The organism is Salinarimonas ramus (assembly GCF_014645695.1).
Lineage (GTDB): Bacteria > Pseudomonadota > Alphaproteobacteria > Rhizobiales > Beijerinckiaceae > Salinarimonas > Salinarimonas ramus.
Genome location: NZ_BMMF01000012.1, coordinates 1 through 217,461 on the forward strand (window position 1 = coordinate 1; position 217,461 = coordinate 217,461).

At 69.2% G+C, this 217,461-nt stretch carries 181 protein-coding genes and 12 pseudogenes; 109 read left to right on the forward strand and 84 right to left on the reverse strand.

Features of this window, described 5'->3' with window-relative positions; genetic code table 11:
- Both IEX89_RS24480 and IEX89_RS18270 read left to right on the forward strand, forming a co-directional pair.
- Positions 1–149, forward strand: a 149-nt coding sequence (locus tag IEX89_RS24480) for an ATP-binding protein (RefSeq protein WP_244645578.1), incomplete at its 5' end; no start/stop codon positions are given.
- 206 nt (positions 150–355) lie between these two features.
- Positions 356–1,513: a DNA N-6-adenine-methyltransferase gene (locus tag IEX89_RS18270; RefSeq protein ID WP_188914703.1), complete on the forward strand. Its 1,158-nt coding sequence runs from the start codon at positions 356–358 to the stop codon at positions 1,511–1,513.
- Here the strand turns inward: IEX89_RS18270 and IEX89_RS18275 are convergent.
- Together IEX89_RS18275 and IEX89_RS18280 are read right to left on the reverse strand one after the other, a co-directional pair.
- Entirely contained in the window at positions 1,459–1,959 is a 501-nt protein-coding gene (locus tag IEX89_RS18275) for a hypothetical protein (RefSeq protein ID WP_188914704.1), read from the reverse strand. The two genes, IEX89_RS18270 and IEX89_RS18275, sit on opposite strands and share 55 nt — an antisense overlap.
- Positions 1,956–3,074, reverse strand: a complete 1,119-nt coding sequence (locus IEX89_RS18280; protein WP_188914705.1) for a hypothetical protein — start codon at positions 3,072–3,074, stop codon at positions 1,956–1,958. Before IEX89_RS18280 ends, IEX89_RS18275 begins: the two co-directional genes overlap by 4 nt.
- A gap of 141 nt (positions 3,075–3,215) precedes the next feature.
- Here IEX89_RS18280 and IEX89_RS18285 point away from each other — a divergent pair, with 141 nt between their 5' ends.
- On the forward strand, positions 3,216–4,130 hold the full coding sequence (locus IEX89_RS18285) for a restriction endonuclease (RefSeq protein ID WP_188914706.1): 915 nt from the start codon (positions 3,216–3,218) through the stop codon (positions 4,128–4,130).
- 4 nt (positions 4,131–4,134) lie between these two features.
- Here IEX89_RS18285 and IEX89_RS18290 read toward each other — a convergent pair whose 3' ends face one another.
- The 5 genes from IEX89_RS18290 to IEX89_RS18310 all read right to left on the reverse strand — a co-directional run bounded on the left by IEX89_RS18290 (position 4,135) and on the right by IEX89_RS18310 (position 8,299).
- Positions 4,135–5,493 carry a site-specific integrase gene (locus tag IEX89_RS18290; protein ID WP_188914707.1) on the reverse strand — a complete coding sequence of 453 codons (1,359 nt, stop codon included), beginning with the start codon at positions 5,491–5,493 and terminating at the stop codon, positions 4,135–4,137.
- Between the two features lie 165 nt (positions 5,494–5,658).
- Positions 5,659–6,027 (reverse strand): hypothetical protein, encoded by a 369-nt coding sequence (locus IEX89_RS18295; protein ID WP_188914708.1) that lies wholly within the window; start codon positions 6,025–6,027, stop codon positions 5,659–5,661.
- A gap of 154 nt (positions 6,028–6,181) precedes the next feature.
- A complete protein-coding gene (locus IEX89_RS18300) occupies positions 6,182–6,646 on the reverse strand; it encodes a MarR family winged helix-turn-helix transcriptional regulator (RefSeq protein WP_188914709.1) in 465 nt (154 codons plus the stop codon).
- A complete protein-coding gene (locus tag IEX89_RS18305) occupies positions 6,643–7,794 on the reverse strand; it encodes an Acg family FMN-binding oxidoreductase (protein ID WP_188914710.1) in 1,152 nt (383 codons plus the stop codon). The genes IEX89_RS18300 and IEX89_RS18305 overlap by 4 nt, the downstream gene beginning before the upstream one ends.
- Positions 7,795–7,891: 97 nt before the next feature.
- Complete coding sequence (locus IEX89_RS18310; RefSeq protein ID WP_188914711.1) at positions 7,892–8,299, reverse strand: UCP034077 family protein; 408 nt, start codon at positions 8,297–8,299, stop codon at positions 7,892–7,894.
- 142 nt (positions 8,300–8,441) lie between these two features.
- On the opposite strand from IEX89_RS18310, the gene IEX89_RS18315 reads away from it, so the two are divergent.
- From IEX89_RS18315 to IEX89_RS18325, 3 genes are all read left to right on the forward strand, one after another.
- Positions 8,442–11,213: a [protein-PII] uridylyltransferase gene (locus IEX89_RS18315; RefSeq protein ID WP_188914712.1), complete on the forward strand. Its 2,772-nt coding sequence runs from the start codon at positions 8,442–8,444 to the stop codon at positions 11,211–11,213.
- 69 nt (positions 11,214–11,282) lie between these two features.
- Positions 11,283–11,927 carry a nucleotide exchange factor GrpE gene (grpE, locus tag IEX89_RS18320; RefSeq protein WP_188914713.1) on the forward strand — a complete coding sequence of 215 codons (645 nt, stop codon included), beginning with the start codon at positions 11,283–11,285 and terminating at the stop codon, positions 11,925–11,927.
- A 73-nt stretch (positions 11,928–12,000) separates the two neighbouring features.
- Complete coding sequence (locus IEX89_RS18325) at positions 12,001–12,360, forward strand: tRNA-binding protein (RefSeq protein WP_188914714.1); 360 nt, start codon at positions 12,001–12,003, stop codon at positions 12,358–12,360.
- A 198-nt stretch (positions 12,361–12,558) separates the two neighbouring features.
- Here the strand turns inward: IEX89_RS18325 and IEX89_RS18330 are convergent, their stop codons facing one another.
- Together IEX89_RS18330 and IEX89_RS18335 are read right to left on the reverse strand one after the other, a co-directional pair.
- Complete coding sequence (locus tag IEX89_RS18330; protein ID WP_188914715.1) at positions 12,559–13,182, reverse strand: ATP-dependent Clp protease proteolytic subunit; 624 nt, start codon at positions 13,180–13,182, stop codon at positions 12,559–12,561.
- Between the two features lie 69 nt (positions 13,183–13,251).
- On the reverse strand, positions 13,252–13,929 hold the full coding sequence (locus tag IEX89_RS18335; protein WP_188914716.1) for a hypothetical protein: 678 nt from the start codon (positions 13,927–13,929) through the stop codon (positions 13,252–13,254).
- A gap of 156 nt (positions 13,930–14,085) precedes the next feature.
- On the opposite strand from IEX89_RS18335, the gene IEX89_RS18340 reads away from it, so the two are divergent.
- On the forward strand, positions 14,086–14,424 hold the full coding sequence (locus IEX89_RS18340; RefSeq protein ID WP_188914717.1) for a DUF6949 family protein: 339 nt from the start codon (positions 14,086–14,088) through the stop codon (positions 14,422–14,424).
- 30 nt (positions 14,425–14,454) lie between these two features.
- Here IEX89_RS18340 and IEX89_RS18345 read toward each other — a convergent pair whose 3' ends face one another.
- Complete coding sequence (locus IEX89_RS18345) at positions 14,455–14,991, reverse strand: thioesterase family protein (protein ID WP_373290609.1); 537 nt, start codon at positions 14,989–14,991, stop codon at positions 14,455–14,457.
- A 197-nt stretch (positions 14,992–15,188) separates the two neighbouring features.
- Between IEX89_RS18345 and IEX89_RS18350 the strand changes: the two genes are divergently transcribed.
- Both IEX89_RS18350 and IEX89_RS18355 read left to right on the forward strand, forming a co-directional pair.
- Positions 15,189–16,604: an FAD-binding oxidoreductase gene (locus IEX89_RS18350; protein ID WP_188914718.1), complete on the forward strand. Its 1,416-nt coding sequence runs from the start codon at positions 15,189–15,191 to the stop codon at positions 16,602–16,604.
- A gap of 33 nt (positions 16,605–16,637) precedes the next feature.
- The gene (locus IEX89_RS18355; RefSeq protein WP_188914719.1) at positions 16,638–20,525 is read left to right on the forward strand and encodes an AsmA family protein; all 3,888 of its coding nucleotides are present in this window, start codon (positions 16,638–16,640) and stop codon (positions 20,523–20,525) included.
- 3 nt (positions 20,526–20,528) lie between these two features.
- Here the strand turns inward: IEX89_RS18355 and IEX89_RS18360 are convergent, their stop codons facing one another.
- The gene (locus IEX89_RS18360) at positions 20,529–21,233 is read right to left on the reverse strand and encodes a glutathione S-transferase N-terminal domain-containing protein (RefSeq protein ID WP_188914872.1); all 705 of its coding nucleotides are present in this window, start codon (positions 21,231–21,233) and stop codon (positions 20,529–20,531) included.
- 329 nt (positions 21,234–21,562) lie between these two features.
- Here IEX89_RS18360 and glyA point away from each other — a divergent pair, with 329 nt between their 5' ends.
- Genes glyA through IEX89_RS18385 form a run of 5 tightly spaced genes read left to right on the forward strand, consistent with a single transcriptional unit; the run spans position 21,563 to position 25,495 of the window.
- On the forward strand, positions 21,563–22,867 hold the full coding sequence (gene glyA / locus IEX89_RS18365; RefSeq protein WP_188914720.1) for a serine hydroxymethyltransferase: 1,305 nt from the start codon (positions 21,563–21,565) through the stop codon (positions 22,865–22,867).
- Positions 22,868–22,884: 17 nt separating this feature from the next.
- Positions 22,885–23,415: a transcriptional regulator NrdR gene (gene nrdR / locus IEX89_RS18370; RefSeq protein ID WP_188914721.1), complete on the forward strand. Its 531-nt coding sequence runs from the start codon at positions 22,885–22,887 to the stop codon at positions 23,413–23,415.
- Entirely contained in the window at positions 23,412–24,581 is a 1,170-nt protein-coding gene (gene ribD, locus IEX89_RS18375; protein ID WP_308423844.1) for a bifunctional diaminohydroxyphosphoribosylaminopyrimidine deaminase/5-amino-6-(5-phosphoribosylamino)uracil reductase RibD, read from the forward strand. Before nrdR ends, ribD begins: the two co-directional genes overlap by 4 nt.
- Before the next feature lie 3 nt (positions 24,582–24,584).
- Positions 24,585–25,208 (forward strand): riboflavin synthase, encoded by a 624-nt coding sequence (locus IEX89_RS18380; RefSeq protein ID WP_188914722.1) that lies wholly within the window; start codon positions 24,585–24,587, stop codon positions 25,206–25,208.
- The gene (locus IEX89_RS18385; RefSeq protein ID WP_188914723.1) at positions 25,205–25,495 is read left to right on the forward strand and encodes a ribbon-helix-helix domain-containing protein; all 291 of its coding nucleotides are present in this window, start codon (positions 25,205–25,207) and stop codon (positions 25,493–25,495) included. The genes IEX89_RS18380 and IEX89_RS18385 overlap by 4 nt, the downstream gene beginning before the upstream one ends.
- Positions 25,496–25,546: 51 nt before the next feature.
- On the opposite strand, the gene IEX89_RS18390 is transcribed toward IEX89_RS18385, so the two are convergent.
- The 5 genes from IEX89_RS18390 to IEX89_RS18410 form a co-directional block, all read right to left on the reverse strand.
- The gene (locus IEX89_RS18390) at positions 25,547–26,425 is read right to left on the reverse strand and encodes a tetratricopeptide repeat protein (RefSeq protein WP_188914724.1); all 879 of its coding nucleotides are present in this window, start codon (positions 26,423–26,425) and stop codon (positions 25,547–25,549) included.
- 171 nt (positions 26,426–26,596) lie between these two features.
- Positions 26,597–26,824 (reverse strand): 30S ribosomal protein S21, encoded by a 228-nt coding sequence (gene rpsU, locus IEX89_RS18395; protein ID WP_188914725.1) that lies wholly within the window; start codon positions 26,822–26,824, stop codon positions 26,597–26,599.
- Positions 26,825–26,996: 172 nt separating this feature from the next.
- On the reverse strand, positions 26,997–28,082 hold the full coding sequence (locus IEX89_RS18400; protein ID WP_188914726.1) for a 5-(carboxyamino)imidazole ribonucleotide synthase: 1,086 nt from the start codon (positions 28,080–28,082) through the stop codon (positions 26,997–26,999).
- Positions 28,079–28,633 (reverse strand): 5-(carboxyamino)imidazole ribonucleotide mutase, encoded by a 555-nt coding sequence (gene purE / locus IEX89_RS18405; RefSeq protein ID WP_188914727.1) that lies wholly within the window; start codon positions 28,631–28,633, stop codon positions 28,079–28,081. Before purE ends, IEX89_RS18400 begins: the two co-directional genes overlap by 4 nt.
- 30 nt (positions 28,634–28,663) lie before the next feature.
- A complete protein-coding gene (locus IEX89_RS18410) occupies positions 28,664–28,873 on the reverse strand; it encodes a YdcH family protein (RefSeq protein ID WP_188914728.1) in 210 nt (69 codons plus the stop codon).
- Between the two features lie 204 nt (positions 28,874–29,077).
- Between IEX89_RS18410 and IEX89_RS18415 the strand changes: the two genes are divergently transcribed.
- Positions 29,078–29,269 carry a YdcH family protein gene (locus tag IEX89_RS18415; RefSeq protein ID WP_188914729.1) on the forward strand — a complete coding sequence of 64 codons (192 nt, stop codon included), beginning with the start codon at positions 29,078–29,080 and terminating at the stop codon, positions 29,267–29,269.
- Positions 29,270–29,376: 107 nt separating this feature from the next.
- Here the strand turns inward: IEX89_RS18415 and IEX89_RS18420 are convergent, their stop codons facing one another.
- Positions 29,377–29,811 (reverse strand): BLUF domain-containing protein, encoded by a 435-nt coding sequence (locus IEX89_RS18420; protein ID WP_188914730.1) that lies wholly within the window; start codon positions 29,809–29,811, stop codon positions 29,377–29,379.
- A 246-nt stretch (positions 29,812–30,057) separates the two neighbouring features.
- Positions 30,058–30,792, reverse strand: a complete 735-nt coding sequence (locus tag IEX89_RS18425) for a Crp/Fnr family transcriptional regulator (protein WP_188914731.1) — start codon at positions 30,790–30,792, stop codon at positions 30,058–30,060.
- Positions 30,793–31,156: 364 nt separating this feature from the next.
- On the opposite strand from IEX89_RS18425, the gene IEX89_RS18430 reads away from it, so the two are divergent.
- From IEX89_RS18430 to IEX89_RS18440, 3 genes are all read left to right on the forward strand, one after another.
- On the forward strand, positions 31,157–32,449 hold the full coding sequence (locus IEX89_RS18430; RefSeq protein WP_210317673.1) for a Coenzyme F420 hydrogenase/dehydrogenase, beta subunit C-terminal domain: 1,293 nt from the start codon (positions 31,157–31,159) through the stop codon (positions 32,447–32,449).
- A 323-nt stretch (positions 32,450–32,772) separates the two neighbouring features.
- Positions 32,773–33,198, forward strand: a complete 426-nt coding sequence (locus IEX89_RS18435; protein ID WP_188914732.1) for a Ros/MucR family transcriptional regulator — start codon at positions 32,773–32,775, stop codon at positions 33,196–33,198.
- A gap of 336 nt (positions 33,199–33,534) precedes the next feature.
- Entirely contained in the window at positions 33,535–34,383 is an 849-nt protein-coding gene (locus IEX89_RS18440; protein WP_188914733.1) for a DUF6456 domain-containing protein, read from the forward strand.
- A gap of 38 nt (positions 34,384–34,421) precedes the next feature.
- On the opposite strand, the gene IEX89_RS18445 is transcribed toward IEX89_RS18440, so the two are convergent.
- Complete coding sequence (locus tag IEX89_RS18445) at positions 34,422–35,933, reverse strand: FAD-dependent oxidoreductase (protein WP_188914734.1); 1,512 nt, start codon at positions 35,931–35,933, stop codon at positions 34,422–34,424.
- A 178-nt stretch (positions 35,934–36,111) separates the two neighbouring features.
- Between IEX89_RS18445 and IEX89_RS18450 the strand changes: the two genes are divergently transcribed.
- From IEX89_RS18450 to IEX89_RS18495, 10 genes are all read left to right on the forward strand, one after another.
- Positions 36,112–36,579 (forward strand): YbjN domain-containing protein, encoded by a 468-nt coding sequence (locus tag IEX89_RS18450; protein ID WP_188914735.1) that lies wholly within the window; start codon positions 36,112–36,114, stop codon positions 36,577–36,579.
- A gap of 56 nt (positions 36,580–36,635) precedes the next feature.
- Positions 36,636–37,283, forward strand: a complete 648-nt coding sequence (locus tag IEX89_RS18455) for an NAD(P)-dependent oxidoreductase (protein WP_188914736.1) — start codon at positions 36,636–36,638, stop codon at positions 37,281–37,283.
- Entirely contained in the window at positions 37,280–37,768 is a 489-nt protein-coding gene (locus IEX89_RS18460; RefSeq protein WP_188914737.1) for a GNAT family N-acetyltransferase, read from the forward strand. The genes IEX89_RS18455 and IEX89_RS18460 overlap by 4 nt, the downstream gene beginning before the upstream one ends.
- On the forward strand, positions 37,765–38,289 hold the full coding sequence (locus IEX89_RS18465) for a dihydrofolate reductase (protein ID WP_244645566.1): 525 nt from the start codon (positions 37,765–37,767) through the stop codon (positions 38,287–38,289). The genes IEX89_RS18460 and IEX89_RS18465 overlap by 4 nt, the downstream gene beginning before the upstream one ends.
- Before the next feature lie 147 nt (positions 38,290–38,436).
- Positions 38,437–39,582 (forward strand): FtsH protease activity modulator HflK, encoded by a 1,146-nt coding sequence (gene hflK, locus IEX89_RS18470; protein ID WP_188914739.1) that lies wholly within the window; start codon positions 38,437–38,439, stop codon positions 39,580–39,582.
- On the forward strand, positions 39,579–40,715 hold the full coding sequence (gene hflC, locus IEX89_RS18475; RefSeq protein ID WP_188914740.1) for a protease modulator HflC: 1,137 nt from the start codon (positions 39,579–39,581) through the stop codon (positions 40,713–40,715). The genes hflK and hflC overlap by 4 nt, the downstream gene beginning before the upstream one ends.
- A 35-nt stretch (positions 40,716–40,750) precedes the next feature.
- Positions 40,751–40,936 carry a DUF2065 domain-containing protein gene (locus IEX89_RS18480; RefSeq protein ID WP_188914741.1) on the forward strand — a complete coding sequence of 62 codons (186 nt, stop codon included), beginning with the start codon at positions 40,751–40,753 and terminating at the stop codon, positions 40,934–40,936.
- Positions 40,937–41,089: 153 nt separating this feature from the next.
- Entirely contained in the window at positions 41,090–42,664 is a 1,575-nt protein-coding gene (locus IEX89_RS18485) for a DegQ family serine endoprotease (protein ID WP_188914742.1), read from the forward strand.
- A 112-nt stretch (positions 42,665–42,776) separates the two neighbouring features.
- Positions 42,777–44,759, forward strand: coding sequence for a heavy metal translocating P-type ATPase (locus tag IEX89_RS18490; protein ID WP_188914743.1), 1,983 nt, complete (start codon positions 42,777–42,779; stop codon positions 44,757–44,759).
- A gap of 17 nt (positions 44,760–44,776) precedes the next feature.
- Positions 44,777–45,850, forward strand: a complete 1,074-nt coding sequence (locus IEX89_RS18495) for a phosphotransferase family protein (RefSeq protein ID WP_244645567.1) — start codon at positions 44,777–44,779, stop codon at positions 45,848–45,850.
- A 15-nt stretch (positions 45,851–45,865) separates the two neighbouring features.
- Here the strand turns inward: IEX89_RS18495 and IEX89_RS18500 are convergent, their stop codons facing one another.
- On the reverse strand, positions 45,866–46,141 hold the full coding sequence (locus tag IEX89_RS18500) for a hypothetical protein (protein ID WP_188914744.1): 276 nt from the start codon (positions 46,139–46,141) through the stop codon (positions 45,866–45,868).
- 273 nt (positions 46,142–46,414) lie between these two features.
- Here IEX89_RS18500 and glgA point away from each other — a divergent pair, with 273 nt between their 5' ends.
- From glgA to IEX89_RS18545, 9 genes are all read left to right on the forward strand, one after another.
- Positions 46,415–47,947 carry a glycogen synthase GlgA gene (glgA, locus tag IEX89_RS18505; RefSeq protein ID WP_280513926.1) on the forward strand — a complete coding sequence of 511 codons (1,533 nt, stop codon included), beginning with the start codon at positions 46,415–46,417 and terminating at the stop codon, positions 47,945–47,947.
- Positions 47,948–48,154: 207 nt separating this feature from the next.
- Positions 48,155–48,859 carry a glutathione binding-like protein gene (locus tag IEX89_RS18510; RefSeq protein ID WP_188914745.1) on the forward strand — a complete coding sequence of 235 codons (705 nt, stop codon included), beginning with the start codon at positions 48,155–48,157 and terminating at the stop codon, positions 48,857–48,859.
- 29 nt (positions 48,860–48,888) lie between these two features.
- Positions 48,889–49,584: a glutathione S-transferase family protein gene (locus IEX89_RS18515; protein ID WP_188914746.1), complete on the forward strand. Its 696-nt coding sequence runs from the start codon at positions 48,889–48,891 to the stop codon at positions 49,582–49,584.
- 519 nt (positions 49,585–50,103) lie between these two features.
- On the forward strand, positions 50,104–52,548 hold the full coding sequence (locus IEX89_RS18520) for a glycogen/starch/alpha-glucan phosphorylase (protein ID WP_188914877.1): 2,445 nt from the start codon (positions 50,104–50,106) through the stop codon (positions 52,546–52,548).
- Between the two features lie 90 nt (positions 52,549–52,638).
- Positions 52,639–53,979, forward strand: a complete 1,341-nt coding sequence (locus IEX89_RS18525) for a VWA domain-containing protein (RefSeq protein ID WP_188914747.1) — start codon at positions 52,639–52,641, stop codon at positions 53,977–53,979.
- 52 nt (positions 53,980–54,031) lie between these two features.
- Complete coding sequence (locus tag IEX89_RS18530; protein ID WP_188914748.1) at positions 54,032–55,207, forward strand: sensor histidine kinase; 1,176 nt, start codon at positions 54,032–54,034, stop codon at positions 55,205–55,207.
- On the forward strand, positions 55,204–55,563 hold the full coding sequence (locus IEX89_RS18535) for a response regulator (protein ID WP_188914749.1): 360 nt from the start codon (positions 55,204–55,206) through the stop codon (positions 55,561–55,563). Before IEX89_RS18530 ends, IEX89_RS18535 begins: the two co-directional genes overlap by 4 nt.
- Positions 55,564–55,607: 44 nt before the next feature.
- Positions 55,608–56,090 carry an NUDIX domain-containing protein gene (locus IEX89_RS18540; RefSeq protein WP_188914750.1) on the forward strand — a complete coding sequence of 161 codons (483 nt, stop codon included), beginning with the start codon at positions 55,608–55,610 and terminating at the stop codon, positions 56,088–56,090.
- Between the two features lie 244 nt (positions 56,091–56,334).
- The gene (locus tag IEX89_RS18545; protein ID WP_188914751.1) at positions 56,335–56,838 is read left to right on the forward strand and encodes a GNAT family N-acetyltransferase; all 504 of its coding nucleotides are present in this window, start codon (positions 56,335–56,337) and stop codon (positions 56,836–56,838) included.
- Positions 56,839–56,848: 10 nt separating this feature from the next.
- Here the strand turns inward: IEX89_RS18545 and IEX89_RS18550 are convergent, their stop codons facing one another.
- The 3 genes from IEX89_RS18550 to IEX89_RS18560 form a co-directional block, all read right to left on the reverse strand.
- Positions 56,849–57,121, reverse strand: coding sequence for a hypothetical protein (locus IEX89_RS18550; RefSeq protein WP_188914752.1), 273 nt, complete (start codon positions 57,119–57,121; stop codon positions 56,849–56,851).
- A gap of 102 nt (positions 57,122–57,223) precedes the next feature.
- Positions 57,224–57,694 (reverse strand): methyltransferase family protein, encoded by a 471-nt coding sequence (locus IEX89_RS18555; RefSeq protein ID WP_188914753.1) that lies wholly within the window; start codon positions 57,692–57,694, stop codon positions 57,224–57,226.
- Between the two features lie 113 nt (positions 57,695–57,807).
- A complete protein-coding gene (locus tag IEX89_RS18560; protein ID WP_188914878.1) occupies positions 57,808–58,476 on the reverse strand; it encodes a PhoH family protein in 669 nt (222 codons plus the stop codon).
- A gap of 601 nt (positions 58,477–59,077) precedes the next feature.
- On the opposite strand from IEX89_RS18560, the gene IEX89_RS18565 reads away from it, so the two are divergent.
- A complete protein-coding gene (locus tag IEX89_RS18565) occupies positions 59,078–59,314 on the forward strand; it encodes a hypothetical protein (protein ID WP_188914754.1) in 237 nt (78 codons plus the stop codon).
- Positions 59,315–59,318: 4 nt separating this feature from the next.
- Here the strand turns inward: IEX89_RS18565 and IEX89_RS18570 are convergent, their stop codons facing one another.
- On the reverse strand, positions 59,319–60,293 hold the full coding sequence (locus tag IEX89_RS18570) for a carotenoid 1,2-hydratase family protein (RefSeq protein ID WP_210317678.1): 975 nt from the start codon (positions 60,291–60,293) through the stop codon (positions 59,319–59,321).
- Entirely contained in the window at positions 60,203–61,798 is a 1,596-nt protein-coding gene (gene crtD / locus IEX89_RS18575) for a 1-hydroxycarotenoid 3,4-desaturase CrtD (RefSeq protein ID WP_188914755.1), read from the reverse strand. Before crtD ends, IEX89_RS18570 begins: the two co-directional genes overlap by 91 nt.
- 112 nt (positions 61,799–61,910) lie before the next feature.
- Between crtD and IEX89_RS18580 the strand changes: the two genes are divergently transcribed.
- From IEX89_RS18580 to IEX89_RS18655, 16 genes are all read left to right on the forward strand, one after another.
- On the forward strand, positions 61,911–62,780 hold the full coding sequence (locus IEX89_RS18580) for a polyprenyl synthetase family protein (protein WP_188914756.1): 870 nt from the start codon (positions 61,911–61,913) through the stop codon (positions 62,778–62,780).
- A 16-nt stretch (positions 62,781–62,796) separates the two neighbouring features.
- Entirely contained in the window at positions 62,797–63,906 is a 1,110-nt protein-coding gene (locus tag IEX89_RS18585; protein WP_188914757.1) for a methyltransferase, read from the forward strand.
- Between the two features lie 116 nt (positions 63,907–64,022).
- The gene (gene bchC, locus IEX89_RS18590; RefSeq protein ID WP_188914758.1) at positions 64,023–64,979 is read left to right on the forward strand and encodes a chlorophyll synthesis pathway protein BchC; all 957 of its coding nucleotides are present in this window, start codon (positions 64,023–64,025) and stop codon (positions 64,977–64,979) included.
- Positions 64,976–65,917: a chlorophyllide a reductase iron protein subunit X gene (locus IEX89_RS18595; RefSeq protein ID WP_188914759.1), complete on the forward strand. Its 942-nt coding sequence runs from the start codon at positions 64,976–64,978 to the stop codon at positions 65,915–65,917. The genes bchC and IEX89_RS18595 overlap by 4 nt, the downstream gene beginning before the upstream one ends.
- Before the next feature lie 10 nt (positions 65,918–65,927).
- Positions 65,928–67,514: a chlorophyllide a reductase subunit Y gene (bchY, locus tag IEX89_RS18600; RefSeq protein WP_188914760.1), complete on the forward strand. Its 1,587-nt coding sequence runs from the start codon at positions 65,928–65,930 to the stop codon at positions 67,512–67,514.
- Positions 67,514–68,965, forward strand: a complete 1,452-nt coding sequence (bchZ, locus tag IEX89_RS18605) for a chlorophyllide a reductase subunit Z (protein ID WP_188914761.1) — start codon at positions 67,514–67,516, stop codon at positions 68,963–68,965. The genes bchY and bchZ overlap by 1 nt, the downstream gene beginning before the upstream one ends.
- Positions 68,962–69,225 (forward strand): hypothetical protein, encoded by a 264-nt coding sequence (locus IEX89_RS18610; protein WP_244645569.1) that lies wholly within the window; start codon positions 68,962–68,964, stop codon positions 69,223–69,225. The genes bchZ and IEX89_RS18610 overlap by 4 nt, the downstream gene beginning before the upstream one ends.
- A gap of 228 nt (positions 69,226–69,453) precedes the next feature.
- Positions 69,454–69,684: a light-harvesting antenna LH1, beta subunit gene (gene pufB / locus IEX89_RS18615; protein ID WP_188914762.1), complete on the forward strand. Its 231-nt coding sequence runs from the start codon at positions 69,454–69,456 to the stop codon at positions 69,682–69,684.
- 10 nt (positions 69,685–69,694) lie between these two features.
- Positions 69,695–69,877 carry a light-harvesting antenna LH1, alpha subunit gene (gene pufA, locus IEX89_RS18620; protein ID WP_188914763.1) on the forward strand — a complete coding sequence of 61 codons (183 nt, stop codon included), beginning with the start codon at positions 69,695–69,697 and terminating at the stop codon, positions 69,875–69,877.
- A gap of 139 nt (positions 69,878–70,016) precedes the next feature.
- Complete coding sequence (gene pufL, locus IEX89_RS18625) at positions 70,017–70,844, forward strand: photosynthetic reaction center subunit L (RefSeq protein ID WP_188914764.1); 828 nt, start codon at positions 70,017–70,019, stop codon at positions 70,842–70,844.
- Between the two features lie 13 nt (positions 70,845–70,857).
- On the forward strand, positions 70,858–71,832 hold the full coding sequence (pufM, locus tag IEX89_RS18630; protein WP_188914765.1) for a photosynthetic reaction center subunit M: 975 nt from the start codon (positions 70,858–70,860) through the stop codon (positions 71,830–71,832).
- Entirely contained in the window at positions 71,829–72,923 is a 1,095-nt protein-coding gene (gene pufC / locus IEX89_RS18635) for a photosynthetic reaction center cytochrome PufC (RefSeq protein ID WP_188914766.1), read from the forward strand. Before pufM ends, pufC begins: the two co-directional genes overlap by 4 nt.
- Before the next feature lie 175 nt (positions 72,924–73,098).
- Positions 73,099–73,848 (forward strand): helix-hairpin-helix domain-containing protein, encoded by a 750-nt coding sequence (locus tag IEX89_RS24695; protein ID WP_188914767.1) that lies wholly within the window; start codon positions 73,099–73,101, stop codon positions 73,846–73,848.
- A gap of 275 nt (positions 73,849–74,123) precedes the next feature.
- On the forward strand, positions 74,124–75,323 hold the full coding sequence (locus IEX89_RS18645; RefSeq protein WP_244645570.1) for a cell wall hydrolase: 1,200 nt from the start codon (positions 74,124–74,126) through the stop codon (positions 75,321–75,323).
- 175 nt (positions 75,324–75,498) lie between these two features.
- A complete protein-coding gene (locus IEX89_RS18650; protein WP_188914768.1) occupies positions 75,499–76,266 on the forward strand; it encodes a DUF8692 domain-containing protein in 768 nt (255 codons plus the stop codon).
- Between the two features lie 140 nt (positions 76,267–76,406).
- Positions 76,407–77,591 carry a pyridoxal phosphate-dependent aminotransferase gene (locus IEX89_RS18655; protein ID WP_188914769.1) on the forward strand — a complete coding sequence of 395 codons (1,185 nt, stop codon included), beginning with the start codon at positions 76,407–76,409 and terminating at the stop codon, positions 77,589–77,591.
- Here IEX89_RS18655 and IEX89_RS18660 read toward each other — a convergent pair.
- Complete coding sequence (locus tag IEX89_RS18660; RefSeq protein ID WP_188914770.1) at positions 77,588–78,382, reverse strand: ceramidase domain-containing protein; 795 nt, start codon at positions 78,380–78,382, stop codon at positions 77,588–77,590. The two genes, IEX89_RS18655 and IEX89_RS18660, sit on opposite strands and share 4 nt — an antisense overlap.
- Before the next feature lie 210 nt (positions 78,383–78,592).
- Here IEX89_RS18660 and xth point away from each other — a divergent pair, with 210 nt between their 5' ends.
- The gene (xth, locus tag IEX89_RS18665; RefSeq protein ID WP_188914771.1) at positions 78,593–79,375 is read left to right on the forward strand and encodes an exodeoxyribonuclease III; all 783 of its coding nucleotides are present in this window, start codon (positions 78,593–78,595) and stop codon (positions 79,373–79,375) included.
- Here xth and IEX89_RS18670 read toward each other — a convergent pair.
- From IEX89_RS18670 to IEX89_RS18680, 3 genes are all read right to left on the reverse strand, one after another.
- The gene (locus tag IEX89_RS18670) at positions 79,365–79,742 is read right to left on the reverse strand and encodes a TfoX/Sxy family protein (RefSeq protein WP_188914772.1); all 378 of its coding nucleotides are present in this window, start codon (positions 79,740–79,742) and stop codon (positions 79,365–79,367) included. The two genes, xth and IEX89_RS18670, sit on opposite strands and share 11 nt — an antisense overlap.
- An 18-nt stretch (positions 79,743–79,760) precedes the next feature.
- Positions 79,761–80,171, reverse strand: coding sequence for a Fe-S cluster assembly scaffold SufA (gene sufA / locus IEX89_RS18675; protein WP_188914773.1), 411 nt, complete (start codon positions 80,169–80,171; stop codon positions 79,761–79,763).
- A gap of 117 nt (positions 80,172–80,288) precedes the next feature.
- Positions 80,289–81,473 carry a M24 family metallopeptidase gene (locus IEX89_RS18680; RefSeq protein ID WP_188914774.1) on the reverse strand — a complete coding sequence of 395 codons (1,185 nt, stop codon included), beginning with the start codon at positions 81,471–81,473 and terminating at the stop codon, positions 80,289–80,291.
- A gap of 442 nt (positions 81,474–81,915) precedes the next feature.
- Between IEX89_RS18680 and IEX89_RS18685 the strand changes: the two genes are divergently transcribed.
- The 7 genes from IEX89_RS18685 to IEX89_RS18715 are packed head-to-tail and all read left to right on the forward strand — an operon-like array spanning position 81,916 to position 88,755.
- Positions 81,916–83,127, forward strand: a complete 1,212-nt coding sequence (locus tag IEX89_RS18685; protein ID WP_188914775.1) for an ABC transporter substrate-binding protein — start codon at positions 81,916–81,918, stop codon at positions 83,125–83,127.
- 23 nt (positions 83,128–83,150) lie between these two features.
- Positions 83,151–84,278, forward strand: coding sequence for an ABC transporter ATP-binding protein (locus IEX89_RS18690; RefSeq protein ID WP_188914776.1), 1,128 nt, complete (start codon positions 83,151–83,153; stop codon positions 84,276–84,278).
- Between the two features lie 4 nt (positions 84,279–84,282).
- Positions 84,283–85,137, forward strand: coding sequence for an ABC transporter permease (locus IEX89_RS18695; protein WP_188914777.1), 855 nt, complete (start codon positions 84,283–84,285; stop codon positions 85,135–85,137).
- Positions 85,134–85,994, forward strand: coding sequence for an ABC transporter permease (locus IEX89_RS18700; RefSeq protein ID WP_188914778.1), 861 nt, complete (start codon positions 85,134–85,136; stop codon positions 85,992–85,994). The genes IEX89_RS18695 and IEX89_RS18700 overlap by 4 nt, the downstream gene beginning before the upstream one ends.
- The gene (locus IEX89_RS18705) at positions 85,991–86,644 is read left to right on the forward strand and encodes a cysteine hydrolase family protein (protein ID WP_188914779.1); all 654 of its coding nucleotides are present in this window, start codon (positions 85,991–85,993) and stop codon (positions 86,642–86,644) included. The genes IEX89_RS18700 and IEX89_RS18705 overlap by 4 nt, the downstream gene beginning before the upstream one ends.
- Positions 86,637–87,983 carry a type I glutamate--ammonia ligase gene (locus tag IEX89_RS18710; RefSeq protein WP_244645571.1) on the forward strand — a complete coding sequence of 449 codons (1,347 nt, stop codon included), beginning with the start codon at positions 86,637–86,639 and terminating at the stop codon, positions 87,981–87,983. Before IEX89_RS18705 ends, IEX89_RS18710 begins: the two co-directional genes overlap by 8 nt.
- A gap of 25 nt (positions 87,984–88,008) precedes the next feature.
- Positions 88,009–88,755 (forward strand): N-formylglutamate amidohydrolase, encoded by a 747-nt coding sequence (locus IEX89_RS18715; RefSeq protein WP_188914780.1) that lies wholly within the window; start codon positions 88,009–88,011, stop codon positions 88,753–88,755.
- 102 nt (positions 88,756–88,857) lie between these two features.
- On the opposite strand, the gene IEX89_RS18720 is transcribed toward IEX89_RS18715, so the two are convergent.
- Entirely contained in the window at positions 88,858–89,193 is a 336-nt protein-coding gene (locus IEX89_RS18720) for a hypothetical protein (RefSeq protein WP_188914781.1), read from the reverse strand.
- A 262-nt stretch (positions 89,194–89,455) separates the two neighbouring features.
- Between IEX89_RS18720 and IEX89_RS18725 the strand changes: the two genes are divergently transcribed.
- Both IEX89_RS18725 and IEX89_RS18730 read left to right on the forward strand, forming a co-directional pair.
- On the forward strand, positions 89,456–91,888 hold the full coding sequence (locus IEX89_RS18725; protein ID WP_188914782.1) for a bifunctional diguanylate cyclase/phosphodiesterase: 2,433 nt from the start codon (positions 89,456–89,458) through the stop codon (positions 91,886–91,888).
- Between the two features lie 184 nt (positions 91,889–92,072).
- Complete coding sequence (locus IEX89_RS18730) at positions 92,073–93,548, forward strand: DUF4214 domain-containing protein (protein WP_188914783.1); 1,476 nt, start codon at positions 92,073–92,075, stop codon at positions 93,546–93,548.
- A 13-nt stretch (positions 93,549–93,561) separates the two neighbouring features.
- Here IEX89_RS18730 and IEX89_RS18735 read toward each other — a convergent pair whose 3' ends face one another.
- From IEX89_RS18735 to IEX89_RS18790, 12 genes are all read right to left on the reverse strand, one after another.
- Positions 93,562–94,701 carry a glycosyltransferase gene (locus IEX89_RS18735; RefSeq protein WP_188914784.1) on the reverse strand — a complete coding sequence of 380 codons (1,140 nt, stop codon included), beginning with the start codon at positions 94,699–94,701 and terminating at the stop codon, positions 93,562–93,564.
- Positions 94,702–94,723: 22 nt separating this feature from the next.
- Entirely contained in the window at positions 94,724–95,632 is a 909-nt protein-coding gene (locus IEX89_RS18740) for an NAD-dependent epimerase/dehydratase family protein (RefSeq protein ID WP_188914785.1), read from the reverse strand.
- Positions 95,632–96,663 (reverse strand): GDP-mannose 4,6-dehydratase, encoded by a 1,032-nt coding sequence (gene gmd / locus IEX89_RS18745; RefSeq protein ID WP_188914786.1) that lies wholly within the window; start codon positions 96,661–96,663, stop codon positions 95,632–95,634. The genes IEX89_RS18740 and gmd overlap by 1 nt, the downstream gene beginning before the upstream one ends.
- 68 nt (positions 96,664–96,731) lie before the next feature.
- Positions 96,732–98,141 (reverse strand): HlyD family type I secretion periplasmic adaptor subunit, encoded by a 1,410-nt coding sequence (locus IEX89_RS18750; RefSeq protein ID WP_188914787.1) that lies wholly within the window; start codon positions 98,139–98,141, stop codon positions 96,732–96,734.
- Positions 98,142–98,223: 82 nt separating this feature from the next.
- Positions 98,224–99,951 (reverse strand): type I secretion system permease/ATPase, encoded by a 1,728-nt coding sequence (locus tag IEX89_RS18755; protein WP_244645572.1) that lies wholly within the window; start codon positions 99,949–99,951, stop codon positions 98,224–98,226.
- 97 nt (positions 99,952–100,048) lie between these two features.
- The gene (locus IEX89_RS18760; protein WP_188914789.1) at positions 100,049–101,698 is read right to left on the reverse strand and encodes a hypothetical protein; all 1,650 of its coding nucleotides are present in this window, start codon (positions 101,696–101,698) and stop codon (positions 100,049–100,051) included.
- 114 nt (positions 101,699–101,812) lie between these two features.
- A complete protein-coding gene (locus IEX89_RS18765) occupies positions 101,813–102,580 on the reverse strand; it encodes a SapC family protein (RefSeq protein WP_188914790.1) in 768 nt (255 codons plus the stop codon).
- Positions 102,581–102,678: 98 nt separating this feature from the next.
- Positions 102,679–104,178 (reverse strand): phosphomannomutase/phosphoglucomutase, encoded by a 1,500-nt coding sequence (locus tag IEX89_RS18770; protein WP_188914791.1) that lies wholly within the window; start codon positions 104,176–104,178, stop codon positions 102,679–102,681.
- A 22-nt stretch (positions 104,179–104,200) separates the two neighbouring features.
- Positions 104,201–105,622 carry a mannose-1-phosphate guanylyltransferase/mannose-6-phosphate isomerase gene (locus IEX89_RS18775; protein WP_188914792.1) on the reverse strand — a complete coding sequence of 474 codons (1,422 nt, stop codon included), beginning with the start codon at positions 105,620–105,622 and terminating at the stop codon, positions 104,201–104,203.
- Between the two features lie 230 nt (positions 105,623–105,852).
- Positions 105,853–106,149: a helix-turn-helix domain-containing protein gene (locus IEX89_RS18780; RefSeq protein WP_188914793.1), complete on the reverse strand. Its 297-nt coding sequence runs from the start codon at positions 106,147–106,149 to the stop codon at positions 105,853–105,855.
- Between the two features lie 123 nt (positions 106,150–106,272).
- Positions 106,273–108,033: a family 16 glycosylhydrolase gene (locus IEX89_RS18785; protein WP_188914794.1), complete on the reverse strand. Its 1,761-nt coding sequence runs from the start codon at positions 108,031–108,033 to the stop codon at positions 106,273–106,275.
- A gap of 266 nt (positions 108,034–108,299) precedes the next feature.
- A complete protein-coding gene (locus IEX89_RS18790; RefSeq protein WP_188914795.1) occupies positions 108,300–109,373 on the reverse strand; it encodes a DUF4214 domain-containing protein in 1,074 nt (357 codons plus the stop codon).
- 217 nt (positions 109,374–109,590) lie between these two features.
- Between IEX89_RS18790 and IEX89_RS18795 the strand changes: the two genes are divergently transcribed.
- The gene (locus tag IEX89_RS18795; RefSeq protein ID WP_188914796.1) at positions 109,591–109,923 is read left to right on the forward strand and encodes a hypothetical protein; all 333 of its coding nucleotides are present in this window, start codon (positions 109,591–109,593) and stop codon (positions 109,921–109,923) included.
- Positions 109,924–110,034: 111 nt separating this feature from the next.
- Here the strand turns inward: IEX89_RS18795 and IEX89_RS18800 are convergent, their stop codons facing one another.
- Genes IEX89_RS18800 through IEX89_RS18810 form a run of 3 tightly spaced genes read right to left on the reverse strand, consistent with a single transcriptional unit; the run spans position 110,035 to position 113,184 of the window.
- The gene (locus tag IEX89_RS18800; protein ID WP_280513928.1) at positions 110,035–110,781 is read right to left on the reverse strand and encodes a class I SAM-dependent methyltransferase; all 747 of its coding nucleotides are present in this window, start codon (positions 110,779–110,781) and stop codon (positions 110,035–110,037) included.
- On the reverse strand, positions 110,778–112,034 hold the full coding sequence (locus tag IEX89_RS18805) for a lipopolysaccharide biosynthesis protein (protein WP_188914798.1): 1,257 nt from the start codon (positions 112,032–112,034) through the stop codon (positions 110,778–110,780). Before IEX89_RS18805 ends, IEX89_RS18800 begins: the two co-directional genes overlap by 4 nt.
- A 7-nt stretch (positions 112,035–112,041) precedes the next feature.
- A complete protein-coding gene (locus IEX89_RS18810) occupies positions 112,042–113,184 on the reverse strand; it encodes an FkbM family methyltransferase (protein ID WP_244645573.1) in 1,143 nt (380 codons plus the stop codon).
- Between IEX89_RS18810 and asnB the strand changes: the two genes are divergently transcribed.
- The 6 genes from asnB to IEX89_RS18840 all read left to right on the forward strand — a co-directional run bounded on the left by asnB (position 113,068) and on the right by IEX89_RS18840 (position 120,274).
- Positions 113,068–114,930, forward strand: a complete 1,863-nt coding sequence (asnB, locus tag IEX89_RS18815) for an asparagine synthase (glutamine-hydrolyzing) (protein WP_244645580.1) — start codon at positions 113,068–113,070, stop codon at positions 114,928–114,930. The genes IEX89_RS18810 and asnB overlap by 117 nt on opposite strands.
- Positions 114,931–114,995: 65 nt before the next feature.
- Positions 114,996–116,084 carry a glycosyltransferase gene (locus tag IEX89_RS18820; RefSeq protein ID WP_188914801.1) on the forward strand — a complete coding sequence of 363 codons (1,089 nt, stop codon included), beginning with the start codon at positions 114,996–114,998 and terminating at the stop codon, positions 116,082–116,084.
- Positions 116,081–117,046, forward strand: coding sequence for a glycosyltransferase family 2 protein (locus IEX89_RS18825; RefSeq protein ID WP_188914802.1), 966 nt, complete (start codon positions 116,081–116,083; stop codon positions 117,044–117,046). The genes IEX89_RS18820 and IEX89_RS18825 overlap by 4 nt, the downstream gene beginning before the upstream one ends.
- A complete protein-coding gene (locus IEX89_RS18830) occupies positions 117,043–118,005 on the forward strand; it encodes a glycosyltransferase family 2 protein (protein ID WP_188914803.1) in 963 nt (320 codons plus the stop codon). The genes IEX89_RS18825 and IEX89_RS18830 overlap by 4 nt, the downstream gene beginning before the upstream one ends.
- Positions 118,002–119,129, forward strand: coding sequence for a glycosyltransferase (locus IEX89_RS18835; RefSeq protein WP_188914804.1), 1,128 nt, complete (start codon positions 118,002–118,004; stop codon positions 119,127–119,129). The genes IEX89_RS18830 and IEX89_RS18835 overlap by 4 nt, the downstream gene beginning before the upstream one ends.
- Positions 119,126–120,274, forward strand: coding sequence for a glycosyltransferase (locus tag IEX89_RS18840; protein WP_188914805.1), 1,149 nt, complete (start codon positions 119,126–119,128; stop codon positions 120,272–120,274). The genes IEX89_RS18835 and IEX89_RS18840 overlap by 4 nt, the downstream gene beginning before the upstream one ends.
- Here IEX89_RS18840 and IEX89_RS18845 read toward each other — a convergent pair.
- The 3 genes from IEX89_RS18845 to IEX89_RS18855 all read right to left on the reverse strand — a co-directional run bounded on the left by IEX89_RS18845 (position 120,253) and on the right by IEX89_RS18855 (position 125,573).
- Positions 120,253–121,416, reverse strand: coding sequence for a glycosyltransferase family 4 protein (locus tag IEX89_RS18845; protein WP_188914806.1), 1,164 nt, complete (start codon positions 121,414–121,416; stop codon positions 120,253–120,255). The genes IEX89_RS18840 and IEX89_RS18845 overlap by 22 nt on opposite strands.
- Before the next feature lie 295 nt (positions 121,417–121,711).
- A complete protein-coding gene (locus IEX89_RS18850; protein ID WP_188914807.1) occupies positions 121,712–123,871 on the reverse strand; it encodes an FG-GAP-like repeat-containing protein in 2,160 nt (719 codons plus the stop codon).
- 133 nt (positions 123,872–124,004) lie between these two features.
- On the reverse strand, positions 124,005–125,573 hold the full coding sequence (locus tag IEX89_RS18855; protein ID WP_188914808.1) for a glycosyltransferase family 4 protein: 1,569 nt from the start codon (positions 125,571–125,573) through the stop codon (positions 124,005–124,007).
- Between the two features lie 197 nt (positions 125,574–125,770).
- Between IEX89_RS18855 and IEX89_RS18860 the strand changes: the two genes are divergently transcribed.
- From IEX89_RS18860 to IEX89_RS18885, 6 genes are all read left to right on the forward strand, one after another.
- Positions 125,771–127,156 carry a glycosyltransferase family 4 protein gene (locus tag IEX89_RS18860; RefSeq protein ID WP_188914809.1) on the forward strand — a complete coding sequence of 462 codons (1,386 nt, stop codon included), beginning with the start codon at positions 125,771–125,773 and terminating at the stop codon, positions 127,154–127,156.
- A gap of 58 nt (positions 127,157–127,214) precedes the next feature.
- Positions 127,215–128,435, forward strand: a complete 1,221-nt coding sequence (locus IEX89_RS18865; RefSeq protein WP_188914810.1) for an ABC transporter ATP-binding protein — start codon at positions 127,215–127,217, stop codon at positions 128,433–128,435.
- 110 nt (positions 128,436–128,545) lie between these two features.
- Positions 128,546–130,228 carry a methyltransferase domain-containing protein gene (locus tag IEX89_RS18870; protein ID WP_188914811.1) on the forward strand — a complete coding sequence of 561 codons (1,683 nt, stop codon included), beginning with the start codon at positions 128,546–128,548 and terminating at the stop codon, positions 130,226–130,228.
- 17 nt (positions 130,229–130,245) lie between these two features.
- Positions 130,246–131,298 carry a glycosyltransferase family 4 protein gene (locus IEX89_RS18875; RefSeq protein WP_188914812.1) on the forward strand — a complete coding sequence of 351 codons (1,053 nt, stop codon included), beginning with the start codon at positions 130,246–130,248 and terminating at the stop codon, positions 131,296–131,298.
- On the forward strand, positions 131,295–133,676 hold the full coding sequence (locus IEX89_RS18880) for a glycosyltransferase family 4 protein (RefSeq protein WP_188914813.1): 2,382 nt from the start codon (positions 131,295–131,297) through the stop codon (positions 133,674–133,676). The genes IEX89_RS18875 and IEX89_RS18880 overlap by 4 nt, the downstream gene beginning before the upstream one ends.
- A 114-nt stretch (positions 133,677–133,790) precedes the next feature.
- Positions 133,791–134,585: an ABC transporter permease gene (locus IEX89_RS18885; RefSeq protein WP_188914814.1), complete on the forward strand. Its 795-nt coding sequence runs from the start codon at positions 133,791–133,793 to the stop codon at positions 134,583–134,585.
- Positions 134,586–134,634: 49 nt separating this feature from the next.
- On the opposite strand, the gene IEX89_RS18890 is transcribed toward IEX89_RS18885, so the two are convergent.
- The gene (locus tag IEX89_RS18890; protein ID WP_188914815.1) at positions 134,635–135,561 is read right to left on the reverse strand and encodes a hypothetical protein; all 927 of its coding nucleotides are present in this window, start codon (positions 135,559–135,561) and stop codon (positions 134,635–134,637) included.
- Between the two features lie 691 nt (positions 135,562–136,252).
- Here IEX89_RS18890 and IEX89_RS18895 point away from each other — a divergent pair.
- From IEX89_RS18895 to IEX89_RS24275, 4 genes are all read left to right on the forward strand, one after another.
- On the forward strand, positions 136,253–138,685 hold the full coding sequence (locus IEX89_RS18895) for a DUF4214 domain-containing protein (RefSeq protein ID WP_188914816.1): 2,433 nt from the start codon (positions 136,253–136,255) through the stop codon (positions 138,683–138,685).
- 161 nt (positions 138,686–138,846) lie between these two features.
- A complete protein-coding gene (locus IEX89_RS18900; protein ID WP_188914817.1) occupies positions 138,847–140,373 on the forward strand; it encodes a class I SAM-dependent methyltransferase in 1,527 nt (508 codons plus the stop codon).
- Positions 140,373–140,762, forward strand: coding sequence for a hypothetical protein (locus tag IEX89_RS18905; RefSeq protein WP_188914818.1), 390 nt, complete (start codon positions 140,373–140,375; stop codon positions 140,760–140,762). The genes IEX89_RS18900 and IEX89_RS18905 overlap by 1 nt, the downstream gene beginning before the upstream one ends.
- Before the next feature lie 25 nt (positions 140,763–140,787).
- Positions 140,788–141,930, forward strand: coding sequence for a DUF6447 family protein (locus tag IEX89_RS24275; protein ID WP_210317674.1), 1,143 nt, complete (start codon positions 140,788–140,790; stop codon positions 141,928–141,930).
- Positions 141,931–142,033: 103 nt separating this feature from the next.
- Here the strand turns inward: IEX89_RS24275 and IEX89_RS18915 are convergent, their stop codons facing one another.
- From IEX89_RS18915 to IEX89_RS18930, 4 genes and pseudogenes are all read right to left on the reverse strand, one after another.
- Positions 142,034–144,790, reverse strand: a complete 2,757-nt coding sequence (locus tag IEX89_RS18915) for a DUF4214 domain-containing protein (RefSeq protein WP_188914819.1) — start codon at positions 144,788–144,790, stop codon at positions 142,034–142,036.
- Between the two features lie 214 nt (positions 144,791–145,004).
- Complete coding sequence (locus IEX89_RS24850) at positions 145,005–145,838, reverse strand: IS66 family transposase (RefSeq protein ID WP_444544460.1); 834 nt, start codon at positions 145,836–145,838, stop codon at positions 145,005–145,007.
- Positions 145,828–146,316 (reverse strand): annotated as a pseudogene (locus IEX89_RS24855) (IS66 family transposase); the annotation flags it as partial. The gene IEX89_RS24850 and the pseudogene IEX89_RS24855, both read right to left, overlap by 11 nt.
- Positions 146,317–146,567: 251 nt before the next feature.
- Positions 146,568–147,008, reverse strand: coding sequence for a transposase (locus IEX89_RS18930; RefSeq protein WP_188914822.1), 441 nt, complete (start codon positions 147,006–147,008; stop codon positions 146,568–146,570).
- Between the two features lie 467 nt (positions 147,009–147,475).
- Between IEX89_RS18930 and IEX89_RS18935 the strand changes: the two genes are divergently transcribed.
- Positions 147,476–148,198: a hypothetical protein gene (locus IEX89_RS18935; RefSeq protein WP_188914823.1), complete on the forward strand. Its 723-nt coding sequence runs from the start codon at positions 147,476–147,478 to the stop codon at positions 148,196–148,198.
- A gap of 34 nt (positions 148,199–148,232) precedes the next feature.
- Here the strand turns inward: IEX89_RS18935 and IEX89_RS18940 are convergent, their stop codons facing one another.
- Positions 148,233–149,003 (reverse strand): transposase, encoded by a 771-nt coding sequence (locus tag IEX89_RS18940; RefSeq protein WP_188914824.1) that lies wholly within the window; start codon positions 149,001–149,003, stop codon positions 148,233–148,235.
- A 174-nt stretch (positions 149,004–149,177) separates the two neighbouring features.
- Here IEX89_RS18940 and IEX89_RS18945 point away from each other — a divergent pair, with 174 nt between their 5' ends.
- The gene (locus IEX89_RS18945) at positions 149,178–149,912 is read left to right on the forward strand and encodes a hypothetical protein (RefSeq protein WP_188914825.1); all 735 of its coding nucleotides are present in this window, start codon (positions 149,178–149,180) and stop codon (positions 149,910–149,912) included.
- A gap of 109 nt (positions 149,913–150,021) precedes the next feature.
- Here IEX89_RS18945 and galE read toward each other — a convergent pair.
- A pseudogene (gene galE / locus IEX89_RS18950) lies at positions 150,022–151,043 on the reverse strand (UDP-glucose 4-epimerase GalE).
- 181 nt (positions 151,044–151,224) lie between these two features.
- Here galE and IEX89_RS18955 point away from each other — a divergent pair.
- A complete protein-coding gene (locus IEX89_RS18955) occupies positions 151,225–152,688 on the forward strand; it encodes a DUF4214 domain-containing protein (protein WP_188914826.1) in 1,464 nt (487 codons plus the stop codon).
- A 283-nt stretch (positions 152,689–152,971) separates the two neighbouring features.
- Here IEX89_RS18955 and IEX89_RS18960 read toward each other — a convergent pair whose 3' ends face one another.
- Positions 152,972–153,862 carry an aldose 1-epimerase family protein gene (locus tag IEX89_RS18960; RefSeq protein WP_188914827.1) on the reverse strand — a complete coding sequence of 297 codons (891 nt, stop codon included), beginning with the start codon at positions 153,860–153,862 and terminating at the stop codon, positions 152,972–152,974.
- Between the two features lie 203 nt (positions 153,863–154,065).
- Entirely contained in the window at positions 154,066–155,190 is a 1,125-nt protein-coding gene (locus IEX89_RS18965; protein ID WP_188914828.1) for a DUF4214 domain-containing protein, read from the reverse strand.
- 754 nt (positions 155,191–155,944) lie between these two features.
- Between IEX89_RS18965 and IEX89_RS18970 the strand changes: the two genes are divergently transcribed.
- Positions 155,945–156,739 carry a polysaccharide lyase family 20 protein gene (locus IEX89_RS18970; RefSeq protein WP_188914829.1) on the forward strand — a complete coding sequence of 265 codons (795 nt, stop codon included), beginning with the start codon at positions 155,945–155,947 and terminating at the stop codon, positions 156,737–156,739.
- Between the two features lie 621 nt (positions 156,740–157,360).
- Here IEX89_RS18970 and IEX89_RS18975 read toward each other — a convergent pair.
- On the reverse strand, positions 157,361–157,783 hold the full coding sequence (locus IEX89_RS18975) for a type II toxin-antitoxin system VapC family toxin (RefSeq protein ID WP_188914830.1): 423 nt from the start codon (positions 157,781–157,783) through the stop codon (positions 157,361–157,363).
- Positions 157,783–158,025: a type II toxin-antitoxin system Phd/YefM family antitoxin gene (locus IEX89_RS18980; RefSeq protein ID WP_188914831.1), complete on the reverse strand. Its 243-nt coding sequence runs from the start codon at positions 158,023–158,025 to the stop codon at positions 157,783–157,785. The genes IEX89_RS18975 and IEX89_RS18980 overlap by 1 nt, the downstream gene beginning before the upstream one ends.
- 798 nt (positions 158,026–158,823) lie before the next feature.
- Between IEX89_RS18980 and IEX89_RS18985 the strand changes: the two genes are divergently transcribed.
- Positions 158,824–163,287, forward strand: a complete 4,464-nt coding sequence (locus IEX89_RS18985) for a DUF4214 domain-containing protein (protein WP_188914832.1) — start codon at positions 158,824–158,826, stop codon at positions 163,285–163,287.
- A 114-nt stretch (positions 163,288–163,401) separates the two neighbouring features.
- Here IEX89_RS18985 and IEX89_RS24640 read toward each other — a convergent pair whose 3' ends face one another.
- Both IEX89_RS24640 and IEX89_RS18995 read right to left on the reverse strand, forming a co-directional pair.
- Positions 163,402–165,351 carry an FG-GAP-like repeat-containing protein gene (locus tag IEX89_RS24640; RefSeq protein WP_188914833.1) on the reverse strand — a complete coding sequence of 650 codons (1,950 nt, stop codon included), beginning with the start codon at positions 165,349–165,351 and terminating at the stop codon, positions 163,402–163,404.
- 471 nt (positions 165,352–165,822) lie between these two features.
- Positions 165,823–167,619, reverse strand: coding sequence for a hypothetical protein (locus tag IEX89_RS18995; protein ID WP_188914834.1), 1,797 nt, complete (start codon positions 167,617–167,619; stop codon positions 165,823–165,825).
- A 615-nt stretch (positions 167,620–168,234) separates the two neighbouring features.
- Here IEX89_RS18995 and IEX89_RS19000 point away from each other — a divergent pair.
- Both IEX89_RS19000 and IEX89_RS19005 read left to right on the forward strand, forming a co-directional pair.
- Positions 168,235–169,767, forward strand: coding sequence for a hypothetical protein (locus IEX89_RS19000; RefSeq protein WP_188914835.1), 1,533 nt, complete (start codon positions 168,235–168,237; stop codon positions 169,765–169,767).
- A gap of 192 nt (positions 169,768–169,959) precedes the next feature.
- A pseudogene (locus IEX89_RS19005) lies at positions 169,960–170,419 on the forward strand (transposase); the annotation flags it as partial.
- 102 nt (positions 170,420–170,521) lie between these two features.
- Here IEX89_RS19005 and IEX89_RS19010 read toward each other — a convergent pair.
- A complete protein-coding gene (locus IEX89_RS19010; RefSeq protein WP_188914836.1) occupies positions 170,522–173,908 on the reverse strand; it encodes a DUF4214 domain-containing protein in 3,387 nt (1,128 codons plus the stop codon).
- On the opposite strand from IEX89_RS19010, the gene IEX89_RS19015 reads away from it, so the two are divergent.
- Positions 173,898–174,101: a hypothetical protein gene (locus IEX89_RS19015; RefSeq protein ID WP_188914837.1), complete on the forward strand. Its 204-nt coding sequence runs from the start codon at positions 173,898–173,900 to the stop codon at positions 174,099–174,101. The genes IEX89_RS19010 and IEX89_RS19015 overlap by 11 nt on opposite strands.
- Positions 174,102–174,163: 62 nt before the next feature.
- Here the strand turns inward: IEX89_RS19015 and IEX89_RS19020 are convergent, their stop codons facing one another.
- Together IEX89_RS19020 and IEX89_RS19025 are read right to left on the reverse strand one after the other, a co-directional pair.
- A complete protein-coding gene (locus tag IEX89_RS19020) occupies positions 174,164–175,828 on the reverse strand; it encodes an Ig-like domain-containing protein (RefSeq protein WP_188914838.1) in 1,665 nt (554 codons plus the stop codon).
- Positions 175,819–176,895 carry a DUF4347 domain-containing protein gene (locus tag IEX89_RS19025; RefSeq protein ID WP_188914884.1) on the reverse strand — a complete coding sequence of 359 codons (1,077 nt, stop codon included), beginning with the start codon at positions 176,893–176,895 and terminating at the stop codon, positions 175,819–175,821. The genes IEX89_RS19020 and IEX89_RS19025 overlap by 10 nt, the downstream gene beginning before the upstream one ends.
- Before the next feature lie 327 nt (positions 176,896–177,222).
- Between IEX89_RS19025 and IEX89_RS19030 the strand changes: the two are divergent.
- A pseudogene (locus IEX89_RS19030) lies at positions 177,223–177,638 on the forward strand (sugar nucleotidyltransferase); the annotation flags it as partial.
- Between the two features lie 116 nt (positions 177,639–177,754).
- On the opposite strand, the pseudogene IEX89_RS19035 reads toward IEX89_RS19030, so the two are convergent.
- The 3 genes and pseudogenes from IEX89_RS19035 to IEX89_RS19045 all read right to left on the reverse strand — a co-directional run bounded on the left by IEX89_RS19035 (position 177,755) and on the right by IEX89_RS19045 (position 180,571).
- Positions 177,755–178,683, reverse strand: a pseudogene (locus IEX89_RS19035) (flagellin N-terminal helical domain-containing protein).
- 519 nt (positions 178,684–179,202) lie between these two features.
- Positions 179,203–179,490 (reverse strand): hypothetical protein, encoded by a 288-nt coding sequence (locus tag IEX89_RS19040; protein WP_188914839.1) that lies wholly within the window; start codon positions 179,488–179,490, stop codon positions 179,203–179,205.
- Between the two features lie 88 nt (positions 179,491–179,578).
- Positions 179,579–180,571, reverse strand: a complete 993-nt coding sequence (locus tag IEX89_RS19045) for an IS481 family transposase (protein ID WP_188914840.1) — start codon at positions 180,569–180,571, stop codon at positions 179,579–179,581.
- A 577-nt stretch (positions 180,572–181,148) separates the two neighbouring features.
- On the opposite strand from IEX89_RS19045, the gene IEX89_RS19050 reads away from it, so the two are divergent.
- From IEX89_RS19050 to IEX89_RS24800, 3 genes and pseudogenes are all read left to right on the forward strand, one after another.
- Positions 181,149–182,876, forward strand: coding sequence for a DUF4214 domain-containing protein (locus IEX89_RS19050; protein WP_188914841.1), 1,728 nt, complete (start codon positions 181,149–181,151; stop codon positions 182,874–182,876).
- A gap of 663 nt (positions 182,877–183,539) precedes the next feature.
- Positions 183,540–183,896, forward strand: a pseudogene (locus IEX89_RS24795) (sugar nucleotide-binding protein); the annotation flags it as partial.
- A gap of 24 nt (positions 183,897–183,920) precedes the next feature.
- Positions 183,921–184,340 (forward strand): annotated as a pseudogene (locus IEX89_RS24800) (sugar nucleotidyltransferase); the annotation flags it as partial.
- Between the two features lie 19 nt (positions 184,341–184,359).
- Here IEX89_RS24800 and IEX89_RS19060 read toward each other — a convergent pair.
- The 9 genes and pseudogenes from IEX89_RS19060 to IEX89_RS24875 all read right to left on the reverse strand — a co-directional run.
- Entirely contained in the window at positions 184,360–185,274 is a 915-nt protein-coding gene (locus IEX89_RS19060) for a tyrosine-type recombinase/integrase (RefSeq protein ID WP_188914843.1), read from the reverse strand.
- Positions 185,275–185,336: 62 nt separating this feature from the next.
- Positions 185,337–185,759 carry a hypothetical protein gene (locus tag IEX89_RS19065; protein ID WP_188914844.1) on the reverse strand — a complete coding sequence of 141 codons (423 nt, stop codon included), beginning with the start codon at positions 185,757–185,759 and terminating at the stop codon, positions 185,337–185,339.
- Between the two features lie 1,257 nt (positions 185,760–187,016).
- Positions 187,017–187,358: pseudogene (locus tag IEX89_RS24805) on the reverse strand (type II toxin-antitoxin system VapC family toxin); the annotation flags it as partial.
- 151 nt (positions 187,359–187,509) lie between these two features.
- Positions 187,510–187,806, reverse strand: a complete 297-nt coding sequence (locus IEX89_RS19075) for a CcdB family protein (RefSeq protein ID WP_188914846.1) — start codon at positions 187,804–187,806, stop codon at positions 187,510–187,512.
- A complete protein-coding gene (locus IEX89_RS19080) occupies positions 187,806–188,051 on the reverse strand; it encodes a type II toxin-antitoxin system CcdA family antitoxin (protein ID WP_188914847.1) in 246 nt (81 codons plus the stop codon). Before IEX89_RS19080 ends, IEX89_RS19075 begins: the two co-directional genes overlap by 1 nt.
- Before the next feature lie 959 nt (positions 188,052–189,010).
- A complete protein-coding gene (gene istB / locus IEX89_RS19085; RefSeq protein WP_188914848.1) occupies positions 189,011–189,826 on the reverse strand; it encodes an IS21-like element helper ATPase IstB in 816 nt (271 codons plus the stop codon).
- A pseudogene (gene istA, locus IEX89_RS19090) lies at positions 189,826–191,137 on the reverse strand (IS21 family transposase). The gene istB and the pseudogene istA overlap by 1 nt, the downstream one beginning before the upstream one ends.
- Before the next feature lie 55 nt (positions 191,138–191,192).
- The gene (locus IEX89_RS24515) at positions 191,193–191,792 is read right to left on the reverse strand and encodes a hypothetical protein (protein WP_244645576.1); all 600 of its coding nucleotides are present in this window, start codon (positions 191,790–191,792) and stop codon (positions 191,193–191,195) included.
- A 49-nt stretch (positions 191,793–191,841) separates the two neighbouring features.
- A pseudogene (locus IEX89_RS24875) lies at positions 191,842–191,997 on the reverse strand (hypothetical protein); the annotation flags it as partial.
- 135 nt (positions 191,998–192,132) lie between these two features.
- On the opposite strand from IEX89_RS24875, the pseudogene IEX89_RS19100 reads away from it, so the two are divergent.
- Positions 192,133–192,762, forward strand: a pseudogene (locus tag IEX89_RS19100) (IS1634 family transposase); the annotation flags it as partial.
- 889 nt (positions 192,763–193,651) lie between these two features.
- Here IEX89_RS19100 and IEX89_RS19105 read toward each other — a convergent pair.
- The 3 genes from IEX89_RS19105 to IEX89_RS19115 all read right to left on the reverse strand — a co-directional run bounded on the left by IEX89_RS19105 (position 193,652) and on the right by IEX89_RS19115 (position 195,682).
- Complete coding sequence (locus IEX89_RS19105) at positions 193,652–194,413, reverse strand: transposase (protein ID WP_188914851.1); 762 nt, start codon at positions 194,411–194,413, stop codon at positions 193,652–193,654.
- Positions 194,414–195,086: 673 nt separating this feature from the next.
- A complete protein-coding gene (locus IEX89_RS19110) occupies positions 195,087–195,473 on the reverse strand; it encodes a type II toxin-antitoxin system VapC family toxin (RefSeq protein ID WP_188914852.1) in 387 nt (128 codons plus the stop codon).
- Positions 195,470–195,682 (reverse strand): AbrB/MazE/SpoVT family DNA-binding domain-containing protein, encoded by a 213-nt coding sequence (locus IEX89_RS19115; protein WP_188914853.1) that lies wholly within the window; start codon positions 195,680–195,682, stop codon positions 195,470–195,472. The genes IEX89_RS19110 and IEX89_RS19115 overlap by 4 nt, the downstream gene beginning before the upstream one ends.
- A gap of 519 nt (positions 195,683–196,201) precedes the next feature.
- Here IEX89_RS19115 and IEX89_RS19120 point away from each other — a divergent pair.
- The 13 genes from IEX89_RS19120 (at position 196,202) to IEX89_RS19180 (ending at position 210,098) form a co-directional block, all read left to right on the forward strand.
- On the forward strand, positions 196,202–197,209 hold the full coding sequence (locus IEX89_RS19120; protein WP_210317677.1) for a LysR family transcriptional regulator: 1,008 nt from the start codon (positions 196,202–196,204) through the stop codon (positions 197,207–197,209).
- Positions 197,210–197,503: 294 nt separating this feature from the next.
- Positions 197,504–197,881 carry an oxalurate catabolism protein HpxZ gene (gene hpxZ, locus IEX89_RS19125; protein WP_188914854.1) on the forward strand — a complete coding sequence of 126 codons (378 nt, stop codon included), beginning with the start codon at positions 197,504–197,506 and terminating at the stop codon, positions 197,879–197,881.
- On the forward strand, positions 197,881–199,116 hold the full coding sequence (locus IEX89_RS19130) for an amidase (RefSeq protein ID WP_188914855.1): 1,236 nt from the start codon (positions 197,881–197,883) through the stop codon (positions 199,114–199,116). The genes hpxZ and IEX89_RS19130 overlap by 1 nt, the downstream gene beginning before the upstream one ends.
- A 16-nt stretch (positions 199,117–199,132) precedes the next feature.
- Entirely contained in the window at positions 199,133–199,570 is a 438-nt protein-coding gene (locus tag IEX89_RS19135; RefSeq protein ID WP_188914856.1) for a cupin domain-containing protein, read from the forward strand.
- Entirely contained in the window at positions 199,570–200,574 is a 1,005-nt protein-coding gene (locus IEX89_RS19140; RefSeq protein ID WP_188914857.1) for an acetamidase/formamidase family protein, read from the forward strand. The genes IEX89_RS19135 and IEX89_RS19140 overlap by 1 nt, the downstream gene beginning before the upstream one ends.
- A gap of 194 nt (positions 200,575–200,768) precedes the next feature.
- A complete protein-coding gene (locus IEX89_RS19145; protein ID WP_188914858.1) occupies positions 200,769–202,322 on the forward strand; it encodes a CocE/NonD family hydrolase in 1,554 nt (517 codons plus the stop codon).
- Positions 202,319–203,170 carry a creatininase family protein gene (locus IEX89_RS19150; protein WP_244645577.1) on the forward strand — a complete coding sequence of 284 codons (852 nt, stop codon included), beginning with the start codon at positions 202,319–202,321 and terminating at the stop codon, positions 203,168–203,170. Before IEX89_RS19145 ends, IEX89_RS19150 begins: the two co-directional genes overlap by 4 nt.
- Positions 203,167–204,222: an ABC transporter ATP-binding protein gene (locus tag IEX89_RS19155; RefSeq protein ID WP_188914859.1), complete on the forward strand. Its 1,056-nt coding sequence runs from the start codon at positions 203,167–203,169 to the stop codon at positions 204,220–204,222. The genes IEX89_RS19150 and IEX89_RS19155 overlap by 4 nt, the downstream gene beginning before the upstream one ends.
- Positions 204,223–204,279: 57 nt before the next feature.
- Positions 204,280–205,347 (forward strand): extracellular solute-binding protein, encoded by a 1,068-nt coding sequence (locus IEX89_RS19160; protein ID WP_188914860.1) that lies wholly within the window; start codon positions 204,280–204,282, stop codon positions 205,345–205,347.
- Positions 205,344–207,107, forward strand: coding sequence for an ABC transporter permease subunit (locus tag IEX89_RS19165; RefSeq protein ID WP_188914861.1), 1,764 nt, complete (start codon positions 205,344–205,346; stop codon positions 207,105–207,107). Before IEX89_RS19160 ends, IEX89_RS19165 begins: the two co-directional genes overlap by 4 nt.
- A gap of 1,051 nt (positions 207,108–208,158) precedes the next feature.
- A complete protein-coding gene (locus tag IEX89_RS19170; protein ID WP_188914862.1) occupies positions 208,159–208,401 on the forward strand; it encodes a FitA-like ribbon-helix-helix domain-containing protein in 243 nt (80 codons plus the stop codon).
- Between the two features lie 30 nt (positions 208,402–208,431).
- On the forward strand, positions 208,432–208,863 hold the full coding sequence (locus IEX89_RS19175) for a PIN domain-containing protein (RefSeq protein ID WP_188914863.1): 432 nt from the start codon (positions 208,432–208,434) through the stop codon (positions 208,861–208,863).
- Between the two features lie 683 nt (positions 208,864–209,546).
- Positions 209,547–210,098: a hypothetical protein gene (locus IEX89_RS19180; protein ID WP_188914864.1), complete on the forward strand. Its 552-nt coding sequence runs from the start codon at positions 209,547–209,549 to the stop codon at positions 210,096–210,098.
- Positions 210,099–210,128: 30 nt separating this feature from the next.
- Here the strand turns inward: IEX89_RS19180 and IEX89_RS19185 are convergent, their stop codons facing one another.
- From IEX89_RS19185 to IEX89_RS19200, 4 genes are all read right to left on the reverse strand, one after another.
- Entirely contained in the window at positions 210,129–210,902 is a 774-nt protein-coding gene (locus tag IEX89_RS19185; RefSeq protein WP_188914865.1) for a transposase, read from the reverse strand.
- Between the two features lie 431 nt (positions 210,903–211,333).
- Positions 211,334–212,113 (reverse strand): hypothetical protein, encoded by a 780-nt coding sequence (locus tag IEX89_RS19190; protein WP_188914866.1) that lies wholly within the window; start codon positions 212,111–212,113, stop codon positions 211,334–211,336.
- A 110-nt stretch (positions 212,114–212,223) separates the two neighbouring features.
- Positions 212,224–214,152, reverse strand: coding sequence for an AAA family ATPase (locus IEX89_RS19195; RefSeq protein WP_188914867.1), 1,929 nt, complete (start codon positions 214,150–214,152; stop codon positions 212,224–212,226).
- Positions 214,153–214,414: 262 nt separating this feature from the next.
- On the reverse strand, positions 214,415–214,738 hold the full coding sequence (locus IEX89_RS19200) for a hypothetical protein (protein WP_188914868.1): 324 nt from the start codon (positions 214,736–214,738) through the stop codon (positions 214,415–214,417).
- Between the two features lie 407 nt (positions 214,739–215,145).
- On the opposite strand from IEX89_RS19200, the pseudogene IEX89_RS19205 reads away from it, so the two are divergent.
- Both IEX89_RS19205 and IEX89_RS19210 read left to right on the forward strand, forming a co-directional pair.
- Positions 215,146–215,379, forward strand: a pseudogene (locus IEX89_RS19205) (transposase); the annotation flags it as partial.
- Positions 215,380–215,512: 133 nt separating this feature from the next.
- The gene (locus IEX89_RS19210; protein ID WP_188914869.1) at positions 215,513–216,550 is read left to right on the forward strand and encodes an IS110 family RNA-guided transposase; all 1,038 of its coding nucleotides are present in this window, start codon (positions 215,513–215,515) and stop codon (positions 216,548–216,550) included.
- A 301-nt stretch (positions 216,551–216,851) separates the two neighbouring features.
- Here IEX89_RS19210 and IEX89_RS19215 read toward each other — a convergent pair.
- On the reverse strand, positions 216,852–217,461 hold a 610-nt coding region (locus IEX89_RS19215), incomplete at its 5' end, for a DUF4214 domain-containing protein (RefSeq protein WP_188914870.1).

The window sequence follows — 217,461 nt, forward strand, 5'->3', positions numbered from 1 at the left end:
TCGACCGCCTCCTCCACCACAGCCACGTCATCACCATCCGCGGTGAGAGCTACCGGCTGCGCGAAAAGCGCCGGAGCGGCCTTCTGCAGAAGGCCGCTCCGGCGCACCACGTCCCAACATCAACCGGCGAGGGGGTCAGTTCCTCGTGACGCAAGGGGGGCAGTTCCGGCTGTCGCTTGACAGCTCTGCGCTTCGCTACGTCGGCACCTCCCCGGACCAGAGCTTCTCGGTGGCTCCCATGCCGGTCCTCTTCTGACGAGCGAAACGCACCGTCGCCCCGAACCCGCCTCTTGACCCGGCGTGCGCGGCGTGGTTCGAGCCATTCCCTCTGTCAGGAGAAAATGATCCAAAACGAATGGACTTCGCGAGCATCGTTCGGGAGGAGCGGACCTCCAAGGGGCTGACGCAAGGCGAACTGGCCGAGCGAGCGGGTCTCAGTCTTCACGCCGTGTGGGAGGCAGAGCGAGGCAACGGCAGCGTCGCCGTTCTCGCCGCTCTCGTATCGGCTCTCGACATCCGCTTCGCTGCTGCTGGAACCGGCGAGACGTGGGGCGCAAGGGTGCGGGCTCTCCGAACGAAGCGCGGGTGGAGCCAAGAGAAGCTCGCCGCTCGTGCTGGCGTGTCTCCCATGGCGATCAACCGGCTGGAAAACGGCAACGCCCGGATCGCGACGCTCTCAGCGGCGCTACGCGTGCTCGCGCCTCGGGCGCGCGCACGTAAACCTCAGATTGCAAACTGGGGTGATGGGTCTAGAGATGAGAGGTTTACCCCCCAAGATGTGGTTCGACGGATCGAGTCTGTCCTCAACGGGATCGAACTCGACCCTTGCGGTCACCCGAAGAGCCCCGTCCGTGCCGAGCGCTACATACAGAAGGAGGAGGACGGGCTGAAGCAACCATGGAACGCGCGCACTGTATTCGTTAATCCTCCTTACTCTGAGACCGGCGAGTTCGTGCGCAAAGCGGCACAGGAATGGAAGTCTCGTAGAGCAGGTAGCATTTTGCTTCTTCTTCCGGTGAAGACAGGCTTTAAATGGTTTCAAGATGACATAATGGGAACAGCAGATGTTTTCTTCCTCCGAGGACGGATCGCGTTCGAGCGCCTCGGTATGCCCGCAACGCTCGCCCCGTTCCCGATCATGCTGGTCCTTTACGGCGGCACCGATGTGATGATCACCCGGATCATGGCGCTGTTTGAGTGCGGCCACATGCCGACGAGCATAGTGGTGAGCCGGGCGCGTATCGCGGGTTGGGCGAAGGCTAGTGCTGCGGAGGCTTCAGTCGTCGCGCCGCTCGCTTTCCCGGTTCCACCCCTGAACGAAACCGGCGATGAAGGCGAATACGAGGTCGAGGCTCAGCGCCAAGACGCGGGACGCAATTCGCACCGCGAGAATTGTAACGGTCACGACGAGCCAAACCGCGAACACGACCATGCCGAACATGCTGACGGCGAGGCCCGTCATGACAGGCCCCGCAGTCGGAGGAGCCGCTCGAAGATGGCGTCGATCCGCTGAAACTCGCGGGTCGCTGCGGCGCGCTCGGCGGGCGGGCGAAGGTCCGGGTGCCACGCCTTTCGGAACGCGGTGCGCGCGGCCTTGACGAGGCAGTCCGGGGCGCTGCTCGCCAGCCCCACGGTGGTCCACAGATCGTCGTCAGCGGCCTTCCGGGCACGCTCGGCACGAAGGGCAGCTTCGAGGTCGCGGATACGCTTCTCGGCGGTGGACAGGAGAGCCGTGAGCGTTCCGATGCGGGCGGCGTACTCGGCGGTTCTGTCGCCGCCGAGCGGCGAGGCTGGCGGGCTCTCCTCCAACCTCGTCTCTGGATAGTAGAATCGCACGCGATTTCGCGCTTCGGTTGCCGTTAAGCCCTGCTCCCGATGATATTTGAAACAGCTACTCGCGTCGCTCCAAGGGCATCCGTCCGTCCATTGGCGGCGAGGCATGTCGAAGATGCGCGTCATGCCGTCTCCGTCGTGGCGGCGGGCGTCAGGTCCAGTTCCGGCTCCTCCGTCATTCCGTCGAACGGATCGACATCGAGCGCATCCAACTCGTCCAGTTCGTCTTCAAGGCTAGCGAGACCGCAGACGAGGCGCTCCACGGCATCCCACGCCGAGGGCGGCTCGTGGTCCCACGCATAGATGCCAGCGCTGCTCGCGAAATCGCGCCCAACCTCGTCCCTGATCGACTGCTTAACGAGCCCGTTCTTGGGGCCGTGCACCCCCGCGAGGATGTAGACCGACTTCTTCCCGACCACGCGGACCTCAGCGATCAGCGACCGCGAGCGATCCTCGAAGTAGAGCTTCCGACGCTGAAGGACGGGAAAGAGAGCCTGCGGCTCCGACAGGCAGACTCGATTGCGGGTGCCCGCCGAGTACAAGGCTGAACCACTGTTCAGGGGCTTCCAGCAGGTCGGCAGGGCAAAGGCGAAATCGGGAACGGGGACGACGGCTCGCCGCAACCAGCGTAGAACCCACCGGCTCGGCCCGTTGATGCTCGCCTGCACCGACGCCCGGAGGTCGCTCTCGGTGACGCCGGGGACGTTTGCCTTGAACAGGCGCAGTGCCGTGTTCAAATCCTCGGCGTGGTTTCGGCAGCGGACCTTGAGCGCGAAACGCGGGCAGAGGAAAACTGGATCGAGCGTCAGCAGCGCATCGAGCCGGTGGTGATCGAGCCAGTCCGCCTGCCGGATCACTTTCGCGACTTCCTCACTTGCCGGATCGGAGAGGGCGCGGTGAAGCCGGGCGTAGTAGGCGCTTCCCTGCGGCCCACGTTTCGTTTTCGCCAGCGCCCCGACAAAGCCGTCAGGACACGATCCGAGATGCTTCTCGATCAGGTCGCGCGGGTGTAGGCGACGCACATCTGCTGCGAATGGCAGTACGCTCGTGAGGTGATCGAGGCTCGGCTTCCGCTCGCGGATCGGCGGCAGATGGCGCGACAGGACCGCAAACGCGGCCTGCTGCCTCCCGTTCGAGAGCCGCAGCACGAAGCCGAGGAAGCCTGCATCCAGACCGTCGATGGCTACGATTAGATCGTGGAGACGCCCTGCCGGAAGAGGGTGGTGTTGGTGAAAGGGCATGGGCGGTTCTCCTCGACGCGACTGCCGTCGAGGGAAACACGGGATGCGAAGTCCGCAACTAATTCCATGCCGGGCGCATGCTGGCTTAACGTCGAGCGACTTGGCGGTTAGGGTTCATGATTCAAGAAGCTGAGACGCGCGATGACCATCCCCGACTTTCAGACGCTCATGCTCCCCGTCCTGCGCCAGTCGGCGGCGGGAGAGGTCCGCATTGGGGATGTGGTGGACCGGCTCGCGGCGGAGTTCAACCTCAGTGACGAGGAGCGCGCCCAGCTACTCCCATCGGGACGCCAGACGACCTTCGCCAATCGGGTGCATTGGGCCAAGAGCTATCTCGGCAAGGCCGGTCTGGTCGAGATTACCCGGCGTGCGCACTTCAGGATCACCGATCCGGGGCGGCGCGTCCTCGAAACGCCTCCCCCACGCATCGACATCCGCTTCCTGTCGCAATTCGAGCCTTTCGCGGAGTTCCGGCGGCAAAGCGGGGAAGAGCCTGCCTCGGAGCAATCCGAGACCTTGGTCACATCCACTCTCACTCCCGACGAGGTGATGCGAGCCGCGAGCAACCGGCTTGAGGCCGATCTCGCGAGTGAGCTTCTTCAGCGGGTGCGATCCGGCACACCCGCCTTCTTCGAGAGCCTCGTAGTCCGGCTCCTGATCGCCATGGGCTACGGTGGCTCGATGATGGATGTTGACAAGGCACTTGTCGGGAAATCCGGCGACGGCGGGGTGGACGGCGTGATCGACCAAGACCCGCTTGGGCTTGACCGCATCTACGTGCAGGCGAAGCGCTACGCGGACGGCAACAGCGTCGGTGCGGGCGCGATTCGAGACTTCTTCGGGAGCTTGGACCGCTTCAAGGCCAGCAAGGGCCTGTTCGTGACCACATCCACCTTCTCGCCTGCCGCACGAGAGACCGCCGACATGCTGAGCAAGCGGATCGTCCTGATCGACGGTGAGCAGCTTGCCCGTTTGATGATCCGCCACGGCGTCGGATGTCGGGTCGAGGAGGTGCTCACGATCAAGAAGCTCGATGAGGAGTTCTTCGAAGGATAGGCGCTTAGAGTGTCTCGGCGTCGTACTGACCCATCTTCTCCACCCACGGCTTGAGCACGGTCATCGGGTAGCCGAGCCCATACGAGCGAGCGACCGTGATTCTCTCGTGCCCGAAAATCTCAAGGCTCAGTTCCTCCCGGCATCCTTCTGCGCGCAGCCGGTCCTTGGCCCGGTGCCGGAACGAGTGCAGCGTGATCGCCTCGTTGGTGATCCCGAAGCGACGGATCGCTCGGTTGAAGTTCTTGCCGACGTTGATCGGGCTATCGGTGAAGAGCGGCCCGTCGATCACGGGCGGCACGAACGGCACCAGCGCATCGGGGAGGGGGATGCGCCGCACCGACTGCTTGTTCTTGGAGCCGAACCAGATCACCCGCAGGCCCTTCTCGCGGGTCTCCTCCACCTGCCACGCCTCACTACGGCGACAGCCGGTATGGCGGGCGAACAGGTAGAGCAGGCGCTCGTTGGGACCGAGGCGATGCAGGTTGGCGTCGATGATGGCGAGTTCTCGGTCCATGAAGGGTCTCTTCCTGAGCGCGTCCCCAAGCTCGCGCCCGGCACGACTGAACGGGTTGAACGAGACGCGCTTGTTCTTGCGGCGCATCTCGGCATTGATGGGTGCGCTCAGGAAATTGAGTTTTTTGTCAGCGGTCTTCGACTTGAGCCCCTTCTCGATGTAGGAATTCCACAGCTTGCGACCATCGGGCGTATCGGCGTCGGTGAAGCGCTTGCCGACGAGCGACTGCCAATCGCTGTAGACCTGCTCGGCTTCGCGCCGCCACGCCTCGCTCTTGCCCTCCGCCTCGATGTAGCTCTCGATCACGTCCCAATCGGTGTCGCCCGGCTCCTTGACGCCGAGGCGCACGGCCCGCCGCTCCGTGGCTACCGCTGATTCGGCCTCGTCCTTGGTGAGGACGGACACTGGAACCTTGACGGTCCAATCGTTGGGCTTCGTCTCGGCCACCTTGCCGTCAGCGCCAATCGTGAACACCTCCGTTTCGGTGGCGAAGGTGCGAGTACCGTCATTGTTGTCCTTCATGCCGGGCATATGCAGGAAGTCCTTGCGCACGCCATTGCGCAAAAGCTCCACCACAGCGGCACGCATGTACTCCTCCTCATCGCCGCCGCCGACCTTTTTGTAAGGGGCGATGCGTTTAACGAGGTTGTACATGTACAGGGTTTGCTTGTGCTCTCGGATATGAGGCAGCGCGATAATTTCGGCCTCTCTCGGGTCGGAAGTGCCGAGCGAGATTTCCCTGAACTTCTTCCCGTCGAACATGTCCCGCACGTGCGGCGGGTACGTGAAGTAGGCGTAGAGATTCTTCGTGCCCTTGCGGCGCTTGATGTAGGGAGGGAGCTTACTCACGGCCTGTTCCTCGGGGCTTCGAGAGACAGGCATGAGTCCAAGTTTCAGAGATGTCAAGGGCGTCCGGGGACTATGGGCAGAAATTACGGGCAGTGATTATGGGCAGGATTATGGGCAGTCAAAATCGTTGCTGCGTAAGGGTTTGAGGCCGTCATTACCCCATTGTTACCGCATCCCTCTTGCGGCACCACTTTCCACCTGCTCGGCAAGCGCATGGCGGAACGACCCCGTTCCCGAGACATGGGTGACGGCGTCGCGGCCGGCCTCGGCTTGCGCTGAAACCCTCACTCCCGAACGGGCGCCAACGTCGCCACGTGCCGGTCGATTGCCGTGACGGCGTCGCGCGACAACGGCAGGTGCGCCTTCTCCGCCGGCCAGATCTCGTGGAACGCCGCCGAGACCCAGCGTGGGCCGCTCCGGATCCTCGACATAGGCACGGTCGAAGGCCAACAGGGTGCGGTCGCCAGGAAGCCGCGTCAGCGTCCCGACCCGCGCCCCGTGCAGCAGTACCTCGAGGACGTCCGCCTCACTCATCGTCTTCGTCGTCCAGCGTGTAGGCGCGCTCGGAGAGCGGGGTGGGGCTGATGATCGCCTCGACGGCGGGGACGAGGCGGCGGGGGACGAGCATGGGCTCGAGCTCCAGCACGCGCGCCAGCTCGACGAGGCTGGAGAGGCGTGGCTCGCCGGCTCACCCCCGGCGGACGTCTAACGCCCGGCGCATCTCTTCCATCAGCGGAAGCGCCGCGCGTACGCGCGCTGGGGGGACGGCGCCGGCGAGCCAGGCGAGCTCGGGGCCGAGGGCGTCGATCGCGGCGGCGTGCGCCTCCCGCCCCGCTCCCGTGAGGTCGACGCGCTTCGAGCGCCTGTCCACGTCGTCGGGGCGAACCGCGATCCAGCCGGCGCGCTCCAGATGGCCGAGCGTGTTCGTCATCGCGCCCTTGGAGACCTGGAGCGCGTTGGCGATGCGCAGCGGCGTGCGTCCGTCGCCGAGGCGCACGAGATGATTGAGCACGATGAATTGCGGCAGCGTCATCGTACCCGGCATGACCTTCTCGAACGCGTTTCCCGAGAGCTGGGCGACGATGGCGACCTCGTTGAGGAACCTGAACAAGGTCGCGGTGTCGCTCTCGCCCGTCGGGGTGTCTTCGCTCATGCGGCGGCGATCCTGGTCTCGTAGGGCCAGCGCGGCCCGGCCTTCACCGCCGGACCATAGCCGAGGCGCGCGAACATTTGCAGCGTCTCGCCCGGTGCGATGCCGAGCGCCTCGCGCATCGCCTGCGCGTGCGGACGCATGGCGGGAAATTCCTGCAGCGCCTGGCTGAACGGGTGCATGGCGATGCCGAGCCTCGTCGCCGCGAGGTTCATGCGCAGGTAGTCGCGCCCCGTCGCGATCTGGTCCGCACGCGTATTGCCGGGCGTCGCGAGCCACATGAACGCCATGGCCGTTTCGAAGGGCGGCTTCAGGATCTCGAGCTGCTGCGCGAAGGCGGGAGTAGCGGGGTCGAGCATGTCCTCCAGGCGAAAGAGGCCGACGCCCGCCAACGCTTCGACGAAGGGGCCGGGAATGTCGATCCCGTCCGGGTTGGCCTCGATCTCGGCGCGCCCGATGCGCAGGAGATCGACGCTCTCCTTCATCGTCTCGTAGGTGCGAAGCTCCGTCTCCATCGCCGCCCAGGCGAGCGTCCGCAGGGCCTCCACCCGCGACGGATCGTCGGTCCAGACCGGCGAGCCGTCCCGAACCGCGCCGGCGATCTCCGCGAGGCTCTCGTTCGGGACCGGGCGAGCGGTGTCGTAGGGCTCCTTGTTGGAGCGCCGCTCCAGCACGTGGGCGAAGAGCGGGTCGCGCGCGATGCTCGCATCGGGAACGAGGCGCACCCGCGCCACGGGGCGGGCATCGAGGCGCGGCTGCGGCTCGCCGTCGGGGAAGAGCGTCACCTCCGCGCGATGGTCGTCCTGCGCCGCCGCCAGCGTGAGGAGCTCGAGAAAGCAGCCGAGCCCGATGGTGATCTGGCGGTCGAACGGGTCCGTCTCCGGCAGGCGCCGGTCGAGGTCGCACAGGAGGGCGATCTCGCCCTCGGTCGAGAGGTCCGCGATCCAGGGCTGACGATTGTGCGGGTTCGGCGCGAGCACCGCATAGGAGAGCGCCCGGTGCCGCGGGTCGCGCAGCGCGGCGTCGCCGGCGGCGAGCCAGGGCTCGCGAGCGCGGACGGGATCGCGGGTCGTGGCCCACAGGGTCGTGCCGCCGGCCGCCAGCACGACGCCGCCGCCGAGGAGGGTGAGGAACTTGCGCCTGGTCGTCATGATCCGCTCCACCAATGTAGTTCGATGTCGAACAATATAGTTCAACGTCGAACTATCTGTCAAGCGGACGAGCGCGAACCCGGCAGGGCCGGGAGGATCAGGTGCGGATCTCGGGTGCCCGGCCGGAGACGAAGCGCAGCGTGAAGGGCCGCCCGGCGATCGCGCCGCCGAGCCCGTCGGTGATCGGCGCGGGAAGGCAGCGGGCGAGGGCGGCGAGCACGGAGGCGACGAAGAGGCGGCCGGTGGCGGCGTCGCCGGGAAGCTCGGAATGGGTGATCCGAGGCTCGCCGTTCAGCGAGCCGTCGCGCTTGAGGCTCAGACGTACGGTGACCGCGTGCCCCTGCGTTCCCGCAGGCGCGTCCCAGCAGCGCGTCAGCGCGGGCACGAGCCCGTGCAGCGTATCGATCGGTCCGTCGCTCTGCGCCCGCGCGGCGGGCGAACCGACGAGGGCGGCGAGGAGGAGGGCGAGGCCGATGGCGGCCCGGATGATCGTTCGTCCACGCATGCGCCTCGCCTCCTCGCCTCCTGGCCTCTCGCCTGGACGACGCAGAGATCGCCCGCGTGCGCGCCCCGTGCCGCAGCCTCTTCGGCAACCACGATCCGTGGCGCCCGTTCCCCCCGGCATTGACGCGTGCTAACACGGCTTCATGCCGCAGCCAGCCCTGCCCGAGCCGCTCCTGTCTCTCCTCGCGGACCTCGCGGAGGACCCGCCCACCTCGTCGACCGTCCTGCGCGCGCGCCTCGTGCCGCGCCTGCGCGCGGCCATCGACGACGCGCTCGCGGCCGAGGATGCGCGCCTGTGCGCCGAACGCAACGGGCTCGCCTGCGCCGGGCGCATCTGCGCGCTGATGGACGCCGTGGTGCGCACCGCCTTCGAGGCGGTGACGCGCCACCTCTACCCGCTCGAGAACCCCTCGCGCGCCGAGCGCCTCGCCATCGTCGCCACCGGCGGCTACGGCCGCGGCACGTTGGCGCCCGGCTCGGACGTCGATCTCCTCTTCCTCCTGCCATACAAGCAGACCGCCTGGGGCGAGAGCATCGTGGAAGCCATGCTCTACGTCCTCTGGGACCTGAAGCTGAAGGTCGGCCACGCCACGCGTTCCGTCGACGAGTGCATCCGCGAGGCGCGGGCGGACATGACGATCCGCACGGCTCTGCTCGAGACGCGGTTGATCCTGGGCGAGGAGCCGCTCTACGAGGAGCTGACCCGCCGTTTCGACGCCGAGGTGATCGACGGCACGGCGGCGGATTTCGTCGAGGCGAAGCTCAAGGAGCGCGACCGGCGCACGGGGCGCACCGGCGCCTCGCGCTATCTCGTCGAACCCAACGTCAAGGACGGCAAGGGCGGGCTGCGCGACCTCAACACGCTCTTCTGGATCGGCAAGTACGTCTACCGCGTACGCGACCCCAAGGAGCTCGTCGCCGCCGGCCTGTTCTCCGCGGAGGAGTTCCGGCTGTTCGCACGCTGTGAGGAATTCCTGTGGCGGGTGCGCTGCCACATGCATTTCGTCACCGGCCGCGCCGAGGAGCGGCTGACCTTCGACCTCCAGCCCAAGATCGCCGCGCGCATCGACTATTCGAACCGCGTCGGCCTCTCGCAGGTCGAGCGCTTCATGAAGGCCTACTTCCTGCGCGCCAAGGACGTGGGCGACCTCACCGCTATCGTCTGCGCGGCTCTGGAGGCGCGCCACGCCAAGCCCAAGCCCATGCTCGACCGGGTGATCGGCTCCTTCCGCCGCGCGAAGGCGCAGCGGCTGCAATCGGGCGATTTCGTCATCGAGAACGAGCGGCTGACCGTCAAGGACGCGAGCGTCTTCACCCGCGACCCCGTCAACCTCGTCGCGCTCTACTGGCACGCCGACCGCAACGACGTCGCGATCCACCCCGACGCGAGCCGCCACGCCACGCGCGCGCTCAAGCTGATCGGCGCGGAGGTGCGCAAGGACCCGCGGGCGAACAAGCTCTTTCTCGAGATCCTCACCTCGAAGAACGCGCCGGAGAGCGTGCTGCGACGGATGAACGAGGCGGGCGTGCTCGGCCGCTTCGTGCCCGATTTCGGCCGCATCGTGGCGATGATGCAGTTCAACATGTACCACCATTACACGGTGGACGAGCACCTCATCCGCTCCATCGGCCGGCTGGCGGACCTCGAATCCGGGCGGCTCGACGCGGATCACCCGCTGTCCCACAAGATCATCCACACGGTCCAGCATCGGCGCGCGCTCTACGTGGCGCTCTTCCTGCACGACGTCGCCAAGGGGCGGGAGGAGGACCATTCCGTCGCCGGCGCGCGCATCGCCCGCAAGCTCGGCCCGCGGCTGGGGCTGACGCCGGCGGAGGTGGAGACGGTCGCCTGGCTCGTGGAGCACCACCTCCTGATGTCCACGGTGGCGCAGAGCCGCGACCTCTCGGATCCGCGCACCATCCAGGACTTCGCGGGCGTGGTGCAGACGATGGAGCGGCTCAAGCTGCTCCTGCTGCTCACCGTCTGCGACATCGGCGCGGTGGGGCCCGGCGTGTGGACCGGCTGGAAGGGCGAGCTCCTGCGCACGCTCTACTACGAGACCGAGATGGTGCTCGGCGGCGGCGCCTCCGAGATGGAGCGCCCCCAGCGCATCCGCATGGCGCAGGAGCGGCTGCGCGCCGAGCTGCCGGATTGGTCGGAGGAGGCCTTCGACGCCTATGCCGCGCGGCACTATCCGTCGTACTGGCTCAAGGTCGACCTGCGCTACCGCATCAAGCACGCCGAATTCATCCGTGCCGCGCAGGCACGCGGCGAGACCGTCACCGTGTCCTACGAGACCGACGCCTTCCGGGGTGTGACGGAGTTCACCGTGCTCTCGCCCGACCACCCGCGGCTCCTCGCGATCCTCACGGGCGCCTGCGCCGCGGCGGGGGGCAACATCGTGGACGCGGCGATCTTCACCACCGCCGACGGCATGGCGCTCGACACGATCTTCGTCTCGCGCGCTTTCGAGCACGACGAGGACGAGCTGCGCCGCGCCGAGCGCGTGGCCCGCTCCATCGAGCGTGCGCTCAAGGGCGAGGTGAAGATCTCCGATCTCGTCGACGGCCGCCGTCAATCCCGCGAGCGGGTGCGCGTCTTCGACGTGGTGCCGGAGGTGATCATCGACAATTCGCTCTCCTCGCGCCAGACCGTGCTGGAGGTGACGGGCCTCGACCGGCCGGGGCTCCTCTACGACCTGACGACGGCGCTGGGTAAGCTCAACCTCAACATCGCCTCCGCCCACATCGCGACCTTCGGCGAGAAGGCCGTCGACGTGTTCTACGTCACCGATCTCACCGGGGGGAAGGTCGTGCAGGCCGCGCGCCAGAGCGCCATCCGCAAGGCGGTGATGGAGGTGCTCGCCCGCGACCGCGCCGGCAAGGCGAAGGAGCCGGCGCTCGCGCGCGCTTGATTCATGGCGCGCACGGCCTGATATGAGGGTCGATTGCGCCCGACGGTTCACCAAGCACGCATGGATCCGATGACCAACGATCACACCAACGACCCGACCCGTCCTGCCGCCGAGGGCCACGAGGGCCCCGCCGACGAGAACGCCCGCGTCGACGCGACCGCCGCCGCGGCCCATCCCCTCGACGCCGCCGCCGCCGCGCATGCGGTGGAGGGCGGCCCCGATGCCCGCATCGCGGAGCTCGAGGCCGAGCGCGACGCGCTCAAGGACAAGCTCCTGCGCGCGCTCGCGGACGTGGAGAACGTGCGCCGCCGCGCGGAGCGCGAGGTGTCGGACGCGCGGACCTACGCCAAGACGAACTTCGCCCGCGACATGCTCAACGTCGCCGACAACGTGCGCCGTGCGCTGGAGAGCGTCGGCGACGCGCGCGACGGCATGGAGGGCGCGGCGAAGACGCTGGTGGAGGGCATCGAGCTCACCGAGCGCGATCTCCTCAACACCCTCGAGCGGCACGGGGTGAAGAAGCTCGACCCCGTCGGCGAGAAGTTCGACCCGAACCTGCATCAGGCCATGTTCGAGGTGCCGAATCCGGACGTTCCCAATGGCACCGTCGTCCAGGTGGTGCAGACGGGCTACGTCATCGGCGAGCGCTGCCTGCGCCCGGCCATGGTCGGCGTCTCGAAGGGTGGACCCAAGGCGGCGAACGGCGAGGGGTGATGCGCACCCGCGGGGGTGACGGCGCGCGAGCGCTGCTGTAACGCGGGAGGTACCGCCTCGCAGGAGCCTCCCGATGAACCCGGACGCCGCCGCCACGCCGCAGATCGTCTTCGACGATTTCCTGAAGGTCGACATCCGCGTCGGCCGCATCCTCGCGGCCGAGCCGTTCCCGGAGGCGCGCAAGCCGGCCTACAAGCTCACCATCGATTTCGGGAAGGCGATCGGCACCCGCCGTTCGTCGGCGCAGATCACGAAGAACTATACGCTCGACGAGCTGGAGGGCCGGCTCGTCCTGGCGGTGGTGAACTTCCCGCCCCGCCAGATCGGCAAGTTCATGTCTCAGGTGCTTACGCTGGGCGTACCCGACGCCGACGGCGAGGTCGTTCTGATCGAGCCGTCTCAGGACGTGCCCGTGGGCGGGCGGCTGTATTGAGCTGACGCTGTCATCCCGGACGGCGAAGCCGATCCGGGACCCAGAACACGTGACGGTGGGTTCAGGGCGCGCGGGAGCGCGTCCGTCCACCGAGAGATATGCAGGCCGTTCGTGGCCGCGCGCGCTGTCGCGCACGCTATGGCGGGCACCTGTGTTCATGGGTCCCGGGTCGCCGTTCGGCGCCCGGGATGACAAAACTTACGATCCCACGATCGCGTCGAGATCGGCCTGGGTGCGGATCACCGTGCCGAGGATGCCGTATTCCTGCGCCTCGGCGGTGCCGAGCCAGAAATCGCGGCGGGTGTCCTCGGCGATGCGCTCCGGGGTCTGGCCGGTGGCCTCGGCGAACAGGATCTCGAAGCGGCGCTTCATGATCTCGATCTGCTTGGCCTGGATCTGCACGTCCGCCGTCACGCCGCCGATGCCGCCGCTGGGTTGATGCAGCAGGAAGCGGGTGTTCGGCAGGCAGAAGCGGCGCTCCTTGGGCACCGAGATGAAGATCAGCGCGCCGGCGCTCGCCACCCAGCCCGATCCGATGATCCGCACCTCCGGCTTGATGAAGCGGATGATGTCGTGGATCATGTCGCCGGATTCGACGTGCCCGCCCGGAGACGAGATGAAGACGTTGATCGGATCGTCGCTCATCGCGGCGAGCGCGAGAAGACGTTCCGTGGTCGCCTTGGCGATGCGATCGTTGATCTGACCAGTAATCAGCACGTGACGCTTCTGGAAGAGCTTCTCCTCGATGTACCGAGTCGGCTCCTGAGGCTTCTCGTTGGCCTCCTTCTCGTCTTCGTCGTCGAGGCGAAATTCGAGGTTCATCTTGATCTGTCCCGTGCTCGCGGTGGCTCGCCCCTATATATGGGTCCGCACCTTCACGAGCAAGCCGGCTCAAGGCGTCGGGCTGCCGGCGAGGCGCTCCACGGCGGCGACGATGCGGCTCCATTCGCGCAGCGCCTCGCGCGGCAGGCGGACCTGCGCATCGAGGCCGCCACGGCGGATCTCGGCGAGGCAGGGCAGGCGCACCCCCGCCGCGGCCTCGCCCTCCAGGCAGCGCGCGGCGAAGACGCGCCCCTGCGGCGGCGCGAGGTGCAGCGTCTCGCCCTCGTAGGGCGTGCCGGGCGCGAAGCGGCGCACGATGAGCCCGTCCGGCGTCGTCGCCGCGCTCGGCTCCAGGAAGCGGTTGTAGAGCTGCGCCGGCCGTACCGCGGGGGGAGGGGCGTCGTCGGCGGGAACGAGGGTGACGCCGATCATCGCGCCGGCCACCGGCCCGTTCACGTCGGCGAGGGCGCCGAGCGGTGCCTCGAGGGCGATGCGCTCGGCGCGCTCCTGCTCCGGCGTGCCGATGAGCCAGCTCTCGGCCAGCGTCACCTCTCGGCCGGCGAGGGCGATCGTCACCAGCGGGTCGATCTGGGCCGTCTCGCGAGACAAGAGCGTGCGCGACCAGATGGCGAGCGCGAGCAGGGTCGCGGCGAGCGCGAGCGCGAGGCAGGCGGCGGGCAGGCCGATGCCGCGCCAGCGGACGGCGACCGGGGCGGGAACGGCGAGGGCGGCGGCGGGACGGCGCATCGGCGGATCTCCTTCGGGCCCGATCGGCACCCTCCCGGCGATGCACGCGCGACGGGTACCACGTTAACCCTTTTCGCCATTCGTGCTTAACGAGCGGTAAAGGCTCGGGCAGGATCGTCGTGCCGGTCCGGGAGGGGCCGTGCGACGGAGACCCTCATGAGCCTCGATCCGAGCCTCGACCCGTGGACCGTGTCCAGCCTGCAGGCGCTCGTCGTCGGCTTCGCCTTCGCGGGCCTGATCGCGAGCGCGTTCGAGCTGATGACCCCCCACAGGGCGAGCTTCTCGCTGCTCGAGCGTGGCGGTGTCGTGGCCATCGCGAGCCTGCCGTTGCTCGCCTTCTCCGCGCCCTTCATCATCCTGCGCAACACCTTGCGCGGGCGCCGCTTCGAGCGCCGCCCCATTCCCTTCGTGATGATCGCGACCTGCATCGCGGGCTTCTGGAGCCTCGCGGCCGGGAGGCTGCTGCTCGGCGGGATCGGCTACGTCGTCGGCTGAGGCGAGACCGAGAGGCCCACCGACAGCGGCTCAGTGCCGCGTGCCGGTGGCGCGCTCCGGCTCGGAGCTGGGGATGGCGATGACGCGGCCGACGGCAGCGGGACGAGGCAGGCGGGCGTGGGCGGCGCGCATGACGTCGAGGTTGTCCCGGATCTCCTCGGGGAAGGGTGTCACCTTCTTGGTGCGCATGCACACGTGCAGCGAGAGCATCTCGCAGGTCGCCGCCGTCCAGCCCTCGCGGGCGTGGCGCGCCTCGAGATAGACGTGGAAGCGCTTCTCGTCGCTGTCGAGCAATTGCAGCGTCACGCGCACCGGATCGCCGGAGCGCAGCTCCCGCCGGTAGAGCACGTGCGCCTCCGCCGCGAAGTAGGAGGCGTTTCGCTCGGCCACGTAATCCGGGCCGAGGCCGACGACGCCGAAGGCCTCGTCCAAGGTGCGGTCGAACAGGACATGGTAGAAGGCGAGGTTCATGTGACCGTTGTAGTCGATCCACGTCTCCTCGACGCGCATCGTCGAGGAGACGAAAGGCGCGAAGAAGAAGATCGGGGTCGGCGCGGTCTCGGTCACGCGGTGCCTCCCTCATCGGACACCGTCCAAGGTGCCCGTTCCGCGGGCGATCGTCCAGTGCGTCGGCAGTCTCAAATCGGTTTAGGTCGCACGCCGACCGGCCTTTTCCCGGTGCGCACCGGATGTCGCCGGGCGCCCTCGTCTGGTAACTTGGGATTAACCCTTAGCTCCCGCGCGCCCCTCGCGCCGAGGTTCTCATGAACGCACCTCTCCGCCAGCCCCGCACCCGTCCGAGCCCGCAGACGCTCGACTCGGTGCTCGCGCAGCTCGCCGCGCGCTTCGGCGAGCGCTTCTCGACGGCGCCCGCCCTGCGCGAGCAGCACGCCTCGACGCTGACCTGGGCCGCCAACGAGCCGCCGGACGCCGTCGTCTTCCCGCAGGACGCGGAGGAGGTCGCGGCGATCGTACGCGCCTGCGCCGCGCATCGCGTGCCGGTCATCCCCTTCGGCGCCGGCTCCTCGCTCGAAGGCCACGTCAACGCGCCGTTCGGCGGTGTGTGCGTCGACACGAGCCGCATGAACGCCGTGCGCGCGGTCCATGCGGAGGATCTCGACTGCGTCGTCGAGCCGGGCGTGACGCGCAAGCAGCTCGACGCGCACCTGCGCGACCAGGGCCTGTTCTTCCCCATCGACCCCGGCGCCGACGCGACGCTGGGCGGCATGGTCGCGACCCGCGCCTCCGGCACGAACGCCGTGCGCTACGGCACGATGCGCGACAACGTCGTGGCGCTCGAGGCCGTGATGCCGACGGGCGAGATCGTCCGCACCGCGCGGCGCGCCCGCAAGTCGAGCGCCGGCTACGACCTGACGCGTCTCCTCGTCGGCTCGGAGGGCACGCTGGGCATCGTCACCGAGATCACGCTGCGGCTCCACGGCATCCCGGAGGCCATCTCCGGGGGCGTGTGCGCCTTCCCCTCCGTGCGCGCCGCCTGCGAGGCGACGATCCTGACGATCCAGTCCGGCATCCCCGTGGCCCGCATCGAGCTCCTCGACGCCGCGCAGATCCGCGCCTGCAACGCCTATTCGAAGCTCGACCTCGCCGAGGCGCCGACGCTCTTCGTCGAGTTCCACGGCACGCGGGCCGGGGTGCGCGAGGAGGCGGAGCGCTTCGGAGAGATCGCCCGCGAGTGCGGCGGCGGCGCCTTCGCCTGGGCGACGGAAGCCGAGGCGCGCGGGCGGCTCTGGCAGGCGCGCCACGACGCCTACTGGGCGGCGATGAGCCTGTGCCCAGGCGCCAAGGGCATCTCCACGGACGTGTGCGTGCCGATCTCGCGTCTCGCCGAATGCGTCGAGGCGACGGAGGCGGACCTCGCGCGCAGCCGCATCGTCGGCACCATCGTCGGCCACGTGGGCGACGGCAACTTCCACGTCCTGCCGCTTGTCGACGATTCGGACCCCGACGAGGTCGCGCGCGTTCGCGCCTTCATCGACCGGCTCGTGGAGCGCGCCCTCGACATGGAGGGCACCTGCACCGGCGAGCACGGGGTGGGGCAGAAGAAGATGCGCTTCCTCGAGGCCGAGCACGGCCCGGGCGCGCTGGAATTGATGCGCACGATCAAACGTGCCATCGATCCGCACGACATCATGAACCCAGGCAAGGTCCTCCTCCCGTGAGGGAGAGGTGCGGCGATCGAGGGTCTATTCGTCTTGCGTGACATCCTGACCGCGCTCGCGGGTCTCGTCATCCTCCTGCTCACGGCGGCGCTCGTCGCGCCGCCGCTGATCGATTGGGACCAGCGCCGGGACGAGCTGGAGCGGGCGCTCACGCGCGCCGCCGGCGCGCCCATCGCGACCGAGGGGCCGCTCGACCTGCGGCTCCTGCCGTCGCCGCGGCTGAGCGTGGGTGGGATCGTCATCGGCGGCAGCGATGCGGACGCCGCCTCCCTCGTGGCGCGGGACGTCGTCGCCGAGATTGCGCTCGCGCCGCTCCTGCGCGGCGAGGTGCGCTTCACCGCGGGCCGCGCGGTGGCGGCGGAGATCCGCGTGCCCACCCGCGGCGGCGAGGGGCTGCGCCTGCCCGCCGCGCTCGCTCCAGGTGCCGAGACGGCGGCGCGATTCGCCTTCGACGACCTGCGCGCGGACGATCTCGCCATCGTCGCCGTCTCCCCCGAGCTCGGCGCGCGCACCATGCTCGACATCGACGACGTGCGCCTCTCGGCGGACGCGCTCGGCGGGCCTTACCGGATCGACGGCGTCGCCGAGGGGCTCTCCTTCCGGCTCGTGACGGGACTCTTCGACGCCGAGCGGGTGATGCCGCTGCGCTTCCTCGCCGGCGAGGACGGGCCGCTGCGCTTCGACGCGCAGGGTACCCTCGCGCTGGAGCCGACGGGGGAGGGTTACTTCGCAGCCTCGCTCTCGGGCGAGGGGCGGATGATCGTCGCGCCCGCGGCGCCGGCCGGGACGCCCGACGGGACGGCTCCCGACGCGGCGCCCCTCGTGGTCGAGACCGCCTTCGAGACCGCGCGAAACGGCGTCGCGCTCTCCGAGCTCTCCATCGAGACCGGCGATCCCGGTGCCGGCTCGCGGCTCGAGGGCGAGGGCTTCGTGCGCCTCGACGATCCGCGCCTGTCGCTCACCCTCGCCACGCGCCGCCTCGTCGCAGAGCGGCTGATCGAGAGCCCCCTCGGGACCGCGCTGGCCGCGGCCTCGCAGGGCGATCTCGGCCTGCCGGTGGCGCTCTCGCTCACGGCGGACAGCGTCTCCGTTCTCGACGAGGAGATCGCCGAGGTCTCCGTCGATCTCGTCGCGGAGGACGCGCGCCTCGAGGTCCGCGCGGCGCAGGCGCTCCTGCCCGGCGATGCGCGGGCGACCTTCGCAGGCGAGATCGGGCTCGACGCATTACCCGACGCTTGGCCCGACGCCGACGGGCGCGTGACGCTCGTCGCCCGCGACGGCGCGCGTCTCGCCCGGTTCCTGCGCCGGGCCGGCGCGGACGGCGCGCTCCTCGACCTCCTCGACGGCCAGGCAGTCGACGTCGCCGCCGACGTCGTCTGGCGGGAGGATCTCGTCGCGCTGTCATCGCTGCGCTTCGCCGCCGGCGAGACGGCGCTCACGGGGGCCGTGCGCTTCGATCCCGGGACGGCGGGCACGCGTCCGACGCTGTCGGCACAGATCGTGGCCGACGGCCTCGACGTCGCGCGCCTGCCGCAGCTCTCCGCGCTCTCTGCGCTGCCGGGCAGCGTCGACGTCTCGCTCGTGCTCGAGGCGCAGGACGTGCGCTACGAGGGGGCGGAGGGTGCCGGGCGCATCCTCGCGCAGCTCCAGTCGGAAGGAGCGGGCCTCTCCATCGAGACGCTCGAGATCTCCGATCTCGCCGGCGCGGACGTCTCCGTCTCCGGGCGCATCGCACCGGACGGAACGGGGCGGATCGAAGGATCGCTCCAGGCGATCGAGGCGGAGCCGCTGATCGCGCTGCTCGGCCGCGTCGCCTTCGGTGATGCCGTGGCCGCGATCCCCGCCTTCATCCGCGATGGCGCGCTCGACGTCTCGCTCACGGTCGAGCGCCTCGCCGACGGGCAGGGTGCGACGGCGGGCGGGCTGCGCACGGCCATCGAGGGCACGGCCGCCGGCGGCCCGATCTCGGCGCAATGGCTGACCATCGAAGGGCGCACCGAGCGGCTCGAGGTGGAGCTCTCCACCGACAGCGCCGCGCGCTGGCTCGCGGTGGAGGGTACGCCCGTCGCGGACGAGCCCGCCCTCGTCGCGCTCACGCTCGGCCGCAGCGGGCCCGACCGCTTCGTCGCCCGCACCACCGCCGACGTCGCGGGGCTGCGCCTCGACACGACGCGCCCGCTCGTCCTCGACGCCATCGACTTCGCGCCGATCTCCGGCGAGATCGACCTCGTCGCCGAGGACGTGCGCCCCGCCCTCGCGCTGCTGGGCGGCACCATCGTCGCGGAGGCGCCCGTGCCCGCCACCTTGCGCGCCTCGATCCGCCGCGAGGGGCTCGACACGCTGATCGAGGCCGGCGGCAACGTCGCGCGCGAGAGCGTGAGCGTGCGCGCCACGCTCACGCTGGAGGGCGAGCCCGTAGCCGAGATCCGCACCGGCGCGCTCTCCCTGCCCTGGCTCGCGGAAGCCTTCGCGCTCGGCGACGTGCTGGAGGCGGGCGACGACGCGACCTGGTCGCGCGAGGCCTTCTCCGCCTTCGCCCGCCCGCTGGAGACGGGCAGCGCCAGCATCGTCACGCCGCGGCTCGATCTCGGCGGCGGCTTCGTCGCGCGCGACGCGCGCCTCGACGTCGCCCTCGTGCGCGACGGCATCGCCATCACCGGCCTCGAAGGCGCCCTCGCGGACGGCCGCATCGCCGCCGACCTGACGCTGCGCCGCCCCACCGCCGAGCAGGGCTCCGTCGTCGGCGAGGCCTCGCTCGCGGACCTCTCGCTCGCAGATCTCGCTCCCGATCTCGGCGTGACGGGGCGGCTCACCGGCACCTTCGACTTCGGCGGCGTCGGCGGCAGCATCGCCGAGATCGTCGGCGCGCTCGCGGGGGAGGGGCGTGTCACGATCGCCGATCTAGTGGTGCCAGGCGCCGACCCGTCGGCGATCCTCGGCGGGCTCGAGCGCGCTCTGGCCGAGGACGATCCCCTCGGCGGGCGACGCGTCGAGACCTATGTCGGCGAGGCGCTCGACGCCGGGCCGCTGCGCGCCGAAACGGTGGAGGCGCCGGCGACGCTGGTCTCGGGTGTGCTCGGGCTCTCGCCGATCCGCGTCGCGGCGCCGGGGGATGCGGGTGGCGGCTTCGAGGGCGTCGCCTCCCTCGACCTGCGGGCGCTGACCCTCGACGTCGAGGGCTTCCTCACCGCGGACGCCGCGCCGCAGGGCTGGGAAGGGCCCGCGCCGATGATCGGCCTCGGCTTCGCCGGCCCGCTCGACGGGCTGGAGCGCACGATCGACGTCGGCCCCCTCACCAACGGCATCGCCGCGATCGTCCTCCAGCGCGAGCTCGCCCGCATCGAGGCCTTCGAGCGCGAGGCGAGCGAGCGCCAGCGCCGCATCGACGAGGCGCGCCTCATCGACATCCGCCGCGAGCGCGCGGAGGAATGGCGCGTGGAGGCCGAGCGCCGCCGCCAGGAGGAGCTGCGCCGCCGCGGCGCCGAGGAGGAGGCTCGCCGCGACGCCGAGCGCGTGTCCGCCGAGGCGCTGGCCGAGGAACGCGCCCGGCAGGCGGCGGAGGAAGAGGCGCGACGTCGGGCCGAGGAGGAAGCTCGTCGAGCCGCGGAGGAAGAGGCGCGACGTCGGGCGGAGGAGGCTCGACGGATCGCGGAGGAAGAGGAAGCGCGGCGCCGGGCGGAGGAAGAGGCTCGGCAGGCGGCGGAGGAAGAAGAGGCACGGCTGCGGGCGGACGAGGAAGCCGAGCGTGCCGCCCAGGAGGCGGCCGCGGCCGCTGAAGCGGCATCCGAGAGCGAGGCTGCCAGCCCCGTGCAGGACGTCTTCGACGCCGAGGCGCTGCGGCGCTTCCTCCAGGAGCAGAGCCTCGCGCCGCCGGCCGAAGCCGCCCCGTCTGCGCCGGCGTCCGAGACGCCGGCGCAGTGAGGCTCAAGGCCGCGCGGGCACGGTCAGGCCGCGCTGCACGGCGGGGCGGGCGAGGCCGCGCTCGAGCCAGGCGGGGGTGCGGGAGAGGGCGTCCCAACCGACGATCGGACCGGCCTCGTAGAAGCCCACCACCGTGCGCACCCAGCCCAGCAGCGCGATGTCGGCGATGGTGTACTCGTCGCCCATGATCCAATCGCGCCCTTCGAGCCGCGTCTCGATCACCTCGAGCAGCCGCTCGGTCTCGGCGCGGTAGCGCTCCTTGGGGCGCGGATCCTCGATCTCGCGACCCTTGAACTTGTGGAAGAAGCCGAGCTGGCCGAAGAGCGGCCCGGCGCCGCCCATCTGCCACATCACCCATTGCAGGGTCTCGTAGCGCCGGGCCGGATCGGCCGGCAGGAGCTGCCCCGTCTTCTCGGCGAGGTAGATCAGGATCGCGCCCGATTCGAACAGCGCCAGCGGCTTGCCGCCCGGCCCGTCGGGATCGATGATCGCGGGAATCTTGCCGTTGGGATTGAGCGCCAGGAATTCCGGCGTCCAGGTCTCGTTGTCGCCGATGGCGACGAAATGCGGCTCGTAGGCGAGCCCGGTCTCCTCGAGCATGATCGACACCTTCACGCCGTTGGGCGTTGGCGTCGAGTAGAGCTGCAGGCGCTCCGGGTGCTTGGGCGGGTACTTCGTCGCGATCGGGTGCGTGGTGAGGTCGGTCATCTGGGGCATGCCTTTCGTTCGAGCTGCGCCGTATCGTCGCCGCCCAAGATGGCGATGCTCCGTGACGACGCAACGACCCGAGGCGAAAGCGCGGGTTGGCAGCGGTGCAAGTAACGAAACGGCCCCGGCGGGCACGCGTGGACGACGCAGCACCCATGTCGCTGCAACACGGCCTCCATGTCGCATCCATTCACGATTTGCCGGCCCTGGCCCCCCATGATAGAGGCCCCATCTGAGACGGAACGGGCGCAGCGAGGCGCCCGCCCGCGCGCGCGACGCCGGCCCCGGCGGGCGCGGGACGACGCGAGGCCGACGAGAGCGAGGCGACCATGAGCGCGAGCGAAGCGACCGGGACCCACCTGTCCAACTCCTTCTTCTCGGCGGGCCTCGCGGACGTCGATCCGGAGATCAACGCCGCCATCGAGGCCGAGCTCGGCCGCCAGAAGATGGAGATCGAGCTGATCGCCTCCGAGAACATCGTCTCCCAGGCGGTGCTCGAGGCGCAGGGCTCGGTGATGACCAACAAGTACGCCGAGGGCTATCCCGGCCGGCGCTACTACGGCGGCTGCCAGTTCGTCGACATCGCCGAGAAGCTCGCCCAGGAGCGCGCCTGCCGCCTGTTCGATTGCGGCTTCGCCAACGTGCAGCCCAATTCCGGCAGCCAGGCGAACCAGGCGGTGTTCATGGCGCTGATGAAGCCCGGCGACACGTTCATGGGCCTCGACCTCGCCGCCGGCGGCCACCTGACGCACGGCGCGCCCGTCAACGTGTCGGGCAAGTGGTTCAACGTCGTGAGCTACAACGTGCGGCCCGACGACAACCTCGTCGACATGGACGAGGTCGCCCGCCTCGCACGCGAGCACCAGCCGAAGGTGATCATCGCCGGCGGCTCGGCCTATTCCCGCCATTGGGACTTCGCCCGTTTCCGCGAGATCGCGGACGAGATCGGCGCGTACTTCATGGTGGACATGGCGCATTTCGCCGGCCTCGTCGCAGGCGGCGCGCATCCTTCGCCGTTCCCGCACGCCCACGTCGCCACCACGACGACGCACAAGACGCTGCGCGGCCCGCGCGGCGGCATGATCCTGACGAACGACGAGGATCTGGCGAAGAAGTTCAACTCCGCCGTCTTCCCGGGCATGCAGGGCGGCCCGCTCATGCACGTCATCGCCGCCAAGGCGGTGGCCTTCGGCGAGGCGCTGCGGCCGGAATTCAAGATCTACGCCCGGGCGGTCGTCGACAACGCCCGCGCCATGGCGGACACGATCGAGTCCGGCGGCTACGACATCGTGTCGGGCGGCACCGACAACCACCTCATGCTGGTCGACCTGCGCCCGAAGACGCTCACCGGCAAGGCCGCCGAGCAGGCGCTCGGGCGCGCGCACATCACCTGCAACAAGAACGGCGTGCCCTTCGACCCGCAGAAGCCGATGGTGACCTCGGGCATCCGCCTGGGCACGCCGGCGGGAACGACGCGCGGCTTCGGCATCGCCGAGTTCCGGCAGGTGGGCGAGCTCATCGTCGAGACGCTCGACGGGCTGGCGGCCAACGGCGACACCGGCAACGAGGCCGTGGAGGCCTCGGTGAAGGAGCGCGTCCACGCCCTCACGGGTCGCTTCCCGATCTACGGCTGAGGAGACGCACGCGCGCCATGCGCTGCCCCTATTGCGGAAGCCTCGACACGCAGGTGAAGGACTCGCGGCCGGCGGAGGACTCGGCCTCGATCCGTCGGCGGCGCGTGTGCCCTGATTGCGGCGGTCGGTTCACGACGTTCGAGCGCGTGCAGCTGCGCGAGCTCTTCATCGTGAAGCGCTCGGGCAAGCGCGTGCCCTTCGATCGCGACAAGCTCCAGCGCTCGATCGACGTCGCCCTGCGCAAGCGCGAGGTCGATGCCGAACGCGTGGAGCGCATGGTCAACGGTATCGTGCGCCAGCTCGAATCCTCCGGCGAGACGGAGGTCTCCTCCGAGCAGGTGGGCGATCTCGTCATGGAGGGGCTCAAGAACCTCGACGACGTCGCCTACGTGCGCTTCGCCTCGGTCTACAAGAGCTTCCGCGAGCCCAAGGATTTCGAGGAGCTGCTCATCGGGCTCGGCCGCGCGGCCGGGGCGAAGCCCGCGCCGTCGCGCCAGGCGGACGCGGCCGGCGATCCCGCGGCCATCGTCGAAAGCGGCACGCGATGAGCGTCGCCGTCGAGCGCGCGGCCTCACCCGCCGCCGGCGAGCCGCAGGCGGCGCGCGACGTCCTCTACATGCGCAACGCTCTCGCCATCGGCCGGCGCAATCTCGGCCTCACCTGGCCCAATCCGAGCGTCGGCGCCGTGCTCGTCTCGTATACGTCGGGCGAGCCCGTCATCGTCGCGCGAGGCGTCACCCAGCCCGGCGGTCGCCCGCACGCGGAGCGCATGGCGCTCGACGTCGCCGGCCCGGCCGCGAAGGGCGCGACGCTCTACGTGACGCTCGAGCCGTGCTCGCACCACGGCAAGACGCCGCCCTGCGCCGAGGCCGTGATCCACGCGGGCGTCGCGCGGGTGGTCTACGCGCTGGCCGATCCCGATCCGCGGGTGAGCGGGCGGGGCGCCGCTCTGCTGCGGCAGGCCGGCCTCGCCGTCACCGGCGGCGTCGAGGAGCGGGAGGCGGCGCGCGGCCATATCGGCCACGTCACCCGCGTGACCAAGGGTCGGCCCGCCGTCCTGCTCAAGCTCGCCCGCACCGCGGACGGCTATGCGGCGGCGGCGTCGAACGAGCGGCTCCTGATCACGGGTCCCCTCGCCAATGCCCGCGTCCACCTCATGCGCGCCCACGCGGACGCGATCATGGTCGGGCTCAATACCGTCGTCGCCGACGATCCGCGGCTGACGACGCGGCTGCCGGGGCTCGAGGACCGCTCGCCCGTGCGCGTCGTGGTCGATTCGAACCTCGCGCTGCCCCTCGACGCCGGCCTCGTCCAGAGCGCGGGCGCGCCGCCGACCTGGGTGCTGACCACGATCGACGCCCCCGTCGCCGCCGAGCGGCGCCTCGTCGCCGCGGGCGTCGAGGTGATGCGCGTCGGCGCGGACGATCGCGGGCGCGTGCGTCTCGACGAGGGCCTGCGGCTGCTGGCCGTGCGCGGCATCACACGCGTCTTCTGCGAGGGCGGGCCCGCGCTCGCCGAGGGGCTGGCGCAGGCGGATCTCGTCGACGAGCTCGCCATCGCCACCGGCCCGCGGCGGCTGGAGGCGCCGGGCTCGGAGGCGACTGGACTCGCCGCCGTCGGCCCCGCGCTCGCCCGTCACATCGAGACCCGCATGCGCCTCCATGCCGAGGAGCCGGCGGGAGACGACCTGTTCCAGCTCTACGAGAGGGCGTGAGCCATGTTCACCGGCATCGTCACCGCCATCGGCCGCGTCACGGCGGTGGAGGACCGCACGGACCAGCGCCGCCTCACCATCGCCTGCGACTACGACCCGGCGACGATCGCCATCGGCGCCTCCATCGCCTGCGGCGGGCCGTGCCTGACCGTGGTCGAGACGGGAGGCGTCGCCGGCGACATGTGGTTTCGCGTGGACGTCGCGGCGGAGACGCTGGCGCGCACGACCGTCGGTGCCTGGGGGGAGGGGACCCGCGTCAACCTGGAGCGGTCTCTCAAGATCGGCGACGAGCTCGGCGGCCACATCGTCACGGGCCACGTGGACGGCCTCGCCGAGATCGTCTCGCGCAGCGCCGTGACCGCCGAGGAGAGCGGATGGGGCGCCACCGCGCGCTTCGACCTGCGCCTGCCGGCGGCGCTCTCCCGCTTCGTCGCGGAGAAGGGCTCGGTCGCCCTCGACGGCTGCTCGCTGACGGTGAACGCGGTGGAGGGCGACGTCTTCTCCGTCCTCCTCATCCCCCACACGCTCGAGATCACCACCTTCGGCGAGCGCCGGGCGGGCGACCGCGTCAACGTCGAGATCGACCTGATGGCCCGCTACGCGGCGCGGCTGATGGAGAGGCGGTGAGGGCGCCGCGAAGCAGCGGACGTCTCGGCGGCAGCGAGGGTGCCAGCATGGACATTCTGATACGCGATCTCGAAGATCAGGTCGTCGCTAGGCTGGAGACGCTCGCTCGTGCGCGCGGCGTGACGCTGGAGGAGATCGCACGCGAAGCGCTTCGCGCGTTCGTCCAGCCGCCGGTCTCGGACTTCCCCGCCATCGCGGCCCGGATCCGGGCCATGGGGCCGTTCTTTCCAGGCAGCAGCGTGGATCTCATCAGGGAAGATCGCGACAACGACGAGCCGTACAGGTGAGGTCGAGAGAAGCGCGACGTCGCCCGACGGCTCTCTAGACCTTCGTCGCGCTCACGCCCGCACGCGTCCCGCTCCCTCGCGGGCGATCGTGTTCGAGGCGTCGATGGAGAGGGCGCGGCGGTAGCTCTCGCGGGCCTCGTCCATCTGCCCGGAGCGCTCGAGGGCGACGCCGCGATAGGCCCAGGCGTCGGCGTTCTGCGCATTGACGTTGAGCGAGGCGTTCAGGTCCTCGATCGCCTTCTGGAAGTCGCCCAGCGCGATGAGGCTCTGCCCGCGACCCTGGTAGGGCGCCGCGACGTAGGGGTTGCGGTCGATGGCGGCGTCGAAGTCGAGCACCGCCTCGCGATGCTGGCCGAGCCGCTGGTAGACGAGCCCGCGGGCGTGGTGGGCCTCGGCGGATTCCGGGTTCACCCGGAGCGCCTCGTTCAGGTCCGTCAGCGCAGCGGCGGTGTTGCCCTGCGCGCGCAGGAGGTTGGCGCGGCCGATGCGGGCGGGCGCGTAGTTCGGGTTCGACGCCAGCGCGCGGGTGAAGTCCGAGAGCGCCTCCGTGTCACGGCCGGTCTGGCGCAGCGCCAGCGCGCGGTTGGTGTAGGCGGCGGCGTTCGACGGGTCGAGCTCGATCGCGCGGGTGAAGTCCGCGAGCGCGTCGCGGAATTCGCCGATGCGCGCATAGGCGGCGCCGCGCGTGTTGTAGGCGGTGGCGTCGTCGGGGTTGTTGCGAATCACCTCCGTGAGCGAGGCGATGTTCGTCCCCGAGACGGCGCTGTCCTGACGCTCGAGCACGGCGACCTGCTGCGCGGGGCCACGGGCGACCGTCTCGCAGCCCGCGAGCGCGATGCCGGCCAGCAGGAGAAGGCCAAGCCGCGGCCCACCGAGCCGCAGCCCGGGCGCGCGCGCCGCGTTTCGCGTGGCGATGGTGGTCGTCGTCATCCCGGCCTCTCCCCCGCGCTCGTCGCGCTCGTCACGTCGGTCGTGCCTAACGAGGCACGGCTGCCGCCCTCCTGAGACACGAATGAGGCGATTCCGCGCCCGTGCGGGGCCGCGGATCGCCACGGGTCTCGTCGGAAGCGCGGCTCGGCGCCCGTCCGGAACGGCCAGGCCTCAGCGGGCCTTAGCCTTCGACGGCAGCAGGCCCTCGCGCTGCATCCGCTTGCGGATGAGCTTGCGGGCGCGGCGGACCGCCTCGGCCTTCTCGCGCGCCTTCTTCTCGGAGGGCTTCTCGAAATGGCCGCGCAGCTTCATCTCGCGGAAGATGCCCTCGCGCTGCATCTTCTTCTTGAGAGCGCGGAGCGCCTGGTCGACATTGTTGTCACGGACGAGAACCTGCACGCGTCGAGTTCCTTCGGTTGATGTGCGGGCGATGTACGCATGAGCAGCTGGTACGGCCGAGCGGCGGCGTCGCGTCGCGGCGGGCCTCGTTCGGTGAAGCGTGCCGATAGCAGAAAGGCATGGGCCTGTCGAGAGCCGAGATCGGCCCTCAACGCGAGCCCCACGCTGGCGTTCAGCGCCCTCCGGAGAGCCGCGTCACGTGCCCCATCTTGCGCCCCGCGCGGGCCTCGCCCTTGCCGTAGAGCGTGAGGTGCGCGCTCGCGTCGGACAGGATCTCGCGCCAGCGATGGGCGTCCTCGCCGACGAGGTTGTCCATGACGACGCGCGGCGCTCGTCGCGCCGTGTCGCCGAGCGGCCAGCCGCAGACCGCGCGCACGTGCTGCTCGAATTGCGAGGTGGCGGCGCCGATGTCGGTCCAGTGACCGGAATTGTGCACGCGCGGCGCCATCTCGTTGACGACGAGGCGCTCGCTCCCGCCCTCGCGCACCAGGAACATCTCCACCGCGAGAACGCCCACGTAGTCGAGCGCCGCCGCGATCCGCGAGGCGATCGCCCGCGCCTCGTCCGCCGCTTGCGCGGAGATCGCCGCCGGCACGCTGGTCCGGGCGAGGATGCCGCCTTCGTGTCGGTTCTCGCACGGATCGTAGACGGCCATGCCGCCGTCGGGCCCGCGCGCCGCGACGACGGATATCTCGGCGGAGAAGGGCACGAAGCCCTCCAGGATCGCCGGCGCGTGCGCGATCGCGTCGAGCGCGGCGGACGCGTCGTCGCCCTCGCGGATTACCACCTGACCCTTGCCGTCGTAGCCGAAGCGGCGCGTCTTGAGGATCGCCGGGCGGCCCAGATCGGCGAGCGCCGCCTCGAGCGAGGGGAGGTCGTCGACGGCGCGGAACGGCGCGACGGGGATGCCGAGATCGGCGACGAAGGTCTTCTCGACGAGCCGGTCCTGCGCCGTGGCGAGCGCCCGCGCGCCCGGCCGCAGGAGCGCGTGGCGCTCGACGATCTCCGCGGCGGCGACGGGGACGTTCTCGAACTCGTAGGTGACGACGGCGCAGCCCCCGGCGAATTCCGCCAGCGCCTCCGTGTCCGTGAAGCGCGCATGCGTCGCGCGCGCGGCGACCTCGAAGGCCGGGCTGCGCGGATCGTCGTTGAATACGTGGACGACGAGCCCGAGCCGCGCCGCCTCCACCGCGATCATGCGCCCGAGCTGGCCGCCGCCGAGGATGCCGAGCACGTCTCCTGGCGCGATGCCGCTCATCGTGAGGGCTCCACCGATCCGTCCCGAACGGGCTCGGCCGGAGCGGGCTCGTCCACCGGCCGCTCGGCCACGGCCTGCGTCTGACGTGCGCGCCACGCGTCGAGCCGCTCCGCCAGCGCCGCGTCGGTCAGGGCCAGGACGGCGGCGGCGAGCAATGCGGCGTTGATCGCCCCCGCGCGCCCGATGGCGAGGGTCCCCACGGGAATGCCGGCGGGCATCTGCACGATGGAATGCAGGCTGTCGACGCCCGACAGCGCCTTCGATTCGACCGGCACGCCGAAGACGGGCAGCGGCGTGAGCGCCGCCGCCATGCCCGGCAGATGCGCCGCACCGCCGGCGCCGGCGACGACGACCTTGAAGCCCTCCTCCCGCGCGCCCTTCGCGAATGCGAAGAGCCGCTCGGGCGTGCGGTGGGCGGAGACGATTCGCGCGTCGTAGCCGACGCCGAGCGCGTCCAGCGTCTGAGCCGCATGCCGCATGGTGGCCCAATCGGACTGGCTGCCCATGATGATGGCGACGGGAGGCCGTGAGGGCCTTGCATTCTCGGTCATGAGCGTCCTCGCGGAGGGCGGCCGTCGCCCTCAGGCGATGATGTCGGGGAGGATCTCGTCCTCGATCCGGTGGATGCGATCGCGCAGGGTGAGCTTGCGCTTCTTGAGGCGCTGCAGCTGCAGGCGGTCGTGCACGGTCGAGGATTCGAGCGCCTCGATCGCCCGATCGAGGTCGCGATGCTCCTCCTTGAGCCGCGCGAGCTCGGCCTGCAATTCGACCGAATCGAAGCCTTCGTCCACGACCTGCGCTCCCGATCACCACCCGGGCCCGCGAGCCCTTCACGCATTCCTCACCAAGAGCGACAAAAGCCGCGCGCCGTCAAGGTCCGGAGCTCGAACCGTACCGCTTCCGGGTTGCGCCGCAGCATGCGAAAGCTTCGACAGGCGAATGAATCTGTGCCAGCATGTCGACGTTCGAAGCAGACTTCGGAAGGGAGACGACGCATGTCGCTGAACAGCCACTTGGCCGAGCTCGAGCGCAAGCACCAGGCGCTGGAGCAGGAGATCCAGAAGGCGGTGACCAGCCCTTCGACGAGCGACGAGGAAATCGCTCGCCTCAAGCGCCGGAAGCTGGTCCTCAAGGACCAGATGGCCCGCCTCCGAGAGGGCGACAGCGCGGAGGCGACGATCCACTGATCGCGCTCGCCGCATCGTTCCAGGCCGAGTAGCGGGGGCCGTACGCCCCCGGCAGCGTCGCCGCCGTTCGGGACACCGAGCGGCGGTTTCTCTTTGGCGGGGCGCTTTCAATCCACGAGAAAGGTGCGCGCGAGGCAGGCCTGGCGGATGATCGCCGTCATGGCGGCGGCGCCGAGGGCGCCGGGGTCGAAGGGCGGCTGCGCCCTGTGCTGCGCCAGGAGCTCCTCGACGATCTCCTCCTCGTCGAGCATCGCCATGCGCACCGGCGGCAGCGCGTTGGCCTCGACCGCCCCGAGATGGACGAGCGTCACCCCATGGTGGCGCGGGTCGACGAGAAGCCGCCGGAACACCTCCGTCACCTCGTCGATGTCGCCTTCCAGCGCCTGCATGAAGACGCCGCGATAGGCGACGAGGCCGCTGCGCAGGCCCGCCTCGCCGTTCCGCCGCTCGCTCGTCTCGAGCAGCCTGGCGCGGGCGCCGGCATCGAAGCCGGGCGCGATGCGGCTGTGGTAGAGGAGGCGGCTCGGCTGGGCGATGCTCATGGCGAACGTCCGAGCCGAGGTGATCCGCGGAGCTGGTTCCTAATTCGTGTCGAAAAAGGACACGTTTGCACCGATCGCATCCGTCCGAGAGCCGCCGGCCGGGACCTCGGCCCGGAATGCTTGGTCGTCTCGATCGCAACGCAATGCACGGAGGTCATCTACGCTTATTACCTTACGGAAGGTATTTTTACGTAGCGGAAGATCTCCTAAGCCCGGCTTAACACACCGAGCCGTCTTTTCGTCGCCTCAGCCGGCCTTGGCTTTCGGTGCGCCGGCGCCGTGGGGAGGCAGCAGCGTGTCCACCTCCGCGCGAATCGCAGCGCGGCAGCCGCACGCGCGCAGCTCCAGCCCGGCCAGATTCTCGACCCAGATGCGTCCGTGGCGGTAGGCGATGAGCCCCTCGTCCCGCAGCGCCCGCGCGGCCGCGGTGACGCTGGTTCGCCGGACCCCGAGCGTGTCGGCGATCTGCTCCTGCGTCAGCGCGAAACGCTTGGCGTCGCTGGCGTCCGAGCACGCGAGGATGCGGCGGGCGAAGCGCTGCTCGAGGCTGTGCTTGGCGTTGCAGGCGACGCTCTGCAGGAGCTTGGCCGTCGTGACGGTGTTCGCTCGTACGGTCATGTCGCGGATGGCTGGGCTCGCTTCCGCGGCCTCCAGGTAGTCCTTGGTGGCTATGGCGAAGCCGTTGCCCTCGACGTGCATCACGGCCTCGCGAAGGGCGCGCGGCGCGCCGACGCCGCCCATCAGGCCGATGGCGCTGTCGGGTCCTATGGTCAGGCTCTCGACCGACGTGCCGTCGTCCATGCGCGTGACGTAGGAGACGAGGCCTCGTTCGAGGAAAACGATCCGATCGATGGGCGAATCAGCCTGGAGGAGCACGTCGCCGATCTCGTAGGAGACGGGTGTGAGCCGCTGCTCCAGGCGCTCCAGATCGGCATCCGGAAGAAAGGCCAGGCAGCGGTTCCGATACATCCTGCGCGACATTTTCACTCCTACGCGTCCCCGTCACGAGCCGTTCGACGTAGCCTGATAGACGTTCACGTCGAGTGAGGCAAACGACTTCGCACGAATACGTGACTTACTCAACGTAAGACATGCCTTCACGATGAGGTGGTCGTTGCGTCGTCAACCACGAATTTAGACACGCGATTCCGATCGAGCGAGACACCGTCGAATCGCCGACACATTATCGTTCGTGGTCGTGGTCCGCAACCAACCGGGGATCATTCCATCCGGCACAAGCGCACGTTTCCGCGCGGCGCTGTCTCCGCAATCCTGCGGACGGGACCGCTCTCCCGAGGGCGGCTATCGTCGATGCGCGAACGTGCATGGCGAAGGAGGCGCAAGCGTGGACGGTGGAGCTGGCGCGACCCGCGTACACGAACCGCTCGGCCTCGCGGCCGACCCTCTCGCCGAGGCGCCGCATCGAGACCTGTGCACGGATTGCGGCGTCTCGCGCAGCGCGGATCCGAAGCGTTGCGGGCGGGCCTGCCAGTTCATCGCGCCCGACTATCCGCGGCTCGAAGCGGCGGCCCACGGCCGGGCCCGCGATCCGGCCCGGCCCGACGAGGTGCATTTCGGCCCCTTCCGCCGGCTGCTGCGCGCCGCGCTCGATGCGCCGGTTCCGGGCGCGCAATGGACCGGGATCACCACGCGCATCGCCGAGCGTCTCCTGGAGACGGGCGCCGTCGACGCCGTCCTCACCGTGGCGCCGCATCCGCAGGACCGTTGGCGTCCCGTACCGGTGCTCGTCACCGAGCCCGGCGAGCTCGCCGCCTGCCGCGGCATGCGCATGGGCTATGCGCCGCTCCTGTCGCTGCTCGAGCCCGCCCGTGCGCGCGGATTCCGGCGTCTCGCCGTCATCGGCATCCCCTGCCAGGTGTACGCGCTGCGTGCGCTCGAGGCCGAGCTCGGCTTCGAGCGGCTCTACGTCGTCGGCACGCCCTGCTCGGACAACACCACGACGGAGCGCTTCCACGAGTTTCTCGCGCTCCTCGACGCGGCTCCCGAAACGATTTCCTATCTGGAGTTCCGTGCCGACTACCGCGTCGAGATCCGCCACGACGACGGGCGCGTACGTACGGTACCGTTCCTCAAGCTGCCGATCTCGAAGCTGCCGGGCGACTTCTTCCCGCTGACCTGCCGTACCTGCGTCGACTACACGAACGTGCTCGCGGACATCACCGTGGGCTACATGGGCGGGGAGGGCCAGCAATGGCTCGTCGTCCGCAACGAGCGCGGCGAGGAGCTCGTGTCCCTGCTCGACGGCGAGATCCGCCTCGAGGCGTGCGGCTCGAAGGGGAGCCGCCGCTCGGCCGTCGCGGGCTTCGTGTCGAACGTCGCGCGGGCCGCGGGCGGGCTGCCGCTTCGCGCGATGCCGAACTGGGCCCGTCCGATCGTCGCCTGGCTGCAGCCGCGCATCGGGCCGCGCGGGCTCGAATTCGCCCGCGCGCGGGTGGAGATGAAGGCGGCCGAGACGGTTCTCCATCTTCGCCGCGCCCGCCCGCGGCGTATGCGCGCGATGATCCCCGACCACGTCTGGCGCCTCGTCGCGCCCTACGGGCTCGCGCCTGAGCCCGGCGAGCGGCGTGGCGGCGCCGACGGCAGCCTGGGCGCCGGTGAGGACGACCGAGGCGGGTGATGCGCTCGCTTCAGCTGTCGTCGGCTTGACCAGCGCGCAGCCGTCGGTGGGGTAGCCGTCGCGGCCGTGAGCTGTCGCTTTCGCGTCATCGTACTCTGTTCGACGATGCGCGTGGCATGACGCCGAGGCGGCGCCGATGCCGCAATCCTCTGCGATCCAAGCCGGTTGCCTTGTCCGCCGCAATGCAATAACGCTTCGCATGAATAGGTATGCGGCTCGAATCGTGAATGCGACGGTCCGCAACCGGGGGGCGACCCAGCCGAATACGGTCCCGAGGGGACGATGCGGCTGCGGCGCGGCGTCGGGGTTTTGGAGCGTGGTACATGAGTGAGGAAAGCACGAGCATCGACTTCGTTGCGGTCGCCGCCGAGGTCGTCGCGTCCTACGTCGCCAACAATTCCGTGCCGGCGCACGATCTGCCGGCGCTCATCGAGCAGGTCCACGGCGCGTTCGCGGCTCTGGGCCGTCCGCGTCAGGTGGAGAGCGCGCAGCCGCTCAAGCCGGCCGTTCCCGTGCGTCGCTCGGTCACGCCGGACCACATCGTCTGCCTCGAGGACGGCAAGACGTTCAAGTCGCTCAAGCGCCACCTGCGCACGCGCTACGGCCTCACGCCGGAGCAATATCGCGAGAAGTGGGGCCTGCCGGACGACTACCCGATGGTGGCGCCGAACTACGCCCGCGCGCGCTCGGATCTCGCCAAGGAGATGGGCCTCGGCCAGCAGCGCCGCCGCCGCCGCGCACCGCGCTGAGCGGGCCCGTTTCTCTATTTTTCCTTATTCTGCAAGCACTTCGCCGGGGTCGGCTCCATGCCGAGCCCGGCGTTCCTACGGATGGATATGCTCTTCCTCGTTGTGCATGCGTCGTGCGACCGGAAATTTTGTTCTCACTTTGTTCACACAATCAGCTTGACTAGTCGGCGTCGGGATGCATCCTTGGATCGCAGACGGAGAGCGGGCGAGAGGAGCGTCGTGGTGATGGATCGGCATTCTGCTTTCGAACAAAGCAAGAACAAGATAACGCGTGGCACGCCTCGCGAGCGGGGCGACAGGCGGGCGCGCGGCGGCGGAGCGAGCGCCGGGCGAGACGTGGCCGGGCAGGGCGGCACGGCGAGCACGAAGCCGGGGCGGCGTGCGGTCCGGCTGCTGGAGGCCCTGTGCGCCAGGGACGCGAGCGGCTTTCCCGATCCCGTTGACCCCGCCCGCGTGCTGGTGCGCGCCGGAGCCGACCGCCACGGCGTCTCGCTCAGCGCCGGAGCCTTCGACGCCGCCGACGCGGAGGCGCTCGTCGCCGCCGATCTCGCGCGCTGGTCGCGCGAGACCCGCGCGCGGCGGCTCGTCGCCACGGAGGCCGGGCGTTCGTGGTTGAGGCGCGGCGCCGATCCGGCGGAGCCCTTCGCCGCCCAGCACCGCGAGACCCGCAGCGCGGATCGGCCGGACCCGGCGGGCGGCACGACGAGGCGCGTCGTCGTCAACAATTCCGAGAGCCCGCTCGCCTGGCTCGCCAGCCGCCGCAATCGCGACGGCTCGCCCTTCCTCGACGCCGCGTCGCAGGAGGCGGGCGAGCGCCTGCGACGCGACCTGACCATGGCCGGCATCATGCCCGGCGTCACGGTCGACTGGTCGCGCTTCGGCGGCGGCGGCTCGTCCCGTTCCGGGCCTCGCGGCGGGCTCGACATGACGGAGGCGCTCGTCGCCGCCCGCCAGCGCGTCGCGCGTGCGGGAGACGCGCTCGGGGCCGAGGATCTCGATCTCCTCGTCGACGTCTGCGGCTTCCTCAAGGGCCTGTCGACGGTGGAGCGCGAGCGCGGCTGGCCGGCCCGGTCGGCCAAGGTGCTCGTGGCGCGCGCACTCAAGCGGCTCGCGACGCATTACGGCCTCGCGGCAGAGGCGCGCGGTCCCGCGCGCGCCGTCGGCATCGCGGCCTGGCGGGCATGAGCGCGCCCGCGGCGCCTTCATCAGCCGCGGCGCATGTGTCAGCCGCGGCGCATGGCCTCGCTCGCCTCGAGCGCGGCCCTGTCCCGGCCGGCCGTCGCCACGGCGCGGACCTCGTCCTCCGCGGCGATCCGCACCAGCGCGTCCCGGGCCGCCGGATCGCCCTCCACCTCCATCGTCGCGTCCGACGGCGCGTGCCCGACATAGCGCACGGAGAGATCGTATTGCTTCGTCCAGAAGAAGGGCGGGTCGTCGTAGGCTGCGACGCGCCCCATCATGGCGAGCGCCGCCGTCTGGCCCTGGCGCTGGGCGACGACCCAGTGCTCCACGCGGATGCGCTCGCCCGTCTGCGGGTCGGGGAAGGCGGCGATGTCGCCGGCCGCATAGACGTGCGGGTCGCTCGTGCACATCGTCGCGTCCACCTCGACGCCGTCGCCCACGGCGAGCCCCGCCGCCTCGGCGAGCGCCGTGCGCGGCGTGACGCCGATGCCGACGAGGACGAGATCCGCGGGCAGGCGCGCGCCGTCGTCGAGGATCGCCGTCGCGTCCTCGTAGGCCCCGACCTTGCGCCCGAGCCGGAACGTGACGCCGTTCTCCTCGTGCAATGCGCGCAGCATGTCCGAGAAGGCCTCGCCGAACACCATCGCCATCGGCTTCTCCTGCGGCGCCACGACGGTGACGGCGCAGCCACGCTTGGCGAGCGCGGCGGCCGCCTCCATGCCGATGAAGCTCGCGCCCATCACGACGACCTTCGCGCCTTCGGAGAGACGTGCGACGACGCCTCTCGCGTCCTCGAGCGAGCGCAGGACGCGCACGGCCTCGTGGTCCGCGCCGGGAAAGTCGGGCCGGCGCGGCTCGCCGCCGGTGGCGAGGAGGAGCGTCGAATAGCCGAGCGTCGACCCGTCGGCGAGGCGCACGCGCTTCTCCTGCGGCTCGATCGCCTCCACGCGGGTCGCGGTCCGTATCTCGATCCCTGCGAGCCCGTCGGGATCGGCGAGCGCGAGGTCGTCCGCGCCTTTCGCGCCCTGGAGGAAGGCCTTGGAGAGCATGGTGCGATCGTAGGGCGGATCGGCGTCCTCGGAGAGGATGACGACGGGGCCCGCGTGCCCCTCGCGTCGCAGCAGGTCGGCGGCCGCGAACCCGGCGGCGCCCCCGCCGACGATGACGATCCGGTCCTCGCCCTCGGCGATGCCGCGCCCGGTATCCGGTGCGATCTCGTCGCGCACGAACACGCGCCCGTCCACCACCTCCGTCTCGTAGCGCGGCAGCGCGTCGAAGGCCGGCGCCTCGATCGCGCGGCCGGTGCGCAGCGAGAAGCAGGCGTGGTGCCACGGGCAGCGCACGGTGTCGTCGGAGACGAGGCCCTTCGCCAGCGGTCCGCCGAGGTGGGTGCAGGAGGCGCCCACCGCCAGGAATTCCGAGCCGCGCCTGGCGAGGAGCACGCGCGTGCCCCCCACCTCGCCGGAGAGGGTCGTGCCGTCCTCGAAGGCGTCGATCGGCACGCCGGCATCGAGATCCGCGTCCGTGGGGAAGTTGGCGTGGCTCTCCGTCATCGGATCGTCTCTCCTGGCTCTTCGGATGGCGCGCGGCGGGGCGAGCCCGGCATCGCGCGACATCCAACGCGCGAGAGCGGCGAAAGGAGCCGTCCCTTGCCCCCGCGAAGGCTGGGGCGTAGCGTGCCGGGCGCCGTGACGTCGTGTCACGGGACTTCGGCTCGAGGGGGGCACGTTCATGATGAGGAAGGCAGGCGCGGCGCTCGCGATGGCGGCGATGCTGGCGTCGGGATCGGCCGGTGCGCAGAGCTTGATCGACGGCTCGGTGCCCGACGAGGTGATGAACCTCGCCCGCGGCTTCGGCTCGGCAACGCTCGAGACCGATCCCGTCGGCGATCCGTTGATCTCCGGGCGCATCGACGGCAACGCCTATCGGATCTACTTCTACGGCTGCCAGGCGAACGCGAATTGCGACACGCTGCTCTTCGAGGGCGTGTGGGACGTGGACGACGCGTCGCTGAACGCCGTCAACGACTTCAACAAGAATGCGATCTTCGGCCGCGCCTACGTCGACGAGGAAGGGGACTACGTCATCGAGATGACGGTGAACCTCGCCCACGGGGTGGCCCGCGCCAATCTCGACGACACCTTCGTCGTGTGGTCGGATCTGATGCGCGAGTTCGCGCAGTTCGCCGCGGACAATTGACGGCCGGAAGATGCGGCGCGGCGGAGCGCCGCGAACGCGAGACGCGCGGGAGGATCATGCGGCTCACGATCATCGGTGCGACGCGGGGCATCGGCAAGGCGCTCTGCGAGCAGGCCCGCGCGGCGGGCCATCACGTGACGGCGGTCGGGCGCTCGCTCGGTCCCGCGTCGAGCGCGACCCTCACCCACGTGCGCGGCTCGATCCTCGACGAGGGCGTCGCCGAGGAGGCGCTGGAGGGCGCGGACGCCGTGGCCTATTGTCTCGGCGCGGGCGCGTACGGCCCCGACAAGGGCCGGCCCGTCACGATCTTCTCGGAGACGACCGAGCGGCTCATGGAGGCCATGCGCGCGACGGGGGTGATGCGCATCGGCGTGATCACCGGCGTCGGCTCGGGCGACAGCCGCGGGCACGGCGGCGTCCTCTACGACACGATCGCGATGCCGCTGGCGCTGGGCGCCATCTACGCCGACAAGACCCGCCAGGAGGAGATGCTGCGTGCCTCCGACCGGGACTGGACCCTCATCAGGCCCACCGTGCTGACGCACGGACCCTACACGGGGACCTACCGCGTGATCGAGGATCTCACCGGCTTTCGCGGCGGCACGGTCAGTCGCGCCGATTGTGCCGATTGCCTGCTTCGGGCGCTGGCGGAGCACCGCTGGTCGCGCCGCGCGGTCGTGGTCACTGGAGGGGACGGGCGATGAGCCTCGCCATCCGCCCCGCGCGCCACGGTGAAGCCGGGCTCGTGCACGGCTTCATCATGGAGCTCGCGGCCTACGAGCGTCTCGCCCACGAGGTCGAAGCGACGGAAGCGTCCGTCGCCGAGGCGCTGTTCGGCGAGAGCCCGCGCGTGTTCTGCGACATCGCCGAATGGGGTGGCGAGCCCGTGGGCTTCGCGCTGTGGTTCTACAACTTCTCCACCTTCACTGGACGTCACGGCATCTATCTGGAGGACCTGTTCGTGCGCGAGAGCGCCCGCGGGCGTGGCATCGGCAAGGCGCTCCTCGCCCGCCTCGCCGCCCGTTGCCGCGAGGAGGGGCTCGCGCGGCTCGAATGGTGGGTGCTCGACTGGAACGCCCCGTCCATCGCCTTCTATCGGGCGCTGGGCGCGATCCCCATGGACGAATGGACCGTCATGCGCGTGACCGGGGACGCGCTCGAGCGGCTGGCCGGGGAGGCCGCGCCGTGAGGCCGATCGTCCTCGTCGCCGCCGTCGCGCGCAACGGCGTCATCGGGCGCGAGAACCAGCTGGTCTGGCGGCTGCGCAGCGATCTGCGACGCTTTCGCGCGCTCACCATGGGCAAGCCGCTGATCATGGGCCGCAAGACCTTCCTTTCCATCGGCAAGCCGCTGCCCGGGCGCGAGACCGTGGTGCTCACCCGTGACCGCGACTTCGCCCATCCCGGCGTGCAGACGGCGCAGAGCTTCGACACGGCGACGGCCATGGCGGATACGATCGCCGCGCGCATGGGCGCGGACGAGATCGTGGTCGCCGGCGGTGGCGAGGTCTACGCTCTGGCGCTGCCTTACGCCACCAAGTTGTACCTCACGCGGGTCGACGCGGAGCCCGAGGGCGACGCCGTGTTCCCGGGCTTCGACGCCCGCGCCTTCCGCGAGGTGCGGCACGAGGCCCACCCGGCGGGTCCGGAGGACGAGCACGCCTTCGCCTTCGTCGATCTGGAGCGTCGCACGGGCCCGGTTTCCGGTTGACTTCGGGGGCGCGAGAACCCACGTGAGAACCCATGCGAGGCTTGGCGGTCGGCGCCGGTGGGCGCGGCGACGCGGAGCCGGAAGCACACGCCGAGAACGTGATTTCAGGCACGATCGAGATCGGGTCGAGGAGAGGGAAGGGCGCAGATGCCTTGGAGCAACCAGAGCGGCGGCGGGTCGGGAGGCCCCTGGGGCCAGCGCGGCGGCGGGTCCGGCGGACCCTGGGGCGGCGGCGGAGGCGGCGGCCCGACGGGCGGCGGGGGCGGTAACCAGCCCGACCTCGAGGAGATCCTGCGTCGCAGCCAGGATCGCCTGCGCAACATCGTTCCCGGCGGCGGCGGAGGTCTCGGCGGCAAGGGCATCGCGCTCATCCTCGTCGCGGTCGTCGCCGTGTGGCTCCTCACCGGCTTCTACACGGTTCGCCCCAACGAGGTCGGCCTCAACCTGATCTTCGGGCGCTTCGTCGGCCAGACCGCGCCGGGCCTGAACTACAACCTGCCCTATCCGATCGGCGAGGTCGTCAAGCCGAACGTGACGCAGGTGAACCGCACCGAGATCGGCTACCGCTCCGTCGGCCAGGGCCAGCAGCGCGACGTCCTCGAGGAATCGCTGATGCTGACCGGCGACGAGAACATCGTCGACATCGACTTCGACGTGCAGTGGCAGATCGACCCCGCCAACGCCGGCAACTACGTCTTCAACATCGCCGATCCCGAGGGCACGATCGACTCGATCGCGCAATCCTCCATGCGCGAGGTCATCGGGCGTCGCGACATCCAGGCGATCCTCACGACCGAGCAGGGCGAGATCACCACCGAGGTGCAGGAGCTCATGCAGCAATCGCTCGAGCAGTACGGCGCCGGCGTCCTCGTGCGCGTCGTCCAGCTCCAGGCGGCGGTGCCGCCCGCGCAGGTGCGCGAGGCCTTCTTCGACGTGAACGCCGCTCAGCAGGATCTCGTGCGCCTCCAGAACGAGGCCGAGACCTACGCGAGCCGCGTCGTTCCCGAGGCGCGAGGCGAGGCCGCGCGCGTCGTCCAGCAGGCCGAAGGCTATCGCGAGCAGGTCGTGAACCAGGCCGAGGGTCAGGCGGCGCGCTTCAACCAGATCTACGCCGAATACGCCAACGCTCCCCAGATCACCCGCGATCGTCTCTTCCTCGAGACCATGGAGCGCGTGTTCGGGCAGACGGACAAGGTGCTCATCGACCAGAACGGCCAGGGCGAGGGCGTCGTGCCCTACCTGCCCCTGCCGGAAGTGCAGCGCCGCCTCGACACTCAGGGAGCCACGCGATGAGAAACCCGATCGTCCGCCTCGGCGCGATCATCGTCCTGGTCGTCGCGATCGTGGTCGCCTGGGCCGCCTTGTTCACCGTCCGGGAGACCGAGCAGGCCGTGGTGCTGCGCTTCGGCGCCGTGCGCAACGTCATCACCGAGCCCGGCCTCTACGTGAAGGCACCGTTCATCGACGTGGTCCTGCCCGTCGAGAAGCGCGTGCTCGCCCTCGACATCCCGGCCCAGACGGTGCTCTCCGCCGACCGGCAGAACCTCGAGGTCGACGCCTTCTCGCGCTACCGCATCGTCGACCCGCTGCGCTTCTACCAGTCGGTGAACAACCTCACGAACGCCAATGCGCGGCTCCAGTCCTTCATCAACTCCGCGATGCGAAACGTGCTCGCCAACGCCTCGTTCCCGGAGATCATCCGTACGAACCGCGTCGAGCTCATGCAGCGCATCCAGCAGATCGTCGATCGGCAGGCGGAGCAGCTGGGCATCCAGGTGATCGACGTGCGCCTCACCCGCGTCGACCTGCCGACGGCGAACTCCGAGGCGGTGTTCCGCCGCATGCAGACGGAGCGCGAGCGCGAGGCCGCGGACCTGCGCGCCCAGGGCGCCCAGCGCGCCGCATCGATCCGCGCACGCGCCGATCGCGACGTGGTGGTGATCCTGGCGGAGGCCAACCGCACGGCCGAGGAGCTGCGCGGTGCCGGCGACGCCGAGCGCAACCGGGTGCTTGCGGGCTCCTACAGCGTCGACCCGGAATTCTTCGCCTTCTACCGCTCGATGCTCGCCTACGAGAACGCCCTGACACGCAACGAGAACGCCGATTCGCGCATCGTCATCTCGCCGGATTCGGAGTTCTTCCGGTTCTTCGCGGATCCGTCGGGCCGTCGTGGCGGGGGCGCCGACACGTCGCTGCCGCCGCCCGCGGGCGCGCAGCCCGCGCCCGGTCCGGTGAGCGCCGCGCCCGCCCCCCTCGCCCCCGCCCCGGCGGGCGAGGACGCGGCGGCGACCGGCACCGGCGCCCTGCCGCAGACGGACGTCGGCACCGCCGAGGACGCGGCTTCCGACGAGGCGGCCGACGCCACGGGCGAGACCGCCACCGTCCCCACGACGGCGGCGGCTCCGGCCCCGGCGCTGGCGCAGTGAGGGGGCGCGTGCAACGCGCCCCGCTCGGCTGACGCATGTCGGACTTCGTCGTCGCGCTGGGCCTCGTCCTCGCGGTCGAGGGCCTCCTCTTCGCCGCCTTCCCCGATTGGGTGAAGCGCGCCATGGTCTCGGCGGCGCAGACGCCGAGCGAGCGCATGCGCCTCGTGGGCATCGTCTCGGCGATCGCCGGAGTCGCCGTGGTCTGGCTGATCCGCGGCTGAAAGCGGGTGGTCGCCCGCGCTTGACCGGGCGCGCGCCCGGACCGATCCTCGCGCACACGACGCGCGAGGCGCTCTCGCCGAGATCGCGCCGCTTTCGCCGCGCAAGACGACGCGTCGGCGCATCGTAGGCGCCGCAAGCAAAAGAGGATTTCGATGCCAGAGGCCGTCTCCCAGCTCGCAGCCCGCGCCACGCGCAGGTTGCGCGTCCGCGGCGCGACGCTCGCGCTCGCCGCCGCGCTCGCGATGAGCCCGCTCGGCGCGCCGCTCGCCCAGACGGCGCCGGTGGCGCCTGCGCAGCAGATCACGCCGACGCCCTTCCCGGACGCGCCCGAGAGCTTCGCCGATCTGGTGGATCGCGTGATGCCCGCCGTCGTCAACATCCAGGCGGCGACGACGGCCGAGGTCGAGGAGCGCTTCATGCCGCAGCTCCCGCCCGGCACGCCCTTCGAGGACCTGTTCGAGGAATTCTTCAACCGCCGCGGCGAGGGCGCGCCGCGCATGCCGCGGCGCTCGAACTCGCTCGGCTCCGGCTTCATCATCGACCCGTCGGGGATCGTCGTGACGAACAATCACGTCATCGGCGACGCGGACGAGATCGAGGTCGTGTTCGCCGACGGCACCACCTACGACGCCGAGGTGATCGGCACCGACAGCGCCATCGACATCGCGGTCCTCAAGATCGAGAGCGACGTGCCGTTCCCGTCCGTGCCCTTCGGCGATTCGGAGGAGATGCGCATCGGCGACTGGGTGGTGGCCATCGGCAACCCGTTCGGCCTCGGCGGCTCCGTCTCCGCCGGCATCGTCTCGGCGCGGGCGCGCGACATCGCGAGCGGCCCCTACGACAATTACATCCAGACGGACGCGGCCATCAACCGCGGCAATTCCGGCGGGCCGCTCTTCAACATGCGCGGCGAGGTCGTCGGCATCAACACCGCCATCCTGTCGCCGACCGGCGGCTCGGTGGGCATCGGCTTCTCGATCCCGACCTCGACGGCGCTGCCCGTCATCGAGCAGCTGCAGGAATTCGGCGAGACGCGCCGCGGCTGGCTCGGCGTGCGCATCCAGAGCGTGGACGAGACCACGGCCGACGCGCTCGGTCTCGACGAGGCGCGCGGCGCCCTCGTCGCCGGTGTCGACCCGGACGGCCCCGCCAGCGCCGCCGGCATCGAGATGGGCGACGTCATCGTCAGCTTCGACGGCGTCGAGGTGGAGAGCTCGCGCGACCTGCCGCGGATCGTCGCCAACACGCCGGTCGGCAAGGAAGTCGCCGTCGAGGTGGTGCGCGACGGCGAGCCCGTGACGATCGACGTCACCATCGCCCGCCTGCAGGAGACCGCGGAGGCCGCCGACGTCACCGGTCCCACGGAGGAGGACGCGCCCGTCGCCGTGCGCGAGGCGCTCGGCATGGAGCTCTCCGAGATAACCGAGGAGCTGCGCGCCCGCTTCTCCATCGCCGACGACGTCGAGGGCGTCGTCGTGACGGAGGTCGACCCGCTCTCGGCCGCGTCGGAGCGGCGCATCCAGCCGGGCAACGTCATTCTCGAGGTCGGCCAGGAGCCGGTCGCCAGCCCGGCCGAGGTGGCGGAGCGGCTCCAGGAGCTGCGCGCCGAAGGTCGGCGGTCGGCGCTCCTCCTCGTCTCCGACGCCGACGGCGAGGTCCGCTTCGTGGCGCTCGGCATGAACGACGAGAACGCGGACGATACGGGCAACGGCGGCGACCGGAACTGATCCGGCCGCCACGGCGCCACGCGAACCCGCACTCTTGACGTCGCGCAACGCGCGCGGCGTCGATCCGGACTAGGATCGCTCTGGACGATCAGATCCGGAGCGGTCGCGGCCCATGGCTTCCCCCGATAGCGCCAGCCTCGAGTCCGCCGCGCGTCGCAGCGAGCGCGCCGCCTCGCCGATCCGCGGCATCCTCGCCGGCCGGCGCGGTCGCGTGCGCCTCGCGCTCCTCGCCTTCGCCCTCGTCGGCCTCGGAGCCGGGCTTGTCGCACCGCTCGTCGGTGCGCCCGATGCCGTCGCCCGCGCGGCCTACTTCCTCGCGACCGTTCCCGTCCTCGCGGCGCTCCTCGTCGAGATCGTGACGAGCCTGCGGCGCGGCGACGTCGGGCTCGACATCGTGGCCGCGCTCGCCATGGGCGGCGCGCTCGCCCTCGGCGAGCCCCTCGCCGGCGCGGTCGTCGCCGTGATGTATGCCGGCGGGCAATTCCTCGAAGCCTATGCCGAGGGGAGGGCGGGGCGGCGGATGACGGCGCTTCTCGCCCGCGCCCCGCGCTCGGCCCTGCGTCACGAGGCGGGCGGCCTCGCCGAGGTGCCGCTCGAGGCTTTGCGCCCGGGCGATCGCCTCTTCGTGCGCAAGGGCGACGTCGTGCCGGTGGACGGGCGCGTGGCGCCGGACGCGGTGGCGCTCCTCGACACCTCCGCGCTCACCGGCGAGCCGCTGCCCGTGCGGCGCGAGGCCGGCGAGACGGTGCTCAGCGGCACGACCAATCTCGGTGAAGCCTTCGATCTCCTGGCTGAGCGCTCCGCGCGCGAGAGCACCTTCGCCGGCATCGTGCGTCTCGTCGAGGCGGCGCGGGCGGAGAAGGCGCCCATGGCGCGGCTCGCGGATCGCTGGGCGATGCTTTTTCTCGGCCTCACGCTGGCCATCGCCGGGGCCGCCTGGCTCGCGAGCGGGGACCCCGTTCGCGCGCTCGCCGTGCTCGTCGTGGCGACGCCGTGCCCGCTGATCCTCGCCGTCCCCGTCGCCATCGTGTCGGGCCTCTCGCGGGCGGCCGAGGTCGGCGTCCTGGTGAAGGGCGGCGGCGCGCTGGAGCGGCTCGCGGCGGCCCGCGTCCTCGTCCTCGACAAGACCGGCACGCTCACCGCGGGCATGCCGGTCCTGCGCCGTATTCATCTCGCCGACGCCTCCGGCAACGAGGACGCCGCCGCCGAGACGCTTCGCCTCGCCGCCTCGCTGGAGCAGGCGTCGAACCACGTGGCGGCGCGCGCCCTCGTCGCGGCGGCGCAGGCGCGCGGGCTCGCGCTCTCCACCCCGCGCGATGTCGTCGAGCATGCGGGCGACGGCCTTCAGGGCGTGGTCGACGGCCGTGCCGTGGCGGTCGCCGGGGCGCCGGCGCGTCCCGGCGATCCGCCGGGGGCGGTGCGGGTGCGCATCGCCCTCGACGGGGCGGACGCCGCCGAGCTCGTCCTCGCCGATCCCCTGCGCCCGGGCGTCGCGCGGCTCCTGCAGCGCCTGCGCGCGGAAGGCTTCGATCGGCTCGTCCTCGCCACCGGCGACCGTGCGGCCGTCGCCGCCGCCCTCGTCGCCGACCTGCCCATCGACGTCGTCGAGGCCGAATGCACGCCGGCACGCAAGGTGGCGATCGTCGGGCGCGAGCGCGCCTTCGGACCCGTCGTCATGCTGGGAGACGGCGTCAACGACGCGCCCGCCCTCGCCTCCGCCGACGTGGGCATCTCCATGGGCGCGCGCGGTGCGGCGGCCTCCGCGGAGGCGGCGGACGCGGTCGTCCTCGTCGACCGGCTCGAGCCCGTCGCCGACGCGCGCGCCATCGCCGTGCGGGCGCGCACGATCGCGCTGCAGAGCGTGGCGCTCGGCAGCGGCCTCTCGCTCGCCGGGATGATCGCGGCGGCCTTCGGCTACCTGACACCGGTGGAAGGCGCGCTCCTGCAGGAAGCCATCGACGTCGCGGCGATCCTCAATGCGCTGCGCGCCCTCGCGCCGCCGGCCGGCCTGCGCCGCGGTCGGGCCGAGCCCCTCGACGCGCCGGAGGCGCCGGGCCTATCCTCGGACGGGAGCCGGGCCGGCACGGCGGCGTGAGGAGCGGGGCACGAGCAGTGAGCGAGACCAGCGACGGGCAGGAGATCGCCGAGGGTGCGCTCGCGCTCGATCCGGCGCGGATCGAGGCGCATCTCGCCCGCGAGATCCCGGGATTCGGTCGGCTGACGCGGCTCGCGCCACTCGCGGGCGGGCAGTCGAACCCGACCTTCCTCGTGGAGGCGACGGGCGGGCGTTTCGTCCTGCGCCGCAAGCCGCCGGGCGTGCTCCTGAAGGGCGCGCACGCGGTGGATCGCGAGTTCCGCGTGATGTCCGCGCTCGCCGGCTCGCCCGTGCCGGTACCTGCGATGCGCTGCCTGTGCACGGACGAGACCGTCGCCGGCAATATGTTCTACGTCATGGACCACGTGGATGGCCGCATATTCCACGATCCGCGCCTGCCGGGCGTCGCGCGGGAGGAGCGCTCACGCGTCTACGACGCCATGAACGCGACGCTCGCGGCTCTGCACGGGCTCGACCCCGAGGCGCTCGGCCTCTCCGACTTCGGGCGCCCGAGCGGCTATTTCGCCCGACAGACCCGGCGTTGGATCGAGAATTACCGCGCCAGCGAGACCGAGCCGCGCCCGCTGCTGGAGGAGGTGATCGCCTGGCTCGAGGCGCAGCCCGCGCCAGACGACGCGAAGGCCACGCTCGTCCACGGCGATTTCCGGCTCGACAACATGATCTTCGCCCCGCACGAGCCGCGCGTGGTCGCGCTGATCGACTGGGAGCTGTCGACGCTCGGCCACCCGCTGGCGGATATCGCCTACCAGCTCTCGCAATGGCGGCTGCCGGCGGAGGGCGCGGCCTTCGCCGGGCTCGGCGGCGTCGATCGCCACACGGCAGGCCTGCCGAGCGACGAGGCCTATCTCGAAGCCTACATGCGCCGACGCGGCCTCGGCGCCCTGCCGCATTGGCGCTTCGCGGTGGTGTTCTCGCTCTTTCGCTTGGCGGCGATCCTGCAGGGCGTGCTCCGCCGCGCCCGCGACGGCAACGCTCCCAACCGCGAGCGCGGCATCGCCATGGGCGAGAGCATCCCGGTCCTGGAGCGGCTGGCTGCCCGAGAGATTTCCGAAGGGACCGCCCGCGGCTAGCCGCCGGCGCCCTCCTCAGCGCGGACGCGGCGGCGGCAGCGTGCGCTCCATGAAGTGCAGGCCGGGGAGGGTGATGCGCATGCCCTGCACGACGACGACCTTGTGCGGCGCGACCTCGCGCTCCTGTGCTCGCTCGCGCGCACGCTCCGGCCGCGAGGGATCGATGCGCAGCCGCGGCGATCGCGGCGTGCGCTGGCCGATCACCGGGCGCTCGCCTGCGATCGGGCGCTCACCGACGACAGGACGCTTCGCGGCCCCGCGGACCGGGCTCGTCATCTCGCTGTCAAGCATGCTCGCCATCCTCCGTACGATCGCGCGGCGTGCGCGCTGTTCCGGCATCCGGGGGAACGCTACTGCAAGGGTCAGGATAACGACCGAGATCGGCCCGAGCGGGTGCGCAGCGGCATTTTCTCCCGTTATGCTCGTTATCCACACCCTGGGGAAAAGTCGTATGGCGCAGCCGCGAAACCGCACAGCTTCCGCAGCATGCGGCGTCGGGACGATAGCGCCCCCTCGCGCGTTGCAGTACCGTTGGAGTGCGTTCGGGGATCTGGGGATGGCACGATGAGCACCGTACCGGCGCGGATGGCGGCGGCGAAGGCGGGTGAGCCGGAGGGCGGCCCCGGTCGGGTTCGCGTCTCGGCGGAGCGCGGACGCGTGCCCGCGAAGGCCCGCGCCGTCCCGCGGGTGCTGTTCGTCACGCCGGAGATGACGGGCTTCGTCAAGGCCGGCGGCCTCGGCGAGGTCTCGGCCGCCCTGCCGCGGGCCATGCGCGGCGCCATCGACGCGCGCGTGCTCATCCCCGGCTATCGCGAGATCCTCGCGGCCCATCCCGAGATCCGCGTCGTCGCGCGTCTGCCCGCCCATCGCGGCGTGCCGGCTTGCGCGCTGGGCGAGCTCGTCACGCCCGACGGGCTGATCGTCTACGTCGTCCTCTCGCCCGAGCTCTACGACCGCGAGGGCTCGCCCTACGGCGACGAGACCGGCACCGATTGGCGCGACAACGACGTGCGCTTCGCGCGCCTCGGCCTCGCCGCCGTGGAGATCGCGCGCGGCGCCGGCGCGCCGGGCTGGCGGCCGGACCTCATGCACCTGAACGATTGGCCCACGGGCCTCGCCGCGGCCTACGCCCAATGGGAGGGCGTGCGCGTCCCCTCGGTAATAACAATCCACAACCTCGCCTACCAGGGCCTGTTCTCGCCGGCGCGCATGGAGCGGCTCGGCGTGCCGAAGGAAGCCTTCGTCCTCGACGGCGTCGAGTTCCACGGCAAGCTCTCCTTCCTCAAGGCGGGCCTCTCCTACGCCGACCACGTCACCACCGTGTCCGCCACCTACGCGCGGGAGATCACGACGCCGGAGCTCGGCTGCGGCCTCGACGGGCTCCTGCGGCTGCGCGCCGAGCAGCGCCGGCTGACCGGCATCGTCAACGGCATCGACGCGAGCTGGGACCCGCAGAGCGACCCGCATCTCGAGCGGCCCTTCGCGCTCAACGCCTGGGAGGGCAAGGAGGCGAACGCCGCCGCCGTGCGCGCGGCCTTCGGCCTCTCGTCGGGCGGCGGGCCGCTCTTCGCGGTGATCGCCCGGCTCGTCCACCAGAAAGGCATCGATCTCGCCATCGACGCCGCCGAGACCATCGTCGCCGAGGGCGGGCAGATCGTGGTCACCGGGCGCGGGGAGGGGCGCTTCGAGAGCGAGCTGCGCGCGCTCGCGCGCCGCCATCCCGGCATGGTCGGCGTCGACATCGGCTTCGAGGAGGCGCAGGCGCGGCGCATGTATGCGGGCTCGGACTTCCTGCTGATGCCGTCGCGGTTCGAGCCCTGCGGCCTCTCGCAGATGTACGCCCAGGCCTTCGCGTCGCTTCCCATCGCGCACCGCACCGGCGGCCTCGCGGACACGATCGACGACGGCGTCACCGGCTTCCTGTTCGATCGCCCGAGCCTGCCCGCCTTCCTCGACGCCATCCGCCGCGCGCTCGACGCCTTCCGCGCCGGCTCGCGCCTCCACTCCATGCGCCGCGCGGCGATGACGAGGCCGATGGGCTGGGACGGGTCGGTGAGGGGGTACGAGGGGGTGTATCGGCGGGTGGGGGTGGGGTAGGCGCGGCCAGGTCGGCTCCGTATCGTTCGTCCATGTGCGATGGTCGTGGCGTGTTCGGGACACTCGCCCGGTGCGTATGTCGACACACGTGCATCGCTCCTTCGTGACTTGCCCCGCACGGCGTCCTCCCCCAACTTCCGCAACGACACTCCCTGCGTCTTCGGCTCGTCGCCGGCGGCGCGCCACACGCGCTCGAAGGATCCCCCCATGATCGACCTGTACTATTGGCCGACCCCGAACGGGCACAAGATCACCATGTTCCTCGAGGAGGTGGGGACGCCTTACGAGATCAAGCCGATCGACATCGGCAAGGGCCACCAGTTCGCGCCGGACTTCCTCAAGATCGCGCCCAACAACCGCATGCCGGCCATCGTCGATCACGAGCCCGCGGGCGGCGGGGCGCCGATCTCGGTGTTCGAATCGGGGGCGATCCTCGTCTATCTGGCGGAGAAGGAGGGGCGCTTCCTGCCGGCGGACCTGCGCGGGCGCACCGAGACGCTGCAATGGCTGTTCTGGCAGATGGGCGGCCTCGGCCCCATGGCCGGGCAGAACCACCATTTCGGCACCTACGCGCCCGAGAAGATCCCCTACGCCATCGATCGCTACGTGAAGGAGACGAACCGGCTCTACGGCGTCCTCGACGGTCGGCTGGCGGACCGCGCCTTCATGGCGGGCGAGGAGTACACCATCGCCGACATGGCGTCCTACCCCTGGATCGTGCCCCACGAGCGCCAGGGCCAGAACCTCGACGACTTCCCGAACCTGAAGCGCTGGTTCGAGGCCATCAAGGCGCGCCCGGCCACGGTGACGGCCTACGAGAAGGGCGAGGCGATCCGCCCATCGGGACAGAGCATGTCGGAGGAGGACAAGAAGGTCCTGTTCGGCCAGACTGCGGCCTCGCTGAAGCGCTGACGCGCGGGTATCGGGGGAGCGGGACGACCATGAGCGAGCGCGTGCTCTACGACCTGTGCGGGGCGGATCCGGACGTCCGGTTCAGCCCCTATTGCTGGCGGGCGAAGCTCGCGCTCGCGCACAAGGGCCTCTCCTACGAGGCGCGGCCCTGGCGCTTCACGGAGCGCGAGGCGCTCGCCTTCTCGGGGCAGGGGAGGGTGCCGGTCCTCGTCGACGGTGGGCGAACGGTGGCGGACAGCTTCGCCATCGCGCTCCACCTGGAAGAGGCCTATCCCGATGCGCCGAGCCTATTCCCCGGCGGGGTCGCGCTCGCGCGCTTCGTCGCGACGTGGGCCGACACGGTGCTGAATGCCGGCCTCGCGCGCATGGTCGTCGCCGACATCCTGGCTGCTCTCGGGCCGGAGGACGCGGCCTATTTCCGCGAGACCCGCGAGGCGCGCTTCGGCGGGCGGCTGGAGGAGATCCAGGCCGGCCGCGAGGAGCGCCTCGACGCCTTCCGCGCGAGCCTCGCGCCCCTGCGCACGGCGCTCGGGGAGGCGCCCTTCCTCGGCGGCGAGCGGCCGGCCTATGCCGACTATGCCGTCGCCGGCAGCTTCCAGTGGGCGCACGCGGTGAGCGCCTTCGATCCGCTTTCTCCCGACGACGTCGTGCACGGCTGGCGGGCGCGCATGCACGAGTTGTTCGACGGGCTGCTCGATCGGGCGCCGAGGGCGGTCGCAGCGTAATCCACAGATTCCACGTGGATGATTTTGCGAAACGATTCAAAAGAACCGCCACCGAAGCGCTGACCAAAGCCGGAAAAGGCGCACACGGCCTCGGTTGCGGGTTTGACAAGAGCGCCGACCGCTGGTCTTTTCGGCGCCGCGAGGGGGCACCCGGCCGACCTGTCGGCGTGCGACGAACCGCGTCACCCCTACGCCCCGATTCCGCCACCCGCGCGGCTATCGAGGGCGCGATCCGAGTGAACGGGGTCCGCGCCCGCAGGCGCGCGGCACGAGCCTGCAAGAGGGACGATGTCTGTGGTCGATCAGAACGTGAAGCGCGCCCTCGCGCGCAAGACCGATGCGGTGACGTCCGCCGAGGCCGAGGCCGAGGCGATGGTCGCGACGAAGGCGCCGGCGGGCAAGCCGGCCAAGAAGGCGACGAAGGCGTCCGCCAAGGCCCCCGCGGGGCTCGCGACGGCCGAGGCCGCCCTCGAGGCGTCGGCTCCGCTGGGAGAGCCCGCCTCGCTCGAGGACGCGCCGATGCCGTCGGGCGCCCCCGCCATCGACGGCATGGTCGATCCCGCTATGCTCCGCGAGGCCATCCTCAAGAAGCTGATGTACGGCGTCGGCAAGGACGCGAGCCGCGCCAGCGACCACGATTGGCTCGTCGCCACGATCCTGGCGCTGCGCGACGGCATCGTCGACCGCTGGATCGACTCCACCCGGCGCACCTATGCCAGCGGCAAGAAGCGCGTCTACTATCTCTCGCTCGAGTTCCTGATCGGGCGGCTCCTGTTCGATTCGCTCGGCAATCTCGGGCTCATCGAGGCGACCCGCGAGGCGCTGCGCCCGCTCGGCGTCGATCTCGACCGGCTGCGCGAGGTCGAACCCGACGCGGCGCTCGGCAACGGCGGCCTCGGCCGGCTCGCCGCCTGCTTCATCGAGAGCCTGTCGAGCCTCAAGATTCCCGCCTACGGCTACGGCATCCGCTACGATTACGGCCTGTTCAAGCAGGCGATCGCGGACGGCTGGCAGCGCGAGATTCCGGAGGACTGGCTGTCCTTCGGCAATCCGTGGGAGTTCGAGCGCCCCGAGGTCGCCTACGAGATCGGCTTCGGCGGTCACGTCGTCGACGAGGAGACGGGCCACGGCTCCGTCCGGCGCGTCTGGCAGCCCGGCGAGAAGATCATCGCCGCCGCCTACGACACGCCCATCGTCGGCTGGCGCGGCCAGCACATCAACACGCTGCGCCTCTGGGCCGCCAAGGCTCCCCAGCCGATCGCGCTCGAGGCCTTCAACGTCGGCGACTACGTCGGCGCCATGGCCCAGCGCGCGCGCATCGAGGCGATCTCGCGCGTCCTCTACCCGTCCGACGCGACGCCCGCGGGCTACGAGCTGCGGCTGCGGCAGGAATACTTCTTCACCGCCGCCTCGCTGCAGGACCTCATCCGCCGTCACCTGCAGGCGTACGGAACGCTCGTGAACCTCGGCGAGAAGGCCGCGATCCAGCTCAACGACACGCACCCCGCCATCGCGGTGGCGGAGCTGATGCGGCTGCTCATCGACGTGCACGGCATCGCCTACGACGACGCCTGGCGCCTCACGCGGCAGACGCTGAACTACACCAACCACACCCTCCTCCCCGAAGCGCTGGAGACCTGGTCGGTGCAGCTCATGGAGCGGCTCCTGCCGCGCCACATGGAGCTGATCTACCGAATCAACTGGCACCATCTCGAGGCGCTCTCGCGCAACGCGGCGCACGACCAGGACCTGATCCGCTCGGTCTCGCTCATCGACGAGACCAACGGCCGGCGCGTGCGCATGGGCCATCTCGCCTTCCTGGGCTCGAACAAGGTCAACGGCGTCTCGGCGCTGCACACCGAGCTCATGCGCGAGACGGTGTTCGAGGACCTGCACAAGCTCTTCCCGGACCGTATCGTCTCGAAGACGAACGGCGTCACCTTCCGGCGCTGGCTGCAGCAGTGCAACCCGGCCCTCACCAAGCTCCTCGTCGACACGCTCGGCGAAGGCGTGCTCGACGATCCGGGTCTCCTGCGCGGGCTCGAGGCGTATGCGGACAAGCCCGACTTCCAGGCCCGCTACGCCGCGGTGAAGCACGCCAACAAGGAGAAGCTCGCCCGCGTCATCGAGGACCGCACCGGCTGGAAGGTCGATCCCACGGCGCTCTTCGACGTGCAGATCAAGCGCATCCACGAGTACAAGCGCCAGCTCCTCAACGTGCTGGAGACGGTGGCGCTCTACCACGCCATCAAGGCCAACCCGGATGCGGCCTGGCCCAAGCGCGTGAAGATCTTCGCCGGCAAGGCGGCGGCGAGCTACGCGCAGGCGAAGCTCATCATCAAGCTCGCTCACGACGTCGCGCGGGTGGTGAACACCGACCCGGAGATCGGCGACAAGCTCAAGCTGATCTTCCTGCCGAACTACAACGTCTCGCTCGCCGAGGTGATCATCCCGGCCGCCGACCTCTCCGAGCAGATCTCGACGGCCGGCATGGAGGCTTCGGGCACGGGCAACATGAAGCTCGCGCTCAACGGCGCCCTCACCATCGGCACGCTCGACGGCGCCAACGTCGAGATCCGCGAGCAGGTGGGCGAGGAGAACATCGTGATCTTCGGGCTCACGGCGGACGAGGTCACCAAGGTGCGCAAGGCCGGCCTCTCGCCGGACGAGCGCTCGGCGCGCCTCGCCCGGGTGCTCTACGAGATCGAGACCGGCGTGTTCTCGCCCGAGGACCCCACGCGCTTCGACCCGATCATCCAGGCGCTGGCCCGCAACGACCACTTCCTGGTCTGCCCGGATTTCGACGCTTATTGGGACGCGCAGCGCGAGGTCGACGCCCTCTGGGCCGACCAGGACGCGTGGCGGCGCATGACCATCCTCAACACGGCGCGCATTGACTGGTTCTCGTCGGACCGCACGATCTCCGAGTACGCCGCGGAGATCTGGAACGCCGAGCCGCTCTGAGAGTCGCGCGACCGACATACGCGCTGGACAAGCAGAGCGACGCGGGGCACCATCCCCGCGTCGCTTTTTCGTGATCGGGAGAGTCGCGCGGTGACGGGCACGCTGCAGAAGGGTGCGAACGCCTCTCTCGCCGGGTCGACGGCGAGCGTGCGCATCCGCTGGCGTGCCGGCGCGCTTCCCGACATCGACGTCTGCGCCTTCCTCCTCGCGGCGAACGGCCGGGTCCGCGGCGATGCGGACATGGTGTTCTACGGCCAGCCGCGGCCCGGCCGCGGGCACGTCCGGCAGGCGGCGCTGGCGGAGGCGGTCGGGGATGCTCGGGAGACGTCGTTCGACGTCGATCTCGGCACGATCGAGGCCGAAATCGTCCGCATCGCCTTCACAGCCGTGGTGCCCGCGGAAGCGCCGGGGACGGCGCGCCTGCGGGATCTCGCCCGCCTGGAGGCGATCGTCGAGGCGGGCGGCGCGACGCACGTCTACGCCGTCGACCTGCCGGGCTCGTCGGAGGCCGCGATGACGCTCGTCGAGCTCTACCGCCGCGACGGCGCCTGGAAGGTGCGGGCGGTGGGGCAAGGTTTCGACGGCGGCCTGAAGCCGCTCGCCGAAAGCTACGGGGTCGAGGTGGGGGACGCGCCCGCCCCTTCCGCGCCCGCCACCTCCGCATCTCCCTCGACCCGCGTGGTCGACCTGCGCAAGCGCTTGGTCGATCTCGCCGAGCGTGACGAGGCGCTGGCGCGCTCCGCCGAGACGGCGCTCGTCAGCCTGGAGAAGCGCGGCGTCGCCGGGCTGCGGGGCAAGGTCGCCCTCGTCCTCGACATATCCGGGTCCATGCGCGACATGTTCAAGGACGGGCGGGTCGGCTCGCTCGTGCGGCGTGCCCTCGCCACGGGCCTGTCCATCGACGACGACGGGCGCATCGACGTCTTCCTCTTCGGCGTGAACGCGCACGCGTTCGGGCCGGTCGACGAGCGCAGCTACCGGCTGTTTCCCGAGGAATGCCAGCGGCGCTTCGGCTTCGAGCCCGGTACCAAGTACGGCGAGGCGATCGAGCGCGTGCGCGCCTTCTACCGCCCGGACTTCGGCGACGGGCTGCCGATATACGTGATCTTCGTCACCGACGGCGGTACGCAGGACGTCCGCAAGTCGAAGGACGCGATCACGGCCGCGGCGGCGGAGCCGATCTTCTGGCAGTTCGTCGCCATCGGCGAGCACGAGGGCAAGGCGCCCGCGAAGATCGGGCGCACGCTCCCGCGCGGCTTCGACTTCCTCGCCATGCTCGACACGATGCCCGGCCGCGTCGTCGACAATGCCGGCTTCTTCGCCGTCCCAGACCCCGCGGCGCCGAGCGATGCCGAGCTCTACGACCTGATGTTCGAGGAATTCCCGAGTTGGCTCGGCGCCGCCCGGAGCGCCGGGGTCCTGCGGCAATAATTCCCGTCCACGGGCGGGAAAGAAAGCGGGCATTGCCGAGTTATGTGCCGGCGTGCTCGCCGCTACGGTGGAGGTCGCGGTGGGCGAGTCGCAGGACGGGGCGCTGGTGGCGGTCGGCTTCGAGCCGCACGAGGAACTCGGCAAGGTACTCGGCAAGGTATTCGGCAAGGCACAGGGGATGAGGCGGGGCGCACGAATGCGGAAATCGGCGGAACGGGGGAACGCGCACGGCGCGCGCAGGGCCGTTGCGGGGCGTTCGCCGGCCGACGTCTCGCTGCTTCGCGCCTTCTTCGACGCCTCGACGAGCTACGCCTTCGCCAAGGACCTGGACGGCCGCTACATCCTCGCCAACCGGCACTACCTCGACGCCTTCGGCATCGCGCGGCTGGAGGACCTCGTCGGCCTCACCGACAAGGACCGCTTCGGCTCGGCCGAGCCCTACAGCGCCAACGACCTGCGCGTGATCGAGGAAGGCCGTCCCATCGCGTTCGAGGAGGAGGCGCGCACCGCCGACGGCGAGCTGCGCCAGGCCATCTCCACCAAGTTCCCGGTCCTCGACGAGACGGGCAGCGTCATCGGGGTCGGCAGCATCTCCACCGACATCACCGAGCGCCGGCGCGCCGAGCGGCAGCGCTCCGTGCTGGTGGAAGAGCTGAACCACCGCGTGAAGAACACGCTCGCCATCGTGCAGGGCCTCGTGCGTCAGAGCTTCGGGCCGAACCGCGACGCCGCCGCCGGTCTCGAGGCCTTCGAGGGCCGGCTGCGCGCGCTCGCCGCTTCCCACGACGTGCTCACCCGCGAGAGCTGGGAGCGCGCCTCCCTCGATACCATCGCCCGCGAGGCGTTCGCGGGTTGCGGCGTCGGGCTCGAGCGCGTGCGCATCGCGGGGCCGGAGGTCATGCTCGCGCCGAAGCAGGCGGTGAACGTGACGATGGCGCTCCACGAATTGTGCACGAACGCCCGCAAGTACGGCGCGCTCCACGGCGAGAGCGGTCTCGTCGTGCTCATGTGGCGGATCGCCGAGGGGCCGAGCCCGCGTCTCCAGATCGAGTGGCGGGAGGAGGGCGGCGCGCCCGTCGTGCCGCCGGAGCGGCGCGGCTTCGGCCTACGCATGGTGGAGGGCGTCCTGCGGGCCGAGCTCGGCGCGAGCGTCGCCTTCGACTTCGCGCCCGGCGGCTTCGCCTGCCACGTCGACGCCCCCGTCCCGACGGCCGAGGGCGCGGCATGACGCACCCGCTCACTGGAAAGCGCATCCTCATCGTCGAGGACGAGTTCATCGTCGCGATCGCGGCGGAGGACATGCTCATCGGTTTCGGCGCGATCGTGGTTGGACCGGCCGCGACGGTGGCCGAGGGCCTCGCGCTGGCGACCCAGCCCCTCGACGGCGCGGTCCTCGACATCAACATGCATGGCGAGCGCAGCTATGCCGTCGCGCGTGCCCTGCGGGCGCGGGACGTTCCCTTCGTCTTCGCGACGGGCTATGCCGACGTGGACGGGAACGAGGTCGGGGAGAGCCCCGTCGTCGCCAAGCCCTACGGGGCGGACGAGCTCGGCGCGGCGCTCAGGCGCGCCATGCGGCTCTGAGGCGACCCGCCCCGGAGACGATGTCCGCTAGGGGCGGGGAGACGATGGCGCAACGGGACCTCGACCAGATGCTGCCGCGCATCCCGCGCACGCTGCTCCATCTCGTGTGGCGCGTCACCCGCGGGATGACGCTCGGCGTCCGCGGAATCGTGCGCGACGAGGCCGGGCGCGTCCTCCTCGTGCGCCACACCTACACGCCGGGCTGGCACTTCCCCGGCGGCGGGGTGGAGGCGGGCGAGACACCGCTCGAGGCGCTGGCGCGCGAGCTCGTCGAGGAGACCGGCGTCACATACGGCGAACGCCCACGTCTGCACGGCATCTTCTTCAACCGCGCAGTGTCGAACCGCGACCACGTCCTCGTCTACCTCGTCGAGGCAGCGGCGCGCGACGACGGCGCACGGCGGGCGCGCGAGATCGCGGAGGCGCGCTATTTCGACGTCTCTGACCTGCCGGAGGACGTCACGCCGGGCACGCGCCGTCGTATCGCGGAGATCGTGAGCGGCGCGCCGGTGGGCGAGCGCTGGTGAGGATGCGGCGTGCGCCACCCGCGCGTAGACGCGTGGCGGCGTGCCTGCTAAAGCGGTGCGCATCGATGGAGGGCGGGCATGACGAGGATGGAGCGACGACGAGCGCCGTGACCGGGCATGCCTTCCGCTGCCCGGCCCGTCGCTGTCGCGCCCTTCGCCGCCCCGCCTCGCGCCGCGCCGTCGCGCGGTCCCTCCTCGTCTCCGGGCCTGTCGCCCCGGACCCCAGCCTTGCGATGCTGCCCTCATGACCGAGCTCTCGCTGACCATCCGCCCGGAAATGCCCGGCGATTCCGATGCCATCGAGCGCCTGCACGAGCGCGCCTTCGGCCCCGGCCGCTTCGCGCGCTCGGCCTATCGCCTGCGCGAGGGCGCGCCGCACGATCCCACGCTGTCCTTCACGGCGAACGTGGGCACGCTGCTCGTCGGCTCCGTGCGGCTCTCGCCGATCTTCGCCGGGCGCGTGGCGGGGCTCGTTCTGGGGCCGCTCACGGTCGAGCCCGCCTTCGAGAATCGCGGCATCGGGGCGGCTCTGATGAACCGCTCGCTCGCCGCCGCGCGGAAAGCCGGCCACGGGCTCGTGCTCCTGGTGGGCGACGAGCCCTATTACCGCCGCTTCGGCTTCGTGCCCGTCCCTCGCGGCCGCCTCGCCATGCCGGGCCCCGTCGACCCCGCGCGCTTCCTTGCTCTGGAGCTCGAGGCCGGCACGCTGGCCGAGGCGAAGGGCCCGGTCACGGCGGGGCGGGGATGACGCGGCGATATCAGACGAAGAAAGAGGCCACGATCAGGACCGCGGCGACGACGAACACCAAGGTCGAGATGATGCCGAGCCGGCCCATGTACCGGGCCTGCGCATTGTCGTCCGGGTTCGGGTCGACATTGTCGATGCGGCCGGGCTCGCGGCGCACGGGTGCGCCGGACTTGCGGCGTTTCCAGGTCTGGTAGGCGCCGAACGCGATGGCGAGCCCCAGCAGGATCGGCATGACGATGATGGTGAGGGACCAGACGAGCCCCTGTGCGCCCTCGGCTTCCACGCGCCGCTCTCCTCTTCCGCTACGCTGTGACGGCGGGTCAACAGGTGCGGCGGGCCGGCGGTTCCTGCGGCTCTTCCGCGAGCCGAAATGCGCAAAGCGCGATCAGCCGCGTCGCGGCAGGCCGATCCAGCGGGGCGTGCGGGCGCGATAGGCGTCGAACTCGGCGCCGAACGTGCGCTCCAGCGCCCGCTCCTCGGGCACCACCACGCAGAGCGTCATCGCCGCCAGATAGAGCCCCACGCCGATGGCGGCGCCTGTCGGCGCATACGTCGCGAGGCTCGCGAGCGGCAGGAGGAAGGCGAGGTAGATCGGGTTGCGGCTCCAGGCGAAGGTACCGCTCGTCACGAGACGGCGCGGCTCGCCGAAGGAGGAGGCCTCCAGCGCGAGCCCCATCTCGCGCTGGAGCGCGGCGACGATACCGATGAAGGCGAGGCCCGCGATCACCAGCGGGAGAAGGCGCGGGGAGAGGGCGGCTATGTCCTCGCCGAGCCGCGGCTCGAGCCCGGCGGTGACGAGGAAGGCGACGGCCCAGGTCGACCACGCGACGACGGCGCTGCGATGGGGCAGGGACATGGGGCGGCTCCCGAGACGGTCCGGCGGTTTCGCGCCGGACCATAGGGGATAGCCTTGAACGAAGCGTGCATGCGCGCCGGGGAGCGTTCGCCGCTGTCCCGGCGCGCGGTGCGTCAGGCGCCCTCGACGCGGGCGAAGGCGCGTACCCACATGGCGCACACGCCCGAGCGGACGATGTCGTCCGCCCCGAACTCGATGATGGGCACGGGCAGCTCCTGCTCGCGGATCATCGCGATCACCTGCGCGAGGCCGGACGTCTCCTTGAGGTCGCACTGGCCGACGTCGCCGTTGACGACGGCGGTGCAATCCTCGCCGAGACGCGTGAGGAAGGTCTTCATCTCCTGGAGCGTCGCGTTCTGCGCCTCGTCGAGGAGCACGAACGTATCCGACCAGGAGCGTCCGCGCATGACCTCGAAGGGCACCATCTCGATCTCGCCGTTCTTCATGGCGATGTCGAAGGCGCCCCGCCCGATGCGCTCGCGGATCGTGTCGACCACGGGCACGGCCCACGGCGCGAACTTCTCCTCCAGCGTGCCGGGAAAGAAGCCGAGGGATCGGCCGGCGGGGACGTTGGGGCGGGTGAGCACGATGCGGCCGATGCGGCGCTGACGGAAGAGGTCGGCGGCGTGGGCCGCGGCCATCCAGGTCTTGCCGGTGCCGGCGGGCCCGAGGACGATCGTCTGCGGATGCGTCCTGAGGGCCGAGAGATAGGCGGCCTGCGTGGCGTTGAGAGGCTTGATCGGGGCGAGGCTGCGCTCGTGGTCGAATTTCCCACCGTGCAGCTCGACGATCTCAGCGGCTTCGAAGGAGCGACGGGTGCGGCGCTTCTGCTTGTCGTAACGCTTGCTCAACGGCCTGTCTCCTCGACGGTGACGCAGGACCACCGCCCCGGGCGCCGCGTCGGTGCGTCCGGAGCGCCTCTCTCGGAGGGGCTCTCGCAGGGACCCGCCGGGGGGCCCGTGGAGGGGGTTGGTGGCTGGCGACGGAGCGGGACGTCGAAGGGACCTCGATGCCGGCACGCGCCGGGAGGCTGCGGCTGGCTGCGCCGCGATCGCGATGCGGAAGGTCTGCGCGACGCTTCACACGATCCTCGCCGGTTCGAGGGACCCGCTCCGAGGAGCGAGGTGGCCGATTCGTATGACGATTGTATTCACACGACGGGCACGGACGCGAGTCCGTGCCGCAGCGTCTTGCAGAACGCGCTGTGGAGCGCGGCGGTTCGGGCAGGGCCGGCGATCGTGTTCTCGGCGTCGGTCCGGGAGTGAGCCGCGCTCCGCGCCATTCCGCCGCGCCCCCGGATCGCGAATGCCTCGTCCTCGTTGCCTCGCGACCATGCCCGCGCGTGCGCGGGCTCACCCTGCGCGACCCTAAAAGGAGCGCCCCATGAACCTCTTCGAGTATCTCCCCGCGAACAACCTGATGATCCTGGGCCTCAGCCTCGTCGTGCTGATCGCCCTGTTCGCCTGGTTCCTGCGCAGCCGCGCGAACCGCAACGCCGCCTCCAACGCCTTCTCCGGCGATTCCGATCGCTCGGCGCTCGCCCGCAAGGCGGAGCACTCGGACCGCGACGCGTCGATCCCGCGCACGACCGACGAGCAGAAGCGTCATCCGAGCCGGTGAGCGCTCACCACACCGTCCGCGGCATCCGGAACGGCAGCAGCGTCTGCACCCAGCCCTTGGTGAACCGGGGCATGGACAGGCTCTCGTGCATGGCGCGGACGTCCTCGCCCAAGAGGCGGGTCGTGATCTCGGAGCGGGTGTAGAAGGGCGTGTCCTCGAAGGTCTTCACGAGGCGCGGGGCGGCGCCCGGGTCGGCGCGCGTCTCGCGGGGCATGCGCCAGATCGTGCCCGGCGGCAGCGCCGCGAGCGGCGGCGTCGCGAGGTCGTCGACGGTGCCGTCGCGGCCGATGTCGAGCGCCAGCACCTGACGCGAGCCGTCGAGACGCACGACGTCGTAGAGCACGCAGGCGCCCCGCGAGGTGGGTGCGCGCGACCAGTTCCACCAGTCGAAATCGGCCTCGAGCGGACGCTCGCCGAAGTTCATGTCGAAATACGCGTCGCCCGAGAAGCTCAGCCCGGGATGCTCCAGCGTCACCTCCGCGCGGGAGGCCGGGGCGATGGGCCACCACATGTGCCGCCCGCCGGCATCGAGCGCGAAGATCTGCGGCGTTTCCCCAGACGGCGTGAGGCGCACGCGCCCCTTCAGCCGCCCGGGCACGGGCATCGTGCGCTCGTCGAACTCGACGACGAGCGCGCCGTCTTCCCAGCGCATCTGCGAAGGGCCGATCTCGAGCGTCGTCGCGTCCCGCGAGAGCGCCCCGCGGCGGCGCTCGGTGAGCGCCCAGCGCTTGTGGCCGTGGCCGTAGAGGACGACGTTCATCGCCGGGAAGTCGTGCGGGTCCGCCGGCCGGCCGGTCCTCGCGCCCTTGCGCCGCGCCCAGGCGTAGTAGGGCGAGAACACGTTGCCGATGAACGCGATGATGGTGAGGCCCAGCTTGCCGTCGTCGCTCAGGACGTCGACGTACCACCAGCAATACCCGTCGTCCGCGACCGTGCGGTCGAATCGGAATCGCGGGAGATCAGATGCGCCGCGGTCCAGCCCGAGAGCGCCGCCATCGGCACTCCCGCTCCCGGATGCACGCTCCCCCCGCACAGGTAGAACCCCGCCAGCCTCGTGCGCACGCTCGGGCGCTCGAAGCTCGCGTTCCAGCCGTGGCTCGCCCGCCCGTAGAGCGCGCCCCCCGTCCCCGGGAACATCCGCTCGAAGTCGCTCGGCGTCGTGATCCGCAAGGCCTCCGGCCGGCGCTCCACCGACAGGCCGAGGCGGGACAGGTGCCGAAAGGTCGCCGTCTCGCATGTGGCGATCTCCTCTTCGCTGAAGGGGCGGACGTCGCCGGTCGCCGGCGCGTTGACGATCATGAACAGACGCTCGGGCGCGTCCTCGGCGGCGCCGTCGATCCGGGCGCCGGCATCGTCGCGGTCCTGGGCGCACACGTAGACGGTGGGCTCGCCGGGGAGCCGGCCGCGATCGAGGATCGCTTCGAACTCGGCCGGGTAGTTCCGCGAGAAGAACACGCTGTGGCGCGCCAGCGGGAAGCCCCGCGTCGGCGCGTGGAGCGAGAGCGTCAGCGCCGAGAGCGAGCGCTGCGACGCCGCCATGGCCGGTACGGCACGGGCGGCCTCGCGGCCGAGGATGCCCGCGGCGATCGCGCCCGAATCGGCGTTGGCGACGACCCGCGCGGCGTGGATGCGCTCGCCCTCGCCCGTGACCACGCCGACGACGCGCCCGCCCTCGACGAGGACCTCGCGCGCCGTGCAGCCGAAGCGGAAGAGCGCGCCGCGCTCGACGGCCAGTGCGTGCAGCGCTTGCGCCAGCCGCTGCATGCCGCCCTCGACCAGCCACACGCCCGCCTGCTCGACATGGGCGATCAGCATCAGCGTCGCCGGCGCGAGATAGGGCGAGGAGCCGGTATAGGTGGCGTAGCGCCCGAAGAGCTGGGCGAGGCGCTCGTCGCGGAAGAACCCTGCGAGCGCCGGCATGAGGTTGGTGAAGGGGCGGATCGCCATGAGCTTGTGGGCGCCGAACATGCCCTGGCTCGCCATCAGCCGCGGCAGCGAGGGCTCCTCGGCGCGGATGAAGGGTTCGTCCAGCATCCGGAAGACTTCTTCCGAGGCTCGGCAGAAATCCCGGAAGCCGCGGGCCTCCCGTGCCCCGGCGAAGTCGCCGATCGCGTCGGCCGAGCGCTCCACGTCGGCGAAGAGATCGAGCCGCGCGCGCTCCGGCGGCCCCTCGGCGTCCCAGGCGTGGCGGGCGAGCACCTGCGCCTGGCGCAGAGGGAGGCGCTCGTCGAGGGAGGCGCCCGCCGCCTCGAAGATCGCGTCGAAGACGCCGCGGAGCGTCAGCACGGTGGGGCCCGAATCGACCCGCGCCTCGCCGATCGCGACCTCGCGCATCTTGCCGCCGGGCGCCGCCCCGCGCTCGAGCACCGTCACGGGCCGGCCGGAGGCCGCGACCAGCAGGGCGCAGACGAGCCCCCCGATCCCGGCGCCGATCACGACCGTCCCGTCTCTCGTCTCGTCTTTTCCGCCGGGTCCGAAGTTCACCGAAGCATCCTGGCCGTTGACACCACGCTAGGCTATGTCAGTCTAGATTGACAGTCTATAGAGACAAAACCGATTGACAGAACTCGATCGGACAACAGCCCGGGAGGCCCGCATGGACGCCGGATCGCGTATCGAACGCACTCTCGAGGCCGCGCTCGCGCGAGCGGGCGGCGAGGATGCGCCGCCGCTCGTCGCGTCCGCGATGCGCTATGCCGTCTTTCCCGGCGGGGCGCGCATCCGCCCGCGCCTGGCGCTGGGCGTCGCCGCCGCCTGCGGCGGGAGCGCGCCGGGCCTGGCGGAGGCCGCGGCGGCCTCGATCGAGCTCCTGCACTGCGCCTCCCTCGTCCACGACGACCTGCCCTGCTTCGACGACGCCTCGACGCGGCGCGGCAAGATCTCGGTCCATTGCGCCTTCGGCGAGCCGCTCGCGGTGCTCGCCGGCGACGGCTTGATCGTGCTCGCCTTCGAGGTCCTCGCCCGCGCCGGCGCTGCCGCGCCCCAGCGCCTCGCCCCGCTCGTGACCACGATCGCGGCGGCCACCGGCATGCCCAACGGCATCGTCGCGGGCCAGGCCTGGGAGAGCGAGCCGGCGATCGACCTCGCGCTCTACCACCGCGCCAAGACCGGCGCGCTCTTCTCCGCGGCGACCCGCGCCGGCGCGATCGCCGCCGGCGGCGACCCGGAGGCCTGGCGTCCGCTCGGCGATTATATCGGCGAGGCCTACCAGGTCGCGGACGACCTCCACGACATCGCCTCCTCCGCCGAGGAGATCGGCAAGCCGACGGGCCAGGACGCGATGCACGGGCGCGCCAGCGCCCCGGCGCTGCTCGGCGTCGAGGGCGCCATCGACCGGCTCGAGGAGCTCGTCGCCCGCGCCATCGCCTCGATCCCCCCCTGCGAGGGCGCGGGCGAGCTGCGCGCCGTGATCCAGCACGCATCGAAGCGATTCGTGCCCAAGAGCCTCGCGCGGGTCGCGGCCTGATCCGGACGAGACGCGCATGCGCCCGCCCGATCTCGTGCTCGCGCTGCGCGATCGTCTCGTCTCGAGCGAGCGCTTCCAGGCCTTCGCCGAGCGCTTCGCGCCGACGCGCGGCATCGCCCGGCGGCGGGCGTCGGCCCTCTTCGACATCGTGGCGGGCTTCGTCTACACGCAGACGCTGCTCGCCTGCCTGCGGCTCGACCTCTTCGAGACGCTGCGCGGCAACCCGCTGACGCCCGCCGAGATCGCCGCACGCACGGGCCTGCCGGAGGAGGGCGCGAGGCGCCTCCTCGACGCGGCCTGCGCCATCGGGCTCCTGCAGCCGCGCTCGCGCGGGCGCATCGGGCTCGGGCCCCACGGCGCGGCGGTGCTCGGCAATCCCGCGGTCGCGCCGATGGCGCTGCATCATCCGCTCCTCTACGAGGATCTCGCCGACCCCGTCGCCTGCCTCGCGCGTGGGCCGGGTGGCGGCGCGCTCGCGCGCTACTGGGCCTATGCTCGCGCCGCCGATCCCGCCGCCCTCGCGGACGAGGCGGTGGGCGCCTACACCGATCTCATGGCCGCATCGCAGCCCATGGTGGCGCGCCAGATCCTCGACGCCTACGACGTCTCGCGCCACGCCACGCTGATGGACGTGGGCGGCGGCGCCGGCGCCTTCCTGCGCGCGGCGGCGGCGCGGGCGCCGAAGACGCGGCTCGTCCTGTTCGACCTGCCGCCGGTGGCACGGGCGGCGAGCGCCCGATTCGCCGCCGACGGGCTCGGCGACCGAATCGAGGCGATCGGCGGGGACATGTTCGCCGATCCGCTGCCGGAGGGCGCGGACGCGATTTCCCTCGTGCGCATCCTCCACGACCACGACGACGCCCAGGCGCTGGCGATCCTCGAGGCCGTGCGCGCCGCCCTCCCGCCCGGCGGTGTCGCGATCATCGGCGAGCCGATGTCCGGGACGCCGGGCGCGCAGGCGGTCACGCAGGCCTATTTCGGCCTGTATCTCTACGCGATGGGCTCCGGCCGGCCGCGCACGCCGCCCGAGAACGCGGCCATGGCGCGCGAGGCCGGCTTCGCCTCCACCCGCTTCGTGAAGACCCGCGTCCCGCTCGTCGCGAGCGTTCTCGTGGCCACAGTGTGACACGGCAAAAAGAGGTCAGGAGAAGCCGCATCGGGTGTTAGTTTAGATTGACAAGCAAGACTGTCAGCCTAGATTGACATGCACAAGGAAAAGGCGCGAACAGGGAGGGCCGAGCGATGTCGACGACGAGAGCCGTGATCCTCCACGAGCCCGAGCGGCTGAGCCTCGAGACCGTCGCGCTGGACGCCGCCGGCCCCGAGGACGCGGTCGTCGAGATCGCCTTCTCCGGAATTTCCACCGGTACGGAGCGGATGCTCTACACCGGCCGCATGCCGAGCTTCCCGGGCATGGGCTACCCGCTGGTGCCCGGCTACGAATCGGTCGGCCGTGTGGTCGAGGCCGGCCCGCACAGCGGGCTCTCGTTGGGGCAGGGGGTCTACGTTCCCGGCGCGCGCTGCTACGGGCCGATCCGCGGCCTCTTCGGCGGCTCCGCTTCGCGAATCGTCAGCCCCGGCGCCCGCCTCGTGCCGCTGCCCGACGCCTTCCTCGATCGGCCCGACGGGCTCGCCCAGGCCACGCTGCTGGCGCTCGCCGCCACCGCCTGGCACGCCGTCGAGATCGCCGGCACGGCGCCGGATCTCGTCGTCGGCCACGGCGCGCTCGGGCGTCTCGTCGCCCGCATCGGCGCGATGCGCGGCCACGCCCCGACCGTATGGGAGACCAATCCCGTGCGGGCGGAGGGTGCGACGGGCTACGCCGTTACCCATCCCTCCGCCGACGAGCGGCGCGACTACCGCACCATCGTCGACGTGAGCGGCGACGCGAACCTCCTCGACACCCTGATCGCGCGCCTGGCGCCGCGGGGCGAGGTCGTGCTCGCGGGCTTCTACGCCGAGCCGCTCTCCTTCTCGTTTCCCCCGGCCTTCATGAGGGAGGCACGCATCCGCGTCGCCGCCGAATGGCAGCGTGCGGATCTCGATGCCACGGTCGCGGCCGTCGCCTCGGGAGCGCTCGTCCTCGACGGCCTGATCACCCATCGCGAAGCGGCCGAGGACGTGGGGCGGGCCTACCGCACCGCCTTCGAGGACGCCTCGTGCCTGAAGATGATCCTGGACTGGAGCCGAACCGCATGAATGCGATCACCCCCGTCGAAGGCGCGCGCCCCGAACGCGAGACGCAGATCATCGCGATCTACGGCAAGGGCGGCATCGGCAAGAGCTTCACGCTGGCCAACCTCAGCTACATGATGGCCCAGCAGGGCAAGCGCGTGCTGCTGATCGGCTGCGACCCCAAGAGCGACACGACCTCGCTGCTCTTCGGCGGCAAGGCCTGCCCGACCATCATCGAGACCTCCTCGAAGAAGAAGCTCGCGGGCGAGGACATCTCGATCTCCGACGTCTGCTTCAAGCGCGACGGCGTCTTCGCCATGGAGCTCGGCGGGCCGGAGGTCGGGCGCGGCTGCGGCGGGCGCGGAATCATCCACGGCTTCGAGCTGCTCGAGAAGCTCGGCTTCCACGAATGGGGCTTCGACTACGTCCTGCTCGACTTCCTGGGCGACGTGGTCTGCGGCGGCTTCGGCCTGCCGATCGCCCGCGACATGTGCCAGAAGGTCATCGTCGTCGGGTCGAACGACCTGCAATCGCTCTACGTCGCCAACAACGTCTGCTCGGCGGTGGAATATTTCCGCAAGCTCGGCGGCAACGTGGGCGTCGCGGGCCTCGTCATCAACAAGGACGACGGCACGGGTGAGGCGCAGGCCTTCGCGCAATCGGTCGGCATCCCGGTCCTCGCGGCGATCCCCGCAAACGAGGACATCCGCCGCAAGAGCGCGAACTACGAGATCATCGGGCGCCCCGAGAGCGCCTGGGGCCCGCTCTTCGCCGAGCTCGGCCTCGCGGTCGCGGAAGCGCCGCCGCTGCATCCCACGCCGCTCTCGCCGGAGGGCCTGCTCGACCTGTTCAAGTCCCAGGACGTCGGCCGCGGCGTCGTGCTCGAGCCCGCCTCCTTCGAGGACATGTGCGGGCGCGATGCGGTGACGAAGCCCTCCCTCGAAATCGTCTACGACGGCTGAGGGGCGCACCATGACGACGACCGCCGACGATATCCGCCCCCGTACCACGACGCTGATCGCGAGCGTGGATCGCCCCGCCGCGAAGGCCACGCCGGACACCGCGCCGGCCGAGAGCGGCTGCCACGGCGGTGCGCAGACCATGCGTGCGGCGGCGCGCGCGGCCGGCAAGTCCGAGACGCTCGAGCAATACGCGGCCGATTATCCCAAGGGCCCGCACGACCAGCCGCAATCGATGTGCCCGGCCTTCGGCTCGCTGCGCGTGGGGCTGCGCATGCGCCGCACGGCGACGATCCTCTCGGGCTCGGCGTGCTGCGTCTACGGGCTGACCTTCACCTCGCACTTCTACGGCGCCAAGCGGACGGTGGGCTACGTGCCCTTCGACTCCGAATCCCTCGTCACCGGCAAGCTCTTCGAGGACATCCGTGACGCCGTCCACGCGATGGCGGACCCGGACAAGTACGACGCCATCGTGGTGACGAACCTGTGCGTCCCCACCGCCTCGGGCGTGCCGCTGCAGATCCTGCCCAAGACGATCAACGGCGTGCGCATCGTCGGCATCGACGTGCCGGGCTTCGGCGTGCCGACGCATGCGGAGGCCAAGGACGTGCTCGCCGGCGCCATGCTGCGCTTCGCCCGCACCGAGGCCGAGCGCGGCCCGGTCCAGGCGCCCCGCGGCGGGCGCGCCGACCTCCCGACCGTGACGCTGATCGGCGAGATGTTCCCCGTCGACCCGATGACGATCGACGCGCTCCTCGCGCCCATGGGCCTCGCGGCGGGGCCCGTCGTACCGACCCGCGAATGGCGCGAGCTCTACGCCGCGCTCGACGGCACGGTGGCGGCGGCGATCCACCCCTTCTACACCGCGAGCATCCGCGAGCTCGAGGCGGCGGGCCGCCCGGTCGTCGGCTCCGCGCCCGTGGGCCGCGACGGCACGGCGGCCTGGCTCGAGGCGATCGGCCGCGCGGCCGGGGTCGATCCCGAGCGGATCGAGGCCGCCAAGGCTCAGGCGCTGCCGGCTGTCGAGGCCGCGCTCGCGGCCAAGCCGATCACGGGCAAGATCACGCTGTCGGGCTACGAGGGCTCGGAGCTCCTCGTCGCGCGCCTCCTCGTCGAGAGCGGCGCGCACGTGCCCTATGTCGGCACCGCCTGCCCGCGCACGCGCTGGTCGGACGCCGATCGCGAATGGCTCGAGGCCCGCGGCGTCGTCGTGCGCTTCCGCGCCTCCCTCGAGGACGATCTCTCGGCGATGGACTACCACCGCCCGGACCTCGCGGTCGGCACGACGCCGCTGGTGCAGAAGGCCAAGGCCCAGGGCATCCCGGCCCTCTACTTCACGAACCTCATCTCCGCGCGCCCGCTGATGGGCGCCGCCGGCGCGGGCTCGCTCGCCCAGGTCGTCAACGCCGCCATCGCCGGCCGGGCCCGGATGGACGGCATGAAGGCCTTCTTCGAAGGGGTCGGGGAGGGCGACGCCGCCGGCATCTGGGAGGGCGAGCCGATCTCGCGCCCCGGCTATCGCGAGCGCTACGCCAAGCAGCGCGCCGCGCTCCAGCGCCAGCGCGCCCAGGCGCAGACGCCGACCGGGGAGATGATCTGATGCTCGTCCTCGATCACGATCGCGCCGGGGGCTATTGGGGCTCGGTCTACGTCTTCACGGCGATCAAGGGCCTGCAGGTCGTCATCGACGGCCCGGTGGGCTGCGAGAACCTGCCGGTCACGGCGGTGCTGCACTACACGGACGCGCTGCCCCCGCACGAGCTGCCCGTCGTCGTCACCGGGCTCGGCGAGGAGGAGCTCGGCCAGACCGGCACCGAAGCCGCCATGCGCCGCGCGCACGAGACGCTCGACCCGGATCTCCCGGCGGTCGTCGTCACGGGCTCGATCTCCGAGATGATCGGCGGCGGCGTGACGCCGGAAGGCACCAACATCAAACGCTTCCTGCCGCGCACCATCGACGAGGACCAATGGCAGAGCGCCAACCGCGCGATGCTCTGGCTGTGGCGCGAGTTCGGGCCAAAGAAGGTCAAGCCGGCCAAGCCCGTGGCGGAGGGCCAGAAGCCCAAGGTCAACATCGTCGGGCCGATCTACGGGACCTTCAACACCTGGTCGGATCTCGCCGAGATCCGCCGGCTGATCGAGGGCATCGGGGCGGAGGTCAACATGACCTTCCCCCTGGGCTCCCACGTGGCGGACGTGCCCAGGCTCTCGGAGGCGCAGGTCAACGTCTGCCTCCACCGCGAATACGGGCGGCTCCTGTGCGAGGCGTTGGAGCGGCCGTGGCTGATGGCGCCGATCGGGCTCACCGCGACGACCGCCTTCCTGCGGGCGCTCGGCGCCCAGCTCGGGCTCGATCCCGAGCCCTTCATCGCGCGCGAGAAGCACACCACGATCAAGCCGATCTGGGATCTCTGGCGCTCGGTGACGCAGGATTTCTTCGCGACCGCGAGCTTCGCGATCGTGGCCAACGAGACCTATGCCCGCGGCATCAGCCGCTTCCTCGAGGAGGACATGGGCCTGCCCTGCGCCTTCGCGGTGGAGCGGCGTCCGGGCACGAAGACCGACAACGAGGAAGTGCGCCGCCTCTGCCACGAGAAGACGCCTCTCGTGATGCTCGGCTCCTACAATGAGCGCATGTATCTCGCCGAGAAGGGGTCGCGCGCGGCCTTCATTCCGGCGAGCTTCCCGGGCGCCATCGTGCGCCGCCACACGGGCACGCCCTTCATGGGCTACGCGGGCGCGACCTACCTCGTCCAGGAGGTCTGCAACGCGCTCTTCGACGCGCTCTTCCACATCCTGCCGTTGGGCACCGACCTCGACCGTGTCGAGGCGACGCCCTCGCGGCTCGAGCGCCCGCTCCCCTGGGAGCGCGGCGCCAAGCAGATGCTCGACCGACTGGTCGACGATTTTCCCGTCCTCACCCGCATCTCGGCGGCCAAGCGCCTTCGGGACGCCGCGGAGCGCGAGGCCCGCCGGGCCGGCGAGGACGAGGTTTCAACGGAGCGGCTCGTGCGAGCGCGCGCCGCCCTCGGAGAAGGAGAGCTGGCATGACGACGATGGACACGTTCGACGTCGCGACGAGCGACGGGGCGCCGATCTCGGCGCGCCGCGCGGTCCTGGCCGCCCGCAAGGGCGACGCGCTCGAATACCGGCTGATCCTCGCCGGGATCATCCCTTTTTTCCTCGTTCTCGAGGTCGCCTCGCGCCTCGTCCCGCGCAGGCGCGCGGCCTCGGAGACGAAGCCCGGCTCGGTCTGGGAGGAGGCGAAGGCCGCCGCCTGCCGCGCCGTCCCGCTGGCCTTCATGGGCTAGAGCATCATCCCACCAAGTGGAATCCGGTTGGTGGACGAGATGATGCTCCAAAGAGGAATCGCTGGAGCGGCCGACCTGATCTCATCAGGTCGAAAGGCCCTCTAGCGACACCGAATTCCGCCGACGTCTTCCGACGCCGACGGAGGTCAGCCGCGGGGTGAGCCCGCGGCATCCGAGGCCGCGGGACTGTTCGCGGCCGAGAGAAGACTCATGACCAGGAGGTTCCCAATGGCAGAGTCGACGACACCCGTCAGGGGCACGCTCACGGGCCTCACGGAAGGCGAGGCGAAGGAGTTCCACTCGATCTTCATGTCGAGCTTCATCGCCTTCACCGTGATCGCCCTGATCGCCCACATCCTCGCCTGGATGTGGCGTCCGTGGCTCCCCGGCGCCGATGGCTACGCCGCGCTCGACAACGCGACGCAGCTGATCACGTCCATCACCCCGATGATCGGGTAAGGAGGTCACCATGTGGCGAGTTTGGTTGCTGTTCGATCCGCGTCGCACGCTGATCGCGCTCTTCACGTTCCTGTTCACGCTGGCTCTTCTGATCCACTTCATCCTGCTGTCCACGGACCGGTTCAACTGGCTCGAGGGACCGCGGGCGGCGGCGGTGATCGAGGTGCCCCAGAACTCTCCGATGCCCGGCTGAAGCCGGGCTCGGGGGCTGCTCCCTGAGCCGTCGCGAGCGGGACGGGATCGTCACGGGTCCCGCCCCGCTCGCTGCAGCCGCCGCGCCCGCGTGCGGCGGCTCCTCATGCTCGACACCTCCCGGATTGGGGGACCAACCAATGTCCATGCTCAGCTTCGAGAAGAAGTACCGCGTCCGCGGCGGGACCCTGATCGGGGGAGATCTCTTCGACTTCTGGGTCGGCCCGTTCTACGTGGGCTTCTTCGGCGTCACGACGATCTTCTTCTCGGTCCTGGGGACCGGCCTGATCGTCTACGGGGCCGCCATCGGCCCCACCTGGAACATCTGGCAGATCTCCATCGATCCGCCGGACCTGAGCTACGGCCTCGGCTTCGCTCCCCTCAAGGAGGGCGGGCTCTGGCAGCTCATCACCATCTGCGCGCTCGGGGCCTTCGGCTCCTGGGTCGGCCGCCAGGCCGAGATCGCGCGCAAGCTCGGCATGGGCTACCACGTGCCCGTCGCCTTCTCCGTCGCCGTCTTCGCCTATTTCTCGCTCGTCGTGATCCGCCCGGTGCTGCTCGGCGCCTGGGGTCACGGGTTCCCCTACGGGATTTTCAGCCATCTCGATTGGGTGTCGAACGTCGGCTACCAGTACCTGCACTTCCACTACAACCCGGCGCACATGATCGCGGTGACGTTCTTCTTCACCACGACGCTGGCGCTGTCGATGCACGGCGGCCTCGTGCTCTCCGCCGCCAACCCGCCCAAGAACGACCGGGTGGTGAAGACGGCCGAGCACGAGAACACCTATTTCCGCGACATCATCGGCTGGTCGATCGGGACGCTGGGCATCCATCGCCTGGGGCTGTTCCTGGCGCTCTCAGCCGGTTTCTGGAGCGCGGTGTGCATCATCATCAGCGGCCCCTTCTGGAGCCGCGGCTGGCCGGAATGGTGGGGCTGGTGGCTCAACCTTCCGATCTGGTCGTGAGGGAGGTCTCGACATGGCCGACTATCAGAACATCTTCACGCAGGTCCAGGTGCGCGGTCCCGCCTATGCGGGCGTGCCGATCGCCCGGGGACCTTGGGTGCGCTCGCACGAGACCGGGTACAGCCATCTCCTGGGGCGCTTCGGCGACGCGCAGGTCGGGCCGGTCTATCTCGGCTGGCTCGGGCTCGCCTCGCTGCTTTGCGGCTTCATCGCCATCGAGATCATCGGGCTCAACATGTGGGCCTCGGTGAACTGGAACCCGATCGAGTTCGTCCGGCAATTGCCCTGGCTCGCGCTCGAGCCGCCGGCGCCGGCCTACGGGCTCTCGCTGCCGCCGCTCAACGAGGGCGGCTGGTGGCTGCTCGCGGGCTTCTTCCTCACGGCCTCCATCCTGCTGTGGTGGCTGCGGGTCTATCGGCGGGCGCGCATGCTCGGCATGGGCACGCACATCGCCTGGGCCTTCGCGGCGGCGATCTGGCTCTATCTCGTGCTCGGCTTCATCCGGCCGATCATGATGGGCTCCTGGGGCGAGGCGGTGCCCTTCGGCATCTTCCCGCACCTCGACTGGACGGCCGCGTTCTCGATCCGCTACGGGAACCTGTTCTACAACCCGTTCCACGCGCTTTCGATCGTCTTCCTCTACGGCTCGACGCTGCTCTTCGCCATGCACGGCGCGACCGTGCTCGCGACGACCCGCTACGGCGCCGAGCACGAGGTCGAGCAGATCGTCGATCGCGGCACGGCCTTCGAGCGCGGCGGCCTGTTCTGGCGCTGGACCATGGGCTTCTGCGCCACGGCGGAATCGATCCACCGCTGGGCGTGGTGGTTCGCGGTGCTCACCCCGATCACCGGCGGTATCGGCATCCTGCTCACGGGCACGGTCGTCGACAATTGGTACCTGTGGGCCGTCAAGCACGGCGTCGCGCCCCCCACCCCCGTCGCGTACCCGATCCTTCCCGACCCGACCCTGATTGGAGGTGGGCAATGAGCGAGCGCTACGCTTGGAGCAACTTCTGGCTCGGGCTCGGCGGCGCCGTCGCCGCCGTGGTCGGGGTCGGGATCGTCTCCACCTTCGAATGGCCGGACACGGAGAGCGTCCAGGTCGGCTATCGCGGCAACGGGATGGTGCAGATCTACAACCAGGTCTCGCTCGCGAACCAGGTGGCGCAGACGAGCTTCCCCGAGCCGGAGCCGGTCATCGAGCCGGCGGGCCTCGTCGCCTCGGAGATCTACGACAACGTCCAGGTCCTCGGTCATCTCGACGTGAGCGACTTCAACCGCTTGATGCTCGCCATCACGACCTGGGTCGCGCCCGAGGAGCAGGGCTGCCTGTACTGCCACGCGGAAGGTGAGGAGCTGTCCTCCGACAGCCTCTACACCAAGCGCGTGGCGCGCCGCATGATCCAGATGACCATGACGGTGAACCAGGAGTGGGACCAGCACGTCGCGCCCACGGGGGTGACCTGCTACACCTGCCACCGCGGCCAGCCCGTGCCGGACAACATCTGGTTCCTCGATCCGGGCCAGTGGCGCACCACCGGCCTCGTCGGCAACCCGGCGGGCCAGAACATGCCGGCGACCGCCGCCGGCCTGTCCTCGCTGCCCTTCGACCCGTTCGTCACCTTCCTCGAGGAGGATCCGGGTTCGAGCATCCGGGTGGCGGGCCTCGAGGCGCTGCCGAACGGGAACCGCACGTCGATCAAGCAGACCGAGTGGACCTATTCGCTCATGATGCACATGTCGACGTCGCTGGGCGTGAACTGCACCTTCTGCCACAACAGCCGAGCCTTCTCGGACTGGGAGCAGAGCCCGGTGCAGCGCACGACCGCCTGGCACGGCATCCGCATGGTCTCGGAGCTCAACGCGGACTACCTGAACCCGCTGCAGAACGAGTATCCGGCCATCCGGCTCGGGCCCACGGGCGACGCCCCGAAGGCCAATTGCGCCACGTGCCATCAGGGCGCCTACAAGCCGCTCTACGGGTACGAGATGCTGGTCGACTATCCCTCGCTCGCGCAATACGGCCCGCCCGAGCTGCAGGACCCGCCCATGGCGATGCCGGCGGCGACGAGCCAGTGACCGCGCGCCGATCCCGCGCACGGCGGTCGCGGGCCCCCGAGGGGCCGCGACCGTCGAGCCGGGGCGGCGCGAGACGGTGATCCGAGGCGCGCCTCGGCGAGTATCGGAGTTCGTGGGTGTTGCGTCAGGTGAGGGCGGCCGGGACAGACGGCGCCGGAACAGAGGGGAGCGCGGCATGATCATGACCATCGTCGACAGTGGCGGAAAGCTGCCGAAGGGTGCGGCCGCTGCCGTCCTCGCGATGCTCGCTTACGTGGCGGCGGCGAGCATCGTCGCCGGGCTCGGCAATCTCGGCTCGGGGCTCCTCGTCCTGATCATGGGCGGGATCACGGTCGGGGTCGTCGACTACGTGATGTGGAAGGACGTGGCGCGCGAGCGTGCGGCCTCCGGCGGGCTCGAGCCCTCGGCGACGAGCGTGGGCTCCTACGTCTACGGCGGCTGGGAGAGCCCATACTCTCCCGAGATGCCGGCGACGATCCACGGCTTCCACGCCGTGCGCACCGAAGGCGCGGGACCGGATCCCGTCACCGCCCCGGCACCTGCTTCCGCACCCACCCCCACCCCCGCCAACGACGAGGGGCCCGCCGAGCCGGCGGATCCCGCGCCCGCCACGGGGACGGCCGAGGTGCAGGCCGACGACGTCGGCACCCGCCCGCCCACGCTCGAGGCCCCGCGCGGCGAGGCGGACGATCTCAAGCGGATCAACGGCATCGGGCCCACGAACGAGAAGAAGCTCAACGGGCTCGGCATCTACCATTTCGACCAGATCGCCGCCTGGGACGAGGCTCAGGTGCGCTGGGTCGGCGCCTATCTCGCCTTCCCCGGACGCATCGAGCGCGAGGACTGGGTCACCCAGGCCCGCGCCCTCGCGACGACCAGCGACGCCACGGCGGAGGCGTCCGCGGCCACGAGCTCCACCGCATAACCATCGATCGCGGCCCGACCGCGAATTTCGCGGGCGGCGTCCACCGTGACGGGACGCCCCGCCGCGACGACCGAACCAGCTGCATGGACGGATACGCGACGCCGTCGGCCCCGAGCCGGCGGCGTTCGCACGTCGAGCGTCGTCGACGCCGCGGTGTGGCGCCACCGCAACGCGCGGCGCGCGGCTCTCGGCACGGTTAACCCATCCTCAACCCGATCGCGCGAACCTGCAGGGACCGACGAGGCGGCTCGTCGGTCGAATGTGGAGTTCAAGCCGTGCGTCTGCGCCGCCGCCCCCGCAAGCTCGATCGGATGCGCTGGATCTGCGCCACCGCCGCCCCCTGGGCGCTCGGCGCGGGCCTGCTCGTGTCGTTCACTGCGACGGCGGGCGTGAACATCGAGGCCGGACGCTCCATCGAGACGCCGCGCCCGGCCGAACGCCTCGTCGATCGCGGCCTCCTCGTCGCACCGGTCGCCGGCGACCTCGCGGGGCGGCTGTCGGGCGACGTCCTGATGGGCGCGACGCGCTTCGCCGAGGGCGGGCTCGACCCCGACCGTTCCGCCGCGCCGCGCGCGGAGGCGAAGCCGCTCCCCGACGATCTCGCGCCGGCCGTGCCGAATCGCGTTGCCAAGGGCGATCCCGAGGGCGCCGTGCCGCTGTCGTTGAGCCGCCTCGGCGCGAGCCTCGACGCGTCGGGCCCCTCGCTGCTCGCACCCGACTCCGGCCGCCTGCCGCCCGAGCGCCTCGTGCACGGGGAGGCGATGCCCATCCTCGTCGTCACCGCCGGCACGTTCGAGCGCCATGCGACCCGCACCACCGAGATCGCCACGGCCGTGCCCTCGCCGGCCGCTGCGGCGCAGGGCTCGACCGGCCGCGGCCTCGCCCACGGCTACGCGGAGGCGCGCGAGGGCGCGACGCCGAACGTCGCGCGCGCCGCCTCGCTCGCCTCCTCGACGCCGTCGGCGCGTTCCTGGTCGCCGGTCGAGGTCGCAGCGGCGCCCGTGTCGCTGCCCGCCGCGATCATGGCGGGCGCGCCGCGCTTCCTCGATCTCGTCGACCCCGCCCACCTCGCCCGCGAGCGCCGCTGCCTCGAGCAGGCCGTGTACTTCGAGGCGCGCTCCGAGCCGCAGGAGGGCCAGGCCGCGGTGGCGCAGGTCGTGCTCAACCGCGTGAAGTCGCCGCTCTACCCGAACACGATCTGCGGCGTCGTCTTCCAGAACAGCCACCGCCACCTCGCCTGCCAGTTCACGTTCACCTGCGAAGGCAAGAGCCTGCGCATCACGGAGCCGGCGGCGTGGGAGCGGGCGCGGCGCATCGCGGCCGCGGTGCTGGAGGGCGAGACCTATCTCGCGGCTGTCGGCAACGCCACGCATTATCACGCGGACTACGTCCGCCCCCGCTGGGCGAGCCGCCTGCGCCACGCCGACACGATCGGCCGGCACATCTTCTACCAGCTCCGGCCGGGGCAGCGGTGAGCGGCGGACCTCCCGGTCGAGCCCCGCCGCTCGACTTCGCCGCATGCCCCCGCACACGAGGCGCGTGATGCGCACGAGGCGTACCAGCGGAACTCGATAGCCGCCCAGAAGTTTGCCGGCTTGCTAATTCTTCCAGTCGGTAGAGCCCGGCACGGCAGCTTCGGGGCAAGCGCCCATGCTCGCACGCAATCCGTCGCGGCGGTCCGCTCGATCCGTCCTTGCGGCCACCCTCGCACGGGATCCCGTCGCCCGCCGCTTCGCGATCATCCTTCTGGCCGTCAACGCGATCCTGCTCGGCCTCCACCTCGCGACCGAGACTATGAGGTTCATGGGCCTGCGCGACATCGGCTGGGTGGAGCGTCATCCGTTCGCGCTCGATCGCGAGGGCGGATATGCCGAGGTCTTCAACGTCGTCCAGGCGGCCACGACCTCGGGGCTCCTCGGGTTGATCTATCTACGATCACGAGCGCGCATCTTCTTCCTCTGGGCGATCGTCTTCGCCGTCGTCGTGGCCGACGACGCGCTCATGCTCCACGAGCGCGGCGGCCGCATTCTCGTCGATCACGATCTCGTCCCGTCCTGGGGAACGCTACGCGGCCAGGATTTCGGCGAGCTGGCGACGTGGGGTGTCATGGCGGCGCTCGTGGGCATCGTCCTCCTGTGGGCGCGGCGCGCGCCGGGCGACCAGCTGTCACGCGCCTTCGGGCGTCTCTTCCTCGTTCTCTTCATCGCCCTCGTCGGCTGCGCCATCGGCGTCGACATGCTGCACAGCTCCCTGCGTCACAGCCGATGGCTCGAACACGGCTTGGCGTTCCTGGAGGACGGCGGTGAGATGGTGACCATCGCTCTCGCCTGCGCCCTCGCATTCACGATCCATCGCGCGGGGCGCGCGGAGCCCGTCGAGGCGGAGGGATCGGCGCGAGCGGGCGTCGACCGCGCCTGACCGTCCGCACGCCCGATCCGGCGATCACGGTCGCGACCGGCTCGACCGTCGTCACCCCGTCGCCTCCCGCTTGACCCCGTCGCGCGCCCGCGCACAATCCGCGCCCCGACACGTCACACGTCCACGCCGGAGCGCCCCCCATGATCGATCCCGTCGCCGCCCTCTCCCGCATCGGCGAGGAGAACGCCTTCGCCGTGCTCGCCCGGGCGACGAAGCTCGCGCAGGCCGGCGCGGACGTGATCAACCTCGGCATCGGCCAGCCGGATTTCGCCACGCCCGCCCACGTCGTCGAGGCGGCGGTGAAGGCGCTGCGCGACGGACATCACGGCTACACGCCGGCTACCGGCATCCTGCCGCTGCGCGAGGCGATCGCCGCGGACCTGAACCGGCGCACCGGCGCGCCCGTCGATCCGGAGCGGGTGATGATCGTGCCCGGCGGCAAGGTCACCATGTTCATGGCGATCCTGATGCTGGGCGAGCCCGGCGCCGAGATCCTCTATCCCGATCCGGGCTTTCCCATCTACCGCTCGATGATCTCCTTCACCGGCGCGCGCCCCGTGCCGATCCCGATCCGCGAGGAGAACGGCTTCGCCTTCTCCGCGGCGGAGACGCTCGCGCTGATCGGACCGAAGACGCGCCTCGTCATCCTCAACTCGCCGGCCAACCCGACGGGCGGCGTCACGCCGCGCGCGGAGATCGAGGCGCTCGTCGCCGGCCTCGCGGCGCATCCGCACGTGGCGATCCTCTCCGACGAGATCTACGGCACGATGACCTACGACGGTGTCGAGCACGTCTCGCTCTTGTCGTTCCCCGAGATCCGCGACCGGCTGATCCATCTCGACGGCGCGTCCAAGACCTACGCCATGACCGGCTGGCGCCTCGGCTGGTCGGTCTGGCCGGAGGGGCTCTTCGAGGCCGCGCGCAAGCTCGCGGTCAACTCGTTCTCCTGCGTCAACGCCGCGACCCAGCACGCCGGCATCGCGGCGCTCACCGGCCCGCAGGAGCCCGTCGCCGAGATGATGGCGGCCTTCGATCGGAGGCGAACGCTCGTCGTCGAGGGGCTGAACGCGCTCCCGAACGTCTCCTGCGTGACGCCCGCGGGCGCCTTCTACGCCTTTCCCAACGTTCGGGAAACGGGCTGGGGCGCCAAGGTGCTCGCCTCCGCGCTCCTCGAGAGGGCGCACGTCGCGACCATCGGAGGGCCGGATTTCGGGGAGTACGGCGAGGGCTACCTGCGCCTCTCCTACGCGGCCTCCGAGAGCGCGATCGAGACGGCGCTCGGGCGCATGGAGCGCTTCCTGCGCGAGGAGCGGCCGGGCGCTTAAGCCGCCGCTATCCCCGTCCCGGCCCGCGCCCTTATCGCGGCGCGCACGCACAGGAAGAGCACGACCGCGTTGAGCACGTGCCAGAGGAAGTGCGTGCCGAGCGGCAGCCAGCCGCAGACCGCCACGTCGATCGAGCGGAAGACGAGGGAGAGCGCGAAGGTCGCGGCCGCCAGCAGGAGGGCGGTGCCCGCCGCGTGCGGTGCCATCACCCGGTCGAGGAAGGTGCGCGCCCGCGCGTCCTCGTCCTCCTCGCCGGCCCAGGCGCGGTTCTTGCGGTTGGCGAGGACGAGCTCGGCCCGCCGGCTCCTCACGATCAGCAGAGCGCCCACCCCGAGCAGCGCGAGCGCCGCCGGGAAGTAGGACACCGAGCCGTTCACGTCCGCGCCCTCGCCGAAGAGCCCGCGCCAGAGCGCCGGGAAGAACGCGCTCGCGCCCAGGAAGGCCGCCGTCGCGATGCCGGCGGCGAGCGCGCCAAGGCGCAGGAAGCGGCGCATGGCGAGGAAGAAGAACCCGTAGATGAACAGCGTGATGGGGATCACGTCGGCCAGGAGCGACCAGCGGTTCGCGAAGGTGTGGAACAGGAACGAGCCGACGCCCGTCGCCGCCACGATCCCGACGAGCACGAGCGCATAGAGGTCGCGCCCGCCCGCGCGCCGCCACGCCGCCAACGCCAGGAGGGCGGCGACGAGGAAGGCGGCGTTCGAGATCGCGTTCACCGGCTCCGCCCAAAAGCCGATCCCGGCCCGCTCGCAATAGAGATCGAGGGGCGCGCACCAGCCGGTCTCGTCCATGGGAAGGCCTCCCGCGGCAAGGATCGGGACGGAGGGTAGCGCGCGCCGCTCGATGCGCAACGGCGCGCGAGCCGCTCGGGCACGGCTGTCCACGTCGGAATGCGTCGCGGGCGGCGCCGATGGGCGGCCTCTTGTCATCGCGCCGCCGGTGCCCGATGAAGGGCACCCGCTCGCTTCTCGCCGCCGATCCTCTCCCGCCCCGAGGCCCCGATGCGCATCACAACCTGGAACGTCAACTCGATCCGGCAGCGCCAGGCGCATCTCCTGGACTTCCTGCGCGAGGAGGCGCCGGACGTGGTGTGCCTGCAGGAGCTCAAGACCACGCTGGAGACCCTGCCGCGCGCCGAGATCGAGGATGCCGGCTACAACGTCGCCGCCGTCGGGCAGAAGGGGTTCAACGGCGTGGCGCTGCTCTCCAAGCACCCGATCGAGGACGTGCGCGAGGGGCTGCCCGGAGACGAGAGCGACAGCCAAGCCCGCTACGTCGAGGGCGTGATCGCGGCGGATGGCGGCGTGGTGCGCGTCGCCTCGATCTACCTGCCCAACGGCAACCCGGTGGACAGCGAGAAGTACCCCTACAAGCTCGCCTTCATGGACCGGCTCGTCGCCCACGCCCGCTCCCTGCTGCGCCTGGAAGAGACGCTCGTGCTCGCGGGGGACTACAACGTGATCCCCGAGCCGCGGGACGCCGCCGATCCCGCCGCTTGGGAGGGGGATGCGCTCTACCTGCCGCAGACCCGCGCCAAGTTCCGCGCGCTCCTCGCGCTGGGCCTCACCGACGCGCTGCGCGCCTGCGACGACGCGGCCGGGCGCTACACGTTCTGGGATTATCAGGCGGGCGCCTGGCAGCGCAACAAGGGCATCCGCATCGACCACCTGTTGCTCTCGCCCCAGGCCGCGGACCGGCTCGACGGCGTGACGATCCACAAGCACGAGCGCGCCAAGGAGAAGCCCTCCGATCACGTGCCGGTGACGGTGCGGCTCAGGGGCTGACGCCGGTGCGGCGCGGCTTCGGCGCCTTCCGCGGGCGGCGCGCCGCGAGCGCGCGGCGGGCGGCGGCGAGCGCGAGGCGGCCGAAGCGGGCGGCTTCGTCGGGATCGTCCTGGGCGGCGTCGGGGAGCGTCCAGTAGCTCATGACGCTGCGCGCGCCCTTCGCCTCGTAGACGAAGGGGCGGGCGCCCGCCGCCTCGAAGGCGGGGCGGGTCTCGTCGTCGACCTTCAGGTAGAGCTCGCCATAGGCGACGAGGCCGAACATGGCCTCGCCGGCATAGACGCCGTGACCGCCGAACATGCCGCGGGTGCGGATCGGCGCGATCTCGGGCGCGGCGGCGAAGAGATCCTCGATCGCCGCCTGGTCCACGCCCGTCTCTCCGTCCGGTCAGCCCGCCTGCGCGCCGTCGAGCTTGCCGTCGATCTTGCCGTCGATCTTGCCGTCGACCTTGGCGGGGCTCAGCGCCACCGATTCGCCGCAGCCGCAGGCCGAGGTCTGGTTGGGGTTGTTGAACACGAACTGGGCCGAGAGCCGGTCGACCTTGAAGTCCATCTGCGTGCCCAGGAGGAAGAGCACCGCCTTGGGGTCGACGAAGACCTTGGCGCCCTTGTCCTCGACGACCTCGTCGCCCGGCTCCGGGTTCGCAACGAGGTCCATCACGTAGGACATGCCGGCGCAGCCGCCGTTCCTCACGCCGACACGCAGGCCCTCCACGGGCTTGTCCGACTTGCCCACGATGGCCTTGATGCGTGCCGCAGCCGCATCCGTCAGCGTCACGACCTTGAGATTTCCAAACATCCGCACTCTCTCCCACCGGGTTCAAGGCCCAGGCTTCGCGAGGGTTTCGCTCGGAAGATAGTCACGATCGGGGCCGAGGTCGAGGGAAAGAGGCGAGGTCGAGCCGCGCATCAGGAGTCATCCGAGCAGGCGTCCGCAGAACGGATAGGTCGTGAGGCGTTCGACGCCCGAGGGCGTGATCAGGAACTGGTCCTCCAGCTTCACGCCTTCCGCCTCGGCGGCCGCGCCGATATAGCTCTCCACGCAGACGACCATGCCCGGCTCGAAGGCGCCCTCGAACGTGTACGGCACGCCCTCGAACGCGTGCGGGACGTACGGGTATTCGCCGCACAGGCCCAGGCCGTGGGCGAGGCAGTAATAGCCGTGGCCGCGATGCTCGGCGGGGACCGGCCAGGCGCGGCGCGCGAAATCCTCGTAGGCGACGCCCGGGCCCAGGAGGGCGGCGTTGTGCTGGAGCTGCTCGTGGGCGCGGCGGTAGAACGCCTTCTGCACGGGCGAGGCCGGCTCGTCCCCGCACAGGAAGGTGCGGGAGAAATCGACGGCGTAGCCGAGATAGCCCAGCGCGTCCGTGTCGAAGCACACGAGGTCGCCCGCGCACATGCGCCGCGCCCCGGCTTCCTGGAAATAGGGGAACGTGCGCGGGCCGGACTGGAAGAGGCGCGTCGAGACGAACTCGCCCTGCGTCGCGATGAGGTGGCGGTGAAACAGCGCCCAGACCTCGACTTCGCTCGCGCCCGGGGCGATGCCCGCCTCGAGATCCGCCGCCGCCGCCTCGACGCGGCGCACGGCCTCGCGCATGGCTTCGAGCTCCGGCGCCTGCTTGATCCGGCGCGCCTCGACGAAGATCGCGGTGGCGTCCCCGAGCGTGAGCCCCGCGGCGCGCAGCGCGTCCGTGACGGGCGGGTCGAAGCCCTCCACGGCGAGGCGACCGTCGGCGCCGTGGCGACGGCAGGCCGCCGCGACCTCGTCGGCGAAGGCGGCGGCGGCGCGGCCGTAGTGCGCCCCGGCGAGAGCGTTGACCCCCGGCGCGACGCGGACCTCGTCGACGGCGGTCGTGTCCCCGACGAGGTGCTCGCAGCCGGCGAACTCCCACAGGATCGTCGGTCCCTCGGCGAAGACGAGCACGAAGCGGAACGGCCCCATCAGCGAGAACACGGTCATGTTCCGCGCGCCGCAGGCATAGAGGATGTCGATCGGGTCCGACGTGAGGAGAGCGGGGACGCCGAGCCGGGCCATGGTCTCGCGCAGCCGTCGCGCCCGTGCGTGCGCGAGGGCTCGTTCGTCGATGCTGGTTTCGCTCACGATGCGCTCCCGTCCTCGTCCATTGCGGCGCTGCGCGCCTCGGGGGAGCTTGAACGCGACGGGCCGGGCGCTGACAAGCGCGGTGTTCTGCGCGCGAACGGCCGGCCTCGCGCTCGGTGGATTTCCACGAGTGCGAGATGCGGACAGGCGTGCGTCGCCGATCGCCCGGGTGCGGAGAGGTTCGTCCGGGAGCGGCATCGCGTGCGGCGGCTCACACGTCTCTTGGCCGGCGTACCATGATGAATGAGCGAGCATCCGCCACCTTCACACGATCTCGCAGCTCGTTTGCGAACACTTGTGCGAAAAATGGCTTGCGTTTGCGGCGCAGCTGCGCAGCATAGTTCGTGACGTGGGTGCTCTTTGGCCGCAGCCGAGCCGCTCGCGAGACGACGAGGACCCGCTCGAGAGCGCCCCCACGCAGACCTGCCCAGAGGAGACGACGATGCACCCGACGAGCTTCGAGAATCGTCTGCGCCGCCACGCGGCGCGCAACCCGCTCAGAGACATGGGGCTGCGCTCGGCGGGGATGACGCGCCGCGCGCTCCTCGGCTCGATCGCCGCCGCCGGCGCGCTCGCCGCGACGGGCGGCTCGCGCGCCTTCGCGCAGGAGCGCCCGCTGAGCCTCCTCACCTGGGACCCCTATACGGATCCGCGCCTCGTCGACATGTGGCAGCAGGAGACCGGCGGGCAGATCCGCTCGGAGATCCACATCTCCGACCCGACCTCCGTGAACCGCCTGCGCGCCGGCGAGACCGCGGTGTGGGACTTCGTGAACCTCAACAACCCGTGGGCCCGCGAGCAGCTCTGGCCCGAGCAACTGATCCGCGACCTGCCGCAGGATCGCTTCGAGCCGCTCTACGCCCAGATGAAGGAGAAGTTCGCACCGCCCTACAAGTGGGCCATGAGCAAGGACAGCGAGCATCTGCTCGGCGTCGTGCAGCGCTACGAGACCTTCGACTTCGTGGTCAACTCGGACGTGATCTCCCCGCAGCTCGCCAAGGACGAGGGCTGGGACCTGTTCAACAATCCGGACTTCGCGGGCCGCTACGGCATCCTCGCCTACGAGGACTGGAACGTGATGGACATCTGCATGGGCGCAGGCATCCATCCCTTCAAGGAGAAGACCGCGGCCGACCTCGAGACGTTCGGCGAGACCGCGATGCGCTGGTGCACCAACGCCAAGCTCGTGACGACGGACTTCGTGCAGCTCAACCTCGCGATCCTCAACGGCGACATCGACCTCTACTTCACGGGCGGCACCTACACGACCTCCTCGGCGCGCATGGAGGGGCTCTCGAACCTGCATGCGGTGACGCCCGCGCGCGGTCCCGCCGACGGCAAGGGCGGCATCAACTGGATCGAGCTGAACTCGGCGGTGAACAATCCCGATCCGCACCCGCGCATCCTCGACTATCTCGAGTGGATCACGACGCCGGACGCGGCCTGGATCGTTTCGCACGGCAACGGCAACCTGCAGCCCGTCTCGCAGATGTCGCAGCCCGAGCTGTTCTCGCGCTACACCGCGGAGGAGCTCGACGCGCTGCAATGGGACGAGTTCGACGAGCGCATCGCCAACGCGGTCGAGTTCGACATCGTGCCCCAGTACGATGCGCTCTACGACCTCTACACCAAGGCGATGCGCGCCCGCTCGTGAGCGTGAGCCAGGAGAGCCCGCGCATGTCCGACCGGACCGGTCCCGGCTTCGCCCCCGCCCGCGATGCGACTGCGCAGGAGCAGCTGTCAGTGGAGCAGCCGGCGCTCGCGCTGCGCGGCGTCACCCGCGCCTTCGGGGCGAGCCGCGCCGTCGATGCCGTCGATCTCGAGATCCGGGAGGGCGAGTTCTTCACGATCGTCGGCCCCTCGGGCTCGGGCAAGTCGACGCTGCTGCGCATGCTCGCCGGCCTCGACCGGCCGACCGCGGGCGACATCCTCCTGCGCGGCCGGCGCGTCAACGACGTGCCGGCCAATGCCCGCCCCACCGCCATGGTGTTCCAGTCGCTCGCGCTGTTCGACCACATGAGCGTGGGCGACAACATCGCCTTCGCGCTCAAGATGCGCGGCGTGGCGCGGACGGAGCGGCTCGAGCGCGCGCGGGGGCTGCTCGACGTCGTGCACCTGCCGGCGTCCTATCTCGACAAGCCGGTGACGCAATGCTCCGGCGGCGAGCGCCAGCGCGTGGCGCTCGCCCGCGCGCTCGCGTCGGACCCCGACATCCTGTTCTTCGACGAGCCGCTCTCGGCGATCGACAATCGGCTGCGAAAGCTCCTGCAGGTGGAGATCAAGGAGCTGCACCGGCGCACGGGAAAGACCTTCGTCTACATCACCCACGCGCTGGAGGAGGCGATGGTGATGAGCGATCGCGTGGCGCTCATGCGCGCGGGAAAGATCGTGCAGGTCGCCCCGCCACTGGAGATCTACGACCGGCCGACGAGCCGCTTCGTCGCCGAGTTCATGGGCGAGGTGAACGTCTGGTGCGCCGTGCGCGAGGCGGGCGGCGTGGCGCTGCCGGAGCTGGGCCTCGCCTTCCCGGGAGAGACGCTGCCGCAGGCCGAGGGATTGCTCGTCGCGCGGCCCGAGAAGCTCGCGATGCTGGGGGAGGGGGGCGGCGCGCAGGCGATCGTCGCGGGCACGATCGTCGACGAGTTCGTGCTCGGCTCGCGCAAGCAGATCCACCTGCGGCCCGACGGCGACGCGTCGCGCCCGATCGTCTTCGGCGAGATTCCGGCGACGCCGGACGCGCCCGCCCCCGGCGCACGGGTGCGGCTGGGTCTCGCCTTCGCCGATTGCCGCTTCGTGACGGAGTGAGGCCGTGGCGTCGCTCGATCCCCGCAAGGCCGGCCCGCTGGCGATGGCGCCCGTCGCGGCGCTCCTCGTCGTCGGCTTTCTCGTCCCCCTCGTCCTCGTCGCCTGGCTGAGCCTGATGCCGGAGCGGACCTTCGGCCTCGACGCGGGCCTGACGCTCGCGAACTACGCGACGGCGTTCGAGGACGGCTATATCGTCCCGCTCGGCTGGTCGCTCTTCTTCGCGGCGGCGACGACGGCGATCTGCCTCCTCGTCGCCTGGCCGATGGCGAAGACGCTCGCGCGTCGCGGCAGCGCCTTCGCGCTCGTGGTGACGATCCTGGTCGCGCTGCCGATCTTCGTCTCGGAGAGCGTGCGCCTGTTCGGCACGGCGCTCTTCCTGATGCCGCGCGGCGGCATCCTGGCGGGGAGCCTGAACGCGCTCTTCGGCTTTCAGGTCGGCTCGATCCTCTACACGAAGACAGCGACGCTGCTCGGCCTCGTCTACGTCTACCTGCCCTTCGCGCTCTTCCCGATGATCCTCGGCCTCTCGCAGGTGCCGCGCGACCAGGTGGAAGCCGCCCGCGATCTCGGCGCCTCGCGCTGGCAGGTGCTGCGCGAGGTCGAGCTACCCAACGCCATGCCGGGGCTGCTCATCGGCGGGCTCCTCGTCTTCGTCCTCGCCTTCGGCGCCAACACGGAGGCCAACATCCTCGGCGGGCAGTCGGTGGCGGTGATCACGAAATCCATCGACCAGCGCTTCAGCTACGCCCAGGACTGGCCGCTCGGCTCGGCGCTGACGATCCTGGTCTGCGCGATCACGGCCGCCGTGGTCTTCCCGGTGCTCGAGCGCATCGACCTCGACAGGCTGCTGCGGCGATGAGCGCGCGCCCCGAGACCGAGCCGGGCCTGCGGCCGCGGCAGCTCTTCACGGCGCTCGTGGTGGTGCTGCTCTACCTGCCCATCGTGAGCGTGGTCCTCGCCTCCCTCGCCAACACCCGCTACCTGATCTTCCCGCACCGGGTCTGGACGCTCGACGCCTATGCGGAGGCGATCGGCCAGTACACGACGGCTCACCTGCATGCGACGTCGTTCAAGATCGCGCTCGTCGTCGCGCTGATCTCCGTGGCGCTCGCGATCCCCGGAGCGCTCGCCTTCGCGCGCTATCGCTGGCGCGGGCGCCGGCTCTACCAGCGCGCGATCCTGCTTCCCGTGTTCTTCCCTCAGCCCGTGCTCGGCCTCGCGCTCCTCGTCGCGCTCTCCGCCGCCGGCATCGTGCCGGACTGGCGCACGGCCGTGTTCGCGCATCTCGTCTGGGTCGTGCCCATCGTCACGCTGGTGATCTCGATCCGCCTCTACGGCTTCGACCCGGCCCAGGAGGAGGCGGCCTACGATCTGGGCGCGACGCGGCTGCAGGCCTTTCGCGAGGTGACGCTGCCGGCGATCGCACCCGGCATCGTCTCGGGCGCGCTCTTCGCCTTCCTGCTCTCGTGGTCGAACCTGCCTTTGTCGATGTACACGACGGGTGCGGACACGACGCTGCCGGAATGGCTCTATTCGCGCATGGCGACGAACTACTCGCCGCAGGTGCCGGCGATCGCCGTGCTCTCGGTGGCCGCGAGCGCGCTCGCCGTCGTCGCCGTGCTCTTCCTGCGCGCGCTGCGCCGCGCCGTCGGACGCCGCAGGACCACGAGCTCCGAGGCGTCCACCCTCGCTCATCCAGCACGAGCCACGCCATGACGATCGCAGCGACGACCGCCATCACCCGCGACGCCCCATACGAGCGCGCCTCCACCGCGCTCCTCCTCGTCGACATGCAGCGCATCTTCGCCGAGCCGGGGCTCGACCCCGCCCATCCCGAGATGGGCGCCGAGCATCCCTTCTACCGGACGCTCGCCGAGCGGGTGATCCCCAACCAGGTGGCGCTCCTCGACGCCGCGCGAGCCGCGGGTGTGCAGGTGATCCACACGATCATCCAGGCGCTGACCGAGGACGGGCGCGACTGCTCGCTGGACCACAAGCTGTCGGGCATCGTCGTGTCGCGCTCGGCGCCGGAGGGCGCCATCATCGATGCGCTGGCGCCGGTGACGAACGAGATCGTGCTGCCGAAGACCTCGTCGGGCGTCTTCAACTCGACGAACATCGACTACGTGCTGCGCAATCTCGGCATCCGCACGCTGATCGTCGCGGGCATCGTCACCGACCAGTGCGTCGACATGGCCGTGCGCGACGCCGCCGATCGCGGCTACCTCGTCACCTGCGTCCGCGATGCCTGCGCGACCTACACGCAAGCCCGCCACGAGGCCGCGCTCGCCGCCTTCGGCGGCTATTGCTGGATCGCGGACACGCGCACCGTCCTCGCCCGCCTGGAGGCCCTGCGCCATGCCTGATGCCGCCATGGAAAGCGCGTTCCGGCCGATGCCGCTGACGGCCCTCGTCACCACCGACTATGCCGGCATCACCCGCGGCCGCGCGATCCCGACCGCGACCTACGAGGCCGATCCCGCGCGCGCCTCGACGGGCTGGGTGCCGGCGAACCTGTCGCTCACGCCCTTCGACGTCATCGCCGATCCGAATCCGTGGGGCTCGCGCGGAGACCTGCGCCTGAAGGCGGACCCGCAGGCGCGCTACCGCACGACGATCCCGGGCGCGCAGACGCCGTTCGACTGCGTCATGGCCGACATCGTCGCCCTCGACGGCGCGCCCTGGCCGCCCTGCGCGCGCGGTCTCCTGAAGGCTGCGCTCGCGGATCTCGAGGCCGAGAGCGGGCTTCGCCTCGTGTGCGCCTTCGAGCACGAGTTCCAGATCCTCGGCGCCGGCTGGGCGCCGGCGCCCGCCTTCGGGCTGTTCGCTCTGCGTCGTGCCGATCCGCTGGGCTCCGTCCTCGCCGCCTGCCTGGAGGAGGCCGGCATCGCGCCGGAGACGATCATCGCCGAATACGGCCGCGACCAGTTCGAGATCACGAGCGCGCCGGCCGACGCCCTCGTCGCGGCGGACCGCGCGGTGGCGACCCGCGAGATCGTCCGGGAGGTCGCCCTGCGCCTCGGCCTGCGGGCGAGCTTCGCGCCGAAGACCGCGGTGGAGGGCGTCGGCAACGGCGTGCACGTGCACATGAGCCTCGTCCATCCGGACGGGCGGCCGGCGAGCTTCGACCCCGCGCGCGAGGGGCGGCTTTCGGATTCCATGGGCGCCTTCCTGGCCGGCATCCTGCGCCACGCGCCGGCCCTCGTCGCGCTCACCGCACCGGCGCCGATCTCCTACCTGCGGCTCGCGCCCCATCACTGGAGCGCGGCCTGGACCTGGCTCGGCGACGCCGATCGGGAGGCGACCTTGCGCATCTGCCCGACGACGACGATGGGCGGGCGCGATCCCGCGCGGCAGTTCAACGTCGAATACCGCGCCGCCGACGCCTGCGCCGCGCCGCACCTCGCGCTCGCCATGCTCGTGCGTGCCGGGATCGAGGGCATGCGCGCGAGGCTGCCGACGCCGCCGATCGTCGATACCGATCCAGCCACCCTGAGCGACGCCGAGCGCGCCAGCCTGGGTCTCGCCCGCCTGCCGGGCTCCCTCTCGGACGCGCTCGCGGCTCTCGAGGCCGATCCCGTCGCGGCGGGCTTCCTGCCGGAGGCGGCGCTCGAGACCTATCTCGGCATGAAGCGCGCGGAGATCGCGATCGCGGGCGAGACGCTGGACGAGGCGCTCTGCGCACGCTACGCCGCGATCTACTGAGGCGAGCACGCGGGAGAGCGGCTGGATGGACGAGAACCTGTTTGCCGATCCGCCGCCCGTCACCGTCGAGAACGAGGGCGGCACGTCCCCCGTCCTCCTCGTCTGCGAGCACGCGTCGCGCTTCATCCCCGTGCGATACCAGGGCCTCGGCCTCGCCGAGCCGGATCTCTCGCGCCACATCGCCTGGGACATCGGCGCCGCCGAGCTCGCGCGCGCCTTGTCGCGGCGGCTCGACGCGACGCTCGTGCTCTGCGGCTATTCGCGTCTCCTCGTCGACTGCAACCGGCCACTCTCCTCGCCGACCCTGATGCCGGCGATGTCGGAGACGACGCCGGTCCCCGGCAACGCGGCCATCGACGCGGCCGAGCGGGAGCGGCGGATCGCCGGCATATTCCGGCCCTTCCAGGACACGGTCGCGGCGCAGCTGGATGCGCACGCGGCGCGGGGCGTGCGCAGCACCGTCGTGGGCGTCCACAGCTTCACGCCGGTCTTCAAGGGCGTCGCCCGGCCTTGGCACGCGGGCGTGCTCTACGGGCGTGCCGCGGCGTTCGGCGAGCGGCTCGTCGCGGCGCTCGGCGGGCCGAGCGAGACGATCGCCGCCAACGAGCCCTACGTCGTCGACGCGGAGGACTACACCGTCCCCGTCCACGGCGACGCCCGCGGGCTCGACGCCGTGCTTCTCGAGATCCGCAACGATCTCCTCGGCGAGGACGCGCGGATCGCCGCCTGGGCGGATCGCCTCGCGGACGCCCTGGCGCGCAGCCTCGGCTGAGAGGCGCGGAACGAGAACGCCCCGGACCGCGCGCGGCCGGGGCGTTCCTCGTCGGCTTGGACGGGCGTGGGTCGCCCGATCAAGGATCGCGGCGTGCGCCGCTCACTCCCAGACGACCTCGTTGTTGCGCACCGTGATCGTCGAGGCGCTGCAATAATCGACCGGCTCCTCGAAATAGGTGCCGTCGGAAAATTCCATGCGCGTCAAGACGCTGCAATCACCCTTGTCGGTTCCGAAATCCATGATGAAGGTTTCGCCCGGGGCGACGATCTCGTCGAGCCAGTTATGGCTCCAGGATCCACCTTCTCGGGTCGCGAAGTTGAGGATGTTGGCGTTCGATCTATTGACCAGATCGAATTTCCATTCCGTCGCGGACGTCGGAGCGGAGGCGAAGACCATCATCGATGAAACACAAACGGCCAGGACCGATGCACGCATGGGGGATACCCTTCAGGAGCGCTGAGACCTCGATCCTTGCACGACTTCGGTGCCGGGCCAAGGAGCGAATCTATTCGGTATTGGGATATTGGAAGATTTGTTTTCGCGCCGCCTGCGCCGCCATGACACGTCGTTTTCGGCGGCGCCAATCGGCACGTGTCGCGCTCGGCGTATCACCGCAACGAAGCATCAACCATCGCTTTTCAACATTTATTACGGCGCCGGCGCATACTTTCCCATCACCCGTCCCGGATGCGAGTTCATGCGCCAGCTCTACCTCTGCATCGTCGAGCCTCACGACATCGCGCTCACGCTCCTGGCGCTCCTGGTCTGCGTGCTGTCCACGCTCACGGCGTTCCGGCTCTACCAGCGCGCTCGCGCGAGCAACCGGCGCACGGGTCTCCTCCTCGTCCTGGCGATGGGCCTCGTGGCTGGCCTCGGGACCTGGTCGACGCATTTCGTCGCGATGCTCGCCTATCGCCCGTTCGCGGCGGCGGATTACGGCATCGGCGGGACGCTCGCGTCCCTCGCCGTCGCGATCGTCGTGATGGGCTGCGGCTCCGTCGTCGCCTTCGCCTCGGCGAGCGCGGTCGGCCGCCTCGCCGGCGGCGCGCTCGTCGGTGCCGGCGTCGCCGCGATGCACTATCTCGGCATGTCGGCGCTCGTCCTGCCGCTGCCGGTCGCCTACGATCCCGGTTTCGTCGCGGTCTCCGTGGTCGCGGGCTGCGTCCTCGGCGCGCTCGCCTTCGCGGGAGCCGGCGACGCGACGCGCCGTGCGCAGGTCCATATCGGCGCCGGCGGGCTCGCGGCGGCCATCGCGGCGATGCACTTCACAGGCATGGCCTCCATCGAGACGGCGAGCGTCGTCGATGCCGTCGCGGGTGCGCGCCATCCCAAGATCTTCTGGCTCGCGGCCGGCATCGTCGTCGCCATGCTGCTCGTTCTCGGCATCGGGCTCGCCGCGATCCTCGTCGACGCCCGCGCCCGGCGCGGGGAGGCGACGCGGCTTCGCGCCTTCGCCGACGCCGCCTTCGAGGGCCTCGTCGTCGCCGAGGGCGACGTCGTCGTGGACGCCAACGCCGCCGCCTGCGCGCTCACCGGCCGGATGCTGGCGGAGATCCGCGGCACGCCGCTCTCGACCTTGCTGGGCCCCGCTCTCACCGAGCGCCTCGCGCAGGCCGCGGATGCGCAGACCGTGGAGGGGGCCCTGCGCGCGCCGGACGGCACGCGCATTCCCGTGACGGTGGCGCGACGCACGCTGGAATGCGAGTCGACCGGCCGCGTCGTCGTGGCTCTGCGCGACCTGCGCGAGCGCGAGGCCGCCTCCCAGCGCATCCGCTTCCTCGCGAGCCACGACGCGCTCACCGGCCTGCCCAACCGCGCCGCCTTCGCGGACGCGCTCCAGGAGGCGCTGGAAGAGGCCGACGCGGGCACGAGCGCGGGACCGATCGGCCAGGTCGCCGTCCTGTGCGTCGATCTCGACCACTTCAAGAGCGTCAACGACCTGCACGGCCACGCGGTCGGCGACGCCGTCCTCGTCGAGGCGGGGCGGCGCATGCGCCCGCTCCTGTCCGCGGGCGCGACCCTCGCGCGGCTGGGCGGCGACGAGTTCGCGATCGTTAAGCCTCTGCGTGACCGCGCCGCGGGCGAGGCCGTGGCGCTCGGTGAGCGGCTGCTCAAGGCTTTCGAGGGCGAGTTCGTGCTCGACGGCGGCGTGCGCGCTCGCCCCGGCGCCAGCATCGGCTTGGCGATCTCCCCGGAGGACGGTACCGATCCGCAGCGCCTCCTCGCCAATGCCGACATGGCGCTCTACCGCGCGAAATCCGAAGGGCGCGGGCGCCTGCGCACCTTCGACGCGGCCATGGACGCGCGCCTGCGCGAGCGCTACGCGCTGGCCGCCGAGCTGCGCGAGGCCATCCCGCGCGGCGAGCTCTCCCTCCATTTCCAGCCGCAGATCGCCGCGCCCACGGGCGAGGTCGTCGGCTTCGAGGCGCTGGTGCGCTGGCATCACCCCACCCGCGGGCTCGTCCCGCCCGCCGAGTTCATCCCGCTCGCCGAGGAGAACGGCCTCGTCCTCCAGCTCGGCGAATGGGTGCTGGCCCGCGCCTGCGCGGAGGCGGCGACGTGGGAGCGGCCCTACAAGGTGGCGGTGAACCTCTCGCCCGTGCAGTTCCAGTCCCACGACCTTCCCGAGACCGTCTGGGAGATCCTCCTCGCGACCGGCCTCGCCCCGGCGCGGCTCGAGCTCGAGGTGACGGAGACCGCCATCATCGACGACATGGACCGGGCGCTCAACATCCTGCGCCGGCTCAAGAACCTCGGCGTCACCATCGCCATGGACGATTTCGGCACCGGGTACTCGTCGCTCGCGACGCTCCAGGCCTTCCCGTTCGACAAGATCAAGATCGACCGCTCCTTCGTCTCACGGCTGGAGAGCCAGCCGCAGGCGGCCTCGATCGTGCGCGCGGTGCTGGGCCTCGGGCGCAGCCTCGGCATGGGCGTCGTGGCGGAGGGCGTCGAGACGCACGCGCAGATGCGCTTCCTCTCGGCGGAATCCTGCGACGAGGTGCAGGGCTACCTGTTCGGCCGGCCGATGCCGGCGCGGGACATTCCCGAGCTGCGCCGCGGGGGCGATGCGCTCGACGCGGCCGATGGGGGGAGCCGATCGGAGAAGCGAGCCGGCAACGCCGCCTGAAGCTGCAATCGGAAAGATGCGGCCATCGCCGCGCGATATCGCTTGCAAGGGCCGCGCTTCGCCGCAATTTTGCCCGTCGGGCGAAGCTTACACGGGCGGCCTCGGATCGCCCGAGGCATGAGCGGGGACGGCGTGCGGATGCGCTCCGGGTGGGCTGAGCGAAATCGGTGCGGAGGATGAACGAATGAGTTTCCCCACGGCCCTGGAGCAGCTGTTCCTCGAGCTCGTCAACCAGGCGCGCGCCGACCCAGCCGGCGAGCTCGCGCGCTTCAACGCGCTCAACGACTCGCTTCTGCCCGGCCGGCAGGACATGGGCAATCTGAACGAGGGGCTCTCGGCCGGCCGTATCTCCGCCGATCCGAAGCAGCCGCTCGCCTTCATCCCGACGCTGGGCGACGCGGCGCGCGGCCACAGCTCCGACATGCTCCGCCAGAGCTACTTCGCCCATCAGGGCCTCGACGGGCGCTCGCCGAGCGAGCGTGGCTTCGCGGCGGGCTGGGATCGTGGCGCGAGCGGCTGGACCTTCGGCGAGAACATCGCCTTCTCCGGCAGCACCGCCCCCGGCTATGCCGAGCGGGTCGAGACGCTGATCGCGCACCATCTCGGCCTGTTCCAGTCCTCCGGCCACCGCGTCAACCTGATGAACCCGGACTTTTCTGAAACCGGTGTGGGCCAGGCCATGGGCGCCTACACGATCAACGGTGCCACCTACGGCTCGAGCTCGCTCTTCACCCAGAAGTTCGCCGATGCGGGGCGCACCTACATCACCGGCGTGGTCATCGACGACCGCGACGGCGATCGCTTCTACGACATCGGCGAGGGCAGGGGCGGCATCGAGATCGTCGCGACCGGCGCTGCCGGCGCGGTGGCGACGGCCACGTGGGATGCCGGCGGCTACACGCTTCAGGTGGCGCCGGGCACCTACACCGTGACCTTCTCCGGAACCGCGCTGGCGAGCCCCGTCGTGCGCACCGTCACCGTCGGCGCAGACAACGTGAAGGTCGACGTGCGCGTCCAAGACGCGGGCGCGCCGACGATCGGCGACGGCGGCCAGACCCCCGGCACCGGCGTGCCGGTCGCCGGCGACGGCACGCTGCGGCTCCTGCCCGGCATGGAGCGCGTCGCCGGCACCGTGGGCCTCGACACGCTCGTCGTCGATGCCGGCCGCGGCGCGATCGTGGTCGACGTGCAGCCGGACGGGTCCGTGACCGTCGCCGTCGGCGGCGCGGCACCCGTCGTGCTCACCTCCGTCGAGCGCGTGCGCCTCGACGACGGCACGGTCGCCTTCGACGTCGACGGCGCCGCGGGCAAGGCGTACCGCCTCTACGAGGCCGCCTTCGACCGCACCCCCGACGAGGGCGGGCTCGGCTTCTGGATCGGCGTGTTCGACGCCGGCGCCTCGATCCAGGCGGTCGCCGCCGCCTTCGTCGGATCGGCGGAGTTCGCGAGCCTCTACGGCCAGGTCGACGACGCGGGCTTCGTCGACCTGCTCTACCGCAACATCCTCGACCGCGCCGGCGAGGCGGGGGGCACGGCCTACTGGATCTCCGAGCTCGCCGACGGCATGTCCCGCGGCGACGTCCTGGCCTCGTTCTCCGACGGCACCGAGAACCGCGCGCGCACCGCCGACGCCATCGCCGACGGCATCTGGTACGTCTGAGACGCGCGCGTCCCTATCGCGCGGCCCGCCGCCGCGCGATCGCATCCTCGAAAGCAGCCCGGTAGCCTTTGCCCAGCGCCTCGCCGGAGAACATGGCCTCGTAGCGTTCCAGCGCGCCGGCGCCGAGGCGCTCCGCAAGGCCGGGCTCGTCGGCGAGGCGGCGCATGGCGCCGGCGAGTGCCGGCGGATCCTCGGGCGGGACCACGAGGCCGCTCGCGTCGTGCGCGACGACGAAGCTCGTGCCCGTGCCGATCTCTGTCGAGATCGCCGGCTTGCCCGCCATGGCGGCCTCCACCAGCACCATGCCGAAGGCTTCCGAACGCAGATGCGAGGGCAGCACCAGCGCGCGCGCGGCCGAGAGGAGCGCGTGCTTCTCGGCGTCGGTGACGAAGCCGGCGAAGCGCACGTCCGCGCCGGTCTCGTGCGCGATGGATTCGAGCCGCTGGCGCTCCGGCCCGTCGCCGGCGACGACCACGGTCGTGCCCGCCTGCGCCGCCGCGCGGACCAGGAACTCGACGCCCTTGTAGTAGCGCAGCACGCCCAGGAAGAGGAAGAACGGCCGCCCCTCGAGACTCAGCCGCGCGAGGACGCGCGCGTCCGCCTCGGGCGCTTGCGCCGGGCGCACGATGCCCAGCGGCACGACGCGCACCCGCGGCGCGACCTCGGGCACCGACAGGATCGGGCTCGTCGCGGCATAGGACGGCGCGTTGGCGACGATCACGTCCGCATGGCGCAGATGCCGGCGCATCAGCGGCGCGTAGAGGCGTCCGAGGGTGCGCTGGCGCACGATGTCGGAGATGTAGGTGAGGACGACCGGGCGATCGCGTCGGCCGAGCACGCCCATCAGGTCGGCGAAGGGCCAGGGGTGGAGGTAGTGCACCACGTCCGCCTTCGCCGCGAGCGCCCGAAAGCGAATCAGCGCTTCCGGCCCTCCGAGATCGCAGGAGGCGGGCGCCGCATAGGAGCGCGCGCGCACCACCGTCGCCTCGTCCATCCGGATCGTCGTCGGCCGCGGGTCGGGTGAGAGCGTGAAGATCGTGCTCTCGACCCCGAGCGGCGCCGTCGCTCGGCAGATCTGGCGGATCGCCTCCTGCAGCCCGCCGGGCGGATCGGGAAAGTAGGTGCGGTAGACGTGGAGGACGTTGAGCGTCATCGGCGCGGGTTCGCTCGCGCGCTCAGGCTGCCGTGCCGAGCATCCAGGCGATCGTCTCCTCGATCGGCCGAGGATCGAAGCCGCCGAGGACGCTGGACAGCCGCGTGCGGTCGCCGACGAGGACCGGGATGTCGCGAGCGCGCACGAAGCGCGGGTCGACCTCGACGCGGATGTCGTGGCCGGTCACGTCCCGGCAGATCGCGATGACGTCGTCGAGGCTGCGATCGACGCCGCTGCAGACGTTGAGCGTCTCGCCCACGGGCGCGACGGCGAGGAGGCGGCGATAGGCGTCGACCACGTCCCGCACGTCCGAGAAGTCGCGCCGAACGTCGGTGTTGCCGAGCGAGATCGTCTCGGCCCGGCGCGCGAAATGCGCCACGATCTTCGGCACGAGAAAGCGCTCGGACTGGCCGACGCCCGTGTAGTTGAAGGGGCGCACGAGCACGATGGGCAGCCGGTCGGCATAGGTCCGGCACAGGTGCTCCATGGCGACCTTGGACACGCCGTAATCGTTGGCCGGCCGCACGGGGCTCGTCTCCGCGAGCGGCGTGCCCTCGCCCGCGCCGTAGACGTTGGCGCTCGAGGCCACGAGCACGCAGGCCGCGTCCCCGGCTTCGGCGACGAGCGCCTCGAGCAGGCGGCGCGTGCCGATGACGTTCGTGCGGTAGTAGGCCTCCGCGTCGCCCTCCGCCACGAAGGCGATGGCGGCGAGGTGGACGACGTTGGTCGGGCGCGCCTCGGCGACGAGGCCGCGCAGGGCCTCCTCGTCCATCAGATCGGCGGGGCGGTAGGCGACGCCGTCCTCGAAGCCGGCATCCGGAGAGGCGCCGGTGGCGAAGACCTCGTGCCCGTCGGCGCGCAGCGCACGCACGAGGTGGCGACCGGTGAATCCGGTCGCCCCGGTGACGAGGGTGCGCGGCGCTACCGCCATCAGAAGGAGGTCCCGCGCGCGACGCGGGCCATGTCGGCCTCGACCATCATGCGGGCGAGCTCCTCGAGCGAGGTCTGCGGCTTCCAGCCGAGCTCGCGCTCTGCCTTGCCGGGATCGCCGATGAGGAGATCGACCTCGGCGGGACGGTAGAAGCGCGGGCTCACCCGCACGACCACCTGCCCGTTCGACGTGTCGCGCCCGACCTCGGCTTCGCCGTCGCCCTCGAAGGCGATGTCGATCCCGGCGGCCCGGCCGGCGAGGCGGACGAAGTCGCGCACCGTCTCGGTGCGGTTCGTCGCGAGCACGTAGGTGTCGGGCGTGTCCGTCTGGAGCATGCGGTACATGCCGTCGACGTACTCGGCCGCGAAGCCCCAGTCGCGCTTGGCATCGAGATTGCCGAGCTCGAGCACGTCGAGCTTGCCCGCCGCGATCCGCGCCAGCGCGTCGGTGATCTTGCGGGTGACGAACTCGCGCCCGCGAAGCGGCGATTCGTGATTGAACAGGATCCCGCTCACCCCGAAGATGTCGTAGCTCTCGCGGTAGTTGATCGTCATCCAATGCGCGTAGAGCTTCGCGACGCCGTAGGGGCTGCGCGGATAGAAGGGCGTCGTCTCCGTCTGCGGGACGGCCTGGACCTTGCCGAACATTTCCGACGTCGAGGCCTGGTAGAAGCGGATCTTCGGGTCGAGGATGCGGATCGCCTCGAGAAGGTTCACCGGGCCGATGCCCGTGATCTCGGCGGTGGTCACCGGCTGCTCGAAGGAAACGCCCACGAAGCTCTGGGCCGCGAGGTTGTAGACCTCCTTGGGCTCGGCGCGCTCGATCAGGCGCAGCGTCGCCGACAGGTCGGTCAGGTCGTACTCGACGAGCTCGAGGCGCTCGTGGTCGCGGATGCCGAGCTCCTCCAGGCGCCAGAAATTGACGCTCGATGTGCGCCGATAGGTGCCGTAGACGCGGTAGCCCTTCTCCAGGAGCAGGCGCGCGAGATACGCGCCGTCCTGTCCGGTGATCCCGGTCACGATCGCCTTCATGATGTCTCGTCCTTCGTTCGTCTCGCGGGCGCCAGCGATAGAGCGCACCCGCGCCCGACGCAAGCGCCTCAGCGCTCGCGCAGCCCGTGGTTGATGGCGTCCATCAACGGCTTGATGAGGTAATCCATCATCGTCCGCTCGCCGGTGGGGACGACCACCTCCGCCGGGACCCCGGGGCTGACGCGCTGACCGCCGAGCTTCTGCATCTCCTCGGCGGAGACGCGCACCTGCGCGAGGAAGTACTCGACGCCGGTGTTGCGATCGATCAGGCGATCGCCGCTCATCGACTCGACGCGCCCGAAGATCGTCGGCGTGCGGCGCATGTCGAGCGTCACGAACCGCACCTCGGCATTGTTGCCGCGAGCGATCTCGTGGATGGAGGCCGGGGAGACGCGCGCCTCGATCAGCAGCTCCGAGCCCACGGGCGCGATCTCCAGGAGCGGCTGGCCGGGGCTGATGACGGCGCCGATCGTGGTGACGCTCACCGCCTGGGCGATGCCGCTTTCCGGCGCCATGACCTCCAGGCGGTCGAGCACATCCTGGGCGGCGACGAGCTGCTGCTCGAGATCGAGGATCTGGCTCTCCACGTCGCGCAGCTGGGTGACCACGTCCTCGCGGAACTGCTGGCGCAACTGCACGATCTGCAGCTCGGCCTCGGCGATCGCCTCGGATGCGCGGGCGCGCCGCGACATGACCTCGCCGACCTCTCCCTGGAGCCGCGCCGATTCGCGCTCGAGACCGAGGAACCGCGGGCGGGCGATGAGGCCGTCCTCGAGGAGCGGGCGCAGGTCGGCGAGCTCGCGCTCGATGATGTCGATCTGGCGCGCCTTGGAATCCTCCTGCGCGTCGAGGCCCTCGATGTCGCTGCCGAGCTGGACGATCTTCTGGCGCAGGAGCTCGACCTGACCCTCGAGCGAGCGGCGGCGCTCGTCGAAGAGGGACTGCTCCCGGGCGAGCGCGTCGGCGGCGGCGGGGTCGATCTGCGCGCGCTCGACCAGATCCGCGTCGAATGCGATCGTGTCGCTGTCGTCGCGCTCGGCGACGAGGCGCGAGGCGTAGGCGCGCCGCGCCGTGAGCTGGTTGCGCAGGCGCTCGGCGCGCGCGACCGCCTGGACAGGGTCGAGCTTGAACAGGAGATCGCCCTGCCGGACCGTCTGGCCCTCGGCCACGTGGATCTCGGAGATGATCCCGCCTTCGAAATGCTGGACGACGCGCTTGCGCCCCTCGGCGATGACGGTCGCCGGCGCGACCACCGCGCTCGCCAGCGGCGCAAGGGACGCCCAGGTCCCGAAGCCGAAGAACGTCACGCCGACGATGACGATGCCGCCGATGATGGTGCCGCGCGCGCTGCCGGGGAGATGACGCTTCTTCGCAGGCTTCGCCTTGGCGGCGGGCCTGGCCTTGTCGGCCGGCTTCGCCGTCTCGGCGGGAACGGGGCTCTGCGCGGGTTGGTCCCGAGTGGGCTCACCCAATTGCATGTGTCGTCTCCGGTGGTCTCGTATCGTGCCGCTGCTGGATCGTGCGCAGCGCGGCGTGCGCGTCGGCTCGGCTCGTGTCGCGTCAGGCGGACGCCGCCGGCGCCTGCGGCGAACGGAAAGCACTCACATTCGAATTGGGCGCCTGCATGGCGGCGAACACGACCTCGGGACGGTCGAACTTGGCCACGGCGCCGTCGACCAGGACGAGGACCTTGTCGACGACCGACAGGAGCGAGGTGCGGTGGCTGATCACCACCACGGTACGACCCGCCTGCTTGGCGTTGGTGATCGCTGCGGCGAGCGCCTTCTCGCCCTCCTGGTCGAGGCTCGAGTTCGGCTCGTCGAGCACGATGATCTTCGGATCGCCGTAGACCGCGCGGGCGAGAGCGACCCGCTGGCGCTGGCCGCCGGAGAGCGAGCGGCCGCCGTCGCCGACCATCGTCTCGTAGCCGTCGGGCAGGCGCAGGATCATCTCGTGCGCGCCGGCGATCTGCGCGGCCTCGATGACCTTGTGAGGGTCGAGCTCGCCGAAGCGGGAGATGTTCTCGGCGATGGTGCCGCCGAAAAGCTCGACCTCTTGCGGCAGGTAGCCGATATGCGGACCGAGCTCCTCGGGGTCCCAATGCTCGATCTCCGCGCCGTCGATGCGCACGTCGCCCGCCGCCGCCGTCCACACGCCGACGAGGGCGCGCGCGAGGGTCGACTTGCCGGCGCCCGAGGCGCCGACGACGGCGATGACCTCACCCGGCGCGAAGCGTGCGCTCACGCCCTTGAGCGTGGGCACGTTGGAGCCGGGAGGTGCCACGACGAGCCGCTCCATCGTCAGCTCGCCCTGCGGCGCGGGCAGCGACATGCGCTCCTTGTCCGTGGGGATGGCGGAGAGCAGCGTCTTGATGCGGCCATAGGCGGCGCGGGCGGTGACGAACTGCTTCCACTGACCGACGGCGGCTTCCACGGGCGCGAGGGCGCGACCCATGATGATCGAGGCCGCGATCATCGTCCCGGCGCTGATGTCGCCGAGGATGACGAGGTAGGCGCCGACGCCCAGGATCGCCACCTGGAGCGACATGCGCACGGCCTTGAAGCTGCCCATGACGGCACCCGCGCGATCGCTCGCGACCGCCTGGAGCGAGAGCGTGTCGAGGTGCAGGTCGTGCCAGCGGCCGAGCACGGCGCGGGCCATGCCCATCGCGTGGACGGCCTCGGCGTTGCGCAGGCTCGAGGAGACGTACTGGTTCGCCGCCACCGACGCCGAGGAGGCCTCGCCCAGCGCCTTGCGGGTGAGGAGCTCGTTCATGACGGCGAGCGTGAAGATGATCAGCGCGCCCACGAGAGCGACGATGCCGATCCAGAAGTGCATCAGGAAGCAGACGGCGATGAAGATCGGCACCCACGGCGCGTCGCAGAAGGCGATGACGCCGGCGCCGGTGATGAACTCGCGCAGCGAATCGACGTCGCGCGGCGCCTGGCTGTAGCTCTGCCCGGGCATGCGCACGTAGCCGCGGAAGGCGGTGTTCACGACGTTTCCGGCGAGCAGCGAATCGAACAGCACGCCCGTGCGCACGAGGATGCGCGAACGCACGATCTCCAGCATCGCGTAGACGGCGAGGAGGCCGATGGCGAGGCCGGTGATGACGAGCAGCGTCACCTCGCTGCGGCTCGCGAGCACGCGGTCGTAGACCTGCAGCATGTAGAGCGGACCGACGAAGACCAGCAGGTTCAAGAAGAAGCTGAAGATCAACACCGCGACCACGTTACCACGACAGCGGGCGATGGCGGACTTCAATACCGCGAGTCCGTCGTTCGTCACCTGCTTCTTCATGTCCCCAACCCTTCGACCGGCACCGGGGCTTCCACCTTTCGAGGTGGATCCGGGCCCTGCACGCGCGCGGTGCCTCGCGCTCTATTCAGGCGATTGTATGGTAGCTGTCGTTGAGCCAGATGACCGACCCGTCGACGCCCACGATCTTCACGTCGGTCCCGACGACCTCGACGTCCTTGAGCCAGCCGACCAGGCTGCTCCCGCCGTCGACCACGAGAAGGTCCTCGCCGAAGTCGAAATGATCGATGCGCGCCTCGCCGCCCGTGAACAGAAGAACGTCGATGACGCCCTTCATGAAGGCGTGCTGCGAGGTGTCGAACGACGCGTCGTGGAACGTGATGTTCATCAGCGGCGGCGCCGGGTTCGGAGCCGCGACGGGACCCTCGGGCAGGTCCGTGCCGAGGTCGCCCGGGGCGCCGTCCTCGAGGAGGCCGTCGGAGCCCGCGCCGAGATCGTCCGCGATGACGTCGAGGACGACCTCGCCGCCGGCCTTCGCCTTGCCCTTGCCGGTCTCGAGCATGTCGAGGGAGGCGAGCGCGATGACGATGGGCTTGTCGGAGCCGATGAGGTTGGGCGCCTTGGCGGCGTCGAAATCGCCGTCGAGCTTCACCACGGTGATGGAATCCGCCACCTTGCGCGTGACGTCGGCGAGCGCGGGCCCGCGCTCCGTCGTCGTGCCGCCCTCGGAGGAGGGAGGCGGCGTCGAGCCGGCGCTCTCGCTGCGGCTCGCGGCCGAACGCGTCGCCGCGGTCTCGCCGCCGGCCGCTTCCGCCGGGCGGCGCGGCTCCGGGGTGGCCTCGGCGCCGGCCTCGTCGGCGTGGACGGTCGCCGTGTGCGTGCTGTCGACGGCGATGCCGGCCTCGGCCGGCCGCTCCGCGACGACGGCGTGGCCGCGCGTCTCGACGCCGACCGTGGCGTCGGAGAGATTGGGAAGATCGACCAGCGCGACAGCGTCCACCTCGCCGCCCTCGGGCGCGTCGGCGACCTGCGCGTCCGCCCCGTCGTCGCGGCTGCGCAACGGCTCGCCCTCGGCGTCAACCCGCACGGCGGAGGCGACGCTCGGGTCGGCGATGACGTCGGTGGATGCGCTCGCCACGGAGACGTCGGCCGACGTCTCCGTCGGCTCGGCCAGCGTCGTCGCGATGATCGCAGCCGCGACCGCGCCGAACACGACGCCCCCGGCGAAGGTCGCCGGCGCATTGCCGTCGCGGTTCAGCACGCGCCAGAAGAGCGCGACGAAGCCGTCGTGCGCCGCCGTCTCGGCGACCTCCTCGCGGGACTGCGCCTCGGCCGCCTGGGCCTGCTCGACGCTGCGCGCCACCTCTGCGAGGACGACGGCCGCCGCCACGAAGGCGGTGAGCACGGAACGCGGGTGGATGACGACGTTGGAGCCCGCGCTCTTGCGCGGCAGGGCGAGCGGCGCGCCGTCGAGCATGCCGTCCGCGACGGCGCGGAAGTCGCGCCCGCGATAGGTCGCGCCCGTCGCGGCGTTGGCGACGATCAGCTCGCCGTCGATTCGCGCGATGTGGACTACGACCTCGGACGTGTCCATCTGCTCGAACACGGCCCATGGATCGCCCTCGTCGGACACGCCCGTGGCGAGCGCGACGCTCAGCCCCGCTTCCGCGAGGCGATCGCGGACGCGGTAGAGCTCTGCGATCTCCTGAGTCTTCCAGTCGCGCACCTGCGCTTCGGCCGCTTCGCGCGCACGCTTGCGCTCGGCAAACTGGAACATCACCGGCATCTTGGATCGGCCCCCTCGATCGCAACGCGACCGTATGCGGAAATCACACGAATGATACACCACACCGGCGCAACAAGCCAGTGGCCGTCCACATTCGTTTGGGCGTCAGAAGAACAGTTCCTGATCCGAGCCCAGCGAGAAGGCCGGCTCCGGCTTCTTGGCCGCCTGCATGCGCGCGAGCTGGTCGCGCAGGGCGACGAGCCGCTCGAAGACCGAGACCTGCTGCATCGACAGCAAATGCGCGTAGGCGAAGGGCAGGGCGCCCGAGCGGCGCAGCCCCAGGAAGGCCTCGTCGGGGAGCGCCGTCATGGCGGCCTCGTCGACGCGGTAGAGGCCCTCGAACCGGCGCGGCGGGTCCCCCGCGGCCTCGAGCGGCCAGGGCTTGAGCACGTCCGCCGCGGCCAGCGATGCGACGGCGGCGCGGGTCTGAGCGCGGCTCTGCTCGAGATCGCCGAGGAACTTGAGGACGTCGGAGACCGCCTTCGTCAGCGTCCCGTCGGCCTCGAAGAAGCGCTCGCCCGCCTCGCCGGCGGGGCGCAGATGCGAATCGTCGACGCACAGGATGCCCTCGCGCCCGTCGCTGCCGCGGGCGAGCGCGAAGGGGTGGCCGCGCAGGAAGGCGGGAACGTAGCCGCCGAGCCAGGCGCCGTCGGCGGACACGAACATGTTCGTGTCCGGCACGAGCGAGAGCAGCCCCACGGCGACGAAGGCGTCACCGTCCTTGAGCAGCGCGATGGGCATGGTCGAGGAGACCTTCGCCACCTCCGCCAGCACCACGGGCACGACCTGCCTACGCGCGGCGAAGCCGTAATTGTCGAAGCGGGTCCAGACCTTGTCGGCGTGGGTCTCGCGGCTGACGGCGACGAGCGGCATGTCGGACCTTTCTCCGGGGCTGTTCGCCCCGGTCTTCGCGTTTTTCGCCGGGGCGCTCCGCTCCGGTCTGCGTGTGCTCGGGACCGGTGGGCCGGACCTCAGATGGTCTGGTTGTAGGCGCCGACTTCCGGGTTCTCCCGCAGGATCCCGTCCATCGCGTGGAACATGGCGCGCATGCGCTCCTCGGAGACGGGGCTCTCGACGACGACGACGAGCTCGGGCTTGTTGGAGGAGGCGCGCACGAGACCCCACGTCCCGTCCTCCAGCGTGACGCGGATGCCGTTGACCGTCACCACGTCGGCGATCGGCGCGTCCGCGATCGTGCCGCCCTGCGAACGGACCGCCTCGATGCGGGCGATCACCTTGTCGACGACGTCGTACTTCACCTCGTCGGCGCATTTCGGCGACATGGTCGGCGAGCCCCAGGTGCGGGGAAGCGCGCCGTAGAGGTCGCTCATGCTGCGCTCGGGGTTGCGGTCGAGCATCTCCAGCACCGCGATGGCGGTGAGGAGGCCGTCGTCGTAGCCGTGGCCGACGGGCGCGTTGAAGAAGAAGTGCCCCGACTTCTCGAAGCCGGCGAGCGCGTTCAGCTCCTTCACCCGCGACTTGATGTACGAGTGGCCGGTCTTCCAATAATCCGTGCGCGCACCGAGCCGCGTCAGCTCGGGATCGGTCATGAACAGGCCCGTCGACTTCACGTCGACGACGAATTGCGCGTTCGGGCTCAGCGAGGCGAGATCGCGCGCGAGCATGACGCCGATCTTGTCGGCGAAGATCTCACCGCCCGTCTCGTCGACGACGCCGCAGCGATCGCCGTCGCCGTCGAACCCGAGGCCGACGTCGGCGCCGTTGGCGCGCACCGCGTCCGCGAGAGCATGGAGCATCTCCATGTCCTCGGGGTTCGGGTTGTAGCGTGGAAAGGTGTGGTCGAGCTCGCAATCGAGCGGGATCACCTCGACGCCGAGCCGCGAGAGCAGGCCCGGCGCGAAGGCGCCCGCCGTGCCGTTGCCGCAGGCCGCGACGACCTTGAGCGGACGCCGGATCGAGCGGCCGCGGGCGAGGTCGTCGAGATACGTCTCGGCGAAGCCCTCGACGAACTCGTAGCCGCCGCCGGGGCGCGTCGGCGCGGCACCCGCGAGGACGATCTCCTTGAGCCGGCTCATCTCGGCGGGCCCGAAGGTGAGCGGGCGGTCGAGGCCCATCTTCACGCCGGTCCATCCGTTGTCGTTGTGCGAGGCCGTGACCATGGCCACGCACGGGCAATCGAGCGCGAACTGGCCGTAGTAGGCCATGGGCGAGAGGGCGAGGCCGATGTCCTTCACCCGCATGCCGCCCGCCATGAGGCCGGCGACGAGGGCGAGCTTGATGGAGGCGGAATAGGAGCGGAAATCGTGGCCGACCACGATGTCCGCCCGCACCCCACGCTCGTGGACGAGCGCCGCGATGCCGAGCCCGAGCGCCTGCACGCCCATCAGGTTCAGCTCGGAGCCGAACAGCCAGCGCGCGTCGTATTCGCGAAAGCCCGTCGGCTTGACGAGCGGCTTCGCCTCGTAGGCGTAGGTGTTCGGCGAGAGCGCCGCTTCGGGCTTCGGGAGCATGCTCGTACGGTCTCCTGGCGCGTCAGACCCGGTTGTAGATGTCCTCGAGGCGGACGATGTCGTCCTCGCCGAGATAGGAGCCGGACTGCACCTCGATGAGCTCGAGCGGGATCTTGCCGGGATTCTCCAGGCGGTGGACCGCGCCGAGCGGAATGAAGGTCGACTGGTTTTCGTGGACGGTCTTCTGCTCCTCGCCCACGGTGACGAGGGCGGTGCCGCGCACCACGATCCAATGCTCGGCCCGGTGGAAGTGCTTCTGCAGCGACAGCCGCCCGCCTGGCTTGACCACGATGCGCTTGACCTGGAAGCGCTCGCCCCGGTCGATGCCCTGGTAGGAGCCCCACGGGCGGAACACCTCGGTGTGCTCGGCGAGCTCGGGGCGGCCGCGGCGCTCGAGCTCGCGCACGAGCGTCTTCATCGCGTCCTGGCGCGACCGATCGTAGACGAGCGTCGCGTCGCGCGTCTGGACCACCGCGAGGTTCGAGACGCCGACGAGGCAGACGAGATCGTCCGCGCGCACGTAATTGTCGCTCGCCTCGACGAAGACCGCGTGCCCCTTCTTGCCGAGATGGACCGCGTTGCCGGCGGCGTCCTTCTCCGCGATCTCCCAGACCGCGTGCCAGGAGCCGACGTCGGACCAGCCCATGGAGACCGGCACGACGCGCGCCTGCGAGGTCTTCTCCATGACGGCATAGTCGATGGAGAGCGCCGTCGCCTTGGCGAAGGCGTCGGCCTCGAGCACGATGGAGCCGGCGTCGTCGCCGGCCTGCGACACCGCCTGGCGGACCGCCTCCACCGTCGCCGGGTCGAAGCGCTCGTACTCGGCGAGCAGGCTCTCGACGCGGAAGAGGAAGTTGCCGGAATTCCACAGGTAGCCGGAGCCGACGTAGTCCGCCGCGCGCTCGGCGTCGGGCTTCTCGACGAAGGCGTCGAGGACGAGCACGCCCTCGTCCTTCGTCGCCGCGCCGGGCTTGAGGTAGCCGTAGCCGGTGGCCGGATGGTCGGGCTCGATGCCGAAGGCGACGGCGCCGCCGAGGCGGGCCGCGCCGGCGGCGCGCGTCACCGCCTGGCGGAAGGAGACCTCGTCGCGCACGACGTGGTCGGAGGCGAGCACCAGCATCAGCGCGTCCGGGTCACGCGCGGCGAGGAGAGCCGCGCCCGCGGCGATGGCCGGGCCGGAATCGCGGCGCATGGGCTCGAGCACGATCTCGGCCTCGATGCCGATCTCGGCGAGCTGCTCGCGGACCATGAAGTGGTAGCGGTGGCCCGTCACCACGACGGGCTTGGCGAAGAGCGCGGGATCGGAGACGCGCAGGATCGTGTCCTGGAAGGTCGAATGCCCGCCCATCAGCGTGATGAACTGCTTGGGAGCCGCCTCGCGGGACGCCGGCCACAAGCGCGTGCCGGCGCCGCCGGCCATGACGAGAGGGGTGATGCGGGACATGCGCGTGCTCCTTGTCGCGCTGCGTGTGCCCCGAAACGCCCGCCCTGACAAGGGGGCATGGCAAGGGAGGCTTATGCCAAGGGAGGCTCGGAGACGGGAGACGATCGAAGCAGCGGGCGGGTCACCGCTTTCGCCGTGGCGCGAATACGAAGAGCGCCTCGCGGCGGCAGCGGCGAGGCGCCTCGTAGGGCGATGGCGATCCGAGCGGCCGGGCGGGTTCCCGCCGGCGCTCAGCCGAAGAGGATACGATGCGTGATGGGGTCGTAGTAGCGCATCAGCTCGCGCACGAAGGAGGCGGGCTCCTTCTCGAGCGCCGTGGCGAAGGCCTCGTAGCGCTCCGGCGGGATGCGCCCGCGGCCGGCTTCGATCTGCGAGATGAAGGTGTAGTACTCCACGCCCACGGCATTGGCGAGCTGGCGCTGGGACAGGCCCGCCTCCTCGCGCAGGGATTTGAGCCAGCGACCGGCGTCCTGCCGGAGCTTCTGCGTTTCTGCCGGTGCCTGGCCCTGCTGCGGGTGCGCGTACATTCTCGCCTCACTCCCCGTATGCCGGGGTATCAAAGTCACTGTATATGATGGCGAGCTTTCGGACGCTTGTCGAGTCTTTCCATCGCGAGTTTCCAATCCGCGATGCCGCAGGCCCGCACGCGCTCACAGAATCGAATATCCGTCGTCCGTGTCTGGAATGAGGCGCGCGCCGAATTCCGGCAGGAGCGTGAAGTGCGCGAGTACGTCCGCGGCATCCCCCCGGTCGTCGGCCAGGAAGTCGCGCCAGAAGGCGACGCCCTCCGCATCGCCGCCGCGGCCCAGCACGTTCTCGTAGAAGCGCGCGACGAGGACGTCGTCGCTCATGGCGTGCACGGGCGCGCCGTGGAGCGCGGCGAATTCGGGGCTCGCCACGAAGGCATCCGCCACCTGCTCGAGGCTCCAGCCCTCCGCCATGGCGCGCGTCCAGAACAGCAGGCCGCCCTCGTCCGGCGTGCGGTCGAAGGCGCCGCCGTAGAGGAGGTAGGCCGAGCGCGCGTGCGGCTCGGGCAGGCCGCTGATCCGCACGCCGCCATCGGTCTCGACGCGCTCGATGCCCATCTCCCAGTCGCTCTTGACCTCCTGCGCGATCCCGATGGGCGTGGCGCCGGGCGGGGGAGCGACGGTGTTCACGAACACGAACTGCTCGGGCGAGAGGTCCGCGATGGTGATGTCGTGGAAGAGCAGCGCCTGGTCCTCGTCCAGGCGCAGCATCACGTCGGTGCCCACCTGCTGCAGCCAGGGCAGGACCTCGTCGAAATGCTCGAAATGGAAGCCGTCGAGGCGCACCTTGTCCTGGTTGCCGATAGCGTTGGAGAAGTCGAGGATCGCGTCGTTGCCGTCGCCGTCGCGCACGATGTAGACGTCGATGCCGCGGCCGCCGCGGAAGACGTCGTTGCCGCCGCCGCCGTCGATCTCGCAATAGGGCGCATCCGACGCGCGGACGTAGTTGTCGAGGTCGTTGCCGGTGACGTAGCGCGCCCAGTCGCCACGCAGGATCACCTTGACGTCGTCGGCATCCATCGTCGTGCGCCAGGCCCAGCTCTCGGGCGCGCCCGTCTTGGTGAGGTCCGAGAAGGCCGTCGCGGGATCGATCGGCGCCCAGTGCTCGGGAATGGCGACGGGTGCGCGCTCCGGCGGGAGCTGGTAGACGCGGATCGAGTCGATGCGCATCTCCGCGGGGAAGGGCGTCGTCGCGTTCGGCATGCCGGGCCAGTAGCCGCCCACCGCGAGGTTCGCCAGCACGTACATCGGCTGCTCGACGTTCCGGTTCGCGGCGCGCCCGACCTCGATGTCGTCGAAGTACCAGATCACCTCGTCGGCGTTCCACTCGACGCCGTAGGTGTGGAAGCCGTCGGCGGAATCGAACAGGTCGTCGACCCGCGCCACGTGATCGGCGGTTTTGCGGCCGCGCTCGTCGACGTAATGCTGTGTCGCGTAGAGATTGTCGGTCTCGTGGCCGAGCACCTCGACGACGTCGATCTCGGGAGGCCATTGACCGTCGATGGCCAGCATCCAGAAGGCCGGCCACAGGCCACGCCCCTCGGGCATCTCGGCGCGGATCTCGAAATACCCGTATTGCGACGAGAACGACTGCTCGGAGGTGATCATCCCCGAGACGTAGTCGCGGTTCTCGATGAGCGATCCGATCCCGTCCGGGGCAGGCTGCGCCGTGATGACGAGCGCGCCGTTCTCGATCCGGAACGGGTCGAGCCCGAGCCCCTCGTAAGCCGGATCGACGTAGAATTGCTGCTCGTTGTTGCCGCTCTGCGTGCGCCAGCCCCAATAGCCCTCCGTCTTCCAAATGCCGGTGGAGCGGCCGTCGTAGAGGGAGACGTCGTCGAACTCCTCGGAGAAGAGCAGGCGGTGGTTCGAAAGGTTGGGCATGGGCGTGCTGCGGCTCGACCTGGGGAAGGTCCGGGGAGAGGGTCGATGCCGAATGTGACCGTGGTCACACGTATAGGATCAGATTTCTTTTGAAAAGACCGAAGTCCTTCGAAGAAAAAAGTTCCGAATCGGCATGACCGATCTACCCGGACCGGTCATGCCAAGCAACAACGATGACGTAAACAAAAGGTAATGGGCAGCCGAAATTCTGACTCAATTCGGGCACGGGCCCTGACGAGCCCGTGCCCCATATGCGGCGAGCGCCGTCAGACGACCCAATAGCCGTCGACGATGTCGGGAGCGACTCGCTGGCCGAATTCCGGCAGCAGCGTGAAGTTGGCGAGCACGTCGGCGCGATCGCCCCGGCCGCTCGCGAGATAATCGTCCCAATAGGCCACGCCCTGCGCGTCGCCGCCGCGGCCGAGCACATTCTGGTAGAGCAGGTCGACGAAGCGCTCGTCCGACACCCGCGTGCCGTAGAGCGAGGCGAATTCCGGGCTCGCGATGAAGGCCGCCGCGACGCCGTCGACGGTGGCGCCGCGAGCGAGCTGGTTCGTCCAGAAGAGGAAGCCGCCCTCGTCCGGCGTGCGGTCGAAGGCGCCGCCGTAGAGCAGGTAGGCCGCGCGCGCGAAGGGCTCGGCGAGGCCGTAGAGATAGGCGCCGTCGGTGGTCTGGACGCGCTCGATGGAGACGAGCGTATCCGTCGCCGTCCCGGCGGCGACGTAGACGCGCCCGTCGCTCGCGAGATCGACACGGATGGAGCTGCGCGGCCCGAGATATTCCACCGTGTCGTAGTCCCGGCCGCCGTCGATCCAGTTGCCGGAGGCGGCGCGCACGAAATAGTCGTTGCCGTCCTGCCCGTAGACCAGCGCGCCGTCGCCGTAGATGCGCACGACGTCGGCGCCCGTGGAGCCGAAGGCGGTGCTGCCCGGGGCCTCGAGCGTGATCTCGTCGGCGCCGTTCAGCGCGGCGGCGAAGACGTTCGCGTCGTCGGCGGGCGAGAGGGTCTCGACGGCGCGGTAGACGGCGGAGGCGCGCAGGCTCACGTCCTCGGCCCGCCAGACGATGGTGTTCGTGCGCGTGTCGACCTCCGCGACGCTCTGCACGATGCCGTCGTAGAGCGAGAAGCCGTCGTACAGGAAGCCGTAGCCGCCGAGCACCAGCGCGCGATCGGTGAAGCCGTCGGAGGCGAAGAGGTAGAGCGTGTCCTCGCGCACCGCGCTGCCCGCCGGGCGCAGGAACGAGCCCGGCAGGAAGTCGGCGCCCGTCTCGTTTCGCAAGAACCAGTTCAGGTCGGGCTCGATCATGTTTATCGGGCCGTACGCGTCGACTAGGGCCATCTCGTCCTCCACGTTCCGGATGCGACCATCCGCGGATCAGGTATGCCGCGGATCATCGTTGCTCGTGCATGAACGCAGCATGAGCGGCTCGGTTTGCGGCGAGCTGGCGTCGAGCGGCGAAAAAATGCGCGGACGAGGGTGCGAAGGACGTCCTCGCCAGCCGCGAGCGACGGGTGTATGGATCGGACGCCCCGCCTCGGGGCGGCGTTCCGCTTCGATGCCCCTGCTCCGCGCACTCCTCCTCGTCCTGTGCCTCGCCGCCACCGCTCTGGTGACGACGCAGACGCCCTGCGTCGCGGGCGTCGAGGCCGCGACGATCGAGGTGTCCGCGCAGGATTGGGATCCCGTCGCGGCTCCGCTGCCGCGGGCACCGGAGCTGCCGCTGCCCTCCGGCCGGCCCGCGAGGGCCGATACGCTCCCCCGCGTCGCGGCTGGCTCCGCCGCTCCCGTCTCCGTCGGTCAGACCGGGCCTCCGCGTCCGGACGATTCGCTCATCCGCAATCGTCCGCAACGTGGAGAACATTCATGGGTGCCCTCGTCGGCCTCCTGACGGTCTGCCTGGCCTTCCCCTTCGTCCTGGGGCTGTCCTGGGCGGTGCTCGTCTTCCTCTCGGATTGAAGAAACGAACCACCCGCCGCGGCCTACTCGGCCGCGGCCGCCGTCATGGCGAGTGCGCGTCGGCTCGATCCGGAACGCGACGCGCTCTGACCGCGTAGGCGAGCGGCGCGTTCAGGACGGGAGCGTCCTGCGGCCCGCGCACGGGATATCGCGCAGCATGGGCGAGCGCGAGATCCGAGAGCATCGCGAGGCGCAGCCGCGCGAGCTTGAACGGGCCGGGGAGGCCGACCACGGTCGCGGCCGTCGAGAATGGACCCCAGAACAAGGCATCTACGGCGTCGATGCGGAAGCCCGCCTCCTGCAGCCGGCGGCGCCAGAAGCTCGGCGTGCCGCGGTGATAATCGTCCGGATGGCCGTGAACGCGAAACACGAACGGTACGACGAAGAACAGCATGCCACCGTCCCTCGTCACCCGATGCAGCTCAAGCAGCGTCCGTTGGAGATCGTAGATGTGCTCGAACGTGTTGAGCGATAGGACCACATCGTAGCGCTCGTCTTCGACGGGCAGGTGCGTCTCCGGAGTGATCACGTAAGTGGGGCGCGTGCCCTCGTCGATATTCGCAGATTCGTAGGTCACGTCGGCAGCGGGTGCGTGCCAGCGCGACCGGATGGCCGCGTAGTTCGTCTGCTCACCGCCACCGAAGTCGAGCACCTTGCCACCCAGCCCGAGATCGGCGAGGCGCTCGTACTCGAGGCAGCGCAGAAGGCTCTGGCGCGAAACTTCGGGCCAGAAGCGACGAAGCCTGCGCAGCGAGGGGCGCCGCCAAGCGACCTCCGGCTCCGGTGTCATGACCCTTCTCCTCCGTTGTCGGGCTCCCGCGAAGCCTTGCCGTAACGCGCCCCGACGATTGCCGCCGTCGCGAGGCTCGCGAACAGGTCGCGCAGCACGAAGGCCAGCGCTGCGCCGAGAACCCCCAGGGACGCGACCAGCGCGAGCATCGTCGCGATCGAGATGCCGGCGCGGGCGAGGACGAGATGCAGGAAGGTGGCCGCATCGAGCTGCGCCCGCACGAACCGGAACTGCAGACGTCCCAGCATTCCGACCGCGACACCCGCGGTCATGATCTGCGCGTAGGGGATCGCATCCATGTAGCGCTCGCCGGCCAGGACGGGCAGGAGCCAGGGCACAACCACCAGCGCCGTGAACGCGCACGCGCCGGCGAGCATGACGGAGGCGGCCAAGGAGACGCGCTTCAAATCGCGCCCGAACCTCCTCGTTCGTGCGAGCAGGGGGTCGAGCGAGGCAATCGCCTCGCCGACGGCCGCCTGCAGCAGGCTGGGGACGCGCAGAGCAACGACATACACGGCGAGCGCCTCCGGGGAGACGAACCAGTAGAGGAGAAGCCGATCGAGGTTCTGCGCGAGCAGTGCCGGCAGCTCGTAGACGCTCACTTCCACGCCGTAGCGTGTCGCGCCGGCCTCCTCCAGCCCGGTCCTCGGGACCGCGCGCAGGCTCCAGAGGATGCCGAGAACGTTGCAGGCACCGGGGACGATCACGGTGGCGAGAACGACCGGGAGGAACGGCTCCTCGAAGGCGAGCGCACATGCGACGACCGCGCCCGCGCGCACCACCGCGCCGCTCGCGTCGGCCACGAACAGCACGTCGTAACGATCGAGCCCCACCGCGGCGTTTCGCCAGAAGGTGAGGCCCGCCCAGGGCAGGAAAGCCGCCGCAATTGCCATGAGCGCCGTCGAGACGAGAGCGCGGTCGGCGTCCCCGAGGAGAGCCGCCGCCGCCGCGAGAAGTGCGGCACCCAGTATCGCTCCGGCGGCGGAGATCGCGATCGCGCGTCGATAGCCTCCGCCCGCGCCTCGTGCGATGCCCTGCGCCTGTGCGTTGCCGAGACCCGGGAGCCCGAATACGCGCGCAGCATCGGCGATGGCGAGAACGAGCGCCTGCGCCGCGAACTCGGCCGGATCGAGCACGCGCGCGAGAACGACGAACACCGCGATCCCGCTCGCGATCTCGATGGCCTTGCGCCCGAGCAGCAGCGGTGCCCGCATCGCGGCGAAGGCGACCACCGCCTTCTCGTGAGAGTTCATCTGTGCCTCACGGCCGTGTCCTCCGGGGATCCCGGCACAGAAGCAACGGCTTGCTGGAGGTGCGTCCACCGATCTCCTTGATCGTGGCGTAGCTCGCCGACAAGACGGCCCCGACCCGATGCGTGTCGCACAGGGACGGGTGCAGCTCGATGACGAGCGTCGCGACGCGCGCCAGCGTGGCGCCGGCGTCGGCGAGGAGCGCCTCCTCGGAGCCCTCGACGTCGATCTTGGCGAGCGCGATCGTCCCATCGCCACTTCCTGCCGCCTGCGACACCAGCGTCCGGAATCCGCGGGTCTCGACGGGGATCGTGCCGTGCGGTTCCACACGGTTCGCCATGCTCGCCTCTCGGCGGGACACGTAGACGGTCTCGCCGTCGCGCGCTCCCGCGGCTGCCGCGAGCGCCCGGACCCCCGTCAGGCGCTCGGTGTTCCGGCTCAGGAGGTCGAAGGTCTCCGGCTCGGCCTCGACGCAGAGCATCGTCGCATCGGGCCTGCGAGCGGCGAGCCAGAGCGCGAACGTTCCGATGTGGGCACCGACGTCGAGCACGCGTGCATGCGGTGGAAGATGCTCCAGCACCGGCTCGTACTCCGCCGAGGCGAGCACCTCGTGGACCGCCTGCTCGTCGCCGGCTCGCAGCCAGATCCGCCCGTAGCGCGTAGACACCGCCACCGGTACCGTGGGTGCGCTCCGCAGCGCGAGTGCGAGGCGCAGCGCGGAGAGGGGCCCTCCCGTCACCTTCGAGAGCGACGAAAGCCGGGCCATACGGGTGCGGAACGAAGCACGCGAGAGGATCGACGACGAGCGCGACATGAATGGAGCATCCAGGCGGAAGAACTTTCCCGCGCCAGCGGTCATCGTGCGTGCGGCGCGTGGTGTCAACGCCGCGACCGCCCGGCCGGCACGTCTTGCGATTGGCGCGGCGCATGGCCTGGTGTAGAGCGTTGCGGCCGAGAGCCGAGCTGAGCGACGGCTGGTGCGAGGGAGCGGGCTAGGGTGTGCGGTATCGTCGGGATCTTCGATCCGAACGGGCAGCTGCCGCGGGGCACCCTCGAGCCCGACGTCCGCGCGATGACGGCGCGGCTCGTCCATCGCGGCCCCGACTCCGATGGTGTCTTCGTCGACCTGGACGCCGGGATCGCGCTCGGCCATCGACGGCTCGCCATCCTCGACAGGTCGGAGGCCGGGAGCCAGCCGATCGTTTCGTCAGACGGCCGTTGGGTGATGGTCTACAATGGCGAGATCTACGGGCTGGAGCGGCTTCGGAACGTGCCGGCGCTCGCGGACGTGCGCTGGCGCGGGTCGTCCGACACGGAGGTGCTGCTCGAGAGCATCGCGCATCGGGGCCTGGACGAGACCCTGCGCGATGCAGACGGCATGTTCGCTTTCGCCGTGTTCGACCGGCGCGAGCAGGTCCTCCATCTCGCGCGTGATCGCTTCGGCATGAAGCCGCTCGTGTACCAGCGCGGGGAGGGCGGGGTTACGTGGATCGCCTCGGACACGCGATGTCTCGGTCGGGGGATCGGCGCGAGCCTCGACCCGCACGGCATCGCCACGTTCCTGCGCTACGGTCACGTTCCGAGCCCGCATACGATCTTCCGCGACATCGTGCGGCTCGGCCCCGGCGAGATCGCCTCCATCTCCCGGTCCGGAACCGTCGTCCGGCGCTGGTGGAGCCTGGACGAGTGGGCTCTGGCCCCGCGAGCCGCGTCGAAGCCGGAGGCAGCGATCGACGTCTTCGAGGAGGCGTTCGATCGCGCCGTTCGGGAGCGGTTGATCGCCGACGTCCCGCTCGGCGCCTTTCTCTCGGGTGGGGTCGATTCGGCGCTCGTCGTCTCGTCGATGGTGCGCGCCGCCTCCGAGCCGGTACGCACCTTCTCCATCGGCTTCCCGGACCTCGGCTACGACGAGACTCCGATCGCCGCCGAGGTCGCCAAGCGGCTCGGGACGCGGCATACCAGCGCGCGCTTCGGCGAACCCGAGGCCGCAGCCGCGATCCCGGACCTGATCGCGGCGTTCGACGAACCGTTCGCCGACGCCTCGGCGTTGCCGACGTTGATGCTGTCGCGCCTCGCGCGCCGCGAGGTGGTGGTCGCCTTGTCGGGCGACGGCGGCGACGAGCTCTTCGCGGGGTACGACCGCCATCGCCTCGCCGGAAGGCTCGGCGCGCTGAGAACGGTGCCCCTTTCGGTGCGGGTGGCCTTCGCGAAGCGCCTGTCGGGGATGCAGGCACCGCTGCTCGACGGCATCGCGGCGCGCGCCGGTATCTCCCGCCTGTCGGAGCGGCTCCGCAAGCTCGGGCGGGTGATGGCGAGCGACGCGGAGCCGTGGCTCGAAGCCGTATCCCTCACGACGGCGCCGCAGGTCCTCGTCGACGCGCGCGAGCACGACGTCCCCCTCCCGGATGCTGCATTGTCTGATCCGCTCGATCGCATGCGTTGGCTGGACATGTCCGTCTATCTCGGCGACGGCGTGCTGCAGAAGGTCGATCGCGCCTCCATGGCGGCGTCGCTGGAAGTCCGCCCCGCCTTCCTGTCTAACGATCTCGCACGCTTCGCGTGGAGCCTCCCTCGCGATCGCCTCCTCGGGCGAGGACGGGGCAAGCTCGTCGCCCGGGCATTGCTCGCTCGACGTCTGCCCGGGCACCTCGCGACGCTCCCCAAGCGCGGCTTCTCCGTGCCCCTCGCGGCCTGGCTGCGCGGATCGCTCAGATCCTTCGCCGGCGACCTGCTCGTCTCAGCGGAGATCGGTGGAGGCCACGTGAACGCCCGGGCAGTACGGGCCCTGTGGGACGAGCACGCCTCCGGGCGCCGCGACAACGCTTACGCCCTCTGGCCGATCGTGGTGCTCGAAGCATGGTGCAGGAGACCCGACAACACGTCCGGAGCGCGTCGATGACGACCGCGCGTGCATGCCCGGCGCGCAGCGCTCCGCGACCTCGGGACCTGACGGACGTCCGTGTCGTGCTCTACTTTCATCGTCTCGCGTCGGCCGGTGGCGCGGAGCGGATGCTCTGCCGGCTCGCGGAGGCGCTGGTCTCCTACGGCGCGGGCGTCGACGTCGTGAGCTGGGACGACGCTGCGGCGAACTCCTTCCATGCGCTGCCATCGGGCGTGACGTGGCATCGGCTGGGCTACACCCCCGGGCTCCGCGACAAGGCGCGACGCGCTCGGGAGCTGACGGGGCTGCTGCGGCGCATGCGAGCGGACGTCCTCGTCGGCTTTGTCATGAGCGCGGACCGCACCGTCTACGCGGCGTGCCGGATGGCGGGCGTCGCGCTGATCGTGGCCGAGCGGAACGCGCCCTCCATGTATCGCTTTCGGCACGGGATGGTCGGCCGAGCCATGATCCATGCCTCGCTCCACCTCGCCGACGCCGTCGTGGTTCAGTTCGCGTCCTTCGTGAAGCACTATCCGCCGACGCTGCGGCGCCGCATGCGGGTCATCGGCAACCCCGTCGACGTCGCCGCACGCGTCCCTGCGCGCCCGAGCTGCGATGGTCGACACATCCTGCTCTTCTGCGGCCGGCTCGATCCGCTCCAGAAGCGCCCGCAGATCGCCCTCGACGCCTTTGCTCGGATCGCACACGAATTCCCGGATTGGGATTTGCGGATCGTCGGCGGCGGGCCGGCGGCGGCGACGCTCCGCGAAGCGGCGGCGAAGCACGGGCTGTCGTCCCGGGTCCGCATCGACGGGGCTCGCAGCGACCTCGCGGACGTGTTCGCGCAGGCCGATCTCTTCGTGCTCCCGTCCGCCTTCGAGGGTTTCCCCAACGTCCTGGCCGAAGCCATGGCGGCGGGCCTCCCCGCCATCGCGTTCGAGAGCTGCGCGGGTGCGGCGGACCTCCTCGCTCTCGGCGGAGGATGGCTCGTCGGCGATGCCGATCCCGTCCGAGATCTCGCCGAGACGCTTCGCACGGCCATGCTTTCGCCCTCCGAACGGGCCGCTCGAGGTGCGCGGGCACGACAGGGCATGAAAGCGCTTGCCGCCACCGACGCCTTCGCGCCTTGGGCCGATCTCGTGCGGCAGGTGGTCGACGGGAGGCGCGGATGACGAGGGAGGCGCTCGTCACCATCGCGATGACCGCTTACGACGCGCAGGAGACGATCGAAGCCGCGCTCGCATCCGCGGCGGCACAGACATGGCACCCCCGTGAGATCGTCGTCGTCGACGACGCATCCGGTGATCGCACGCCCGAGCTGCTGGAGCGCTTCGCGGCCCGCGTGCCCGATGTCCGGATCGTCAGGCACGGGGAAAATCGTGGCGTCGGCGCCGCTCGCAACAGTCTTCTGGTGGAGGCGCGCGGCGCCTTCGTCGTCTTCTTCGATGACGACGACGTCAGCGAGCCTCGTCGCGTGGAGGCGCAGGTCGACAGGATCGTCGCCTACGAGAGGCTGATTGGCGACGCCGGCCCCGTCGTCTGCCATGCGGCGCGGCTCGCCCGCTACCCGGATGGCGTCACCCGGCGCCTCCCGGCCATGGGCGAGGCGGCCAAGGGGTGGGCGCCTTCGGGGCATGCCGTCGCGGATGCGATCCTGCGGGGAACGGCCACCGGCATCGCCGGCGCTTGCGCGACCTGCAGCCAAGCCGCCCGCATCGAGACGTATCGGACGGTCGGCGGCTTCGACGAGAGCTTCAGACGTGGCGAGGACACCGACCTCGCCGTTCGGCTCGCCCGTGCAGGGGCGCATTTTGTCGGCCTCGAAGACGCCTTGGTGCACCAGACGATGACGCGCACCACCGACAAGAGCCTCGAAGCCGAGCGTGAGGCGTTCCTGATGCTCCTCGAGAAGAACCGCGATTTCCTCGATCAGTACGGGGAGTACGACTTCAGCCGTGGCTGGATCGAGGTTCGCCACCATTGGATGATGCGTCGCCGCGTGCGCTTCGCAGGCGGCTTGTTGGCGCTCCTCGTGCGCAACCCGGTCGCGACAGCCCGGCGCCTGCGTCATGCGCTTCCGCGAATCGCGGACAACGAGGCCCATCGGGCGTTTCTGGGAGGCGACCCGTCGTGAGCGCCGCCGCGCCTCTGGTGACCATCGCAATGACGTGCTTCGACGCGCGCGAGACCGTCCTGCGCGCGCTCGAGAGCGCGTTCGCGCAGGACTGGCCGAGCCGCGAGATCCTCGTCGTCGACGACGCGTCTGCCGACGACACCGCCACGATCGTCGAGACCGCCGTCGCGGGACGCTCGGACGCTCGCCTCGTGCGACATTCGCGCAACAGCGGCGTCGGGGCGGCGAGGGCGACGCTTCTCGAGGAGGCGCGCGGCACCTTCGTCGTCTTCTTCGACGACGACGATACGAGCGGGCCCTCGCGCGTTCGCGTCCAGATCGAGCGCATCCTCGCCGAGGAAGCGCGCAGACCGGGCCCCGTCGTCTGCTACGCCTCCGGTCGACGCATCTATCCGAGCGGCCATGCGATGAGCATCGACGCGATCGGCTCGCGCGACACGCCGCCCTCGGGGGCCGACGTCGCAGCCTGGCTGCTCGTGTACGAACGCCGGCCGGGTCTCTTCTACGGCGGCGGGACGCCCGCCTGCTCTCTGGCAGCACGATGCGAGGACCTGAGGCGCGTGGGCGGTTTCGACCCGCGATTGCGCCGCCTCGAAGACGTCGATCTCGCGATCCGGCTCGCTTTCGCGGGCGCCACGTTCGTCGGAACGACCGAGCGCCTTTATACGCAGTACGCCACGACGGGTAACGACAAGACGCCGGAACGCAACCTCACGGGCGAGCTCGCGATCGTGGAGAAGCACGCGGCTTTCCTCCAGGAGCACGGGCTCCTGGACTATGCGCGGCGGTGGCCGATGCTCCGCTACAGGCACTTCGCAGGTGATCGGCCGGGCTTCGTCCGCGATCTGGTCGGTCTACTGCTGCGTCATCCCGTCAGGACGACGCGGCATCTCCTGGCGACGGGGCCGAAGCGCCTCTCACACGAACGTGCCGCGGGACGTGGAGGAGGGCGGCGATGAAGGTCATGCTCGCCGCACGCGCCATCGGCGACGTCGCCGGTGGTGTCGAGCGCATGGTCCTCGCCATCGGCGCGGGACTCGCCGCGCGCGGCGTCGAGGTCGAGCTCCTGACGTGGGACCCGCAACACGCCACGGCGTTCTACCCGATACCGCCGGAGATCGTCTGGCACCGGGTCGCCGACGGGGACCCGGGTGTCCGCGCCGGGCTTCGGCGCCGTCTGCTACGGGCGCGTCGGCTTCGCGACCTGGTGCGGGAGCGCCGTCCGGACGTGGTCGTCGCCTTCCAGGACGGTCCCTTCCGGGCATTGCGCGCGTACCTCGCCGGCATCGACGTGCCCGTCGTCGCGGCCGAGCGCAATGCACCGTCGCGCTTCGACCACCTCCGACGCGGGCGGGTCGAACGGGCGATCGTCTTCGCCTCATTCCACGCGGCTGCGGCGGTCGTCGTGCAGTCTGCGAGCTACGTTTCGCTCTATCCGCGCACGCTCGCCGGGCGGATCGCGGTCGTCCCAAATCCGGTCGCTGCCGCGAGCGCCCCACGCGAACCCGTGCGCGACGATAGGGCGGTCTCGCGGCGCCGCACGTTGCTGAGCGTCGGGCGTCTGAGCTATCAGAAGAACCACGCCGTCCTGGTGCGAGCCTTCGCGCGCATGGCGGCTTCCCACCCCGAATGGGATCTCGTGATCCTGGGAGACGGTGAGGAGCGCGCGCATCTGGAGCGGCTTGTGCAGGACCTCGGGATCGCGCATCGCGTCGCGCTACCGGGCGTGCGCCCCGACCCCGAGCGCGCCTACGCGAGCGCCGACCTTTTCTGCCTCGCGTCCCGATGGGAGGGCTTTCCGAATGCGCTCGCAGAAGCGGCGGCGCACGGCCTCGCCAGCGTCGCCTTCTCCGGTTGTGCGGGGGTGGATTCGATCATCGCGCACGAACGGTCGGGGCTGCTCGCTCCGGGGAACGCGGACGAGCGATCATTGGCGGAGGCCCTCGACCGCGCGATGGGAGCGCCCGAACTGAGGGAGCGGCTCGGGCGCGAAGCGGCCCGCGTCGTCGAGGCCTACGCCCCCGACGCAATCTTCGACCGCTGGCTCGCTCTGCTCGAGCGGATCGCACGAGACAGGCGATGATCCTCTTCGTCATCAAGTCGCTCGCCGTCGCGGGGGGCGCGGAACGCGTGCTCGCCACCGTCGCCGGTGGGCTGGTCGAGCGGGGCCACGAGGTCGCCGTGATGAGTTTCGACGCGCCCGGCGTCGCGCCCGCCTATCCTCTCCATCCCGGCGTCGAGCATATCCGTCATCCGATCGGCGCGGCCACGCATCGATCCGGGCTCGTGGGGACGCTGCGTCGCATGGTGCGACTGCGCCGCGAGGCGAGCTGCCGAAGGCCGCGCCTGTGCATCGCCTTCATGCATTCGGCCTACGTGCCGGCCGTGATCGCCTTGGCGGGAACGGGCGTACCCGTCGTCGCGAGCGAGCACACCATCCCGGATTACTTCGCGCATCGGCGCGTCGAGTTCGCGCTGGTCCGGCTCGTCGCGGGCCTCGCGAGCGGCATGACGACCGTGTCCGAACATGCTCGCTCGCGTTTTCCTGCAGCATTACGAAACGTCATGACCGTCGTGCCCAACCCCGCGCTCGACGCGAGGGGTCGGCAGGCCGACGTGCTAGGCTCGCAGGAAGGTGGAGGTACGATCCTATCGGTCGGGCGCCTTGTCGAGGGCAAGGGGCTGGAGATCCTCGTCGAGGCGTTTGCACTGATTGCCGGAGAGAGGCCGGGATGGACCCTGCGCCTGGTCGGCGACGGACCGCTGCGCGAGGCGCTTCGCACCCTCGCCTCGCGCTTGCGGGTCGCCGATCGCATCGCGTTCGTCGGCTTCGTCTCTGCCGTCGACGACGAATACCTGCGCGCGCAGCTGTTCTGCGCACCCTCCCTCGTCGAGAGCCAGGGGCTCGCGGCCGCCGAAGCGCTCTCGTTCGGGCTGCCCGTGGTCGCCTTCGCCGACTGCGAAGCTCTGGCGGAGATCGTTCATGACGGCTTCAACGGCCGTCTCGCCCGCGCGAACGAGGGCGCCGCCGGGCTCGCGCCGCTCCTCGCCGAACTGACGGCCGATGCCGAGCAGCGCGCGCTACTGGCGCGAGGGGCCACCGCGAGCCGACCTTCCGGCAAGCTCGACGAGGTGCTCGCGGCGTGGGAAAGTCTCGTCGCCGCCCACGCCCGCGAGGCCACGGCGCAGCCGCACCGGCACACCAATCAAACGAGCATCGACCGATAGAGCGCGATGGTCTCGCGCGCGACGACCTCGCTGGAAAAAAGGCGCTCCGCTCGCTCACGAGCGGCCCCACCCATGCGCCGACGCAGCTCGGCGTCGCCCGCGAGGCGGCGCACCGCCGCCGCGAGCGCCTCCGGGTCTCTCGGGGGGACGAGGAACCCGGTTTCTCCGTCGACGACGATCTCGCGATTGCCGGGAACGTCGGTCGCGACCATCGGCCTCCCGCACGCCGCAGCCTCGAGAAGAGCCTTCGGAAGACCCTCGCCGCCGCGAGAGGCGAGGATCGCGACGTGACTCTTCGCCCAGATCTCGCGAGGATCGTCGACGTGCCCGACATACGTGACGCTCGGCGACTGCGCCCAGCTCACGAGCACCTCGTGCGATAGGGCCGAGGGGTTGCCGAGGTCCGGCTTGCCGACGAGAAGCGTGCGGTGGGCGACGCTCTGCTCGTCGAGCAGGCGAGATGCTTCGACGACGTCGGCGACACCCTTGATCCCCAGCATGCGGGTTACCGTCGCAACGATCAACGGCGGGGCGTCGGGAGGCGGGACGTGCGGATGCGAGAGAACGTCGATACCCGCGCCTCGGATGATCGCGCTTGCAGCGCGCTTCGCCGCGCCGGCGGCTTTCACGACCTCTCGATCGTCGTTGTTTTGGAACAGGTACACGGACCCTGGACGATCGGCGAGCGTGGAGAGGCTCTGCAGAATGATCCGGCGAACGATGCGCGCTTTCAGCGAGTCGTCCGCAAACGCATAGCCGAGGCCGGTGATCGCATGGACGAAGTGCGGCCGGCTGGCCGTGGGCAGGGCGCCGAGGGCGGCGAGCACGATCGGCTTCAGGGATACGGCGTGAACGATGGCGGGCTTCAGCCGGTCGATGAGGCGGGCGACGCAAGCTGCGCTGCGCAGATCGTCGAGAAACCGTCCGCCGCGCTTCCAGGGGAGTTCGTGCAGTGCGATCCCGCTCGCTCCGATCGCCTCGTCCCCTTCCGATGTCCGCGTGGCGACGTGCACCTCGAAGCCCTGGTCCATAGCAGCTTTGGCGAGGTAGAGGCGGTGTGAGCGAAAGTACCAGCCGTCGCTCACCACGAAAAGGACTTTCGGCGAACGGGCGTGGACGCTCGTCGTTTCGATCGGAACCACTGTTGATGTCCCGCTAGTATCCGAGCCGTCGCGCAGCCTTGATCACCAAACCGCCGTCATCCGCGCACGCGGTCGCGAAGCGGGGCATAGGCGACACGAGCGCGCAAGCCAATGGGCCCACGAACGATTTCCCCAGTTCGTCGTGAGCCGGCCCGCACGCGCGCACAGGACCGGATGGGCTGTCGGGTTCGCGGGAGCGCCGTCGCAAGCTCTCCCGCGCCGTCAACGGCGCAAACCCCCTGCGCAGCTGTGCGCCGAGCTAGTGCCGTCGGTACGGTGAACCGCGGGAAAGTTCTCACGATGGATTGATCCGGAAGCCTGCGCTCAGCCGACGGAACTCTTCCGAGCGAATGAAGCCGTCCATGACCGTGTTGCGATCGGTGCCGCTGTTCAATTGGGGCACCCAGGCGTTCCGACCGTCCGCGCCGCCGTCGCGATCGAAGAATGCGCGGTATAGAACGTCCACGAACTGCTCGTTGGTCAAACCATTCGCCAGGAATTCGGCACTGTTGAAGAACGCCCGGCCGACGTCGCCGCCGGCCAGGATACCGGAGGCGAGGCTCTCGACCCAGTAGTTGAGGCCCGCCGCGTCCGAGCCGCGTCCGAGCGAGCTGACATAGAAGCGCTCGACGAAGGCCTCGATGTTCGACTGCGACTGGTGCTCCTGGTAGCGCCCGGCGACAAAATCGCCGATCTGGACGTCGAACGGGTTCTCGAACCGATAGACCACGGCCTGGTCTCGCGCGGCCGTCGTTCCGCCGCTGATGATCTCGAGACGCCCGTCTGCGTCGATGTCGCGCACGGCCGGCGACCCCTTGAAGGTCTCGAAGATCCCGGTGCGCGTGCCCGCATCGCTGATCTGCCGCCCGTCATGTCCGATGATGACGGTTTGAGATCCGATCGAGACGAGGATCTCGAGAGTGCGATCACCGTTCAGGTCGACCGCGACGGGCGAGCTGAAGATGGGTGCGCCGGTCGTGCCGGGGAACGTTGCCGGGTAGGTCTGCCAGTACAGCTCGCCCGTGTGGTGCCACGCGTAGAGACCGCCGGTGAGAGTCGCTGCGACGATCTCGAGGTCGCCGTTCGCGTCGAGATCCGCGATCAGCGGCGTCGCAAAGGTGCGTCCGCCGGTGTCGAGCAGGAATTTGCTCGTCCCATCGTGCTCCCAGACGCGGATATAGGTGCCACGATCGTCCTGTAGGTAGTTCCCGGTCCCGTACACGATCTCGAGGAAGCCGTCGCCGTCGAGATCCGCGGTGACCGGGCTGCTCCAGAGGACCTGCTCCTCGAATTTGCCCCGCAATGTCGTGTATTCCGGGTTCCCGACCGGCTGATCGAAGCCGGGCGTGTTCTGGTCGCCGTTCGCGGAGATGACGTGGAAGATGCCTCCCGTGCGCGTGCGAGCGTCGGCGTTCTCCGTGATGTCCGCGGACACCAATATCTCGAAGACGTTGTCGCCGGTAATATCCGCGATGTGGGGCGTCGACCAAATGGTGTCGGCGAGGTGCACCTCGACCTCGGGGGTGCCGGTGCGGCCGTCCAGGATCCAGGTGCTCTGGTCCCAGCTGTTGTAGATCACCTCGCGAACGCCATCTCTGTCGATGTCGAACACCACGGGAGCGCCGTAGACGCCGTCGGGACGGCCGTCACCCCTGTTATCCGCGCCGCCGATCGTATCGCGGCTCTGATGAAACCAGACGATGTTCCCGTTCGAGTCGAGCGCATAGACACCGCCGCGATCGCCGGGCTGTCCGACGACGGGCTGCCCGAGCTCGTTCGTGCTGTCGGCACCGACGCCGACGACGATCTCCATTCGGCCGTCTCCGTTGAGATCTGCGAACACGGGCTCCGTGCTCACGGACGTCGTCTGGTAGACGTGACCGGTCTGCGAATCCGGTCCCGCTATGGCGGGGAACGAAACCTGCCACTTGACCGTCCCGTCCGCCTCCAGGCAGACGAAGCCCGCCGGCCTCACCTCGCGCCCCTGCGCGTCGAGGCCCTTGCTGGTGCCGACGAAGATCTCCTGCTCGCCGTCATTGTCGATATCGAAGAGCGAGACCGAGACGTCGCGGATCGGGCCGAAGGGGAGAACGCGGGACCACGTCTCGTCGGGCGCGTCGATTGCGAGACGCACACGCGTCGCGTCGCCCTGCGGGGCGGTCTGGAAGAGCTCGATCGTGTAAATGCCCGACGAGGTGACCTGGAAGTCGATGCGCTCGGGCACTGAGCTGCCCTGGAAGTCGGAGGCGACGACCCGGTTGGCCGAATCGTAGAGGATCATGTTGACATCGCTGAGCCCGGTCAGCGTCGCCATCTCGATGGAGAGGCTACCCGGGTTCGCAAAGACGCTGTAGCGCTGTTGCCCGACGACCGAGAGCTCGTGAACGCCGTCGCCGAGGCTCGTGTTGAGCGCGGTGGCGATCGGATCGTGCAATGTCGCATCCTCGAAGAGCATACCTCGTACCCCCAGTCTTTCGTGTCGCGCCGCGAATCTCCGTTCGCATCATCGTCGCGCGCCTGCGAAGAAAGAAACACGGACGCGGTGGCACCGCAAGCGACGAGCGATCAGCGACTGCGGCCGCGTCGCGTCACATGCTCGCGCCCGAGCGTCCGGCGGGCTGATCGATCGCCGCTGCCATCCTGTCCTCCACGACATCGATCGTGGTAATCGGCGCGGTCGATGCGGCGATCTGCGCAGGGGGAGAGACGTGCACCGCCTCTGAAATCTCGGCGACGCGCGCGAAGAAATGGCGTGTGCTCTCCGCCCAAGACAATGGTCCCACGTCAGGCGAGCGCAGCGCGTCCAAAGCGCTCGGGTCCCCCTCGTAGCCGTCGATCAGGTCCACGAGCCGGTCGAGATCGTCGAGGGCGAAGTACGCCACCCTGTCAATGCCGACCTCCCGGTGAACGGGTGTGTCGCTGGCGAGCACGGGCAGGCCGCGGGCGAGGCCCTCGACGATCGGCAGGCCGAAGCCTTCGGCCGTGGACGCGAAGACGAGCGCACGGCAGCGCGCGTAGAGGGTCTCCAGCTCGGGATCCGCCACGTCGTCGAACCAGAACAGTCTTCGATTGAGCTCCGCGTGACCCGTGATGCGATGGATGAGCTTCTCGACCTTCCAGCCCGCGCGCCCGACGAAGAGCAGGTTGGGGCCGTCGCCACGGGCCCAGATGCGCTCGAATGCGTCGAGGACGTAAGCGTGGTTCTTGCGCGGCTCGAGGGTCGACACGACGAGGTATGTGGCCCGTGCGGAGACAGCTTCCTCGAGCGTCGGGCGCAGGGGCTGCGCCGGCCTCGATCGATCGTTGAAATCGCTTCCGAGATGGAAATGCGCGAAGGCCTTGCCCGCTGCGACCGTCGGAAGCTCCCGCTCAAGATACGCCTCGAGATCCTGCTGAACCGTCCGCGAGATGGCGATGAAGCCGTCGCACAGCCGGGCCGAGATCGCGATGTGCTCCTTGAAGACGGAGGCGAGGAGGTCGTCGCAATATTGCGGATGGGTAATCGGTATCAGGTCGTACACGACACCGATCACGACCACCCCGCGTTCGCGCAAGGCGCTCACAGTCGGCCAGATACCCAAGTACCAGGAGGAGTCGAGAAGGATCAGCACGTCGCCCGGGCGCGCCTCGTCGAGGCGGGGGTCGACGGCCGTCGCCTCGCCGGGCGACGGTCTGCGGTTCGCCCCCGTCAGCGTTCGGACAGGATGCAGGCCGGCATAGAGGATCGCGTTCAGCCCGAAGCGTGTCCGGTCCGCGAACAGGAACGTCCGTACCGCCGGATGATCGGCGGCGATCGCGGAGAGCAGTTCCCTCCCGGTGTCATAGATGCGCCTGAGATAGCGCTTGAATCGAAGCAGGCGTGCGGGCTCGGCACGGCCGATCCGAGGCTCGAGATCCGCGCGAACGATCGGCTCGAACGCGCCGTTTGCGAGGTTCACGAGGCGGACTTCGTCCGCGCCGCTCGGGGGCGTGGCGAGGGCATTGTCGACGACGCGGCGAACGACCCGCTGGATCCCCGAGTTCAGATGCGCGTGCTCACGCAGGTACGAGCAATCGATGAAATAGGTGGGCATTTGAAGTCCGTCGGGCTTTCGTCGCGCTGCAGGCGTCGGTCCGGTGTGATCGCGCTTGCGTCTCGCCCCGTCGACGCGGCGCAACCTAGCCACACTCGCTGTGAACGGCAACACGCCCGATCGTCGTGGTGACGATTGCGACGACGCAGCGCGGCCGCGTCGCGGCTGCCGTTTGGATACGCCGACCCCCGATCGCGGCGACGGCGACTCGTCCCCGCACGAAGCCGGCGACAACGAACGCGGTCGATGCTATCGCGGGCTCGAGGGAGGAGATCCGCCGAATGCACGACGAGATCCCACGCGTATACGTCGACGTGACGCGCACGGCGACACGTGGCTACCATACCGGAATCCAGAAGACGGTTAGAGGCTTGTACCGAGCACTTCGTGCTTTGGGAGAGCGTGAGGGCTTCGTCGTCGTGCCCGTGGCGACGACCGGTCGCGGGCCCGTCGTGCTCAGAGGGCTGGCTTTCCACCCCTACGAGAGTGGTCGCGACGACGAAAGGCGCGGGCGCGGCGTCGCGCAGGGGACGTTCGACGCGGCGCGCCGCCTGGTGGCGCGGGCGCGTGCGCGCCTCGCCGGTCGAGAGGGCAGGGGGGCGGGCGTTCGTGTCCTCCAGAGTGCGTTGGATGCCGCGATCCGCCTCGGACGCTCGACGTTCGCGCCGCAGCTCCTCCTGCGACCGCCGGTTCGCTTCCGGCCGCAGGACGTCTACCTGCTTCCGGACTCGTCCTGGCTCGCCGAGCCGTGGGCGGGTGTCGAGCGGGCCCGCGCGGCCGGTGCAGGCGTCGCGTCTCTCTGGTACGACCTTATCCCGGTCCTCCATCCCGAGCACTTCGATCCGCCTGCGGTGCAGGCCTTCGAGGCCTACCTGACGCGCATTCTCGCGGAGGCCGACCTCGTCGTCGCGATCTCGCGGACCGTCCGGCTCGAGATCGAAGATTTCGCCCAGGGCGCCCGCCTGACGCCACCGAGGCTCGCGCACGCGTGGCCTGGGGTCGAGGTGGCGGAGCCGACGCGTCGGCCCCGGCCGGAGCTCGCCGACGTCCTCGCAGGTCCGACGGTCCTCATGGTCGCGACGTTGGAGCCGCGCAAGGGGCACGCGTTGCTGCTCGACGCCATGGAAGTGGTCTGGCGAGCTGGGCACGACGTCAATTGCCTCCTCGTCGGTCGGGTCGGATGGAACGTCGATGCGCTCGTCGAGCGACTCCGCACGCATCCCGAGCGCGGCCGGCGACTGCTGCACCTGGCCGACGCATCCGATGCGGAGGTGGCGTTCGCCTATGCGAACGCGCGCGTCACGGCTTACCCGTCCATGGCCGAGGGCCTCGGGCTTCCCATCCTGGAAGCCGAGCTCTCCGGCTGCCCGTCCGTCTGCACGGACATCCCCGTCTTCCGAGAGATCGCGGGCCCCGCGACGACGCTCTTCTCCCCGCGAACGTCCGAGCGTCTGGCCGAAGCGCTGATCGCGGAGCTGAGCGGACCTGCCCCGGACCGCGAGGCGATATCCGATTTCCGCCGCGGCCTCGGCTTCGACGTCTTCGCCGCGCAGGTGCTGTCCGCCATGCGCGACGCGGGCTTGTTGCCGACGGCCTCTGGTGCGAAGAGCACCTTTGCACGCGGCGAGGCACCCGAGCCGGGGCCGGCCGCCGCAACGAAAAATTGATCCGAGCGTGTGCCGTGAAACTGTGATCAGGCACGAGAGGCGCGGGCTGGAGCATGTCATGAACGGGACGGTGCTGAACGTCGAGGGGGTCGGTAAGGCGTTCCGACGCTACCGCAGCGAATTGTCGAGGGTCCTCACCTGGTTCGGCATGCATGCCGCGCCGAAGGAGGAGAGCTGGATTCTGCGTGACGTCGGCTTTTGCGTCGAGCACGGCGAAGCCGTCGCGATCGTTGGCAGGAACGGCGCCGGCAAGTCGACGCTCCTGAAGATCGTGACCGGAACGATGCGCCCGACGACCGGCCGCGTTGCGCTATCGGGCCGCGTCGCTGCGATCCTGGAGCTCGGCATGGGTTTCGACCCCGAGCTCGACGCCCGCACGAACGCGTACCACGTCGGCGGCCTCATGGGCTACACCCGCGCCCAGATGGACGAGGTCATGCCCCTCATCGAGGGCTTCGCGGAGGTCGGATCCTACTTCGACAAGCCGATGCGCCTCATGTCGAGCGGCATGCAGATGCGGGTCGCCTTCTCGGTCGCGACCGCGCATCGCCCCGACGTGCTCATCGTCGACGAGGCACTCTCGGTCGGCGACGCCTACTTTCAGCACAAGAGCATGGACCGCATCCGCGAGTTCCGACACGCGGGGACCTCGTTGATCTTCGTCTCGCACGATCCGAGTGCCGTTCTCGCATTATGCGATCGTGCGGTCCTCCTCGACGGCGGCCGCGTCGTGATGGACGGGGAGCCGGCGGCGGTCCTCGACCTCTACAATGCCCTGATCAGCCCCGAGGAAGCCCGTCCCGAGCTCCCGTCCGCACCGACGGGTCCGGCCGGGATCGTGCGGTCAGGCTCCGGCGAAGCGACGGTGGTCGCCCTCGGCTTCGTCGACGAGAACGGCCTGCCGGTCGATGCCCTGAGGACCGGAGAGCCCGCGTGTCTCAAGGTCGAGGTCCGAGTCAATCGCGACGTGGAGGTGCTGGTCTTCGGCTTCGCTATTCGCGATCGCGTCGGGCAGACGCTCTACGGCACGAACACCTTCTACTCCGAGCAGGCGATCGAGAGGCCGCGCGTGGGCGCGCGGTACCGCTTCCTCGTCCGCTTCAAGACCGTGCTCGCCGCCGGCAGCTACTCGGTGACGACGGCGCTCGTTTCCGGCGCGAATCACACCGACGCGAACTACGAATGGCGTGATCACGCGCTGGTCTTCGAGGTGATCGACCTGACGCCGACGCGATTTCACGGGCCGCTCTACATGCCCGCGACGATCGAGGTCGCGTAGAGCTTCTTCATGCGTGCTCTGATGACCGAGCGATCACGCACGAGCTGTGGTAGCTGGCGCCGGGGCTGACAGGATTGCACCCGCATCGACGTCGCGATAGGGAGACGTCGATGCGCGGCGCAGACCGCTCCGGTCTCGAGCTCGGGAAGTCAATGGCTACGATCGACCACATCATCTCGCGTATCGATGAGGCCGTCCGAGCGTCGGGTGAGGTCGCACGTACCGGCGCGGACCCGAAAGAGCCTTTGCCGAAGGTCGAGGTCGAGGTCGATGCGGCCCCGACCGGCCGTTCAGCACCGCAGATGCTGCACTTCGCGCGAGCCGGCGGCGAGATGGCCAGGCTGGCATCAGAGGCGTCGGCGCGTGCAGGGCATTTTCGCATCCGGGAGCTGGAGCTCCTCGACGACGAGGCGTTCGTCGCATTCGCCTATCGCACCGTGCTCGGCCGGGATCCGGATCCCGCCGGGTGCAACGAGCTCATCTCCCGCATGCGCGAGGGCCGCCTTTCCCGATCGGAGGTTCTCCGCACGTTGGCCCGTTCCGAGGAAGGCGTCGAAGCCGGCCGCGGGATCGACGGAGGTGTGCGAGGTCGTCTCGTCTCCCTGATCAGGCATCTTCCGTTCGCGGATCGACTCGTGCGTCGTGTCGTTCGATACCGTCGCCTTTTCCGTCACGTGAAGCAGCTCGAGACGCGTCTGGTGGATGACGCTGCGCACCGACGGCAGGTCGACACCGATCTGGGACGCTTGGCGACGGAACTCTTCGCGCTGCGCGAGCTCGTAGACCGGGACGCCACGAGCTCGATTTCGCGCGACGCGTATCTCGCGGCGGCGACGAACCGCACGTTCGGGGTCGTCGAACGGCGCATCGCGAACGTCGAATGGCAGCATAGGGACTTGGAGCGGCGTGACGATGCCGCGAGGGCCGAACGGCAATCGTTCCAGCAGCACCTGGAGACGATCCAGGCGATTCGTGCAGTCGTGGAAGCACAAGCACGATCCGTCCGAGGTCTGATGCAGGACTACGAGCGCGCTCTGAGTGGTGTTCAGGACGCCGCCCGTCTGCCGGGCGGCCGAGGTGACGCAGACGCTGCCCACTCATCGTCGATTACCGCCACCCAGGTGGACGATGTCTTGTATCTCGCGTTCGAGGATCGCTTTCGGGGGTCGCGCCGGGAGATCGTCGACCGGCAGCGCAGATACCTTCCCCTCTTGCGCTCTCTCGATCCCGTTCGCGATGCGGGGATCGTCCTCGACGTCGGCTGCGGCCGCGGCGAATGGCTCACGCTCCTCGGTGACGCGGGAATTCGTGCGCGCGGAATCGACATGAATGCCGTCATGGTGGAGGAAACGAAGGCAGCTGGCGGGGACGCGATCTGCGGGGACGCGCTGGCGTACCTGCGTGAGGCGCAGCCCGGTTCCTACGCGGCGATCACCGCCTTTCACGTCGTGGAGCACCTCGACTTCGCGCTGCTCGTCGAGTTCCTCGCAAGCTGCAAGAGAGCCTTGGCTCCCGGTGGGGCCATCCTGTTCGAGACGCCGAACCCCGAGAACCTCGTCGTGGGTGCCTGCACGTTCCACCTCGATCCGACCCATCTCAAGCCCTTGCCGCCGGCTCTGCTCGCTTTTCTCGTCGAGGCTGGCGGCTTCGAGCGTACGCGCGTCATCCGCACCGTCGACGATCTCGACCTGTCCGTTCCAGAAGGGGGCTTCCACCCGTCGGACGTCGGAGACTGGTTTCGCGTGCCGCCCGACTATGCCGTCTTCGCCGTTGCCGGCTCGTCCGGAAGCTGAACCCATCGGAGAGCAGGATGCGGATCGGGGTGGCCACGGTCTACATGCCGGGCGTGAGAGGCGGTGCCGAGTTCCTCGTAGAGGGGCTGTGCACGGCGTTCGCCCGTGCGGGGCATCGCGTGCAACGGATCCTCGCGCCGTTCGACTACGCCCCGGCTAGCCACCGGTCCGCCTCCGGGCTCTGGAGCGGGCTCGACCTCTCTCGCTACGACGGGGCGGGCATCGATCGGCTGGTGTGTCTCAAGTATCCCACTTGGCTCGCCCGCCATCCCGACACGGTCGTGTGGCTCCTCCACCAGCATCGCCCCGCCTTCGATCTCTTCGCCACCCCGTATGGCTTCGCCGACGACGAGGCGGGGCGCGCTCTCGCCGGGGCGATACGAAACGTGGACGCCGAGGCTCTGCGCCGCATCGGGCGCATCCGGACGCTGTCGGCAAGGGTGAGCGAGCGCCTCCTCGCCTCGACCGGGATCGTGGCGCGCCCGCTCCTGCACCCGCCAGCTGACGCCGAGCGCTTCGAGGCGGGTCCGTACGAGCCGTTCATCCTCGCCCCGAGCCGGCTCGAGGGCCTCAAGCGGCAGGATCTCCTCATCGATGCCGTGGCCGCCTCGCGTATCTGCGTGCCGGTCGCCATCGTCGGCGACGGCGGCATGCGCGCCGAGCTCGAGAGGAAGGTGGCCGCGCTCGGGCTGCAGGATCGCGTGCGCTTCCTCGGCTCGGTCTCGCGCGAGACACTCCTCGCGCTGTACGCGCGCTGCGCCGGCGTGTACTTCGCACCCGTGGACGAGGATTACGGCTACGTGACGCTGGAGGCGATGCTCGCCGCCCGGCCCGTCGTCACCTGCCGCGATTCGGGCGGGCCGCTCGCGTTCGTCGTCGACGGCGAGACCGGCTTCGTCGTCGAGCCGGATGCGCGCAGCGTCGCGGCGGCGCTGGAGAGCCTGCTCGAGCGGCCGGGACTGGCCGGGGCGCTGGGGCGGGCGGGCCGATCGCGTTACGACGAGCTGCGGCTTTCCTGGGATCACGTCGTCGACGTGCTGCTCGCGAGCGATCCGGAGGCCGTGCCATGAGGATCGCCATCGTTCACCCGAGCTCGATCCCCTTCGCGACGGGCGGAGCGGAAAACCTCGTGCGCGGGCTCAGGGATCATCTCGTGGAGAGCGGGCACGCGTGCGAGATCGTCACGGTTCTCGGGCGCGAGACCTCGATCGAGGGGCTCATAGAGGGCTACGACGCCGCCGGCGGTCTCGATCTCGGGGACTACGACGTCGTCGTCTCTGGCAAGTATCCTGCCTGGATGGCTGGACATCCGCGCCACGTTCTGTGGATGCTCCACCCCTTGCGTGGTCTCTACGACGCCTATGGGGGCCCCGAGCGAGCGGGTGAGGTCGCGGACCCGCAGGCGCGCGAGGCCATCCGCTACCTGCGGGCGGCGGCCGCGTCCGGCGCGCTGGCGCAAACCGGGCCGCGCAAGGCGCTCCTTTCGCATGTGAGGAGGCTTCGCGGGACGGCGGCGGAGCCGCTCCTCGACTTTCCCGGTCCCTTCGCCCGAGAGGTGGTCCACGCCCTCGACGCAGCCGCGCTGGATCCGACGCGGATCGCGCGGTACGCCGCGATCTCGCGTACGGTGGCCGCGAGGCCTCGCTACTTCCCGCCCGGCGTCGCACCCCTCGTGCTCCATCCTCCGCCGCACCGGGAGGACTGGCGTCGTGGCGGCGACGAATACCTCTTCGTCTCCAGCCGCCTCGATGCGCCCAAGCGCATCGACCTCCTCGTCGAAGCCCTGCGGCAGGTACGCATCGACATCCCGCTTCTCATCGCGGGGACCGGCCCCGACGAGGAGCGGCTGCGCGCCCTCGCCGACGGCGACGAGCGGGTGCGGTTCCTCGGCTACGTGCCCGACGACGACCTGCCGGGCTTCTACGCCGACGCGCTGGCCGTGCTGTTCGTGCCGCGTGACGAGGATTACGGCCTCGTCACGATCGAGGCGATGCGCAGCGCAAAGCCGGTCTTGACCGTCACCGATGCGGGCGGCCCGCTCGAATTCGTCGTCGACGGCGAGACCGGATACGTCTGCGAGCCCGACGCCTCGGCCGTCGCCCGGCGCATCGAGGCGATCTGCGCGGATCGGCGCGGCACCCGCGAGACCGGTGAACGCGCGCGCACCGCCGTGAGCGGCGTCACCTGGCAGGCCGTCGCGCACGGGCTCCTCGACGGCATCGTTCCGGCTCCCGCGCCTCGGCGCGCCCGGATTCGGCGGCGCATCGCCGTGGTGACCGGCTTTCCGGTCCATCCGCCCGAGGGCGGCGGGCAGTTCCGGGTGCTCAACCTCTACCGCGCGATCGCCGAGCGTCACGACGTCGAGATCGTCTCGCTCACGCACGACCGCGAGGGCCGCATCCCTCTGGCGGAAGGCTTCTCCGAGCTGAGGGTGCAGCGCACGCCGGAGCATTACGAGTTCGACCGCGAGGTGACCGTCGCGCTCGGCGAGACCCCCGCCTGGGACGTGTCGGTCGCCAAGCTCGCGCCGCTCACCCCCGCCTTCGGCGCCGCGCTCGAGGAGGCGGGCCGTCGCGCGGACGTGGTCGTCGCCTGCCATCCCTTCGTCGCCCCCGCTCTGAGGCGAGCCGCGCCCGACCGTCCGCTCTGGTACGAGGCCCAGGACGTGGAGCTGACGCTCAAGCGCAAGGCCTATCCTCCCGGACCGGACGCCGACGTGTGGCTCGAGGAGGTGCGGCGCCTCGAGGCGTTCGCCTGGCACGGGGCGGACGTCGCGTTCACCTGCACCGATGACGACATGGCCTCCCTCGGCGCGCTCTACGGCGACACGCTCGCGCGCAAGCTCGTCGTGCCCAATGGCGTCGACGTCGACGCGATCCCCTTCGTCGGCGCGACGGAGCGACGTCGCCGGCGGGAGGAGGCCGGCCTCGGGGCGCGTCCCATGGCGCTCTTCGTCGGCTCCTGGCACCCGCCGAACATCGAGGCGGTGCGCCGCATCGTGGACATGGCGAGGAACGTGCCGGAGGTGGACTTCCTCGTCGCCGGCACGGCGTGCGGGCCGTTCGATCCCGCGAGCATGCCGGCGAACCTTCGCCTGCTCGGCCTCGTGTCCGACGCCGTGCGCGACGCGCTCTACGGCATGGCGGACGTCGCGATCAATCCCATGGGCTTCGGCTCGGGATCGAACCTGAAGATGCTCGACTTCATGGCGGCGGGCCTGCCGATCCTGTCGAGCGCGGTGGGCGCGCGCGGTCTCGAGATCGTGCCGGGTGTTCACTACGTGCGCGTCGAGGAGAGCGAATGGCCGCAGCGCCTGCGCGAGAGCCTCGGGCGTGACCGCGACGGGCTCGCGGCCATGGCCGAAGCGGCACGCACGCTCGCGCAAGAGCGGTATTCCTGGCGTGTCATCGCGCAGCGCTTCCTGGCCGACGTCGCCGATCTCCTCTGACCCGCGACGCCGCCCGCAGATCGCGATCCCCTGCGTCGACGAGGGTTGACGGCGCCCGCGGCAGGGTGGACACACGAGGCCCGCCGGGCGAGACCCGGCACGCGAAGACGGACGATGACCGGCCTCCTCCTCGGCGCCTGGCGCTTCAGGCACTACATCTTGTCGGCCATCCGGGCCGATTTCGCCGCGCGCGTCAGCCGCAGCCGCCTGGGCGTGCTGTGGATCGTCATCGCGCCGATGACGCAGGTGGCGATCTACGCGGTCGTCCTCTCCGCCATCATGTCCGCACGGCTGCCCGGGATCGACAGCCCCTTCGCCTACGCGATCTACCTCCTGTCGGGCTTCGCCGCGTGGACGCTGTTCGCCGAGCTCTTCGGGCGCGGCACGACGCTCTTCCTCGAGAACGCCAACGCGTTGCGCAAGATCGTCTTCCCACGCATCGCGCTGCCGGTGATCCTGCTCGGCTCGTGCCTCGTCAACAATCTCGTCCTCGTGGCGGCGGTGCTCGTGGCCTATCTCCTCCTCGGCCACGGCTGGAGCGCCTCGCTGCTCTGGCTGCCGGTGCTCGTCGCCGTGAATGCGGCGCTCGCGCTGGCACTGGGCACCATCGCGGGCGTGCTCAACGTCTTCATGCGCGACGTCGGGCAGATCGTGCCGCTGCTGCTCCAGCTCGGCTTCTGGTTCACGCCCGTGGTCTACATGGAGACGATCCTGCCCGAGCCCGTGCGCGCGGTGCTGGCGCTCAACCCGATGTACTGGGTGGTGCGGGGCTACCACGACGCGCTCGCCTATGGCCGCATGCCGGATCTCGCGATGCTGGCGCTGATCGGGGTGATCGCCCTCGTGCTCCTCGCCTTCGCGCTCCTCCTGTTCCGGCGCGCGAGCGCGGACATGGTGGACGTGCTCTGAGGCGCCGGCCGCGCGGCGCGGAGCGCGAGGCACGGACGACGGCCTCCGCTCAGCGGCGCCCCAGCACCCCCGCGTGCCGCGGATGCCCGTTCATCCGCACGAGGTCGAAAGCCGGCGGGCGGTGGTGCGTGCGCGCGTCGAAGGGTGGCAGGAACCGCGTCTCGTCCACGAGGTCGGCGCGCACGAAGAACGCGTTGACGCCGAGAAGATCGCAGCCCACGAGCCGCATCCCGTTCGCCTCGCCGATGCGCTGGAGCGCAGCGAGGCTCGCGCCGAATCGCGTCGAGCTCTCCCAGATGCCCTCCGGATCGTAGGGAATCTCCCAATCCGTCTGCGGAGGAAAGTGGGCGTTGTACTCGATCACCGCGAGCCGCGGCCGCAGGTGCCCCAGCGCCCGCCAGACATGGCTCGTATTGTGGTCGATGTCCACCGAGAGCACGTCCGGCACCCGGCCAGCGAGGTAGCCGTCCACCGTCGCCGCCACGTTCTCCGCGCTCACCATGCCCGGCGCGAGGGCGAGCCGGCCCGCCTCCAGATGAGGAGCGAGCAGCGTGCGGATCGTCGCGACATGCGTCTCGTCGCCCTCGAGCCACAGGCCGCTCCAGCCGGTCTCGAGCAGGAGGCGGGTGTTGTTCTCCACCCCCGACCCGACGCCGATCTCCACGAACACGCGGCTCTCGACCCCGATCCGCCCGAGGATCTCGGCGATGATGCCGTCCTCCTCGTTCTGCGAATAGACCTGCCCGCGCGCGAAGCACACCGCCCGCGGGTCCCGCGGCCCGGCGAGGCGCGCCACCTCCGCCGCCACGTGCGCGAGCCCGCCGTGCAGGTATCCCAGCCGCGCGCCCAGCAGCGCCTCCGCCCGCGCGAGCGCCTCGAGCGCTCCCGAATCGGGGGCGGGCGGAGGGGGCGATTCGGGAATCGGCGCGATCCGGTCGACGAGGCGGCGGACGAGCGAGGCGAGGCGGCGGCGCACGGCGTGTCTCCTGATGATCGCCCCTGATACAGACCCGCGCGCGAGGATCAAAGCCGAAGCCGTTTTCCTCCCCTGGAGGGGCGAGGAGCACCTATCTCCTTCCCTGTAGGGGAAGGTGGATCGGCGCGCAGCGCCGAGACGGATGGGGCGCGCGGGACGCGCGTTCGGCGAAGCCGAATCGGAGGCGCGAACCCGGACACCGCCGTTTCCGCTGCGCGGAACGCGCTTCGCGCGCCCCATCCGTCACCGGCTTCGCCGGCGCCACCTTCCCCTACAGGGAAGGAGAGACACGGCCGCCGGAGCGTTGCGCGCGCACCACAGGGTGCGCCTCGTGTCGCGCGCGGCGGGCTCGTCCACGTGAAAGAAGTGTTGATTCCAAAGCCGCGACGCTGTTCTCTGCGGCCCGGACCGCGGATGGCGGGCCGGCTCCGGGGGCGGGCGCTGGTCTGTTGACAGCCGGACGCGGGGTGTATAGTAACTCTAACACCCGGCGCGGAGGCGCCGGGGCGGGGGAATCGCAGAAGCTTTTCTTTAAGGTTTTCCGAAAGACCAGGCGCCGCGAGGCGCCGTGTCGACCGCTCTCCGAATGCGCCGCAGGTGCATTCCGACGGCGGCCGTATGCGGCAACGCCAATGGGTCGTCAGCGCTCCGGAGGGGGAGCTGCGGCCGTCCTAGGCAAATGAGGTGACTTATGTCAGCCCGTGTTCAGCAGATCTACATCGCCCTCTTCAACCGCCCGGCCGACCCGCTCGGTCTGGCGTATTGGGACAGCGTCACCAACAACGGCGCCAACCTCGCTCCGATGCTGGCCGTCCTCGCCGGCACGCCCGAGTACCAGGACCGCTTCACGGGCCTGACGCCGGCCCAGCAGGTCAACAGCATCTACCAGGCCCTCTACGGCCGCGATGCCGACCTCGCCGGCCTCACGTTCTTCGTGAACCAGCTCCAGTCGGGCAACCTGACGCTCGCCACGCTCGCGGTGAACATCCTCGACGGCGCCCAGGGCACCGACGCGCAGATCATCGCCAACAAGGTGACCTCGGCGCAGAACTTCACGGCTGCGATCGACACCGGCTCTGAGGTCCTTGCCTACTCCGGTCAGGCTGGCATCAATGCTGGCACGGCGTTCCTCTCGGGTATCGGCGCCGATGCGTCGTCCGTGAAGACGACTGAGCAGGCGCAGGCGGCGATTGATACGCTGGTTGGTACCAACCCCGGCGGTACGCAGGGCCAGACCTTCACGCTGACCGATAAGATCGACGTGCTCAACGGCACCGCGCAGAACGACACGTTCGTTGCGACGAACGCCGAGCTGTCCGCGGCCGACAACGTTAACGGCGCTGGTGGCACCGACAAGTTCAACATCTTCCTCAGCGGCGGCAATGGTGCGCCTGCGACGGTGAAGGCCGTCGAGCAGTTCTTCATCCAGGCGAGCGGTGTTGCCGCTCGTTCGATCGACTTCACGAACGTCTCTGATGCGTCGCAGATTTGGAACGACAGCAGCTCGCAGGATCTGCAGGTCACCAACGTGCAGTCGCTCGCGACTGTCGGCATTAAGGGTACGGTGACTGACTACGACGTCCAGTTCAAGGCTTCGCTCGTGTCTGGCGTTGATGACAAGGTCAACGTTGCGCTCGACGGTGCGACCGTTGCTGACCTTGAGCTCGGTGGTGCTACTGCTACGAATGAGTTCGAGACGATCACTTTCTCTGCTGCCGGCAAGAACTCGATCGCTAACCTTCTCCAGACTGATGGTACCGCCCTTGAGGCGACCAAGACCGTTAACGTCGACGGGGCCGGGTCGCTCACGGTCACCAATGCCTTCGCTACTGGCTCGCTGACTACGATTGATGCCTCCAAGAACACTGGCGGCGTTTCGTTCAACGTGACGGGCAGCACCAAGGACGTTACGTTCACCGGCGGTACGGGTGCCGACACTATCAAGATGGGCGGCAGCCTCACGACGGCGGATAAGCTCAACGGTGGCGATGGCACCGACGTCATTGGCGTCACTGAGGGCGCTGACCTGGTGACCGGCCTGCAGGTCTCTGGCTTCGAGACCCTCGACATCGGCGGCGCGGACGCGGACGCTAACACCTTCGATGTTTCGAAGCTGAGCGGAATCACGACGCTTAAGGTCGGCTCTGCGATCAACGCAACTGCCAACAGTGACGTGATTGTCAACAATCTTGCCAAGGGTGCGGCGGTTGAGATCAATGCTTCTCTCGGCACTGCAGCTGCGGACGGCCTGGCGATCAACGTCAAGGACGCCGGTGTCGCGAGCCCGAATGACACCATCGATGTGAAGCTCTCCGCTTCTACAGCGATCACCACGACGGGCGATCTGACGATCAAGGATGTCGAGACGATCAATCTTTCTTCCGTCACGTCGTCTACCTCGGCGATCACCCATATCCTCAGCAACCTTACGGCTGCTCAGGCGACGACTGTCGCGGTTAATGCCTCGACCGCTGGCTTGAATATCGCCGATCTCGACGCTCTTGCGCTCGTCAACTTCGACGCTTCTCAGTCTGTGAAGGCCGTAACGGTCGTTACCGGTGCCGATGCTTTCACCGCGACCTCGGGTGTTGGCTTTAAGCTGGGCGAGGGTGACGATACCATCACTCTGACGGATGCCACTACCGCCGCTGCTGCTGCCAATAATCTTGACTTCCGCGTTACCGGTGGCAAGGGCGCAGACACTATTACTCTGGCAGCTGCTGCTGGTGGCCAGGATCAAGTTGTAATCTCGGCGGCATCTGACTCGACGGCGACGAAGTTCGACACTGTGGTCAACTTCTCTGCGACCGCCGGTGTCACTGCTACCGATGACAAGCTCGACGTTTCGGCGTTCGCTTTCGCTGCTGCTGCGCAGGCGGTCAAGCTCATCGCTGGCGGCGTGTCCATCTCTGGGACCACGGTCTCCGTTGATGCGGCCAGCGCAGCAGGGTTCTTCGTCGATGCCGGCACCGCGCGTGGTGTCGCTGAGTACGAGAGCGGCGGAACGCTGTATGTGTTCGTCGATGCGAACAAGGACGGCAACTTTGCTGCGGCAGACGATGCTGTTATCGCGCTCACTGGCGTTACCGCTGCCGGCTTCGAGGCTGACAACATTATCTTCTGATCTCCCGATCAGCACTTCAACACCGGCGGGGAGGGCTTCGGCCCTCCCCGTTTTCGTTTCTGCCGAGCCATTGCGCGCCCGCCACCCCATCGCGCTTGATCCCACCCCTCCGCGCCTTTATTGCGGACGCGACTGCCACGCCGATCACGGGATGAGACCGCATGAGCTCTTGGACCTCGGGCTACGTCGCCGATCTGGGTTACACGCACGGCTTCTATCGTGAGCTCGTCCCGGAGCTCTTGCGCTTCGTGGCGCTCGCCAAGGGCACGCGGGCGCCGGCGTCGGGCGCGCCGCTGACCTATTGCGAGCTCGGCTGTGGGCAGGGCTTCTCGGCGAACCTGATCGCGGCGGCGAATCCGCACGTCGAGGTGTACGCCACCGACTTCAACCCCGCCCAGATCGCCGGCGCCCAGGCGCTCGCCCGCGAGGCGGGGACGCCCAACGTCCACTTCTTCGATCACGCCTTCGCGGAGTTCCTGGAGGAGCCGGGGCTGCCGCAATTCGACATGATCTGCCTGCACGGCATCTACAGCTGGATCGCGGCCGAGCATCGCGCCACCATCGTCGAGTTCGTCCGCCGCAAGCTCAAGCCCGGCGGCCTGGCTTACGTCTCCTACAATTGCCTGCCCGGCTGGTCCGCCGCCGCGCCCATGCGCCATCTCATGGTGCAGCACGCGAAGTCCGCCGGCGGCCCGACCACCGCCCGCGTCGAGGGCGCGCTCGGCTTCGTCGAGCGGGTGCTCGGCACGGAGGCCGCCTATTTCAAGCAGAACCCCGTCGCCGGCCCGCGCTTCGAGAAGCTGAAGGGCCAGAACCGCGCCTACCTCGCGCACGAGTACTTCAACGAGGCCTGGACGCTGCTCTACTTCTCCGACGTGGCGCGCGAGATGGGCGAGGCCAAGCTGAGCTACGTCGGCTCCGCCGCGCTGCTCGAGCATATCGACGCGATCAACCTCTCCGACGACCAGCAGAAGCTGATGGCGGAGATCGTCGATCCGGTCCTGCGCGAGACCGTGCGGGACTACATGATCAACCAGCAATTCCGCCGGGACGTCTTCGCCAAGGGCACGGTGTCGTACGATTCCGTCACCTACCGCAATGCCTGGGGCGACACCCGCTTCGCGCTCTCCACGCCCCGCGAGGACGTGCCCATGAAGGTGAACGGCGCCCGCGGCGAGGCGAACCTCCAGCCGGAGAGCTACGAGCCCCTGCTCGCCGCCTTCGCCTCGGGGCCGAAGACCGTGCGCGACCTCGTCGCCGATCCCACGATCGCCGCGCTCGGCTGGGCGCGCCTGACGCAGGCGCTGGCCGTCCTCGTCGGCGCGGGCCATCTCCAGCCGTCCCTGCCCGAGAAGGGGCTCGGCGAGCGCCGCAAGCGCACGCAGGCCTTCAACAGGGCGGTGTGCGAGCGCGCCCGCGGCTCCGCCGACCTCGCCTTCCTCGCCTCGCCCGTCACCGGCGGCGGGGTGACCGTCGACCGCTTCCAGCAGCTCTTCCTGCTCGCGCGGGCGGACAAGATCGACGACCCGGCCGCCTTCGCCTGGTCCGTCCTCAACGGCCAGGGCCAGCGCCTCGTGCGCGACGGCAAGCCCATCGAGAGCCCCGAGGAGAACCTCGCGGAACTCCGCACCCGGTTCGAGGCGTTCGAGAAGCGCCTGCCCGTCCTCCAGCAGCTGGGAATCGCCTGATGCTCGCTCGTCACGTCACCGCCGGCGGCGCCGCCGCCTTCGCCCTGTCCGTCGCCCTCGTGGCCGCGCCGGTGGCCGCGCAGGATCTGGGCGGCACCTACGCCGTGCGCGGCACCAATCCCGGCGGCCAGGGGGAGTATCGCGGCGAGGTCGCCATCGTCCCCGCGGGCGAGGCGTGGCAGGTCGCCTGGACCATCGGCGGCGCCCGCCACGTCGGCACCGCCATCCTCACCGGAGACACCCTCTCCGTCGTCTACCAGCCCGAAGGCGAGCTCCCCGGCATCGCCGTCTACGAGCTCCAGCCCGACGGCTCGCTGGAAGGCACCTGGACGGGCCTGGGCGGCAACGCGCTCGGCACGGAAGAATGGGTGCCCCGCGGGCGCAGCTGAGCGGGGCGAGGGGCCGGAAGCCGAGATGACGCACGAACGAAGGCCGGCAGCAGCCCTGCTTCCGGCCGAGCCGCGGATCGTCGGCTCTCCGCGAGAGCAGGAGCTGACCGCGCGGTTCCTCGCGCCGGCGATCGCCGATCTCGAGGCGCTGTTCCTGCGCGCGAGGGACGAGCTCGACCCGATCCTCGCACAGCGCCAACCCGCGAAGGCCGGCAAGCGCTACCCGCTCTCCCAATGCCTCGAGATCTCCATGGCCGTCGCGGCCTATCTCCGTTCGGATCGCGCCGACGCGCTGACCGGTGCGGCCGGGGCGGGGCGCACGGCTTTGCGCTCGTTCCAGCGCGCGGGGGGCTCCTTCCGGCGCGTCTGGGGCGATCTGCGCGGGCAGTACTTCCAGAACGCTTTTCAGCTCGGGACGCTCTACGTCGACGTCGCCAACGACACGGTCGATCCGGCCAAGCGCAAGGTCGAGATCCTGCCGTTCGACGGTGCGGGCCTGTCGCCGATCCGGGATTTCGCGCATTTCGCCCGGATCGCGCGATCGTACTGGAGCGCCGAGGTCTTTCCGAACCATGTGGTTCCGAGCCTGGCGCCGCATTGCCCCCTCATCCTGATCGGCCCGACGGGCTCGCTGCGGCTGCACGACGCCACCGACTACATGGTGTCGCTGGCGCGGGCGGGGGCCTTTTGCGCGAGCGAGGTCGCGCTGCGTGCCGCTCCCCTGCGACAGGACGTGTTCGACCGCGCGGCGTTCGCGCTGCGGGGTGCGGGGCTCGCGCTGGCGCGATCGCCGCAGGAGGGACGCGCGCTGGCTCTTCAGGCCTGCCGCGTGCAGCGCGCGCGGCGCTGGCACCACGCACCCGAGATCGTTCCCCGCATCGCGCGGGATGCGGGCCGGGCCAACGAACATCTTGCGGCCGACGAACGCCGCCGCGCAGCCGAGGAGACCCCCGTGCAGACGATCACGATCGACGGAACCGAGTACCGCCTCGCGGACCTCGGCGAGGACGCCCGCGCCCAGCTCGGGATGCTGCAAGCCACCGACGCCGAGATCACCCGCCTCGAGACGCAGCTCGCCATCGCCCGTACCGCGAGGAACGCCTACGCGAACGCCCTGCGCGCGGCGCTGGCGAAGGCGGAGGACGGGGCGGTGAGGCGGGTGGGGTGATCAGGGGAGGTGGGGGGCGAGACGGAAAACCCCGCCTCCGGGGGAGGCGGGGTTCGAGTGGGGGCGGCGAGCCGGAAGGCTCGCCGTTTTTTCGGTGGGCCGCTCAGGCGAAGTTGTCGGCCGTGAAGGTGTGGGCGTTGGTCACGCCGTCGAGGACGCCGACGAGCTGGACGTCGCCTTCGCGGATCGTACGGCCGCCACCGACCAACTCGGTATCAACAGCGTAGATCTGCGTCTGGTCGTTACCCTGGACGATGAGGACGGACTGGCCACGTGTAATCGGATTATCGAGCATGGGATCATTGGACCGCTGCCCGCTGTTGATCGGACCGTCCGGACCGAACAGCGCATTGAAGCTCGTCGTGCCGAAGTCCACGCCCGCAATATCCGCCGACAATGAGAGCGCTGTGACGAAGTTCGGTTTCAGCTCACTCTGACCGAGGCCCGGACCAACGGGGATCGTCGTGAAATCTGCGACCGCTCGACCGAGGAATAGGAAAAAGTCGAGTACGTCGCCTGCGGCACCTGCATCGAAGCCTGTGATCGTATCCACGCCGTTCAGCGGGCCGAGGAATTTCAGCGTGTTGACCCCACCCGCGCGAATGTCGATCATATCGTCGCCAGGGCCGGCGAAGATCATGCTGCCGCGCTCGCCGCCGATGATGAGGTCATCGTCCGCGCCACCGCGGATATCCGTGTAGACCTCGTCCGAGCCGATGATCACCAGCGGGCCGGATTCCTGACCTAGCGAACGGTCGGTGATCCAGTACTTGGCACCCTGCAGCTCGAGGGTCTTACCGGACAATTCCTGCGGCCAGGTTACATCGAAGTTGGAGGCATCGATGACTCCGTTGGAGATACCGTCGATGTTCAATAGCGACCAATCACTTTCAGCGCCGCTGAGATCGAGGCCGTCTATAGAGAGCCTTGCGACCGTTTCGAAGTTGAAGACGGCGACCGGATTGCGGGTGTATGTTCCTAGCACCGTCACTTCGTCGAGAATAATGCTTGCAACAGGGAGGACTGTGTCTTGCGTGAAGGCGTTTGCATCATCTGGTGCAGTGAGGCCGCCGGTAATCTCGATACCCTTATTCACGCGGCCGGTTCCGGCATCGATAAGCACGTCCTGCATGACAACGGTGCCAGCGAAACCGAACAGCTTCACTTGAGCATCTGGATTGCCGATAGACCCGTTGCCGCGGAACTCGGCATCACGGATGATGAGATTGGCGATGGTAGCCGCCGCACCGGCCTCGTCGAAGCCATCGGTCGCGTTTATGCCGTAAGTCTTAAAACCCTCGATGCTCCCGTTCGTGTAGGTAAACGTGCCGATGTTGGCGCCCTCGGCGATATCGAGGCCGCGTGAGGCGGTCGACGCGCCCTCGCGCAAAAGATCGATCCCATCGATCGTCACATCCCCGTTCACGCCAGCGACGACGCTGATGGCGTTGCCCGAGTCCGGCGCGATCGTGACGTCGCCGAGACCGATCAGCGTCAACGGCTTTTCGATGGTGATCTTCTCAACGTAGATGCCTTCTGCGATCAGGATCGTCGCGTTATCGGGGGCTGCATCGATCACGGCTTGGATGCTGTCGTCCGACAGGACGATCAGCACAGCCTCGTCGACATAGCGGATGGGCTGTCCTTTTTCCCGATAATCCCCGACGGCATATTCGTTGCCGTCGAGCGTGAAGGTGTTGTCTTCGATCAGCTCGCCGATGTCGACTTCCTCGTCGCCGGGCGCTTCGACGCCCGCACCCAAGCCGATACCTTCATCGTTGTTGACGAACCTGTTGCCAGTAACGATGAGGCCCTCGACGCCCTCCGTGCTGCCGATGCCCGCTCCGTTGCCGGTGAAGGTGTTGTTCTCGAACGTGACGTTCGACGGCGTGGCGAGGCTGGATGCGAACTGCAGCGATGCGCCGGTCTTGAAGTTGCTGATCTCCATATTGCGGACGGTGATGTCGTCGCCGCCGGCGATCTCCAGGCCGCGGGTTTCCGCTGCCTGACCGGGGCCGTTCAGGACGAAGTTGTCGATCACGATGTCCGACGCTTCGAGCCGGACGATGCCGATGATCTCCGCACCGTCTTCGCCCCGCAGCGTGACGCCGTCCTCGTTCAGCGTGACATTCTCGCTCCACTGGCCCGCACCGACGACGACGGTGAAGTCCTTTTCCGCAAGGTCGATCGCCTGCTGGATGGTCGAGAAAGGAGTGCCCTCGACGGGCTCGCCGTCGGCGTCGAGCAGCACGATCGTCCCGGGAGCGGCCACCGGCGGCGTCGGCGTCGGCGTCGGCGTCGGCGCGGGCGGCGTGACGCCCGGATCCGTCGGGCCGGGCTCCTCGCCCAGCGCGAGGAGCTGGTCGATGGCGTTCTGCAGGGCGTCCTCGTCGAGGCCGTCGGGGCCGGCGTCGACGCCGTCGATGAACGCGCGGCCGATGTCGGCGGCCTCCAGCCCGTTATAGGCGGCGATCTCGGCGTCCGTGTCGAGGCTCGCCGTGAACAGGTCCGCCGCCGCGACCTTCGCGTCGATCAGCGCGCGGTCCGAGCCCTGGGCGCCGTCGAGGATGTTGATGGCGATCGTCTCGATCGTCTGGTTGCCGCTTTCGAGCTGGGCCAGGAAGAAGGCCAGGCCCTCGGGCTCGGGCTCGCGGCCGAACAGGTTGAGGTAGATGTTGGTGATCACCTCGGCGTTCGAGAGGCCCTCGAAGCGCGACAGGTATTCCTCCGACGCGGTGAGCTTGCCGACGAGCGGCGCCAGGTCGGCTCCGTTGCTCGTGAGGTCGCTCCAGAAGTCCAGGCCCTCGGGGTCGGCCGGGCGGCCGAAGAGCGCAATATATATACCCTGGATAGTAGCCATCCCAACCACCTTGTTGCCGTTACGCCGGTGATGTTAAGTCCGGCGCAACCTTAACCAGACGTTAAGCAATGTCAATTGATGGATCCAATTTTGGTTAAATCATCCGTTATTATCCTTATTGGCTCGGAGGAATTCTCCGGACCGGCGGCTTGAGGAGCGTGTCAAGAAGTCTACGACCTTGTGAGCCCGTGATCGCTCCATCGTAAGCCTCCCGTTAGCGCCGCGGACCACGCCGCCTGCGCCTGAGCGCACAGCACCTTCCGGGATTGCCTTTCCAGCCCATCGGACAGATCAGCCCCATCTGCTCGATCCGGCCTCGATATTCCTCGGCCTGCGACCCGCGGTCCGATTGGTGGATGCAGCCCGCAGCCGGTCTGCGCGAGAAGATTGCCGCGCTCTTCCACCTTGATCGCCGTTCGACAGCCGCCGTCGGAGCCGGCGAAGAGCACGTCTTCCTGGTGAGAGCGAGGAGCCTGATCGCGCGCTCGAAGCCGTTAATACCGCGTTCGACGCGCCCGTCACCGAGGAAGCGGGAGAGGCTGTCCCCGCGTGCGCGAGCATAGCGGATCGCCTCGGCGAGCCTTGTCTGTCCGCTGGTGCGGTCGAGCAGGGTACGCAGGAAGGCGCCGAGCGCCTCGACGAGCGATACCGATGCGGCCTGGCGGGCGGCGCGACGCTCGTCGGACACGAGCTCGCGGATCTCGCTCTCGACGGCGTAGATGACGCCGATACGCTCAATAGCCTCGCTGGCGATCGACGCCCCGCTGGCGGCGGCGAGCTCGTAGAACCGGCGGCGCACGTGAGCCCGATAGAAGGCGGGCGTCACGCCGCGCTCGACGAGCGCGTTGTAGCCGGCACAGCCATCGATCTGAATTACGCCACGGAGGCCGTCGCGATGGGTGAGCGGGCGCTCGCTCGTCGGATCGGGCTCGGAGACGAAGACGACCGCCGGCGTGTCCGTGCCCGCCCACGGCCGATCGTCACGGACATAGGCCCAGAGCTGGCCGGTCTGGGTGCGCCCCCGCCCGGGGTCGAACGCGCCCGGGATCGAACACCGGCGTTGGTGGTCTCGTCGGCGAAGAGCTTGGGCGAGACCTTCAGCGCCGCCAGCATGCGCGCGTGGACGGGCTTGAGCAGGAAGGCCGCCCGGCCGACCAAGTCCGTGAGCGTCGAGCCTTGAAGGGCGATTGCGCGGCAACGGTCAATCTGCGCCTTACGAAAGAGCGGCAGATGGTCGGCGTACATCGCGACGGGATGTGGGCGACGGTCGCCTCCGTCGGGAGGGCGCCCTCGATCAGGCCGGCTGCCGCGGGCGCCCGCCGCACGCCATCCCCGCAGGGCCGACAGGCGTGTTCGAGCTGGCGGAGGGCGAGCACCCGGGACTGGGCGGGGATGACGTCGAGCCGCTCGGAGACGTCCTCCCCGATGCAATGGAGCGCGCCCCGGCAGCAGGGGCAGCTCCTGTCCGCGATGTCCCCGACGCGCTCGATTTGGGGCCCGCGGATCGCGCCCTCCTCGATCCGCTTCGCGAACAGGCAAACGCCGGTCCCGTCCAAGACCAGCAGCTACACTGGGTCGGCGCGCTTCGCGCGGAAGACGTAGATCACGTTCGAGAATCGGTCGGCGCTCATCTCGTCGCGCACCAGGGCGGCGAGCCTTCCGCGCCGTTGCGGACGGCGACCGGCGTCGTCGCTATCATCACGTTCGCCGCCCCCGAGGACCCGATCACGACGGCGACCTCAGAGCCGCGATCACCGCCGCGACGGTCGCGGCGTCCTCACCGCGACTGCTCCTCAAAAAACGCAGTCGATCTCCAGCCCAACGGGCGCAGTGCCTCGTCCGACCGGGCGCGCCGGCGCTCTGCAGCGCCTCGACTTCTTCGGCTCGGACGGCGGTAGTTCTTTAAGGACCGCCGGCTCGAAGCCGGGTCGATCGTCGCCCTGCGCACAACCGGCCCAGGGGGCCTGCGCGCCTCGCAGCGCCACGTGAGCAGCTGCTGCAGCGTCAGGCGATGCCGGCGCGCGATCTCGGACACGAGCGCGCCCGGCTCGAGCGCCTCGGTGACGATCTCGACCTTCTCGTCCGCGCTCCAATGCCGGCACCCACAAGCACCGTTGATCACCTCGAGCCGACGCACCAAGCGCTGCAGCTCGAGCGTAGGCTCAAGTCCAAACACGATCGATCTGCGACCCACCGACATATCCAGAGGCTCGCCCATCAGCTCTCGGCGAGAAAGGTGGGCCAGGACAGTGCTTACCGGCGTGTGCCGGGGCGGCGATCCGCAGCGCGTCAGGACCTGCCGACGCGCGAACGCACGCTGGGTCGAGGACGAGCGGACGCGCTATCCAACGAACAACACGCTCGGAAGAGCAGTTTCGAGGCAAACGAGGTGCAGCGACCAGGCCTCACCCCCTCCGAGAGCGGTCGTCCGGCCGGACGCACTTGTATAAAATGTCTACATAAGCTTATGATTGTATAAAGCCGGCTTCGTAGCCTCAAAGTCTTTACCGAATCTCGTCGAATTCATATGTAATATCAAGGGTTTATGCTCATATGGCTGCAGGTAGAGCGCTTCTCGAACGATCCATTTACTATAGGCGGCAGTTTTTGTTGTTTGCGAAATGCGCTCTGATTAGATGGATTGCAGCGCTCAGAGGCGCTCTTCCAGCCTCATGGAGAAGACAGATGCCCACGATCGAACCGGCCGCACCCTTCACGGACATCGCCGATCTGCAGCTCGCAGTCTACATCGGAGCGCAGGTATTCACTCCCGAAATGCTCGACGAGAATGGCGCAAACCTGCTTGTCGCTGCGATCGCAGCGCGGCTGCGGCGCTCGATGCCGCAGGTCGTCGGCGACGCGCGGGTCATCGGTGCTGACCCGGAGCGCGTGCTCTCCTGCCTGGAGTCCATGCGAGCCGACGAGGTGGTCTGGTTATTCGACGGGATCTGCCGTTTCGATCGAGCGCGGGTGAACGGTGAAATCGACCCCAAGCCCGTGCCGAGCGCGGACGTGCTCGGATGGCTCGGCCTACTGCGATTGCAGGTTGTCGCGGACGGATACGTCGTCGTGGTTCTCTCGAACTGGGCGGCGTGGACCTCGCACATTCCGACGATCCGGGCCTCCATGGCTTCCGACGACGTGGAGCGCGTTCAGCGCCGGCTGATCGACATCGCCTCGGCAATTCTCGCTGGAGACCAGACGCGCTGCCCCGACGCGTGTCACCTCGCGGCGAGCATCGCCGCCGCGAGTGACATGAACTTGTTTCGTGTACGCGAGATCGACGGTTTCACCTCCAAGCTGGAAGCGCTCGAGCTCTGCGATTTGAGGGCCGACTTCGCCGATGGCTCACTTCCGCTGCGCCTGGTCGCCGGTGTGAACGCCCCCAGCTCGACGAGGCGAGGTTGAACAAGATGCGGGTGAAGGCGCTCGACTGGTCTCGCTAAACCTCTATCTGGCCGAGATCTCGAGCGATAGCTCGCTCAAGCTCGATCTGATCGAGTAACGCATCGATGTGAGCACGTGTATCCTTCCCGGAGTGGCGCCGATGCCTACTCGGATTAATGATGTCGAACACGGTCGACTTCGGCGGGAAGCCTCGCGGAAGCTGCGACCACGGCGTTCGGGTACGTCTAACAAAGAAGTAGGCGTCAATGACGGCACGCAAGTCCGTATTCGGCGAAACGGAGACTCGTTTTCTGATCTCAGGCTCGATCGTCAGCCACTCTCCGTCATCGAGCCGATCGGGAAGAAGCTCGGAAACGAGGGAGCTTCTTGTTCGCGTGGGGGAGCGTGCATGCGGATTTTCCGGGGAGACGAGAACCGGCTGCGGCGTGCTCAGACGTGCCGCCGCCTTAGCGAGGAGCGCCAGGGCAAACGAGCTCGGGACAACGTGACGAACGCGTCCGTCGGTCGGGGCGTCGATCTTCTGGAGCAAGCCGAAGCCGCCCTTGCGAGCATCGGAGCCGAGCTGGTTCGTGTGCCGAACGGTCGCGAAGTACGACAAGCCGACCTCGTTGGCGAGCGCGTCGATCCCGAGCGTCTGTCCGCGCAAATGAGCGCGCACGACGGCGAGGATGATGGCGAGGCCGACGAGAGAAAGGTTCGGCGCGGTCGACCGCAGCGCGGACACGAATTCTTCGACCGGGCCGAGAACTCGAAGAACCGTGTCCGCGTCGGGGGGGCGATCGGCCTTCGAATCGTTCGCGGACATGCTGATCCGCTTACCTCCGCAGCGGCACCGAGGCAAGTGCCTCGGACGGGCAGCTTTCGAGCCGAGGTACACGGAGATGATCACTGCGCGGTGCCTGCGGACAAGTTCGGGTTTCTTGCTTTCAGCCTGCCAGTCGGCACACGCGCGATCACCGGATCACAGTGAGAGGATGCCATGAAGACGAAGACGTCGGCGGTGGTCGTCGCCCCCGCCTTGAACGAAGCAGACGGAAAGTTTCTGCTGAGCGTCGGGATCAGCGAGTACGGGCTCTTCAGAGATCCGGACGAGCCCATCACGGATTTGATCGACGATATCGAGCAGCGGCTCGTCATTGCGCTGGATCATTGGGATCCACACGTCCGGCTGTTCGAGGCGCTGACGAGAGGGAGTGCACGCCGGTGCCTGTCGGCCTTGAAATTCATGGACGCCTCTACGCGACGGGATTGGGCCAACTCGATCATCCGCTCGGCGTCGGAGCTCGAAGAGCCCGTGCCGCCCTTGCCGGCGAGACTCGACGGAAGGAGCGCCGTTCGCCCCGGGGCGGCACGCCCGGCGCGACGACCGGCGAGCGGTGTCGTGATGATCCGCCGATTGCTCGAGGGCTGGACGGTCCTGCCGTTCTTCGCAAAGCTCACGTCATCGCTCAGGGAGGACGAACGGAACGTTTCTGGGCGGCTTCGCGAGCTGATCGCCGTCATGGAAAATAGCGACGAGGCTCCTTCTACTTGCCCGTCGACGCGCGCCGCGGCGTTCGCCTTGGCCCGCTCCGTGGGCTCGCCGCTGGTGCTGGTCGACCTGAGGTGGGGCAAGAAGCCAATCGTCGAGGCCATGGCGGCCCCGCTGCTGCGCGACGCAATCCGCCTCGGACACGTGCGAAACCTGCTCGTCTCGGGTGTCAACGCCCCGTGACGGCATCGTCGGCCTCAACGGAACGGTTCGGCGCAGCATCCCGGGTGGTCCTGACGAACGGGCGTGCACCGCGTCGCTCGATGCGAGCCGCAGTGGATCATTTCTCTCGTCAAGACAGCGGGCCACCGCCGCTCGCCTGCGTGCCCGCACATGCGCTGTTGCCGAGCCGGCGCTCCCAGGCGAGCGCCTGGGCGACGATGGTGTCGAGGTCGGCGAAGCGCGGCTCCCAGGCCAGGGTCACGCGGATGCGGGTCGCGTCGGCGACGAGGGCCGCGGGATCGCCGGCGCGGCGCGGGGCCTCGGCCACGGGGAAGTCGATGCCCGAGATGCGCTTGACCGTCTCCACCACCTCCCGCACGGAGGCGCCGCGGCCGTAGCCGCAATTGAAAGTGTGACGCCCGCCCTTCGCGCGCAGGTGCCTGAGCGCCGCGAGGTGAGCGTCCGCGAGGTCCGTCACCTGGATGTAGTCGCGCAGGCACGTGCCGTCGGGCGTCGCGTAGTCGGTGCCGTAGATCGAGAGCGCCGGCCGCAGGCCGAGCGCCGCCTGCGAGGCCACCTGATCAGGTGGGTGGCGTTGGTCGCGCTCTGGCCGGCACGCCCCTTGGGATCGGCGCCCGCGACGTTGAAATAGCGCAGGATGGCGTAGTCGAGCCCGTGCGCCGCGGCGGCGTCGCGGATCATCCACTCGCTCATCAGCTTGGAGCGGCCGTACGGGTTGATCGGCGCGGGCGGGGCGTCCTCGTCGATCGTCGCGAGGTCCGGCTCGCCGTAGACCGCCGCCGTCGAGGAGAAGACGAAGCGCTCGATTCCGGCGGCCAGCGCGGCCGCGAGGAGCGCGCGGGTCTTCATCGTGTTGGCGTCGTAATAGCCCAGCGGATCGGCCACCGATTCCGGCACCACGATCTTGGCGGCGAAATGCATGATGTCCTTCACGCCATGCTCGCCGACGACGCGGGTCACGAGCGCGGAATTGGCGACGTCGCCGACGACGAGGGGCACGCCCTCGGGCACCATCGGCCGCACGCCGGTCGAGAGATCGTCGAGGACGACGACGTCCTCCCCCGCGTCGACCAGCGCGAGGACGGCGTGCGCCCCGATATAGCCGGCACCGCCAGTGATCAACACCGTCATAAGCGCTCCTGTAGCTCGAGTTGCGCGCAAGCGCTCACAACCCGCAAACGGGCGTTTGGGGAATCACTCGGAACCCCCGAAACGCTCGGCGACAGGCCGCGCTCGTCGCGACATGTGAGCTTTACCTCGTAGGGTAGAACGTGCAAGCTCGCCGAGCGATCTATACAAGGGGCCGACGGATATGCTGGGATTGTCGATGCAGGCGGGTTGCCCCTTCTGTGGGGGAGAGCATTGGGAGAGCGGACGGACATCGAGCGATCCGGCGGCATCGTCCGTGCTTTCGAGTTCGTCGACCGTCCAGGACCATACGGCACTTTTGAGCGGCTTTGCACTGACGTCACCCGTATTCGGGCCCACACCGGTGGTCGTCACCTATTCGTTCTCAAGCGCGGAGCCGACGCGCAATTTCGAGCCGGGCGCCAATCCGTTCGTGGCGCCACTCGATGCGCAACAGCGGGCCATGGTGCGCGACGCGCTCGCTCAATGGGAGGCTGCCGCCGGCCTAACATTCATCGAGACTTCGAAGCATGAAGGCGACATTCTTTTCGGCATATACACCCTCTCTTCGGGAGCGGGAGGAGACGCGAGCTACCCGCAGCACGGCTCTTTCGTCGATCCCGCCGGCGTCCTGCGCGTCTTCTCAGGGCTCGAGGCCGCGTCGGGCAACGTTCGCTTCTCCTCGTCGGTGGGTGCGTGGTCCGCGGAGACTTTCCTCGACATCGCCCTTCATGAGATCGGGCACGCGATCGGGCTGAAGCACCCGTTCGAAAACACGCCCCGCCTCGATGCGACATTCGACAACAAAAGCCAGACGGTCATGTCCTATACAGGGCCGAAAGCCACGGCACTGGGTCCTCTCGATGTCGCGGCGGCGCGTGCTCTCTATGGGGCGCCCTTGACGCCGGAGACGACACGCCCGTGGTCGTGGGACGGACACAACGAGATCTTCACGCGCAGCGGTACGGCCGCGTCGGAATACCTGCGTGGCACCAATGCCGCGGACGTCGTCGACACGGTCGGGGGCCGTGATGCCGTCGTGACCTTCGACGGCGCCGATCGGATCGTGGCTCGTGGCCAAAGCCTCGAGGTCAATGCGGGACGCGGCATCGACGTCGTGGTGAATACCGTGAGCCGCGACCTCGTGTCGGACATCTACATAGCTCCGGGAGGCACTTTCACCAGGATCACGATTGGCTCGGAGCAACAGAACTTGGTGGGTGTCGAGCGTGTGCACTTCGCAGACGTGGCGCTCGCGTTGGACCTCGAGGGTTTTGCGGGTCAGGCGTATCGGCTCTACGAGGCGGCTCTCGACAGAACTCCCGACCATGGCGGTCTCGGCCATTGGATCGCGGCGCTCGACGCGGGCATGCCTCTCCTGGAAGCCGCTTCTGGTTTTATTCGCTCCCAGGAGTTTCGGAACCTCTACGGCCCCGATCCCGACAATGCGAGCTTCGTGACCGCGATCTACAAGAACGTGCTGGAGCGCGATCCCGAACCACAAGGCTTCGACTACTGGCTCGGCAAACTGACAAGCGGCGTTACGCAAGCCGAGGTCTTGCTGGGCTTTTCCGAGAGTGTTGAAAATAAAAACTCTGTTGCGCAAGCAATTGCGGACGGTATCGTGTATGATTTGTCTGTCGCATGAAGTCCAGCTTAGTCGGTTTGCGCATAGATTCTCGAATCATTCGTCTTGCAGCATTCGATTTCGGAAAGAATTGCAACAGAATCGCTGAGCGGAGATGGATGTCGGCACGTGACCGCGGTACATACACGGCGGACGGAGACCTTTTCCGGTCGTCGTGCCATGTCTCCGCGCGGCCTCATCTTTTGCGGTCCGCGATCGACGCGTGACGCACCATAGATCCGGCGGTCGCGCGCGTCGCGCATGCCGGCGGTTAGGCGCGCGTTTCGCAAGCGAGTAGCGGTGATCACGATTCTCGGTCGCGCACGCCCGGCATGATCGTCATCCGGTAGCGCGCGGTGTGTCCCGGGTGAAGCAGGCTCGTTCCGGGACGCTGCTCGAGCGCGCCAGATCCGCCGGCCTCGGCCGCGAGGCCCTGCCATGGCTCAATGCACAAAAAGGGTGCTCCGGGCAGTGACCAGATCCCGAGCTGCGGACTGTCCGGGAATGCGACGCGAAGGCCCAAACCGGCATGCGGACCGAACCAGAGGCTCCGGGAACGGGCGCGCTCAAAATGGATCGAGCCCGCCTGGAAGAGGCCGTCATCGAGGCGAAGCGTCCGGCCAGCGAGAGATATCGTGTCGTGGCCTGGAAGAAGGAGGCCCGTCACCGGATCGGCCCGTCGAACGCGACCGTCTTCGGCGGTCTCGAAGTGGACCTGGTAGCGGCTGCGCTCGGCTGGCTGCGTCGGCCACACGAAGCCCGGGTGGAAGCCGAAGCCGAACGGCATCGGCTTCTCGTCGACGTTCTCGATGACGGCCACGATCGAAAGTTCGAACTCCTCCGCGGCGACCTCGATCGTCAGCCGGAAGGAGAATGGGTACATTGCGCGCGTTTCATCGTCCGCATCGATTGCGAGGCGCACGCGTCGATCATCTCGCTCGATCAGCGTGAAATCGCGGTCCCGGGCAAAGCCATGAGCCGGCATCGGGTAGTCGTGACCGCCGACGCTTATGCGGCCTCCCGGTGAGCGGCCGACGACCGGGAACAGTACCGGGGCCTGTCGTCCCCAGATCGACGGATCGCCCGGCCACAGGACGGGAACGCCGTCGAATGCGAGGCCGACGAGTTCGCCCCCGCGCTGTGCGACGCGGGCGCGGACGGGTCCGCAAGCGAGATCGAAGACGTCGTCCGCCATGCGATAGAGCCTCCGATTTGGCCGATCACCGGCCCCTGATGGGCCGCGGCAGATGAATGATGCGGACCCGCAGCGTTGGATTGGCGTCGCAGGGCATGGATCTCGGCAGATCGTTCGATCACCGTACCGCCGCCTCACCAAGCCGACTGAGGAGAATGCATCATCTCCCGGTCGACCAGGTGAGCGGCTTTCGCACCGCCCTGCTAAAGCAGCACGATGCCGTCGACGATCGACGGCGCCACGCCCATCACGTTCTCCGCGCTCTCTGCGAAGTCGGCCAGCACTTGCGCTTGCGACCGCGAGCCGGACCTCAGTTCGTTCGTCCAGAACTCTAGCCCGCCAGCTTCACCTTCACGGCCGAGAACGTTCTGGTACAATCGCGCGACGAACTGCTCGCTCGTCGGGTTCACCCCATAGATGGATTGGAACTCCGCCGAGCCGACGAAGCCGGCGGCGATGTCGACGAGCGATATGCCCCCGTCCGCGCGGTCGATCCAGAATTTGAGACCGTCGTTGTCGGGAGTTCGGTCGAATGCGGCTTGGTACACACGGTAGACCGACCCGGCATTCTCACCCGGTGCGGTATCGTAGGCGATCGTGCGCACGATTTGATCTTGATTGTTCATGAACTGCACACGCTCGACCGATTCTCCGGACACGGCAAACGGCCGGGGGGCTGAAATCGTGATCGTGTCGTCTTGTCCCGAAGTAATCTCGATGAGTTCGGGTTGCACTCCGATCGCCTCGAACCGGACGATCACGGTATCGACGCCGCTGCCGCCGCGGAATGAGTGCTGCCCGTTCGCGACGACGAGCGTGTTGTTAGCGGCATTTCCCGTCGTCGAGGAATTGACCCCGTCAATTGCGTGGAAGGCCGCCAGCGACGTCGATCCGAACGAGATGTCGCCTACAGTCGGGCGCGAAAGGGTCGCGACGCCGCTGTTGAAATCCATCGTCTGGAGAGACGCGCCGGCAGCCGTGCCGCTGTGGAACCCCGCGGCGGTCAGCGGGCCGCCGATCACCGTGTTCGACATCACGCCGTCAGTGATCAGCGCGAGTGCGAACGTCTCAACGCCCGAGAAGTCCACCGTCTTCGGAAAGCTTCCGAAGCGCGCGATGAATGTCGCTGCGCTGCTTCCAAAAAACGTGTAGGTCTCGACGAACCGGACATCCCAATTGACGCCCGCCAGGTGACTGATGTCGGCGATCAGCCGGTCGTTCCCGCCTCCGGCCTCAACTCTGAACTGCGTCAGGCCCGTGGTCGTCCGAAATACGTCATCGCCCGGCGTTCCGCCGACCACGCCGTTGAAGATCGTGATATCCGCCATTTGTCACCCCTATCATCACGACACGACCGCAAATCGAGCCACCGGCGAGTGTCCCGAAGAGGTGTTTGCAAGTCAATCGCAAAGATCGATATTCGTCTAGTGGACGCCACACTCTCGATCATCCGCTCGAGTCGGCCGCCCCGGAGCGCGGATCCGGCCCACCGCCGAGCTCGCGGATCTTGATTTGCCGCTGGGGGCGCATGGATGAGCCGGTGTCGCTTTCGGCGAAGACGTGCGGTCGGGCCGCTGCGTGTGCGTTACACGTCGGTGCCGTGCTATCTCTCCGGTGCTTGGTCGAGGACATGCCGGGCGGGTCAGAAGCAACTGTCGAGCGCGGAGGCGGTCAATCTCATCCGCGAGCAGACCGCAGCGGATAGGTGAGGATGCCCACCGGCACACTCAATAGCTTGTAGAAAAACGGCGCGCATTCGTCGGGCGTACTCGGGCTGCGGTCGCGATCTCCGTTCGTGCGCCGGGACGCAGGCCGATGCTCACGTACGCGGGGTGGTTCACAGCGGCCGACGTGGACCAATCCGGCTCGGGGAGGGCAGGGGGCCGTGCACGTGGAGTGGAAAATCGGCCTCGCGTGTGCGGAATTGGCATGGCGTCCTGAAGTCGGCTCCGCGCGGGACGACAGGGCGAGCTTCATCAGTTCAGACAAGCGATCGACAAAGAACAATTGACGCCATCGCGACGGAGGATGGACTATCGGCGCATATCCGCGAGGCGTCTCGCGTGGCTGGAGGTGGCGAGCATGAGCGCGAGGCTTGGGATCGGTGAAGCGATAAAGACCCTCGCGGTCGTCGGCGCCACGCTGCTGATCGCCGCGTGCAGCCAAACGGCGAGCGGCGGCGCCGCTTTCGGAGGTGGGGGTTTCAGCGGCTTTCAGCGACAGCTTTCGGCCTCATACTCCTACGCTCCGGCGACAGCGCCCGATGGGGCTGCCGCGGAGCGGTTCGAATTGCGGCCGGGCGATTGTCGCGGAACATCCGACGATTGCGGCGCTGATCGGGAACGAGCGGAGTTCGCCGAGACTGCGCCATATTCCGCGCTCGATACCGAGTACTGGTATCGCTTTTCGGTGTTCCTCCCGGAAGACTTCCCCGAGACGACGCCCCTCGACACCAAGCTCGGGCAGTTTCATCAGCGTGGGCCGGGCAAACCGGCCGCGATGTTTCTGCTCGACAGGGGCCGCTACCTGCTCGAACTCTCGAACCCGTCTGCTCGGCAGGCATCGCCTATGGCGCCGCTGCCGCCCGCATTACGGCGCGATCTGATCTCCGGGTCCCAGATGCGGGGGCGGTGGACACAGATCGTCGTGAATGCGCGTTGGTCTCTGTCCGACGAGGGCTTCGTTCGCGTCTTCGTCAACGGCCGTCAGGCTGTCGACCTCAGGGGCCGAAATGTCGACCGTGACGCGCCGGTCTACTTCAAGTACGGCATCTACCGAAGCTTCCTCAGTCGCTACGGCGGTCGCGAGGCGCCGACACTCGTCGCCTACTACCGCGACGTCGGTCGGGCTCGCACGCGCGACGGGCTCGCAGAGTAAAGCCGCGGTCACGTCTCCGCGGTGGGCCGGGGCTCGATCCTTGGCCCCCCTCGAACGCGTTCGGCACGTATCGTGCGGGCAACGCTCTTCGGCCCGGGACCTCGACACTGGGGTAGAGAAGGGAGCGGTGTTGGGTCTCTTCTCGCGGCCGTGAATGCCCGACTTCGTGGACCTGGACTTGCCGCGGCCCGCGATGACCGGTGGCCGAGACACCGGGGCAGCGGAGGCGGGCAGGCCCCGCAAACTATTTCGAAATGCGCCGCCGGCGGCATCGGTGGCCGTCCGTGTGTCGCGCCCCGAATTGCCGCGCGCCTGCGTCCGCTGCGGCTCGCCGCGATCAGCCAGCGCCCCGGGCGGGCGCTCCAGGACCCGCGCGGCCTCCGGCTGCTCCAACGCCTCCCAGAACTCGATCCAAGTGAATTGCACCGACACCCGCCTAAAATGCTATTGCCGCTCGCAGCCGGCAGTGGCGGGCACGAGCACACCGCCCCGGACGCGGTGGCGCCGCCGGACTATGCTCCGCAGGACGGCCACGACCGGCAAACCCGGCGGGTCGCTTCAGACGTCGAAATCAACACGGATCGCGACGGCACCGGCGCGCAACGACGTGGCGATTCGCCTTCAAATCTCCACCGTCTCGATCCCGAGAAGCGGACACGCCGCCGCCATGCGTCGATCGAGTGTGCAGAGGGACGCCCCGTGATCGGCGGCGACGGCAAGATGAAGCGCATCACCCGCCCTCAACGAAAGCTCGTTCCGATCGGCGAATCGGGCGGCGATCCGAAAGTGTTCCGGGTCGACGCGCAGGCGACGCAGGCCGGACCCGCCGAGACGCGTAAAGGCCGACAGCGCCGATGCCCGGTCGCGCTCGCCGATCCTTCCGCCGCGCAGCTTGATCGACAGCGCCGACGAAAACTCGGTGGCGACCCAGTCGCTGATCAGGAGTAACCCGGGGGCCTGTGCCGCCAACCAGTCCTGCACACGGTCTGTCTCGGCCTCCGGCGTCAGTGCGGCCACCAAGACGGACGTGTCGAGATACGGCATCAGAAGCGATCCTCGTCTCGCATGCTGCGGACGAATTCCGCCGCGGAGCCGGTGGCCGGGGGCATCGACGCTGTAAGCCGTCTGAGCTCCTCGCGATCGATCCGCTTCGGCTGCTCCTCCGCGCCCACGATCCGTGCCACGGGTTTGCCGCGCCGCGACACGGTGACGACCTCCCCCGATGCCGCGCGCTCGAGAAGCTCGCTCAAACGTGCCTTTGCTTCCGCGACGTTGATTTCGGCCATCGAGCCCTCCTGACCATTAGAGTTGGTCAGATAATTGCCGGGCCGTACGGTGTCAAGGCAACGGCTGCGCTCGGCGCCGGACCGAGGCCGAACATGTCGGGGCGGCTCCCGGGTGGTCGCGTGGCGCCCGATTTTGGCCTCCCAATAGGGTAGGGCAAGCGTGCAGGCCCTCGCTTTGATTGGCATCCTCGCCGCGGCCGGCCTGAGTAGCCGGCTGTGTTGCCCGCCCCGAACCGTCGCCCCTTGCCGGCGCTCGTAACAGCCGGCCGCAATCATCCAGCGCCGCGAGCGTGGCGGGCCAGAAACCACGCCGCCTCCTGCCAGTCCATGACCTCGACGATCTCGTTCCACGTCCCTGCGCCGACAACCGCCTGAACTGCGACCGCCGGACGCTGTGGGCGGCCGGGGGGCCATCGCCGAGCCCCAGAGGCGGCGGTGCAGGAAGATGCTCTGCATTAGGACCACGACCGGCACGTCCCTCAAGTCGCTGTGGACGCGATTGCCCGCCACGCCAACATCGCAGCGGAGCCTCACCGTCCCGCCGAAGTCGGTTCAGCCACAGACCTGTGAGTAGCCGAGTGACCCTTTCAACCCACGTCCTGAAGCGTCGCGACAGTCGAGCCCGTCATAGCCGATGGCCTCGGTCGGAGAATGATCCGCTCAACCTGACGCCAAAAAAGCTCCCCAGTCGCCTGCACTCGCGTTTATTAAGGATAGGTAAAAATTGCCATTGATTATGGGATCGAATTTGTCTTTCTCTATGTGCTCATGCACGCGTTATGATACCGAGGTGGCACCGTGACGACACTCCTTGCCAATGTGCGCTTCGGCGCCCCCGGGGTGGTCTTCGATTGGAACGCGATCAAGCATTTGCCGCTCTTTAACGGCGAACACCCTTTCCCTGCGTCAGATTCGAGTCGGCTCTCGCCCGGATTGACACCAAGTTTCGGCCTGAAAGAGGAGGATACACTCACGCCATACGGTGATTATTTCGCGCATCATACGTATTCCGCAGTATACACTCCATGGCAGATAAGCCTCGATACAGATGGCTGGCAAAATATTGAATACCGACTTCAGCGCGTGGAACTTCGATCATTTGCCTTGGAGACCGCGCGCGGTGAAACCGTATTCGAGGCGGCAGCATGGGAGTTCGCGGATGGCACCATTAAGATGTCTATCGATATTATTGCTGTGCCACCTCCAAGCCTAGCACAAGCACTCGCCAATGCAGTCGCGCCTTATTACCCATTCGATGGGCCGATTTCAGGCAGCCTGACGCCGCGAAGCGAATACGTCGTTGTCACTAGCGCTGGTTCGGACTTTTCGCCATCCGGGGGGCTGGATTTCGTTTGGCTGAATGCACCTTCAGGCGGCACGGTAGTCTACTACGAGTCTCTCGACGATCTGCTTCCCGACCCGCTTCATCCCGAGAGTCGATGGTCCGGTTGGCACCACCCGCTTGTTCCCGCGGGACACGACCAGATTGTCGGATTCGGCCCGGATGACGTTCTCGACTTCACGAGGTGGAGCGATGCGGTGAACGTCGGCGTCGGTGCGTTCACGGCGAGCGGACGCCCCGAAATACGGATCGGTGACGATTCCCTCCCCGATGATCCTGATGTTCCGCCGGAAGCGGGCACGCGCGGCAGCTTCATCGAAGTCGATGCGGACGGAGATGGTGTCCTCGACCAGGGTGTTCTTGTACTCACGACGAACAACGCTCCACTCACACCGGATCCCGACGAACCGCTCAAGTTGATCGTCGGTGTAGAACCGCTCTTCGATGACGGTTCGAACACCGTCGATTTCGAAAGGCTTACATCGGGGCAGGCCGAAGCTTACAAGGGTTCATGGCCAGGCCCTGCCATTCGGAATGCGCGCGGCGGCGATGATGTGGTGGCCTTGCCGGGACGCGACGCGGCGATCACCCTCGAGTGGCCGTTCGAAGCACCGTTCCGCGCCGGCGCCGGATCTGACACCATCCGGGGCCGCGACGGCAACGACCGGATCGGTGACTGGGCGATCGCCGGCGATACGTCGACGATTGACGGTGGAGACGGCAACGACCTGGTGTTCTTCGGGCTCGGCATCGGCGATACCGCCTCGGTCGGCGTCATCGTCAACAGGCCCGACTATGTCAGGTCACCCGGTGATCTGCGCATGTTTGCCGAAGTTTCTAATGTCGAGTCCATCATTGGTTCTCCCCACGACGACTTCATCCGTATCGTGAGACCTGACGGCTCATGGGATCGACTGACGGTCACCGGCAGGGGCGGATCGGACATGGTGTTGGGAAGTGACGGCCCCGATGCCCTTTACGGCGATCACCCGGGAGTGGTCGAGGCACTTCTCCTGGGCTTCGAAGGGCCACAGGGTGACGCCACCACCGACTTCCTTTACGGCGGCCTCGGGCAAGATGTTTTGCGGGGTGGAGCCGGAGCGGATCATCTTTGGGCGGGTTCAGTGCCCGGCGTCGATCAGATCTTCGGCAGCGCCGTCACACCGGACGACGCTTGGAATGAACTGTTCGGCGAGGAAGGCGATGATTTCCTCCACGCCTGGACCGATCTTCCCCCTGGCGCCCTCGTCGGCGACCGGGCCGATCGTCTCGACGGCGGCAAGGGCCGAGACAGCTACTTTGTGGACAATCTCGACCTGATCGTAAACTTCGAAGTTGGGGAGACGGCTTACATTCGAACGGCGGAGCGCGCGGACCACCTCGTCTTCGCGTCGAACGCGATCCAGACGTATATCGAGGCCTTCGTGGAAACGGCCGGCGGAGCGAGGAGCCTCGGGCGCGTTTATTTCGGCAACGAAATGTTGAAGCAGGACCTGCGCCTGACCGAGGGGCTCTCGCCGATCCACCCGGTCGTAAAGGTCGAGCGGGTCGAGGACGCGCTGCCGCGGATGATCGCAGAAAGCGCGCGAAGTATCCTTGAGGCCTTCCGCACGGAACAGTTGAAGATCGTCATTGAGACCGTGGTCACCCTTGCCGCCTCCAATGCAAAGATAGGTAAGAAGGCGGCCGACGCGGCAGTCGACCGCGTCAAGCCGCTTCTCGACGCGATGATCTCCGATGGGGGTGGAAAAGACTTTTGGCAGACTTATATTCGTAGCTTTATCGAGAACACGATCAACGCCGGCCTCGGCAAGGCGGCGAGCGAAATCGCCACCAATCCCGACGGATTGGGCGAGAAGACGCTCGCCGACCTCTTCACTATGCAGGATCTCGTCGAAATCGCCTTGTTCTCGTTGCCGCCCATCAGCGCGCTGTCGACCAGCTACACACTCGGCAAAAATCTCGTTCAACTCGCTGTCTTGGAGGCGCGCCTTGATCTCGCGCTGACGTTCAATGAGAGGTTTCCCCGGCGGGACTCGGACGGCGTGTTCCTGCTCGATCCCGGCACGGGTGCCTTCACCGAGGGCACCACGGTGGACGGCTACGTCGCCGGGGCGACGATTTTTGGCGACGTCGACGGAGACCTCACGCTCAATGCGGGTGAGCCGGTCGCACTCACGGACGGCAGCGGCCGCTTTTCGATCGCGGCGGGCGGGAGCCGCCTCGTCTCGCTGGGCGGCGTCGACGCGGCGACGGGCAATCCCGTTGCCGGCGCGATGTGGGCGGCGCCTGGCTCAAGCGTGATTTCGCCCCTGACGACGCTCGCGGAGATCATGGGATCGGACCGCGCGGCGGCCGAGGCTCTGGGCCTCGACCCGACGCTCGCGTTCGGCTCGTTCGATCATTTCGGCCAAGCGCTGGGGGGCGATGCAGCGGGCCTTGCCGTGACGCAGGCGGCGGCGATGGTCGCCGCAATCGTCGCGGGCGCCGCAAAGGCCCTGACGGCTTCGGGGGCCATCGGCGTCTACGAGGCAGCCGAGGCAGCCTACCGAGCTCTCGCGGACGTCGCCGGCGCCGTCGCGGGTAGCCCCCTCGACCTTTCGTCTGCGGTGACGGTCCGGTCCGTGATCGACACCGCCGCGGGCCGCGGGGGAGTCGCGGTTGGCGACGATCTAGCGGCTGCCGTCGCCGGTGGCGTCGCGGCCGCGAACGGCCTGATCGCCGCCGCGTCCAGCTCCGAGCCGCCGGAGGGCGTCTTGTCCCGCATATATGCGATCCTGGAGGCGGCGCAGGACATCCTGGGACCGGCCGGGTCGAGCGTCGCGGGCGACGTCGCCTCGGCATTCGAGCGCCTCGAGGCGGATGCGGCGGCCGCGCGCGACATGCGCGCGCCGGCCCTCGTCGGGGTCGACGGCTCGTTGTTGGCGGGCGCCGTCGTCCTGTCCTTCGACGAGCCCGTCGTCTTGCCGGCCGCAGGCGGCTTCAGGGTGGTGACTGGGAGCGGCGACGTGATCGCCGTCGACGCGGCGGTTCGCGGCACAGACGTCGTCCTGACGCCTTCGGCGCCGCTCACGCCGGGTGCCTCGGCCCGTGTCGAGATCTCCTCGGCCGCGGTGGCGGACGGCGCCGGTAACGCATTCGACCCGACCGGGGCAGGCGCCCTCCTGACCTTCCGTGTCGGACCCGACGCCGGCATCGGCGGCGCGCCCCCTCCGCCGCCGGCGGGGGGCGGCGGGGGTGGCGCCGTTGGCGCGGGTCCGGCCACGCCGCCGGCCGGTGACCCCGTGGGCTTCGACGGCGTCGGCTCCGAAGGGCCGGACCGGTGGCTGTCCGGACCCGGCGACGAGGCGTTCGACGGGGGAGGGGGCGTCGACGTCGTGGCCTTCCCCGGCTTGAGCCGCGACTACGTCGTCGAGGTCGGCCGTGATGGCCTTCCGACGACCGTGACGGGTCCTGCGGGCTCGGACACAGTCAGGTCGATCGAGCGCCTCGAGTTCGAGGACGGCGTGATGGCCTTCGATCATCTCCAAGTCATCGGCCAGGTGGGCCGCCTGTACGTGGCGGCTTTCGGTCGCGACGCCGATCCACCGGGCGGCGGTTTCTGGGCGACGCTTCTCGCCGGGGGCGACTTCGGTCTCGTCGAGATTGCTCGGCATTTCATCGCCTCCCCCGAGTTTGCGGATCGCTTCGGGGATCCATCGGCGCAGTCCGACGCCGAGTACCTCGACATCGTCTACCGCAACGTGTTGCGACGGGACCCGGACGCGGGCGGATTCGCATTCTGGCTCGACCGACTGGCGGACGGAATGGGCCGGGATCACCTCCTGGCCTCCTTTTCGGAGAGCCCGGAATGTCGCGATCTGGCGGGAGAGCCAGACGCGCGCACCTTCCTGCTCGATCCGAATACGCCGTGGGGCTGAGCCGCTGTCCTGCATGGGCGGCACGACCTCGAGTACCGTGTTCCGTTTTTCCCGCGGCCCGCGGTAATTCCGAGAGGCGGGGGCGTGACGAGGCGACGCCATCCGCTCCGAGGTTCAGCCGAACATTTCGAGCCATATGCCGTTTTCGATCGTCGGCGCCACGAGGTCGATGTTCTCAGCACTCTCGGAAAAACCGACCAACACCTCGCCGTGCCCGGTCGCCGACGTCTCGAGTTGCGCGGTCCAGAAGGACACCCCGTCGGGGTCGCCCGGACGGCCCAGAACGTTTTGATAAAGGCGATCTACGAAATCGCGCACCGCCGGGTCGGCACCATAGACGTTCTTTGCCTCGTCTGACGCCAAGAACATGTTTGCGACATCGAGCAGGGCCATGCCCTCATCCATTCGATCGACCCAGAAACTCAGACCTGCGAGGTCGGGAGTTCTGTCGAAAGCGGCTTGGTAGATCCGATACGCGCGACCGGCATTACCTGCGAGGTCGACCGCCAGAAGCCCATCGGCGAAGCGGAGGCGCTCAACGCCGAAGAGCGTGTCGATGCCGGACGGACCCGAAACGCTGACCTCGGCGTCTCGGCCGGATATGCGGAAGTCGCGAGCGGCTCCCTCAAAAACGGCCGTGTCGATACCCGCGCCCCCATGTATTTCGTCGTCCCCGGCGCCTCCCGCGAGCGTGTCCGAGCCGGAGGTCCCCTGGAGCACGTCCCGTCCTGGTCCGCCCGCGAAGCGAAGCGACCCGACGAGGTTCTCCAAGATGGTGAAGCGTGGCACCGCGATCCCGAACCCGTCTCCGTCTGCGCCGATGATCTCGAGGTCGAGATGGACGAGATCGACGCGGCCGTCGCCAGTCGCGTCCAACGGGAAGTAAATGCCGCGCGTGTCGAAGGCTCGGTCTTGAACGAGCCGTCCGGTGCCGTCGTTCAGATAAACGCGGCTGGTGTAGTTCGCGGATTGCGAGATCACGGTGACCACGAGGTCGAGATGCCCGTCACCGTCGAGATCGACGACTTTCGGTTCGAAGAAGTTTGTGAAATCCTCGTCCGGTAGCGCATCGCCCGACAGCCGCACGTCGGTTTCGTCCGAGAAGATGCCTGAGCCCTCGTTGATTAGGATCTGAAGCCTTCCGCCCCTGTACTTCGCGTCGAGCGCGTCGTCCCACAGGCTTTGCGCTAGGATAAGATCGGGAAGGCCATCGCGGTTCAGATCGGTGAGGTCTTCAGTCCAGTTCTGCGTGCCTCTCGCGATGGCGGTGGGCGTGAACGTGAGAGAACCCGCTCCATAGAGGCCGGCGGGCAATGTGATCGGCGCCGCGGCGGAAAAGTCGCCATTCCCCGGATTTTCTAGGACGATCGGAACGGCATTGGTGAATTTCGGCAGTAGGACGAGGTCGAGGTCCGCGTCGGCGTCGAGGTCGGCGAGGCGGCTCCCGTCGAAACTGTACTGGAAACCTTCCATGAAGTCGACGTCGCGTATTACAGTGGGTAGCCGATCGAAGTCGGTTTCCATCTGGCCGTCACCGCGGTTCATTAGGAAGAACGGACCGCTTGTGCTGTTGCCACCGACGAAAACATCGAGCCGACCGTCTCCGTCGATGTCTCCGGTTGCGGCAGAATGCGCGAAAGTCGCCGGGCCGAGCGGCGTTCCTACTTCGAGCCGCCCCGATCCGTCGCTCAAGAGGAGGAGTTGGCGCCCACCCGGAAACGGTTCGAAGTCGACCCCGGAATCCGATAGGAACAGGTCGAGATGGCCATCGCCGTTGTAGTCGCGCGCGAAGACCTCCGTCGTGCCAACTATCTGTGGCTCTGTTCCTCGGATCACACGTGACGTCACGTCGACCGCGCCACCCGTCTCAAAGGACAGGATCGTCAGATCGCCGGATTGGCTGCCGTTCCAGATCGCGGGGACGGCCGTGGCGGGATGCCCCGTGACGAGCGCAAGATCGGTGCGCCCATCGGCGTCGAAGTCTCCCGTCGCCGCGTAGGGTACCGCCCAAGCGACCGTCGCGGGCAAATCGACGCTCGAGATCGGGCGAAAATTGTTCGGCATGTGACCTCATGCGACAACAGGCTCGACGATCAAATTCGTCGTGCGCCTCACGAAGGTAATACTCCCGGCTTGGCAGCATACGTCAAGGCTGGGTCACGTCCCCGGTGATGGTGTAGCTCGACAGGAGCGGAGCCGTCCGGCCATGTGCCGCGCAAGCAGCCTCGAGCTCTGCTCCCAGACGCTTGCGCAAGGGCCGATGTGGGCGACTGACGGGGACGGGCGAAGGCCGAGTGGCGCGGGTCTTCCGGGGGGCGAGGGGCTAGCCGATGCCGCAGCCCGCATCAATGTCGTGCAATTCGCTCGGTCCGCCCGGCCGTGGCGCGTAGGTCGGCCATTCGCGGCGCGTCACTGCCGCGCCGCGAATGGAGCTGAAGCGGGGCCTGCGGCTGCAAACAGATCGTGTGTCCGGCGCGCTCGGGCAAGGCGCCGCGCATCGGCACCTCGCACCGGCCCCGAACGACGACGTCGCGATTACGCGAATGTCGGGCGCGACGAGCCCCGTGCTGCATCCGTGAGGCGCAGCCACGCCCCATCACGGCCGCCCTGCGAGGCCATGGTCTTGTCGATGATGCCCGCGCCGATCGCGAGCTTGACCGCCTCGTCGATCTCCTCTCCGATCTCCTCGTATTTCTTCAGCCGCGCCTTGACGGCGCTCGAGAGCATGCCCTTGACCGGGTCCGCCTCGCGACGCAGGACCCGCGCGACGCGCAGGACGAGCGTCAGCGGTCCGGGCAGGGCCGCCTCGCGCATCAGCCAGAGCTCGGTGCGGGCGGTCCAGACCGCGAGCCGAGCGCTCGCCGCCAGCGTTTCCGCCATGATCGGACCGGGCGGCGTGACGCTCTCCGAGACGGCATGCTCGATGAGGTGCGCCGATGCCGACAGGCGCAGGACCCGACAGGGCAGGTCGTCGATGATCGCGGCCGCCGCCGGCGCGGTTCCCGGCGCGGACAAGGCCGACAGCTCCGCGCGCATCGCCTCGGCCGCCTGTGCAACGAAGTCCGGGAGGGGCGAGGGCACCTCGACGATCAGATTGTCCGGCAGGGCGGCGATCGTCTTGATCGCAGTCTTCAGGCGCGTGCCGTCTGCCGGCCCATTGCAATCCGACAGGTCAGCGGCCGGCAGGATCAGCCCCGCCGGCAGCGGCTTCGGCTTACGGGCGCGCGCCACCAGGAGATCGGGATCGGCGGCCCCGATCCCGATCAGCGCGACCTCCCGCGTGTCGCCGTCCGCCGTCGCGACGCCCTCGTGCGCGAAGCTGTCCTCGAACATCGCAATGATGGCCGGATCGACGCCCCGCGGGTCGCTAATCCCGAGCGCGGGCGCGCCTCGCGTCGAGTAGACCGCGAGAACGTCGCCGTCGAAGGAGTGGGTCAGGCTCTGCAGGAAGGCGCCCTTGCTGACGTAGACGAGGCCGACCCGTGCGCGCGGCCGCTGCTCGTTCTCCGATGCCGTGGAATCGTTCGGGAGGGTCTTGCCGCTGCGCAGCGCCTGTGCCTCACGCTCTCGCTTGTCCGCCTCGCGAAGCACCTGCGTGCGGCGTGTCCGATCCGCCCACGTCTCCTCGGCGGCCCCGCAGATCCACCGGAACACGGTGTGCAGCCGGTTCTGGGCGCCGCAGACGGTCACGTGCTGCGCACAGGTGATCGGCGCGCCGATCCGCTCGTGCGCGATCGTGATGTCGGGGCGCACGGCACCGACGAGCCCGAGCAGCGCAGCCCCGGCCGTTTCGCGCGAGAGCCCGATTCCGGGGCACAGATCATCGAGGAGCCGGTTCAGTCCCGACGCGAGCATCTGCTGTCCGGGTGCCGGGGGCGGCACGTCGTCGATGAGGCAAGCCGAAAGGACGCGTTCCGGCGGGAATGCCATGTGCCGATCCGTCGGCTTCGCGTCGGCCGAGGATCCGGTGGTCGTCGGCACGTGCGGACCGGTCGCCGGCTTGCCAGCGTACGCCGGCTTGTGCGTGGGTTGCGGCAGCGATATCGGCTCGACTCGAGTATCCTGGAGGCCGACCGGGGTGATCGATGGCGCGTGCGCCCTCCCGTCGGTACCGCCATTGCTTGAACCGGTCTCGAGGGGCCCTCCGGCCGCGTGTTGGACCGGGGAGGCTTCCCCGCGCGTCGCGATCTTCTCCGGTGAACCGATGCGCGTTGCGGGATTGAGCGACGGTAGGGGCGTACCCGGTCGGAAGATCGAGTGCGTGCCTTTGGGTCCGCCACCGGCGGGAGCCCCGCCGCTGTCGCGCGGCGGCGGCTGCACATTGTCGGTCATGTCATCCTCCACACGAAGGGGTAGTTCACTCGCGTGCACACACGCTCGAATGAACGTCGATGCAGGGACGGTCGCCGATTCGCGGGCATTCGGAAATGCCGTCAAGCAAAAAAACCGAGGTTCTCGTCAGGTAATTTCCCGGACCGGAGCGCGCCGGTGCGAGGACGTTTCGGCGACTTTCCGTCCGGAGTGCAGCGCCCGCCGCCGAGGAGGCGCAACGCTGTAGTCCGGACGAAAAGTCGAGGCGGCTTTGGGGCGCCCGACGAACATTTTGGCAGGACTGCAGCGCAGCTGCCTGACGAAGGGCGGCGTGCTGGTCAGGACGAGAAGCCGGACGGGCTCAGACGGGGGATGCGGCCCGGCATACAGGTTCATGCACGGGCCGGGGCATGGCCCGTGCCCTGCAGGCTCCGTCTGCAGCCGTCGACCAACGGGAGGTCAGCCGCCGACCAACGGGGATGTGGACGCCGATCGCTACCACAGCCCACATTTTCGAGGGGAGCGACACGGCTCGGGCGCCGTCGGATACCAGTTCGCGCCATAGACCACCGTCTCGGTTTCGTCGCTTGCTGGCGCATCGCATATCAAAGTGGCTCTGACACGGAGCCGATGACGATGAAATCACACGAGAAAGCGCGCGCCGAGGCTGCGGCGGATTTGCTGCCCGGCACGCCGCCCGAATACATCGCGGGCGCCGAAGTTCATCTTCTTGGAGCCTCCAAGCTCGATTTCGTTTGCCCCGGCGAAGCGCTCCTCGCGCGCGCCGGCGCCTACCGTAGCCTCGCCCCGGCGACGCTCAGACGCTACCGGCGGGAATACGACACGGCGGTGTCGCTTCTGGTCGCCCGCGGGAAGCTCGATCCGGCTCGACGCGACGAGATCTCGACCGCCATCGCCGACGCACTCTCGATGGTCGCGCGTCACAAGGGCGTCGATCGCAAGCGTTTGGACTTCAATGCCGAGGAGATCACGGCGATCCTCGAGGCGCTAAGGGTCGCGGCGCAGGATGGCGCGCTCGAGGTGCGCCTCGCCCATCTGCTCGTCTTCGTCGGTCTGCGTCTGGGGTTCCGGCCGATCGAGGGGATGAGCCTGCGCCGGGCAGGTTCGTATCATGTCGAGATCTCGAGCGCTAAGTTCGACGAGCTGCGCGGGTGCGCGCCGATCCGGCGGATCGACATCGCCGCTCTTGGAGACCACTTCGACGCGCGCGTCGACGACCTCGTCGCCGTGCTCGACGAGGTGGCGAGACGCGGCCTTTGCCCTCTGCGCATCCTCGAAAACGCGAAGAAGCGGCTGACGCGGCTCTCGAAGGCGGTGACCCGACGGCTCGCCGGCGAGGCGAAGGGACTGAGCCTACAAGCGCTCCGACACCTGTGCCGAAAATGGCTCGAGAGCAGTGGCGCGGACGAGGACCGGATCGCAATTTTGTTCGGACACGCAAGCCTCGAAACTCAAAAACGTTGGTACTCGAAGCAATCGACGGGGAAGTTGCGCCCCGACGGGATGCCGGTGCCGATCGTCGACGAACGCGACCTTCTCGCCGCGCTCGCGAGGGCGAGCGACGTCGAGGGACTGGCGGCCGTACGCGAGGCATGTGCGGCCCGGGACGATGCTACGGCCGCGATCGGTGCCGCGCGGTCGGTCGAACTGAACGTAGGCGACGCGCACGAGCGGTGCGCCGCCGAGACGGTCGGTGCCCGACCGATCCCGGTCCCCGTCGTGCCCGAGGTGCCGCCGCCGAGGCCCCGTCCGGCGTGCCTCGATCCGGTCGTGGCAGCACCCCGCCTATCCACGGCGGTGCCGCAGCGCGTCGGTCACGGAACGGAAGTCCTTCCCCGGGCTGTACCCAGGCCGGTGCCCCGTCCGGAATTTCTGCGAGCCGGCGGCGCCGCGCAGTCGGCGGCATGCATGCCGGAGCCGCCACGTGCCCTCGCCACGCCGACGCTCGTCGACGCCTTCCCGGTTCCCCCGCGCACCACGCCGACGCATATGGCCTCTGATCCGCGTCCCGCGCTCGCCCGCTTCGCAGAGATGGGCGATCAAGCCCGCGATCTGCTCGCCCGCGCGCGCAACGCCGTGTCCTCGGCGCGTGCGACATCGTGCAACGACAAGGAGCCCGTCGATCGACCAAGTGCGGTCGAACGCTGAGCGGCCTCGGTGGCGAGCGCTCGCCCCGAGCCGCGGTCGTGTCCCCGGTGGTGGTGTAGCTCGACGGGAGCGGAGCCGTCCGGCCGCGCGCTCTCCATAGCGCCGTAGTGGACGGACGGCTTCGCGGGGCGATCATCAACGGTTTTGAGGTCAGGTCAGGTTGCGAAGACCAACCTAAGCCGAGGACCACCGATGACCGACGAGACGATGGCCCTGCGCGGGCTCGTGGAGAAGACCCCCGACGCCGATATCTTGCGCGAGATGATCGGCTTCGCCGCCGAGCGGCTGATGGAGCTCGAGGTCGGCGCGCTGACGGGCGCCGGCTAAGGCGAGAAGAGCGTCGAGCGCGTCGTTCAGCGCAACGGCTATCGCGACCGAGATTGGGAGACGCGCGCCGGCACGGTCGAGCTGCGTATCCCCAAGCTGCGCAAGGGCAGCTACTTCCCGGGCTTCCTGGAGCCGCGCCGGATTGCGGAGAAGGCGCGGACCGCGGTCATTCAGGAGGCTTTATCCAGGGCGTCTCGACGCGCTCCGTCGACGACCTGTCAAAGCCATGGGCATGAGCGGCGTCTCGAAGAGCCGGGTGAGCCGGCTCTGTGGCGCTTGCCAGAAGACAAGCGGACTAAAAAGCCTTCGACGAGAACAAGGTGAACTGCCTCGAGATCGCGAGCAACGCATCTGTCGAGGACGAAACCCACTCTTGCGCCGCGTGGCAGGTGGCGCCGCGCTCGAGCGCGCGACGCCTAGGACGACCTCAGCCGAACGTCGCCTCGCTGAGCAGGACGCCCTGCGCCAGCACCTCGGCGTTGTTCGCCACGTTCTCCGCGCTCTCGGTGAAGGAGGCTAGCACGTGGGCGCGCTCCATGCCGTCGGCCAGGCGGCCGAGCCAGAAGGCGCGGCCTTCCGCCTCGCCCTCGCGGGAGAGGATGTTCTGGTAGAGCGTGTCGACGAAGGTGGTGTCGGGCAGCGTCGCCACCGGGCCGTAGAGGGCGGTGTATTCCGGCGAGACGACGAAGTAGCGGGCGAACTCGATGAGCGTGCCCTGGCCCGTCAGCGCCCGGTCGATCCAGAACTCGAAGCCGCCCTGGTCCGGCGTGCGCCCGAAGGCGGCGGCGTAGAGGCGGTAGATCGGGTCCGTGATCGGGGAGAGGTCGAAGGCGATGACGCCGTCGGAGAAGACGAGGCGCTCGATCGTGGCGAGCGTGTCCGCCCCCTCCGGGCCCGAGACGGCGTTCGCGAGACCGTCCGCGCCGCGGGTGACGACGTGGTCGGCCCGCGCGCCCGAATAATAGGCGAAGTCCGTCCCGTCGCCGCCGAAGAGCGTGTCGTCGCCCATGCCGCCGGTGATGCGGTCGTTGCCGCCGGCCGAGCCGATCGTGTCGTCCCCGCCGCCGCCGTTCAGCACGTCGTCGTCCTCGCCGAGCACGATGACCTGGGCCGCATCGTCGCCGAAGACGACGTTGGGTCCTGCGCCGCCCTGCACCGTCACGGCGCCGACGATCACGGCGAAGTCGACGTCGGAGAGCGTGATCACGGTGCCCGAGGGCAGGCCGCTCACGTCGATGACGAGGGCTTCGGGCGCGCCCGTCCCCGCGCCGCCGGCGATGAGGATGGGCTCGGGAAGCGACGTCGTGCCCTGCGCCACCGTGGGTGTCACGGTGCGCACGACGAGGGGTGCCTCGCCGGAAAGCGAGGCCGTGTAGCGACCCGCGGCCGCGTTCATGGCGTCGCGCTCGGCGCCGGCGGGGACGTCGTCGCCGATGCGGGCGAGGAGGTCGGCGAGGCCGGCCTGCGGCGTGAGCGCGCCGGGCTTGCCCTCGACGACGAGGCCCGCGCCCGTGGGCAGGCCGGCGCGGAGCGCGGCCGTCCCTTCGCCGGGGCCGATGGGGATGTCGGCGAGATCGCTCGCCGGCGTCTGCGGGTCTTCGACACGGGTCGACGCCGTGGGTGTCACGACGACTTGCGTCTGCGGTGCGCCGTCCGGACCCGTGGTGGTGGTGGTCGCGACGGTGGCACCGTCGATCGTCCCCGTCGCCGGAGGCGGCGCACCGCCGCCGCCGCCGCCGCCGCCGCCGCCCGGAGGGGGTGGCGGGCTGACGTCGAGCGTCACGGTTCCGTTGTCGCCCAGAGTGCCGCCCGAGCCCGTATTGCCCCCGTCATCGACTGCGACCGTCAAGGTCACGTCCGTCGACACGGCCGGATCCGTCGTGAAGCGGACGTTGCTCGCGGCGATGAACGCGTTGATCGCCGTGACGGTGCCCGAGAGCGTCAGCGCCGTCGGCGTGCCGCCGACGGTCACGCCGCTCCCGGTCGTCGCGGCGAGCGTGCCGCTCGGCACGCCGAGCGTCACGGTCACGGACCCGAGGCCCGCGTCGATGTCGGACACGGTGATGCCCGTCAGCGCGGTCGCGACGCCCTCCGTCACCGCGATGGTGGCCGGCACGGTGAGGTCCGGCGCGTCGTTGACGGCGTCGACCGTCACCGAGACGAGATCCGTCGCCGTCGAGAAGGCCGTGCCGCCACCATTCGTCGTCGTGTCCGCGGTGCCCCCGTTCGTGCCGGTGGTGCGGTCCCAGGCGCGGAAGGTCAGCGCGTTGGGGATCGCGCCGTTCACGTCCGTCGATGGCTGGAAGTACACGCGCGCGTTGCCTTGCAGCAGCAGCGCCGCGCTCGCGGACACGGCCGGGGCCTGGGTCCAGGTGGTGCCGGCGTCGATCGAGTACCACAGCGTGCCGAGCGAGCTCGTCGCGGTGATCGCGATGCCCTGCACGGCGCCGGTATCGACGTCGGTCATTCCGCCGACGAGCGCCGAGACGAGGGTCCCCGCCGCGCCGACGGGCGCGGCGGCATCCTCGCCGACATTCGTGAGCGCCGGGGATTGGGACGCGTCCAGCTCAGGGGCGTCGTTGGCGTTCGCCACCGTTACCGTCTGCGACGTCCCCGCGACGCTCTGCAATGCCCCGTCCGTGACCGTGAAGGAGATCACGCGGTCACCGTTGCCGACACCCGTCGCCGGATTGTCGTTCGTCGTGGAATAGGTGATCGAGCGCAGAGCCGCCTGATAGTCCGCCACCGACGCGCTGCCCGTGAGCGTCAGGACGCCGGACCCGTTGAGGCTCCCGGTGATCCCGCCCGAGTTGGTGAAGTTCAGCGCGTCGCCGGGAACGAAGTCGGTGATCGTGACCGTCGCGCCCGCGAGGTTCGCACTGTCCGCATCCGTGAGCGTCAGGTTCGGCGCGACGACCGTCGCGCCGGCATCCTCGACGTGAGCCGGCGCGCCGCCCCCGATCGTGACTACCGGGCGTGCGGCGACGGTGATGGCGAAGGTCAGCCCCGTCAGCGGCGCGGCGGAGTCCTCCAGGCCGTCGGCGACGCTGAAGACAAAGGAATCGGACGCGCCAGCGCCGCCGCCATGCTCATACTTGATCAGGCCCGCGTCGATGTTCGCCTGGGTGAAGGTTCCGTTGAGCGCGATCGCTTCGCCGCCGTCGATGATGCCGTTGCTGTTCGCATCAAGGAACAGCGTGCCGTTCGCGGTCGCGGTCGTCACCGTGTAGGTGACGCCGGCGCCGTCGTCGTCCGGGTCGCCCTCGTGCAGGTTCGTATCGGTGATCGTGACGAGCTCGCCGGTCTCGGTGGAGACGCCCGCATTGACGTAGCCGAAGGCGGGGTTCGCCGTGGGCGCGTCGTTCACCGGGGTGACCGTGAGCCCGATCGTACCCGTGCCCGACGAGACGGCGCTCGATGCGCCGTTGGTGCTCACGTCGATCGTCTGACGTGTCTCCGTCCCGCCGTTCGTCGACGAGAAGGCGCCGCCATAGGTCGAATCGATGGCGCGGATCGTCAGCGCGGGCGGCGTGCCGGCGTAGTTCTCGGCCGGCACGAACCGCAGCTGCGTGGCCGCCGAGAGCGCGAGGGCCCCCGCCGCGTCGTCGACGGTGCCGATCGCCGCCCAGGTCGTGCCGTCCGTCGAATATTGCCAGGTGCCCTGCGTCGTCGCGTTCGCCGCGTTGGCGGCCACCGCGTAGCCTGTGACGGTGCCGTCGACGTCGCTCGAGCTGATGCTCAACCCGTTCAGGGCCGAGCCGGCCGGGGCTGCCGTTTCCTCCGCGACGTTCGGGAGGCTCACGTTGCCGGTCACGTCGGGCGCGTCGTTGACCGCCGTCACGGCGATCAACGCCGTGGCGGTTTGCGTCGAGAACGCCGTCGGGCCGCCGTTGATCGTCGTGTCGGCGGTGCTGCGTGTGCCGTTTGTCGAGGCGGTGCCGCTGGTCTGGTCCCAGCCGCGGAAGTCGAACGTCGCCGTCTCGCCGTTGATACCGTCGGGCTGGTAGCGGACCTGGGTCGACGCCGTGAGCAGCAGCGCCGCGCTGCCGGAGACCGTGCCGAAGTCGGTCTAGGTATTGCCGTCCGTCGAGTACTGCCAAGTTCCGTTGCCGCTCGTCGCCGTGACGGCGATGCCCTGCTGATCGCCGGTGTCGACGTCGGCATAGCTCCTGTCCGTCAGGAAGGCCGAGACCAGCGTCCCGCCCAAGACGTTATCCTCGTTCGGGCCCGTGACCGTCACCGTGCCGGTGGTCAGCGTCGGCGCGTCGTTCGCCGAGGTGACCGAGATCGACGCAGTATCGGTCGCCGTCGAGAACGGGGTCGCGTCTCCGTTGGGAGTCGTGTCGACGACGCCGCCGGTCGCGGCGCTGCCGGTGCCGTCCCAGGCGCGGAAGGTGAACGTCGCGGACCCGGCGAAGTCCGTATCCGGCACGAAGCGGATGCGCGCCGTCGCGTCGAGGGCGCGCGCGGCATCGTCCGTCGGCGTGCCGAAGGCGGTCCAGCTCGTTCCGCCGTCGAGCGAGAACTGCCACGTGCCGTTCGTGTCGTCGAGGGCGGTGACGGCGATGCTCTCGATCGCGGCGCCGTCGGGATCGGTGATCGAGCCGTCCACGACGATGTCGCTGACCCTCGTGCCGCTGTTGGCTGCAGCGATGACGTCCTCCGTGATGGCCGCCAGGCTCGGCGAGGCACTCGCATCGAGCACCGGGGAATCGTTGAGCCCGGTGACGGACAGCGCCCGGCCCGTGGCGACGCTTTCGGACCGGCCGTCATCGACCGTGAACGTGATGGTGCGTCCCGCCGTCGTCGGTGCCTCCGACGAGTTGGTGTAGGTCACGGCTCGGAGTGCGGCTTGCCACTGGGCCAGCGTCGCCGTCGCGCCCGCCGAAATCAACGAAAGCTCTCCCGTGCCCGCGTTGTAGCTCGCGCTGATATTTCCGAACTGACCCGCGTCCGTGTTCGAGAACGAAAGGACGTCCTGCCCTGACACGAAACCTGTCGTGATCGCCACCCGGCCGGACGACAAGGTCGTATCATCTGCGTCCGCTAACGTCAGGCTCGGATCGATCGCGATGGAGGAGCCTTCCGTGAAGGACGCCGTCCCGGCCGTCGTGGTTACGACCGGCGCCGCATTCGATGACCCGGTCGTGAAGTTCAGGAAGGTCGGATCCGTAATGCCGCGGCGAACTACTCCATCGAGTACGCCGAAGGTCATGCCGTCGGCATCCACGAAGGCGCCCGCTCCGAAGGTGAGATGATAGGCGGTCGTGTCCTCGAGCGTCGTGGCGAAGTCGAGCGTGAAGCTGGTACCCGATCCCGAGACTCGGGAATCCGTCGCAGCGAAGCTCTCGACCAGGAGGTTGCTATCCGAGCGTCGTAGCTCGATCATGCCCGCGCCGGGCGTCACCGTTTCGCTGAAGGTGAGCGTGACGTCCGAAGTTGTCGCGACATTCCCAGCGCCGTCAATGGGTGTGGACGCCAGCAGCCGCGGCGGTTCGCCGCCCTGGCCAAAATACTTGCTTCCCGCATTGAAATTCCACCCTCGATTAACAAGATCGAGGTCACCATCGCCATCGAAGTCGGCGACGAAAGCGTCTCGATCGATCAGGGCAGGAGCATTGATCGTGAAGGTGGAGCCTGAATTGTTGGTGTAGCTGTTGACGAGGCCGGCGAACGGATCGCTGGCGGTCCCACGGACATCGGTGAAATTGCCCGAACCGTCGTTCAGCAGCATCTGCCCGCCGGGGTTGGATCCAGTAGGTAGCGCGTTGGTGTCGAAGGTGAAGACGTCGACGTCGCCGTCGCTATCGAAGTCACCGACGAGCACAACTGAACCGTTATTGCCGTCGCGATTGAGCGCGGAAATTCCTGTGAAGGGATTAGCGGACCCAGATCTCTCAACGTAAGTCGATCCATCTGTGTTTCGAAGTATTTGCTGCCCGAATTATAATTCCAACCCCTGTTGAGAATGTCCAGGTCACCATCGCCGTCGAAGTCGGCGACGAAAGCGTCTCGATCGATCAGGGCAGGAGCGTTGATCGTGAAGGTGGAGCCTGAACCGTTGGTGTAGCTGTTGACGAGGCCGGCAAACGGATCGCTGGCGGTCCCACGGACTTCGGTGAAATTGCCCGAACCGCCGTTGAGCAGCATCTGCCCGCCGGGGTTCAATCCAGTGGGTAGTGCGTTGGTGTCGAAGGCGAAGACGTCGACGTCGCCGTCGGTATCGAAGTCACCGACGAGCACAACTGAACCGTTATTGCCGTCGCGATTGAGCGCGGAAATCCCTGTGAAGGGATTCGCCGATGGTGCCCAGGTCGGCGAAAGAACCCCATCGAATTCCTCCGACGCAATCAGTTCGACTTCGATCCTACCCGCCCGAAATTCGAGGTCCCAGTCGCCGCCGAACGCGGCCGCGCCAGTGAGGTCGCCGGACGCCGCTACGTCGGCTCCGGTGATCGCCGCAAGAGAAGATACGAAGGCTTGCCCGTACTCCGTGGCCGCGACGTTGCACCCGTAAAGGAGAATGTCGGTGCCGTCTTGAAGCAGAGAGCCTATCCGCTCGAGTGCAGCGCGATGCTCTTCGAGTGTCTCCGCGGAAATCGTCAGGTCGCCGAGCCGCAGGTGGCCATCCCAGCCATGCGCCACGATGTGCAAAGCCGTCACTTCGTCACGTGCCGCGAGCGCGTCCGCGATCTGACGCAACCCGGTCGAGCCCGCCTTCAAGTACACGATTTCCGTCAAGGGAGAGACGCCTGCAAGGAGCGTCTCGGGGTTCGCAACGGCCGCGTCAACAAAGACGATCTGATTCGAGCCACCCCAAACTAGGCGGCGCTTCGCTCGATCGAGATCGAATCGCCGACAGCGTGTGCATCTCTACGCGGCGAGCTGATCCTGCACGACCGTCTAGAGCCTCGTGATGTGGTTGGCAAATTGCCGAACGACGACGGGCGCGGTAGACCTGCGGTTGCCGGCCCGCACCGTCTGGCGGAGCGCGGCCGCGACGTCCTTTCATCCGGCGTGAACGACGTCGGTCTTAAGGTCGCGCTTGATCCCGTCGTGAGGTAGACGACCCGAGCGAACGCCTTGTGCGCTTATCGCACGGCTTCTCGACGATCCGGAGACGTTCTCATGAAAGGCATTGTCCTGCTGGCGGGTCCCGCACGCGGCTCCACCCGATGACGCTCGTCGTCTCGAAGCAACTGATGCCGGTCTACGACAAACCATTGATTTACTATCCGCTCTCGACGCTGATACTCTCCGGCATCCGCAAGATCCTGACTACTTCGACGCCCGACGACTTACCGCGTTTTCGTCAGCTCCTCGGCGACGGGCGCCGCTGGGGAATTGAATACACCTTCGCCGAGCAGCCGCGCCCGGATGGCCTGGCGCAGGCGTTCCATATCGGAGCGGACTCCGTTTCGAGCGAACCGTCCGCGCTGGTTCTCGGTGACAATATCTTCTACGGCCACGGTCTTCTGGAGGAACTCGCCATGGCGCGGGCCCGCACTGAGGAGGGTGGAGCGGTCATTTTCGTACTTAAGATAATTGAAGTCTAAATCTTATATACTTACATAAAACTTCTTTGATTTCATATATGGTGAAATAGCCGAACCCCCGCGCTTGGGCGCGGGGGTTGATGTTATCGCGGTCGCTGAAGATCTCAGCGGAACAGCGAGAGGATGTTCTGGCTGTTGGAGTTCGCGATCGTGAGCGCCTGGATGCCCAGCTGCTGCTGCGTCTGCAGCGCCTGCAGGCGGGTCGATTCCGCGTTCATGTCCGCGTCCACCAGCTGTCCCACGCCGCGATCGATCNGGCGCCAAGCTGCGTATCGACGACCGAGATCATCCGCTCCAGGTTGGCGAGATCCTCCGGGCTGTCCGTGAAGGTCCCGACGCTGAGGTCAAGGACGCTAAACGAGTTGGAACCGTCCGTCGCTACAGCAGCGGTATCGACGATGTAGGTACCCGGGTTGGCGGTATCTTCGATCATACCGACAAACTGCTGATCGAGAATGCCCGCAGCCAGGCTGACGTCGGTCCCATCACCAGCCGGATCGATCAACGCGATATCGGCAAGGTTGATCGAGATCGTGTCTACACTAACCGCGCCACCAGCTCGTGAGAACGAAGCAACAACGGTCTTGGTCGGGTTGTAGGCGGTATTGATTGCTGTGTCGGAGTTACCCGAGAGCCAGTTTTCCCCGTTGAACACCGCCGAATCGGCCGTGTTGCGCAGCTGCGACTGCAGCTCGGTGATCTCGCTCTGGATCTTGCCGCGATCGACGCCGGGCGTACGCGCGGCGACGAGCTTGGCCTTGATCTCGGAGACGACGTCCACGGTCGCGTTGAGAGCGGTGTACATGGTGTCCACCGTCGCGGCGCCGAGGCCCAGAGCGTCCTGGACGGCGCTAAGCGCCTTGTTGTCCGAACGCATCGTGGTCGCGATCGACCAGTACGCGGCGTTGTCCGCCGCGGACGACACGCGCATGCCGGTGGCGATGCGGTTCTGCGTGACGTCCATCTTTTTGTTCGTCGCGGTGAGGGTCTGGAGGGCCGTCATCGCGGACGAGTTGGTGAGCAGGCTCGACATGGACCTATCCCTTTCCGAATGGAGGTTTTGAGGGACAGCCCGGGTTTTCACCGGGACGGCGGGAGCAACGTCATGTCTTCGGAGGCGCCCCTCGGGGTGATTGCTTCCGATCCGCCGTGATGGGAAGACGATGGACCCGGAAGCTTGCGCGAGGCTGACTGATCGACGTTTTGGTCATCGGCGAGCGATGCAACCTCATTCCGGGGCCCGTCGAGCGCACAGTTTCGACACATAGGCGCGTGGCGCTGACCACTTGCTTGTGCTGTGACTGCACTTCTTCATCCAGCCTGAAGCAGAGCCGCGGCGTGCTCGATCGCAAGGGCGTCGCGACATTGGACAAGCTGTTCTCGACGGCGAACGAACATGGTCGTCGTCGACCTGCCCACCGGGGTCACATTTGCCTATACCTGAAGGGGAGGGTGCTAAACTCTCCAGCGCGGCGTGACACCGTCCGATCTCATCGACCGCGCGACCGGATGCGGCGGTTGGGCACGTCGGTGATCGTCGACGAGCGCACAGTCACGACGCGTCGAGCGGCCGTAGCAGCATGTCCGATTTGACGAGCTCCATCTCGAGCGCGGCGATCATGATCTCGAGATCTCGGATGCTGCGCAGGATCGCGTCGATGGAGAGCGCAATACGCCGAGCGGCGAGGGAGCGCACGACCGGCACGCCCTCGTGCGCCGCATGGCGGTCCGTCGCCTCGCGGATGCGCGCGAGGTCGCCACGCAACACGTCGACCAGGGTGCGGCTGCGTTCGATCTGCCCGCGCGCCGCCGCGATCTTACCCTCGATATCTGGCGCCAATGAACCACCTCCCATGGACCCAGTGTCGGCAATTTATGCGGCGGTCGCGTTAAATTTGTCGCTCCATGCGCAGTGCCGTCCCCGTCGGCTAGATGTTTAGTCCCGGCATTTGGTGGAGCGGATCGAGCCGGAAGCGTCCTGGCTCGGCGGACCATTGTTTGCAGATGAACTCGTAGGGTGTGAGGCCCTTGAGGGTCTTGAGGCGTCGGCCGTAATTGTAGGCCGCGACGAAGTCGGCGAGGTGCCGTCGAAGCTGGTCGTGATCGTCGTAATGGAAGCGCTTGACGGTGGCATCCTTGATGGTGCGGTTCATGCGCTCGACTTGGCCGTTGGTCCAGGGATGCCTCGGCTTGGTCAGTCGGTGCTCGATGTCGAGTTGGGCGCAGGCGAGCTCGAAAGAGTGGCACCGGAACAGCTCGTTTCGGGCGAGCATCTGCTTGATGTCCTCGGGCGTCCAGCCGTCGCCGGTCGGCTCGGTAAAGTGCGTTCCGTTGTCGGTGAGCACGATGTTGATCGTGTACGGCACAGCGGCGACGAGGTGGCGAAGGAAGTCGCCGGCGACGCGCCGCGTTGCCTTCTCGTGAAGCTCGACGAAGGCGAACTTGGACGTTCGGTCGATCGCCACGAAGAGGTGCAGCTTGCCCTCCTCGGTTCTGACCTCTGCAATGTCGATGTGGAAGAACCCGATCGGGTAGCTCTTGAACCTCGAACGCTGCGGCTTGTCGCCGTTCGTATCGGGCAGCCGGCTGATGCCATGGCGCTGAAGACAGCGATGCAGGCTCGAACGAGTAAGGTGCGGAATGGTGGCCTGGAGCGCGTAGAGGCAGTCGTCGAGGGGCAGGAGCGTGTGCCGCCGGAAAGCGACGACCATCGCCTCGTCCTCGATCGAGAGCACCGTGGATCTGGCCTCGCTCGGCCCCGTACGTCGATCGGCGACCGTCGCCCTGGCCTTCCACTTCGCGACCGTCTTCGGGTTGATCCCATACCGCCGGGCCAGCACCCTCAGGCTCTCTTGACTATGCTGTATCGCTCGACGGACTGCCGCTGTCGTCGTGGCGCTCCCGTGGTGAACCTGGCCCATAGCGCGTCCCTCCACTCGGGAGATAAGAATGCACCATCAAACCCCGGGATCAAACATCTAACGGCGCAGAGACCGGCGCGACCCCGCTGCGGCGCATCAGCCCAGCGATGGTGATCGCCACCGCTAGAGGGACAGGTCGCATCCTTTGGGTTGCCTGTTCCCGATCATCTCGTTCCTGAGCGTGTAGATGCCGCATCCGAGCTTGGCGATAGCGCCACGCCTCGCAATCCCGCCGCGATCGCACGGCACCTGCGCACGCGCAAAGAGACCCTCGCGACAGGTGCGCTCTCCTCCCGGAGGGCCGCTGCGCGCGCCGTCGGGATTAGGGAGGCGGCAGCATGCCGCATCATCGAAGTGCGACTGCGCCGACCAGGCGCGTATGCCGGGGAACCGTACGGCGGCGCGGACCGCCGGCCCCCCGCGCGCCCCCGCCACTCAGGCGGGAGCGGACGCGGCGCGCCGGCTTTCTTAAGCCCGGCTTTGCGCTTTGAACCCCGAACGGATTTGCTATCTTCATAGGACTTAAATTCTACCAGTGCCGCACGACGACGCGGACGCGATCACCGGGGAGCAAGACGTGGATTGGCGCAGCGCAACCTTCTTCCTGATCCGGGAGGAGAACGTCTCCTTTCCCCTCGAGCGCCAGCTCGCCTCGTTTCGCGACTACGTCGCGACGTATCAGGCGAGCGGCCTCAACACGATCACACTCGTGTGGATGAACCCGGTCGACGCGCAGACGGGCCAGATCCTCGAGGGCTTCTCGGACCCGCCGTGGCCGCTCGTGCGCGAGAGCCTGGACACGGTGGAGGCGTTCACGGCCGCGGCCAGAGACATGGGCATGAACGTCGTCTGGAAGCCGCATTTCGTGGTCGACGCCAACCATCCCGACAACGTCAACCAGATCAGCGCGCCGAACATCGATGTCGCGAATTTTCTTGCCGAGGTGCGCGCCTTCTGGCGCGAGGCGGCGCCGCGCAGCGAGGCCGCTGGCGCGGACATGGTGATCCTCGGCACCGAGCACGCGGATTACGGCGCTGGCGTCCACGAGGCCGCCTGGCGGGCGATCATCGCCGACGTGCGCGAGGTCTATTCGGGTATCCTCACCTACAATGCGAACTCGATCCTCGGGCGCGACTACATCGCCGGCGCCGACGACGTCGGCTTCTGGGACGCCCTCGATTTGATCGCGCTCAGCATGTACGCGCCGCTCGCCCGCGATGCGACGACGACCTACGAGAACGCCTATCGGACGCTCTTCGACAACCCCGCCAACGTCGCCGATCCGGGGCCGGGCGTGAACATTCCGACTATCCTCGCCGATCTCGCCGCGCGCTTCGGCAAGCCGGTCTACTTCTCGGAAGCCGGTGCGGCGTCGCACGTCGACGCGCTGCTCGTCCCGCCCGCGCCGGGCTTCGTCTCGGCCCAAAGCTACGAGGCGCAGCGCATCCTCTATCAGGTCCATCTCGACGTCTTCGGCAATTACGACTGGTTCTCCGGCATCAACTGGTGGGGCGAGCACAACGAGTTCTCGCCCGGACCGTCGAGCGCGGATTGGCCGGGCTACTTTTCCGACTTCCTGAAGCGCGGCTACGACTTCCTCGGCAAGCCCTCGGGGGAGGCCGTCGCCGCCGCCTGGCGCGACGGCGTGCCGCCGCCTCCCATCGATTATCTGGGCACCCAGAACGCCGATCGTGCCATCGGCGGACGCGGCGACGACGTGTTTGTTGGTCGCGGCGGCAACGACACGCTGATCGGCGCCGCGGGCATCGATCGGGCGCGCTACGAGGGCGTCGCCGCCGACTACGTCGTCACCGGCGATCTGCGCGCGGCGAGCGTGCGCGACGCGCGCCCCGGCCGGGACGGCACGGATGCGCTCGCCGCGATCGAGCGCATCGTCTTCGCCGACCGGACGCTCGCGCTCGACGTCGCGGGCGCGCCCGGCGAGATGTATCGCCTCTACCAGGCGGCCTTCGCCCGCCGTCCCGACGAGGCGGGCCTGGGGTTCTGGATCACCGAGTTCGAGGCCGGCCGCGTCGACCTGCGCGGGGCGGCTGCGGCCTTCGTCGCCTCGCGCGAGTTCACGCAGACCTACGGGCTCGCCTCCGAAATCGGCGATCGCGCCTATGTCGATCTCCTCTACGGCAACGTCCTCGGCCGCCCCGCCGACGAGGCGGGGGCTTTGTTTTGGACGCAGCGCATGGCGTCGGGAACGAGCCGGGAGGAGGTGCTCGGCCTGTTTGCGCAGAGCCCCGAGAACGTTGCCCTCGTCGCTCCCGCCGTCGCAGACGGCATCTGGTACGTCTGAGGAGCTGGGAGGGCGCGAAGAGGGGAGGGGAGGGCCGCGCCTGCCGGCCCGCGGCCGGGGCGGTCGGCGGGGCGCCCCGGCGGCGCCGGTCGGCGCTCCGCGGAGCGTCCTCAGGCTCCGACATGCCGCAACCCGTCGATAACGTCTTTGGTGCGGGCGCATCCCCCGGAGCCGCTCGCGGGGCGGCGCGCCACCGCGGGAGCGGCGGGGCGTCGCCTCTCCCGCGGCGGGGCGTCGCCTCGCGCGAAGCGGGCGCGAGACGCGCAAGGCGAAGCTGAACTCCCAGCGCGTTTCCTTCAACGCGCCGGCGTCGACGGTCGCCCACACAGAGGCGAGGCCGGTCTCGTATATGTTTCGCGCCGCATGCGCACCAGGCCTCACATAAAGGGGGAGTTGACGCGGCCCGTCGCGCGAAGCCGGTGGCTCGAAGCGACAGATCGCGTTCGAGAAGTTCTCGGCCGCTCCGGAGGCGGCGGGCGAGAAGACACCGATCTCCCGATCCTCGAAGTCACGCATCCGGAGTTCGGTCTAGAACATGGCACACGACACGTGTGCGAAAACCATGGCGCCGCAGCCGCTGCAGCAGCTGGAACTTTTCGATATCGCCGCCGAAGAACGTGGCGAAATCGATTTCCGGGACGAGCATCGTGACACCGCGTCGCCGTGGCGACGAGCTGCCGGCCTACTTCGACCGCGGGGAGCGATGGCCACCGTCATCACGGAAACGAGGGAGCAGGTCGCCCGAGCGCTCCCCGAGAGCGCGCCCGCGCGCGGTCACGAGGTCGTGCTCCTCGGCCGCTCGCGCTCATATTCAAGGATCCCGCAGGCACGGCGCGGGCGATCGCCAGCGCACGGCCCGACCTCTTCGTCTCTGCGGCCGCCTTCACGAGGGTCGATGCCGCCAAGAGCGCCGCGGACGTAGCTTTTCGTGTGCGCGGGGCGGGGGCGGTCGCCGCCGCGGTAGCCGCGCTCGACGTACCGCTGATCCACCTGTGCACCGACGACGTGTTCTCGGGGAGGGCGACCGGCCCTGGCGCGAGGACGATCCGGTCGATCACGATCGAGGAGAAGCCGGCGGCGCCGCGTTCGAACGGGGCGGTGACGGGCCTCTACTTCTACGACGCCGAGGTCTTCGAGATCGCCCGCGCCGTGACGCCCTGCGCCCGCGGCGAGCTCGAGATCACCGACGTGAACCGCACCTACCTCGAGCGCGGGCGCCTCTCGGTGGCCAAGCTCGGGCGCGGTTTCGCCTGGCTCGACACCGGCACACCCGAGAGCCTGCTCGAGGCCTGCGAGTTCGTGCGCGCGCTGGAAAAGCGCCAGGGCTACCGCATCGCCTGCCTCGAGGAGGTCGCCTTCCAGATGGGATGGATCTGCGCCGACGATCTCGCCCGCCTCGCCGACGACATGGTCAAGTCGGCGTACGGGCGGTACCTCGCGCACGTCGCGGCAGGCGGGCGCTGAACCTCGAGGAAATACATCGTCACGCGCCCTCCTCGCGCTCGACCACGACGCGTTCGATGTAGCGTGCGAGCGTCGCGAGCGACTTCCAGCCGCCCGCGCGCATGATCGTCAGCGCATCCGTACGCGCCTTGGCGAAGTCGCACGCCGCCCCGACCCGGGCCGAATGACCGGAGAGACCCGCGATCTGGGAGGGAGGAAGTTCTGCCGCCGCGGCGACGCGCTTGAAGATCGCGGAGATCTCCGCGGGGTCGAGAGCCGTCTCCTTGACGACGCCGTTGCGCAAACCCCGAAAGATCGGACCCTCGCGGGTGCCGGAGGCCGAGAGCCAGATCTCGATGGCGGCGCGGGTTCTGATCGACAGATGCGCGGTGCGCCCGTCGCCGAAGGCGTCGTTCTTCGCCCGCGGCACGAAGACGTGGAAGCCGCCCTCGGGGGCGGGCTCGAGATGCGCGACCTCGATCGCGACGAGCTCCGCGCGCCGGCAGAGGCTGTCGTAGGCGGTCAGGATGAGCGCCCGGTCGCGCCGACCCTGAAGGGTCTGCGGGCAGGCAGCGGCGAGCGCGTCGCGGACCTCGCGCGAGAGCGGCAGCGCCTGGCGCTGGCGTCGTCCGTGCCGGCGGAAGGCGCGGCGCATGGCGAGGCGGACCTCTTCGTCGGCGACGGGATCGCAATGGCGCCCGAGGCGGTGCGCCTTGGCGATGCCGCAGAGCGCGACGCGGACCGTCGCGGGCTTCATCGTCGCCGCCATCTCGTCGACGAAGGCCGCGACCGTCGCCGGGCTCGCCGGATAGGCACGCCGGCCAGATGCATGGCAGAAAGCCTCCAGGGATTTCATGGCGTTGGTGTAGTTCTTGATGGTTCTGAATGAATAAGCGCCCTCGAGCCGCGCGATCTGCGCGCGCCAGCCCGGGACGCCGTCCCGTGCGGTCGGCATCGTGTCGCTCCGATGATGGGGGATCCGGCGGGGGCGGCGCGGGGCCGCCTCCGCCGAGGGCGTCAGAGGCGCGGGGCGTGCGCCGAGGGGCTCGGCGCGGACGCGGTCGAGGCAGGTGGCGTCGACACCGGGGCGGCAGCGATCCGGCGCATCGCGTGGCGAAGGCGCCGCACGAGCTTCTTCATCCAACGCTTTGCCGAGGCGAGCCGATCCTCGCCCGCGGCGGCGCGCAGGAACGCGCGCCGGGCATCGGCGGCGTCGCCGGCGAGGAGCCAGGTGCCGTCCGCGAGCTTTTCGCCGCCGAGGCGCTCGGCGAGGTCCTCGACGAAGGCGCGGGCCGAGATACCGGGCGGGGGCAGGGCGAGGCCGATGAGATGCGCGGCGCCGGTTTCGGCCGCGACGGCGCGGCGGACGAGATCCGGCGCGCGGGACGCGGCGAGGTGGACGCGGCCGTGCGCGTCGACGATGAGGGACGGGATCTTCATGCGCGGTCCTCCCCGGCGAGCGTGGCTGCCGGCGCCGAGATGTCCCGCGGCCGCCCGGGCGCATGCGCGAAGGGCAGGGGGAGTGGTAGCCGGAGCTGGGCGGGGCGGGGGGGCGGGCCGAAGAGGCCGGGCGGGGCGATCGCGGGGCGCGGGTGGCGGCGCGAATCGTTGACGGCGCGGCGTTCGCCGCGTGATGTACCGACGGTCATGGTGTCTCCTGTGCGAACCAGGTGCCCATGGCTAGGCCGTCGGGGTGTTGGCGCACCTCGGCGGCCGCCTCCGCGCGGGATGCGCGGGCGAGCGATGAGAGAATAGATGCAGACCTTCGTAGATCGAAGCGGGAACGAGGTTTCTGGTTAACGGGACGCTTGTTCTGTCTCGGCCAGGGGTGAGGGCAGGGGCGAGGCCGCCTCGAGGGGGAGACGCGATGGACCCGATGATCCGCATCGCGGTCTGGATGTCGCAGCTGATCCGTAACGGCGTCGACCGGGCGCACCGCGATCGCGTTCTTCGCGGTCGCGGTGGTGGCGGTCGTCCTGGTGTCGCTCGAGCTGCTCGGGCTCTGGCCGGAGAGCTGGCGGGCGCAGCCGATCTCCAGGCTGCCGCCGGCGGGAGTGCTCGGGGACTGAGGTCGGCCGAGTGACGTCCCTCGAGGGAGCTCGGCCGGAGGGGCGGGCAGGAGAAGCGAGTGATCCTCGGCACGTCAACGTTTCCCGCCAAGCCCTTGAAATCTTTCGATCCGTTGTCGCGGGCCGCGACAAGGCCGAAAGGCGGGGGTCGCGCAAAGGCCGAGAGGCGGGGGCGCGACGAGGTCGAAGGGTGCCCGGCCGAGCCGAGATCGAGAGCCGGAGCCGGACTTTCGTCGTCGGACCCGCCGTGCCGGCGGCGAGCCCCGGTGCTCCGAGGATCGATCCGAGAACGGATCCCGGGGTCGGCCGTCGAGCGAGCCGGCACGATCGTCCCGCTTTCGCGATCCCCCCTCGGCGCCTCGACGGGAGCCTTCGCGCCGCGCCCTGCCAGCGATGCCGACACCGGCAGCCGGGCGCGCGTGATCGTGTGGGCGGCGTGGGGTCCGCGGTATCTGCGCGCAGCCGGGCATCCGGCGATGCCTGCGAGACCCGCCCCCGAAGAGACGGGCGAGGACATGATTCGCGCGACCGCGTCGCGGCGAAGATCGCCCGCCGGGCGACACGCCTGATCGAACGGGTTCTCGACCTCGACGTCCGTTCCCGAAAAGTGGGCGAGATTTCGCGTGACGAGGACGGCTTCGTGGTGCAGCGCAGTCGCGGCGATCATCAGGTCGACGCCGTTGTTCTTGAGGCGCGCGCTCAAGCGACCCCAGATGCGCGCCGCCTCCGGGCAGATCGGCAGGACGCGATCCGAATACAGCGCTGTGGTCCTCTCGACCCAGCCCCGCAGATCCGCGGCGAACCGCGGGTCACGATCCTGCACGGCTGTGATACCCCGTTCGATTTCGCCGAGCGTGATGACGCTCACATATAGGTCGCGCGCGTCATGCTGCTCGAACCATCGAGCGACCGTCGGATCCCGGTCGGCACGGCGCAACGCGGATATCACGTTCGTATCGACGAGGTACATCACAGATCGACGTCGCGCGGTCGCCGATCGGCGCGCTCCAACTCGGCGCAGCTTGGGAATGCGAGCAGATGTTCGGCGAAGGAGCCGCGCCCTGTGCGCGCCTGCTCCAGAAGGCGATCGTAACCCTCGGCGAGGGCCCGTTGCCGCGTGATCAAAAACCCCAGAACACCATGTCCAATGCGGACTTGATATCGTAGGATCGGTCGGAGATGTCAGCGATCGGCGGACCGGCGAGCAGCTTGGATGGTATCGCTGCCATCTCGGCGGTATGGAGCACGTACGGCTCTGCGAAAATCTCGAGGATCGGCTCCAGACGTGAGATGGGCGCCGGCCCGTCACGCAGGAGATGCAATGGGGCGACGACGCGCGTGCCGGCATCGATCAGGTCGCTCTGGAGATCGAGGACCAACCGCCCGCGCGCCAGGCGATAGACGTGGAACTGCGCCATCAGTCCAGCTTCAATACCTGGAGTTCGGCCAACGGCGTTCCGTTCTCGTCGATCCAGGAGCGACGCTCCGCGATCGCCTCCGCGTTCTCCTCCTGCCAGCGGCGTGCTCGTGCCACCCGCACGGCCTCGGCCAGCGCCTCATCGGCAATCGCCGAGACGTTCAACCCGAGCTCTCTCGCCCCAGCGAGATTGATCACGCTCAGCGTCACATTGGTGCGTTGCTTCTCCTGTGCGACGTTCGGCATAGCACCCTCCAAGATACACACTAACGATAAACATGGCGTCGTGCGCGCGCAAGCTCACGCGCCGCCGTGGCTTCCTTATGGGCCGGTCGGTTCCCAGCGGCTTCCCGTCTGTCGTCGGGCTTCATCGCGGGCCCAACCCTCGCCCGGCGCAAACCCGTTCATGCAGTGTCTTCGGGCCCGGGACCCCGAGCGGACGCCCGGCGCCGATCGCAGCGACGACGCAGACGTGGTGATCGCAGACCGACTTCGCCCCCTCGGAGGCGGCGAGGCAGGCGCTCGAGCCATTCCGAGGAAAGGGAGAGAGCGGTGCCGGTCGGGGCGGCGGCGGGGTCGGCCTCGTCGCTCTCCTCCTCCCGAGGGTTCCCCGACGAACACCCGACCGCTCTTTGCCCACCCGTGCGGCTTTCGCACCGCGGCGAGGCCCCGGCTCGACCGCCTCGATCCTCCGAGATCCGGTAGTCGGCCGCGCATGTCGTTCTCGATCGACGCCGACACGGCGCGAAGAACGGGCAGGAGGGCGCGCCGGCGCGCATAGCGCTCGACCGGGTCGTCGATGTCGTGGTGAAGGCCTCCGACATGCCGCCGCCCGCATGGGCGGCGGCCGCGACGGACAGGATCGGGCCGACGAGCGGACACACTCCGCTTTCGGCGCAAACGAGCATGTCCACGATAAGACGCATACATGCCCCGGCCACGAAGGCCGGGTCGAGGCGGGCTCCCTCGGCGCCGAGGGCGACGAGCTCGCTCGGCGTGGGGGCGCGCGAGCGGACCACGGCGAGCGCGTCCGCGAGGAGACCCTCTTCGACGAAAGCCGCAACGCGGTCCGGGGTCCCGGCCGCCCGCACGCGATCGCGCGAGGTAGGGCTCGCCCGCCTCGTCCCATGCCGTTCCGAAAAGCCTGCGTGCGACGCGCGCCTATTCCCTCGTGTCAAGCGTCAGCCGGAACTGACCCCCTGCCGTCACGAAGAACTGACCCCCTCGCTGGTTGATGTGGTGATGTGAGGCGCCGGAGCGGCCTTCTGCAGAAGGCCGCTCCGGCGCTTTTCGCGCAGCCGATAGCTCTCACCGCGGATGGTGATGACGTGGCTGTGGTGGAGGAGGCGGTCGAGGATGGCGGTCGCGACGACGGGATCGCCGAACACGGAGCCCCACTCGCCGATGGCGCGGTTCGAGGTGACGAGCATGGCGCCACGCTCGTAGCGGCGAGAGACGAGCTGGAAGAAGAGGTGCGCCGCATCCTGCTCGAAGGGCAGGTAGCCCAGCTCGTCCACGATCAGCAGCTTCGGCTTGGCGTAGTGGAGGAGGCGCTCGTCGAAACGGCCATCGGCATGCGCCTTGGCGAGGTTGGCGACGAGCGCCGTGGCCGAGGTGAACAGCACGGTGTAGCCGGCCACGATCACCTCGCGCCCGAGGGCGACGGCGAGATGCGTCTTACCAACCCCCGGCGGACCGAGCAGCAGGATCGCCTCGCCGTTTGCGATGAAGCGGCCGGTGGCGAGCTCGCGAACTTGGTGCCGGTCGACGGATGGCTGCGCCTCGAAGTCGAACCCGGCGAGGTCCCGAGCAAAGGGGAACTTGGCGAGCCCGAAGGCCATCTCGATCCGGCGCTGGTCTTTGCGCGCGATCTCGCGCTCGCAAAACAGGGTCAGCGCCTCGCGGATCGTCAGGTCGCGCCGCCCGGCCTCGTCGAGGAGGCTGTCGAGCTGGTCGCGGATCGCGGTGAGCTTGAGGCGGGTGAGCATCCGCTCGAGATGCGCGTGCGTGTCGATGAGCATCACCAGGCCCCTCCGACGAGCGCCTCGTATTCCGCCAGGGGGCGCAGCAGCGCCGCGGCGGCGACCTTCGAGCCGTCGACGGTCTCCTCGTCGCGGACGCGTCGCACGGCTCGCCCTCCGGCGCCGGCGACGCCCTCGAAGTGCGCGGGATCGACGATCCGCCCCTTGCGGCGCGCGCTCGACGGATGGCTCGCGACCTCGCGCCCGCCATAGGCGATCCGCACGCTCGCACCCGTCACTGTCACCCGCACGCTCTCGCCGATCAGGCGCCATGGGACGGAGTAGGCCGAGCCGTCGACCTCGACCGTGCAGTCGGCGCCGACCCGCCGGACGAGATCGCGGGTCGCGAGGAATGAGCCATGGCCCGGCAGCGGCTTGAGCCGCGCGGCCTCGTCGCGGGCGAACCGCACGATCGGCGCCTCGCCGGTCGTGCCGTGCTCGCGCACGTCCGCGATCTCGCGCGTCCACTCATCGAGATGCGCTTCAAAGGCGGCGAAGCTTTCGAAGCTGCGCCCGGCGATCGCGTTGTTCTTGACGTAGCCGACCCCGCGCTCGTCCTTGCCCTTGGTACGGGCGCGATACGGCGCGCAGGCCACCACCCGAAAACCCCAGTGCCGCGCGAAGGCATGGAGCCGCGGGTTCAGGACGACCTCTCGGCTCGCCGGGTCATGATGCACGACGAGGGCGCGGGCGTTGTCGAGGAGGACCTCCTCGGTCACGCCGCCGAAGGCCCGGAAGGCGCTCTCCATCCCCTCGAACCAGCTCTCCTGGCGCTCGCCGTCGAAGGCGCGGACGTGGAGGCGCCGCGAGTAGCCGAGCGTGGCCACGAAGAACGAGACCCGCCGCTGCTCGCCGCCGATCTCGACGCGCCGCTCGCCGAAGTCGATCTGCAGCTGCTGGCCCGGGCGCGTCTCGAACCGGATCGTCGCCCGCGCCTCGGCGCGGAGCTCACGACGCAGGTGGGCGACGGCGCGCTCGACGGTGCGCAGGCTCACCACGACCTTCTTCTCCGACGCCAGCTCCTGGCGCACGACATCGGCGTTCCCGGCGTGACGCCGGAAGCGCTCGGCGATCCAGTCCTCGAGCCCGTCCAGCTTCTTCGAGCGCGACGGCGATGTCGGCGGCCGCCATCCACCGGCTCTCAACCAGCCGAACCGTGTTCCGCGAGCACCCCAGCTCCGCCGCGATCCGCTTCGAGCCCCACCCGAGCGCCTTCAGCGACAGCATCGCCGAGACCTCGTCCGGCTCCTTCATCTCCAGCCCCCGTGCAATCTGCTCCTGGGGGCGTTTGTGCATCCATGCGTCGTCCATCGCGACCTCCTGCTCGACGGCAGGGGTCACTTCCTCATGGCGCCAAGGGGGGCAGTTAGTCGTGTCGCCCGACACCTCGCGCCGGTCGAGGCGGCGGCGTCGAGGGCCGCCCGCGCGCAAACGCGACGTCGCCGGCCTGGAGAGCCGTGTCGCGCAGCGTCCGCGCGAAAGAGGCCGACGCATACCCGTCCTCGTCGGCGCCCGTCGCGCTCCGCCGCCGGGAGAGTTTCCTGCCGAGGTCGTTCGCGGCGAGGGCCCCGTGTATTCGCGCCGTGTGGCGCAGGACCGCGGCGGCCGCATGCGCATCGAGGCCCCCTGCGGCGGCGAGCGCCTCGTCGAGACGAGCGAGGCGCACGAGAACCTCCGCCTCGAGTTGCCGGTCGCCGGTGCGGCGGGCGAGCGTGAGCGCCTCCTCGCTGCGTCCGAGGTCTGCGAGCGCGGCCGCCAGTCGCGAGGCGAGGTGCTCGGGAACGGCGCCCCGCGCATCGTAGCGGCCGGCGTCGAGCGTAGCGATCGCGGTCTCGAAGGCGTCCGCGTTCCCTTTGTCGGCGAGGAGGGGATGCCTCGCCGCGATCGTCGAGCGCGCCCGGCGGGGGGCTTCCTCGTCGAGACGCGGATCGAGCGCGCCGAAGCGCCGCCGGGGCGAGGCCCGCATCGAGTTGGGCGGTCAAGAACGCGCGCCCGGCCGCATCCGGCGCACGGTCGAGCACGTTGCCATAGAACAGCTCGACGAAGGCGCCGTTTCCGAGCGTGGACGCCGTACCGGAGCGCGACAGGAACTCGGGTGAGGCGATGAAGGCCTCCGCGACGCCGAGCAGCGACGTGCCGCCCTCGTCGAGAACGCGGGTCCAGAACGACACGCCCGGCTGGTCGGGCGTGCGGGCGAAAGCCGCCTGGTAGAGCCGATGAGCCTGCCCCGCGTTACCAACGAAATCGAACGCGAGCGTCGCGTCCGTGAAGAGAAGGCGCTCGATTCCCGAGAGCGTGTCGGCACCGTCGCCGCCGATCGGGGCATGATCTCGCAAGCGACCATCGAGGCGCTCGAGCAGCGCAGGGTCGAATACGTGCTCGGCGCACGCGAGCGCTCCGACAAGCGGGTGCGCTCCGTCATCGACGACGCGGCGCCCTTCGTCCCGCTCCTCGTCGAGCGGAGTGCGGGAGATACCCAGCTCTTCGTCAAGGAGGTCGTCGTCGACGGGGTCCGCAACATCGCCTGTCGCAACGAGGCCGAAGCGCGCAATTATGCCGCCGACCGAAAGGCCGTTGTCACCGCCCTCGACGCGCAGCTGAAGCCCGGCGACCAAGCGCTCGGCTGCATCTCCGCCTATCGGCGCTACTTGCGCAAGACCGGCGCCGATGCGGCCTTCGAGATCGATGTCGGCAAGCTCGCCGACGAGGCGCGCTACGACCAGCTCTTCGTCCTGCGGACCAACACGCGGATCTCACCGCTCCAGGCCGTTCTGCGCTATCGCGAGCTCCTCGTGGTCGAAGCCTTGTTCCGCGCCGCAAAGGCGACCTTCTCGACCCGCCTGATCTTCCATTCCTCGGATGCAGCCATTCGCGGGCACGTCTTCTGCTCGTTCCTCGCCCTCATCCTGCGCAAGGAAATCTTCGAGCGATGCTCGGGGCATCAATCGGTCACGACGACACCTCTTCAATCGAATCGCCGTAGGACGAACGCTCTGACATGTCGCGCTTACACCAGGTGCCAAAACGGGAACGCCGGCCGACCCGAAGCTCGACCGGCGCCCAATACATGTTCGTCCGCCCGCGAGTGGGGCGACCTTCGGTCCTGGAGACCGTGAGTACCACGGTCATGTGAAAGCGGCGTTGGTAGGGACCGGCGCGCGAGATGTGCGACTTGGGTAGTCTGCCCGCAACGGGGCGATGTCACCGGCCGCTTCACATGATTTAGATGCCGCGCCTCGTCCGGGCCGTCAACCGGATATCTGATGGTTATCCGAGATTTTTTCTCTACGACGTGCGGCCGCGGCGGAATGGACGCGATCACCTTCACGGCACTCGTCGATGCCGTGGGCCATCATCGCACCGTTTCGATCCGTGCGCTGGCCCTCGTCGAGCGCCCGCCCGCCGAGCCCTCCCACGAGCGGCCGGAAAAGAGCCGGACCGGGTGGCCGGAGATTGCTCGGAGCGCCGGCCGCTTGATGATCGGTACAGATGGCCGGATCCGTCGGAAGCCTCACCTCGCGCTCGAGACCCTTCAGACGCGTGCGCTCCTCGCTCGTGAGGCCGCCCCGCTGCCCCGCTGCCCCGCGTCACGCTCGTCCTGCCGCATCCCGAGACGAAGCGTCTCGCCGCTACAGCCGACTTTCTCTGCCACGGAGCGTATCGCCACCGATCGCAACGCATGCGCCCTCTCCTGCTCGCGTACCAACCGAACGGCGCGATCGCGCAGCTCCAGATGGTACGGCTTCGTGCTCTTCTTACGTACCATGGACCCCGATCTCGGGTGTCATAGGTCGCTGAGCCTACACGTTCGCGACGACCGCCCCGTCACAGGCGCCGGCGTCTGGACCTCTCCGGCGGACGGTAGCCCGGGGGCAGGGCGCTCCACCGCCTTTCGACGAGAGGCTGGAGTTCACGGTCGACCATGTAGCGTGCAAAGGGAGCGCGGCGCGGATTGAGAATGCTCCAGACCGTCGAACGTGGTGGAAAAGACTTTGGTAGAGCGAGCCAGCTCGCATTTGTCGTAATCTTGTAGAGATAGGCGTCGATGACGCTCCTCAAATCGGTTTTTGGCCCGGGGTGCAAATAATGTCGCAAGATCGGTTCGAGGTGCGCCCACTCTTCGTCCGTGACGCCGTCTCCAGGCCCTGGGCCCGTCTCGGGACGGAAGCACGCATCGAGAAAACGCGGTTCGTCCGCTCCGTTCGGTCGTCGGGGGCGCGGAGGCGACCGAACGTCGGGCGTCGAAGGATCGAGCAGCACGCACATCTCTCGGGCGATCTTCTTTGCCCGCTCGGACGCGACGAGTTGGATCTGGCGACGATCGCCGACAGGCTCGATCGTCTCGACCCATGCGCCGCGATGGCGGTCGTGCCCACGCAGGTTCTCGATGTGTTTGCGGACCGCGCTGTACGTCATCCCGAGAGCGGACGCGACGCCGTCGATCGTCGCCGGCGATCCGAGGGTGTTGATCGAGAGTACCTGCAGGAGGACGCTCGCGCCGATGAGGCTCATGCCGTCGGTCTCGCGACCCAGAACGTCGATCGCGGCAGTGAGGCGGCCGATCGCCTCATGGTCGAGTTCGGTCAAGGTCCGCTGCACGCCTCGTCACTCCAGGCCGGCGCCGTGCACCATGCAGCACTCGAATAGCGTGGGGGCTTTCCCGTCGCAACGACTTGGACGGATCTTTATCGACGGTCGAGCCGCCCCGTGTGCCGTCGAGGGCGCGAGGCTCCGTCGCCGAACCGCGAAAGTGCCCGACGCGCGAAGCGCACGGACCGTGCCGCCCGGCGGAGCCGGACCGGGTGGTCGCATTCCCACCCGTGGGCTGCGACCGTGTCACGAAGGCTTTCCGGCAAGAAATCGGGCCAGGCCTGCTTGGACTTGTGGTCGTGACGACTTCGGGCAGGTGCAGGACACGTGTCTGCCGCGCCCGCCCGAGGACGCGGGCCTGGCGGAAGACGGACCCGATCGCATGAACGACGATGTGCCCGAGATGACGCTGGACGGCATCTTCAAGATGCTGACCTGGCGAGGCGTGGCGCTGACGAGGATGTTTGGCCTTCAACAGGTGGACGGCGAGCCCCTCCAGCAAGAGTTCCACGAACCCATCGTTCTCGTGCTCGATGGCGCCGGCTGGCACACGGCGCCGATCACCGTGCCCGACGGCATCCGCCTCGTCTTCTCGACGAGGATCGCGAACTCATCCGCGGACAGACCGGCTTCCACTGGTAGCCGAAGCGAAGGACACCGACCGCCGGCCTCAGGTTCGGTGAGCCTTCGCGATGACGGTGACGTCCGGCAACCCCTCGAAATGTGCGTCACAGGTCAAGAGTGTGGCGCCATGGTGTCGAGCCGTTGCGAAGACGATGGCGTCGGCGCTCGATAAACGGTAGGTCCGGCAGGCATCTGCGGCATCGAGGGCGATTGCGGTGTCGAGATCGACGACGCGGCAGATTTGGCTGAACGCGATGACGCGGTCGGCTTCGTCGTCCCCGACTTCGCGGGTGAGCCACTTCGTCAACTCCAATTGAACCATCGTCGGGACGATCCAATCGGCCTCCGCCGGCAGCCTCTCCGCGACGAGCAGGCCCGCCCGCGATCCGATCAGCCACTCGATCCACGCCGACGTGTCGACGAGGACACTCATGTACGATCCTCGCGGTCCCGAAATCCGTCGGGCGACGCCCCTTCCGCCAGTCCGGCAAGATCACTGCGGTCGGGTACGGGCACCAGCAGAACGCCGGTTCCCTTGGGTATGAAAGCGAACTTGAGCCCGGCGCTCCAGCCGTGTGCCGCTCGGACGGCTTTGGGAATGGAGATCTGAAACTTCGACGAAAGGGTCGTGGTCTGCGACATTTCGTACGTCCTCTTCATCGGTCGGCAAAACGTAAGATACGGCGCCTCGAGCAGCACGCAAGCCTGCGTGCGAGCGAGGCTGCCGAAATGCCGGGATCGACGTCGCCGGCCGCGCCCCAGCGTTGGTGTCTGCGCGAAAGGGCGGTGCATCGACACGCGGTGTACAAGTGCGTGACCAAGGGCGGCGCGCGGAGCTCCGCCCGTAGCGGAGCGCGCCGTCCGGGAGTAGTTACCGTCGATCTTCCACTAGCCTTCGCGTTGGAAGTTCGAACCTGGATAGAGACGATGATGACCGAGGAGAAATTGGCCCTGATCGATCTGATCGAGCGGCTCGCAATCCGGTCGCCTGTCGGACGGCCGCGTTGAACATCAACGCGACGTCGAAGGGGCTGCGATAGGTTGGCCGCGGAGATGGCCGAGCACGGCGCCTTGCGTCATGGAGCTCGAGGTCGGTGCGCTGACGGGCGCCGGCTATGGCGAGAAGAGCGCCGAGCGCGTCGTGCAGCGCAACGGCTTGGCATGGCCACTGCGAAGGATCGTTCCGGTCGGACATCGGTCCGGCTATGCGCGGCCTGTTCATCGGGCCGCGCGATCCATTCGCAAATCGAGCCGCGTGCCGAAGACATGCTTCAACCACCCCGCGCCTACGCCTACATCGACGCCGTTGCTCGCTATGGGTCCATCCGAAAAGCGGCGAAGCACCTGAACGTTGCCTCGACAGCCCTCAATCGCAAGATCCTCGAGCTGGAGCAGGAGATTGCCACGCCGTTGTTCGAGCGTCTCCCACGAGGCGTGCGCCTCACCTCGGCCGGCGAGGTGCTGCTCGTCGCGATCCGGCGCAGCATGGCCGAGATGCGATCGGCGGCCTCGCAGATCGAGCAGCTGCGTGGCCTCGTGCGCGGCATCGTGCGCATCGGCTGCGCGCAATCGGTCGCGTCAGATCTCGTGCCGCGCGCCATCGCCGCCTTTCAAGACGCGCATCCGGGCGTACAGTTTCGTCTGTGGAGCGGGGTTACCAGCGGCTTGGTCGCAGCCTTGCTGCGAGACGACGTCGACCTCGTGCTCGCCCATGATCCGCCGCCCTCCGACGCGCTGCAGATCATTGCCGAAGCGCCGCAACCGCTGTGCGCCATGATGCGCCCTGATCACCCGCTCGCCGGTCGCGCCAGCCTCCGGCTGGCCGAGCTCCAGGCCTTTCGCATCGCCGTGGGTGACGAGACCTTCCAGACCCGTCGGGCGCTCGACGACGCGATGCACCGCTCGCGGCTCACCTTCGAGATCGCTCTGGAGGCGAGCAGCGTCGAGGCGCTGAAGACCTACACGATGGCGACGGGGGCGATCGGCTTCCAATACGAGATCGGCACCCGTCGCGAGGTCGAGCGGGGCGACCTCGCGGTCGTTCCGCTGAGCGACGTCCCGCTGGCCGGGAACCGCCTCGTTCTTGCCTGTCGCGCAGGTCGTCTCCCGCCGATCGCGGCCGTAACGTTCTGCGAAAATCTCGCGCAGATGCTCAAGAAAACGTCTTGATGACGCCTATACCGTAATCATTTGAACGAGCGCGCGCATTTTGTTGCCGCTCCGAGATAAAAAATGTTCTTGTTGGGTCATTCGCTCGAACCTAGCCTCGCTCTCGTTCAGGTCCGACTTGGTTCGCGGACCACCGTTACGCCGTTCGCGCGATCTCTGCGCCGCGACGCTGTGTTTCGGGCGTCCGGATTGTCTCACTGCGCTCGAGCGGATCAAGCCTCACAAAAATACGCCACCGGCGCAGCCCGGGCTCAATGTCACATGTGCTCCCAAGCCAGCCAGACAGACAGCACGATGAAGATCGACGATCCCGAGGTCCTCGCTGAAGTGAACGGTGTCTTCGATGCCTACGAAGTCGCCTTGATTGGTAACGACGTCGCGACGCTCGACAGCCTCTTTTGGCACGACGCTAGAACGCTGCGGTTCGGTGCGGCCGAGAACCTCGTCGGCATCGCCGAGATCCGCGAGTTCCGCAACACGCGCCCCGGCAAGGCGCTGGCGCGAACGATCACCGCGCGCCACGTGACCACGTTCGGCGACGCGTTCGCCGTGGCCAACATCACGTTCCGGCGTGACGGGGAGCAGCGGATCGGTCGTCAGACCCAGACCTGGGTCAAGACGCCGGATGGCTGGCGTGTCGTCGCGGCCCACGTCAGCTGGATGGACTCCTGATGTCGGCGAGGTCGACAACGTCCATACGCCCCATCCAACGAGACGATCTCGGCGCCTTCTGCGCTCACGCCCCACTCGGCTCGCTCGCGATCGGGGGCGGCTCCGGTCCGCTCGAGGGCGTGAGCCTCGCGGTCAAGGACCTGTTCGACGTCGTCGGCGTCCGGACGGGCGCGGGCTCGCCCGCCTGGCTCGAAGCCGCGGAACCCGCAGCCGAGAGCGCCGCGGCGGTGCGTGCGCTCGTCGCGGCGGGTGCGACCGTCGTCGGAAAGACGCTGACGGACGAGCTGGCATGGAGCCTCAACGGCGAGAACGTGCATTACGGCACGCCCGTCAATCCGCGCGCTCCGGGTCGTGTCCCCGGCGGATCGTCTGCCGGCTCGGCGGCCGCGGTTGCCGGTGCGCTCGTTGATCTCGCGCTCGGCACCGATACCGGGGGCTCCGTTCGTCTCCCCGCGAGCTATTGTGGGATCTGGGGCTTTCGCCCGACGCACGGGCGCGTGCCGATGGCGGGGGCGGTGCCTCTGGCTCCGAGCTACGACACGGTGGGCTGGTTCGCGCGTGATCTTGCGCTCCTGGAGCTTGCCGGCTCGGTGCTTCTGGCGCAGCCGCTCGCGCATTCGCACGGCTTTCGCCGGCTCGTCGTCGCGTCCGACCTTTTTGCCCGCGTCGACGAAGGGCTCCAGCCGGCGCTCCGCGCCGCGACGGAGGCGATCGCCGCACGGTTTTCGCGCGTCGATGCGATCGAGCTCGCCCCCGACGGCATCGCGCAGTGGCGGCTGGCGTTTCGGGTCGCGCAATCGGCCGAGGTCTGGGAGACGCATCGGGCGTGGGTCGAGCGCGCGGCGCCGACCTTCGGCCCCGGCATCGAGGAGCGCTTCGTCATGGCGTCGCAGCTGACGCCCGACGAGATCGCCGCCGCGCGCCGGTCACGCGCCGCCATCCGCGAGCGGATGGATGCGGTGCTCGGAAAGGACGCGCTGCTTCTCGTACCCTCCGCGGCGTCGATCGCGCCGCGGCGCGCGATGGACGCCATCGCCCTCGAAGAGCTCAGGAACCGCGCGCTGGAGATCCTCTGCCCTGCGGGCCATGCCGGCCTTCCGCAGGTCACGATGCCGGCGGTCGACACGCCCGACGGGCCGATCGGCCTCGGCCTTATCGGCGCGCGCGGATCGGATGAGCGGCTCCTCGCCTGCGGGCGCGAGCTCGCATACGCAACGGCTCCCCTCACGACTTGAACCGAGGAACTCCGTCATGGTCGACACGAAACCAGCCGTCATCCTCCGCTCCCCCGGCGATTTCGAGACGTTCCGCATCAAGGCCGAGGACGGGAACTACATGGCCATGATCGTCGACACCGTGAAGGACGACGTTCCTTTCAACGTGTTCTTCGAGGTCTTCGAGCCGGACGGGGCCACGCCGCTGCACCATCACGGATACGCCCACGAGATGTTCTTCGTGCTCAAGGGCGAGGGCGAATCCGTCTGCGACGGAAAAACCCTGCCGATCAAGACCGGAGACGCCTTCCTGGTGCGGCCCGGCAACGATCACATCGTGCGCAACACCGGCGCGGACAAGCTGTATTGCCTCACGGTCATGGTGCCCAACGAGGGTTTCGCCGAGCTCGTGCGCTCGGGTATTCCCATGGACCTGCCGCAGGCCGATCTCGATCTCCTCACGGTTCGGTCCTGATGAGCGCCCGCCACCACCTCCAGGCGTCGGCCGGCACCTGCCATTGCGGCTTCTTCGACGCCTCGCTTCCTCCGACGCTGACCGTCGCGAGCGGCGACGTCGTGACGATCGACACGCTCACGGGAACGATCGCCATGCTCGCGCATGCGCCGGGTCACACGCCGCCGGAGCTCGAGGCCGTCCGTCGCGAGGCACCGTCGTTTCCCGCGCCGCATATCCTGACCGGGCCGATCGCCGTCGCCGGCGCAGAGCCCGGCGATCTGCTCGAGGTGCGCATCCTCGACGTCGCGCTCCGCCAGGACTGGGGCTTCAACCTGGTCCGGCCGCTCGGCGGCACGCTTCCGGACGACTTTCCCGACGAGCGTCTGCTGATCGTCCCGATCGACCGCGAAGCCATGACGGCGACCCTGCCGTTCGGCGTGACGGTGCCGCTGTCGCCGTTCTTCGGGATCATGGGCGTCGCGCCGCCTCGCACGTGGGGACGCGTCACCTCGGTCGTGCCGCGCGCCCACGGCGGCAACATCGACAACAAGGAGCTGGTCGCGGGCACGAGCCTCTTCCTCCCGGTGCACGTCGCGGGCGCGTTGTTCTCGTGCGGCGACGGGCACGGCGTCCAGGGCGACGGGGAGGTCTGCCTGACGGCGCTCGAGACGGCGTTGACCGGCACGTTCCAGCTCGTTCTGCACAAGGCGGAAGCCAGCTCTGTCGCGCATCTGGCCGCCCCGCGCGCGACGACACGCACGCATCTCGTCACCATGGGCTTCGACCCGGATCTCGATCGCGCGATGGAGATCGCGCTGCGAGACATGATCGCCTGGTTGTCGACCGCGCCGGGGAGCCGGACCGACGGGACGCGCGAGACCGATCATGCCTTCGACGGCTGGGGCCTGAGCCCCATCGACGCCTACAGCCTCTGCAGCCTGTGTGCCGACTTCCGCGTCACGCAGACCGTCAACGGCGCGAAGGGCGTCCACGGCATGATCCGCCGGGACTTGCGGCCATGACCACGGCACCGCGCGTGCATGTCTCGGGGCGAAGCGAGGGGCCGCCTGATGGCGCCCTTCGGCACTGCGCCATCAGGCAGGCAACTCCATCGCGATCCCGAGAGGGCGCCTCTCAAATGCAAACGGCGATGCCGCAAACGACCTCGATCGAGCTTCCTCGAGATCGCTTGCCGAGACCGCCGGAAGACGTGTTCATGCCCTTGCCCGACGGAACGCGGCTGGCAACCCGCATCTGGCGTCCGGCCGAAGAGGGTCCGCATCCGGTCCTGATGATGCGCCAGCCCTACGGGCGCGAGATCGCGTCCACCATCACGCTCGCCCATCCGTCCTGGTACGCGCAACGCGGATACATCGTGGTCGTTCAGGACGTGCGCGGCACCGGCGGATCCGAGGGGGACTTCGATCCATTCGCGACCGAAAGCGAAGACGGTGCCGCAGCTGTCGCGTGGGCGCGCATGCTGCCGGGCGCAAGCGGCAAGATCGGGCTCTACGGCTTCTCCTACCAGGGCATGACCCAGCATCTGGCCTTGGCCGGCGGAGCGCGGGTCGATGCGATCGCGCCGATCATGTCCGCGTGGGACCTTTGGGACCACTTCGTCGCGGAAGGCGGCGCCTTTCGGCTCGATTGGAACGTCGGCTGGGCGATGCAGCTCGGCGCCAATGCCGCACGGCGCGCCGGAGACGGCGAGAGCTTCGCGGATTTCGTGCGCTCGACTGAACGCGGTATCGGCGATGCGAGACCCGCTCTGCCCGACATCGCGCTCGCGCGCCGCGAGGCGACACATCTCGCGGATTGGGTCGAGGCGATCGGAGACCGAGAGTATTGGGCCGCTCGCTCGCCGTCCCGCCTGATCTCGGACAATTCCGATGCGCTCACCACGCCGGCTCTGCACGTGGGCGGCTGGTTCGACACATTCCTCGAGGGCACGATCGCGGCCCATGCAGCCTTCGCGGCAGCGGGTGCGCCGGCTCGGCTGGTCATCGGGCCGTGGGCGCACAGCCCCTGGCAAGGCGGCGAGCTTTCGGTCGACATGCTGGTCGCAGATTGGTTCGACCGTCTTCTCGCCGGGACGCCGAGGGGAGCCGATAACGCTTCTGAGATGCGACTTTGGGACCTTACACGCAAGGAGTGGCGACACCTCGACTCGTGGCCGGAGACGTCGCTGCCATTCTGGTTGACCGGCGACGGACTTGCCGCGGCGTTCTCCAATGGCCTGCTGCTTCGCTCACCGGATCACGCTGACGGCATCGAGACGTTCGTGCACGATCCCTGGCGGCCCGTGCCCGCGCGGGGTCATCACCTGACGGCTCCATACGGCATGGCAGAGCGGAGCGACCTCGACGCCCGCGCCGACGTCGCCGTCTTCACCTCGCAACCGCAGACGGAGCCTGTCCGGCTGACCGGGGCTGGTCGACTCGAGCTCCATGTCGAGAGTGACGCGCCGTCCTTCGATCTCCACGCTGTGCTCTCGATCGTCGATCCCGCAGGTTCGGCGCGCACGCTCACGGTCGGACACCAGCGCTGCGCGAGGCCCGTCGGGCGGCAGGAGATCCGCCTGCGGCCCGTATGCGCCACGATCGAGCGGGGAATGCGACTGCGCCTGTCCTTGTCGGGTGCGGCATGGCCTGCCTTCGCAGTCAATCCGGGAACTGGAGCCCTCCCCGAGACGACGGCCGGCCATCTGCGCCGCCCCATCACGATCTCGATCAGCACACCCGCGAAGCTCGACCTCGGAGTCTCTCGATGAGCCGCACCCCCACGATGCCGTGCCGCTGGCAGGATCTCACGACGGAGGACTTTCGCAGGCTCCCCGCCGACACCGTCGCGATCCTGCTGACGGCGGCGATCGAGCAGCACGGTCCGCACCTGCCCGTCTCGGTCGACACCACGATCCTCGAGGGGCTCCTGGCGCGTGCCCTGGGCAGCCTGAGCGGTGCGCCCGTGCTCGTGCTGCCCACGATGTGCGTCGGGAAGAGCGACGAGCACGCCCACTTCCCCGGCACGCTCACGCTCGATTGGAAGACGACGGGCGAGCTGTGGCGCCAGGTCGGTCTCTCCGTCGCCCGAGCGGGCGTACGGCGGATGATGATCGTCAATTCGCATGGCGGCCAGGTCCAGCTCATCGACGTCGTCGCGCGGCAGCTGCGGATCGAGGCTGGCCTGTTCGTCGCAGCAGTGCATTGGCCGGCGCTCTGGTCCGGTGAGGATCGATTGTCCGAAGTCGAGCGGCGCCACGGCATCCATGGCGGGCTCGTGGAGACGGCGATGATGTTGCACCTCGCGCCCGGGCTCGTGCGCATGGAGGAGGCGCGCGATTTCGAAAGCTGGGGAGCCGAGCTCGATGCGACGTTCGAGATCCTCGCGCCCGAGGGCGCGGTGGGGTTCGGCTGGATGAGCGAGGACCTCCATCCCGCGGGAGCGCTCGGCGACGCGTCAGCGGCGACCGCGGAGCTCGGCGCAGAGATCGTCGAGGAGGTCGCCGGCGGCATCGCGCGGCTCGTCGAGGAGGTGCGCCGGATCGACCTGTCGCGCTTCGACCGCGACTGGACGAGAGCCGGCCTCTCCCAGCGGGGACCGGCGGAGGCCCGGCGATGACCGATCTCGCGATACGATCCCTGCGCAAGACCTATGGCCGGACGGTCGCCCTCGACGACGTCTCGATCACCCTGGCTAAGGGCGAATTCGTGTCCCTCTTGGGCCCGTCCGGCTGCGGCAAGACGACGACGTTGCGATCGGTCGCCGGCTTCGTCGAGCCCGATACCGGGGAGATCGTGCTCGGCGGGAAGAGCCTCGTCGGCCTGCCGCCGTACGAGCGCGACATCGGCGTCGTTTTCCAATCCTATGCGTTGTTCCCGCACATGACCGTCGCCGCGAATGTCGGCTTCGGCTTGAAGATGCGCGACGTCTCTCGCGCCGAGACCGCGGCACGCGTCGCGGCCGCGCTCGATCTCGTGAGCCTCGCGCGGCTATCCGAGCGCTACCCGTCCGAGCTGTCGGGCGGGCAGCAGCAGCGCGTCGCCCTCGCCCGCGCGCTGGTCATCGAGCCCGAGGTGCTGCTGCTCGACGAGCCGCTGTCGAACCTCGACGCGACGCTGCGGAGCGAGATGCGCGACGAGATCAAGGCTCTGACCGATCGCATCGGGATGACGACCTTGTTCGTCACCCACGATCAGGCCGAAGCGCTCGCGATGTCGGATCGCGTCGCCGTGATGCGCGACGGACGCATCCTCGAGGTCGCGAGCCCCGAGAGGCTGACGGAGCTGCCGGGGACCGCGTTCACGGCCCGGTTCCTCGGTGGCCGCAGCGTGCTGCCCGGGCGCGTCGAGAGCGATGACGGCGGCTGGATCTTCCGCCTGGAGGGCGGGCCGGGCCTGCTGCTCCCGCCCGGCATCGCGGAGACGAGCCCGACCCACGTCGTCCTGCGCGCGAACCGCCTCGGCCTCAGCGAGGACGGCGAGGGACTTCCCGTCCGGGTGGAGCGTGCGGTGTTTCTCGGGGAGACCCGGCAAGTCGACGTGCGCGCCGGCACCGCGGAGGTGCGCGTCCATCTGCCCTCCGAGCGCGCCGCACCACCCGTGGGAGCGAACCTGCGCCTCACCATTCCCGACGGCGCGCTGCGCTTCATCCACGACCCGAGCGCGCCCTGAACGCGCTGGTGCGAAACGAACCCCCTTCACCCTGCCACCCGATAGGAGACGTCGATCATGACCGAGAAAAAGCCTTCCCTCGTCACCCGCCGAGACTTCGGCCGGCTCGCGCTGGGCGCCTCGACGATCATCGCCGCGCCTGCCATCCTGACCCGACCGGTCCGGGCCCAGATCGCGCCCGGCTCGCGCCTCGTCGTCGGCATCTGGGGCGGTGCACAGGAGCGCATCACGCGCCAGTTCATCGCCGAGCCCTTGATGGAGCGATACGGCGTCGAGATCGAGTACGTGCTCGGCGGCACGCCCGAGCGCCGCGCCCGCGCCTATCAGGAGCGTGGTCGTCCGAGCTTCGACGTGATCTATCTGAACATCTTCGAGAGCCGCCAGGCGGTGAAGGACGGCGTCACCCAGGCCGCCCGCGACATTGAGAACTCCGACGATCTCTACGAGCTCGCGAAGCTCGGCGGCTACGGTGTGGCCTTCAACGCCGTGACACCGGTCTACGACGCCACCATGGTCGATGCGCCGATGACCTCCTGGGCCGATTTCTGGCGGCCGGATCTCGCCGGCAAGATCGCCTGGCCGACCTATCCCGGCGCGCAAGGGACGGCGGCCCTGCTGATGGCGGCCCGGCTCAACGGCGGCGACGAGTACAATATCGATCCCGGCTTCAAGGCTGTCGCCGAGCTCAAGCCGTTCGCCGCGTTCCAGGGATCGCAGGCGCAGCTCTACGGCATGTTCGACGCCGATCAGGTCGCGGCGTCGGCCGAGTTCGGCTCCTTCACGCAGAAATACGCCGACACGCAGAACCCCGACATCATGGTCTCCAAGCCGAGCGAGGGCATGCCCGTCGCAATGAACGTCGCCTGCATCACGGAGGGGACGGAGAACCAGGCGCTCGCGGAGGCATGGGTCTCGCTGCACCTCTCGGAAGCCTGCCAGCGCGCCTATGCCGAGGAGATCTATTACGGCCCCACGATCAAGTCCCTCGAGCTGCCGCCCGAGCTCGCCGCCAAGTGCGTCTACGGCGAGGAGGACGTGGCCAACCTCATCGATTTCGACTGGGAGCACGTGATCGCCCAGCAGGGCGCCTGGTCGTCGCGCTTCAATCGTGAGATCCAGTCTTGAGACGAACCGACGACATCGCGTCCGGAGCCGGCGCCTCGCGCGCCGTCTCCTCTCCTGCGCGCCCGGCGCGCCGGCGGCGCGCGCCGACGGCGTTGCTGCTCGCCCCGATGGGCTTGTGGCTCGCGATCGGCTTCGCGGCTCCGATGCTGACGGTGACGCTCCTGTCGCTCCAAGCCGAGACGGGCGTGTTCGCCCCGGTGTCGCTGGTGCCGTCCCCTGCGCAGTTCGCCGCCGTGCTCGGCGACGTCTACTACCTCGGCATTCTGTTCCAGACGCTCTGGACCGGGCTCGCCACGGCGTTCCTGTCGGCGGTGCTGGGCCTGCCGCTCGCGCTCTGGCTCGCCTCGCTGCCCGCTCGCTGGCAGCCGCTGGGCGTCGCGCTGGTGCTGATCCCGCTCCTGACGAACGTCGTCGTTCGGTCGATCGGCTTTATCCTGTTCATGGCCTCGAACGGGCCGCTCGCCAGCCTGACGGGCATCGATATCCTCTTCACCCGCGCCGCGGTGATCGTCGCGCTGACGCAGGTGTTCATGCCGTTCCTCGTGATGGCGCTCTTCGATGCGCTGTCCACCCGCGACGCCCGCATCGACGAGGCCGCCTCGTCGCTGGGCGCGACGCCGACCGACCGGTTCTGGCACGTGACGCTCCCCATCGCGCTCCCCGCCTTGAGGGCGGGGGTGACGATCGTGTTCCTCCTCTCCGCCACGGCGTACGTCTCGGCGACCCTGATCGGAGGCGGAAAGGTCTGGGTGATCGGCCGGCTCGTCTACGAGGAAGCGCTGCTCATCCAGAACTACCCGCTCGCCTCGGCGCTCGCGCTCGTCCTCCTGGCGGCCTGCCTCGCGGTGACGTGGCTGCTCAACGTCGTCTTCGCGCGAATGACGCCGTGGCTTCAGCCGCAGGAGCGTCGTGCGTCGACGGCGGGACCGGGCGTGACGCTCCCCCCTCGGCTGCGCCGCGCCCTCCGTGCCGTGGCCCCCACGGTCCGCTTCGCCCTGCTCGCGATGGCACTCTTCCTGCTCGTCGGGCCGCTCGTCTTCGTGGCCGTGAACTCGGTCAACGACGTGCCGCAAGCGACCGCAGCGGCGTGGCGGGGTTTCACTTTGAGGTGGTACGTGCAGATCTTCTCGGAGGGCTCGAACTACATCGACGCCGCCATCCTCTCGGCGCAGCTCGCCGGCATCTCCGCGACGTGCGCGGTCCTCGTCGCGCTGCCCGCGTCCTTCGCGTTGGTGCGCCGCCGCTCACGTGCCGTAACGGTCGCCGGAGGGCTCTACCTCCTGCCGCTCGCGCTCCCCGGCATCGCGCTCGCGCTGGGGGTGCTGCGGCTGCTGCAATGGTTCTACGCCATCCCGCCCTTCCTCGGGCTTGTCGTCGTCCATGTCGTGCTAGTGGCGCCCTTCACGCTTGTCATGCTGCGCGCGGCCGTCGATAGCCTCGACATCCGCTTGGAGGAAGCCGCCGCGTCCCTGGGCGCGAGGCCGATGCGCAGCTTCGTGCTCGTCGTCGTGCCTGCGCTCGCGCCGGCGCTGTTCGCATCGGGCGTCATCGCCTTCCTCGTATCGTTCGGCGAGGTGACGGTGACGGCCTTCCTCACCACCGCACGCATGCTCACCTTGCCGGTTCGTATCTACGCGGACGTGCAGTTCGACGTCGAGCCGACCGTGAACGTGATCTCTGTCCTCACGATCGTCATGACGGTGCTGGCGCTCGCGGCGGTTAACCGGATCGTCGGGCTCGACAGGGTGTGGAGACGGTAACGGCGACTACGCTTTCTTGCCGCCCGGCGCGCGCCGGCCCTGAACGTCTCCGAGCGTCGCGCGGGCCTGAGCGCAGGTTACGACCGATCCGTTCGGTTAACGCGAGATGAGAGAACGAGACGAGGGCCGCAGAGCCGTGCGCGTCGGTTGACCTCGACTGCACCGACCTTCCCGAAAACGACCGACCGTGCCGAAAGTGGCCGTCCGTCATCGGGCTCAAGGAGGGTGGATCGGCGCGACGTGGGCCTGAAGAGGCACGCCAGCACGCCTCGTCGCACGGGGGGCCCTCGCATCGACGACGATGACACGACCAGACCGGTTTGTCGGCAGCGGGCGTCGACGACCAAGCATCTCCAGATCAGCCGGACGGTCTTCGACTCGAGAGACCTGTCGTTCGCTCCCGTGATCCGTACCGGGGCGTCGATCGGGTCACGGCGACACCTTGTCGATGTGGACCTCGCCGAAGGGCGAGCGTTCCCATACGTCGCACTATACGAGGTGCCGAAACGGGACCGCCGACCGACCCCGAAGGCCGACCAGCGCCCGAAACCTGTCGGTCCGCCCGCGAGTGAGGCGATCACCTTCGGCCTTGGAGGCCGCGAGGACCAAGGTCCCGTGAATGCGGCGTTGGTAGCGACCCGCGCGCGAGATTCGCGACTTGGGTCGTCCGCCCGCAGCGGGACGATGCCACCGACCACTTCACATCCTCTCCGTACCGCGCCTCATCCGCTCAGTCAAGCGGATATCTGTTCGTTATCCGAAAATCTTTGCCGCCGACACACGGCCGCAATGGAACGTGCCCGGCGCTCGTTGTCGCGCCAGGGCAGTTCGCGACGTTGGCAGCCCATCGAGCATCTTGCCGCCCCGGGCGTAGCCCTCGACCGCGGCGTGCTCTGAGTCGCCCCACGCCGAAGCCACGTGCGTGTGTTGGTCGTCGGCGACGGCGTCAAGGTTCGCACCCCACCATCCGGAAGCCTTAGGCAGAGCGTCAATTGCGCTTGATAGCATTGCAATCAACGCTTAAAGAAGTGAAGGATCACGGAGGGGGCCGATGGCCAGCATCACAATACGTAATCTCGACGACGAGCTGAAACGAAGGCTGCGCATTCGCGCGGCCGAGCACGACCGCTCTATGGAGGAGGAAGCACGCGAGATCCTGCGTCGGGCCGTCCAAATGCCAGCCACTCGAGAAAACCTCGGCGCGGCGATCCATCGCCGCTTCGCCGCGCTCGGCGGAGTGGAGCTCGAGCTGCCGCCGCGCGATGCGATGCCCGAACCGCCAAGTTTCGATTGAGGCGCACTCTTCTGGTGAGGTCCCCAGACGATGATCGTGATCGACACCAATGTCGTCTCCGAGCTCATGCGACCTCGCCCGGCTGCGGCCGTTCTGCGATGGTTCGCAACATGGGATCCCGCCGCACTTCATCTCACCGCCGTCGGGGAAGCCGAACTCCGACGCGGCGCGGCGGTCCTCCCGCGGGGTGAGCGACGCGAGCGATTGCTCGCCGAGATCGATGCGATGATCACCGTCGATTTCGCCGGACGCGTCTTGCCCTTCGACAGCGCCGCCGCCGTCGCGTTCGCCGCCGTTTTCGCCGCCCGACGCGCCGTTGGCCGGCCGATCGGTTTTCCCGACTGCCAGATCGCGGCGATCGCCCGCGCGCGCGGTGCCGCTGTAGCGACCCGCAACGTGGCTGATTTCGAGGGCTGTGGCATCGAGGTCCACGATCCGTTTCTCGAGGCAGACGATCGCTGACGGGCAACGGTGCGAGCCGCCTGCCGTCGCCGCACGTGCGAGGCTCTCCGAGACTCGATCGTGTGACTGCGCGGACCCGAACTCGTGCGCCGGCTTCACACGGGCTCCGCCTCGGGCGTGAATGGCCGTCGGCATGCAAGGCATCAAGGTCCCGAGTGCCGCGGCGTGCAGGACACGGCACGCCTCCGATCCCAGCCCGCTTTGAATTTCGCGGCCGTTCGCCCGTCGCCGACGCGGTCTCGAGCTCTGCCGCAGAGGCGCTTTCGCCCCCCGCGCGAAAATCGAGAGCCGCAGCTTTCCGCGGGCCGGCGATAGATCATCACGCGACGTTCGCTGTGCGGGTCGTGGGGGTCACAAGATCCTCGGCGACAGATCGCGCGCTCCTCTGTTCAGAGGCTCGGCTGACGGCAAATCGAACGAGTTCGCCGAAGTGGCGTGGCACCGTGTCGGGGTCGCGAGAGGACGACATCGAGCTTCGCCGTCTTGGTCCGCTCGTCGGGCCTGGTGCGAGAGCCGGTCGGCCTGTCACGGCCGCCGATGGAGGGCCACGATCGGTAAAGAGCGATGCATCGCAGTATCTGGTCATTCATGAATATCCGTAGTTTCTCAAGCTACAGCGACTCTTCCTGTGGATACGCGGATAACTATGCGCTATCCGAAACTGACAACAGGGAGATCACAGAATGCCGATGGAAAACTCGTATGCGGAAAGCCGCCATTCCAGGAGCGAGGCGAACGCGAGCGCCGCGCTCGGCCGCGCCGATGTGCCGACAGGCGACGATCGTCATCCCTTCGTCGATGGCGGAGGGTTCCAAGTTCCCGAGCGCTATTTCGCCTGGAACGGCGAGGTCTGGTATGAAACCGACGAAGCCGACCCGTACGCCGTCGAGGCGGCGGTTGGGTTCTTCAGGGTCACATTCGCGAACGGAGACGAGTGGGCGTCCGTCCTGACCGAGGTGCCGAGACGCGACGTGACGATCGATGTCGAGGAGGAGGCTCACGACCTCATCGTTGCCGCGCGCCGCGCGATGAGATGCGACCATCCGGAAGTCGTCGCCGTCGCGACGTCGATCGCCGCCAGGGTGTACGCGGCGACCGGATGGCGATTCTTCGAGGTCGAGGAGAAGTCGAACAAGCGCGCGGTCGTCTCCGAGATCGACGCGGCGGACCTTTATGTCGAGCTGCTCGAAGAGTTCTACGAGCCCTATCCGATCTTGGGTGTCACCGTCGGTTGAGGACGTCGGCCGGTACTGGTCGCGTGCGGCTCAGCGTCGGGGGCGAAAAGCCTTCACGCGCGGCCGCATGCCTTCGGGGATCATGCTGCACCGTTGCTCGACGAGTGGTTCGACCAGACGGTCCACGACCCAACGCACATGAGGCCCGTCGCGCGGGTTGATGATGCTCCAGATCGTCGATCGCGGGGGAAAACGTGCAGGCAACGCCGACCAACTCGCAGCCGTCGTAATCTTGAACACATAAGCATCGATGATTTCTCGTAGATCGGTATTGGGACCGACTTTGACATAATCTAGTAGTATCGGTTCGAGATGCGCCCATTCCTGATCGGTCATCGCGTCGCCGGGCCCCGGACCCGTTTCCGGTCGAAACATCGGGTGCAGGAACTGGGGTTCTTCGATCCGGGTTTGCCGTTCGCGCCGCGGCGGCAAGACGTCGTGAGCGCGCCCATCGAGCGACGCGTGGATCGCGTCCGCGATCCTTCTCGCTTTGTCCGACGGCCCCAGGTGGAGCGTGCGTCCATTGCCGACCGGCTCGAGCGCTACGATCCATGCGTGTCGAGGGTCGTCCGGCGAACGCAGCTGCTCGATGTGCTTGCGAACCGCGCTGTAGGTCATCCCCATTGAAGCCGCGATGCCGGCGATCGTAACCGGTCTGCCCCGGCAATGGGCGGCGAGCACCTGAAGAAGGACGCTAGCACCGGCGAGGCTCATCCCGTCGGCTTCGCGATGGAGGACGTCGACCGCGTCGGCGAACCGAGCGATCGCCGTCGATATCTCTGGGTCGATCGGGCTCTGCTTCACAAAGCGCGTCTCCGTCTCCGCGATCCGTATCGCGGCGTTCGGAATAACTCGCATCCCTTCGAACCGCAACGACCGAGGATCGGGACGATCTTTCGCACGACATCCCGCACCTCGATCATCTCTCGCGTGCCGGTACGCCGCGTATCGCAGCTGCGAAAGCATGGGCGTCGTCAGGGCACGTCGGAGCGGTCGAGCTTCAGGCACACGCATTCCGAAGCTCCACGCGGAACTCTCGCGCCATTTCACGGAGATATTCGATCGCCTCATCGTCGATGCGATGTGCTCTGACGCAGACGACGAAACACGCGATCGGCGGTGCCTCGAAGCATGATCGAACGCGCCGTTCGACCGGTGGCGCGTTCGATGGAAAGAGGCGTTGGCGCGCACGAGGCGGGCTCACCGCCGACGAGCGGCGGTGGCGCTTCGGTGCATTACAATTCCGAACTCTGCGGTATTCCGAGCAGGTCGGCGCGCGAACGCGACGGACGCACACCGTCCGCAGCGGGAGCGCCGAGTGTCGCCAGTACGGGCTCGACGAGCTCGGGAAGCACGGCTTCCAGCGCCGCGCGCAGGGTCGAGGTCGTCGCCGTGATCCAAGCGGCGATCGGAAGCTCGAAAGCCATGTCCAGCTCCGTTCCGAGGATCGTCATGGCCGGGTCGAAACCCGAGCCGCCGTAGACGTCGACGATCCTGACCTCGCAGGAGCGCACGTCGAGCTCGGGCGATTGCTGCGCGAAATACGCCCGACAGGTGGTGCGGGCGGCAAGCAGATCGCGCTCGATGAGGCGGCGCTTCTTGGCGTCGGTCTTGCCGCCGCCACGCTTGATCTGCAACGCCAAGAGGTGGCCCGTCCGCTCGTCGACGACGACGAGATCGGCGTCGGCCCAGCTTTCGATGCGATCGAGCGTGCGTACCTCCTCGCAGTGCCGCCCCGCGGTGACGAGCGCGCGGCCCTCGGCGGTGACCGGGAGGCGCATGCGCCGCAGAACGACGTAGCGCCCGGAGCTCTCGAGCGCGTCCGCGATCGCGCCTTCCAGGAGCGGGCCGTGGCGCTTGACGACCGAGCCGCAGACCGAGGTCAGGCGCGAGAGGGCGGTCGTGAGCAGGGGATCCTCGGGGAAGGTGGCCACGCAGGCGCTTTCGACCGCGGCCGTGATCCGCTGGAGCGTCAAGGAGCGGGCGCTCGCCGCACCGGGTATCTGGATGTTCATGATCAAGTCTCCGTTCGCAGAGTTCGTTTGTCGATGGGTAAATGAAGGGGAGGGCGGGACACCCGGAAGCATTGGCGCCCCGCTCGCCGACCGGGCTGGACCGGTCTCGCTCACGCGCTCGGGAGCGGGGAGGGCGGCTTCTCGCCGTGTGCGTCGACGAGCGCGCGCAGGCGCGCCTCGCCGATCACGCGGTCGGCGACGAGCGCCGTCGCGACGGCTTCGATTGCCGGAGCGTTGGCCCGGACGAGCTCGACGACGTGCCGCCACAGAAGGTCGAGCTGCCGCGAGACCGCGTCGCGTAGACCCGCGTCCAAGGGGAGGAGACGGTCGACGTGGTCCTCCTCGACGCTCAACAGGCGCTCGCCGAGCCCGTAGGCGCCCTCGAGCCGCGCGAGAAGGCGGGTCGCCGTCGCGAGGTCGGTCGACGAGCCGGCGCACGGACCACGGCCCAGCACCTCGTCCGCCGCCCGACCCGCAAGCGCGACCAGGACGACGCCGTGGAGGGCCGCCCGGGTCAATCGCCGCGGAAGCTCGACGCTCGCCCTGCCATGCGCGCCGGCGCTGCGCACGATCGACACGCTGCCCACCGTATGACCGAGAAGGCGGGCGATCACCGCGTGGCCCGCTTCGTGGAGCGCGACGAGACGCAGGTCCTCGCCCTCGAAGAGCGGATCGAGCGCGAGCGCCGCGGAGAGATCGGCCAGCGCGAGCGGGCGTTCCGCGTCGCGGGCCCTCGCCCGTGCATCGCGAACGGCGCGCGCCACGTCGGCGCCCGAGGACCCGAGCGCGAGATCGGCGAGAGGACAGAGATCCGCGCCCGCGAGATCGCCCGCGAGCTGCACCTCGAGGATCTGGACGAGCGCGTCTCGATCGGGCAGCTCGATCGAGATGTGGCGATCGAGGCGTCCGGCGCGCCGGAGCGCAGCGTCGATCATGTCGGGGTGATTGCAGGCACCGATGAGAACGATGCCGGGCGCGCTGGTGGCGCCGTCGATCGTCGACAGCAGCGCCGCCCGAAAGGACATCCACCAGGACCTATGCGCGCTCTCCTCTCGTGTGGGATCGACGATCGCGTCCGCTTCGTCGAGGAAGACGATCGACGGCCGCATGGCGAGCGCTGCATCGAAGTCGGCGCGCATCGCCTTGATCACGTGGTCGAGATGCCCGTCGCCGCTCGAAAGCCAGCGCGCGGCGCTCGTCGCGACGATCGGCAGTCCGCAGGAGCGGGCCAAGGCTTGCGCGAACAGGGTCTTGCCCGTCCCCGGCGGGCCGGACAGGAGGAGCCCGCGCGGGAGGTCCTCGAGGCGGATCCGTCCGGCCCGGTAGCGGCCGACCTCGCGCGCGAGACGCAGGCCCCATTCCTTCGCCTCCCCGTAGCCGGCGAGGGTCTCGAGAGGCGGAGCCTCGACCTCGCGGGTGCGGGTCCGGGCGCGGCGGGCCGCCTCCAGGCGGGCCAATGTAACCGGAGCCGTCGCACCGGGGCGGATGCAGGTTGCGATGTCGTCGACGGCGATGGCCGCGGCGAGGTCGTCCGAAACCCGCCCGGGGTCCTCGCCCGTCGCTTCCCGGATCACGCGTCGGAGCTGCCGACCCGAAAGTGGCGCGAGCGTCACGACCTCGTCGGCCGCGCGCATCAGGACGTCGGGCAGGCACGTGTCGGGCCGGTGCGACACACCGAAGACAGAGCAGCCCCGCGACAGGTCGACGGCGACCGAGCGCCGTTCGTCGTCGCGCGTCGTGGCCCTCGCGGAAGCGGCCGTCCGCGTCAGTACGGTCGGAACCCGGTCCTCGTCGCGCGGCTTGGCGCGGTCTTGAAGCGAATCGGCGAGCGCGCGCGCGACCGGTTCGCACCAGTCTGCACCGGGCGGGACGACGACGACGCACAAGGTGTCGCCGGTACCGGTGCGCTTCAGCAATCGCGAGAGCGGCGCGAGGATCAGGCGCGTCGACAAGGCTACGGCGCTCTTCGGCACGGGTCGTGCGCCGCCCTCGGCTGCGTCCTGCATGAGCGTGGGCTCGTCGTCATGTCCGTTGCGCATGCTCACCTCCCGCGACCGAGGGAGAAGCGCCAATGCGGACGCGACCCGGGATGCGGTCGCATCGTTTGGAGCGACGTCGTGGACGCAATGGGGTTTGCCGCGGCGCGCAGATCGCGGACGAGCGCGTGCGGCCGATGCGCGCCGAGGCGCGGTCTGTCGTCGATGATCATGATGGTGGCTCCTACGAACCGAGCCGAACGCGGCCCGTGCGTGTCGGGGCGGCGCCGGCGGGTTCGATCCAGTCTGGGGACGGCGACGACGGTCAGGCGGCGTAGGGCTCGTCCGCACCCGCGTCTTCGAGAGCCTCGTGATCGATGCACAGGTAGCCGGCCGCCACCACGGCCATCACCTTCGCGAGGAGACGCGCCTCGCCGAGTTCGACCGCGAGATCACCCAGGCTGCACAAGCCGCCGTGTTCGGCGATGCAGTCGAGCATGAATACGATCTCGGTCTCGGTCAGCCCGCTCTTGCGCGCGATCGCCGCGTCGGTGTCGCAGGAGGGACGATAATCGTCGGAAAAGCGGCAGGCCACGTCGGAAAGGCGCTTGCGCGAGGGCGCGGGGCCGCTGTAGCTGATCTCAGCCATCGGGGTATCCTCTGAACCAGGATGCCGGATGGTCAGGTCGTCGGGTCGGGTTGCCGCCCTCCCGGCGACCGCCCCTTCTGTCCGAAGACTTCGGGACGACCATCGGCGCGCCGCACGATGCGACGCTTATCGTAAAGCTAGGACCGGTGGCTGCCGGCCACAAGATCCGTTCTTGTTTATTTCGTTTTACTGGTTAACGAGACCATGCAGCCGGCGAGTAGCGCGCCGAGCGGCTGTCATCTTTCGCCGTCTACGAGGTCCGGTTCTGCCACGCCTCGGTCGCACATGCCGTCTCACCACCCGATCGACCCGAGGGGGGAGAGTGGTCGTGTCCCCGGTGATGGTGTAGCTCGACGGGATTGGAGCCGTCCGGCCGCGCGCCCTCCATAGCGCCGTAGTGGACAGACGGCTTCGCCGCCGAGCGGCCGATGGAGCTCGAGGTCGGCGCGCTGACGGGCGCCGGCTACGGGGAGAAGAGCGCCGAGCGGGTCGTGCAGCGCAACGGCTACCGCGACCGGGACCGGGAGACGCGGGCCGGCACGGTCGAGCTGCGCATCCCGAAGCTGCGCAAGGGCAGCTACTTTCCGGGCTTCCTGGAGCCGCGGCGCATGGCGGAGAAGGCGCTCACGGCCGTGATCCAGATGGGGTAACGGGGCCGGCGTCGAGCCCCTCTCCCCGGAAGCTGGGCGGGAGTGGCGGTCGTCCCTCAGGGCGATGGTGTCAGGTCACCGGCGTCGTGCTGTCGCACGCGCCAAGCATCATCGAGAGACGACCATGGAACAGTATGCCGGATTGGACGTGTCGTTGGAAAGCACCAGCGTGTGCGTGGTGGACGCCTCGGGGCACGTCGTGCGCGAGGCGAAGGTTCCGAGCAGGCCGCAGGCGCTGATCGTCTGGTTCGGCGAGCACGGGACGGCGATGGCGCGGATCGGTCTGGAGGCGGGTCCTCTCTCGCAATGGCTCTACGCGGCGATGAAGGCTGCCGGGCTGCTGGTCGAGCTGCTCGAGACACGGCACGTGCGCTTGGCGTTCAAGGCGATGACCATCAAGACGGACCGCAAGGACGCGCTCGGCATCGCGCACCTGATGCGGATGGGTTGGTTCCGGCCTGTGCACTGCAAGTCGGTCCCGGCCCAGGAGGTTCGAGCCCTGCTCACCGCCCGCAAGCTCCTGCTCGGCAGGCGGATCGACATCGAGATGAGCCTGCGCGGCATCCTACGCGGGTTCGGCCTGAAGGTCGGCAAGACGACGCCGAAGAGCTTCGATGACCGCATTCGTGAACTCACCGACGGCCACCCGGTCCTGACGGCGATCGCCGTTGCAATGCTCGCGGCGCGGCCGGTTATCATGAAGGCGTTCAAGGCGATCGAGAGCCGTCTCCTCGCCCAGTCGCGCCGAGACGAGCGGGTGCGCACGCTGATGTCGACGCCGGGCGTCGGTGCCCTAACCGCGCTCACCTTCGTCGCGGCGATCGACGATCCCGATCGGTTCGAGTCCTCCAGGATGGTCGGCGCCCACTTCGGGCTCACGCCGAGGAAGTACCAGTCCGGCGAGACGGACGTCACCGGCCGGATCTCGAAGGTGGGCGACCACGGCGTCAGGGTCGCCCTCTACGAGGCGGCGAACATCATCTTGACCCGATCGGCCAAGAACTCGGTGCGGAAGAGCTGGGCGCAGGGCGTGGCGAAGCGCGGCGGGATGAAGAAGGCAAAGGTGGCGCTCGCGCGCAACCTCGCGGTCGTGCTGCATCAGATGCTCAAGACCGGCACCCGGTTCTCCGCAACCGGATACCCGGCTGCTGTTGCCGCCTGAGGAGGGTCGATACACGAGACAAGGGTTCGAAGGGGCTCCACACTAGGCCCTTCGCGCAGGGTCCCCATGCCGGGACGAGAGAACGGTCAGGCCGCTAGGCCTCCAGCAGCGCTTGGGCGACTGCGTGTCTTCCAGATTGGTCTGCCGCTCCTCATCAGATCCCATCATGCAGCGGCCACGCGCCGACTGCGGACAGAAGCGAGACCTCGGCGGGACGGATCAGCGAGGAAGTGAGGGTCGACAGACAGAGGCCCGTTAAGGTGGCGCCGCGCGACCCGTCGCGCGGCGCCTCAAGGCGTCCTCACCCGAACGTCACGTCGCTGAGCAGGACGCCCTGCGCAAGCACCTCGGCGTTGTTGGCCACGTTCTCCGGGCTCTCGGTGAAGGAGGCGAGCACGTGGGCGCGCTCCATGCCGTCGGCCAGGCGGCCGAGCCAGAAGGCGCGGCCCTCCGCCTCGCCCGCGCGGGAGAGGATGTTCTGGTAGAGCGTGTCGACGAAGGTGGTGTCGGGGACCGTCGCCACCGGTCCGTAGCGTTCGGTGAATTCCCGCGACACGATGAAGTAGTCGGCGAAGTCTAGCAGCGTCCCCTGGCCCGACAAGGCGATGTCGATCCAGTAGGCGAAGCCCGCGTCGTCCGGCGCGCGCCCGAAGGCGGCGGCGTAGAGGCGGTAGATCGGGTCCGAGATCGGCGCGAGGTCGAAGGCGATGACGCCGTCGGTGAAGACGAGGCGCTCGATCGTGGCGAGCGTGTCCGCGCCCTCCGGCCCCGTGACGGCGTTCGCGAGACCGTCCGCGCCGCGGGTTACGACGTGGTCGGCCCGCGCGCCCGAATAGTAGGCGAAGTCCGTCCCGTCGCCGCCGAACAACGTGTCGTCGCCCATGCCGCCGGTGATGCGGTCGTTGCCGCCG

Coding starts and splice junctions, on each gene's coding strand:
- IEX89_RS18840 (WP_188914805.1), top strand. CDS start 119,126: ATGATCCTCTTCGTCATCAAGTCGCTCGCCGTCGCGGGGGGCGCGGAA.
- nrdR (WP_188914721.1), top strand. CDS start 22,885: ATGCGCTGCCCCTATTGCGGAAGCCTCGACACGCAGGTGAAGGACTCG.
- IEX89_RS18715 (WP_188914780.1), top strand. CDS start 88,009: ATGGACGAGAACCTGTTTGCCGATCCGCCGCCCGTCACCGTCGAGAAC.
- IEX89_RS18295 (WP_188914708.1), bottom strand. CDS start 6,027: ATGAGTGAGGCGGACGTCCTCGAGGTACTGCTGCACGGGGCGCGGGTC.
- pufC (WP_188914766.1), top strand. CDS start 71,829: ATGAGCGAGCGCTACGCTTGGAGCAACTTCTGGCTCGGGCTCGGCGGC.
- IEX89_RS19075 (WP_188914846.1), bottom strand. CDS start 187,806: ATGGCGCAGTTCCACGTCTATCGCCTGGCGCGCGGGCGGTTGGTCCTC.
- IEX89_RS18750 (WP_188914787.1), bottom strand. CDS start 98,141: ATGCAATTGGGTGAGCCCACTCGGGACCAACCCGCGCAGAGCCCCGTT.
- IEX89_RS19115 (WP_188914853.1), bottom strand. CDS start 195,682: ATGTCGCAGACCACGACCCTTTCGTCGAAGTTTCAGATCTCCATTCCC.
- pufM (WP_188914765.1), top strand. CDS start 70,858: ATGGCCGACTATCAGAACATCTTCACGCAGGTCCAGGTGCGCGGTCCC.
- IEX89_RS24275 (WP_210317674.1), top strand. CDS start 140,788: ATGACGCACGAACGAAGGCCGGCAGCAGCCCTGCTTCCGGCCGAGCCG.
- IEX89_RS18515 (WP_188914746.1), top strand. CDS start 48,889: ATGAGCGAGCGCGTGCTCTACGACCTGTGCGGGGCGGATCCGGACGTC.
- IEX89_RS18400 (WP_188914726.1), bottom strand. CDS start 28,082: ATGAGCGGCATCGCGCCAGGAGACGTGCTCGGCATCCTCGGCGGCGGC.
- glgA (WP_280513926.1), top strand. CDS start 46,415: ATGAGCACCGTACCGGCGCGGATGGCGGCGGCGAAGGCGGGTGAGCCG.
- IEX89_RS19195 (WP_188914867.1), bottom strand. CDS start 214,152: ATGCGCAACGGACATGACGACGAGCCCACGCTCATGCAGGACGCAGCC.
- IEX89_RS18995 (WP_188914834.1), bottom strand. CDS start 167,619: ATGACCGACAATGTGCAGCCGCCGCCGCGCGACAGCGGCGGGGCTCCC.
- IEX89_RS19200 (WP_188914868.1), bottom strand. CDS start 214,738: ATGGCTGAGATCAGCTACAGCGGCCCCGCGCCCTCGCGCAAGCGCCTT.
- IEX89_RS18580 (WP_188914756.1), top strand. CDS start 61,911: ATGGACGCCGGATCGCGTATCGAACGCACTCTCGAGGCCGCGCTCGCG.
- IEX89_RS18825 (WP_188914802.1), top strand. CDS start 116,081: ATGACGAGGGAGGCGCTCGTCACCATCGCGATGACCGCTTACGACGCG.
- IEX89_RS18335 (WP_188914716.1), bottom strand. CDS start 13,929: ATGCGCCGTCCCGCCGCCGCCCTCGCCGTTCCCGCCCCGGTCGCCGTC.
- IEX89_RS18555 (WP_188914753.1), bottom strand. CDS start 57,694: ATGTCCCTGCCCCATCGCAGCGCCGTCGTCGCGTGGTCGACCTGGGCC.
- IEX89_RS18610 (WP_244645569.1), top strand. CDS start 68,962: ATGACGACGATGGACACGTTCGACGTCGCGACGAGCGACGGGGCGCCG.
- IEX89_RS18690 (WP_188914776.1), top strand. CDS start 83,151: ATGTCCGACCGGACCGGTCCCGGCTTCGCCCCCGCCCGCGATGCGACT.
- IEX89_RS18315 (WP_188914712.1), top strand. CDS start 8,442: ATGCCGCAGCCAGCCCTGCCCGAGCCGCTCCTGTCTCTCCTCGCGGAC.
- IEX89_RS19020 (WP_188914838.1), bottom strand. CDS start 175,828: ATGCTGCTGAACGACGGTTCGGGCAATTTCACCGATGTCCGTGGGACC.
- IEX89_RS18425 (WP_188914731.1), bottom strand. CDS start 30,792: ATGTCGCGCAGGATGTATCGGAACCGCTGCCTGGCCTTTCTTCCGGAT.
- IEX89_RS19080 (WP_188914847.1), bottom strand. CDS start 188,051: ATGCCGAACGTCGCACAGGAGAAGCAACGCACCAATGTGACGCTGAGC.
- IEX89_RS18330 (WP_188914715.1), bottom strand. CDS start 13,182: ATGAACCTCGAATTTCGCCTCGACGACGAAGACGAGAAGGAGGCCAAC.
- IEX89_RS18460 (WP_188914737.1), top strand. CDS start 37,280: ATGAGCCTCGCCATCCGCCCCGCGCGCCACGGTGAAGCCGGGCTCGTG.
- IEX89_RS18350 (WP_188914718.1), top strand. CDS start 15,189: ATGAACGCACCTCTCCGCCAGCCCCGCACCCGTCCGAGCCCGCAGACG.
- IEX89_RS19180 (WP_188914864.1), top strand. CDS start 209,547: ATGCCGATGGAAAACTCGTATGCGGAAAGCCGCCATTCCAGGAGCGAG.
- IEX89_RS18500 (WP_188914744.1), bottom strand. CDS start 46,141: ATGCTTGACAGCGAGATGACGAGCCCGGTCCGCGGGGCCGCGAAGCGT.
- IEX89_RS19210 (WP_188914869.1), top strand. CDS start 215,513: ATGGAACAGTATGCCGGATTGGACGTGTCGTTGGAAAGCACCAGCGTG.
- IEX89_RS18720 (WP_188914781.1), bottom strand. CDS start 89,193: ATGCGTGCATCGGTCCTGGCCGTTTGTGTTTCATCGATGATGGTCTTC.
- IEX89_RS18940 (WP_188914824.1), bottom strand. CDS start 149,003: ATGTCCGCGAACGATTCGAAGGCCGATCGCCCCCCCGACGCGGACACG.
- IEX89_RS18875 (WP_188914812.1), top strand. CDS start 130,246: ATGCGGATCGGGGTGGCCACGGTCTACATGCCGGGCGTGAGAGGCGGT.
- IEX89_RS18810 (WP_244645573.1), bottom strand. CDS start 113,184: ATGGCCGAGCGCGATCCCGGCGTCCAGGTCGACGAAGACACCATCGGA.
- IEX89_RS19130 (WP_188914855.1), top strand. CDS start 197,881: ATGTCGGCGAGGTCGACAACGTCCATACGCCCCATCCAACGAGACGAT.
- IEX89_RS18740 (WP_188914785.1), bottom strand. CDS start 95,632: ATGGCGGTAGCGCCGCGCACCCTCGTCACCGGGGCGACCGGATTCACC.
- IEX89_RS18775 (WP_188914792.1), bottom strand. CDS start 105,622: ATGTCCCGCATCACCCCTCTCGTCATGGCCGGCGGCGCCGGCACGCGC.
- IEX89_RS18725 (WP_188914782.1), top strand. CDS start 89,456: ATGCGCCAGCTCTACCTCTGCATCGTCGAGCCTCACGACATCGCGCTC.
- IEX89_RS18970 (WP_188914829.1), top strand. CDS start 155,945: ATGAGCGCGAGGCTTGGGATCGGTGAAGCGATAAAGACCCTCGCGGTC.
- IEX89_RS18880 (WP_188914813.1), top strand. CDS start 131,295: ATGAGGATCGCCATCGTTCACCCGAGCTCGATCCCCTTCGCGACGGGC.
- IEX89_RS18705 (WP_188914779.1), top strand. CDS start 85,991: ATGACGATCGCAGCGACGACCGCCATCACCCGCGACGCCCCATACGAG.
- IEX89_RS18390 (WP_188914724.1), bottom strand. CDS start 26,425: ATGACGACGACCACCATCGCCACGCGAAACGCGGCGCGCGCGCCCGGG.
- IEX89_RS18770 (WP_188914791.1), bottom strand. CDS start 104,178: ATGCTCCCGAAGCCCGAAGCGGCGCTCTCGCCGAACACCTACGCCTAC.
- IEX89_RS19150 (WP_244645577.1), top strand. CDS start 202,319: ATGAGCCGCACCCCCACGATGCCGTGCCGCTGGCAGGATCTCACGACG.
- IEX89_RS19120 (WP_210317677.1), top strand. CDS start 196,202: ATGGCCACTGCGAAGGATCGTTCCGGTCGGACATCGGTCCGGCTATGC.
- ribD (WP_308423844.1), top strand. CDS start 23,412: ATGAGCGTCGCCGTCGAGCGCGCGGCCTCACCCGCCGCCGGCGAGCCG.
- IEX89_RS18480 (WP_188914741.1), top strand. CDS start 40,751: ATGTCGGACTTCGTCGTCGCGCTGGGCCTCGTCCTCGCGGTCGAGGGC.
- xth (WP_188914771.1), top strand. CDS start 78,593: ATGCGCATCACAACCTGGAACGTCAACTCGATCCGGCAGCGCCAGGCG.
- IEX89_RS19160 (WP_188914860.1), top strand. CDS start 204,280: ATGACCGAGAAAAAGCCTTCCCTCGTCACCCGCCGAGACTTCGGCCGG.
- bchZ (WP_188914761.1), top strand. CDS start 67,514: ATGCTCGTCCTCGATCACGATCGCGCCGGGGGCTATTGGGGCTCGGTC.
- IEX89_RS18535 (WP_188914749.1), top strand. CDS start 55,204: ATGACGCACCCGCTCACTGGAAAGCGCATCCTCATCGTCGAGGACGAG.
- IEX89_RS18660 (WP_188914770.1), bottom strand. CDS start 78,382: ATGGACGAGACCGGCTGGTGCGCGCCCCTCGATCTCTATTGCGAGCGG.
- IEX89_RS18455 (WP_188914736.1), top strand. CDS start 36,636: ATGCGGCTCACGATCATCGGTGCGACGCGGGGCATCGGCAAGGCGCTC.
- IEX89_RS18965 (WP_188914828.1), bottom strand. CDS start 155,190: ATGGCGGATATCACGATCTTCAACGGCGTGGTCGGCGGAACGCCGGGC.
- IEX89_RS19145 (WP_188914858.1), top strand. CDS start 200,769: ATGCCCTTGCCCGACGGAACGCGGCTGGCAACCCGCATCTGGCGTCCG.
- purE (WP_188914727.1), bottom strand. CDS start 28,633: ATGACCGAGAATGCAAGGCCCTCACGGCCTCCCGTCGCCATCATCATG.
- IEX89_RS18545 (WP_188914751.1), top strand. CDS start 56,335: ATGACCGAGCTCTCGCTGACCATCCGCCCGGAAATGCCCGGCGATTCC.
- IEX89_RS19190 (WP_188914866.1), bottom strand. CDS start 212,113: ATGAACATCCAGATACCCGGTGCGGCGAGCGCCCGCTCCTTGACGCTC.
- IEX89_RS18415 (WP_188914729.1), top strand. CDS start 29,078: ATGTCGCTGAACAGCCACTTGGCCGAGCTCGAGCGCAAGCACCAGGCG.
- IEX89_RS18780 (WP_188914793.1), bottom strand. CDS start 106,149: ATGTACGCGCACCCGCAGCAGGGCCAGGCACCGGCAGAAACGCAGAAG.
- IEX89_RS18650 (WP_188914768.1), top strand. CDS start 75,499: ATGCTCGCACGCAATCCGTCGCGGCGGTCCGCTCGATCCGTCCTTGCG.
- IEX89_RS19175 (WP_188914863.1), top strand. CDS start 208,432: ATGATCGTGATCGACACCAATGTCGTCTCCGAGCTCATGCGACCTCGC.
- IEX89_RS18565 (WP_188914754.1), top strand. CDS start 59,078: ATGAACCTCTTCGAGTATCTCCCCGCGAACAACCTGATGATCCTGGGC.
- IEX89_RS19170 (WP_188914862.1), top strand. CDS start 208,159: ATGGCCAGCATCACAATACGTAATCTCGACGACGAGCTGAAACGAAGG.
- IEX89_RS18905 (WP_188914818.1), top strand. CDS start 140,373: ATGCTCGCTCGTCACGTCACCGCCGGCGGCGCCGCCGCCTTCGCCCTG.
- IEX89_RS24515 (WP_244645576.1), bottom strand. CDS start 191,792: ATGCGGGCCTCGCCCCGGCGGCGCTTCGGCGCGCTCGATCCGCGTCTC.
- IEX89_RS18960 (WP_188914827.1), bottom strand. CDS start 153,862: ATGGCGGACGACGTCTTCGATCTCGCTTGCGGACCCGTCCGCGCCCGC.
- IEX89_RS18785 (WP_188914794.1), bottom strand. CDS start 108,033: ATGCCCAACCTTTCGAACCACCGCCTGCTCTTCTCCGAGGAGTTCGAC.
- hflC (WP_188914740.1), top strand. CDS start 39,579: ATGAGAAACCCGATCGTCCGCCTCGGCGCGATCATCGTCCTGGTCGTC.
- IEX89_RS18520 (WP_188914877.1), top strand. CDS start 50,104: ATGCCGTCGGGCGCCCCCGCCATCGACGGCATGGTCGATCCCGCTATG.
- IEX89_RS18325 (WP_188914714.1), top strand. CDS start 12,001: ATGAACCCGGACGCCGCCGCCACGCCGCAGATCGTCTTCGACGATTTC.
- IEX89_RS18280 (WP_188914705.1), bottom strand. CDS start 3,074: ATGCCCTTTCACCAACACCACCCTCTTCCGGCAGGGCGTCTCCACGAT.
- grpE (WP_188914713.1), top strand. CDS start 11,283: ATGACCAACGATCACACCAACGACCCGACCCGTCCTGCCGCCGAGGGC.
- IEX89_RS18835 (WP_188914804.1), top strand. CDS start 118,002: ATGAAGGTCATGCTCGCCGCACGCGCCATCGGCGACGTCGCCGGTGGT.
- IEX89_RS18975 (WP_188914830.1), bottom strand. CDS start 157,783: ATGCCGTATCTCGACACGTCCGTCTTGGTGGCCGCACTGACGCCGGAG.
- IEX89_RS18490 (WP_188914743.1), top strand. CDS start 42,777: ATGGCTTCCCCCGATAGCGCCAGCCTCGAGTCCGCCGCGCGTCGCAGC.
- IEX89_RS19060 (WP_188914843.1), bottom strand. CDS start 185,274: ATGCCGACCGCACGGGACGGCGTCCCGGGCTGGCGCGCGCAGATCGCG.
- IEX89_RS19000 (WP_188914835.1), top strand. CDS start 168,235: ATGAAATCACACGAGAAAGCGCGCGCCGAGGCTGCGGCGGATTTGCTG.
- hflK (WP_188914739.1), top strand. CDS start 38,437: ATGCCTTGGAGCAACCAGAGCGGCGGCGGGTCGGGAGGCCCCTGGGGC.
- IEX89_RS18595 (WP_188914759.1), top strand. CDS start 64,976: ATGAATGCGATCACCCCCGTCGAAGGCGCGCGCCCCGAACGCGAGACG.
- IEX89_RS18860 (WP_188914809.1), top strand. CDS start 125,771: ATGCACGACGAGATCCCACGCGTATACGTCGACGTGACGCGCACGGCG.
- sufA (WP_188914773.1), bottom strand. CDS start 80,171: ATGTTTGGAAATCTCAAGGTCGTGACGCTGACGGATGCGGCTGCGGCA.
- pufL (WP_188914764.1), top strand. CDS start 70,017: ATGTCCATGCTCAGCTTCGAGAAGAAGTACCGCGTCCGCGGCGGGACC.
- IEX89_RS18865 (WP_188914810.1), top strand. CDS start 127,215: ATGAACGGGACGGTGCTGAACGTCGAGGGGGTCGGTAAGGCGTTCCGA.
- IEX89_RS18955 (WP_188914826.1), top strand. CDS start 151,225: ATGCTGGGATTGTCGATGCAGGCGGGTTGCCCCTTCTGTGGGGGAGAG.
- IEX89_RS18310 (WP_188914711.1), bottom strand. CDS start 8,299: ATGCGTGGACGAACGATCATCCGGGCCGCCATCGGCCTCGCCCTCCTC.
- IEX89_RS18930 (WP_188914822.1), bottom strand. CDS start 147,008: ATGGGCGAGCCTCTGGATATGTCGGTGGGTCGCAGATCGATCGTGTTT.
- IEX89_RS18340 (WP_188914717.1), top strand. CDS start 14,086: ATGAGCCTCGATCCGAGCCTCGACCCGTGGACCGTGTCCAGCCTGCAG.
- IEX89_RS18945 (WP_188914825.1), top strand. CDS start 149,178: ATGAAGACGAAGACGTCGGCGGTGGTCGTCGCCCCCGCCTTGAACGAA.
- IEX89_RS18450 (WP_188914735.1), top strand. CDS start 36,112: ATGATGAGGAAGGCAGGCGCGGCGCTCGCGATGGCGGCGATGCTGGCG.
- IEX89_RS18510 (WP_188914745.1), top strand. CDS start 48,155: ATGATCGACCTGTACTATTGGCCGACCCCGAACGGGCACAAGATCACC.
- IEX89_RS18800 (WP_280513928.1), bottom strand. CDS start 110,781: ATGACACCGGAGCCGGAGGTCGCTTGGCGGCGCCCCTCGCTGCGCAGG.
- IEX89_RS18445 (WP_188914734.1), bottom strand. CDS start 35,933: ATGACGGAGAGCCACGCCAACTTCCCCACGGACGCGGATCTCGATGCC.
- IEX89_RS18735 (WP_188914784.1), bottom strand. CDS start 94,701: ATGACGCTCAACGTCCTCCACGTCTACCGCACCTACTTTCCCGATCCG.
- IEX89_RS19135 (WP_188914856.1), top strand. CDS start 199,133: ATGGTCGACACGAAACCAGCCGTCATCCTCCGCTCCCCCGGCGATTTC.
- gmd (WP_188914786.1), bottom strand. CDS start 96,663: ATGAAGGCGATCGTGACCGGGATCACCGGACAGGACGGCGCGTATCTC.
- glyA (WP_188914720.1), top strand. CDS start 21,563: ATGAGCGCGAGCGAAGCGACCGGGACCCACCTGTCCAACTCCTTCTTC.
- IEX89_RS18685 (WP_188914775.1), top strand. CDS start 81,916: ATGCACCCGACGAGCTTCGAGAATCGTCTGCGCCGCCACGCGGCGCGC.
- IEX89_RS18540 (WP_188914750.1), top strand. CDS start 55,608: ATGGCGCAACGGGACCTCGACCAGATGCTGCCGCGCATCCCGCGCACG.
- bchY (WP_188914760.1), top strand. CDS start 65,928: ATGACGACGACCGCCGACGATATCCGCCCCCGTACCACGACGCTGATC.
- IEX89_RS18380 (WP_188914722.1), top strand. CDS start 24,585: ATGTTCACCGGCATCGTCACCGCCATCGGCCGCGTCACGGCGGTGGAG.
- IEX89_RS19140 (WP_188914857.1), top strand. CDS start 199,570: ATGAGCGCCCGCCACCACCTCCAGGCGTCGGCCGGCACCTGCCATTGC.
- IEX89_RS18585 (WP_188914757.1), top strand. CDS start 62,797: ATGCGCCCGCCCGATCTCGTGCTCGCGCTGCGCGATCGTCTCGTCTCG.
- IEX89_RS18900 (WP_188914817.1), top strand. CDS start 138,847: ATGAGCTCTTGGACCTCGGGCTACGTCGCCGATCTGGGTTACACGCAC.
- IEX89_RS18765 (WP_188914790.1), bottom strand. CDS start 102,580: ATGCCGCTCGTCGCCGTCAGCCGCGAGACCCACGCCGACAAGGTCTGG.
- IEX89_RS24695 (WP_188914767.1), top strand. CDS start 73,099: ATGATCATGACCATCGTCGACAGTGGCGGAAAGCTGCCGAAGGGTGCG.
- IEX89_RS18935 (WP_188914823.1), top strand. CDS start 147,476: ATGCCCACGATCGAACCGGCCGCACCCTTCACGGACATCGCCGATCTG.
- IEX89_RS19110 (WP_188914852.1), bottom strand. CDS start 195,473: ATGAGTGTCCTCGTCGACACGTCGGCGTGGATCGAGTGGCTGATCGGA.
- istB (WP_188914848.1), bottom strand. CDS start 189,826: ATGCTCATCGACACGCACGCGCATCTCGAGCGGATGCTCACCCGCCTC.
- IEX89_RS19045 (WP_188914840.1), bottom strand. CDS start 180,571: ATGGGCCAGGTTCACCACGGGAGCGCCACGACGACAGCGGCAGTCCGT.
- IEX89_RS18485 (WP_188914742.1), top strand. CDS start 41,090: ATGCCAGAGGCCGTCTCCCAGCTCGCAGCCCGCGCCACGCGCAGGTTG.
- IEX89_RS18420 (WP_188914730.1), bottom strand. CDS start 29,811: ATGAGCATCGCCCAGCCGAGCCGCCTCCTCTACCACAGCCGCATCGCG.
- IEX89_RS18285 (WP_188914706.1), top strand. CDS start 3,216: ATGACCATCCCCGACTTTCAGACGCTCATGCTCCCCGTCCTGCGCCAG.
- IEX89_RS18700 (WP_188914778.1), top strand. CDS start 85,134: ATGAGCGCGCGCCCCGAGACCGAGCCGGGCCTGCGGCCGCGGCAGCTC.
- IEX89_RS18870 (WP_188914811.1), top strand. CDS start 128,546: ATGCGCGGCGCAGACCGCTCCGGTCTCGAGCTCGGGAAGTCAATGGCT.
- IEX89_RS18305 (WP_188914710.1), bottom strand. CDS start 7,794: ATGACGACCAGGCGCAAGTTCCTCACCCTCCTCGGCGGCGGCGTCGTG.
- IEX89_RS18435 (WP_188914732.1), top strand. CDS start 32,773: ATGAGTGAGGAAAGCACGAGCATCGACTTCGTTGCGGTCGCCGCCGAG.
- IEX89_RS18710 (WP_244645571.1), top strand. CDS start 86,637: ATGCCTGATGCCGCCATGGAAAGCGCGTTCCGGCCGATGCCGCTGACG.
- IEX89_RS18795 (WP_188914796.1), top strand. CDS start 109,591: ATGCCCCTGCTCCGCGCACTCCTCCTCGTCCTGTGCCTCGCCGCCACC.
- IEX89_RS18805 (WP_188914798.1), bottom strand. CDS start 112,034: ATGAACTCTCACGAGAAGGCGGTGGTCGCCTTCGCCGCGATGCGGGCA.
- bchC (WP_188914758.1), top strand. CDS start 64,023: ATGTCGACGACGAGAGCCGTGATCCTCCACGAGCCCGAGCGGCTGAGC.
- IEX89_RS18275 (WP_188914704.1), bottom strand. CDS start 1,959: ATGACGCGCATCTTCGACATGCCTCGCCGCCAATGGACGGACGGATGC.
- IEX89_RS18730 (WP_188914783.1), top strand. CDS start 92,073: ATGAGTTTCCCCACGGCCCTGGAGCAGCTGTTCCTCGAGCTCGTCAAC.
- IEX89_RS18760 (WP_188914789.1), bottom strand. CDS start 101,698: ATGTTCCAGTTTGCCGAGCGCAAGCGTGCGCGCGAAGCGGCCGAAGCG.
- pufA (WP_188914763.1), top strand. CDS start 69,695: ATGTGGCGAGTTTGGTTGCTGTTCGATCCGCGTCGCACGCTGATCGCG.
- IEX89_RS24640 (WP_188914833.1), bottom strand. CDS start 165,351: ATGCCGAACAATTTTCGCCCGATCTCGAGCGTCGATTTGCCCGCGACG.
- IEX89_RS18980 (WP_188914831.1), bottom strand. CDS start 158,025: ATGGCCGAAATCAACGTCGCGGAAGCAAAGGCACGTTTGAGCGAGCTT.
- IEX89_RS18885 (WP_188914814.1), top strand. CDS start 133,791: ATGACCGGCCTCCTCCTCGGCGCCTGGCGCTTCAGGCACTACATCTTG.
- IEX89_RS18915 (WP_188914819.1), bottom strand. CDS start 144,790: ATGGCTACTATCCAGGGTATATATATTGCGCTCTTCGGCCGCCCGGCC.
- IEX89_RS18895 (WP_188914816.1), top strand. CDS start 136,253: ATGTCAGCCCGTGTTCAGCAGATCTACATCGCCCTCTTCAACCGCCCG.
- IEX89_RS19065 (WP_188914844.1), bottom strand. CDS start 185,759: ATGAAGATCCCGTCCCTCATCGTCGACGCGCACGGCCGCGTCCACCTC.
- IEX89_RS19155 (WP_188914859.1), top strand. CDS start 203,167: ATGACCGATCTCGCGATACGATCCCTGCGCAAGACCTATGGCCGGACG.
- IEX89_RS18360 (WP_188914872.1), bottom strand. CDS start 21,233: ATGACCGACCTCACCACGCACCCGATCGCGACGAAGTACCCGCCCAAG.
- IEX89_RS18300 (WP_188914709.1), bottom strand. CDS start 6,646: ATGAGCGAAGACACCCCGACGGGCGAGAGCGACACCGCGACCTTGTTC.
- hpxZ (WP_188914854.1), top strand. CDS start 197,504: ATGAAGATCGACGATCCCGAGGTCCTCGCTGAAGTGAACGGTGTCTTC.
- IEX89_RS18850 (WP_188914807.1), bottom strand. CDS start 123,871: ATGCTCTTCGAGGATGCGACATTGCACGATCCGATCGCCACCGCGCTC.
- pufB (WP_188914762.1), top strand. CDS start 69,454: ATGGCAGAGTCGACGACACCCGTCAGGGGCACGCTCACGGGCCTCACG.
- IEX89_RS18270 (WP_188914703.1), top strand. CDS start 356: ATGGACTTCGCGAGCATCGTTCGGGAGGAGCGGACCTCCAAGGGGCTG.
- IEX89_RS18790 (WP_188914795.1), bottom strand. CDS start 109,373: ATGGCCCTAGTCGACGCGTACGGCCCGATAAACATGATCGAGCCCGAC.
- IEX89_RS18655 (WP_188914769.1), top strand. CDS start 76,407: ATGATCGATCCCGTCGCCGCCCTCTCCCGCATCGGCGAGGAGAACGCC.